The organism is Niveispirillum sp. CC-CTL257 (assembly GCF_059489915.1).
This window is the reverse complement of record NZ_JCAJXE010000004.1, coordinates 403701-634386: the sequence shown is the minus strand read 5'-3', so window position 1 is coordinate 634386 and position 230686 is coordinate 403701. Positions and strand designations below refer to the sequence as shown.

Here is a 230686-nt window from a genome sequence, read left to right as displayed (position 1 = left end):
GGCCGTTATGAATCTCCCACAATTCCCGCAGCCGCCCCACAAACCGGTTGGACCCGCTGCGGCGCGGACCGGCGGGCCAGGGCGGGGCGTCAAGCGCGCGGATATGGGCAAAGGGCGGCAGTGTTCGCTCCACCGCATCCCGCACCCGTGCCGCCAGCACCGCCACATCGTCGCGGCCCGACAGATGCTGACAATCCTTCAGATGCGCCTGTTCGACATGCGCCGTGCCCGCCACCGGGTTCACGACCAGCAACCGCTGCCCGATCTTGCCGCCTTCATGCTGTGCCGCCAGATAGGCCGCCGTCAGTTCCCACTGGCACGGGCGGGACAGGGCATAGGCGGGCGCGTACCAGGCCAGCAACACCCGCGACCGGGCCAGCCCGTCGGCGATGCTCTGTGTCACCGGTGCGCCGTCGCGGATCGCCTCCCGGTCCATCCAGACCGTCAGGCCCAGCGCCTCCAGCGCCGTCTTCAGCGCCAGAACCCGGTCATGTTCCACCCGTGGATATGACAGAAAGACGTCGTAGACCACGCACCACCCCGCGCTGCATATCTGCGCAGCCTAACAAACCCACGGATGGCCCGCCACGTCTTTCCCCCTGTGATGGCGCGCATGGTGGCCGGGCCGGGGGCCTGTGGTAACCTGCGCGGCACCTGCTTCTGCCTCCCGGTCCCCGCCCATGGTCTCACTGCCGGAACGCTCCGCCGCCACCACGCCAGCCGGCCCCGTCTGGAGACGGCTGCGCGCCTGGGCTCTGCTGCTGCTGATCGGCAGCACGCTTGGCTTTCCCATCGCGCATTGGGCGGGCGTGTCGCTGCCGGTCTCCATGGTGCATGGGGCCTTTATCGGCGGCCTGTGTCTGGCCTTCAAACATGGGCTTTTGTTGCGCGTCTGGCGCGACCGTCTGGCGGACTGGCCGCGCGGGCGCAGTCTTCTTGCCCTCTATGTCACCTATATCCTGTTGATCCTGGCGGGCATCGCGCTGGCCCTGACGGTGGAGGAAATGGTGGGCATAGATGGGGATGACAGCCCCAATATCGATTTCTTCCAGGTCTTCAGCTATTCCGCCGCCTCCGTCATCCTGCTGCTGCTGTTGGACCAGAGCCGTAGCCTGATCGGCAATCAGGTGTTCTTCGCCCTGATCACGGGTCGCTATGCCCGGCCGCTGGAGGAACAACGCCTGTTCCTGGCCATCGACATGGCTAATTCAACCGCGCTGGCGGCAAGGCTGGGCGACCGCGACGCCATGCGCATCGTGGGCCGCTTCCTGCACGCGCTGGGCGAACCCGTGCGCGCCCATGGCGGCTCCATCGATAAATATGTGGGCGATCAGGCCATCATCAGCTGGCGGCTGACGGCACGCCGCCCCGATGCACCGGCGCTCGCCTGTGCCCTTGCCATCCGTCGCACTCTGACGGCCCTGAAACAGGAAATGGGGGTGGAGCTGGGCTTCCGCATCACCCTGCATGCCGGCCCCGTCATCGTGGCGCAGGTGGGGGATCAGCGCCGCGAAATCACCTATTTCGGCGACACGATCAATTCGCTGGCCCGCCTGGACGGCATCGCCAAGCAGGCGGGGCGCGACCTCATCCTGACTGCCGACGGCTGGCAACGCTGCCGGCCCGTCCCCGGCGTGACGCCCATCGCCCTTGGCCCCGTCACCCTGCGCGGGCGGGAAACGCCGATGGAGATCCTGGGGGTCGCGTAGACGCCTCTACCCCCCGAACCAGACCGCCGCCGCCTTGGCCGCCTGGATGAAGCTGCCCTGCACCGGCCCCGTCACCGGATCAACCAGCATCAGGTTCACGGGCAGGCCGAATTCCTCCACCTCCATCTGGTCGGCATCGCGCCAGACGCGGCCATCATGGGCCAGATACTGGCGCGACTGGGTCCGTTGCAGCAGAGGGCGGATATCACCGGACCAGGGGAAGACGGGTTTACCCAGGGCGGCGGCAAACCCCATCTCATAGGCGGTCCCATCATCGACGGACGGCCCCCGGAACGGCATGCAATTGGCGATCACGCCGTCGGCCCCCCGGATCAGGTCGAGATTGGCCTGCCGGATGCGGGCGGCAAATGCCGCCCCGCCTTCGCCGTCCGCCGGGGACAGGGCATTGTCCATGGGGAACACGCCCTCCAGCCCCAGCTCCTCACAGATGGCCTTCATCGACGCCGCTGCAGCCAGCGGGTCGGGCAGGAACACATCCGGCCCCGCCAGATACAGGCGCGGCCTCACCGCACCGCCCCGATCTTCAACGGATCGACGCGGAAACGGGCAAAGCCGTTCTCGCCCGGTCCCTCATAGGTCAGCGCCGGCTGCTCCGACAGCAGCTCCTGGGCCAGGGGCGAGCTTTCATAGACCAGATTGACGCCCGCCGGCAGCGGCGCAATGCGGAAGCTCTGGTCGGTGGACGGCTCCACCACGCCCTTGGCGCGGATATACTCAATGATGGCCGACTGCACCGTGTCGGGCGACTGATAGATGACGGTGGTGCCGTCCAGCCCCGGATAGGAGCCGCCGCCATTAGCGCGGTAATTATTGGTGACGACGATGAATTCCTGCTTCTCGTCGATGGGCTTGCCCTGGAACATCACATCCTTGATGCGGTGGGCCTTGTCATTGGCCAGCTTGCCGTCGCGGTCAAACCGTTCCGGCTGCGTCACATCAATCGTGTAGGTAACGCCGTCAATAATGTCGAACACATAGGACGGGACCTTCACATTGACCAGCGGCTGCTGGACATTGCTTTTGACATCGATGACCGACAGGGCGCGCGACGCCATCTCCAGCCAATCCTTGACCTGGGCACCGGTCAGCTTCACCGCCGCAATCTGGTTGGGATAGAGATAGAGGTCGGCGACATTGCGGATGGCGATCTCTCCCGCCGCGATGTCGGTATAGAATTTCGCCCCCGGACGCCCACCGGACTTGAACGGCGCCACCGCCGACAGGATGGGCAGCTTACCATTGTCGGTGCCGGCCAGGGCGCGGGCCACATAGGCGCGCTGCGCCTCCGCCACCAGTTCCACGCCGGCACTGTCGCCCAGGAAGCTGAAATAGGAATGGATACGGCCCGTGGTCTTGCCCACCGCGCGGCGGACATAGGCCAACGTGCCCTCATGGCTGGGTTCCAGCAGCGTCGCCACCTCCGGGTCGGGTTCGACATTCACGGTGCGGCCATCCTGGCGCTCCTGAATGGCGCGCACTTCACCCTTGCCGCCCAGCAGCTTCCAGCCCTTGCCCGCCGTTTCCAACTGGAAGGTGATGACGCCCAGATGGCTGCCATAATATCCGGCCATCACCACGGGCTTGCCATTGACGGTGCCCTGCTTCAGGTCGGATTTGGGCAGGCCCTCATATTCCTTGCTGGGGAAAACGCGGTGGCTGTGGCCCGACACCACGGCGTCTACGCCGTCGATCTCGGTCAGGTAATTGGCGGCATTCTCCTCCCCGCCCTCGCGGTTCAGGAAAGTCAGGCCGGAATGGGCGACGGCGATGATCACGTCGGCACCCTGCTTCTTCATCTCCGGCACATGCACCTTGGCCATGTCGATCATGTCGCGGGTGGTGACGCGGCCTTCCAGCTTGTCCTTGTCCCAGATCATGATCTGCGGCGGCAACAGGCCCAGAATGCCGACCTTGATCTTATGCTTGGCCCCCTTGGCGTCCACGACCGTGCGGTCCAGGATCGCATAGGGCTTGAACATCAGCTGATCGTTCTTGCCCCCGTCCACCTTGAAGACATTGCCCGACAGAACCGGGAACTGCGCGCCGCCATATATATTGTGCAGGACCTCCAGCCCGTAATTGAACTCATGGTTGCCCAGGATGGCGGCGTCATATTTCAGCAGGTTCATGGTCGCCATGGCGGGGTGCATGGGCTTGTCCTTGCCCACACCGCGCTCCCGCACCACCCAATCGCCCATGGGCGTGCCCTGGATCAGATCGCCATTATCCACCAGGATGGTGTTGGGGTTGGCCTGCCGCGCCGCCCGGATCAGGGGGGTGACCCGCACCAGGCCAACGCCCGCATCCGTATGGTCACCGTAATAATCGTAATCCTCCAAATACATATGCAGGTCCGTCGTCGACAGGACTTGCAGTTCGACCTTCTCCTGTGCGGCGGCGCTGGCGGCCATGGTCAGAAAAAAAGCGCCCGTTATCAGGGTGCGAAAGGGGAGGTTACGAATCACGGGATGCGCTCCATCGGGGTCTGTGACCGCCCGGCAGCAGGTGCATCGCAACAAACACGGCCTTGAAATGCAGGAAGCGCGGGTCTCGCCCCCCTGAACCGTCATGCTGCGCCGCAAAACTGTGGCGGTAATGATACGCTGGTTGAGATATAGCCGTTTAAGCCCCTGCAGGCATAGCTGCAGAGGTGCTTGTCATGGAACTGTAATTTATTCGTTACCTAAGCGTCACGGGCATCTGGTGTTGTCCGCGCGATCCGGTCCGGCTTATTGGGGGCTTTCGTATGACCATCGAGAATAAGAAGGCGGCGTCGATCCTGCGCCGTCACCTGTCTGCTTTGAATATCGGCACGGGCGCCCTGGCGCTGGCCGTTGCCTCTTCCTGGGCCATCCCGGCCATCGCGCAGGAAACCACCTCTTCCATGGTGGGTTTCATCACCAATGCCGATGGCTCGCCGGCTGCCGGCGCCACGGTTGAAATCGTGCATGCCCCGTCGGGCACCCGCTCCACCGCAACGACCAACGCAGAAGGCCGCTACAGCGCCGCTGGTCTGCGCGTCGGTGGCCCGTACAATGTGCGCATCGCCTCGCCCGGCAACCCGCCGCAGGTGATCGAAGGCCTGTTCATCAGCCTGGGTAAGGCCTTCACGCTGGATCTGGCCCTGCAGCAGGGCGACGTGATGCAGGAAATCGTTGTGACCGGCGATCGCCTGGTCGCAGCCGTGTCCGGCACCGGCCGTTCCTTCGGTGAAGAGCAGATCAAGAACTCGCCGACCGTGAACCGCGACATGAAGTCCACGCTGAAGCTGGACCCGCGCGTTTCGCTGGACGCCACCAACCTGGACGCCATCTCCATCGGCGGTGCCAACAACCGTTTCAACCAGCTGTCGGTTGACGGCGTGCGTCAGAACGACGATTTCGGTCTGAACAATAACGGCTACCCGACTCAGCGTTCGCCGATCTCGCTGGACGCGATCGAGCAGCTGGCCGTCGTGACCAACCCGTTCGACGTGGAATATACCGGCTTCCAGGGCGGTCTGGTGAACATCGTCACCAAGTCCGGCACCAATGACTTCCACGGTTCCGCCTTCTACTACTACACCGATGGCGACCTGACCGGCGATAAGAGCAAGAACAACAATTACACCTTCAGCTTCAAGGAAAAGACCTACGGCGGCACGCTGGGTGGTCCGATCATCCAGGACAAGCTGTTCTTCTTCGGCTCCTATGAAAAGCTGGACGCCGAAACGCCGCAGGAAACCGGTCCGTCCGACAGCTCCGCTGCCGTCAAGATTCCCGGCGTGACGCAGGCCGAATACAATCAGGTCATCGACATCGCCAAGCGCGTCTATAATTACGACGCGGGTGCCCTGGGTGCCAATCTGCCGGAGAAGGATGAAAAGATCCTGGCCCGCGTGGACTGGAACATCACCGAAGGTCACCGCGCCACCCTGTCCTTCCAGCGCACGAAGGGCAACCAGACCTCCGACACCGGCAACAGCGTGTCCAGCCGCACCATCGCGACCCTGGGTCACCTGTATGACCGTTCGGTCGATATGAAGCAGTATACCGGTCAGATTTACTCCGACTGGACTGACGAGTTCTCGACCGAATTGAAGTTCGGTCGCAAGGAAGTGACCACGGGTCAAAAGTCGCTGCGCGGCACCGACTTCGCACAGATGGATGTCCGCACCGCTGCTGGTGCCACCATCTTCGTGGGTCCGGACGAATTCCGTCACGCCAATGCGCTGACCAACGATCTGAACACCTACAAGGCCAAGGGTGAATATCTGCTGGGTGACCACACCTTCACCTTCGGTTACGAACGTGAAGAACTGGACATCTTCAACCTGTTCGTCCAGACCAGCCAGGGTCGCTATGCCTTCAACAGCATTGCCGACTTTGAGGCGCGCCGCGCCCAGAGCCTGACCTACATCAACTCCACGACCAACGACGCCAACAATGCGGCCGCCCGGTTCGGTTACAACACCAACTCGGCCTATCTGGAAGATCGTTGGGACGTCACCTCCGACCTGGAGCTGACTTACGGCCTGCGTTACGACTGGTGGACGTCCAAGGACAAGCCCGCCCGCAATCAGGTGTTCGCAACCCGCTACGGCTTCGACAATACCCAGACCCTGGACGGTCTGGACCTGTGGTCGCCCCGCGTAGGCTTCAAGTATGAAGTCAACGAGGACACGACCCTGTCGGGCGGTGCTGGCGTGTTTGGCGGCGGCACCCCGAACGTCTGGGTGTCGAACAGCTTCTCCAACACCGGCGTTCTGACGACGACGCAGACCGTTACCCGCAACGCCAACGGCACCTTTACGCTGAGCCCCAGCACGCCCACCTCCACCACGCTGGGCGCGGCGGTCCTGAACAATGTGAACGGCTTCGATCTGCCGGCCGAGCTGCTGTCGCGGCACACGGGTCTGGCTGGTCAGGGTGACGTGAACGCCATCGATCCGGGCTTCAAGATCCCGTCGGAATGGCAGTTCTCGCTGACTGTTGATCACCGTTTCGACATCGAAGGCTTCGGTGACGATTGGCGCCTGACCGCGACGACCCAGTATGCCAAGACCCAGGATGCCGTGGTGTGGCGCAACGCCCGCTATGTCCAGAACGGCACCCTGCCGGATGGCCGTCCGCGTTACGTCCTGATGACCGGTGCCCCCACCGGCAACGACCTGATCCTGGATACCCAGGGTAAGGGCAGCCGCCTGACCGTCAGCGCCATGCTGGAGAAGGATTGGGAAACCGATTACGGCGATCTCAACACCTTCGTCGGCTACACCTTCCAGGACAGCAACGACGTCAACCCGGGCACCAGCACCACGGCCCTGTCGCTGTGGGACAATATCGCCGTGTCCGACATGAACAATCCGGCGCTGTCCACCTCCAACTATGAAATCCGTCATCGCATCGTGTACGCCGGTTCCTGGTCGAAGGAATGGCTGACCGATCTGAAGACCATCCTCAGCGTTGTGGGTGAGTCGCGCACGGGCCGTCCGTACAGCTTCACCTTCCGCGACGGCGGCGCGATCTTCAACGATCCGCGTCAGAACAGCCGCGATCGCCAGCTGTTCTATGTGCCGGGTTCCTGTGGCGAGGTTAATCTGGTCGGCATCACCTGCGACCAGTTGAACGACTACATCGCCCGCAATGGCCTGGAGAAGTATCGTGGCCAGATCGCGCCGCGTAACTCTCACCGCAGCCCGTGGGTCCATCAGATCGACCTGGCCCTGAAGCAGGAGATCCCCTCCTTCTTCGAAGGCCACAAGGCCGCCTTCACGATGGACATCCGCAACTTCGGCAACCTGCTGAACAGCAAGTGGGGCCGTCTGGAGCAGGTCGGCTTCCCCGGCGTGGTTCCGGTGGCAACGCCCAGCATCGGTGCCGATGGCCGCGTGACCTACACCGGCGCGCTGTCCGAGCCGGCCATCAACGCCAATGCCAAGGCCTCGGTCTGGCAGATCCAGGTTGGCGTCCGGTACGAGTTCTGATCTCTCTGCAAAGAAGATCAAAGACTTGGGGAAAAGGCGGCCCGAAGGCCGCCTTTTTTCGTTATGGCTGCCTTGCAGCCGCCGGGGTCGGTAATGATCTTTCTATTTCGTCTGGGCAGTATCGGATTGACAGGTATTTTGGTAAAATTGCGTTCATGATTGCCATGTCCGATACCCCGGCTGAACGCCGGATACATCCGCGTAACCCGACTGAACCCATCTTCCTGATGGTCGCCGGCCGCCCGTCCCGTCTGCTCGACTGGTCGTTCGGCGGCCTGCGCGTCCGCCCGGAACAGGCGGGTGGCTTTGTCGTGGGCCAGCGTGTGGATGTCACGATCCTGCGCCCCGACGGGCACAGTTGGGCCCGCTTGCCCGTCACCATCCGCCATGTCGATCATGAGGATGGGGGCGCCTTAGGCGTCATGCTGGTTGATCGGCTGTCGGCCTTCCCGCTGCTACTGGAACTGTTCAACCACTCGCTGGCGCGGGCTTAATCCGTCCGCCTGCTTGCTCTCACCCCTCCCAACGTCGCATGCTGTGCGACGGGAACGGGGAGTTTGAGCATTGCATGACCTGGAAATCCTGATGCGCCTGGGCACCGCACTGGCCATCGGCCTGCTGGTCGGGCTGGAACGCGGCTGGCGGTCGCGCGATCTGGCCGATGGGCAGCGGGCCGCGGGTCTGCGCACCTTCGCGCTCGCAGGCCTTTTGGGTGGTGTGGCCGGTGCCCTGGCCCATGGGCTGGATAATCTTCTGTTCCTGGGCCTCGCCTTCCTGGGCTTCGCGGGTGCCTTCACGGCTTTCCACTGGCTGGAATCGCGGGAGGAAGGCAAGAATTCGGTCACAGGCGTCGTATCCGGTCTGCTGGTCTTCCTGCTGGGTGCCTATTGCATCCTGGGTGAAATAAGGGTGGCCGTGGCCGCCGGCGTGGCCGCCACCCTGCTGCTGGCCCTGCGCGATCCCCTGCATGATTGGCTGCGGCGTCTGCAATGGGTGGAAATCCGCGCCGTTCTGATCCTGGCGGTGATGAGCTTTCTGGCTCTGCCCATCCTGCCCAACGGGCCTGTCGATCCCTGGGGCGTGCTGAACCCCGCTGAAATCTGGTTCCTGGCCATCCTGATCGCCGCCATCTCGTTCGGCGGTTATGTGGCGGTGAAGCTGTTCGGGGAGAAGCGCGGGGTGCTGGTGGCAGCATTGGCCGGCGGTCTCGCGTCATCCACCGCCACCACACTGACCCTGTCGCGCGTCGCCAAGGCACAGCCGGCGGCGTCCCCGTTGCTGGCGGCAGGTATCCTGCTGGCTGGCATGGTCAGCGTGGTGCGCGTGCTACTGGTCGCCCTAGTCCTGAACAGCAGCCTGATGCTGCCGCTGGCCGCCCCCGCCGGGGCCGCCCTGGCCGTGATGGGTCTGTCTGCCCTGATCCTGCTGCGCCGCGACGGCAAGGGGCCGGAGGATACGACCCCGGCCTTGTCCAACCCGCTGGAACTGGGCACGGCCCTGAAGCTGGCCGCCTTCATCGCCCTGGTTCTGGTGGCCGCCGAACTGATCCAGCGTTTCGTGGGCGATACCGGCCTGCTGCTGGCCGCTTCCGCCGCCGGCATTGCCGATGTCGATGCCATCACCGTCGCCATGGCGCGCATGGGGGCCAAGCCCGAAAGCCTGTCACTGGCCGCCGCCTGCATCCTGCTGGCCGTCGGCGTCAACACCATCACCAAATCGGTCATGGCCGGCAGCATCGGCGGCCGCCCCCTGGGCCTGTCCGTCGGCATCCCCAGCCTGACCGCTGTCGCAGCGGGGGCGATGGCGTTCTGGCTGGTATAATACCAGTCGCTCCGCGGATTACGCTTCGCTAATCCGCGCTACACAAAACGGTCGGCCATGGTTTTAACTACGCCGCCCGCCCCCGCCGCTTCTCGGCCAGCATATGGCTCAACAAGGCCCGCAACGCTCCGGGCCGCACGGGCTTGTACAACACCCGGCAGCCCGCCTGCGCCACGCTGTCCTTCACGGCCTCCGTCCGGTCGGCGGTGATGACGGCGGCGGGCAGATCGGACCCGAACCGCGCCCGGATCAGGGACAGGGCGTCCAGCCCGCTCACCCCATGATCCAGATGGTAATCGGTCAGCACAACATCCGGCACCCGGTCGCCCAGCGCGGCCAGTGCCGCCGCCCCCGTCGTCCCCCACACTACCTCGCATGACCATCCCGACAACAGGGCGATGGTCGCCTCGGCGATAGCCGGTTCATTTTCCACGCACAGGACCAGCGTGCCTTCCAGCCCCGTGACACTGGCCCCCACGGCGGGCCGGGCAGGGTCTGCGGCGCGGGCCGACAGCGGCACCTCCACGGCAAAGCACGATCCCTTCCCCTCCACCGACCGCAGGCTGACGCGGTGGCCCAGGATGGCCGCAAACCGCTCAACAATGGACAGGCCCAGGCCCAGCCCCTTGTCGCGGTCGCTCTGCCCATTGCCCAACTGCCGGAACTCCTTGAAAATCTCCTCGCGCTTATCCTCCGGGATACCCGGCCCCGTGTCCCAGACCTCCACCCGCACCGCGCCGGCCAGCCGCCGGCACCCCACCAGGATGCGCCCACGCGGGGTATAGCGCAGGGCATTGGCCAGCAGGTTCTGCACGATGCGGCGCAGCAGGACGGCATCGGTGTCCACGCTTGCCCGGCACGGCACAAAGCGCAGCTGCAATCCGTGCCGCTGCGCCACCACGGCCAGCTCGTCCGTCAGCGGGTGCAGCACATCATCGATGGCCACCGCCGTGCGGTTCGGCTTCACGACCCCCGTATCCAGCTTGGTGACGTCCAGCAGATCACCCAGCAACTGTTCCACCGACCGCAGGGCCGCATCCGCCTGCGTGACCAGCGCATCCGGCCCCCGGTCCAGCGCCGCCGAAATGAACAGCCGCGCCGCGTGCAGCGGCTGCAGAAGGTCGTGGCTGACGGCGGCCAGCAGCCGCGTCTTGGCGTGGTTGGCGCGGTCGGCCTCCGACTTGGCGATGGCCAGATCGATGGTGCGTTCGGCAATCCCGCGTTCCAGCCCTTCATTGGCGGCGCGCAACGCCTCTGCCGCCCGATGCCGGTCCGTGACGTCGGTATAGACGGCCACGAAGCCACCATCGGGCAGCGGGTTGGACAGGATCTCCAGCACCACCCCGTCGGGCCGCGTGCGGTGGAAACTGTCGGGCATGTCGCGGCGCTTGGGGTCAAGGCGGCGGGCGAACAGGGTCTCCATCTCGCCCTCTTCCCCGAACTCCCCCTGGCTTTGCAGATAGGCGACCAGCTCGCCCATGGGCGTGCCCACCTTGATCAGCCCCTCCGGCACTTCCAGCATCTCCAGGAAGCGGCGATTCCAGAGGCGCAGGCGGAAATCCTTGTCCACGGCGCAGATGCCCTTGCCGACATTTTCCAGCGTGGACCGCATCAGCACATGGCTGTCCAGGATGGCGCGCGATGCCTCGTCAATGATCGACCGCGCGTCTGACCGCGACAGCCGCCGGTCGGACAGCAGGCTGGCCACCACCACGCGCGCCGACGCCGATCCGATGGCTCCGGCCAGCAGCCATTCGGTGGCGGCCACCGCCTCCTCATCAATGCGCTGTTTCAGCCCCTCTTCGAATATATCGCGCTTATCATCCGGCCCCATGGCCACCAGTTCACGGAACACCGGTTCCGCGCGCGACCGCCCGACATAGCGCAGCGCCAGTTCATAGAGATCGCCCAGCGTCACCCCGCGCGCCGGGGCCATACCGTCCTGTACGTCATGGCGCATCGAGACGAAACGCCTTGCCTGCTGCTTCTCCAGTTCCGACTGCCCCGTGATGCCGGAGACCAAGGCGATCATGAACAGGTTCAGCACCAGACTGGTCAGCGCCCCATGGGCCAGCGTGTCCAGATCATGGATACCGCCCAAGCCCGTGGGCGTCAGCCAGCCCAGCCCGAACAGGCCCTGGTCCATCAGATGCCCCGGCACCAGCCCGGCCACCGCAAAGGAGGGGATCAGCACCGTATAGACCCAGGCCACGAACCCCACCACCAGCCCGGTGATGGCCCCCGCCTTTGTCACCCGCCGGAAGAACAGACCCATCAGCAGGGCCGGCGCGAACTGGGCCACGCCCGCGAAACTGACCGTACCGATGGTGGCCAGCGGGAAGGTGGTGCCGATCATCAGGTAATAGAGATACGCCATGCCCAGCAGCGCCACCACGGCCACCCGCCGTACCGTCAGCAGCATGGGCTTGGGATCGTGCTGCCACCGCCGCATGGCCGATGGCACGCCCATCAGGATGGGCACGATCAGATCGTTGCAGACCATGGTGGACAGGGCGACCGCCCCCACGATGATCATGCTGGTCGCCGCCGACAGCCCACCCAGAAAGGCCAGGACCGCCATCCAGTCATGGCCCAGCCGCTGCGGCATGGTCACCAGGAACGTGTCAGCATTCACACTGCCATCCGGGAACATCATCAGCCCGGCCAGGGCGACAGGCAGCACAAAGATATTGATGGCAACCAGATACAGCGGGAACAGCCAACTGGCGGTGCGGATATCGCCGACATGGGTGTTTTCCACCACCGTCACATGGAACTGCCGCGGCAGGCACAGGATGGCAAGGGCCGCCAGCAGGGTGATGGACCACCACCCGGCCCCGAAATGCGGGGTCAGAAGATGGGCCAGACGCGGATCACCCGCCGCCCGCTCAAATATCCCCGATGGTCCCCCGGCAACGGCAAAGACGATACCGCCGCCCACCAGGATGGCCGCCCCCAGCTTGACCATGCTTTCGGTGGAAATCGCCATCATCAGGCCGCGATGATGCTCATTCGCATGGATGTTGCGCACCCCGAACAGGATGGCGAACAGGGCCATGGCGCAGGTGATAATGAAGGTCGTCTCGCCTGGAATATCCATCACCCGGTTGGCAAACGGATCACCGGCCAGCGCCTCAAGGCTGATGGTGATGGCCTTCAGCTGCAGCGCGAAATAGGGCAGCACCACCGTGACCGCCATGACAGTGATCAAGGCCGCCAGCACCCGGCTCTTGCCATATCGCGCGGAAATGAAGTCGGAGATGGAGACGGTGTTTTCCGCCTTCGCCACCCTGACCATCTTGGCCAGGATCGGCCAGCCCAGGGAGAAGACCAGGATCGGCCCCACATAGATGGACAGGAAATCCCACCCGCTGGCCGCCGCCCGCCCGATGGCCCCGTAAAAGGTCCAGGATGTGCAGTAAACCGCCAGCGACATGGCATAGAGCAAGGGTGCGCGGCGCTCCTGCACCTCCGGCTGCCGCGCCGCATACCGGTCCCCCCACCAGGCGATGGCGAACAAAGCCGCCAGATACCCCAGCGCCAACCCCAGAACCGGCCAACTCGACATGCATACCCCCCTGGGTGCCGCTTGCTGTGCTTCTTGTTAAGCACATCCTACGCCCGTTGCGGGGGTGCCGTCATGGGGGCGATGGTCGGGGGCGGGTGTGGAACCTCAAACGACAAAGACCCGCCGGCTGTCGGGCCGGCGGGTTGTAAAGGGGGCGTTCGCGGGAAGAAACGAACGCCCGGGGGGAGGAGGCGGGGCGGTCAGAAGCGATAGGCGGCGCGCACGCCCCAGGTGCGGGGCGCGTCATAGAAGGCGCGGGCAACGCCGGCGAAGCCGGGCACGGCCCCCGTGGACGCCGCCTGCTGGCCACGGATGTCGATATTGTTCTTCACCGCCTTGTCCTCCAGGTTCTGCACGAAGGCTTCCAGCTGCCAGTTGGCGGGTGACTCATAGCGCAGCGACAGGTCGGTGCGGGTGTAAGAGGCCTGACGGTCGGTGGCGCGGTTGAAATCGGTCAGGAACATTTCCGACTGATACTTGCTCTGGATGCGCGGCACGATCACGCCGCCATCGGGCAGGTCGAAGAAATGCTCGTAAACGACGGTCACCGCCACCTCCGGCGCGAAGGGCAGCTTCTTGCCCTTCAGGTTGATGGCGCCGTTGGGGTTGGACGCCGTGAAGATGTTGGTGTCCACGGTCTTGAAATCATCATATTCGGCGGACAGCAGCGCCGCCGACACCTGCAGCCGGTCATTGGATGAGACGCGCCAGCTGGCCTCGGACTCCAGGCCATAGATGCTGGCCTTGGTGGCATTCACGGTCACCAGCTGCTGAATGCCATTGGCCCCGATCACCGTATTGGCGCGCAGAATGTCACTATAGTCAGAATAGAAGATGACATTGTTCAGGGTCAGGTCGCCGTCCAGCAACGTCGCCTTCAAGCCCAGCTCATAATTGGTGACATTTTCCGGGTTGGCCGCCGTGCCGCCATCCTGGATCACGCCCGATTTGAAGCCGGTATTGACCATGGCATAGGCCAGCAGGTCGGCAGAGACATCATATTCGCCGCGCGCCATCCAGGTGGTCTTGGACCAGTTCTTGTCGGCATCGTTGCGGGCCGTCACCACGCACAGGCTGGGGATCTGGCTGGTCGGCACGCCGATGACATTGATGCCGCCTGTGGCCGGCGTGGAATTGTTGCGGTTACAGACATAGTTGCGACCGCCCGTGTCCTTCTTGGTGTCCTTGGTATAGCGCAGGCCGCCCGTCACGCGCGCCGCGTCAGTCACATGGAACGTCTCCTGCGTGAACAAGGCCCAGGAGGACAGGTCGCGGCGTGGCTGGATGAAGGTCTGGGCGTCGCGGCGGTCATTGGGATCGAACTGTCCGGGCACGGTGCCGGTATCGTCGCGGAAATCGATATCGAAACGGATATCGTTATCCTCCTTGTAGTAGAAGGCACCGAACAGCCAGTCGAACCGTTCCGCACCCACCGACTTCACCTGCAATTCATGCTGATGACTGTCGAACACGCCGCGCTCGAAGCGCCGTTCCTCGGCAAAGGCCGCCGACACCGGCGGGCGCGGCAGGGCGCGCAGGACCGGGTCCAGCTGGTAGCCCACATCATTGTCGTTCACATTCTGCCGCGTCATGTGGGCCCAGCCGAACAGATAACTGACCTCGACGCTCTCCACCGGCTGGTAATCGGCGCGCACGCGCACGGTATCATTGACCTGGTCCAGCATGCCGGGGCTGTCGATCACCGCCGACCGGCGCGTGGTGCCGGGCAGCGGCGTGACATTGACGGGTACCGTACCCGCCCCCTGGTCAGAGAAGCGCTCAGCCGACACGAACAGCTTGAAATTCTCCGCCGGGGTCCATTGCGCGCTGACGCGGCCGGAATAACGGTTGGCATTGTCGTATTTGTCGGCACCGGGCGGCACCTTGGACCCAGCGGCAAAATCGATGAAACCCTCGCGGTTCTCCACATAGCCGGCGGCGCGGATGGCCAGAGTGTCGGTGACGGGCAGGTTCAGATGGCCCTTCACGCGGAACAGGCTGTAATTGCCCGCCGTCAGGTCGACGGAACCTGACGCCTTCTCCGCGTTTGGCTTGGCCGTGATGATATTGACCACGCCGGCATTGGAATTGCGGCCAAACAGCGTGCCCTGCGGCCCGCGCAGCACTTCCACCCGCTCCACATCATACAGCAGGGCCGTGGCCCCCTGCGGGCGGGGTGAATAGATGCCGTCAACATGGAAGGCGACTGCGGGGTCGCCCACCTCCGTGCGGTTGGTGGAAACGATGCCACGGATGGCCACGTCCACGGCGGCCTGGTTGCTGCTCTGGCCGATCTGCAGGCCGGGCACCAGGGACACGATACTTTTCAGGTCAGAAACCTGCAGCTGGTCCAGCGCCTGCTGGCTCAGCGCCGTCACCGCCACGGGCGTGTCCTGCAAGGATACGGCGCGTTTTTCGGCGGTCACGATGATCTCCTCCAGCATGGCGCTGGAGGTCTGGGCCAGGGCCGGCGTGGCGGTGGCCCCCAAAGCCGTGGCGGCAAGCAGGAATGTCTTGATGGTGCTGATCTTGGTCTTCATGGGTTCTCTCCCTCCCTGTTCCGGGCAAAATTCTCCCCTGACCGGCACGGGGCACCCGTCCGGCTGGGCATGTTGCGGGCAATAAGCACCCGTTTCCGCACGGGGGTACGCCTGTGCGGGGGATCGGGTTTTCTTGGGTGTGATTGGGGCGGGCGCGGCGGTGACGGAGCGGAAACACCGCTCCCGTCCCCCCGCCTACAGCTTCAAGCGCCGCCTTTCTTCGTCATCCCGGCTAAAGCCGGGACCCAGGAGCCAAATACCCGACCTTTCGGCAGCTTTGATGAACGCTGCGCCGCGGTTTGATCCTATGGCTCTGGGTCCCGGCTTCCGCCGGGATGACGAGGGGAGCGGCTTGGCTCGCCCCTACGCCGTCAGGTCTTTTCTGCTTTCATGAGCTGTCCTCTCTCCCTCTTGTCTGCGGTCGGGCCTTTCAGGCGCCTTGTCCCGCTTGGTGTTGGTTGTCCCGGGCCGTGGCCTGGGTGCGCAGTTCCATGCGGAACCGTTGCAGATCGTCGATGCGCTGATAGGGCAGCACCGTTTGCAGATTTTCTGCATGCTCCCCGCCCAGCAGGGCCAGCATGTGGCGGGCCAGCTCCTCGCCATCGCGGCGCTGTGGCTGGTAGTAATAGGTCACGCCCTGTTCGAACGGCATGCGGAACGGCATGCCCCCGAACCCGACAATGCGCAGCCCGTCCCGCGCCGGGTCCATGCCCTGTTCCAGGGCCGCCTCCATGGCACCGAACATCGACAGCTGATTGGCGCAGACAATGGCCGTCACGCTGCTGTCCCGCGCCAGAAGGTCGCGCACGGCATCCTGACTGGCCCAGACTGACAGGTTGGCCGTGACCAGCAACGACTTGTCCCAGGGAATGCCCAATTCGGCCAACGCCCGCTGATATCCGCGCAGCCGGAACCCGGCATAGGTCATGTTGCCCGTGGGGTTGAACAGGGCGATGCGCCTGTGCCCGTCCGCCGCCAGACGGATGACCGCATCATAAATCCCGCCCTCATCATCATGATCGACAAAGGCGTGGGGGCTGTGCAGTTCGGTGCGGCCAAAGCTGACGAACGGGAACTTGAATTCCAGGCAGAAGCGCGCCCGTTCATCCATGGGCGTGGTGCGGGAAAAGATGATGCCGTCGGCCAGCCGCTGCTGAAACACCCGCCGCACCGTCTCCAGCGGCGATTGGCTGGCCGTCTGCGCCAGGACGATCAGGTTGTAGCTGTCACTCTCCAGCGTGCGCGACACGCCCTCCACCTGCGCCAGAAAGCCGGCATCGCCGTAATCCGCAACCTCGGGCGCGAAGAAGACCGAACAGATCTTCATGGTGCGCCCGGTGCGCAGATAGACGCCGCCGGCATCGGGCAGGTAACCTAGGGTCGCTGCCGCCTGCTTCACCCGTGCCACCGTGTCCGGCTTCACCTCCGGCCCGTCCTTCAGCGCCCGGGACACGGTCGTGATCGACAGGCCCAGATGCTCGGCAAGGGTTTTCAGGTTGGTGCGCTGGCTTTGTTGCATGGCGGTCGGCTCGTCTTTTCACCTTTTGAAGGTTGCAGAGATTACGGGCAATCGGCGGGCAGGGGCACCTCATTCTCATGCATCACGCGGCGCATGAAATCGAACGACGCCTTGGGCGTGCGCTTACACGTCTGATAGTCCACATGCACCAGACCGAAACGCTTATTGTACCCGTGCGCCCATTCGAAATTGTCCAGCAGCGACCAGGGCATATAGCCCCTGATATCGGCCCCTTCCGAAATCGCCCGGTGCATGCCGGCCAGATAATCGCGGTAATAGGCGATGCGATCCTGATCGTCGATGCGGCCATCGGGACCGGGAATGTCCAGGAAGGCGGCCCCGTTCTCCGTCACGTAAACGGGCGGATTGCCATAATCGCGGCGCAAACCATCCAGCGCCTGATAGAAGGCGTGACCATCGATGCCCCAGTTCATCTCCGTCCGGCGCAGATATTTGGGCGGCTCCACGATGCGGAACGGCCACGCCGTTCCCTCCGCCGGCGACAGATATGTCGGGAAATAATGGTTCACCCCCTGGTAATCCACGGGCTGATGGATCTCCGCCATGTCGCCCGCCTGGATATGCGGGGCGAACCGGTCCAGGACGCTGTCGGGATAGCGGCCCAGATGCACAGGGCCTAAGAACACCCCGTTCCACTTATCCTCAAACAGCTTCACCAGATGGGCGTCACGCTCCGCAAACTGGGGCAACGGGCGGCCCGTATGCACCGGCAGGACGAAGCCGACCGGCACGCCGGGTGCCAGATCGCGCACCACACGCACCGCCCGTCCATGGGCCAGATTCAGATGGTGGGCGACGCGCACGGCGGCGCGCGGGTCGGCCAGACCGGGCGCGTGCCGCCCCTCCTCATTCCCGACCCAGGCGCAGACCGACGGTTCGTTGAAGGTGACCCAGGTCTTCGCCCGGTCGCCCAGGCGGCGCACCATCAGGGCGGTATAGTCGGCAAACCATGCCGCACTGTCGCGGTTGACCCAGCCGCCCTTGTCCTGCAACGCCTGCGGCAGGTCCCAATGGTACAGGCAGGGCCAGGGCTCCAGCCCGCGTTCCAGCATGCCATCGACCAGCCGGTCATAGAAATCCAGACCCTTCTGGTTGGTGGCCCCGGTCCCGTCCGGCTGTACCCGCCCCCACATGATGGAGAAACGGTATTGCTGCGCGCCCAGGGTGCGGATCAGGTCCAGGTCTTCCTGCCAGCGATGATAATGGTCGCAGGCGACGGTGCCGGTATCGCCATTGGCAACCCGGCCGGGGGTGGCGCAATAGGTGTCCCAGATGCTGGGCCCGCGCCCGTCATCGGGCGCCCCGCCTTCGATCTGATAGCTGGAGGTGGAGACCCCCCACCTGAACCCATCGGGAAAACGCATCATCGCCGTCATTCGTTGCCTGTCGGAAAAGGAGGGCAGCCGGAAGCACCCTGCAAGGCCAGAGACCCCGCAGACGGAAAGCGGCCCCCGTGGAACCGTCCATGTCAAAAATCGTAACGTTTCGAAAAATGCCTGTCCAGACGGAATCTGCAGTATTTCCAATTTTTCTGCGCTCGTTTTCTGCATTTGACATTCGCCGCCGCCTGCCCATACTTCACCGAAATCGAAACGTTTTGGATTGTGCGGCGCGATGATGATCACGCTCAAAAAATGCTGCACCGCCACAAAAATCACAGCCATCGCCTGTCTGGCCCTTGTGGGCACCGCATCAGGGGCGCAGGAACTGGAGGTGATGCACTGGCTGACCTCGGGCGGGGAATCCGCCTCGCTGTCGGTGGTGCGTCAGGCCTTCCGTGATCAGGGCGGGGTGTGGCGCGATGCGCCGGTGCCGGGCGGGTCCTCGGCGCGGGCCGCCGCCGTCAACCGTATCCTGGGCGGCAACCCGCCGCCGGTCTTCCTGTTTTCGCTAGGCGCGCAGCTGACGGAACTGTCCAGCCACGGTCTGGTCATCGCCGCCCCTGGCGCCGGGGAGGAATGGGACCGCGTCCTGCCACCGCTGCTGACCCGGTCGGCGCGGTATCAGGGCCGCTACATGGCGGCACCCCTGAACATCCATGGCGAGAACTGGATGTTCTACAATACCGCCCTGCTGCAGCAGGCGGGGCTGGCGGTGCCACGCAGCTGGGATGCATTCATCGCGGCGGCGGCAAGGCTGAAAGCCATGGGCAAGACCCCCATCGCGCTGGGCGGGCAGCCCTGGCAGGAACGGCTGCTGTTCAACGCCGTGCTGCTGGGCATGGGCGGACGCACCTTCTACCGCCGGGTCTATGAGGCGCTGGATGAGGCCGCCCTCTCCTCCCCCACCATGCTGTCGGTGTTCCGCACCTTCGCCAGCCTGCGCCCCTTCGTGGATGAAGGCAGCCCCGGTCGGCGCTGGAACCAGGCGACCGCCATGCTGATGCGCGGCGACGCGGCGTTTCAGTTCATGGGCGATTGGGCCAAGGGGGACATAAGGGCGGCGGGGATGGAACCGGGGGTGCAGATAGGCTGCGCCCTGGCCCCCGCCCCTGACCCGGCCTACATCATGGTGGTGGATGCCTTCGCCTTCACCACGCCGCGCGATGCGGCGACGGCAGAGGCGCAGAAACGCTTCGTGTCGGTGATGATGGATCCCGCCGTACAGGCCGGGCTGAACCAGGCCAAGGGGTCGATCCCCGTGCGCACCGATGTGCCCGATGAAGGTTTCGACCCTTGCGCGAAACAGGCCATGGCCCTGATCCGCGACCCGGACACCAACCTCGCCTCCACCGGCATGGGCCTGTCGGGTGGCATGGCCGGGGCGCTGGACGATGCCATTTCCCATTTCTGGAACGATCCGCGCCTGACGCCCGAACAGGGGCAGGAATTGCTGCGCAAATCCATCCTGGCCTTCCGCTGACCCGGACCGCCAGCAACAGTAACGACAAAGGGAGGACGGGATGAAGCCATCGCACCGGGCACCCACCATCGCCCTGCTGCCGGCGGGGATGATCACCTTCGTCTGCTTCTATCTGTTCATCGCCTGGACCTTCGCCATCTCCCTGACCGGCTCGCAGCTGCTGCCCAGCTGGGAATTCGTGGGGCTGCTTCAGTATGAGCGGCTGTTCGCGTCGGCCCGCTGGTGGACGGCGCTGGGCAACATGGCGCTCTATGGCGCGCTGTTCATCACCGGCTGCCTCAGTGTCGGCTATCTGCTGGCCATCCTGATCGACCGGGGCGTGCGGGCGGAGGGGGCATACCGCACAATCTTCATGCTGCCGCTCTCCATGTCCTTCGTGGTCACCGGCATCATCTGGCAATGGATGCTGAACCCCGGCCTGGGCATCCAGCAGGCGGTGCGCGGTCTGGGGTGGGAGGAGTTCGCCTTCAACTGGCTGGTCCGCGCCGACCGCTCCATCTACACGGTGGCTTTGGCCGGCATCTGGCAGCAATCGGGCCTGTGCATGGCCCTGTTCCTGGCGGGGTTGCGCGGCGTTGATCCGAACATCTGGAAGGCGGCGAAGGTGGATGGCATCCCGACATGGCGAGTCTATGCCGCCATCGTCACGCCCATGCTGCGCCCCGTCTTCTTCACCGCCGGCATCCTGCTCTTCTCCCTGGTCGTGAAATCTTTCGATCTGGTGGTGGCGCTGACGGGCGGCGGCCCCGGCTTCTCCTCCGACCTGCCGGCCCGCTTCGTGATGGAACATATTTTGAACCGGCAGGAACTGGGCCTGGGTGCCGCCGGTGCCTGCATGATGCTGGCCACCATCGCCGCCGTGGTCGGCCCCTATCTCTATGCCGAGATCAGGCAGAAAAAGGGGAGCTGAACCATGCGCCGTTTTCCACTTTACCTGATGCTGACCATCGCGGCGCTGATGGTGGTGTTCCCGCTGCTGGTCATGCTCTCCACCTCGCTGAAGCCGCTGGACGAGATCAATAATGGCAGCCTGTTCGCCCTGCCGCAGGACCCGACGGTCGGTGCCTGGGCCAAGGCCTGGGGCGGGGCCTGCATCTCCGGTACCTGCCGGGGCCTGTCGGTCTGGTTCGGCAATTCCTTTGCCATCGTGCTGCCGGCCCTGTTCTGCTCCCTGGGCCTGGGCGCTCTGACCGGTTACGCGCTCAGCCTGCGCACCGCCAAATGGGTGGACATGCTGTTCGCGGCCTTGTTGATCGGCCTGTTCATCCCGCCGCAGGTGACGCTTTACCCTATGATCGTGCTGGTGCGCGAAATGGGCCTGTTCGGCACGCTCGGCGGGCTGGTCTTCGCCCATACGGTCTGGGGCCTGGCCTTCGTCACGCTGTTGTTCCGCAACTTCTTCCTGTCGGTGCCGCGTGACCTGCTGAAGGCGGCGCGCATCGATGGGGCAGGCTTCCTGGCCACCTTCTGGCACGTGATGCTGCCCCTGTCGCTGCCGGTCTGCGCCGTCGCCCTGGTGCTGCAATTCACCTATATCTGGAACGATTTCATCCTGGGCCTGACCTTCGCGGGTCCGGGGCAGCAGCCGGTGACGGTGGCACTCAACGTGCTGGCCGGGTCGCAGTTCGGGCCACAGGAATACAATGTCAACATGGCTGCGACCATGATCGCAGCATTACCCACCATCCTGGTCTATCTCCTGTCCGGACGCCTGTTCGTGCGCGGGATCGCGGCCGGGGCCGTGAAGGGATAAGAATGATGCAACGCGTAAATCTGCAAGGCATCGCCAAAAGCTTTGGCAGCACCAATGTCCTGGAACGGATCGACCTGGATATCGAACCCGGTGAATTCCTGGTCCTGCTGGGCCCGTCCGGCTGTGGCAAGTCCACGCTGCTGAACATCGTGGCGGGGCTGGAGGAACCGACGGGCGGGCGCATCCATTTCGGCGACCGCGACGTGACCGGCCTGGAGCCCGATCAGCGCGACATCGCCATGGTGTTCCAGTCCTACGCGCTTTACCCCACCATGTCCGTGCGCCGGAATATCGGCTTCGGCCTCACCATGCGCGGCCTGGACCGGGCCTCGGTGGCAGACAAGGTGGCGGGCGTGGCCAAGCTGTTGCAGATCGAACATCTGCTGGACCGCAAGCCGTCGCAGCTATCGGGTGGGCAGCAGCAGCGGGTGGCCATCGGCCGCGCCCTGGTGCGCGAACCGCAGGTGTTCCTGCTGGATGAACCCTTGTCCAACCTGGACGCCAAGCTGCGCGCCGACATGCGGGTGGAATTGAAACGCCTGCATGAACGCTCCCGCCGCACCACGCTCTATGTCACCCATGATCAGGTGGAGGCCATGACCTTGGCCAGCCGCATCGTGGTGATGAACAAGGGAAGGGTGCAGCAATGCGACCGTCCGGAAGTGGTCTATGCCAGGCCCGCCAACCGGTTCGTGGCCGGTTTCGTGGGCGCCCCCACCATGAATTTCCTGGAAGGGGAACTGGCGCTGGCCGATGACGGCCCCGCCCTGCGCCTGGATGATCATCTGCTGCCCCTACCGGGCCTGCGGGCGGGCACGGGCCTGCAGGTGGGGCAGCGGCTGGTCCTGGGCCTGCGGCCGGAGCATCTGTCCCTGGCCCCGGCTGGCGAGGGCGGAACCTGTGAAGGTCAGGTCCTGATGACCGAACCCACAGGCCCCGACACCTATGTCCTGATCCGGCTGGCCGGGCGGGAAGTAACCGCCCGCATGCCCCCCGGCGTGGCCCTGTCTGCCGGACAAACGGTCGGCCTGCGTCTGGACGGCGCATCGGCCAGCCTTTTCGACACCGGCGAGGGGCTGCGGCTGAATTGAGGTCGTCACGATGTGCGCACAAAAGCCCCTGGTGCTGGTAATGGGGGTCAGCGGCTGTGGAAAATCCAGCCTGGGCGCCGCCCTGGCCCAGGCGTTGGGGATGGAATTTCTCGAAGGGGACCGGCTGCACCCGCCCGACAATGTCGCCCGCATGCAGGCCGGCATTCCCCTGACCGATGCCGACCGCCAGGGCTGGTTGGAAGCCATCGCCGCTGAAATCCACCATGCATCCGTCACCGGTCACGGTCTGATTGTTGCCTGTTCAGCCCTGAAGCGACGCTACCGTGACCTGCTGCGGGCCGGCGGTCTCCCGCTCTGGGTCATCCATATGCACGGCCCCCGCGCCGTGCTGGCGGACCGCATGGCGGCACGGTCGGGCCATTTCATGCCCGTCACCCTGCTGGACAGTCAGCTGGAGACGCTGGAAATGCCGGAAGGGGAGGATCGAACGCTGACCCTGGACCTCTGTCGCCCCCTGCCGAAGCTGCTGACCGCAGCGCTGGATTTCATCGGGTGCGGGGTTGCGGCACCCCCGTCATCTACGTCACTCTGCTGAAGGACCCTCACGGAGCCTTCATGCCTCCCCTCACCCGCCGCGCCCTGATGTTGCTGCTGCTCCTGCTGCCGCATCCCTCATGGGCCTGCGATATGGTGGAGGGTGCAGGCCCAGCATCCGTGTACGAACTGGTGGCCCGCGCGGACCTGATACTGCTGGCCCGTGTCACCGGGTCCTGGCCGCTGCGGCCCGATCTGGTGGAAACCTTCACAGGGCCACCCCAGGTCGGGTTCACACCGGTTGAGGTGTTGAAAGGCACGACCGCTCCAACCGTGCCGGTGGCCGGGCGACTGGACGATGCCTTCCTGACGCGTAGCCCTGTCTGCCCCGTCCCGGTCTACACCCGCAATGCCCGCTACCTGCTGTTCCTGCGTCACCAGGGCGACCAGTTCACGACCATCCTGGGCAGTCGCGGCGATGGCACGCGGCCATTCCAGCTATCCGTCGGGAACGACACACCCCTGTCCTTGATCCGGCTGTTCGTGCAGGTCCAGCGACAGAACACAAAGGAACAGCAACGACAGGCGCTGGAAGCCCTGGCGGCGCAACGTCTGCGCCCCGACGCCAGTGCTGGCGAACAGCTGGAGGCGCGCCATATCCTGGACTATCTGCGCTCCCTCTCCACCCCACCGCGCAACTGATGCCATCGGCAGGGTTGGTCAGGCTCACCCCTTCTGCACCCCCGGCTTGCCCGGATCGACGGCAAACTTGGCGCGCGAGGACAGTTTGCCGCCCGGCGTGCTGACCTGATCCAGGACCTTCAGGTCCATGGTCAGGTGCTTCGGCGTGACCTCGCAGATGCCATAGCCGCGCTGATCGTTGATCAGCTTGATATGTGGGTTCTCGGCCAGCATGCCCTTGGCCGCTGGACGCTGCTCTCCGCCATCACCGCCGGACGAGATGGAGGTGACGACGAACTCGCTGGCCACGACGGCGCTGTTCGGGTCCTTGTCGTCGAAAATCACATTGCCGACGATGTTCTGATGCTCGTCACCGGTCAGGACGACGGTGTTGCGGATGTTGTTGCCCTGGATATGCTTCAACAGGCGGGCGCGGGCCACGCGGTAGGGGTCCCAGGTGTCCAGGTTGCGGATATTGGCCTCGCCCGGCTCCCGGTCGCATGGCATCAGCATGACCTGCTGTGCCAGCAGGTTGAACCGAGCCTTGCCCTGGGCCAACCCGTCGAACAGCCACTTTTCCTGTGTCTCACCCAGCACCGTCAGGTTGGGATTATCGACATCGGGGCAGGCCGGGCGGAACCCGTCGCGACAGGGCTGGTCGCTGCGATATTGGCGGGTGTCCAGCACATGCATATCCACCAGATCGCCGAATGCAAACTTGCGGAACAGTTGCATCCGCGCCCCATCGGGCAGCGACGAGCGCCGGAACGGCAGATGCTCGTAATAGGCCTGGGCGGCCGCAGCGCGGCGCAGGCGGAAGATGTCGGGCGGGGTATTGTCCCAGTTGAAGTCAGAAGCCCAATTATCCACCACCTCATGATCGTCCCAGACGGCGATCCAGGGGGCGGCGGCATGGGCCTTCTGCAGGTCGGTATCCAGCTTGTACTTGGCATAGCGCCGGCGATACTCGTCCAGCGACACCGGGTCCGGCAGGTCGGCGCGGCGCGGGCTGGGCACCACATCTTCCAGATGGCGGCTGAAATAGAAGGGCCGCGACTGCCCCTCATAGATGTAGTCGCCATAGTGATAGACGAAATCCACCTCTTCGCGGGCCAGATGGTCAAAGGCCGTGAACAGGCCCTGATCGTAATTCTGACAGCCCGCGACGGCGAAGCGTAGCTTGGCCAGCGGCGCGCCGGCGGCAGGTGCGGTCACCGCGCGGCCCTGCATGGAGCGATGGTCGCCACAGCGGAACCGATACCAGTAGGGACGCCCCGGTTGCAGCCCCGCCACCTCCACATGCACCGCATGGCCCAGTTCGGGATGGGCGAGCGCCGTGCCCTTGGTCGCTACCTTGCGGAACAGCCGGTCCTCCGCCACCTCCCAATCCACGGGGATGATGTCGCTGGACATGCCGTAACCGGGTTCAAGCGGTCGGGGTGCCAGACGCGTCCAGATCACGAATCCATCGGGCCAGGGCTCACCTGATGCCACGCCCAGCTGGAACGGATAATCGATGAAATTGACCGCGCCAAAGGCCAGACGCGGGGCCACAGGAATGGCCAGGGCTGCCACCGCCAAACTTCCGGCCCCGCGCAGAAGCTGACGGCGGGACAGGGCAAGGGTGGATGGCAGCACGGATTTCATCAAGGACAACCCACGGATAACGCCCCACCCAGGCCGCCATCAGGGCGGGCCGGGCAGGTGACGTGAATGCAAAGAGGGACGAACCCGCATTCCGGTTTCGTCACCTCTGCTTGTGACAGAGGTCGGGGCGGATTGGCAAGTACCCGTTGGGTTTCAATACAGTTACAATACAATGTGCCGGGGCCGTCACACCCCGATCGCGCCGCCGCCCTTCTTGGTGATCACCACCACCGATGGCCGTGCGGGCATATTATCCTTGAAATCCGGCCAGCGCGTGCCCGGATCGGCGAAGGTCCCGTTACGGTTGCCGGACTTGGTGACCCTGTCCACGGCATCGGCACCCGGATGCTGCACCGACACGAACAGCGTCTGATCATCGGGCGTGAAGGTAGGGCCGGTCAGTTCCGCCCCCACCGGCGTGCGAAAGAACAGGCGCGCCGTACCGCGCAGGGGGCCTTGCGTCTCCATGGCCCAGATGCCGTCCGATGACCCCGACGTCCATTGCCATTTGCTGCCCTGATCGGTGCCGACCCACAACCGGCCCATGCTGTCGAAGGCGCAATTGTCAGGGCAGGAGAACCAGCCATTCTCCGTGGTGGCCTTGTTGAAGCTAGCCCCCGTTTTCGGGTCGGCGGGGTTGCCGGCCTTGACCAGGATTTCCCACTTGAACTTCTGCGCAGCGTGGTCGCCGCCGGGCGGCGTCATCTCGATAATATGGCCCCAGCTGTTGGCCGGGCGCGGGTTGGCGGCATTGGGGCGGATCTGGGCCGGGTGGATGGGGTCATCGGGCAGCCGGTCGTCATTATTGGTCAGCATGACATAGACCAGACCCGTCTTGGGATTGACCTCCACATCCTCCGGTCGGTCCATGCGCGTGGCCCCGACCAGTGTGGCCGCCAGACGGGCCGCAATGACCACGTCGCCCTGATCCTTGAAGCCATTGGCGGGCGTCAACGGCCCCTGCCCCTGCACCAGCGGCAGCCAGGTGACGCTGCCATCGGCATCAAACCGCGCCACCGACAGCGTGCCCTCGTCCAGCAGCTTCATGTTGGCCTTGCGGTCGGTCGGGTTGAACGTGCCCTTGGACACGAACCGGTACACATGCTCGAACCGCTGATCATCGCCCATATAGACGACGGCACGCCCATCCTTGTTCAGGGTGACGCCCGCCCCCTCATGCTTGAACCGGCCCAGCGCCGTCAGCTTGCGCGGCGTGCTGGTCGGGTCATAGGGGTCGATCTCCACGATCCAGCCATAGCGATTCGCACCGAACGGCTCCTTATTGATGTTGAACCTTTCATGGAAGCGCCCCCACTGGTACAGGGGCGAAGGCACCGTCATGCGGTCATAATTGCGCTGTTCGGGATGGGTCTGGTCAACGGTGCCCAGGAAGTAGCCGTCGATATTCTCCTCCCCCGACAGGACCGTGCCCCACGGGGTGACGCCGCCTGCGCAGTTATTCAGCATGCCGATGACGGTGCGGCCCTCTGGGTCATCCTTGATCTTCATGCGGGCATGGCCAGCGGCCGGGCCGGTAAACACCATCTTGGTGTTCAGCGCATTGATGCGGCGGTTGAACTTGCCGCCCTTCACATAGGTCCACTTGCCGTCCTTACCGCGCTTGACCTCAACGATGGTGCCCGAATGGGCCGCCATCTCGATATCCACCATCTCTTTGGTGACGGATTCGGGTGGATACTTGTCCTGACCTTCCGGTGCCAGACCGGGGAACATCATCTCGGCCTGGGTATATTCATGGTTCACCCACAACAGGCCGTGATCGGCATTGTTGCTGCCCTGCGGCAGGGGATAGTAAGCAGTGAAGTCGCAATTATAGCCGAACTGTTTCAACTGGCTGTCGGCGCTCTGCTTGTACGGATCGAATTCCGGGCTGTCCGCGAACAGCGGGTCACCCCAGCGGATCAGGACATCGGCGTCATAGCCGGGGGCGACATGGTGGGTATGGTCAATGCCCCGCGTCAGCTCCTCAAAACTAAACCCGAATCCGCCCTGCTTGCCAGCGGCCCCCACCGCCTGTGCCTTGGCCTCATCCGCCATCAGGGCCACCGGAACCGCCGGGGCAAAGGCCGCAATCGCGCTGGTGCCCAGCATGCCACGCAGGATATCGCGACGACCCAGCCGCTGTTGCACCACCTCGCCAAAGGTTGGTTCCGTGTCCGGTGACGCACCCTTGTCCTGGATGGCTTCAAACTCTTCATGGGTCAGGAAACGTGTCTCGGACATGAGGACGGTTACTCCAGCGGAAAAATGGCTTTGCCTGTTTCATACGCCTTGGAAGCTACAGTTATTTGACAGGCCAGCGCCAGACCAACAGGGCGGCGATGTGACACAGGGGCCAGATTCCGCATCGCGGACGGCAAAGGCGGGCTTTGTCACCTTGCCGTGCGCCTGCGAACTGGCTAGCTTCACAGGCTGGTATGATTGCTGGGACCCTTTCCCGGTGGTCCCTGCTTCGGGATCGCCGCCCTGGGGGTTCCTCTGTTCGGAACGGAGCCGATGAAGTTTACCCGTCGCGCCGCCTGTGCGGCCCTCGCCCTTTTCATGTCCACCGCCGCCACGGTCGCGCCCGCCTTCGGGTTCGAACCGGCCATCGTCTTCGACATGGGCGGCCGTTTCGACAAATCGTTCAATGAGGGGGCCAATAACGGTGCCGAACGGTTCAAGAAGGATACCGGCACCAATTTCCGCTGGTTTGAGGTGACGAACGAGGCGCAACGCGAACAGTTCCTGCGCCGTCTGGCATCCAAGAATGCCGATATCATCGTCTCCGTCGGTTTCTCCATGGCGCCGTCGGTGGAAAAGGTGGCGAAGGAGTTTCCGAATGTCCGTTTCACCCTGATCGACGGCAATGTGAACCTGCCGAACGTACAGTCGATCGAATTCGCCGAACATGAAGGCTCCTACCTTGTCGGCGTTCTGGCGGCCATGGCGTCCAAGACGGGGACGGTGGGCTTTGTCGGCGGCATGGATATCCCCCTGATCCGCCGCTTTGCCTGCGGCTATGAACAGGGCGTGAAGGCCACGAACCCCAAGGCCAATGTCCTGGCTAATATGGCCGGCTCCACGCCTGCCGCCTGGGCCGATCCCACGCGTGGCAGCGAACTGGCCAAGAGCCAGTTTGACCGTGGCGCGGACGTGATCTTCGCCGCCGCCGGTCAGACCGGCATGGGCGTGCTGCAGGCGGCAAGCGACGCCGGCAAGCTGTCCATCGGTGTGGACAGCAACCAGAACCACCTGTTCCCCGGCAAGGTCCTGACCTCCATGGTCAAGCGCGTGGACATCGCCGCTTATGAGGCGTTCAAGACCGCGCAGGACGGCACCTGGAAGGCGGGCCACCGCCGTCTGGGCCTGAAGGAAGATGGCGTGGGCTGGGCCTTCGATGACAATAACAAGGCGCTGATCACGCCCGCCATGAAGGCGGCCGTGGACAAGGCCACCGCCGACATCAAGTCCGGCACCCGCACCGTCGCCAATTATGACGACGCCAAGGGCTGCAAGTACTGATCGTCCCCTGACTGAATTAGCACCCAAGCAGGACCCATGTCGGCCGCCCCCTCTTCCGTTTCTCCCGCCTGGGCGGTCGAACTTGTCGGCATCGACAAGCGATTCGGCCCCGTCCATGCCAACCGCGACGTGACGCTGCGTTTCGCCCCCTCCAGCATCCATGGGCTGGTGGGGGAGAACGGGGCTGGCAAGTCCACCTTGATGAGCATCCTCTACGGCTTCTACGAGGCTGACGGGGGTGAAATCCTGGTGCGCGGCAAACAGGTGAATATCCGCACGCCGCAGGACGCGATCCGTCTGGGCATTGGCATGGTGCATCAGCATTTCATGCTGGTGGAGACCTTCACGGTTCTGGAAAACCTGCTGCTGGGGCACGAGGGCGGGCCGGTGCTGGGTCCCGCCATGGCCCGCGCGCGGGCCGAGGTGCAGGCGCTTGAGAAGCAGTTCGGGCTGGAGGTGCCGCTGGACGCGCTGGTCTCCGACCTGCCGGTCGGCGTGCAGCAGCGCGTGGAAATCCTGAAGGCGCTTTATCGCGGGGCCGAAGTGCTGATCCTGGACGAACCCACTGCGGTTCTGTCCCCGCCGGAGGTGGAGCAGCTGTTCCGCATCCTGGAACGGCTGCGCCAGCAGGGTCGCACCGTCCTGCTGATCACGCACAAGCTGAAGGAGATTATGGCCATCACCGACCGCGTGTCGGTGCTGCGCCGGGGTCAGGTGGTGGCGGAATTCATCACCGCCGAAACCGACCGTCAGGCCCTGGCCGACGCCATGGTGGGCCGCAAGACCTCACTGTCGGTGGATAAGGCCCCGGCCACGCCCGGCCCCGTCCTGCTGTCGGCGCAGAATGTGAACGTCATTGACGCGCGCGGCGTGACGACGCTCAAGGATGCCTGCCTGAATGTGCGGGCGGGCGAGATTGTGGGCATCGCCGGTGTCGCCGGCAACGGCCAGTCGGAACTGCTGGAGGTTCTGTCCGGCATGTGCCGTTTCGATAGCGGAACAGTCACGCTGAAGGGCGATGAAATCGGCCCGGCCACGAAATATGACGCGGCCGACGCGCGCCGCCGGGGTCTGGCCCATGTCCCCGAAGACCGGCTGAAACTGGCCGTGATCAAGGAATTCCCCGCCCATGAAAGCGCCATCCTGGGCTATCACCAGGACCAAGCCCTGTCCAAGGGCTGGCGGCTGGACTGGAAGCGCGTGGTCGCCAAGACCGTTTCGCTGATGGAACAGTTTGACGTGCGGCCCGGCAACCCCAATCTGCGCACCTCGCTCTTCTCCGGCGGTAATCAGCAGAAGCTGGTGATGGCGCGTGAGATGGACCGGGAACCCGACATCCTGCTGGTCGGGCAGCCGACGCGCGGCGTTGATATCGGTGCCATCGCCTTCATCCACCGTCAGCTTGTGTCGCTTCGCGACCGGGGCAAGGCCATCCTGCTGGTCTCCGCCGAACTGGATGAGATTCTGGCGCTCTCCGACCGCATCCTGGTGATGTGCGATGGGGAGATTGTGGGCGAATTGTCGGCGGCAGAGGCCACGGAGGGCCGGATTGGCACCATGATGGCGGGCATCAAGGACGCGCCCACCACAGAAGCGGTTGCTGCGGGGGTTTCGGTATGAGTGCGGGTGCGGGTTCCGACAATCTTCCCTGGTGGGCGACCGGCCTGCTGCTGCCCGTGGTGAATGTCACCCTGGCGCTGCTGGTCTCCGCCCTGGTCATCTTCGCCATCGGGGAGGACCCGGTGGGTGCGCTCGGCACCATGCTGCGCGGTGCCTTGGGCACGGGCGAGGGCATCGGCTACACACTTTATTACGCGACCAGCCTGATCTTCACCGCACTCGCCGTCGCCATCGCCTTCCATGGCGGCCTGTTCAATATCGGCGGGGAGGGACAGGCCTATATCGGGGGCCTGGGCGTCGGTCTGGTCTGTCTGGCCCTGCCCGGCTGGCCCTGGTGGGCGGCCCTGCCCTTGTCGGTGCTGGGCGGTGCAGCCTTCGGCGCGCTGTGGGCCGCGATTCCCGGCTGGCTGCAGGCCTATCGCGGCAGCCATATCGTCATCACGACCATCATGTTCAATTTCATCGCGTCCTCGCTGATGGTCTATCTGATGGTCAATGTGCTGATCAAGCCGGGCCAGATGTCGCCGGAAAGCGAGGCGTTCAGCGCCTCCATGTTCCTGCCCATGATGGCCGACATGCTGGCCGGCATCGGGATTGAGATGGCGTCCTCGCCGCTGAATTTCTCGCTGTTCCTGGCGCTCTTGGCCTGCGTCGGCGTCTGGGCCTTCATCTGGCACACACGCTGGGGCTTCGCCCTGCGCGCCACGGGCGCGAATGAGAATGCGGCCCTCTATGCTGGCATCGATCCCAAGCGTGTCATCGTCATCACCATGGCCCTGTCGGGTGCCCTGGCGGGCCTGCTGGGCGTGAACGAGCTGCACGGGGTGCAGCATCGCCTGATGCTGAATTTCCCGGCGGGTCTGGGCTTTACCGGCATCGCCGTGGCCCTGATGGGCCGTAACCATCCCGCCGGCATCATCCCCGCCGCCCTGCTGTTCGGCGCGCTCTATCAGGGCGGCACCGAGCTGGTCTTTGATTACCCGACCATCAGCCGGGAGCTGGTGGTGGTGATCCAGGGCGTGGTCATTCTGTTCGCGGGTGCGCTGGAACATATGTTCCGCCCGGCGCTGGTGCGCCTTTTCTCCCGCCGCCCCGCTGTGGCGACTTCCAAGCCGGTAGGGGCCTGATCCCATGGATATGCTTCTCACGCTTCTGTCGCTGCTGGACAGCACGGTCCGCCTCGCCACCCCCTTGCTGCTGGCAGCGTTGGCCGGGTTCTACTCGGAACGAGCCGGGGTGGTCGATATTGGGCTGGAGGGCAAGATGCTGGTGGCGGCCTTCGCCACCGCCGCCACCGCCGCCCTGCATGGCTCGGCATGGTTGGGCCTGGGGGCAGGCATCCTGGCCTCGGTCATCCTGGCCCTGCTGCACGGTTTTGCCTGCATCACACATAAGGGCAATCAGGTCGTTTCCGGCGTGGCGCTGAACATCGTGGCCCTGGGCCTGACGGCGGTGCTGGGCAATGCCTGGTTTGAAATGGGGGGCCGCACCCCCAACCTGCCCGCCGACGCCCGCTTCGGCGAAATCACCCTGCCGCTGGCAGAGGCTCTGCGCGGCATCCCCCTGCTGGGCCCGCTCTATTTTGAACTGATCAGCGGCCATAACATCCTGGTCTATCTGGCGCTGGCCATCGTTCCCCTGACCTGGTGGATCGCCTACCGCACCCGGTTCGGCCTGCGCCTGCGCGCCGTGGGCGAAAACCCCGCTGCCGTGGACACCGCCGGTATCTCGGTCACCAAACTGCGTTATCAGGCCGTCCTGATCGCGGGCCTGCTCTGCGGCATCGCCGGTGCCTACCTGTCCACCGCCCAAGGTGCCGGGTTCCAGACCAACATGACGGCGGGCAAGGGCTTCCTGGCGCTGGCGGCCCTGATCCTGGGCAAGTGGAAGCCGGTCCCCACCCTGTTCGCGTGCCTGCTGTTCGCCTTCGCCGACGCGTTGCAGACGCGCCTGCAGGGCGTCGCCCTGCCCGGCATCGGTGAGGTGCCGGTACAGTTGATTGAGGCTTTGCCCTATCTCTTGACCGTCCTGCTGCTGGCCGGCTTCGTCGGCAAGGCCATCCCGCCCAAGGCCAGCGGTCGGCCCTACGTGAAGGATCGGTGAGGGGTGGCCGAAGCGCCCTACCACACCGTCATCCCCGCTTTCGCGGGGATGACGGTTGAGCAAACACCTACGACGCCTCCGCCTGCGTCTCCGCCACCGGTGCCAGCGCCAATTTCGACGCCACAATCGCCGCCTGGGTGCGGCTGACCACGCCCAGGCGGCGCAGGATCACCGTCACATGCGCTTTCACGGTGGTTTCCACCACGCCCATCTCATACGCGATCTGTTTGTTCAGCTTGCCCTCCGCGATACCGGCCAGCACGCGCAGCTGCTGCGGCGTCAGGCCCGCCACGCGGGCGGCCATGTCGGCATCGGCCACGGGGGCCTGGGCATGGGCGGGCGTGCCGGCACGGGGCAGCCAGACGGCACCGTCCAGCACGGCGCGGATGGCGTCGCCAATATGGGTGATGGGTGCCGATTTGGGCACGAAACCGGCCGCCCCATATTCCATGGCGCGGTGAATGGTGGCCGCGTCTTCCGACGCCGACACCACGATGATGGGAATGGTCGGGTGTTCATTGCGCAACAGCGCCAGACCGATCAAGCCGTTCATGCCCGGCATATGCAAGTCCAGAAGGATGGTGTCGATGGCCGGCTCACGCTTCAGCACGGCCTCCACATCGCCGAAACTGGCCGCCTCCACGGTCGTCAGGTCAGGCATGGTGCCCGCCACCGACTGGCACAGGGCTGCACGCATCAATGGATGGTCATCGGCCACCAGCACCCGGATCGACATCTGTTCCGCCCCTCCCGCAATATGTCCCGTGGCTGTTGCGCCACTGTTGTTGAAACAGATTGAATGCGCTTCCCGGCTGGGACGCAAGCCTGCTTTTGACAAAAAAGAATATGGCGGGTGGCTTTCACCACCCGCCCAAGTCTTTAGGGGGAAATCACAACCACGAACCGGACATCAATCATCGGCGTAGATGTCGACGTCCTTGGTTTCCTTCACGAACAGCAGGCCGATGACCAGCGTGCCGGCCGCGACGATGATCGGGTACCAGAGGCCGGAATAGATGTCGCCGGTGGCCGCCACAATGGCCAGGCTGGTGGCCGGCAGGAACCCGCCGAACCAGCCATTACCGATATGGTAGGGCAGCGACATGGAGGTGTAGCGGATGCGGGTCGGGAACATCTCCACCAGCATGGCGGCGATGGGGCCATAAACCAGCGTCACATAGATCACCAGGATGGTCAGCAGCAGCACAACCATCGGCTTGTTGATCTTCTCCGGGTTGGCCTTTGCCGGGTAACCGGCGGCCTTCAGCGCATCGCCCAGACTCTTGTCGAACTCAGCGGCGGCGGTCTTCGGGTCGGCCGGGGCGGCACTGCTGTGGGCGGGGCCATGCAGCGACACTTCCGTCTTGGTGGCAACACCGGAGCCATCATAGGCGGTGATGACGATCTCACCGACCTTGATCACGGCCAGACTGCCGGCGGGGGCCGCTTCGTTAGAGTAGGGCACGCCCTTCTTCACCAGCGCCGACTTGGCGATATCGCACGAGCTGGTGAATTTGGAGGTGCCGACCGGGTTGAACTGGAAGGAGCAGCTTTCCGGATCAGCAACGACCACGACCGGGGAGGTAGCAACGGCCTGTTCCAGTTCCGGGTTGGCGAAATGGGTGATGCCCTTGAAGATCGGGAAATAGGTGACGATGGCCAGCGCCAGACCCGCCATGATGATCGGCTTGCGACCGATCTTGTCGGCCAGCGTGCCGAACACCACGAAGAAGGGCGTACCGATCAACAAGGCGGCGGCGATCAGCAGGTTGGCCGTATAGGCGTCGACCTTGAGCGTGGAGGTCAGGAAGAACAGGGCATAGAACTGACCCGTGTACCAGACCACGGCCTGACCGGCGACCAGACCAACCAGGGCCAGGATCACGATCTTCAGGTTCTTCCAATTGCCAAAGGCTTCGGTCAGCGGTGCCTTGGAATGCTTGCCCTCTTCCTTCATCTTCTTGAAGGCCGGGCTTTCATTCAGCATCAGGCGGATCCAGACGGAAATGCCCAACAGCACGATGGAAATCAGGAACGGGATGCGCCAGCCCCAGGCCTCAAAATCCTCGACCGACATGGAAGAGCGGCAGGCCAGGATGATCAGCAGCGACAGGAACAGACCCAGCGTCGCCGTGGTCTGGATCCAGGAGGTGTAGTTGCCACGCCGGCCATGCGGGGCATGTTCGGCCACATAGGTGGCGGCACCGCCATATTCACCGCCCAGCGCCAGCCCCTGCAGCATGCGCAGCACGATCAGGATGATGGGGGCCGCAATGCCGATGCTGGCATAATTGGGCAGAATACCGACCACAAAGGTCGAGGCACCCATGATCAAGATGGTAACGAGGAAGGTATATTTGCGGCCGATCAAGTCGCCCAGGCGGCCAAACACCAGCGCGCCGAAGGGACGCACAAAGAAACCAGCGGCAAAGGCCAGCAGCGCGAAGATCATCGCCGCCGTCTCATTGACGCCGGAGAAGAACTGCTTGGCGATGACGGCCGCGAGCGAGCCGTACAGGTAGAAATCATACCATTCGAACACGGTGCCAAGCGAAGAGGCGAAGATCACCTTCTTCTCTTCCTTGGTCATCGGGGCTGGTTCCGCCCCGCCCACTGCCACATTAGCCATGTGCCCTCCCTTTTGCGCATATCGGCGACAAACGGATCGGCCCCGGCGAAATTATGCGCCACCCATCGCCGGGCAGCCTGTTATGGGCGTCCGGGTCGATCCTTGAGGTTTCCACGATGGGACAGGCGGAAGGTTAACACAGCCCCGACCTTGGTCGCTTCGACCTTGGTCCAGAGGCTTGAAACCATTAGCTAATTTGTGCAGCGCAACAAGGGCGCTGTTAACTCTTACCCAACCTACGGCGCTCGATATGCAGATCGAAGGACACGCCCAGCATGATGGCCATCTGCTCCAGATAGGCGGCGTCCTGATCGGACCACAGGCGTTTACGCCCCCCCTGTTCACAGCATAAAACCGCCACCGCCTTGCCACCCGTGCAGACGACATGGTCCAGAAGCGAACGCACATCACGTTGCAGAAGGTAGTTTTTCAGACAGGCTGTCGCTGGATGGGTCTGGGCATCGTCCGCCACCACCCGCTTGTCGCGGCGCAGCGCCTCGAAATAGGGGGAGCCTTCGGCTTCCCGCAGTTTCGTGCCGCGCAGCACGCGGGCGTCGCGGGCATCGTAAAGGGCGGCACATTCGATGGCACAGCCATCGCCTTCATCAAAGAACCAGACGCTGCCGCTGCTGACCCCCAGATCCTCGACAATATCCCGGCAGGCCGCTTCAAATATGGGGGGTAAATCCTCAGCCCGCCCACGAAACGCCGCCAGGGCTGAACGCACATGCCGCATGCACGCCTCCGCCGCCCATCCACGCGATAAACATGGGGCGGACCGACGGTTGCGGCAATGCAATTGTTTATATTCTATTCACATTGCGCCGCAGCAGGATCAGCCCATCAGCGCGCTGATCCGCCGCGACAGTGCGGCCAGATGCGCGCGCTGTCCGTCGGTCAGGCCCGCCGGCCCCACCTTCAGCTGCTCCAGCGCTGTAACTGTCCGGTCCACATGACGCAGCGCCACCGTCACCTGATCGGTGGACAGGCCCGCCGTGGCGGGGTTGGCGGGGGCATTGCCTGCCTTTTCGGCGCGAATCGCGCGCACCGTCAGCGATCCCTGGCAGGCCCGTTCCCACAGGGCCAGCTGGCGCTCCGGCTCGTCGATGGTGGCCAGCTCCACCAGCATCGACCGCGACACCTGCCTTTCATGCTGCGGATAGCCCTTCAGGATGTCGGGATGCAGGGACAGAAGGCGCAGGGTGGAACTGATCTGCCCCTGGGTGCGGCCGATGGCACGGCCCAGCGCGTCCTGCGTATAATGATGCTTGTCCATCAGGCGCTGCAAGGCACCGGCCTCTTCCAGCGCGTTCAGGTCCTGGCGCTGCAAATTCTCAATCAGGCTGATCTCATCGACATCGCCCGCCGTGACCAGGACGGGCAACCAGTCCCAGCCCAGCTTGCGGGCCGCGCGCCAGCGCCGTTCGCCGGCCACGATGTCGTAAAGCCCCAGCTCGCCTTCCGACACCCGCACCAGCAGCGGGTGCAGGATGCCGACACGCGCCATGCTGCCCGCCAGCTCGTCCAGCGCATCCAGGTCGAAATATTTGCGCGGCTGATCGGGCCGGGGGCGCAGCCGGTCAATGGCAAGCGACAGGATCAGGGGCGCGCCGGGTTCGGCATCATCGGAATATGTATCGGGTGTCTGCACGGCTGGGCGGGTCCGTCCGGTGGACATCTCCCCTGGCATTAGATCAATCGCGCCGTCGGGTCAACGCGGGCGGTGATCAGTTCGGAACTGAGCCCAGGTCTACGCCAGGGGTCAAAGGCTTTGACCCTTGGAAAGGCGGCGACTGCCGCCGCGCGGCACATGCCGCGTGAAGCCAAGCTGCGGGGATGCAGCACTGGCGATTGAGGAAAACGCCCTAGGCCACTAAGCTGTCCAGCGGCGTAAACACAGGCTGTGCGGGCAGGCTCAGATAGGCGGACGGCGTCACCGTCCGGCGTTCATAGATGCAGACCGGTGTGCCATCCGACAGTTTCATGGGCACCCATCGGGTCAGGGCATGGCGCACCGTCATGCCCCCCTGTACATATTGCAGCCAGATCAGGCGCATGGTGGCCATCACCATCTCGCCGCCATAGAAATTGCCCTGGGCATTCAAGGTGGCGTCCGCCTCGGCCATCAGGTCGGCATGCTGCTGCGTCCGTTCGGCAAAGAAGATGCTGCGGCCCAAGGGCTGATCGGCGACCAGCGTGTCGCTGACTTCCAGGATACGGCTGGGCTTGCCCGCCTGCGGGCAGCGGTCGGTCTGGAACAGATAGCGGGAGGATTTGCTGTGCCGGATCTGCGAGGGCAGGTCCGCCGCCGCCACCGGCTGCACCAGAAGATCACGGATCAGGCGCTGCACCGACGGGTCCGGCATATCGCCGCCGCTTTCCCAACGTTGCAGGGTGCAAAGAGAGACCTTCAGCTGGGCGGCCATCTGCGCAAGTGTCCAGAACCGGGTGCCCCGCACGAGGCGCAGCATTTCCGGCCAGCAAACCTTGTCGCTTCCAACCACTTGCCCTTGCATGGTCCCCGACACGCTCAGTCTGATTACAAAGATTTCTTACACTGATTCCAAACATGTCGCGAAGCAGGAAATGGCACTGGTAAATAAAAAATAAAGACATACATGAGCCATCGTTCAGAATGAAAAGGGGACGCATAGGGGCTGCGCCCCCTTTTCCCTTCAGGCGCCCTGCGGGGTGTGGGGCTTATCCTGAGCGATAAGCCAGAAATTCAAGGCGACTCCAAACAGGCAGAACAGCATTCCCCCCAGGAACATACCCGGGTCCTTGGCACCCGCCGCCAGAAACAGACCCACAAAGCCAAGCAGAATGCCCAGCAGGCGCAACGAAACATTACCGATCATCATCTACTCCTGGTGATTGCCCGTCTTCGGGCGGGTGGGGGTGGGCGGCAGGGGCCGCTCATCATCGAACAGGACGCGGGCACCGGCCCCGTCCAGGTCTTCGAACTGTCCGCTGCGCACGGACCATAGAAAGGCCAGAAGACCGATCAGGCCCATGCCCAGCGCAATGGGGATCAGGAACAGCAGGCTGGTCATCCACGCATCTCCTTTGGCGCTGCTTTCGGTTTACCGGGAACAGCATCGGTGGTGCCTGCTGCCGCGCGGCTTATGCCGCGTCGCCCAAGCTGCGGATGCAGCGCCGGCGCGTGAGGAGAGCGGGACAACCGCAGCGCATTGCCCAGCACCACCAGCGAGGAGGAAGACATGGCCAGTGCCGCGATCAGCGGTGTGGCATGGCCCAGCATGGCGATGGGCACCGCGCACAGGTTATAGAGCAACGAGAAGCCAAGGTTCTGCAGCACCAGCCGGTCGGCTTTGCGCGCCACCGTCAAAAGCTCTGCCAGCGGGGCCAGCCGGTCCCCCTGGAACACGGCATCGGCGGCGGTCTGCGCCACATCGACGGCACTGCCGGGCGATGCCGACACATCCGCCGCCGACAGGGCAGCAGCGTCATTCAGCCCATCGCCGACCATCAGGACATGGCTGCCCTCATCCTTCATCGCGGCCAGGGCCGCTGCCTTGCCCGCCGGGTCCACCCCGGCCCGCCAGTCGTCAATGCCCAAGCGGCGGGCCATGGCCTCCACCACGGGGGCACGGTCCCCGGAAATCAGGGCCAGACGGTATCCCTTGCGCCGCAGGCCCGCGACCACGGTCACGGCATCGGCGCGCGGCGCATCGGCGAAGGTAAAGCGCTGGGGCTGCCGGCCAGGGCGCGCCAGCCACAGTTCCGGCCCTTCGATCAGGCCGCCCGGCAGGCTGACCGGCCCGACAAAGCCACGCCGGCCCAGGCGCACCATCCCGTCCGGCCCCTGCCATTCCAGCCCGGCCCCCGGCACCTCCCGCACCCCGTCCGCCACTGGCCCCGGCCCGGCGGCCCGCGCAATGGCGCGCGACAGCGGATGCCGGCTGGCCCGCGCCAGCGTCGCGGCCAGTTCCAGGTCCCCCGCATCCCGCGCGCCATCGGGCAGAAGGTCGGGCCGACCCAGGGTCAGGGTGCCCGTCTTGTCAAAGACGATGGTATCCACCTTGGCCAGCCGTTCCAGCGCCGTGGCCGATTTCAGCAATATGCCGCCGCGCATCAACCGCCCGGTCGCCACCACCTGCACCGCAGGCACGGCCAGCGCCAATGCGCAGGGGCAGGTGATGATCAGCACCGCCACCGCGATGAACAACCCCTGCTGCCACGCAATCCCCACGCCCAGCACCCAGGCCAGGAAGGTGGCCAGGGCGGCGGTATGGACCACGGGCGTATAGGCCCGTGCCACCCGGTCGGCCAGGGCCACATAGCGCGCCCGTCCCTGCTCGGCGGCCTCCATCAACCGCACGATCTCGGCCAGCAGGGTGCCCTCACCGCGCGCCGTCACCGTCACGCGCAGCGGGGCCGACAGATTGACCATGCCGGCGAAAAGCCTGTCGCCGGGCCGCACCGGCTGCGGATGGCTTTCCCCGGTCACCAGTGAGGTATCGATATCCGACACCCCGTCGGCCACCGCGCCATCCACCCCAATACGCTCTCCCGCCGCGACAAGGACCGTGGCCCCTACCGGCACCTGCGCCGGGGCCGTGGGCACGGCCATGCCGTCCTCGTTCAGCATCATGACGGGTGCCCGCCCCAGGGCCAGCAGATGTTCCGCCGCCGACCGCGCCCGACCCCGCGCGCGGGCATCCAGGAACCGCCCCACCAGCAGGAAGAACAGCAGCATGACGGCGCCATCGAAATAGGCATGTTCCCCATGCCGCGCCGTCTCCCACAGACTGACGGTGGTGGCCAGCGTCACACCCAGCGAGATGGGCACATCCATATTGGTCCGCCCGGCCTTCAGCGCAGTGATGGCCGACCGGAAGAAGGGCCGCGCCGCATAGGCCACCACCGGCAGGGCGATCAGGGCCGACAGCCAATGCATCAGCGTGCGCGTGGCATCGCCCATGCTGCCGGCATGCCCGGACCAGACGGAAACGGACAGCAGCATGATATTCATCATGCCGAACCCGGCCACCGCCATGGCCCGCACCAGTTCGCGTTCGGATTTCTTCTGCGGATCGTCGGCCCCTTCCGTCGCCGCCACGGCGGGGCGGTAGCCCAGCCGCCGGACGATCCCGGCCAGACGCCCGGCCATATCCGGGGCACCGTCGCGCCATGTCACCGACAGCCGCCGCGTCGTCAGGTTCACGCGCGCCGCCGTCACGCCCGCTTCCCGGCGCAACGCGCTTTCAATCAGCCAGACACAGGCACCGCACGTCACCCCATCGACAACCAGACGCAGGCACTGCGCCCCATCCGGCAGTGTCTCCACCGCACCGGACAGGTCCAGTGCCGCCGCCTCTTCCCCTGCCGGGACCGGGGCATTGGCATCGCGACGCGCGTAATAGGCATCCAGCCCCAGATCATGGATCAGGGCATAAGCACCCGCGCAGCCCGTGCAGCAGAAACGTTCCCCCGCCGCCACCAGCTGCCCGCAATGGATGCAGCCTGTGTCATGCACGTGATCGGTCACGATCTCGGGGGAGGTTGCAGGGGTCATTTCGTCACCATGATCCGCTGCACCAGCAGATACTGGTCATCGCCATGGCGAAGGGCCGCCTTCACATCCCATTGGCCGGGGTGGGGGGTGTTCAGGGGTGCCACGAACCGGCCCTCCCCCGTGGCCGTAAAGACCAGGGACAAGGGTGCGTCATTGCTGACAGGCCGTTCCAGCCGGCCCGTGATGCCCACCCGGTCCAGCGGCTGCCCGTCCCGGTCCTGAATGCGCAGGACAAGCTGTCCCGCCTCCACATTCACCGACACGCGCCAACCCAGCGCGTCCTGGCCCTTCTGGGCGGCCAGCACGTCATTGTACCGCACGCCCCGCTCATAGGGCTTGTCCACCGCCAACCCGGAATAGGAATTGATGGCATAGGTTATCATCACCGCATTGACGAGGATGACGACCAGCATGGCACCCACAAAAACCCAGGGGATCCAGCTGCTTTTGCGCGGATGATCAATGGTCATGGCCATGGCTCAATCCCTGTCGTGATGGTGGCGAAGATGGGGGCCGACGAACACCGCGTCATAGGCGTCACCCTCCCCGCGCACCGGGTTGGTCAGCACGAATTCAATCTCCACCCGCTCATCCCGCTCCTTGTCAGGTGGGGCGGTTACGAACACGCGGAAGGTGGCGACCTTGTCGGGCTTCACGGGCAGGATCACCGACTGGCCGTCGCCCGCCTCGCCCACATCCTGGACCAGCAGGTGCCCATCTTTCATGCCCTTCAGGCTCAGCAGGAAATCCACCGCCTCCCGCCGCTTGTTCAGGACCTTCAACGTATAGCCATTGCGCACCCCGCCATCCGACAAGGCCACAAACAGGGGTGCCCGGTCACGCAATACATTGACTTCCACGGTGGTCCGCAGCAGCAAGGCAGCCAGCATCACGGCGCTGACCAGCATCAGAAGCCCGGCATAGATCAGGGTGCGGGGCCGCACGATCTTCCACTTGGCCCGCCCGCCCTTGGCCCGCGCCTGCTGCCGCGCCTCGGTGTCAAAGGTGATCAGCTCACGCGGACGGCCCACCTTGTCCATGATCTGGTTACAGCTGTCGATGCACAGGCCGCAGCCGATACATTCCAGCTGCAACCCGTCGCGGATATCGATGCCCGTGGGGCACACAGCCACGCATTGCCCGCAATCGATACAGTCGCCGCGCCCCTCCCAGCTGGTGCCCGCCTTGTGCGGCCCGCGCGTCTCCCCGCGCCAGCGCTCATAGGTCACCACCATCGACTGATCGTCCAGCATGGCGGCCTGGAAACGCGGCCAGGGGCACATATAGGTACAGACCTGCTCACGCGCCCATCCGGCCAGGACATAGGTGGTGGTGGTGAACAGGCCGACGAAGAAATACTGGACCAGCGTGGCCCGACCCGTGAAGAACTGCACCACAAAGGTCGGCGCGTCATTGAAATACAGCGCCCAGGCACCGCCCGTGGCCAGCGCGATCAGCAACCAGGCCGCATGTTTGGCCGCGCGCTTGGTGAATTTCTCGACACTCATCGGCGCCTTGTCCAGGCGCATGCGCGCCCCCCGGTCACCCTCGATCCAGCGTTCGACCAGCATGAACAGGTCCGTCCACACGGTCTGCGGACAGGCATAGCCACACCACAGCCGCCCGAACAGGGCCGTAACCAGGAACAGGCCCAGCGAGCCCAGCACCAGCAGGCCGGTGATGAAATAGACCTCCTGCGGCCAGATCTCGATCCCGAACAGATAGGCGCGCGGCGCCCCCATATCGATCAGCAGGGCCTGTGACGGCGCATCCGGCCCCCGGTCCCACCGGACCCAGGGGGCAAGGTAGTAGAGGGTCAGACAGAAGATCAGGACGGCCCATTTGATCGTGCGATACTTGCCCGTCACCGACTTGGGCTGCACCTTGATGCGCGCAGCATAGAGCGAGGGCGGCGGCACATCGGCCCCCTTGGGCACCGGCTTGCGCCCATTCTCAAACGCCGCCTGCGCGGCATCAGCAGCCGCCGCCTTCTCCAGCAATGTCTCCGGCCCGGCCATCGGGGCACCCCTTGGAAACGGTCATGAACAGTTCGGTGGGCAACCCACCCTGACCGTACCCTAGGCCTGTGCGATGCGGCGCGCGTTGCGATAAATCAAATGACGGGGGAATGATTGGGATGGGGATGTTTGGTCGCAGGCACCTTCTACTCCACACGATCCCCGTCCGCCGGCGGCTGACCGCCCTCCCGGTTCATGATCCGGTCGAACGCGTCGAAATCCGCCCGTGCCCGCCGTTCGGCAAAGAAATCCGCCGTGTTCATGGCGGATAGTTTCTCCGCAGCAGCCGTCGCGATGAATTGATTGATGCTGATACCATCTTCACGGGCGCGCCGCTCCACCTCGGCCTTGATTGAGGAGGGAAGCCGAAGCGGGAATGTGCTCTGTTTCGTCTTCATTGCCGTATCCTCCTCAAAACCGCCGCCGGCCCCATGATTTCCACACCGAACCGGGCAGGAACGGCGCCGAAATCCCGTTCATTGAAGGTCGATATGATGCTTGCGCGACCATTAACCGCGACCTCCAGCACCATCTCGTCCCCGGGGTCGCGTAACTGCGGTCGCCAATGGAAATAGGTGCGCACAGTCTCAGCCATCGCCAAGACCGCGTCGACAAAAATCATGGCATCGCGAATACCAAGACCGGCAGCGTCAACATGTATGGGCGCTGTACAGATCGCCTCATACTCCAAGGCCAACGCAACAGAACAAAGCATATGCACCCGCCCCTCACGAACCGAACGGAGCAGATGCGCTGACGCTCCCGTTGGTGAGCGCATGGCCGCGACCACGACATTGGTATCCAGTACACATCGCATTCCAGACCATAACATCACCTGTGATGTCGCGCACCCCATAAACAAAACACCCCGCCGGTCTCTCTCCGGCGGGGTGCAAGTTGGGTGGGGGCTAGGAGGTTAGGGGGGGTTACTGCCCGCCACCAAGGGCATGCACATACGTGGCCAGCACCTTCACCGTCGCCGGGTCCAGGCGTTCGATCCAGGCCGGCATGTTGCCGCGCCGCGCATAGGTGATGGTCTCCACCACCGTCTTGCGGTCGCCGCCATAGAGCCAGATGCCATCCGACAGGCGCGGGCCACCCATATCCTGGACGCCCTCGCCCTTCTCGCCATGGCACGCCGCGCAGTTCTCGGCAAACACCACAGCCCCGCGTTCCACGGCGTCGGCCTTGCCGGCCGTGCCCGACAGCGACAGGACATAGTCGGCGACGTCACCGATCTGTTCCTTGGTCAGCAGGCCATCGGCGCCAAAGCGCGGCATGTCCGACACGCGGCTGTTCTCATTGGCATTGCGGATGCCATAGGTGATGGTCTGCAAAATCTGGTCCGGCTTGCCGCCCCAGATCCAGTCATCATCGGCCAGCGTGGGGAAGCCCACGGCTCCGGCACCGCCGGCACCATGACAGCCCGCGCAATTATCGGCAAAGGCCACGCGGCCCGCCGCCTGGACATAGCCCATCAGGGCCGGGTCCTTGCGGATACTGTCAATATCCATGGCCACGATCTTTTCGCGCAGATCGGCCTGGCCCGCCTTCTGGGCCGCCAGATCCGCCGCCACGTCGGCCCGCTGCGAATAGCCCGATGTGCCACCAAAATGGCTGGACAGGGTGGGCCAGGACGGGAACAGGACCGTATAGATCACGCCCCAGACGATGCAGGCATAGAAGGTATACAGCCACCATTTCGGCAGCGGCGTGTTCAGTTCCTTGATGCCGTCCCACTCATGGCCCGTCGTTTCCGTGCCCGTGGTGGCGTCCTTTTCGATCTTCGTCGGCATGGGATCACCTGTTGTTTCGGGCGGGGCTGGGATCGTCGTTCAGGGGGATCATAGCGTTGGCCTCAAACCGGCGCTTGGCGCCGGGACGGAAGGCCCAGAACACGATGCCCAGGAACAGAACCAGGAACCAGACCAGCCAGAGCTGTTTCAGAAGGGGGAGAAGTTCATGCATGGCGTCCCCCTCACTGCTTCAGGTCTTCGGGATTGATCTTGGTGAAATCGACCAGCGTGCCCAGCATCTGGAGATAGGCGACAAGCGCGTCCATCTCCGTCACCTGTTCCGGCTTGCCGTCGAAATCGCCCAGATGCGCCTTGGGATAGCGGGCCAGCAGCGGGGCCGTATCCTCGTCCGGCAAGGCACCCGCCTGCACCTTCAGGTCCTTGGCCGCATTGGCGATGTCATCTTCGGAATAAGGCACGCCCAGAGTGCGCAGCGTCTTCAGATGCTCTGCCGCATCGTCGAAATTCAGCGGCCGGTTCAGGAAGGCGTAGGAGGGCATGATCGATTCCGGCACCAGGGCGCGCGGATTGTTCAGATGCGCTACATGCCAGTCGTTGGAGTATTTGCCACCAACGCGGGCCAGATCGGGGCCGGTACGCTTCGACCCCCACTGGAACGGATGGTCATACATGCTCTCCGCGGCCAGGCTGTAATGGCCGTAACGCTCGACCTCGTCCTTGAAGGTGCGGATCTGCTGGCTGTGGCAGAGATAGCAGCCTTCGCGGACATAGATGTTGCGGCCCGCCAGCTCCAGTGGGCTGTAGGGGCGAACGCCCTCCACCCGCTCGATGGTGGTTTCCACGGTGAACAGCGGCACGATCTGGACCAGACCACCGATGGAGACGGTGATCAGGGTCAGGACGGCCATCAGGATGACGTTCTTTTCGATGATCGCGTGGGAGAACTTCATGGTTCCGTCCCCCTTATTCGGCTGCCACAGCGGCACCCTGCGTCGCCGGCGCCAGGGCCGGGCTGCTGGTGACCGTGCGGATCAGGTTGATGACCATCAGGATGGCGCCGGTCAGGAATAGCAGACCGCCGATGCCACGGATGATGTAGTAGGGATGCATGGCCTGCACCGTCTCGACGAACGAATACTGGAGGAACCCGTACTCGTCATAGGCGCGCCACATCAGGCCCTGCATGATGCCGCTGACCCACATGGCGGTGATGTAGAAGACGATGCCGACGGTGGCGGTCCAGAAGTGCCATTCCACCAGACGGGCGGAATAAAGCCGCTGTTTCTTCCACAGGACCGGCACCAGATAATAGATCATGCCGAAGCAGATGAAGGCGACCCAGCCCAAGGCACCGGAATGCACATGGCCGATGGTCCAGTCGGTATAGTGCGACAGACCGTTGACCGCCTTCACCGACATGACCGGGCCTTCGAACGTGCTCATGCCATAGAAGCCGACGGCGGTAACGGAGAAGCGGAGCGACGGATCGGTGCGCAGCTTGTCCCAGGCACCCGACAGGGTCATGATCCCGTTGATCATGCCGCCCCAGCTGGGCATCCACAGCACCACCGAGAACACCATGCCCAGCGTCTGCGTCCAATCGGGCAGTGCGGTATAGTGCAGATGGTGCGGACCCGCCCAGATATAGAGGAAGATCAGCGCCCAGAAATGGATGATCGACAGGCGGTAGCTATAGATGGGCCGCTGCGCCGCCTTGGGGATGAAGTAATACATCATGCCCAGGAAGCCGGCAGTCAGGAAGAAGCCCACCGCATTGTGCCCGTACCACCACTGGATCATGGCATCCTGTACGCCGGCCCAGGCCACATAGGACTTGGTGCCCGTCAGGCTGACCGGCAGCGCGGTGTTGTTCACGATATGCAGCATCGCGATGGTCAGGATGAAGGCCAGATAGAACCAGTTGGCCACATAGATATGCGGCTCCCGGCGCTTGATGATGGTGCCGACAAACACGACCAGATAGACGACCCACACCAGGGTCAGCCACAGATCGACATACCATTCCGGCTCGGCATATTCCTTGCCCTGGGTGATCCCCAGCAGATAGCCGGTGGCGGCCATGACAATGAACAGCTGGTAGCCGAAGAAGATGAACCAGCCCCATTCACGCCCGCCGAACAGCGGCGCGCGGCAGGTGCGCTGCACCACGTAAAGCGACGACCCGATCAGGGCGGACCCGCCAAAGGCGAAGATCGCGGCGGATGTGTGCAGCGGGCGCAGCCGCCCGAAGGTGGTCCATTCCAGACCCAGATTCAGGTCGGGAAAGGCCAGCTGGAAAGCGATATAGACACCCGCGGCAAAGGCCGCGATGCCCCAGAACATGGCGGCCACGACGAAGGCGCGGACAACGTCCTCGTGATACGCCTCGACGGGAGCGGCCTTGGCCACGCCCCCATACGCCCCGTCGGCGATTGCTACACCCATGACAAACCCCCGGTGTCGGCGGAAATTTCTTGATAAGGACCGGACCCATGCCCGATCCCCGACCCTGCCTTCATGGGCCATGCCGGGGGCATGCGCATTGACATGCATCAAGGCGCCGATGGTTCAGGCGGAAAACATCAAGGTGATGCAGGATCAAGGGGGTGGGGGAGTGCGCCGTCCACCGTTCTCTTCGTCATTCCGGCCGTCGTTGGGATGACGAAGATATTTCCACACCCCTAATATTCACCAAAAGCATAGCCCCCCTTCCCTCCCCTCAAAAACCTGCCATACTCAAGAAAAGCCGCGAAAAGCGACACTTGGCGAACTATTGGGGATGGAAATGACTGTCGACCATGAAGATGATGCCGGCCACGTCCCTGTATTCAGCGGACCAGTGCCCCATATCCGTCACGTTCCCGTGGACCGGCCCTGGCACTGGCTGCAACTGGGCATGGCCGATCTGGGGTCCGCCTGGCGGGTCAGCCTGACCTATGGCGCCCTGATCGCGGCGTTCAGTCTGGCACTGACCCTGCTGGTGGTGGGGTCGGGCCATGTCATGTTGATGCTGCCCCTGACGTCGGGCTTCACGTTGGTGGCCCCCCTGATCGCGGTTGGGCTTTACGCCACCTCCCGCGATATCGGCACGGGCCGCGTGCCCGATCTGGGCCGGGCGCTGCAGGCATGGCGGGTCAACCCCTTGCAGGTCGGGTTCCTGGGCGTGCTGTTGCTGTTGCTGCACCTGTTCTGGGTGCGGGTGGCGACCTTGATGTATGCGCTGTTCTTCGCCGACCTGTCGCCGACGCTGGACAGCCTGACCGCCACCCTGTTTCAAAGCGGGGCCAGCCTGCCCTTCCTGATCGTCGGGACCATCATCGGTGCCGCCTTCGCCGCCGTTGCTTTCGCGGTGTCGGTCGTGTCGATCCCCATGCTGCTGGACCGCCGCACCAACGCCTTTACCGCCATGGCGACCAGCATCATGGCAGTGCGCGTGAACCTGCCCGCCATGGCGCTCTGGGCCTTCATCATCGTCTTTTTGACGGGTGTCGGCATCGCCACCCTGTTCGTGGGCCTGATCGTCACGCTGCCCCTCATCGGCCATGCCAGCTGGCACGCCTATAAGGATCTCGTGACGGATCAGTGATGATGGTGTGTCGCATGCGCCCCGTCGGGCTTATGCGACACCCGTCTGATCACCCCTCCCACACCACATGCACCAGCCTGTAACCCTTCTGCTTGATCACGCGCAGCAGGGTGGCAATCGCGTCCGCCGTGGGCTTGTTGGCGTCATGCATCAGGATGATGCCCCCGCCCTTCTCGTCCAGCGCCTTGGACAGCCGGTCGGCCAGCATCGCGGTGGTGTCGGCGGGCTGCCAGTCGGTGATGGCCAGATCGATGGAGAAGACCGCCACCCCGTCGCGCGCCAGCGCCGACAGCAGCACCGGCGTCTCCTCCAGGAACGGGAAGCGGTATGATGCGGCGGTCACCCCGAACAGCCGCTTGTAAGCAGCCTGGGCACGCGCCAGATCATCCAGCTGTGCGGCCTCGCTCAAGGTGCCCAGATGCGGGTGGCTATAGCTATGGATGCCCGCCGAATGCCCCTCCGCCACGGCACGCTTGGCAAGGTCGCCATGGGCATCCAGATTGCCGCCCGTCATGAAGAAGGTTGCCTTGGCGCATTCCGCCTTCAACGCGTCCAGGACCTGCGGCGTCAGCACCGGCACCGGCCCATCGTCAAAGGTCAGCACCACCTCGCCCTTCTCCAGCCCCGGCAGGGCCGCATGCTGCACCGTGCCGAACGCCCCGCCAGCCCCCCGCTTCAAGCTTATGGTCCGGCTGGTGCCCAGCGCGTCCGGCCCACACGCCGCCGCCTGCCCTACCCCGCACAGGCCCATGAACGCCAGCGTCAGCGCCAGCCCCCGGATAAACCGCATGCCATCCTCCCAAATATTATGATCAATTGTTAGCGTTAACCTAACCCAGTCACGACCCGCGATCCAGCCTGCTTCGGCTGTTCTGATCCCATTCGCACCTGTCGATCTCTGTCCGGACTAGACAACGTTGTCAGACATTCCCGAACATGCTATTCCACAATGGCAAGCACAAGGGGGCAACGTACCCCTGCGGCGCGGAGGAAATGTTCTTGACCGATATCCAGCAGAATGGCGCGGCCCGCCCCCTTCCGCGCGTGGCAACGATCTTTGATGTGGCCCGCGTGGCCGGTGTATCGACCAAGACGGTGTCGCGCGTGCTGAACAATGAGGCGCGGGTGGCGGATGACACGCTGGCCCGCGTGCGCGCCGCCGTGGCCGATCTGGATTACCGGCCCAATCCCAATGCCCGCTCGCTGGCGGGCCGCCGCTCCTATCTGATCGGCCTGTTCTATGACAACCCGTCGCGCAATTACATGGCCGACATCATGGGGGGCGCCATCAGGCGGTGTCAGGAGAAGGGCTATCACCTGTTGACCGAACCGTGCGAGGCGGATGATCCCAACCTGCCGCGCATGATGGTGTCGGTCGCGGCACGCTTCCGCCTGGATGGCCTGATCCTCACCCCGCCCATCGTGGACCGTCAGGACGTGCTGGACGCCATCGCCCAGGCCAATGTCCCCCTGGTCCGCATCGCGCCCCGTACCGATCCCGCCCGCACCCCGCATGTCCATATGGATGATGAGGCGGCGGCAAGGTTGGCAGCCTATCATCTGGCCGATCTGGGCCATACGCGGCTGGGGATGATCCTGGGCCATCCCGACCATGGCGCGGCGGAACTGCGCCGGCGTGGCTTCATGGATGCGGCGGCTGAACGCGGCCTGACCCTGTCGCCCGACCATGTCCTGCCCGGCGATTTCAGCTTCGCGCGCGGCTTTGCGGCGGCCGAACAGCTGCTGGCCCTGCCCAACCGCCCCACCGCCATCTTCGCCGGCAATGACGACATGGCCGCCGCCACCGTCGCCGCCGCCAACAAGCACGGCCTGCAGGTCCCCCGCGACCTTTCCGTCATCGGCTTTGATGACAGCCCCATCGCCCAAGTCATCTGGCCGCCGCTCACCACCATCCGCCAGCCCACCATGGCCATGGCCGCGGCGGCTGTCGATCTGCTGATCGGCGACAATGACCCCGAACCCGTGCGCCAGCTGGGCTTTGAACTGATGGTCCGGCAATCAACGGGGCCGGTCGGAAAATAGAACGGGAAAGCCGCCCCTACCCCTTCTTGCACACCACATAGTCCAGCGCCGGGACCGTGACGCTGTAGGCACTGCCCTGCCCTGCTGCACAGGCACCGTGCAGGGCGGTCCAGGTGGCGCCCGGCCCTTCCGTGTCGAGGTTCAGGGAATGGGGCTTGGTGTCGGTGTTGGCGACGATGAGGAACTGTTCGCCGCGCGCATCATCGATGCGGGAGAAGGCCAGCAGGCCCGGACCCTTGCGTTCGAAATAGCGCATGATTGTACGGCCCTGACGCAGGCCGGGATGGGCCTGACGGATGGCCGCCATGTTGGCGAAGGCGCGGTAGAGGCTGTGGCCCGGCTGGAAGGCATCGCCGGTGCGGGGGCCGATGGTGCCTAGGCGTTCTTCGGTATTGAACTGCTTGGATGCGCTGGCGAACATCGGCTGGCGCGAGGCCTTGTCATCACCCAGCCCGACAAAGCCCTGTTCATCGCCGTAATAGAGCGTGGGCACACCACGGGAGAAAAACATCAGCGCGTGGCCCAGCGCCACGCGGGCCTGCAGCTCCTCTGGCTTCATCTTTGGGTTGGCCTTGCGGATCTTGAAGGCCAGGCGCCCCTGATCATGGTTGGAGATGAAGGTGGCCAGTTGGCGGGCCGTGCCGTCGCCGGCGGGATAGAGCCGGTCAGCACGGAACAGCCCGTCCCAGAGATCGAGATCGGCACCCATGCCCAGCGTATCGCGCGCCGCCACGGCCACGCCGAAATCCAGGACCGAGGGCAGGCCCAGAATGTCGGTATAGGCGGCGAGGTCGGCCGGCTTCTCATTAGCCACCTCACCAAAAACGATGAAGTTGGGGATGCCCTGCGCCTTGGCGAAGGCCGTGATCTCCGGCACGAAACGGTGCCAGAATTCCGGGTTCACATGCTTGGCGGTGTCGAGGCGATAGCCGTCGATGCCATATTCCTTGATCCAATGCTTATAGATCTCAATCATCCCGTCCACCACGGCGGGCTGTTCGGTGTAGAGATCGTCCAGGCGAGAGAAATCGCCGAAAATGCTGTCCTCCCCGCTGAAATGGCTGTCGCCGCGATTATGGTAATGGCGAGGATCGTTCATCCAGGCGGGGTTCTTCACCGTCGCTTCTGCCGCCGGCACATAGGGCGTGTAGGCGTAATTGATGTCGGTCAGGGCGGCATAGTTGGGCACCGTCTGATAGGCCGCGCCATCACCCTTGAAGCCCGGATTGATGGCCGCACCGTCCGACGCGCGGCGCGTGGTGGGATAATCGCCCTTGGACCGGTAGGGGCAGGGTTTGGACATGCTGGTGCCGTCACATTCCCGGAACTGGATCACGTCGCCCGTATGGTTCACCACGATATCCATGATGACCTTGATATTGCGGGCATGGGCCGCGTCGACAAAGGCCTTGAAGGCGGCATTGCCGCCCAGATGCGGGTCGACATTCAGGAAATCCAGGCCCCAATAGCCGTGATAGCCCGCCGACAGGCCACCATCATATTTGTGAACCACCTTGTTCACGACGGGCGGGGTGACCCAGATGGCCGTGACGCCCAAACCCTTTATATAATCCAGCTTCTGCGCCAGACCCTGAAAATCCCCGCCATGGAACATGCCGATATCGGTGGGGTCATAACCCGTCTGCTCCGGCCCGCCCGTCAGCCCACCCTTATCGTTGGACACATCGCCATTGGCCATGCGGTCAGTGACCACGAAATAGACCACATCATCGGCAAAGGGCCTGTCGCGATAGGGGGCAAGGTCCGCCGCCGCCGCAGGGGCGGCCAGGGCCAGCAGGGTGGCGGCGGTCGTCAACAGGCGGGACATGGCGGGTCCTTTCGGTTTTTTGGAGGGGTAGCACTCTCCCTTCGAAAAGTCCGGCCGGCGGGGCGCCCCGCCGGCCGCAGTTTCCCTTGAGGGAGCAAGAACCCGGTCAACGCGACCGGGTGGGCCCGGCGGATGGGAACCGCCGGGTTTGGGGTGCGGGCGGGTCAGGAGGGCCGGGCGGCGCAATGACGGGCAATGAAATCGGCATGGGTCGGCAGAACCGCCATCTCATGCGCGATCATCGCCTTGATCTCGGCCAGGAACTCCTTCAGTTCCGCCTCGCTCAACTGATCGGCCAGCGGGTTCCAGCTGCGCGGGATCACGCCCTGGCCCAGAAACACCTGAATCCAGCTGACATCCAGGAACAGCTCGTCATAGACGCGGGAGACGCGGCCGTGAGAGGCGAAGACGCGCATACGGCGCTCCAGCTCTTCCGGGATGTCCATGGCGCGGCAATCGCGCCAGAATTGGCTGTCATCGCGTTCGGTGGCCTTGTAATGCAGGATGATGAAGTCGCGGATGCGCTCATACTCGGCGCGCGCCTTCTCATTGAAATCATCTACCTCCACCGCGTCGATCCCGTCATTGGGCAGGGCCATCAGGATGCGGGTAATGGCCGACTGCACCAGATGGATCGACGTGCTTTCCAGCGGCTCCAGAAACCCGCTGGAAAGGCCCACGGCGATGACGTTGCGGTTCCACATCTTCTTCCGCCGCCCGGCGGTAAAGCGCAGCAAGCGGGGTTCGGCCTGCGGCATACCATCCAGATTGGCCATCAGGATGTCGCGGGCCTGCTCCTCCCCCATATAGCGGCTGGCGAAGACATGGCCGTTACCGATGCGGTGCTGCAACGGGATGCGCCATTGCCAGCCGGCGGGATGGGCCGTGGAGCGGGTATAGGGCGTGAATTCGCCGCCATTGGCACAGGGCACGGCCCAGGCGCGGTCACAGGGCAGCCAGTGGGACCAATCCTCAAACCCGGTCCCCAGCGCCTGCTCAATCAGCAGTCCCCGGAAGCCGGAGCAATCGATGAACAGGTCGCCTTCGATCCGGGTCCCATCCTCCAACTCCACCGCCTCCACATGGCCGTTGAAGGCGTTCAGGATGGTGCGGCGGATCTTGCCCTCGGTCCGCACCACCCCGCGTTCGGTGGCGAAGCGGCGCAGGAAGCCGGCATAAAGGCCGGCATCGAAATGGAAGGCATGGGTTAGCGGCTCCAACGGCGAGCGCCGCTGCGGCCCTGGACGGGCATAGCGCAGGGCGCGGGCGGCCACGGTATTATAGACATACTGTTCCCAATCCCCATCCAGCCCCAGCGCGTTGGCGCGACGCCAGACATGGTGGAAATGCGTCATACCCAGAGGGCGGCCCAGCGCCCCGAAAGCGTGCATGTAGCGGTGGCCCTGGCGGTACCAATCCTTGAACTCAATGCCCAGCTTGATGGTACCGTTGGTGGCCCGCAGGAACTCATCCTCATCGATGCCCAACACGCGGTTGAAGGTGGCGATGGGCGGGATCGTCGCCTCCCCCACCCCGACCGTGCCGATCTCTTCCGACTCCACCAGATGCAGCTTGTGTGTCTTGCCGGCGACACGCGCAAGGGCCGCCGCCGACATCCAGCCGGCGGTACCGCCGCCGACAATCACGATGCTGCGAATGGGTTTATGCATGTTGGGTCTGCCCGAATGGAAAGGGGATACCAGGGTACAGGGGAAAGCACCGGGACGTCATGCGGGCAGACAGGAACAGGGACGGATCAGGCGGCGGCAGGTCGGCCCAGCAGGTAACCCTGCAGGAAATCAACTCCGGCTGCCGTGACCCAGGCGCGTTCCGCCTCCGTCTCGATCCCCTCTGCCACGATGCGCGCCCCGGTATCGGCAGCGATGCCGATCAGATGGCGCACGATGCTCTGCTTGTAATGGTCCTGATGGATGTCCCGGATCAGGGCCATGTCGATCTTCACATAGTCCGGCCGCAACTCCTGCAGCATGTTCAAGCCGGAGAAGCCGGCCCCGATATCGTCCAGCGCCACGCGGAAGCCCGACTGCCGGTAAAAGGCCAGGATGCCGCGCAGATGGGCCTGATCCTTTACCTCCGTCGTTTCCGTCACCTCGAACACAATGTCCGACGGCGTCAGGCCCATGTCGCGCACGAAAGAGTGAGTGGTGCGCAGGCAATAGGACGGGTCATAGATGCTGGACGGGTTGAAATTCACAAACAGCTTGGCTCCGGGTGCCCGGCGCGTTGAGAACGCTTTGATCGCTTCGCGGCGGGCCGTCAGGTCCAGCGTGAAGAGAAGCTGGGTTTCCGACGCCACCGACAGCAGCGATCCCGCCGAAACGATATCGCCATTCCCCTCCCTCCCACGCAGCAGCGCCTCATACCCGAACACCGTCCCGTCGGGGCGGCAGATGGGCTGAAGCATGGAGAACAGCCGGTCCTTTTCCAGCATGCCCACCAGCCATTGCCCCTTCACGGCGGCGATGAGCCAACGCAGCGTGCGCGTGGACATATAGTCGGACAGGCTGGGCGCCTTATCCCCGTCCAGCAGCAGGGCACGGCAATGATCCGTCTCCTCCTGTGACAGGCTGCCATTAGCGTCCGTCAGAAAGGCATCCATATCGCCGCGCGCCAGACGGATATCCAGACATGCCGGGTCATCGGTTTCCACCACCGTCAGACGGCGGCGGTTAGCGATGTCCAGCAGCTTGGAGCGGGTATGAGATGTTGGCGGTGCCAGAAGCAGGCGGTTATCGGCATGGACCAGCGCCTTGATTTTCTCGCATTCGGGACAGTGCATGGGAATTCCTCCGTGTTGGTGAGGAAAACTCGTTCTGGCCGGGCGATTATCAAGGTTGGCTTATGGAAAGTGTCGATCCTGTCCCTGATAGAAAAAACCCCCGCCGGCAGGGAACCGGCGGGGGCAGAGGGAGGCAGGATCAGAACTTGTAGGAAGCGCCCAGCAGGTAGCGCGAACCGTAATCCTCGAAGCGCTCCACCAGACGCGTGTCGCCACGGCCATAGGCGATGAAGGGCTCGTTGGACAGGTTGTAGCCCTGGAGCATGAGGGTCAGACCCTCAAGCGAAGAGCCTTCCTGGAACTCATACGACACCTGGGCGTCGTAAATGGTCTCGCCCTTGCCCATACGCAGGGCGCGGGACTGACCAAAGCCGGTGACTTCCGCCAGGAACTTGGAGCGGTGGTTGGCCGAGATACGGGCCTGGAAACCGTCCTTGTCGTAGTAGAAGGTCGCCTGCGACGTGTACTTGGAGAAGCCCGGGATCGGCTGAGCCGGATCGCCCGGATTCGGCTGGATCGAGGTCTTGGTGTAACCGAAGCTGCTGGTCAGACCGAAACCATCCAGACGTTCGCTGATGATGTCGAACGGCAGGGACAAGGCCAGCTCGAAGCCGTAAATGTCGCCGCCATTGCCGTTGGCCGGCAGGTTCGAATAGCCCTGGAAAATACGCGGGGTCACGCCACCGGACTGGAAGCCGGTGAAGTCCATGATCTGGCGTTCGTTGTAGATGTAGGTCTTCAGCCACTTGTAATAGGTGTTCAAGGCGAAGTAACCGGCATCGGCGAAGTAGAACTCATACGTCGCATCAACGGCATCCGCCACCCAGGGCTTCAGCTTCGGGTTACCGTTATTGTCGCCGCCAGCGCTCCACGGCGAGAAGTCGATGGAGGTGTTGTTGGCGAAGGCCGGGTTGAAGCTGAAGGTCGACAGGGCCGACAGCTGATCAGGACGCGCACGGGCCATCTGACGCGAGGCCGCCAGGCGGATCTTGTGATCCTCGTTCGGCATCGTGAAGATCAGATTGGCGCTGGGCAGGAAGTTATAATACTTCGCGCCGGCGGTGCGCAGGCGGAAGGTGCCGTTGCTGGCGATGGCCGGACCGGTCGAGGACTGGTCGGTATGGACATACTGGGCACCGACATTACCGGTCAGCTTGACCTGACCCAACATGGCGTCCAGATCGACCTTGGCGAAGCCGGTCCAGACCTTTTCGTTGATCTGGTAGGCGAGGTCGTTCACGCAGTTGTTACGCGGGCACTTGACCAGCGAGTAGGTGCCGTTGGCCAGCAGATCACGCGGATCGAAGGCCAGCGTGTCGCCCAGACCGATCCAGGACAGGTCCGTCGGCTTCAGCACGGAAGAGGCCGGAACCGCGATGGAACGCTGCGCCGTCGGGTTCTGCACGTTGGCCGTGGTGACCACGTACCATTCCGGCTGCGTGTAGTTCTTCTGGCGGTCGGTGTAATTGGCACCGACATTGATCGCGCTGACAAACGTGCTTTCGATCTCGCGCTTCACATCCAGACGGGCCGACCACAGCTCGTCATCGATGGTGGGCGTGTTCAGATAGCCGTTCTGATCGAGCGTGCCGATGGAACCACCGGACCACCCGCCCGGATCGGTCAGCAGCATCAGGTTCGGATCGGCATAGTTCAGGTTGTGCGTCAGCTGCCAGCCGAAATCATTCGGCTTGGAGGTGAAGCCGATCGTGTCGGTCGCACCGGCACCGGCGGCACCGCGGCCCGTGCCGTAATAAGCCTCAAAGCGCGAGGACTTGCGGTCAGCCGAGCTGTAGCCGATATCGGCGGTGACCGTCCAGGCGTCCTTGTTATACTCGCCGTTCCAGCCGGCGGAGTAGAGGTCGGCCTTGGTGGTGCGGATGTCGGAACGGCCCACGCCCTTCACACCGGTGAAGGTGCCGCCGGTAACCAGCGCATCCTCAACAGTACGGCCACCCGTGCTCAGCGACGCGCCCGACCACCACAGCGGCAGTTCGACGCCGCGCTGATACTGCACGTCGTCAAACTTCGAATAGTAGAAGTCGGCGGTGCTGGTGAAATTGTCCGACGCTTCCCACTGCCAGGTGGCGACGACGCCGGTACGCTTCAGCGTCTGGGAGTTGGAGCGCACTTCCGTGCCGCCAATGATGTACGGGGCCGTGTTGCTCAGCGGCTGGCTGTCATTGATGCGCGGATAGTTGCCATCGCCCCAGAAGCGGGCCGACTTGATCTGCGTCGGCTGCATCAGATGCGAAACGCCGAGCGAGATGCCCATCGTGTCGTTGGCGAAGCGGTCAATGTAGGTGCCGGAGAAGCGATAGCCATATTCGTCGCTGTCGCTATTCAGCTTGCCATTGGTCACATATTCGGTACGGGCCGAGACGGACAGCACCCGGTCCTTGTAATCCAGCGGACGGATCGTCTTCAGGTCGACCGTGCCGGCCAGACCCTGGCCGATGACGTTGGACTGCGAGGTCTTGTAGACGGCGACGCCGGAGGAGATTTCGGCCGGATACTGGTCGAATTCCACGGAGCGGTTATTGCCGGTCGTCACCTGTTCGCGGCCATTCAGCAGCGTGGTGGTGAAGTCGGGGCCGAGACCGCGCAGGCTGATCGACTGCGCGCGGCCATCGATACGCTGTGCCGCCAGACCGGGCAGACGGGCGATGGATTCCGCGATGGAGTTATCGGGCAGCTTGCCGATATCTTCCGCCGTGATCACTTCCACGATCTGCGTGGCGTTGCGCTTCTGCTCAATCGACGCCTGGATCGACTGGCGGAAACCGGAAACGATGATCTCTTCCAGCAGGCCATCGCCAGCGGCGGGGGCAGCAGCAGCCGGGGCGGCCTGCGCCACCTGGGTCTCGCTGCGCTGGGTCACGATGCTGTCATCGGCGGCGAACGCGGCGCCGGCCGTCAGCATGGCAGTGCCGGCAACCGTCGCCAGCAACGCGAAACGCATTGGATGAACCTTGGACATTCCTCTCACTCCCCATCGACTAAGCGTCACCGACGCCATTGTTCTTGTTGACCCCGTTCGGGGCGCAGTTCCTGACCGCGAGCGACTTTCGTTCGAACCTGGACACACGGCTCCCATAACCCACCACTTCACGCGGCGGGAATGCCGGGACCCTGTCCGAACACGCAACAACCATGACAAGCGGACGCGACGACTAACCTCACCCGCAACAGGCCGTGATCTTGATTGAATGCCGCAGGGCCGCCCTTGATTATTCGGCTGGCAAAGAATTCGGGTGCCTTTTTCTTATGCAGGCACCTTTTCCTCCCGTCGGCACCGACAAAGGGGCCCGTAAAGGTCCCAATGTTCCGGCCATGTCGCATTTCGAATTTAGTTACAAACCCACAAAACGGTGAGCGCGAAAATACGTATGCATAAGTTTGCTGCGTTGCGACGCATACGTATTCACCTGCGCCATTGTCGTCGGGGGGTGATGGGGCGCACTGTACGCGCTGTTTTCGGCTGACCGGAAACAGCTCCGGCGGAGACCGCCGCCGCGCCGCACATGCGGCGTGAAGCCAAGCGGCGGATGCCCCGCCGGCGCTTGAGGAAAACGAAATCGCCCGTGATGGGGGCAGCCGGGACGGAAATCAGGGGGCCGCCTGCATTTCAAACTGGCATGCACGCGGCCAGGACGGCATCATCGGCGCCCGGATCAGACAGGGACAGGACGGCGTATGCGGCGGCAGATGCGTAAAGGCATGGTGACCATGGTGGCGGGGGCGTGCCTGTTCCTGCCCGGTATCCTGCCCCCTGCCCTGTCCGCCCCCGCCCCGTCCAGTTCCACCGCCCGCCCGCTTGTCACCATTATCGGTGAGCTGTCCTATCGCGAGCGGATCGCCCTGCCGCCCGGTGCCACCTTGCTGGTCACCCTGGCCGAGCCGGGCATGGCCGCCGATCCCGCCGTCCCCGTCCTGGCCCGGCAAAGCATTGATCTGGCGGGGCAGCAGGTGCCGCTGCGTTTTCGCCTGACGGCGGTGGCGGCCAAGCTGAAGGCCGGCGAACGCTATGCCGTGCGCGCCATCATCCAGGATGCCGCCGGTCGCCCCCTCTGGTCGATCCAGAGCGCCCATGTCATCGATCCCGGCAAGGGCCTGCATGATCTGGGCACCTTATGGCTGACCCGTGCCGCCGCCCCACCACCCGTCCCCCCGGCCCCGCCCACCCCCGACAGCGGCCCACAGGCGGCCCCGCGCCCGCCCGGCGTGCCGTTTCAGTGCGGGGAACGGGAAGTGGTGGCGCTCTATAGCGAGGGCGGCCTGGACCTGACCGTGGAGGGCCAGACCCACCGCTTGGACCGCGCCCTGTCGGCGTCGGGCGCCCGCTACACGGGGGAGATGGCGGACGGGCAGGAGATCGAATTCTGGAGCAAGGGGCGCAATGCCCGCCTGTCGCTGGGTGCGGAGACGGAGATTGCCTGTGCCCAGGCCGATTTCACCGAAACCGACCTGCCGGGCCAGTATGAGGCGCGCGGATACGGCCCCGGCTGGACCCTGCGCATCGGCACAGACCGCCTCGACCTCGTGAGATTTGGCACAGGAACGTCGCAGATCGCGCGGATTTCCTTGCCCGAGCGGCAATTGCTGGCCGATGGCTATCGCTATGAAGGCCGCCTGGGCGACGGGGATTTGAGGGTGACCATCAATCCCGGCACCTGCCTGGATGACCGCACCGCCACCCCCCTGCCCGACCGTGTACAGGTGGAGGTGGAGGGCCAGACCCTGCAAGGCTGCGGCGGATCGGCCTCCGCCTTCCTGGCCCAGGGCGAATGGCAGGCCGTATCCCTGAATGGCAAGGATGTGCCCCCCGACAATGCGCCCGCCATGCGCTTCACCATGGCGGGCGAGGTGACGGGGACGGCGGGATGCAACCGCTTCGTGGCCCGTTTCCGCGCCGACGCCAACGGCATCACCATCGCCAGCCGCGCCGCCGCCAGCACCATGATGGCCTGCCCGCGCGAGGTGATGGTGCGCGAACAGGCCTTCCTCTCGGCCCTGCGCTCCATCCAGCGCCACACGCTGGACGAGGACGGCCTGCTGGTACTGTCGGGCCTGGATGATGCGGAGATAAGATTGCGGCGGGTGGGGGGACCTTGACGCTCACCCACGACCTACGGCCATGAGTCATCAGCCGAGGATCCTGGTCTCATGCCAATCCGCCGAAAGGTGGAGCTTTTGGCGGATTGGAGACCGACGACGGCCAGCCCGGTGCCTGAAGGAACATCAAATCTCCCTGGAACGGTCGCGATCAAGGGAGATTGGTATCAGGCGGCGGCCGGGTGGCCTTCTTCTCTTCCTCCGAAGACCCGCACCCGCCGGCGACCAGCGCGATATCAACGGTGTCGATGCTGATCTGAACATGGTCCGACGGGTCAGCGGGCTGTGGCATCCGGATCTGGATGGTGACATCGGTGACGTCGCCGGACCCCAGCACAGCCTCCACCCGCCTGTAGAAGCTGCTGTTCGCCGGATCCGGCGACAGATCCAGCGCGAATTGCCGCTCCCCCACCTGGACTGCAAGGGTCGCGCTACTTGCGCCGCTGGAAAGATAGCCACCGCGGACATCGATGATGAGGGGCTTTCCCCGTGCGGCCGGCGACATCGCGGGCCGCAGGAAACGGCGCCCCTCCTTCACCGTCTTGCCAGCGGCCGGCACCTCGCCGGGCAGCCACTCAATCCTGAAATCGTCGTAAAGAAGGGACAGGAGGCAGCGCGAGGGCGAGGTGACAAACGCCACCTGATCGGCCTGAACCACACCGTCGAAACGTGCCGGCAATGGCGGCTCGCGGCCGCAGCCGGCCAGGAGAAGCAGGGCCATGGCCGGGATGGCATGAATGGGACGCATCATGACTGTCCTCTCCATTTTCGTGAAGGGACCTCAACCGCCGGCACCACCAATCAGATGCTGGCGGTCACCGTCCATGTGCCGTCGGGCTGTTGGGCACAGACGATGTTCGTGGTCTCGTCATGATCGATGAAAGTCTGAACGACTTCCCCAACCTTGTTGGCGGGCACATTCCGGATGATTTTTTCCGACATCTTTTCCTCCTGTAACCGCGTTTATGATGCATGGGCAGTTCTATTTATTGACGAACTCGTCCACGACGTACTGGCGATACCGCGCCATCGAGACGTCGTAGAGCAGTTGGGCAATGGAACCTGACGGCATGACTTTCCCCACCCATTCCCGAATCTTCTTCTGTTTGTCGGCATTCAAAAGAGCGGTCTTGATTTTTTCAATGTTGGCCGCATCATTTTCGTTACTGATGCCGTAGCTGAACAGCTCACCCTGTTCACGTTTCAATTGTTCCATTTTTACTTCCCGAGATTCGACCGCCAGCTTGTTCGCGATGACTCCATTGCAAAGGTCCGTGCTACGCTCACGCGATAGCCTTTCTTCTTCACTCGGGTTGACGGGACTCCGGGCGGTCCCTGTCAGATAGACAGTACAGGCCTCCAGCAGATAATCCTTCTTCAGCACCGCCTGCACCATGTCCCGAACGGCCCCGGAAACCGCAGCCACCGAAAGCGGGTCCAGGCCACCGCGCGGCGCCGAAGGCGCGAAGGAGCCACCGCCGGTGACATGGGCAGCGGCCTGGGACAGGGCCCCGTCCTGATTGCGCTCCACCGTTTCACGGGCCTTGTGAGCATCCGCCAGGGCCTGGGCCGCTAGGCCCTGCTGCTGTGTGGCCGTCGCAAGATCCGCCTCCGCCTTGACCAGCAGAGCGGCATCTTCATTCTTCCTTTTTTCCAGCTCCGGCAGGTTGGCCGAGGCCGGCGTCTGTTTCAGGGCAGCATCATAGCTGGCCTTCGATGCCTTGGCTGCGGTGTCGGCCGTGTCGCGCTTGGTCTTGTGGTCAGCCAGTTCCGTGTCCGCTCGGGCCAGTGCCTGCTGCCGTTCGGTTTCCGTCTTGCGGACGGTCTCCAGCACCTGAAGGTTCGAGACCAGCTGCGCCTGTGAGTCCGCGCCGCTGCTGCCGCCCAGTATCACCTGATTGGCCGCCACCGCCCCCGTCAACTGTTCGACAGCCACCACTACGGCCGTGAGGTCTTGGCTGCGCTCCAGCAGCATGGTTTCACTGACATCCAATAATTGTCCCTGCCGCTGCGCCCGAGCCTCGCACAGGCGGAACAGCGCGTCGCGCATCAAGGTGATGGACTGGGTGCGCAGCCCGATCATGGCGGCTGTCTGCTGTGCCGATGCCGACAATGAGGCGGCACCCGTCCCCGGAACGCTGCCCGACAGCCCCAGCGCCGCCGCATAGGCCGCCAACCCGTCAGGACTGGGTTCGGCGCATGTGCTGCCGTCACTACTGGCGATCACGAGGCGCTGGAACGCATCCAGGTGGATGGCTTTCCCGCCCCCGCCTGGCTGCTCATTACCAGGGGAGGAGGCGGACGCCGGGTTCGGCAGGTTCGTCACCCGGTTGATGGTGTTGAGGTTCGCGCAGCCCGACAGCAGCAGGCCGGCCAGAATGCCGGCACCCACAAGATTACGCATTTGGCCCACCGGGTTTCAGTGTGAATTCAGGAAAGCGGCATAGTCGGCGGCTCGCCGTTGGCTGGCGGCTACTGGTGTGTTTCTTGGCCGTGCAAATCAATTATCAGTTTGTATAAGTTTTATACATTCTTCTATGGACACTGCGGTATGCAAAATTTTGCTAAAATCGCGGGAAAGTATGCGCGGGGTTCGCCTTCCAGTGTTGGCAGCCTGCACAGCCGATGGCCTGTGCCACATGCGAACCGGCCTGGGCCGCAGGACCGCTATCCGGCTTGATGATTTTCTACCGCCGCTGCCGGGACTCGCTTCGCTTGATCGGACCTCTGCCAGGAGCCTTGGTTAATGACCCCTCCCCTCACGGAAAACTCACCGTCACAAACGCCGCCACCCTCCCACCGCACTTGCAGCCATCTTCGTTCTTCAGGCTGGTGTCGGTATAGGCGATGCCCACCGTGGCGGGGGCCAGGGCGTAGGAGAGTTCAGCACCCCATTCCCAGAAGTTGGGGCCGCCCAAATCCTTGCGATCATACCATTGATGGCCGAGATGCGGGGAGATAGCGAAACGCTCGGCGAACGGGATGGTGACGGCGATACGGTGGTAGAGCGCGTCGCCGGCCCCGCCATCATCGGGGCTATAGACCATTTCCGCTTCCCATTGATGGGTTTCAAGGTCGAGCGAGCCGGCCAGCGCGAATTCCCAGAGGTCCAGGCCCGCCCCCCTGGGTGCGCCGGCATAATGGGTGCGGCTGATGCCGGCCACCAACGCCCATTGCTCCCAATCCCATTGATAGCCGCCGATCATGTTCAGTTCGGCATCGGTGCTGTCGTTGAAATCGACGGTGGAACCATCCACGGCCAGGAACAGGCCGGTTTCATGGGTCCAGGTCAGGCCGGCTTGAAAGGCGGCATTGCCATCGGATTGCGACATTCCCTTATCGACATAATCGCTGACCAGGGTGACGGAACCTTCGATATCGGCCAGGGCCGGGGCTACCCACAGGCTGGCCAGCAGGGCCAGGGATGCCACGCGCGCAATCATCTACCGTCACCTTCTTCTTCTTATACCTGCCGCTTCCAGACGTCTGTCAGGACGCGGATATTCCGGGAAGATACCGGCGGGCGTGAGAATTTCATGCTGTTCATTGGGATAGGACAGCATTGAAGATGGTATTGATTGTAATTCGCAGCGTGACTAGTTGAATTTACTCCGCCTCACCCGCGAACAGGGGTGGCGGCACCTGATCGCGCACGGGGCGCAGGACGATATTGCTGGTCACGCGGCTGACGCCCAGTTCGGTATCGTCGATCCAACTCTGGGTCAGTTCCTGATAGGCATCGACATCGGGGCAGATCAGTTTGGCGATATAATCAAACTCACCACTGACCTCAAAACATTCCACCACCTCCGGCGTGTTGGCCAGACGGCGTTCGAACAGTTGGCGGCCATGGCGGCCATGATGTTCCAGCGCGATCTGCGCCAGGACGGTGATACAGCTTTGCAGCTTGCGAAGGTCCAGCATCGCCTGATAGCGGACGATCACGCCCTCGCGTTCCAGCCTGCGCACCCGCTCCAGGCATGGCCGCGCCGACAGGCCCACCCGTTCGGACAGGCCCTGATTGGTGATGCGGCCATCGGCCTGAAGCTCGGCCAGGATGCGCAGGTCGATCTGATCAAGGCGGCGGCGCATGGCGGGTCCGGGTGGTGGCGTGGGGGGCCAGGGTAGCCGAATGGAACGGCTTACGCTACCAGTGCGGTCTGGCCTTGACGGCCCGCCATCATGCCGGCCAGCAGATGTTCCACGACATGGGCTGTGCGGTTGCCCTGGTCCTGGGTCGCGGCATATTCGACAATGTCCAGCGACTGCACCAGACCGGACTGGCCCAGCAGGCGCAGCGATTCCACCACCTCTTCCAGGTTCAGGCCATCGGGCACGGGCGTGCCGACGCCGGGCGCGATGCTGGGGTCCAGGGCGTCGATATCAAAGCTGACATGGACATGACCGCCGCCCGCCGCCTGAATCCGGCTGATCGTGTGGGCGACCAGGGCGGCGAGGCCACGTTCGCGCACCGCCGGCATCTCGTGAAACTCAATGCCAGACCGGCGCAGGTTCGCCCGCTCCCCCTCGTCAATATCGCGGATGCCGAACTGGACCAGACGGTCGGGGCGCAGCAGCGGCGTGAAGGCACCGACGCGCAGCAACGCCGGATGGCCGATGCCACAGGCCAGCGCCGCCGGATAGCCATGGGTGTTGCCCGATGGCGAGGTATCGGGCGTGTTGAAATCGGGGTGCGCATCGAACCACAGGACGAAGAAATTCTTGCCCTGGCGGCGCGCATGTTCGGCGGCGGCGGCGACGGAGCCCAGGGCCATGGCATGGTCACCACCCACCATCACCGGCATGCCACCATCGGCAAAGACGCCCGACACGGTATTGCGCACCGCTGTACACCAGGCGGCGGTTTCGCGCACCGACCGGCTACCCGTCTCATCGCGGGTGCCGTCATAGGCGGGACCCTGGACATCGCCCCGGTCCACCATGCCCATGCGGCGCGGCAGGCCGATGGCGCGCAGGGCCGCCGGCCCCTCTGCCGCACCACAGGCGACATTGCCGACATCCGTGGGCACCCCGATGAAACCGTACCAGCCGCTCATGGATCACTCCGCTTGTTTGTTGTTCTTATGGGAAAGGTTCAGGCCGTCAGGCGCGACAGAACGGCGGCGAAACGGTCAATGGCCCAGTCCAGTTCGGGACGGGAAATGACCAGCGGCGGGGCGAAACGGATGGTGGTGTCGTGCGTTTCCTTGGACAGCACACCCTGCTCCATCAACAATTCGCAGACATGGCGGGCGGTGGCGATGGCGGGGTCGATCTCCACCCCCACCCACAGGCCGCGACCGCGCACGGCGGTGATGGCCTTGCTGTCGATACCGCGTAGGCGGGCGATCATATGGGCACCCAGCTCGGCAGAACGCTCCACAAGACCTTCATCGGCGATGGTGTCCAGTGCCGCCAGACCGACGGCTGCGGCCAGCGGGCTACCGCCAAAGGTGGAGCCATGGCTGCCGGGGCCGAACATGTCGATGACATCGCGGCGGGCGACAAAGGCGGAGACGGGCATGACGCCACCCCCCAGCGCCTTGCCCAGGCACAGGCCGTCGGGGCGGATACCTTCATGCTGATGCGCGAACCAATGGCCCGTGCGACCCAGGCCCGACTGAATCTCATCCAGGATCAGCAGGACATTGTGACGGTCGCAGATCTCGCGCAGGCGACGCAGATAGCCATCGGGCGGCACAATGATGCCGGCCTCGCCCTGGATCGGTTCCACCAGGATGGCGGCGGTGTTGGGGGTGATCGCGGCTTCCATCGCGTCGGCATCGCCAAACGGCACGATGCGGAAACCGGGGGCGAACGGACCAAAGCCATCGCGATAGGCAGGTTCGGAGGAGAAGCCGACAATGGTGGTGGTGCGGCCATGGAAATTGCCATCCGCCACCAGGATTTCCGCCTGATCCGCGGCCACGCCCTTGACGCGATACGCCCAGCGACGCGCGGCCTTGATGGCCGTCTCCACCGCCTCCGCCCCCGTATTCATGGGGCAGGCACCGTCCAGGCCTGTCAGGCGGCACAGACGCTCCAGGAAGGGGCCCAGCTTGTCGGAATGGAAGGCACGGGAGATGACGGCGACCTTGGCCGCCTGCTCGCTCAGCGCCGACAGGATACGGGGATGGCCGTGGCCGGTGTTGACGGCGGAGTACGCGGCCATCATGTCCAGATAACGCTTGCCGTCACCATCCCACATCCACACACCCTCTGCCCGGGCGATCACCACCGGCAGCGGCTTGTAATTCTGCGCGCACCAGCGCTTTTCAACGGCGATGGCGTCGGAATTGATGCTGGCCCGCATGTCCATGATGCTCTCCCCAGGGATGCTGTTCGTTGGTTTCAGCATGGCAGGCAGGGACAGCCGAAACGGTTGAAGTTTCGGGGGCAAACGACAGGATCGGGTTGGGCACCGGGGGCGGCACAGCCGAACCTGTGTAGCCCTGTGTGACGTCACACAGGGGTGGGGCCGCCGCTGTCGCCCCCGTGCATTCCGGCACAGTAAGAAGCCTGTGTGACGTCACACAGAGGCACCGTGCATCCAGGCATAATGACGGAATTCCTGTCGTAGGTCCGTTCCACCATTGACGTGGGAGTGGATTTGAGACAATTCTCAAAGCCTCAAATGCCCCCTCCCCGGACCGGTGCCATGACCCCCGATGAACTGCGCCACTTTCGTGAAAGCCGTGGTGAAAGCCAGGCCGCCTTTGCCGCCTGGGTGAATGCCAAGCTGGGCCGCAAGTACGACAATGCCACCATCAGCCGCTGGGAATCGGGCGCTGAACGGCTACCGGTGCGGGTGGCGGAGTTCCTGGCCGCCGCCAGCCAGCGCACGGCCTGCATCATCGCTGTCGCCAACCAGAAGGGCGGGGTGGGCAAGACCACTACCACCCTGAACCTCGGTTACGCGCTGGGTGAGTTGGGCAAGAAGGTGCTGGTGGTGGATGCCGATCAGCAGGCCACGGCCACCGAAGGGTCGGGCATCGACCCGCTGGAGGTGCAGGACCGCAAGGGCGGGCTGGAGGATGTGCTGTTCGGGCAGACGGGCATTCATCAGGCCATCGTGAAATGCGACGGCTACGACCTGCTGCCCTGCACCATCGCGCTGGCCGAGGCGCAGATCAAGATCCTGCTGGACCCCGATGACGGGCGCTATGTGCTGCGCGAGAGGCTGTCGGAGGTACTGCGTGACTATGATTATATCGTCATCGACTGCCCGCCCGAACTGGCCCTGATCACCGTCACGGCCCTGATCGCCGCCGACTTCCTGCTGATCCCGACCAAGGCCAGCCGCTATGACGTGCGCGGCATCCCCTTGATTTTTGACACAGTGTCGAAGATCCAGCGGCGGCAGAATCCCAGCCTGAAGGTGCTGGGCGTCCTGCCCACCATGTTCAACCGCAATTTCGCGGTGGAGCAGCAGGTGCTGTCGGACCTGCAGGAAAGCCTGGGCGACAAGGCCCGCATCTTCCAGCCGGTGCCGCGCTCGACCGAGATCGACCAGGCCACCTATGCCGGGGCCGTCCCGCTGAAAATGCTGCCCAAGAGCCACCCGATCGGGGTGTACCGCACCCTGGCGCAGGAGATCGTCAATGGTTAAGAACTGGCGCAAGCCGGCCGGTCAGCAGCCGGCGGCGGTGGCAAAATCCATCGGGGACAGCCTGGACCGGCCCGGTGCGGATTTGATCTTCGGGGCGGCGGATGGGCTGCGCGATACGGTGCTGCTGCGCCTGACCGACATTGAGCCAAATCCCAATCAACCGCGCCGCCATTTTGATGAGGAGGAGCTGCAGGCACTCAGCTTCTCCCTGCGCGAGGTGGGACAATTATCCCCCATCCTGGTGCAGGCCCACCCGACGGAGCCGAAACGCTTCCTGCTGGTAGCCGGTGAGCGGCGCTGGCGTGCGGCGGGGATGGCGGGCCTGACCAAGATCATGGCCCATATCCTGCCCACCGATGCCAATACCGATCAGATCGCCCTGATCGAGAATTTGCAGCGCGTGGATTTGTCGCCCGTGGAAGAAGCGGAGGGCATCCGCCGCCTGATCGAGACGCATGAATATAATCAGGAAGCGGTGGGTGACCTGTTGGGCCGGTCGCGCACAGAGGTCAACACCACCCTGACCCTGCTGCGTCTGCACGCCACCATCCGCACAGACTGTGTGACATCACACAATGACGTGCCCAAGGCCGTGCTGCTGGAGCTGGCGCGTATGGAGGAGGTTGACCAATTGAGCCTATGGCTCAAGGTCAAGAAGGGCGAACTGACGGCGCGGGAAGCACGCGAATACCGTGCCAAGCTGCAACGGGCCGGTGATCCGGCGACGGCCAAGGCACCCGTGAGAAATGTTACAGCAAAGAAGTTCATCGCCGGCTTGCCCAAGCTGGAGGAGAGCCTATCAGTGGGGATTGAGGCGGTGGCGGATAAGGGCGTGGCCAAGCTGCGCGCCGATGAGCGTGCCAAGCTGGAGGCACTGAAGACACGTCTGCAAGACTATGCGCAGCAGTTGGAGACGCTGCTGGCGGGGTGAGGTTGCTGCCCCCCCTTCGTCATCCCGGCGAAAGCCGGGATCCAGGGGCCACAGACTCCACCGTCGCCGCTACGTTAATTGATATCATTGATCAGTGGGGCGCTTGGTCCTGGGTCCCGGCTCGCGCCGGGATGACGAAGAGAGGCACCTTATAGCCCCTCACACCCGCAACCCCTTCACCACCTCATCCGCGACCAAACCCACCCAGCGGCCGATATTCTCCGGGGCGGTGGCGGCGCGCATCTCGGGCGCACCCAGGGTCTGCGCCTTGCGGAACCATTTGGCGCGCACGGCATAGGGTTCGCCGGTCAGCCATTGCAGGGCGCGTTGGGCCACCGGCGACAGGGCAGGGGGTTCGGACCCTTCCGGGGTGAGGCGAACCGGGGCGGAGACGGCGGGGTGCAGTTTCTCCAGCCAGGCGCGGAAGGCGGCAGACGGGTTGCGGCAGGGTTCCTTCTGTCGCATGGCCCAGTCGGCCCAGCTGAAAATGGCGGTCTGCATATCAACGTCGGGATATTGCGCCACCAGTTCCTCAATCACGGCCAGGGACACGCGCTGGATCAGGCCCAGCGTGCCGGCGGGACCACGCTCACGGTCGGTGCGGCCATCCTCCAGGTCGGGCGTGTCCTGATCGCGCGCGCTGTTGGCGGGCGTGGCGCGGCCCACGGGGGCCTTGGCGAACTCGGTAATGCGCGCGGTCGCCACCAACTCGCTGTTCGACTTCTTCTTCACATCGAACATCAGCTTTTCGACCTTGCGGCCCCGACCGTTAGAGCGGATTTCCTGATAGTCGATGACCAGCCCCGACAGCTCATTGATCTCACTGACGGCAGGGTCCAGCACACGGCGCTGAAAATGCGCGTAATTGGGCATCTTGTCAGCACAGCCCAGGCTGTCGCGCAGATCGTCCAGCGTCACTTCCCAGCGCGGTTCGCGCAGATTTGCCCGTAGGCTCAACAGCTCATAGAGGGCCAGCGAGTATTTGGAAGAGAACTGCGCGCAGATGGCCAGATGGATACGCGCCCAGGCACCAGGTTTAGCCAGCAGGGGGCGCAGCTTCGGCGGAAATTCCCATTCCGCATAACCCGACCCGCGCGGCAAAGCGCGGAAGGCCAGCAGCGGCGACCCACCCTCCTTCAACTGCTGGTCAGCCTCACTCCAATAGGGGAAGCGCACCAGGGTCTGCATCAGCCGGTCAAAGGATTGGCGCAGACGGACATTGTTGCTTTCGGTATCATCGCCGATGGCACGGCGCAGGTCAGCGGTGGACGCACGGAACGGAGGCAGGGGGGCATCAGGATCGGACAGCTTGTCCCAGCTATAGGCCAGCAAGACATTGAAAAGCTTGCGGTCTGCCAGGGTCAGGCCATTGCCCGTCTCCATCACCTCAATCTGGGTACGCGGCTTGGGCAGGGTGGGGTCGGTGGACAGGTCCAGCACATTGCCCGTCACGCGCGGACGGGCCATTTCCGCCTTTACCGCATTCGCCTGCACCGCCATACGTTCCCCCACCGGGCACCCGTTTCAGTGCCAAAGAACCCGTGACCCTTGTCACTGTGACAGAGCAACATTGCCGGGGCACAGGATCAAGCGCGAATCATTGGACCCGTGCGAGATGGCACAGTGAGGACCAAAATCCCCGATTCCCAGCCGTGCGATCCGGCACAGTGACGAAGGGTAAGGTGCTGTGTGGGCGTGAGCTTTGGCACAGGATGGCGGAATCGGGAGAATCGCGGGAGAATCGGATGCGTGAGATCTGGCACAGAAAGGATTCCGCCGCCTGAGAAATCCGGCACCGGCAGGGGGTGCGGTCCTAGGAACGGGTCCTCCAGGGCATCAAACCCGTAAGTTTTGGCACAAACAGAGGTCTGGAAACCGCAGAAAGACTGGACTCTCAAAGGGGTTTGAGGGGGTGCCCGTGCAATCTGGCACAGGATTGAGGGTGGGGCCGTGAGATATGGCGCAGCAATCCGGACAGAATGGCACAGGAAGCCGGGTGATACGGCACAGGGACTCAGAAGATATGGCACACAGAGCCGTATCCGGCGGCACAGCAAGGGGTATTAAGCGCTTGGAATAATGTAGAAAATCGCCCCCTGAACAATGAATCCTGAAAGGATGGAATCAACAGAACAGGGGGTTGAGGGTAATTTGAGGCAATTGGGGGGAAAGGCAAAGCGACCAAATCCCACATCGTCATTCTCCCCGTCATCCCGGCTTTCGCCTGTAGGCGCTAAGTCAGTCCCTTGGAATAAGGTGCCTTCCCCACGAAAGCGGGGACCCAGGGGCCACCGGGAACCACATCGCTGTGCCATTGGCCCCTGGACCCCCGCTTTCGCGGGGGAGGCGTAATCGGCGAAGCGATCATCGATATGGTCCCCACGGATAACCCCACCCCTTACCGCCCCTTCAACTCGCGATCAAAAAACGCCTTGGCCGACAAATAGTAATGGGCCGCGAGGTTGGTGTCGTAAAAGCCATGGCGTTCGCCGGGATAGAACATCATGTCAAACGGCTTGCGCGCCTGCTGCAAGGCGGCGGCCATGCGGACGGAATTGTCGAGGAAGACATTATCGTCCGCCATGCCATGGATCAGTAGCAGCGGCTTTGACAGCTTGTCGGCCAGCTTGGTCGCATCGCCCTTGTCATAAACCCCGCCCTTGGCGTCGGGCATGCCGATGAAACGTTCGGTATAGAACGTGTCATAGAGCTTCCAGTCGCTGACCGGAGCAGCGGCCACACCGGCGGCATAGAGATCGCCATGGCGCAGCAGGCTCATCAAGGTGTTGTAGCCGCCATATGAATGGCCATAGATGCCGATCCGGTCACCCTTCACGAAGGGCAGGGTCTTCAGATACTTGGCGCCCAGCGCTTGATCATCGCTTTCGATGGTGCCGAACGCCTTGTAAATCTGGTCCAGGAAGTCCTTGCCCTGGCCCGGCGTGCCACGATTATCCAGCATGAAGACGACATAGCCGGACTGGGCCAGGGCCTGCAGGAACAGGGTCGTGCGGCTGCCCCAGGCCTTGGTGACCACGCGGGAGGTGGGGCCGCCATAGGTGTAGATGATGGCGGGTGCCGGATTGCCGGCATCCACGCCGGGCGGTTTCAGCATGGACCAGTGCAGGGTCTCCCCGTCCGGGGCCTTCAGGGTGCCATAGACGGGCTGGATATGGTTGGCCAGATAGGGGGCGTAGGGGTGCGACCCCTCCACCTTGTTTTCCTGCAACCAGGTCAGCACCTTGCCGTCGCGGTCGCGCAAGCTGAGCTGCGGCGGCTGCGTGGGGCTGGAGAAACTGTCCAGCCAGGCACCGCCGGCATCGGCCAGGACGGCCCCGTGCCAGCCCTCGCCCTGGCTGACGCGGCGGGGGCTGCCGGCGTCGCGGCCATCCAGGCGGGCGGTATAGACATGGCGCTCCAGCGGGCCGTCCTTCAGGGCCGTGAACATCACGGTCCCCGCCTTGGTATCAACACCAGCCAGCGCCTGCACCGGCCATTTGCCGCGCGTGATGGCGTGCAGGCGCTTGCCGAACCGGTCATGCAGGTAAAGGTGACGCCAGCCCGACTGTTCGGACGACCAGATGAAGCGGCCATCGGCCAGAAAATACAGGTCCTTGTGCAGGTCCACCCAGGTGGATTTGGTGTCGGACAGGGCAAGCCGCGTGCGGCCCGTCTTTACATCGGCGAACAGCAGGTCCAGGCGCTTCTGATCGCGCGACATGCGTTGCACGGCCAGCCCGCCATCCGGCTTCCAGTTCACCCGTGCCAGATAGATATCAGCCTCGGGGCCAAGGTCGATGGCAACGGGCGGGGCAGACCCGTCGATGGGGGCCACCAGCAGCTGGATGGCGACGTTGGGACCGCCCGCGAACGGGTAGCGCTGCGGGATCACCTTCACCCCGTCGGCCCCGTAATCATAGCGGTTGACCAGCGGCACCTTGCTTTCATCGACGCGGGCATAGGCGATGGATTTGCCGTCGGGCGACCACCAATAGCCGGTGTCGCGGTCCATCTCCTCCTGCGCCACGAACTCCGCCATGCCGTTCAGGATGGCGTTCTTGCCGCCATCGCTGGTGATGGCCCGTTCCACGCCCGTGGCCAGGGCCTGGACATAGAGATTGCCGTCACGGACATAGGCGATGTGGCTGCCATCGGGGCTGAATTTCGGGTCGGTTTCGGCGTCCTCCGTGCGGGTCAGGCGGCGCACGGGGCCGTCCAGCGGCTTCAGCCAGATATCGCCCGATTTCGGCACCAGGACGGCCTTACCCTGGCTGTCCCAGACATACTCGGTCACGCCTGTTTCGGGGATACGCTGCCGCTCCCGCCTTGCGCGTTCCTCCTCGCTTTCCGGCACGGCGGCGAACTCGGCACTGTCCAGCAGCAGAACGGGCTTGCGCTGCGTCAGGTCATAGGCCCAGAGGTCGCGGCGGCTGGCATCGCTGGCCGCCCGCTCCAGATAGGTGACGCGGGTGCCGTCGGGGGAAAATTCCACGCCGCGCGGGGCCGCCCCGGACAGGGCGGGGCTGGCCACCAGCCGTTCGATGGTCAACTGTTCAGCGGTGGCGGGCAGGGCGGACAGGCAGGCCAGCAGCAGGGGGGCGAGGCGGTGGCGCATGGATTTCTTTCTTGGCCGGAGCGTTGGTGCTTTCCTTGTCGCGCCGGGCACGGTGAAAGGCAATGGGGTGCCCACTTCCTGACTGGCAACTATGCTCATGGTCAGTGAAAGGGGCTGGCGGATCGCCCCTGTTTTCGGCCTATAAGGAAGGATTGAGCCAACGCCGCCGGGGAGGGTGCGATGGGTGCAGTGCGGGCCGCAGAAGCGGTGGACGCGGATGCCATGGTCGATCTGCTGCTGTTCACGCTGGATGGACGGCCCTTTGCCGTGCGCCTGGGCCAGGTGGAGCGGGTGGCGGCCATGGCGGCTTTCCGGCCGCTACCGGGCGCGCCGGCGGTGGTGGCGGGCATCATCAATGTCGCGGGTCGGTTCCTGCCTGTGCTGGATGTGCGCGCCCGCCTGGGCATGCCGGTGCGTGGTCCCCGGCTGGATGACGGGTTGGTGGTCGTGCGGTTGGCGCGGCAATCGGTGGCGCTGTGGATTGACCATGTCGATGGCACCCTGCGACAGCCGGCGGACAGCCTGATCCCCGCCGACAGCGTGGTACCGGCGGGCGGGTATTTTGACGCGGTGACGGCGCTGCCCGGCGGGCCGGTCTTCATCCATGATCTGGACCGGTTCCTGTCCATGGAAGAACAGGGCGCCCTGGACGCGGCGATGGCGCGGGAGAGCGCATCTTGATCCAGGCCGGGTCCGGGACGGGCAATGTCCTGTTGGAAGAGTTCAGCGCCTTTCTGGCGGCGCGCATGGGGCTGCATTACGCGCCTGACCGCTGGGGCGATCTCGAACGGGCCGTGGCACAGATGGCGACGGAACTGGGCTTTGCCGATGGCGATGCCTGCATGCGGCATTTCCTGTCTATCCCGGTGGACCGAACCGGGATTGAGACGCTGGCCAGCCATCTCACCATCGGCGAGACCTATTTCTTCCGCGAGCCGGCCAGTTTCGACGCGCTTGCCACCCGCATCCTGCCCGACCTGATCGCACAACGCCGGGCCATGCATGGCAAATATCTGCGTATCTGGAGTGCCGCCTGTTCGACGGGGGAGGAGGCCTACACGATGGCCATTCTTCTGGACCGTCTGATCCCCGACATTGCGGGATGGAACATCACCATCCTGGCCACCGACATCAACCCGCGTTCGCTGCGCAAGGCCATTGACGGGGTTTACGGCGACTGGTCGTTCCGGGGCATCGACCCGGAAATCCGCCGGGCCTATTTCACCCCGCGTGGCGGGCGGTGGGAGATCGTTCCCCGCATCCGGCGCATGGTCAGCTTCGCCTATCACAATCTGGCCGAAGATCAGTATCCGTCGGTCCATAACAACACCAACGCCATGGACATCATCTTCTGCCGCAATGTGCTGATGTATTTCAGCACGGGCACGGCGCGGCGCGTGGTGTCCAACCTGCAGCATTCGCTGGTCGATGGCGGCTGGCTGGTGGCGGCGTCGGTGGAAGGATCGTCGGACCTGTTCCAGCCGCTGCACAATATCGGGCTGCTGGACGCCACCATCTATCGCAAGGCGCAGTCGCCGCCCCTGGTGCCCTTCACCCTGCCGCCGCTGCCCGACATGCCGGCAGAGATGCTGTTGCCGCTGCTGACGGTGCCGGAGCCATTGCCCGTGCCGCCCGTGGCAGAGGTGCCGCCGGGGCCTCTGGACGAGGCCATGGTACTGTACCAGCGCGGGGAGAACGCGGCGGCGATCGCGCTGCTGCTGGGCGATCCCGGTCTGGCCGGCGATGGCAAGGCTCTGACCCTGCTGGCGCGGCTGTACGCGAATGAGGGCCGGCTGGATCTGGCCGAGGAATGCTGCCGCCGGGCCCTGGCCGTGGACCGGCTGATGCCGGAACGCCATTACCTGCTGGCCATGATCCGGCAGGAGGTGGGCGACCCGCGCGGCGCCGCAGAGGCGCTGAAACGCGCCCTGTTCCTGGACCCCGACCATATCCTGGCGCATGTGGCTTTGGCCGGGCTGGCCGTGGCGGAGGGCCGGAAGGCTGAGGCGCGGCGATGCTACCGCAATGCCCTGAACCTGCTTTCCACCCGGCCACAGGAGGAAACCCTGCCTGATGGTGATGGCTTGACGGCGGGCCGTCTGACAGAGATCGTGCGGGTGGCCAGTGCGGAGGTAGGGGCATGAGCGATCAGGCCGCGACGGGTGCCATTGACTGGGCCGCCATGCATGAACGCATCCAGGCGGCCATGGAGGGGCTGGAGCGCGGGTTTGAGCCCGACGCGGCCGAGGTGGATCGCCGTCTGCGCGAACGCGCGGAACGACTGGCCCGTGCCGCCACGGCCCCGCCTGCTGCCGCAGACGAGATCCGCATTCTGGAATTTGAGATCGCTGGCCGGTCGCTGGCTGTGGACAGCCGCTATGTCCGCGAGGTGACGACCGATCTGGCCCCGACACCGGTGCCGCATGCGCCTGTCTGGGCGCTGGGCGTGGTGCATCTGCGCGGTGAGATGCTGACCGTGCTGGATTTCCAGGCCCTGATCGGTACCGGCAAAAGCGACAGCGACGGGCATCTGGTGGTGTTGCAGAACCGGGGCCGCAGCATCGGCCTGATCACCGATTGTATCCGGGGCCTGCGCGCGGTTTCGCGCGGTCGGCTGGACCCGGTGCCGGCCACGGTCCATGGCAATCGCCGCTTCTATCTTGGTGTATCCGAACAGGATACGCTGGTATTGGATGCTGGTCAGTTTTTCGAGGATGGTGCCCTGACGGGCATTGCGGCGGACGGTTCGGCCGGCACGCGGGGGAGCGTTTAGATGAAGATCACGGTGGGCAAGAAGATCTGGGGCTGCCTGGGGCTGCTGCTGCTGGTCGTGCTGGGTGTGGGCTGGGTGTCGCTGGACACCACCGCCCGCCTGACCGAGGCGGCGCGCTGGAGCGTGCATACGCATGAGGTGAAAACCCATCTGGGCGAGATCATGTCCGCCGTGCAGGACATCGAATCCGGCCAGCGCGGCTTTGTCATCACCGGTCAGGATACGTTCCTGCAACCCTTCGAGAGTGGCCGTCGGCAGCTGGAGGAGCTGATCCCGCAGCTTCGCCGCATGATCAACGACAATCCCGAACAGATGCGCAACCTGGACCGGGTGGAGCAGGCGGCACGCAGCCGCCTGAACGAGGCGCTAATCCGCATTGACGCCCGCCGCCGCGACGGGTTTGAGGCGGCACAGAAACTGATCGTCAGCGATACCGGCCGGCAGGCCATGCTGGAATTCCGCGCCGCCATCAAGGTGATGCTGGACATTGAAAACCAGCTTCTGGACAAGCGCGAGGCGGCCAAGGATGAGAGCACGCGGCTGGCTAATCTGGCCGTCATCGGCGGGGCCTTGCTGGCCTCGGTCATCGTGCTGCTGTCGGGGGTGTTCCTGTCGGCCAATATCGTGGCACCACTGCGGGAGATCACGGCCACGGCGGAACGCATCGGCAAGGGGGACCTGACCAACGATATCGCGGCAAGCGACCGTGGCGACGAGGTCGGCATCCTGAACAACACCTTCCGCGACATGACCAAGGGCCTGCGCCAGCTGATCCAGGAACTGGTCGAGGGTGTGAACGTGTTGGGCACGGCGGGCAGCCAGATCGTGTCCACCACGGCCCAGGTGTCGGCATCCGCCGCCGAAACGGCGACGGCCCTGGCCGAGACCAGCTCCACCATGGAGGAAGTGCGCAAGACCTCGCAGCTGTCGACCGAAAAGGCCCGGCATGTGGCCGATACGGCCCAGGCCACGGCCCAGATCTCCGCCACCGGCAAGCGGGCGGTGGAACAGTCGGTCGCGGGCATTACCCTGGTGCGCGAACAGATCGGTGCCATCGCCGAGGCGGTGATCAAACTGTCGGAGCAGAGCCAGGCCATCGGCACCATCGTGGCATCGGTCAATGATCTGGCCGAACAATCCAACCTTCTGGCCGTGAATGCCGCCATCGAGGCGGCGCGGGCTGGCGAGCAGGGCAAAGGCTTCGTCGTGGTCGCGGCAGAGGTGAAAAGCCTGGCCGAACAGTCCAAGCAGGCCACGGGTCAGGTGCGCGCCATCCTGGGCGATATCCAGAAGGCCACGGCCACCGCCGTTCTGGCGGCCGAACAGGGCAGCAAGGCCGTCGATGCCGGCGTGAAACAGGCGCAGGAGGCGGGGCAGGCCATCGAACGGCTGGCCCAGAATATCGCGCTGGCCACCCAGGCCAGCACGCAGATCGTGGCGTCCAACCAGCAGCAGCAGGTGGGCATCGATCAGGTGGCCCTGGCCATGGACAGTATCCGTCAGGCCAGCAGCCAGAACACCGTTGCAACCAAGCAGGCGGAAACGGCGGCCCATAATCTGAACGCCCTGGGGCACAAGCTGAAGTCGCTGGTCGGCCAGTACAAGGCGTGACCGGTTCGGAGCCAGCCCCATGAACAGCCGCAACGAACAGCTTTTCCAGCGCCTGCTCGCCATGTTCATGGTCGAGGCGGAGGAACATGTCGGTTCGCTGGCGGTGTCCTTGCGCGAACTGGAGGCCGGGGTCAGCGAGCAGCGGGCGCGGGAACTGATCGAGAAGACCTTCCGCGAGGTCCACACGCTGAAAGGGGCGGCGCGCACCGTCAACCTGTCGCATCTGGTGGCGCTGTGCCATGCCATGGAATCGCTGCTGGCCCTGCTGAAGCGGGGGGATTTGCGGCTGGGGCCGGGTGTGGTGGCGGTACTGGCTGACGGGTTCGCGGCCCTGCGCCGCATGGTCCCCAACGAGGCCAATGGCAACAGCCCGCCGCCCGTGGAGGGGTTGGACAACCTGATCGCGCGCCTGGAAGGGGCCACCAAGGGGGAAGTGCCCGCCACTGCCCCTGTCGTGTCGCCCCCGCTGCCGCCCACCCCTGTGGCACCCCCGCCGAAGCCCTCGCCACCCCCGCCCGCACCGCCGCCGGCCCCGGCCAAACGGGTGCAGCCGGAGGAACCGTTCGTGGCGGGGCCGCGTCAGACCCTGCGCGTGCCCATCGAACGGCTGGATTTCCTGCTGCATCAGGCCGAGGAGCTGATCAACGCCAAGCTGTCAGGCGGGGAGCGGGTGGCCGAGATCAAGGCCCTGGGCACCGGCCTGACCGACCGGATGCGCACACGCCAGCGGCTGGACAGCGCACATCAGGCAGAGCATGACGCCCAGACCCTTGCCTGGATCGCCACAAAGCTGAGCCGGCTGGCGCTGGAGGCCGATCATGATGTGCGCGGCCTGTCCAAGGGTGTCGATAGTCTTCTGTCGGGCACCAAACAGGTTCTGATGCTGCCCGCCGGCACATTGCTGGAGCCTGTGGCCGAAGATTTGCGTGACCTGTCACGCCGACAGGGCAAGGATGTGCAGCTTGAACTGGCGGGTCAGGAGCTGGAGCTGGATCGCCGCGTGCAGGAGGAGTTGCGCGAGGCGCTGCTGCATCTGGCGCGCAACGCCATCGATCATGGCATTGAGCGGCCGGAGGACCGGCTGGCGGCGGGCAAGCCGGCCCGCGCCACCATCTCCCTGACCGTCAGCCAGCGTGATGGCGGGCGGGCGGAGATTGCCATCAGCGATGATGGGCGTGGCATGGATCTGGGACGCCTGACGCAGGAGGCCGTGGATACGGGCCTTCTGGAGGCCGAACAGGCAGCGGGACTGGCGCCTGATCAGATCATGGCGTTGGCGTTCCAGTCGGGCCTGTCAACCAGCGATGGGATCACGGATATTTCAGGGCGCGGCCTGGGTCTGGCCATCGTGCAGGAAAAGGTGGAACGGCTGGGCGGCACGGTGACGGTGGAAAGCCAGCCGGGGCGGGGAACCGTGTTCCGCCTGCTGCTGCCGGTCACCATGGCGGCGTTCCGGGTGGTGATGACGGGGGTTGGCGGCGGCGTCTACGCCATGCCCACCAACCGCATCGAACGCGTGGGCCGCGTCGCCAGCCAGGATGTGCAGATGGTGGAGGGGCGGGAGATGCTGCGCATCGACGGGCGGCCCCTGGCGCTGGTCCGGCTGTCCGACCTGCTGCACCTGCCCGGCACGGGGCCGTCGGGGGATTTCCGCGCCTATGTGGTTCTGGCTGCGGCGGGTCAGCGGCTGGCTGTGGAGGTCGAAACCATCCTGGGCGAAGCGGAGATATTGATGAAGCCGCTGGCCTGGCCCCTGACACGGGTGCCGGGGGTGGCGGGGGCCGTGGCCCTGCCATCGGGGCGGCTGGGGTTCGTGCTGAATGTGCATGATCTGCTGCGCACGGCCCTACGCCCCGATTTCCAGGCGCGTGCGGCGCGACCGGTCACGGCCAATATGGCTCCGGCCCGCAAATCCATCCTGATCGCCGAAGACAGCATCACGGCCCGCACCCTGTTCAAACATGTGCTGGAAGCCGCCGGGTTCCGGGTGCGGACCTGTGTGGACGGGATGGAGGCCTGGAATGTCCTGGCCGGCGAGATGTTCGACCTTGTCGTGTCGGACGTGGAAATGCCGCGCATGAGCGGGTTTGAACTGATCGCCAATATCCGCCAGGACTCCCGCCTGTCGGAGATACCGGCCATCCTCATCACCTCGCTGGAAACGCGAGAGGATAGGGAGCGCGGGGTTGATGTTGGCGCCAGCGCCTATATCGTTAAAAAGAGTTTCGACCAGAGCGACCTGCTGGAGATCATCGGTCGCCTTATTTAGTGCCCCCTGGCCCAGGGTCAAACCTGGACCAGGGGAGGCCGCCGACTGGCGGCCCGGCGCTCATGCGCCGTAAGCCAAGCGCGCGCATGCGCGCGCTTGGCGCGTGAGGGGACGGTATAAGGATATTGCGTGTGATCAAGGTTCTCGTCGCGGAGGATTCGCCCACCATCCGGGTATTCCTGACCGCCATCCTGGAAAGCGAGCCGGACATCAAGGTTGTTGCCGCCGTGTCCGATGGCGCTGCCGCCGTGGAGGCGGTGCGCCGGCTGAAGCCGGATGTGGTGACCATGGATATCCATATGCCGGGCCTGGACGGGTTTTCCGCGACGCGGGAGATCATGGAGACGGTGCCGGTCCCCATCGTCATCGTCAGCGGCGCTGTGCAGGACGAGGTGGCCGCCACCTTCAAGGCCGTGGAGGCGGGCGCGCTGGCCTTCATCCGCCGCCCGGCGGGCCTGGGCCATGATGATCATGAGCGGGAGGCCGACGCCCTGGTCACTGCCGTGCGCCTGATGTCGGAAGTGAAGGTGGTGCGCCGCTGGAAACGCCCGCCCGCCATCGCCGAACGGGTCGCCGCCGTCGCGGCAGGGGCCGTGCCGCCGCCGCCGCGCGATAAGGCCCGCGTGGTGGTGATCGGGGCCAGCACGGGCGGACCGGTGGCCTTGCAAACCATCCTCAGCGCCCTGCCGGCGGATTTCCCCCTGCCCATCCTGGTGGTCCAGCATATTGCGCGCGGGTTCGTGGCGGGGTTCGCAGACTGGCTGGACGCTGCCTGCGCACTACCGGTGACGGTGGCGCGCGATGGGGAAGAGGTGACGGGCGGCCATGTCTATGTCGCCCCCGATGACCGGCATATGGGCGTGGACGCGTTCGGCCGTATCCAGTTGATCGACAGCCCACCCGAAGCCGGCCTGCGCCCCGCCGTCGGCCACCTGTTCCGCTCCGTCGCCGCGCACTATGGCGGGCGGTCCATCGGCATCCTGCTGACCGGCATGGGGGCCGACGGTGCCGACGATCTCTGCGTCCTGCGCACCCTGGGCGCCATCACCATCGCTCAGGACGCCTCCAGCTCGGTGGTGCATGGCATGCCGGGGGTCGCTATCGAGCGCGGCGGGGCCATGCATGTGCTGGCCCCGGCGGCAATTGCGGCGAAACTGGTGGAGATGGGGTAGGGCTGGCGTGGCTAGCGGATGGGGAAGTCGTGTTTGCCGAAGAATTTTAGGTCGGTGATCCAGCCCTTTTGCTCCAGGCTCAATACCACGTACTCATAGATGCTTATTGGCTCGATTAATATGGGCGATTTTGGAAAAATAGACCACAAGTTGTAACAATATTCATCCATCTGCGAGATTCTTTTTTGGAGGCTGGATATAGTTTTAATTGAATGATCCGAAAGAACAGCTTTTAATGTTGAAATTTCTTGCCTTGATGGGAATTTCTCGCTTGTTAGGCTAAATCTGTGTGTCTCTTGATTTTCGCCAATTGTCATTTCGATTATAATGTCATGGAAAATCCCCATCTTGCCATTTTTTATCATGTAAACGACGGCTTCTGTGTAGTCTTTCTTTCTCGCTTCTCTGTCGAAGTGCTCTGCTTGCTTCTTCTGGGCCTTGCTTGACTCTGCCAACTCCCTCCTCGTCGCCTCCAACTCCTCCCGCGTCAATCGCAACTCCTTCAGCTGCAGCCTCAACGAACTGAGCAAAATCATGAAGCTGAAGAAGGCGAAAACCGAGTTGAGGGTGCCGCCGACAAAGTCGCCGAACTGGCCCCAGATGGCGGTGTCATCAGACAAGACGCCCCGGAACTGGAAGAAATAGAGCGCATAGGCGGCGATGATCACCGCCACCGATACGGCCAGAATCCAGCCGGCATAATCCGCGATCTTTTCGATGAAGTCGGGCTTCTCAGGTGCCGCCGGCTCGCTCATCTTCGCCCTTCCGTGCTTTGAATGGTGGGGTGTTGCCACCATAGCGGGAAGGGGTGGGGGTGGGGAAGGGGGCCTCGCACCTTGCTTTCCTCTCCCCCCTTCCTCGTCATCCCGGCGAAGGCCGGGACCCAGGGGCCAAGCGCCCGACCTATCGGCAGCTTTGATCAAGGCGGTGTTGAGGTTGGGCTTATGGCTCTGGGTCTCGGTTCCCCCCTCAAACCACCTCTTCCTCCGCTACCGGCCCGTTGCGCATCAACGCCGCCAGCCGCCGCAGCGCCACCGTCAGCGTCTGCTGGTCCGGTGCGGCACCCAGCCCCACCCGCACATATTTCGGCGGCGGTTCTGGGGCCATGGCAAAGGCGGCACCGGGGATGACCGCTGCCCCCATCTTGCGCGCCGCCTCGGCAAAGGCGCGGTCGGTCCAATAGGGGGGAAGGGTGACCCAGGCATGGTGTCCCTGGGCGTGCGCCACCATCGACCCGATGGGCAGTTCGCGCCGTGCAATGGCCTGCCGTTCCTCCGCCTCCCGCCGGATGGCTGACAGGATCTCCTGCGCCGTGCCATCCTCAATCCACCCGGTCGCCACCGCCACCGACAAGGGCGGGGCCATCTGGGCCGTGGCGCGCAGGTGGGCCCGCACCGCCGGGATATCGGCCCCCGTCGGGGCCACCAGATAGGCGACGCGCAGGCCCGGCGTCAGGCATTTGGACAGGCTGGAAATATGCCAGACGCGTTCCGGGGCCAATGCTGCCAGCGGCGGCGGGCCGGGATCGGCCAGCATGCCATAGGCGTCATCCTCGATCAGGGTCAGGTTCAGATTGCGCGCCACCTTCACAATGGCCTGGCGCCGCTCCAGCGGCATGGTGGTGCAGGTCGGGTTCTGGATGGTGGGGATCAGATAGACGATCTTCCCTTCGCTGCTGCGCGCCACCATGTCCAGCGCTTCCGGCACGATGCCCATGGCGTCGGTCTGAACCGGCGTCACATACAGGCCGCGCAGCTGCGTCGCCATGCGGAAACCGGTATAGGTGAACGGGTCCGTCATGACATCGGTGCCCCAACCGCCCAGCATGGTCAACAGCGCCGACAAACAGGCCTGCGCCCCGCCGGCCACCAGCACCCTGCCGGCATCCAGCTCGGGGATGCGGGCCGACAGCCATTTCGCCCCCGCCCGCCGGTCGCCATCACCACCGCCACTGGGCTGGTAATTCAGCAGGCTGGACAGGTCGGGCCGCCGCGTCAGCCCCGCCATGGCCCGGCCCAGCCGCAGCGCCAGATTGGCGCTGGCCGGCTGCGGCGGCAGGTTCATGGACAGGTCCAGTTCCACCTTGGTGCGCTGCGGGTTCGCGGCATCGGCAACATAGGTGCCGCGCCCCACCACCGCCTCCACCAGGCCGCGCGCCCGCGCATCGGCATAGGCGCGCGTCACCGTCGTCAGGTCCACGCCCAAGGCATCGGCCAGCTTGCGGTGCGGCGGCAATCGCATGCCGGGTGTCAGCGCGCCCGACGCGATATCCATGGCGATGGCGTCGGCAATGGCGCGGTACAGCGCCCCGCCCGGCGGCAGCGTCGGCGGAACCCATTCAGCCATCAGCCCTGCCCATCCCCGTCCTCATCCAGCCGCCCCTGCTCCGCCTTGTTCATATACTGGGCACAGACCAGCCAGCCCTTCAACGGCCGCAGCAAGGCCATCACCGACAGCATCGATACCGGGAGGGTGGTGAACAGATGCACCCAATACGGCGCCTGGAATGCCAGCTCCTGCCACACCGCAAACCCGGTCAGCGGGAAACTGACAATCGACATGGTGAAAAAGGCCGGGCCGTCCGCCGGATCGGCAAAGGACAGGTCCAACCCGCACTCAGAACAATTCTTGGCGAGCGCCAGATAGCCCGCGAAGATTTTTCCCTGCCGGCAATGGGGGCACAGACCCCGGATACCCAGCCCGAACGGGGTAGTGGAGAAGTCGATTTTCTGATGGGTGGCCATGACGCGGCACCTCCACATTGTATGGCCATACAATTTATATTGTATGGCCTCTAAACTATCCATACGCCTGCTTTGTCGATGAGTCCCAGGTCAGCTTGTCGCAGGCCAATGAAAAACCCCGGCTCCTCGCGGAACCGGGGTCCTACTGTCTTCGATATCGGATGGGGGATCAGCCTTTGACCAACGCATCCACCGCCCGATCCAACCCGATATGCCAATCGGGCAGCACGGCACCGGGCAGCGCCAGATAGCGGCTGCAATCCAGCACGGAATTGGCTGGACGCTTGGCTGGTGTAGGATATTCCGCTGTCGAAATGGGTTTCACGACGGGTACGGGCCGGCCATGGCGGGCCGCACTGGCGAACACCGCCTCAGCAAATTCATGCCAGGTCTTGGGTTCCGCACCCCCGAAATGATAGAGGCCATGGGCGCTGCCATCGGCCACGAACGGTGCCATCAGCAGGATGGCGTCGGCGATATCATGGGCCGCCGTGGGCCGCCCGCGCTGATCCGCCACCACCCGCAACTCCGGCCGGTCGGCACCCAGGCGCAGCATGGTGCGCACGAAATTGGCACCATAGGGGCTGAAAACCCAACTGGTGCGCAATGTGGCATTGCGTGCTGGCCCCAGTTCTGCAATCGCCAGTTCACCGGCCAGCTTCGAGGCTCCATACACTCCCAACGGTCCGGTGGCGTCATCCTCCCGCCAGGGCCGGTCACCGCCGCCCTCGAACACATAGTCGGTGGAGACATGGATGAAGGGGATGTCGGCCTGTTTCGCTGCCGCTGCGATATGGCGGGTGCCATCGCGATTGACCGCAAAGGCTTGATTCGGCTCACTTTCCGCCTTGTCCACCGCCGTATAGGCGGCGGCATTGACGATCAGGTCCGGCTTATGCGCCGTCACTGCTGCCGCCACCGCCGCTTCGTCAGCAATGGACAGGCTCTCCCGGCCCAGACAGGTCACTCTGTGACCCGCCTTCGCGCCTTGGTCCTGCATGGCAAGTGCCAGCTGCCCACCCCGGCCAAACACCAGAATATGCATGGAAATCAAGCCCCTGGCTCACGCAGCACCTTCATCAGATACTGCCCGTACTCATTCTTCAGCATAGGCTTGGCCAGCTTTTCCACCTGCGCCGCCCCGATCCATCCGCGCCGGAACGCGATCTCTTCCGGGCAGCAGATTTTCAGGCCCTGGCGCTTTTCCACCGTCTGCACAAAATGCGTGGCCTCGACCAGGCTGTCATGGGTCCCGGTATCCAGCCAGGCATAGCCTCGGCCCATCCGCTCCACCATCAGCTTGCCCTGCTGCAGGTAGACATTGTTGACGTCGGTGATTTCCAGCTCACCGCGCGGCGAGGGCTTGATGGTGGCGGCGACGTCCAGCACCGAATTATCGTAGAAATACAAGCCCGTAACGGCATAGTTTGACTTGGGCGCCTTGGGCTTTTCCTCGATGGTCAGGGCATTGCCCGTGGCATCGAAGCTGACCACGCCATATCGTTCCGGGTCGTTAACGTGATAGGCAAAGACCGTGGCACCGCTGTCGCGGGCATCGGCATTGGCCAGCAGTTTCTCAAACCCGTCGCCATAGAAGATATTATCGCCCAGCACCAGGGCCGCCGGGTCATTGCCCACGAATTCCCGCCCAATGATGAAGGCCTGCGCCAGCCCGTCCGGGTTGGGCTGCTCCGCGTAGGACAGATTCAGGCCCCACTGGCTGCCATCACCCAGCAGATGCCGGAACTGCGGCAAGTCATGGGGGGTGGAGATGACCAGGATATCCGTAATACCGGCCAGCATCAGGGCCGAGAGCGGATAATAGATCATTGGCTTGTCATAGACGGGAAGCAGCTGCTTCGACACGCCCATGGTGATGGGATAGAGCCGTGTACCGGACCCGCCGGCCAGGATGATGCCTTTACGCTTGGCCATTATTTCTTCCCTTCCCCACGGCGCTTATGGGCTTCTTCCCGCAAGGGGCCCCACCACCATTCATTCTCCAGGTACCAGCGCACCGTCTGCTCCAGTCCCGTCTCGAAACTTTCCTTCGGCTCCCAGCCCAGCTGTTCGCGGATCTTGGTCGCGTCGATGGCGTAACGATGGTCGTGGCCGGGCCGGTCCTTGACGAAGGTGATCAGCTCCCGGCGCGGGTTCCCATCGGGGCGCAGGCTGTCGAGGATGTCGCAGATACGCTCCACAACCTCCAGATTGGTCTTCTCATTATTGCCGCCGATATTGAACCGCTCGCCCACCGGGCCACGCGTCAGCACCTCCCACAGGGCGCGGGCATGGTCTTCCACGAACAGCCAGTCGCGGACATTGTCGCCCTTGCCATAGACGGGCAGGGGGCGGCGTTCCAGCGCGTTCAGGATGACCAGGGGGATCAGCTTTTCCGGGAAGTGGAAAGGCCCGTAATTATTGGAACAATTGGTCAAAACGACGGGCAGCCCATAGGTATGGTGCCAGGCATCGACCAGATGATCGCTGGAGGCCTTGGACGCCGAATAGGGCGAGCGCGGGGCGTAGGGCGTGGTCTCGGTGAAGAAACCTTCATCGCCCAGCGACCCGAAAACCTCGTCCGTGGAGACATGGTGGAAGCGGAAATCGGCCTTTTTCTGCCCGTCCAGCCCCTGCCAATAGTCGCGTGCCGCCGACAGCAGCACGCCCGTGCCCACGACATTGGTCTGGATGAAGGCGTCGGGGCCGTCGATGGAACGGTCGACATGGCTTTCGGCGGCCAGATGCACGATGGCGTCGGGCTGATAGTGCGCGAAAATCCTATCGATGGCGGAACGATCACAGATATCCGCCTTTTCGAAATGGTAAAGCGGGCTGTCCTTCACCGACCGCACATTCTCCGGGTTCGCGGCATAGGTCAGCTTGTCGATATTGACGACGGCGCACCCCTTTTCACCCACCGCATGGCGGATGAAGGCGGAACCGATGAAGCCGGCGCCCCCGGTAACGAGGATCAGTTTGGGGGAAAGCATGGTCATTCCAGGGCTCTCGGATCGTCGGTTCAAAAAATGGGCGGCAGGTCGGCCAGACGCGGCAGCTTCCTGTCCTTGTCGGACAGGATCAGCCGGTCCGCCGGAAGCGGCCATTGGATAGCCAGATCCGGATCGTTCCAGATGACGCCGCCATCATCGGCAGGGCTGTAATAATCGGTCACCTTGTACACAAACTCCGTATCTGGCCGTAGGGTGCAGAAGGCATGGGCAAAGCCGGTAGGGATCCACAGCTGTTCCCCGCCTTCGGCCGTCAGCTCCACCGCCACATGCCGCCCGAAGGTGGCGGAACCATGGCGCAGATCGACGGCCACATCCAGGACGGCCCCCGCCACCACCCGCACCAGCTTGCCCTGCGCCGTCGGCGGGCGCTGGAAATGCAGGCCGCGCAGGGTGCCGACATCGCGCGACAGGGAATGATTATCTTGCACGAATTCCACATCCACACCCACCAGCTCCTTGAAGCGGCGGCGGCTGTAGGTTTCGGCGAAATAGCCGCGATGGTCGCCAAAGCGCGCCGGCTTCAGCAGGGCGAGGCCGTCAATATCGAAGCGGGTGACTTGCATGGGGTTTTATCCGGCGAAGGGAAGACAGAGGGTTCGAAAACACATCACCACGACCGCCCCTTCGCCCCAGGGCACGGTTCGGGACGGCTCCCTTATGCACGTTTCACCGATTTCAGGCAATGGCGTCCGGGTCGGGGCCGCCAAGCAGCTTGCGCCGGGGAACGCGCCATGATCCCCTGTTGCGCGGTTTCACATGGGGGACGGTGATGCGGGCTCTGTCATGGCTGCTGCTGGGTGGGGCACTGGCACTGGGCGGCGCGCCCGCCCTTTCCCAGACGCTGGTGCATTGTGCGGAAGCAGCCCCGGACAGCCTGAACCCACAATATTCCACCTCCGGCAATTCCTACGATATCGCCCAGCAACTCTATGAAAGGCTGGTCAATGTGCAGCGTGGCTCGCTGGAGCTGGAGCCGCAGCTGACCACCGGCTGGGAACTGGCGGATGAGGGGCGGACGGTGATCTTCACCCTGCGCCAGGGCGTGAAATGGCACCGGTCCAAGCTGTTTACCCCGACCCGTGATTTCAACGCCGACGATGTCGTTTTCACCTTCGCCCGGCAGATGGCCAAGGACCATCCCTACAATGCCATTGTGGGCGGCAAGGTCTATGCGCCCTTCCATAATCTGGGCCTGTCCACCAACCTTGTGGCCGTGGAGAAGCTGGAACCCTATAAGGTCCGCTTCCGCCTGAAGGAACCCGATGCCGGCCTGCTGCGCGCATTGACCAGTCAGGCCATGTCTATCCAGTCGGCGGAATATGCCGATGCCATGCTGAAGGCCGGGACGCCGGAGAAGGTAGATCTGGAACCGATCGGTACAGGTCCGTTCCAATTGGTCCGGCACCTTCTGGATACCGAGGTGCGGATGCGCGCCAACAAGGAATATTGGCGCGGTGCCCCGCCCTTGGCTCAGTTGGTCTTCGTCATCGCACCCGATGCTACCGTCCGCTATGCCAAGCTGAAGGCGGGCGAATGCCACACCATGACCTATCCCAACCCCGCCGACCTGGACCGCATGCGCCAGGACAAGGATGTACGGATTGTCGGGGTTGATGCCATGTCGGTCGGCTATGTCGCGATGAATATGGCGAGGAAGCCGTTCGACGATCTGCGCGTGCGGATGGCCATCAATCTGGCGGTCGATAAGAAAGCCATTCTGGATCAGGCCTATATGGGTACCGCCAAACCCGCGACGACGCCCATCCCCATCGGCCATTGGGCCCATGATGACAGCATCCAGGACCTGCCCTACGATCCGGCCAGGGCCAAGGCGTTGCTGGCCGAGGCCGGTTTGAAGGATGGGTTCGAGACGGAGCTGTGGACCATGCCCGTGGTCCGCCCCTATAACCCCGCCCCCCGCCGCATCGCGGAGATGATCCAGGCCGATCTGGTCAAGGTGGGGATCAAGGCAAAGATCGTCACCTTCGAATGGGGCGAATATGTTCGCCGGGTTCGTTTCGGTGAGGCACCGATGGCGCAATATGGCTGGTCGAACGACGAGGTGGACCGGTTCATGTCGGACCTTCTGTCCTGCGAGGCGGCCAAGCCCGGCAATGGCAATCTGGCGCGCTGGTGCGATCCGGAGATGGACCGCCTGATCAATGCTGCCCGCCGCACCAGCGATCAGGCCGTGCGGCGCGATTATTACGTCAAGGCGCAGGCCGTGTTCCGCAAGACAATGCCCTGGCTGCCCATGGCCCACCCGCATGTCTATGTCGCTGTCCGGCCTGAAGTCGTGGATTTCCGCGCCTCACCTTCTACCCGGCTGGATTTCTATGGGGTGGGGCTGAACAGCCCTGAATGAAAAGGGCCGCGCCGGGCAACCGGCGCGGCCCTCTCGGACTGAACCCTCTCGGGATCAGAACTTGGACGTGATTTCAACGCCGTAGAAGGGCGCTTCGTTCACGATGCCGGTCAGGTTGTTGAAGTCGATGGCGCCTTCCAGCGACTTCTCGTTCGTGATGTTGCGGCCGAACACCGCCACCCCAAACTTCTCATCATCCGACACGTAACCCAGCTTCAGGCCACCTTCCAGCTTGCTGTCGGAGTAGAATTCCTTCGACGTGTACAGGAAGAAATTGACCTTGGAGCGGTAGTTCCAGTCCGTGAAGACATAGACCTCGCCGGTTGACACCGGGATGCCGTAACGGGCCGTGGCGGACAGGATCCACTTGGGCGCGTTGGGGAAGGAATTGCCATCCAGCTGGGCAAAGCCGTTCACCACCGGGTCGGTGACGGTGCAGCCGCCGCCGCAGACGGGGATGCGCAGGGTCTTGTCCTGAATTTCCGTGTGGTTATAAGACAAACCACCCGTCAGCAGCAGATTGTCGGTCGGCAGCAGTTCCAGTTCCGCCTCGAAACCATAGCCTTCGCCGCCATCAGCATTGATCAGCGTATTGTTGTTCGACGTACCGCCAACGGCCGTGAACTGCTGATTGTTGATGTCGGTATAGAAGGCAGTGACGTTCAGGCGGGCCTTGCGCTCCCACAGGTTCGACTTAAAGCCGGCCTCATAGGACATCAGCGTCTCTGCCTTGGCGATGGACAGGGCGTCGCGGTTGATGTTCGGGCCGAAATAGAACAGCGGACGGCTCTGGATCGACGGGGCGCGATAGCCATTGGCGATGCGGGTAAACAGGTTGACGTCGTCCGTCGCCTTGTAGGTCAGGGCGACATCCCACGTCACCTGCCCATCGGACAGGCTGGCGCCACCGGTGGTGGAGCCCGGAACGCCCGGCATGGTGCGAACAACGGAGAAGTCCTTTTCCTCGTCATTGTAGCGCAGGCCGCCGGTCAGAACGACCTGTTCCGTCAGGTCATAGGACGCCTGGCCGAACACGGCCCAGGTCTTGGTTTCCTGGCGGCTGTCGGTGAAGACGAAGATGTTGCGCGGGTCCGACGCGTTGCCATAGGCATAACCATAGGCTGTCACATCTTCGTTGAAATAGAACAGACCCGTCTGCCAGCGCAGACGCTCGCCATCGGCGTTCGACAGGCGCAGTTCCTGGGTCCATTGCGCATGGTCGGGCAGGGCGTCCGCCGTCTCGCTGTCGAACGGCACGAAGCCGGGGCCACGACCGGCCACGCCGCCATCGATATCGCCGCGCGTATAGACGTCCGCCGTCTCGTAACCGGTGATGGAGGTGAGCAGCAGGCCGTCGAAATCATATTCCAGCTTGAGGCTGCCGCCCTGGCTGGAAACGTCCAGATCGTTCTGGCCGTTCTGATAGACCGCATTGCGCGAGAAGGTGGAGGACAGGTTGTTGCTGCCCTTGGTGATGGCATTGGCGACGAACACGCGGGCTGAGCCGTCCAGATCGCGCGCATGGGCGTTGAACAAGGCCGTCAGCGGGCCCTTTTCATACATCAGCTGCAGACGGGCAGCCGTTTCGGAGAAGCCGCCAATGGCATCCTTCTCACCCGTGAAGGTGTTGTCGATAAAGTCGTCCTTCCGGTCGTACTTCATGGACAGGCGGGCAGACAGGATGCCGTCGATCAGCGCGCCACCGATGGCACCCTCGGCGCCGATGGTGTTCTTGCGGCCATAGGAGGCGGACAGATAGCCCTCGGTCTCCTGGGTCGGCTTCTTGGAGACGAAGCTGATGGTGCCGGCCGGTGTGTTACGGCCGAAAAGCGTGCCCTGCGGCCCGCGCAGCACTTCAACCCGCTCGGTATCGAAGATGGGGAAGCCGCGCAGCAGGGGGTTCTCCTGCACCACCTCGTCGATGACCAGACCGACGGGCTGGGTCGAGTTCAGGTCGAAATCGCTGTTGCCCAGGCCGCGGATATAAAAGCGCGGGAAGGTGCGGGCGAAGGTCGATTCGGCATACAGGCTGGGAACCTGGGCCGACAGGGCCAGCAGGTCGACGCCGCCGGACATGACGGAATTCAGCTTGTCGTCGCTGATCGTGCCGACAGAGACGGGAACCTGCTGCTGGTTCTCGGCCCGCTTGGTGGCGGTGACGATGATCTCTTCCAGCACGGCCTGGGCGCTGGCGACAGGTGCCGTGGCGGACAGGGCCAGCAGGCTGGCGGCACCGGCCAGCAGACGAAGATAAGACGGATTGCCTTTACGCATTATGGAATGCCCCCTTCAGAGCCTGATTGCGGCGGTCATGGCGCCGGCGTCGATTCCTGGTCCGAAACGCCGCCCCTTCGTTCATGGCCGTGGGGCGTTCGTCGTATTTGCGCACAGAAACACCCGCCCGGGTCACCCCGGCCGGGTTGGTCAATCATTTGCTGCGTTACAACATGAAGTGTCGGATGCGGGTGATCAAGATGGTGCGCCGCGTAACTGTGACGTTACCATGACGGTGGTGCAGTTATGGCACAGGGTGGCAAGTAACCGTCTAAATGTGACGGTTCTGTGACATGATATTTCCGCATATCGCGATGCACAAAACTTGCCACGCTTTCCTTGGCGGCACTGAATGCAATTCGGCGGTGGTGCCTAAACGGAAACCCCGCCCCGAAAGCGGTTTCTTTCCAATGACAGCGCTGATATAGGCTGAATATTCCAAAGATGCGGATCAACGCGCTTCAGACAACGTTGTCCGACAGGGAGGATGGGGCATGACGCCAGCCCAGCTCAGTGTAGTGTTCTTTCTACAGCTTGCCGTGATCATTGTGGCCTGCCGGGGGGTCGGCTGGCTTGCCAAACGTTATCTTGGCCAGCCCCAGGTCGTGGGCGAGATGATCGCCGGCGTGATCCTAGGGCCGTCGCTGCTGGGACTGCTCGCGCCGGACCTGCAGGGACTGCTGTTCCCCAAGGAATCGAAAGGCGTGCTGTTCGTGGGTGCGCAGTTCGGTGTCGGCCTTTATATGTTCCTGGTGGGGCTGGGCTTCCGTGGCGACCATTTCAAGTCGAACGCCGGCAGTGCGGCCGCCGTCTCCCTGTCAGGCATGGCCGCCCCTTTCCTGCTGGCCATCCTGATCACGCCCTGGCTGATGAGCCATGGCCTGTTCAATGAGGCGCTGACCCTGCCGCAGACCACCTTGTTCATGGGTGCCTGCATCGCCATCACGGCCTTTCCCATGCTGGCCCGTATCATCCATGAACGGGGCCTGTCGGGCACGCCACTGGGCACTTTGTCCCTGTCGGCAGGGGCGATCGACGATGCTGGCGCCTGGACGGTGCTGGCCATCGTGCTGGCAACCTTCGGCGACGGCCCCATGGTGGCGGTGAAGGCCATTGGTGGTGGTGTTGCCTTTGCGGTCTTCATGCTGACCCTGGGTCCCCGTCTACTGGCCCCGCTGGGCCGGAAGGCCGAGCGGGAGGGCAAGGTCAGCCATTCGACGCTGGGCATCGTGCTGATCCTTTTCCTGCTGTCAGCCTGGGCCATGGATGCCGCCGGCATCCATGCCGTGTTCGGTGGCTTCCTGCTGGGCTGCGTCATCCCGCGTGGCGTGCTGGCTACCGAACTGCGCAAGCAACTGGAGCCGTTCGCCGTCGTCGTGCTGCTGCCGATGTTCTTCACCTATTCCGGTCTGCACACGCAGCTGACGCTCGTCGATAATTGGGGGCTGATGCTGGTAACGCTGGGCATCCTTGCGGCTTCCATCCTTGCCAAGGGTGTCGCCTGCTGGGCCGCTGCCCGTCTGACGGGTCAGGACAATGCCACCGCCATGGGCATCGGCGCCCTGATGAATGCGCGCGGCCTGATGGAACTGATCATCATCAATATCGGATTGCAGAAGGGCATTATCGGCCCGGCCCTTTTCTCGATGCTGGTGCTGATGGCCATCATCACCACCCTGATGGCGTCGCCCCTGTTCGAACTGGTCTATGGCCGCAAGGCGCGGGCGCGCGGTGAACTGGGGGAGTTGAACGAGCAGGACAGCGACTTCGCAGAGGCCCATCAGGCACGCTGAGTGGCAGGACCTTGTTGTCCGCGAAACCCGGCGGCGGCTGAACGTCAGGCTATTGGCAGCAGGGAGAGGCGGGTGCCCATATGCGGATTGAGTGAGGGGCGTTGCCTTCATTCCCCGCGCCAGCGGACAATGGCGGCGATAGCCACGGCCACGCCGATATGGGCGGCAATGTCTGTCACGGAGAACAGCCCGTCCCAGCGCGGGAATATGCCGGGCCAGCGCAGGGGCAGGACCACCAGATACATGGCCCCGTACAGACCCAGCCCATAGGCCACGGCCGCCGCCCAGCGCCAGGTCCGCAGTAATGCGACACGGCGCAACGCCAGCACATAGACGGTGGTCATGGCTAGCGCGATGCCGACATGGGTGGCGAAACCGAGGGCCGCCGTGGCCAGTCCGCCATCGCGGGCCGCCCCGCCGATCCAGCCGCCCGCCACGCTTTGCCAGACACGCATCACGCCAATGCCGCGCACAATGCCCATGATGGAGGCATAAACCCCATCCACACTGGCCCCCGCCAGCCCGGCCAGCACAATGGTCGCCGGCAAACCGGTCCGATCCCGCATTTTCAGCCCCCCCCGTTCTGATTTTAGGGGCAAGTCTAGGTCCTGGCGAATTCCTGCCATGGACCCAATTCACGCAAAAGCAAAAGGGCCGCACAGGAATTCCCTGCGCGGCCCTTTTGCCGTATACGGTTTGCCCGATGGCTTACTCGTCACGGCCCATCTGTTCCTGCAGGTAGTTCTGCAGGCCGACACTCTTGATCAGACCCAGCTGCGTTTCCAGCCAGTCGATATGCTCCTCGGTATCTTCCAGGATGCGGCGGAAAATTTCCTTCGACTGGTAGTCGCGCACGCCCTCGCAATATTGCATGGCCTCGATCAGCTCCGTGCGGTTCCGGCTCTCGATGGCCAGATCGCCCTCCAGGCACTCCGGCACGTCCTCGCCGATATGCAGTTTGTGAAGGTTCTGCAGGTTGGGCAGCCCCTCCAGAAACAACACGCGCTCAATCAGGTAATCGGCGTGTTTCATCTCGCCGATGCTTTCCTCATACACCTTCTTGCCCAGCCGCAGGAAACCCCAGTTCTTGAGCATGCGGGCGTGCAGGAAATACTGATTGATCGCCGTCAGCTCGTTGGTCAGGATGGTGTTGAGATGCTGGATGACGGTGGCGTCGCCTTTCATGGGAACCTTCGCAAGCTTGTCGGTCGAAACGGGTTGGAAGGCATGAGCTCCCACAGGCCGATACTGGCACAGCCGACGCGCTTTGTCTTCTGATAACGTATTGCAATTAAAGGAAAAAGCGACTGATAGGCAGTCGCATGCCCATCGCATGGAGTAACCTGAAATATGCCCGCGCCCGTTCGTTACCTGGAAGATTTCGCCCCCGGCATGGAGTTTGAGTTCGGTGACAGGCAGGTTACCGCCGAAGAGGTGGTGACCTTCGCCCGTGAGTATGATCCCCAGCCTTTCCATCTGGACGAGGAGGCCGGAAAGGCTACCCATTTCGGCGGATTGGTGGCCAGCGGCTGGCAGACTGCAGGCTTCATGATGCGCATGCTGGTGGACAATATGCTTTCACCCGAAACCTCGCTGGGTTCCCCCGGCCTGGATGAATTGCGCTGGCTGAAGCCGGTGCGGCCGGGTGACCGGTTACGCGTGCGTGTCCGCATCCTGGAGGTGAAGCGATCCCGCTCCCGCCCCGAAATGGGAACCATCCGTCAATCCACGGAAGTGCTTAATCACAAGGATGAAGTCGTCATGTCGATGTTTTCCATCGGCATGGTCCGCGCACGCGCGATTTCCGAAGTTTCGGTGGGTTAACTTGTTAAAACCGGTGCGCTCAACAGTTCAGAAGTCGTGCCAGAATCTTGGCTTATTCCAAAAGGATTAGCCCATGCTTCCGTCGCACTTCCCAAAAGGTTGGGCAATCGCTTATGATGTCCCTCTGTCGGTGCAATGGGAGCCATCATGGCGCGGGAAGTGATTGATTTCTCTCCGGGTGAATGGGTAGAGGAACTGACGCCGCCGAAGCGGCGCTTCCAGATCATGGCCGTTCATTCCAAGCCGGGCACGCCGGCCCCGAATGTCGAGTTGGCCGTGGATGGCAACCCCGTCCATCGGCTCAGCCTGTCGATTTTCGCGCTGGCCGATATGCACCGCTTCCGCCGCGTCCGTTGATGGGCGGAGGGGCGATGACACCCCTCTGACACCTGCTACTTGCGGGGGCTGCGCACAAGCCGCCACCCCATGCGGCCCAGATAAATGGCGATGCAGCCGAAAACGATAGCCTTGGACACGGGATCGACCCAGGTCTCCACCTTCTCATACTGGCTTTCCAGCAGATAACCGGCTGCCGTCAGGACGGATGTCCAGGCCAGGGAGCCGATAGTGGTCAGCACCAGAAAGATCGGCATCCCCATCCGCGCCATGCCGGCGGGAACGGAGATCAGGGTGCGGATGGCCGGCATCACGCGGCCCAGTAGCACGGCCTTGCGCCCATGACGGGCAAACCAGCCGAAAGCCATTTCGACATCGGGCGGGTCCATGGTCATGATGAAGCCGAACCGCTCCGACAGGGCGATCAGCCGGTCGTGGCCCAGCACGCGCCCGACATAATACCAAGGCAACCCACCCAGCACTGACCCCGCCGTACCGACCAGGACGACCAGCACCGGGTCCATCTTTCCCTGCGCCGCCAGGAACCCGCCCAACGGCATGATCAGTTCAGACGGGATGGGCGGGAAGACATTCTCAAGGAACATCAGGATCAGCAGGCCCCAATAGCCCATCTGATCGACCAGATTGAGAAGATTATCGAACATGTTTCTTTCCGTTCACCTGCCCGCTGCCACGGGTCAGGGTCCCTGTAGCGCATTCGCCGCATCCACGCCAACGGCAAAACCGGGGTGTTTCTGTCCATTCGACTCATGTTTCAACATACTTTACCCCATGACCTAAGCCGGATGGTCTATTCCTTAGGGAGAAAAATCCGCTATCATAGGGACGTGGATAAGGCTATTCACCCGTGAACCCGGTTCAGCCGGCTGCGCCATCCGGTGCGGGCGTTGGGGCGGCGACGGGTAACCGGTTTCGGCCTGTTTCCATATGGAAGCATTGGCCCGCAGTATCAGGAGAGTGGCGATGGTATTGTCCAGGCGGACGGCGGAACCCCCGAAGGCGGGGGAATGGCTGGAAGAACTGAAGATGCCCCGGCGGCGCCTGTTGGTGCATGCCGTGCATCAGCATGCTACCCGCCCGACGCATGTGGAATTCCTGGTGGAAGGCCGCAACAGTGACCGGCTGTCGCTGGCGCTGGAGGTGGTGTTGGACACCGCCCGCTTCCGTCGTCTGGGGCCCAGCCAGCACGCGGCCTGACCCAGCCTTCAGGACCGATCCGGTGAACGCCGCCGTGGCCGCGCGCCCGGTGGCGTTTTGATTCCGGGTGTTTGGCCCCGGATCAAGGCTGTGCCGTCCCGCCCGCAACGGCCCGATACCGTTCCCACCAGAGGACACGCGCATCCGCCTCCCCCACGACATGGATGGGATCGGTCCATAGCTTGCCCCGGTAATTGCCGCCAATGTCACGGCGGGCCAGTTTCTCCGGCCAGCCCATCAGCTGTATTGCTTCCGATACCGCCGTGATCTTGTCCGCCTTCTTGATCAGGTCGGTATAGGAGATGGGCAGGGGCGACGGCAGGCCCACAGACAGAAACAGGGCGCGGTCGAGCCTGGCCTTGACCTCCTTAAGGCCTGCCGTGGCGAACAGCTTGCCATAAGGCGTGACGACATCGCCCAACCCGCCGCCTTCATGCAGATCATGCATCAGGGCCGCCAGCCGCAGGGCGGGGCTGGCATCAGGCGCCAGCAACGTCACCAGCACCTGCTCCAGCAACACAGAGTGCTGCAGGACATTGTAGGCGGTATCGCCCCGCGTCTGCCCGCCCCAGCGGGCCACGCGCGACGCGCCCGTCACCCAATCCTCCAGAATGATATCGGCAGGGGAGGGGTCGTACAGGTTTACCCACCGCCCCGACCGCATCAGCAGGTTGGTGCGCGGGGCGTCCAGATGCGTGGGAACGGGCGGCTGCTTGCTCATGGCATCAGTTCGCAGCCGGGTACAGCAAGGCCCCGACCTCGGCCAGCCGCCCCTCGTCGCTGCCGGGCGGCAGCGACGCCATGGTCTGGGCCGCTGCTTTGGTCTGTCCCACCCGGTACTGCACCATGCCCAGCCGCAGCCGGACGACATGGGGGGACAGCAGCTTGCCCTTCAACGCCTGCTGCATCATCGCAATACCCTGATCCGCCTGCCCCAGGGAGACCAGGATCATGCCCAGCTTGGCCATGGCATTGGCATCCTTGCCCGCCGCTACCTCCCGCTGCCGGGCCGCCAGTTCCTGCTTCTGCGCGGCCAGCTGCTTGGCGGCATATTCGCGCAGGCGTTCATGCCGGTCCTGCTTGGGCCCCTTGCCCAGGATGCCCAGCGACCAGCCGCGCTCCAGCACCGCGGCGGCTTCTGCAGGCAGTTCCTCCACCATGGCGCGCTGGGCCATTTCGGTGAAGGAGTCGGGGTTCTCATAGGCATTGGCCGCCAGCCGCAGGCGGGCCCAGTCCAGGTCAAGCTTCTCCGGGATGGGCTTGGCCTGCTGCATGGCGTTGAACAGGCGCAGCCAGTTCTCCTTGCTGCGGTCGGTGCGCAGCTGCTGCTTCAGGGTTTTGATATAGCCCTCGATATTGCCGGATCCGAATTCCGACGCCGCCTGAAGCTGCAGCACTTCCGCTGAGGGCGCGCGGCCGGCTTTGCGCTGATCCTCGATCAAGGCCTGGGCCAGCTTGCCGGCTTTGGCGGGCTGCTTGGCCCGGAAATAGGCCTCTGCCACCATCTGACGGAAGGCATCGCTGAGCCTGCCGGCGGCCATGGCCTTTTCCCCGAACTCCGCCGACTTGGCATAATTGCCGGCCCGGTACCAAAGCTGGGAGAGGGTTTCGAGCGCACCCGCCTGATCGGCGGCGGACAGGGTCACCAGACTGGTCGCCGCCTCGAACGCGATGGCCGCCTTGTCGAAGCGCCCCTGTGCCTTGAAAATGGCGGCGCGCGTCTGCTCCACCGCCCATTTTTCCTCCGCCGTTATGGTGGGTACGGCGGCAGCCTTGTCGATGGCGGCCAGGGCGGCGTCAAAACGGTTTGCGGCCAGCGCCTCCTTCGCCGCCTGCAGCGGCAAGCCGACCTCCCTGCTGACGGTAAGGGTTGGCGCTGCCGCCACGGGCAGCGACAGAAGCAGGCTCAACGCGACAGCGGACAGCAGCGAGCAGGTCGGGCGGGCAAGGCGGGCGGGGCGCATCATCACTCCGGCAGAAAGGCAGGCGGGCCGTCCGCAGGTTTTGCGTCGGATTGGGGCGGGGTTCAAGTCCCTATCCCCCACCCCCTGTCCACAAGGAAGCCATGCCGCCCGGCCCCTGGGCAAAAGGCTGGATCGCGGGCATAGTGTGCGCCTGCGAAATCACCTTTTTCGAGTAGCGTTCCCCATGGATATGTTGCCCCCGGAGCCGTCAGTGGCGATGGACCCGGATATGGTCTTCTCTGTTGCCCGGCATCACCCGGAGATTACCACCGTCGGCCGTCTGGGCCTGGACCGGATAGAGCAGGTGGCTGCCTATGGCATGGTGCCGCTGGGCCTGCCGCTGCCACAGGGGCGGCGCGATCTGGTGGTGATGGCGGAGCGGCGCGATGCCGTGGCGCTGGAGATTGAGGGGCTGGTGGCGCGGCTGGTGCGCCGTGCCGAACTGTTGGAACAAGGGCGCCGCGCGCTGGAGGGGACGCATATCGCCCTGCTGGCGGCGGAGGCGAAAAGCCGGGTGCGGGCGCGCGCCCATGACGAGCTGTCCTTTGCCGAGATGCCGGGGCCCATTCGCCTGGAAGTATCGCGCAGCTTCGACATCGATGAATTGAGCGGTCTGGACGACGCCACCCTGCGTCAGCATCTGGTGGAAGACCCACAGCTGCGTCAGCTGCTGGAAGCGGCACTGGAGGATGTAGCGGCCCGCCTGTGGCAGCTGCATGGTCTGGTTGGCGAGGCGGATGACAGCTGGACCTTTGAGAATCTGGCCCAGCGTCTCTACCGCGTTGCCCGCACCAACCATCAGCCCAATGACATCCTGCGCCGCTGGGAAGAGGTGGCGGATACCTGGCTGCGTGAACGTGCGGTCGCGCGCGGCCGTACCTTCGTGAATACCGAGTTCGACTTCGCCAAGTTCGAGCGTCTGTTCCCCACGGCGCGGTCCATGGGGCGCAAACTGGTGGCCGTCGTCGGCCCCACCAATTCCGGCAAGACCCACCGTGCCATGGCGGCGCTGCATGAGGCGGAGCAGGGTGTCTATCTGGCCCCGCTGCGCCTGCTGGCGCTGGAGGTGATGGACCGGCTGAACCGGGAGGGGACGCCCACCACCCTGCTGACGGGGGAAGAGGAAATCCGCGTTCCCGGCGCCCGGCATCTGGCTTCCACCATCGAAATGCTGGACCCCGAACAGGTGGTGGATGTCGCCGTCATCGACGAGATCCAGATGCTGGCCGACAAGGATCGCGGCTGGGCCTGGACAGCGGCGCTGATGGGGGTGGCGGCCCGTACCGTCTATCTGCTGGGCGCGCCGGAGGCGCTGCCGCTGATTGAACGGGTGGCGGGTTATTTGGGTGAACCGCTGGAGATTGTGCGGCTGGAACGCAAGCAGCCGCTGCACATGATCGAACAGCGGCTGGAATTTGAGGATGTGCGCAAGGGCGATGCCCTGATCGCCTTCTCCCGTCGTAATGTGCATCTGGTCCGCGACATCGTGCAGGCCAAAGGCCTGACCGCCGCCGTGATCTATGGCGCGCTGGCGCCGGAGGTGCGACGGCGCGAGGCGGAGCGGTTTACCAATGGCGAGGCGGATGTGGTGGTCGCCACCGATGCCATCGGCATGGGACTGAACCTGCCCATCCGCCGCGTCCTGTTCACCACCTTGGAAAAGTTCGACGGGGTGGAACAGCGGGAACTGGCGCCGGCTGAGCTGAAACAGATCGCGGGCAGGGCCGGACGGTATGGCCATCACGAGGTCGGCGAATTCGGTGTGGTGGCCAAGGGGACGGTGCAGCAGCTGCGCACCATCTGGACCCGCCATGACCCATCCTTCGGCGCCCGCCGCGCCCTGACGGTGCGGCCTACCCGTGCCATGGTCGACCGCCTTGCCAGGCGGATCGGTCGGGACAGCATGATGCTGCTGATCGACTGTTTCGCGGCGGCGCGGACCACGGGCAGCCCCTATCGCGTGGCCGACCTGTCGGCCCTGCGCCGTCTGGCCCAGGCCCTGGACGAACGGGATATCGGCTTTGAACAGAAGCTCTCCCTGCTGTTCATGCCGTGCGATCCCGAGAAGGAAGTGGATGCCCGCTTCTTCAATCAGATACTGCGCGCCGTGGAGACGGACGAGCCGGTGCCGCTGGGCCTTGTCGTGCCGGCGCGGATGGAACGGCTGGATGATTACGGGCTGGAGGAGCTGTCACGCTCCTGCGACCTTTATTACTGGGCCAGCCGCAAGTTTCCCCGCCTGTTTCCCGACCGCAAGGCGGTGGAGGAGCGGCGGGCGGAGGTGGCGGGACGCCTCTCGGAACTGTTGGCCAGCACGGCGCGACGTCAGCGCATGGGCAAAGGCCCTGGCGGACGGCCCGGCGGCGGGGGCAAACCAAAGCCGCCCCAAGGCTTTCGTGGTGCGCCAAAGAAACGGTATGGCCCCCGTAAGAGCTGACACAGCCTCCCCAAATGTCTACTGCCATTTGGGGATTTCTTATGATTTGTCGCCACTTCATAAAGAATGTTATATGAGGAGAAGAATCGTCCAACCTTTTTAAGGTGAGGAATATGGCTCTATCGGCTGAAATTGAGACAAATACAAATCAATCTTCGGTTGATATGCATCCTCATGAAGAAACAGATATTTATAAATGCTATATGCGATCTCCGTATTCATCTATTAAGCACTCATCATATTTTCATACTTACGAAGATTTATTTTCATCATATCGAAATCGGCAAATCACCTTCGTTGAAGTGGGGGTGTTGAACGGCGGTTCCCTGTTCATGTGGCGGGAATTCTTTGGTCCGCAGGCCCGGATCATCGGGGTTGATTTCAACCCTGCCGCCAAACGCTGGGAGCAGGATGGGTTCGAAATCCATATCGGCGATCAGGCCAAGCCTGAATTCTGGCAGGCGCTTTTCGAAAAAATCGGAACCGTGGATGTGCTGCTGGATGATGGCGGCCATACGTTTGAACAGCAGATCGTGACCGTGTGCGAGGCGCTGCCCCATATCCGCGATGGCGGCCTGATCGCGGTAGAGGATACGCACACCAGCTATTTCAAGGATTTCGGCTACCCGACCCGCTATTCCTTCATCGAATGGGCGAAGGTGCTGGTCGATAATATCAACAGCCGTTTTCCGGGCATCAACGAGCCGTTTTCCAGGCTGCCCTACAAGGACACCATCTTCTCCCTGCATTTCTATGAATCGATTGTCGGGTTCAAGGTCCGCCGCGACATCTGCATGCCCAGTCACCCCGTCTCCAACGGGGCACCCAACGCGAAGCACGAGGATTACCGCAACAAGACCAACCTGATCGGTAGTGTGGAGGCGCGGTCAAATGCGCTGGCGCGGCGGCTGGACTTCCTGCGCAAGGTACCGATTCTCTGGCGGGCCCTGTCCTTCATGAAGCTGACCCTGGTCACCATGGTCGGCAAATATTATTCCAAAGCCCGCCTGCGCCGCCTGCGCCATTTGTTTTGATCTGTCAGATCACGAAATCGAGCGGGTGGCTCAGTGACCGCCGCCGGCGCGAGGCTTCGGCCAGGGTGCAGCGGTCCAGGACCGTGGCCATGGCATCGCGCGCCTTCAACATGGCCCAGCGGATGACGCAGGTGGCTGCATCATCGCAATCTTCGCACGGTTCGAATTTCAGCCGGCTGGCGCAACGGATGGGGGCCAAGGTACCGTCGATGACACGGATGATGTCACCGACCGACAGGTTTTCCGGAGCCCGGGCCAGACGGTAGCCGCCATGCCGCCCGCGTTGGCTTTGCAGCAGGCCCGCCTTGCGCATGTCCAGCAGAATGGCTTCCAGGAACTTGGCGGGAATATTTTCCGCTGCTGCGATTTCGCCGATCTGGACCGTTGTCGCGTCTTCGAAATGGTCAGCCAGATGGATACAGGCGCGAAGGGCGTACTTTGCCCGCTGGGTAAGCATCGCGATCATACTTTCCGGCACGAAACGATCCCATCTTCATGGCCGTTCCATACGCCGATGGCAAGGGGCCGATTGCAAGGGTCAGCCTTCCGTTCCCGCAGCGGTCTCCACAGCGCTGCTTTGGACCAGTTCTGGAATACGGCTGGCCAATGCCGCCTGCGCCCGGTTCCCGGCGGCGGCCAGGCGGGCCAGGGAAACCTCAAGGGCTGCCCGGTCGGCACCCGCATCGATGGCCTGCTCCACGGTACGGGCTGCCTGCGACAGTTCCATCAGGCCGAAATTCCCCGACAGGGAGACGATGGAATGCGCCTGGGTCCGCACCACGTCCAATGCGGTCGCGGGATTGGCGATGACGCTTGCCCGTTGGCGCAGGGTGACCGCCACTTCTTCCATCATGGTCAACAGGGGGCCGGCCCCCATCAGCGCCTCCAACTGCGCCTGCATGTCGTGCGACAGCACCGTTGCATCGGTTGGGGATGCACCCTGGGTCTGCACTGGCGCCGGACCGATCCGCTGTGACCAGCGGGCCAGGGTGGCGATCAGGTGGCTGGCTTCAATCGGCTTGGCGATATGGTCGTTCATGCCCGCTTTGCGGCAGCGTTCCACCTCCGACGGCAGGGCATTGGCGGTCAGCGCGATGATGGGAATACGGCCGGCGACCGTGGGCAAGGCGCGGATGGCGCGCGTCGCTTCCAGGCCATCCATGCCCGGCATCTGCACATCCATCAGCACCAGATCGTAGGCGGTGCGCTCCACCGCCGCCAAGGCGGCAGCCCCATCGACCGCGATATCGACGCGGTGCCCGGCCCGTTCCAGGATGGCGCGGACCAGCAACTGGTTCACCACCAGATCTTCTGCCACCAGGATATGCAGGGGCCGTGCATCAATCCCATCCTCGCTGGCGCCGGGTGTCGGCAGGGCCGGTGCGTTGTTTGGCGGATCGGTGGGGTGTACGGGGATTTCGATCCAGAACAGGCTGCCACGCCCTGCTTCGCTGGACAGCCCCAGCCGCCCGCCCATCAATGTGATCAAGCGTTTACAAATGGCCAGTCCCAGGCCGGTACCACCATAGCGGCGGGCGGTGGAGGCATCGGCCTGATGGAACGGTTCGAACAGCTGCTGCTGACGTTCCGGCGCGATGCCGATGCCGGTATCGGCAACCGCGATCCGTAGCGAGCCCTTTCCCTCGCCTTCGCCGGCGATGGTCGTGGCCGACAGGGTGACATGGCCCGCCTGGGTGAACTTGACGGCATTGTTCAGGAGATTGAGCACCACCTGCCGCACACGCGTCGGGTCCAGCATCAGCCAGGGCGGCAGGTCGGCGGCAAGATCGATGCGCAGCGACAGGCCCTTCTCCTGCGTCATCGGCCGCACCAGTTCCGCACAGGTCTGTAACATCCCCACCGTATCGGTCGGCATTTCCTCCAGCTGCAGATGGCCGGCATCGATTTTGGAGAAATCCAGCACATCGTTGATGACGGCTAGCAGGGTGCGCCCCGCTTCGGCCTGTAGCCCGATATAGCGGCGTCTTTCAATTTCCGGCAGGTCGGCGGTCAGCAGCAGGTCGGCAAAGCCGATGACGGCATTCAGCGGGGTGCGCAGCTCGTGGCTGACAGTGGCCAGGAAATCGGTCTTGGCGCGGGCGGCTGCTTCGGCTTCCCGCCGCGCATTCAGCAGGGCTTCTTCCTGCGAGGTACGGTCAGTGACATCGCTGACGGCACCGAATAGGGCGAAAGGCTTGCCGTCGCCCCCGAATTCCACCACTCCGCGGGTCACGACGTGGCGGGTTTCCCCGGTGGGCCGGATGATGCGCAGGCCCATCTCGTAACTGGCGCCCGACTGCATAGCCGTAGTTACCAGCTCACGCAGCCGGTCGCGGTCTTCGGGATGGTGGGCGGCCAGCGTGGCCTCCATCGTCGGCTGGAACCTGTCCTTGCGCAGCCCATAGATGCGATAGACTTCGTCCGACCAGGTCAGCCGCCGGGTACTCAGCTCGAAACGCCAGTGTCCGACCATGGCCAGTTGTTCACCCAGCCGCAGCAGGCGGTTGGCCTCCGACAGGTCGCGGGCCTGGGCGCGTCGGCGACGGGCTTCCAGCGCCAGGGCGCGGAAAAGGGCGGCCATGCCCAGGCTGGCGACAATGGCTGCGGCTACCGCACGCCAAGTCAGAATCCACCAGGGTGTCAAAACATCGTCCAGCGCACGGCCGACTGTGGCATAGACCGGGTAGGAGCGGACCTGTCTGAAGGCCAGCAAGCGTTTTATCCCATCGACGCTGCTGATATTTTCCACCACGCCATGTGATACCCTTTGCGCGGACGCCATCAGGGCGCTGTCGTCCAGGACCTGGCCCAGCCCGGTATTGCCGTCCTCGTTATCGGCGCGGCTTGACCGGGCGCGGATGACACCGTCGGCCCCCAGCAGATTAACGACGCCATTGTCGCCCAAATCCAGCTTGTGAAAATAGGCGGACAGGTAGAACGGGTCGATGGCCAGGATGACAATCCCTGCCAATGAGCCGTCCAGATTGCTCATCCGCAGGCTGATGGGCAGGGACCATCTGCCTGACAGGCGGCCCACGATGGGCGGGCCGATGAAGATGCTTCCAGTATCCCTGGCCACATGCACTGCGATATGGGCGCGGTCGAGATAGTTGGTGATCCGTGCCTCTGGCCCCATGCCCAGCGAACTGTCGATCAGATAGCCGTCCGGTCCGACCACCGACATCTGTACCGCAAAACCTTCGGGCATCGTGTGTTTGCGCATGAAGCGGCGCAGATCGAAACCGGCTGGGTCGGTTTCAAATTCCGCCTTGGCGGTGCGCAATGTCTGTTCGACGGTCGACAGAATCCAGAAGGATTGCTCTTCGAATGCCAGGGCCAGATTGGCCACGTCGCGGCGTGCCTGATCCAGGGTCCGTTCCCGCTCCAGCCACAGCAATATACCGGTGCCGCCCCAGATCAGGGTCAGCGTGAATGCCAGGATCAGGGACAGCTTCTTAGATGCGACCACCATCGCCTCTCCGGCGGCGGCAATCAGCCGGCCGCGCGATCATTCGATACCTGGATTAAGTAACAAATCGTCTCCCGTCTTGGCAGGCGCAGAAGGTTAGGTCGCGCCATCCGACGTCGGATAATGGATCGACACGACCTCCAACTCCTCCAGCCCCGCCGGGGTGCGCAGGGACACGACATCTCCTTCCCGCGCCTTCAGCAAAGCCCGCGCGACGGGGGAAACCCAGGAAATCCGACCGGGACCCATGTCTGTTTCATCGACGCCGACAATGGTCACAGTATTTTCCGTTCCATCCTCACGCGCATAGGTAACGGTCGCGCCGAAAAAGACTTGATCGCGGTGCTTCTGCTGGCCTGCGTCCACGACATTGGCGATCTCCAGGCGTTTGGAGAGGAAACGCATGCGGCGGTCGATCTCGCGCAGGCGCTTCTTGCCGTAGATATAATCGCCATTCTCCGACCGGTCACCATTGCCGGCGGCCCAGTGCACGATCTCCACAATCTTCGGGCGTTCCACGCGCAGCAGGTTCTGTAGTTCCCGTTGCATGCGGTCAAACCCTTGCGGGGTGATGTGGTTCTTGGTGCCGGGTGGCAGCGGGCGCGGATCATCGGCGCCGTCATCATCGTCGGCTGCGGCGTCCCGCGCATTCTCATTGACCCACGCCTTACTCATACCCGCACCATGTCCACTGCTGTATGTGGGATGGTGTAACGCGGATGCGGAGCGCGAGGGAAGAGGTAGTCAGCCAGCCAGCGCGATGTCTGAGACGTCCGAGGCGGTGAGACGGGCCAGCCGGTGATCAGGCAGGGCGCAGAGCAGTTTCACCCGCCGTTCGACCATGCCGAACACCAGATTGAGCAGGGCGCGCCGTTCCGTTTCCGACCCTTCCAGGGCAAGCGGATCGGGGAACCGCCAGGTAACCCGCATCGGATTTCCGGTAAAGGCCGGTTGCGGTAGGGCCGCCGATTGTTCGCAGACATGGAAGACGAAATCCAGGTCCGGGGCATCAGGGCCCGTGAACAGGTCCCAACCTTTAGGCCGCAGCGTATCCGTATCGATCCCCACCTTGTTCAGCAGGTCCAGTGTGATCGGATCGGCTGCATCACGGGGTTCGGGGCCGGCGGAGAAAGTGTCGAAGCGACCAGCCCCCCATTTGCGCAGCAACCCTTCTGCCATCAGGCTGCGCGAGGCGTTGCGGCGGCAAATGAACAGCACGGAGAAGGGACGGTCAGGCGACATGGGTCGGACCCCGTTGCGCGTGGATACCGCCGGGGACTTACCGCATCAATGGCGACAGGAAAGTCACTGTTCCATGTCTGTTGCGTGACAGATGGGGTCAGCCACCGTGAAACCGTTCCCAGATGGCGCGGACCTGTCCGGCCAGCCCCATGGGTTCGAACGGCTTGGCGATGACATCCACGACGCCAAGCGCGCGGAATGCCTCCACCTCGCGCGGTTGCACCTTGGCCGTAATGAAGACCACGGGGATGTCACAGGTTTCCGGGTCTTCCTGCAGGGCGCGCAAGGTCGCTGGTCCGTCCATCACCGGCATCATCACATCCAGCATGATCAGGTGCGGCCTGAAGCTCTTGGCCAGATCAACCGCCTTGGTGCCGCTGTCGCAGAGTTGCACCGTGAATTTGCCGATACGGGTCAGTGCCAGATTGGTGACAGTCCGCAGCATCTCCTCATCTTCGACATAGAGGATGCGTTCAAGCACGGGGATCATTGACGGTGCTCCACGGATGCTGACATTGCGCCGGTTTCCTGATCGGGGGCCATCCTATGTATCAGGCGGCGGATGGTGTCCACCAGTTCCTCATTGCGGGCCCGGGACTTGACCAGGGTGGCCTCCACCTGTCGCATCTTCACGGGTCCGGCGTCCGCGCCGGTGAAAACGACGATGGGGGCGGGCAGGCCGTGGCGGTCGCGCAGATGAGGGATCACATCCAGACCACAGCCATCCGGCATGTCGATATCAATCAGGCCGATATCGAAGGGGCCCGACGTCGCCGCGTCCCGAGCCTCCGCCAGTGTGGATGCGGCCATGATCTCTGCGTGCCCGGACAGGAGATGGCGGATCACGGCGCGGATATCCTCATCATCCTCAACATGCAGCAGACGCGGCCTATCGTCGGCACTGGCCTTTACCGCCCGGTGCAGGCCGGCAATCAGCCGTTCCTCATCAATGGGTTTGGCCAGCCAGTCGATGACGCCCACGGCCTCTCCCTCGATGGCATCACGTTCCCCGTCGCCGCTGGCCGTCACCACGATGACCGGCAGGTCGCGCGTTTCCGGCTGGGCCCGAATGGCGCGGAACAGGCTGGCCCCCGGCAGGTCGGGCAACATCAGGTCCAGGGTCATGGCCCGGAACTGCCGGCGGGCCAGCAGGGACATGGCTTCTCCCGCCGTTGCCGCCACGGTCGGCATAAAGCCGGCCTGTGACAGCATCAGCGACAGAAGCCGGGCAATCACGGGATCATCCTCGCAGATCAGGATGTCGGCAGCCTCACTCGCCTGCTCGACGGGTTGTGGCAGAGGGCAGGCGTCACGAACCACCGGCAGGTCGATATGGAAGCGCGTGCCGTTGCCGGGCGTGCTGTCGAAGCCGATGCGCCCGCCTTGACGTTCCACGATCTCGCGCGTGATGGCGAGACCCAGTCCCGTACCGCCCTTGGCCCGGCTGTCGGACCCGTCGGCCTGGGCGAAGCGCTGGAATATCCGGGGTCTGAAAGCCTCGTCGATGCCGATGCCCTGGTCCGCGACGGTGGCCCTGACCAGACCGTCGGGGCGTTCCTCCAGCGAGATTGTCACGCTGCTGCCGGGTGGGGAGAATTTGACAGCGTTGGAGATCAGGTTGGCGAAGGCCTGTGCCAGCCGGTCGGCATCGGCCATCACGGACAGGTTCAGCCTTGTTTCGGGTGTCAGCCCTGTCCCTGGGCAGAGTTTCACACCCGTCCGCTCTGCCAGGGACGCGTGATCGCGCAGCGCATCGTCCAGCAGGGAAGGAAGCGACCGTGGCTCCATGTCGAAACGCATCTTGCCCGAGGCGATCTTCTCTATGTCCAGCAAGTCGTTGATCAGCCGGATCAGGCGTTCGGTGCTTTCCTGTGCGATATCAGTCAGTTGCCTCGCCTCGCCGGGCAGGATCCCGAACATCTCGGAATTGATCATGCCCAATGAGGCGCGGATGGCGGTCAGCGGTGTGCGCAGCTCGTGGCTGACGGTGGAAATGAACTCCGACTTCAGACGGTCCATCTCCTTCAGGTGCGAGATGTCGTTGGCCACGCCCAGGAAGCCCGTCAATTGCCCCTGTCCGTCGCGGATGGCGGTCACGGACAGCAGCACCGGGAACCGTCGCCCGTCGCGGGCGATATAGGTCCATTCGCGCTGGTCGCGCTTGCCCTGTCTGGCGCGATGCACGAAGACTTCGAACGGATCGGCTGGCGGGTGCCCCAGGCTGGCCGCCAGCTTGGTCATCGCCTGTGCGACTTCCGTTTTGTCGTGGAAAAGCTTGGGTGTCTGTTTGCCGACTATCTCCGTTGCGGCATAGCCCAGCATTCGCTCCGCCCCGCGGTTGAAGGCCGCGATCACCCCGTTGGGTTCGGTGACAATGATGGCGTTGTCGGCACTGTCGACGATGGCCTGCAGCTCGCTGGTCAGGCGGCGCATCTCATCCTCGGCCTGCTTGCGGGCCGTGATCACCTCGGTGAACATCACAATGCCGCCAACGCTGCCGTCAATGTCGTACCAGGGGTGGATTTCCCAGCGCAGCCATACAACGGAGCCATCGGCGCGCTGGAACTGGTCCTCTGCGGCGCTGGCATGGTCGCCGGCCAGGCATTTTTCATGGATGGTGCGCCACCGCCCCTCAATCTCGGGGAATATCTCGTAATGCGAACGGCCGATCAGGTCCCTTTCGGCCAGATCGTAATCAGTCAGCCAGCGCCGGCTGACCGCGACATAGCGCATCCTGGTGTCCAGCATGGCGATGGCGGCCGGGGCATGCCGGATGAACAGATCCAGAAGATGCTCGCGCCGGCGCAAGGCATCGGCCAGCGAGTGTCCGGCCAGATGCACCGCGCGGAAGGCGCTTGCGGCGCGTGACAGGTCTCCTACCTCATCCGGGCGGGAAATGTCAGGCATGACCACATCGGTTTCACCCCGTGCGATCTGCTCGAACACTTCAGTAAGCTGCGCCAGCGGGCGCAGCACCCGCCATTGCACCAGCGCCAGTGCCATGGCGCCGATGATCAGGGTGGCGATGCCCAGCAGAACCCCCCAGGTCAGGCTGACCAGGGCATGTGCTGACAGGCGGCGGGACTGTCCCTCGGTGACGGTTTTTGACGCGGCCAGCACCGCCTCCACCGCGTCAATGCCTGTCGTGGCCATGCTGAACCAGTCGGCGGCCATCACCGGGTCGGTCTGGCTGGCACGGGCGATGTCCATGGCCCGCCGGCGGAAGGGTTCGATCCGGTTCGACATCAGGCTGTCGGCCGCCGAAGTGGCGATGCGCACACTTTCCATGCCGACATCGCTTTGCGCTGCCAGCTGCCGCACATTCTCCCAGGCCAGGGTGAACCGCGTTTCGGATTCGGCCAGCCTTTCGACATCGTTCGGCCCCGCCCCGCGCAGCAGGGTCGCCGACAGCTGGGCTCGCAGCCGCCCGGCCTGTTCCGCCGCAATCCACGCGGATTGGCGTAAGGGGGCATGGGCGGCAATGATCGGGTCGATAATGGGGGACCGATCCGCCAGCATCTGATGCGACAGGCGGGCCTGGTCGATAAGGCCCGTCATGATCCCGAACCAGCGTTCCTCCAGCCCATCGGGGCGGGAACGCCCGGAAAGCTGCAAGGCCGTGTCCAGTTCGCGGCGAAGTTCTACAAGCGTGTTTCGCGCCTGCCGAAGCGTGGCCAGCAGTTCTTCCGCCCCGTTTGGCGCTTGATCGCGATGGGAAAGGTGCAGGAGCAGCTGGTCCAGTTGGCTGTCGGTGCGGGCGCGGACCGTGTTCAGGGGCACCAGTTTCGCTTGGGCGGCCGGTTCCGCCTCGGCCAGTAACACAAAGCTTGTGCCCCGTTCCAGCGCCCAACCCAGGGCCAATTCCACCAGCATGCCGCGTGCCTGATCCGCCGCCAGGTAACGGTCGGCCGCGCGCTTGTCATTCCAGTCGCGGGACAGCCCCAGCATGGCCAGCGCCACCAGGGCGGTGGCCATCACCACGATCAGCAGGGGAATAAGCAGGCGCAGGCGCATAGGCTGTCGGTCCGCTCAGCTTGTCAGGGACGTGCAGCGACGGGATGGATCTTCACCTTCCATGCAGCGACGATGACGTAATCAAGCCGTGCAAGCCAGCCTGACAGTAGCGCCCTATCCTAAAGCTTATAATGCGGTCGGCCCGGTCCGCCTTATTCCAGATAGCCGTCGACTTCCGCTGCGGCGCGCTCCAACGGCCAGTTCAGCCGCTCGATGATTTCGTCGATTGCATCTTCCGGGGACAGAGAGCCGCGACCAAGCCGCTCCAGAACGGCGTCGAGAATCGACTCTTCCTTGGGGCTGGGGCGACCATAGGGCTTCAGGATATCGAGGATGCTGCTCATTGCGTGGCTGTTTTCCATTGGTGGCCGCACTCGTGGACGGTGAGGCGGCAGATGGCGTGGAGGATACACATGCGTCCGCACAGTTGGCTAGCGCCCTGGATCAGCCATGCCCGAAATCAATCAGGTCGGGCGTATCGTTCACAAGACGCTGCGCCATCTCTTCCACCCGTATCAGCAAGGACGGTTCCAGCCCCTCCAGGATCTCGGTGTCATCCTTCATTTCAGAAAGTTGTTTCACCCATCGCTCAAGCACGAATCGCGTGCCAATGGGCATGTGCGCGATGTTCGCTGCCATTTTCTCCAGGCGCGGTGCGACGGCGCTTAGATGCAGTTGCCACAGTGCCACGGTCAATTGCCGCAGCTGGCGCTGGACCTGAAGGCGCCGTTCCTCGTCCAGTGATCCGGTGTTTGACCGCATGACGGAAGTGAAGGCGGCTACCGCTTCGAAGGCTGGCCCCAGTTCCTTGAACTGGCGCAAGGCGATGGTCACGTCGGGCGGCATGGGCATGCCGGCGCACCGATTCTGAAGTCGGGCCAGATCTTCCTGCAGCAAACCCAACTGCAATTGAATGGTCCGTTCTGCTGTCTTGCGCTGCATTCGAATTGTACCTCCACCAAAAGGTATAAACCGAATCGCTGGTCTGCGAAGCCGGAAATGCATTTTCCCATCCACGCAGGTCCTCGAATATTGGCTCTCATTCCATTGACGCTTCTATATCCATTCGCCGTTGCGGTACCGCAACACTCGCCATTTTGCCGTAGGCCGCTTTCACGCGCCCTATGCAGTACGGATGGGCAGGCGCATTGCGCTACTGACGCAGTTGCGTCATAAATTATTGATATTCCACAGCTATAACGTGGTTGTGCATCGCTGGCCCGCTGACGCTGCACGATCTGTCGCGGCAGGAAACGCTTGATGCAGATTGGCATGGTGGTATTTTGACCTCAGCCACGCACAAGAAGCCTCTCGCAACGCGAAAAAGAAGTGGTATAAGGCACATCGGTCCAACCTCTGGGGAATTTACCAATGAAAAAGGAACTCCTGGCTCTGACGCTCGCCATCGCACTGGGCGCCGCTCCGGGCATTGCCTCTGCGCAGAGCACCTCCGGCGCCGCGCCGGCGGCTGCTTCGACCGCTACCGGTTCCGCCGCTGGTGCTGGCGCCTCGGGCGTCGCCCTGGGTTCGTTGGGCACTGTTGCCGTTGTTGGCGCCGTCGCCGTTGCTGGCGTTGTGGCTGCCGCTTCGGGTGGCGGTGATGAAGAGCAGCCGGGTCCTGGCCCGGGTCCGGGCCCAGGTACCCAGACCACGCCAACCGGGACAAGCACCAGCACCCGTACGGCGACGTCGACCCGCTAATCGGGTCCGTACCAGCAGGCTGTGGGCTTTTAGAACTGGACCCTCGGAACATTTCGGGGGTCCTTTTCTTGTTTATAAGCCGGCTTGGATGAAAACTGGTGAATGCCGGCCCTCAGGCGGCGGGCTTCACGATCTCGATATTCACCGCTTCGGTGCGGTCATGAATGTGCTGACGGCTTTTCCAGCAGAAGCCGGTCGATGGCTCAACCCAGTAATCGTTGCTGAACGGCTTCATCCCCGCCATCACGACATCTTCACGCAGATGCATCAGTGTGAAGTCGCGTTCCAGGATGGTGATTTTTTCAGTTCCGGCGTCGCTGAACCGGCCCTTCACCGGAATATCGAACAAGCCGGCGGCCTGAATATCGACATGCCGCACAAAATCCTTGCCAATCAGGCTGCGCAGGTCAGGGACATTGTCACCCGTAAGAATCGTGCGTGACACGTCACCGGGTAGCCCGACAGTCTGCACAAGGAACGGCCCGCGCGTCACCAGCACCTGTCTCGTCTGACTATAATAATAAAGTGCCCCATTTCTGCCGATTTCACCCAGCACCATGAAAGCCTGACTGCTGTCTTCCAACCAGGCCAGGATTGAGGCGTAGGGCAGGGCATCGGCCTGCGTGCGCGTCACTGGTGCCTTGCCGCCAAAGCCCCCCACCGCCGCCACAGTTGCCCAGTACGGAGATTCAGTGTTACCCAGGTCTCCGCAAGCCGTCAGACCGATTGCCGGCAGCACGGTGGTGGCGACCATGCCAAGGCATTGACGACGGTTGAGCAGCGTCTTGTGGCCTTTGGGATCGCTTTTGGGAAGTGTCATGGAGAACTCGATGCGTCGTGTATACAAGGGCGCCGTCAGCGGGCGGCACCTGCGGTTCGGTCTAGCATGTGCTGCCGTGGTTGTCAGTGCCATGATGCCGGCCGGCGCCCAGACCATCGAATTGTCCGACGGGGCCATCGATCTTCGCAGCCTGCAGGGCCAGCTCGGCCAGCGAGGGAACACGCAGCAGGACGCCACAAGCCAGTTGGACCGGGCCAGGGCTGGCCGCGGAGTTGACGGCTATCTCAACATGCCATCCGGCCAGCCGCAGTTTGATGCGCGTGACCCGCGTGATCCTGCCTTCACCGACGAGGCGGAACGTCGCCAACCCTCACCGCTGGAGCGGCAATATAGCCAGCGCGGGGGCAAGCGGCTGGAGCAGTTTGGTTACGATCTGCGCAATGAACGCCGCCAGACCACGAACAATTTGCTGAACGGCGCAGTGCCAGACGATTACATTCTGGGCATCGGTGACGAACTGGTTGTGACGCTGCGGGGCCAGGTCAACAGCACGACCAGTGTGCGTGTCGACCGCGAAGGCCGTATCGTGCTGCCCAACATGGTTCCGGTGGCCGCCGCCGGTCGGCGTTTCGGGGAGTTCCGCGACGAATTGACCGCGCAGGCGCAGACGGCCTTCATCCAGACGAATGTTTTCGTCTCTGTCGGTTCGGTGCGTTCCATCGGCGTTCTGGTCACGGGTGAGGTTCGTGCCCCCGGTCGTTACACGCTCACCAGCTTCTCCAGCCTTGTCGATGCTTTGTCGTTGGCTGATGGCATCCAGAAATCGGGTTCGCTGCGGTCGCTGAAGATTCTGCGCGGCAGCCAGACTTTGTCGGTCGATCTTTACGAGGTGCTGCTGGGCAGCCGCACGATGAATGACCTTCGGCTTCAGGATGGCGACCAGATCGTGGTTCCCGCCATCGGTGAAACCGTGGCGATCCAGGGTGACGTGGTTCGTCCAGGTATTTATGAACTGAAGGCCGACCAGGCGGGGTTGTCATCTGTGCTGGATTTGGCGGGCGGCGCGCAGCGTGCGCGCGGCAACCGTATCGACATTCTTCGCTTGGACAAATCTGGCCGTAATCAGGTGCTTCGCGACGCTGGCGGCGGCGCTAAGGTTCTCGCCGGGGACATCGTCACCGTTGAGCTACCCCGTGATGCCTTCGCTCTCGAAGGTGCGGCAGAGATGCCGGGCAGCCGTGGTCTGGCACAGGCCAAGACCCTGCGCGATGTCATCGGCGAACCCTATGTCCTGTCGGCGAACCCCTACTTGCCATTGGCTGTCATCGATACAGAGGATCCTGTCACGCGGCAGCGTCGCTATGTGCCGGTTGATCTGCAGCGCGTCATGGATGGGTCCATGAATGTGTCGCTGCGGGAGCGCGACCGGGTCATCGTGCTCAGTCAGGCAGATGTTCGCTACCTGGGATCGGCTGACGTCCAGGCGGTGCTGCGTGGCGAGCAGCCGCCCAGCGTGAAGCTGGCCGTGGATCGGACGATCAACGGTGAGAAGCTGGCCATGGCGGGCGCCACCTCCTTACCGCCGGACGACGCGAGCAGCCGCCAGACCGGCCCGCAGAGCCAGTCGCGCACTAACCCGGCGCGGTCAGCCGGCACGGGCTACGATGCCTATGAGGCCTATCAGCAGGACCGCGACCGTCAGTTGCTGACCCCCCGCGATGATTTCCAGGATGGGCGTGAAAGCGACGGCACTGGCCGACCACGTCGTCTGATTGGCACCTATCAGGACCCGACCAATCCGGCCGGGGTTCGCCTTGTCGAGTCCGACGTAGAGTGTGGCGGGCTTCAGACCTTGGCTTCTCTGGCATCAGAAGGTTTGCAGCAGCGTTATGCCGTGGCGATGCGTACCGGCTCGCGCCAGCTCGCGGATACATCCGTGATTGATATCCGCTCCTGCCCGCGTATCTTCCATCGCCATCCCGATCTGCTGCCCTTCCTTCTCGAGTACGCGATCTCGATTGAAGGGGAGGTCCGATTCCCCGGTGTTTACCCGGTTGTGCCGGGTGCCAAGGCGGATACTGTGATGAAGGCCGTTGGTGGCGTCACACTGGACGCGGATTCTGATGCTGTGGAAATGACCAGTGTCCAGGGTGAGCGCACCGACAATATGAGCTTGCGTCAGCTTAATCAGGCCACGCTCAACCCAGGTGATGTGGTTCGCATTGCCGCCCGCGTGGCAAAGCGTGAGGTTGGCGTCGTCAAGGTGTCAGGTGAGGTGCTACGCCCAGGCCGCTATGACATTAAGCGCGGGGAGCGCCTGTCCGATCTGCTGCGCCGCGTCGATGGCCTGACGCCGGAGGCCTATCCCTACGGTGCTGTCTTTACGCGGGAGCGTGTGCGCGAAGCGGAGGAGGCGGGCTTCCGCCGTGCGGCACTTGAGCTGGAACAGTCCATCCCCAGCGTGATGGCCAGTGCGTCGGGCCAGGAGGCTGAGCAGGCCCGCCAGGCTCTCCCCTTCCTGCAGAGCCTGATCGCCAGCTTGAAAGCCACGAAGGCTGTTGGTCGTGTGGTGGTGGAGGTTGATCCCACCGTGCTGGCTGCCCGTCCCGAACTTGATTTCGTGCTGGAGCCGGGCGATGAGTTGATCATCCCCAAGCGCCCGTCGCATGTGACGGTCTCTGGCGAGGTTCTGAATGCCGGATCCGTGATGTTCAAGAGTGGCAAGGCGGCCCGCGATTACATCAAGATGGCCGGCGGTGTCACCTCGTCTGCGGAAGAGTCCGACGCGTTCGTGATCTATCCCAACGGCGAATCCGAACCACTGAGCCTGGGTCGCTTCAGCGACGGCAGTGTCCCGATCCCGCCGGGCTCCACTATCGTGGTGCCACGTGATCCGCAGCCGTTCAACTTCCTGACCATGACCCGCACGGTCGTGGGTCTGTTGAGCGATTTGGCTCTGTCGGCGGCGTCGCTGGCCGTGATTTCCCGGAACTGAGGCGGATAGATCGTGACCATGTTCCGTTTCGGCAGGACGGCAACCGCCGCCATCGCGCTTCTGGCGATGGCGGCTCCGGTTGCCGCCCAGGAGAACAACCCCTTCCTGCCGTGGCGGCCGCCGGAGACGGTGAACGATTTCGGTGGCACCGGCCTGATACAGACCCCGGTTGCCCGCGCGGCCCCAGATGGGCAGGCCTATGCCGGCTTTACCTATGTCTGGCCTTATTCACGTTACTTCATCACGGTCCAGGGCCTGCCCTGGCTGGAAGCAACACTGCGCTATACCAGCGTCGCCAACCGCTTCTACGGGCCTGAGGAATTCTCGGGTGACCAGTCCTATAAGGACCGTGGCATCGACGTGAAGCTGCGTTTGGTCGAAGGCGATGCGACCTGGCCGAACGTTGCCGTGGGTTTGCGGGATATCGCCGGTACAGGTCTTTTCGGTTCCGAATATATCGTTGCAGACCAAAGCTTCGGTGACTTTGACGTATCGCTTGGTATGGGCTGGGGCAATATGGGCACCCAGAATCATTTCGGGAACCCGTTGGGCCTGATCTCCAAGAAGTTCAAGCAGCGTCCAACCGGCTTCACAGCGGGTGGTGGTGCTTTGTCCACGGACTTTTTCCGCGGCCCGGTTGCTCTTTTTGGCGGCGTTGCATGGCAAACGCCGGTGGAAGGGCTGCGGCTGAAGCTGGAATATGATCCGAACGACTATCAGAGTGAGCCGCTGGACAATGATCTGAAACAGTCCGTGCCTCTGAATGTCGGCTTCGATTACAAGCCCTGGGACTGGCTTCAGGTTGGTGCTGCGTTGGAACGTGGCAATAGAGCCATGCTTCGTTTCGCAACGACAACAAATTTTCATCAAGCTAAAGGCCCCGGTAAGATCGATGCGCCGCCGCCGCCTCTGATCCCGTCTGCGTCTGCTGTGTCGATGACGGGAGCGGCCCCGACGGCCCCGTCATTGCCTGCCCAGCCCACTGATGACGTGCGTACCGGTCTTGGACGACAGGCGGCGCTGGACGGTCTGTCGCTTCAACATTTCACCCGGATAACGGGCGAGATCCATATCACGGTCACCGGCGCCCCGATCCGCGACGGTGCCACCGTTTCCTATGATCTGGCCCGTCGGGCGGCGGAATTGGCGCCTGATTTCAATGGCCGCATCAAGGTGACAAGGGTGGAATACAACCTGCCCTGGATGGTCACCAGCTTTGAGGCGGAGAGCCTGCGCAAGGATGCCGGCCTTCGCGTCAGCAGTCCGGCCCCGGTGCCGGCGCTCTACGCCGTACCTGCCGTTACCGGTCAGGCGCCGGATGAGACGGTGCGGAAGGAACTGTTGACGCAGTTGCAGAAGCAGGGCTTCTTCCTGTCTGCGGCGGATTACAAAGCTCCGAAGGTCACCTTGTTCCTGGGTAACGGTCGTTATCGGCAGATACCCAAGGCCATCGGCCGTGCTGCCCGCACCGCCGCCGCCGTGCTGCCGCCGGAATATCAGGAGATCGAGATCATCTTTGTGGATAACGGCATCGAGATGCTGTCCGCCACAATGTTCCGTGCCGATCTGGAACGCGCCCTGTCTCCCTATGGCGGGTCTATCGAGGAAGCCTGGATGCGGACCCGGATTGAGCGCCCATCGGCCAAGGCCGAGGATGCCAGCCATCCCGAGGAGACGAGCTATCCGGGCGTCGGCTGGAACATTCGGCCTGCGTTGCGGCAGACGTTGGGCCGCCCGGAAAGCTTTATCCTGTATCAGGCCTGGGTGCGTCTGAATGGTACGCTGGTCCTGGCGCCTGGGCTGAATGTGGCCGGTGGTCTGGGCATTGATGTTTCGAATAATTTCGACAAGATGCGTGTCCCGTCGGACAGCCTGCTGCCGCATGTCCGATCGGACATCAAGGAGTACCTGCAGCAGGGTACGACGGCCATGACCTACCTGCAGGCAGACTATACGACCCGTATCGCGACCGACACCTATGCCCGTGTCTACGGCGGCTATCTGGAAGAGATGTTCGGCGGTGTCGGCAGCGAGGTCATGTACAAGCCGTTTGGCAGTGAATGGGCCATCGGGCTGGACGTGGCTTGGGCCAAGCAACGCGACTATGACCAGTGGTTCAAATTCCGCCCCTATGATGTCGTGACCGGTCACCTGACCGGCTACTATCATTACGAGCCGCTGGGCGTTGACATGAATGTGAAGGTCGGTCGCTATCTCGCGGGTGACGAGGGGGCGACCTTTGAAATGTCGCGCACCTTCGACAGCGGGATCACCGTTGGTGCCTTTGCCACCTTCACTAATGTCTCCGCAGAGAAGTTCGGTGAAGGCCGCTTCGACAAGGGCATTTACTTCGTCATCCCCCTGGACAATCTCTATGTGAAATCGACCCGTGGCAGCCTGGGCTGGTTGTGGCGTCCCCTGACCCGTGATGGTGGGCAGACGTTGAGCACCCGCCGGCCGCTGATCGGTCAGGTGAACTCCGCCGACGGCGCCGCCCTGCGGCGCAATTGGAACCTGTTGATGGATTGATGGCGTTGCCTGAAAGCAACCTGGCAAGGATTTGGTAAATGGATTTCACCATCTATGACATTATCCGGTTCTACCGTCGCCGCGCTCGTCTGCTGCTGGTGCTGTTTTTCAGTATTTTCCTGATCACAATCGCTGTCTTCCTGTCCTCTACGAAGCAGTATCAGGCCTCGCTGGAAATGTTGCCGCCTGATACGCGAATGGATGGGTTGAGTGCCGCCACCGGTGGATCACTGGCCCAGGCGCTGATGGGGGGCGGTGCTACGAACCCGGACTTTGCCAATTTCCTGGCCTCTATGGGGTCCATTCAGTTGGCGGAGCGTTTGCTGGAACAGCCGACCATCGCTCAGACCGTTTTCATTGATCGCTGGGATGCTGCGGCCAAGCAGTGGAAGCCGTCTTCATCGCCGGTGGCGCTAATCGGGCGGACATTACGCTTTGTCTTCGGGATGAAGGCAGCAGTGGCACCGACACCGTTCGAGATGCGGGCCTATGTCCTGTCCAGCCTGGATGTCGCGAAGAATTCCGACAATCGCTCCACGCGGCTGTCTTTCCGCCATTACGACCCGGTCTTCGCTCGCTTGTTCCTGTCACAGGTGATCCGCGAGCAGGATGAGATCCTGCGTAAGCAGAAGCTGTCGGTCTATGAGAAGGAGAATGCGGCGCTGCGCGAGCGGTTCACGGGCGAGCAGAGCCGTGGCGTTCAGGAATATATGATCCGCTGGATTTCCGAGAATGAAAGCAAGATCGTAAAGGCGGAGAGCGCTGAGTATTTCTCCTTCCAGGTGCTGGACCCGATCAGCGTGACAGCGGAACCCGTGAGCCCGCAGCCGCTTCTGTCCGTGGTGATCAGCTTTATCACGGCCCTGCTGGGCAGTCTGTTCATTCTCGCTGTCGTCGGCTTCGTCCGGCTGGTAACGCGCAGCCCGGCCGCCCCATGAGCAACGGGGCGCTTAGCCCGCTGGGCCCCCGTATCGGCTTCATCGTCCCGGCGGTGGAGGGGGAGGGGGCGTTGCTTGCGGATTGCGTGGCCAATTTGCTGCGGCAGGCGGACCTTCTGCCTGACCTGTCGGTTCAGATTGCCGTCTGCTGGCAAAGTGCCGACGGCGCCGTTCCGGCTTTGCCCGACGATCCTCGCCTCGTGCTGTTGTCGTTGGGCCGTGTCGGGGCATCAGCGGCACGCAATCGGGGACTGGATACATTGAGCGACAGCGTCGACGCGTTGATGTTCGTGGACGTTTCCGTGCGCCCGGATGCAGGATTTCTGGCCGCGGCCTGGAGCGGCCTTCGTGATGCCCCCATGATCAGCGCGCCAATTTGTTTCGAAGCCGATCCGATATCCAGCGGGGCCGATGGCCTTCGAATGGTCCCTGCTGGTTTCGTCGTTTTCAGAGGCTTTATCTGGTCCAGCCTTTTTCGGAGCGCGATATTGGCCGCGCACCGGTTCGACGAAACGATCGGTCCGGGGACGTCCTCTCCGCACCAGTCGGGCGAGGATGCCCGCCTGCTGCACCGTATCGTGACGGCTCTCGGGCTTGCGCAGATACCGTATCTGCCGGGTCGGCCTGTGCGACGCCTGCCGCGCCCTGATCTGGCGCTTAAGGAAAGGCGTTACGCCTTTGGCCAGGGGTATCTGGTCGGGCAGTATCTGCGATATCCGACGCCGGATGGTCGGGCTTATTTCCTGTGGCGGGCCGTTCTGTTTCTGGGGCGCAGCGTCACGATGTTGCTGCACGGACGTCACAGCCGTAGCCTGGGCCGGCACCGTATCGCTGCCTTCTTCGCCGGTCTTGGCGGGCGTGATCCGGCAGCGCCAGTTCTCTCCCAGGCCGGAGGGCCGCGATGACCGCAACGATGGATGCCGTGCGCCGTGCGCCGCAGCGGGTCGAGTGGGATGCGCTGAAGATCGTCTTTGTCTGCGCCGCCGTGGCTCTTAACAGCCTGGCTAAGCTCTCACCCGTAATCTACGCCCCCTTGCTAGGGGCGGCGCTCCTGATCATGGTCGTCGATCTGTTCCGCCGCCCATTGCGGCTTGAGGCGGATGGGGTTGCGGGCGGTGTTCTGCTGTTGGCCTATCTGTTTTTCGCCTTGCAGGCCTTTGCCATGTCGTTGCTGACCATCTCGCCGGTTGGCGCCATGGTGGGCCTGGGACGCTTCCTGTTCGCTGTGCCAATTCTTCTGGCTTTTCTGATCTATGTCCGGGATTTCCAGACATTGGTAGCGGCCGTCGTCGGCATCGCCATCTTCATGGCGATCGGCAACCTTTCTGTGCCGTGGCAGATGATGTTCGGGGAGATGAAATGGCTGGGGTCGGATTATAAACGCGGCGGATTTGACCGCTATGCCAGCGTCCTGGGCAATGTGACGGCCATCGGCATTTCGGCAGGATTTTATTTCGCGATCGTTCTGATCCTGATGCGGCCCGGCCTTTGGAAGATGCTGATGGGTTTGGCCATTGTCGTTGCGGCGATCGCCAGCCTGTCCAAGGCGGCGATCTTCAACCTGGCCATTCCCGTGGTGACCCTGGTCGGGCTGAACTTCTTCCCGAGATTCCGCGTGTTTCACAAGTTCCCGTTCCGGGCCATGGCGGGATTCACCCTGCTGGTCATCGGGGTGGTCAGCATCGCCATCCTGGTCCCCTCCGTCCGGGGCCGCGTGCTGGTCAGTCTGGCCAGTTTCGGCGTCAGCAGCCAGGAAGCGGTGCTGGTTGACGATGTGGATGTTGGCACCTCCTTTCACGAACGGCTGTTTCAGCACCCCGGCAAGGTTTTCTTCAATCTGGACCGTGTCCGGGGGCCGACCGGGCATCTGACAGGGGCCGGGTTTGGCATGTCATCGACAGCGTTGGTTCCGCAGCCGGACGAACTGTCAATCATGGCCCATAACCAGCTGGTGGAATTCTGGGCTTTGGGCGGTGTCTTCTATCTGCTGATTTTCCTGGCGTTTCTGGCGCTGGTCGCCATGCGTCTTCTGTCGCTGGTGGGCTTCTGCTATCGCCATGGGCTCGATCGGCAGCGCCTGTTCTTCACCTGCATGATCGTGGTGATGGTCAGCTACGTGGCCAATCTTCCCTTCGCCAATGGTCTGACCTATCAGCCGACGCAGGCGTTGATTTTCTGGCTGTTCTTCGCGCTGCTGATCCTGCCGCGGACGATCCTGTTGAAAGACCGGCAGGCACTGCCCTGATCACAGGCGCAGCAGAAAACCCGCTCGTTTGCGCGGGTTGAGCGGGCCAAAGCCCAAGCGCAGGGCCTTGATCCGTCGCCCTAGCCAGGATTCGCGGGGCAGCGAGGTGAAATCTGTGAGGAGGTCGAGATCCTTCGCCGATGGGCACTGCCCCACCTGCCGAAGCAGGGCATCAGCCTGGTCGAACCGTTGCTGAAGGAAATGGGCATAGCCAGGGCCGTCTTTGCGGGGACGCAGGCGCGCCAGTAGCCGGTCACGCAGCCGCCAGCGGCTGGCACCGACATCATTGCCGCCATGCTGACGGTAATCGATCAGCGCTTCTTGTATGGCGGCGACATGGCCGGTGAACACACAGCATAGTGCCAGCCACCAGTCATGCATGATGGCCTGATCAGGGATGGGCAGCCCCAGATCGCGGGCAGCGGCGTTGATGCCCATGGCACAGCCCGTAACGACATTCTCCATCAGCAGATGGCACGGGTGCAGACCAGCGCTGACATCCAGTCCCTGGAACGCCCACAGGCTAGGGTGCTGCACCGTCAGATCGGCGTCGACTACACGCAGATCGCAGAAGGCGAGACAGGGATGCTGCGCGCCATGCGGGCTTTCCAGGGTTTGCAGAGCCTCCAGGGTGCGGGCGACCTTTGTCGGGTGCCACCGGTCATCCTGGTCTGAAAACAGCACATAGTCAGCGTCGCTGGCGGCCAGGAGACGCCCGAAATTCTGGCAGGCACCGCCGGCGCGTGTGGGAAAGCTCAGAATATGGACACGCTCATCCCCCAACCGGGCCGCCCAGTCGCGCAGCAGCCGCGGGGTGTCATCGGTCGATCCATCGTCGCTGATCAGGACACGGAACCCTGTGTATGTCTGCGCCTCCAGTGAGGCGAGCAGGGCCGGCAGGTAGCGGGCGCCGTTGTAAGTGGCAAGCAGGATGTCGACTGAACCGGTCATGCCAGAACTCCGCCAGGGGCCGATCAGGATTGAAGCCGACACCGGAGCGCCGTCGTCAACTGCACCGCGACAGCCCGAAGCTGCGGGTCAATGATGAGGCCAAGAGAGCCGGTGATGGCAAAGGCCAAGCCACCCTGCCACAGAACATGCCATCCCCCCACGGTCACACTCTGTTCGATCAACAGGAAGCAACCGGTCAGCACGCTCACGGCTGGCAGAAGCTTAACGACGGCCCCCCCTCTGATGCCGCCGAACCACATCAGCAGCAGGGCATCCGCCGTCACGCGGATGGTCCAGGCCCAGGCAGCACCCAGAGCGCCAAACCGGTCGACCAGCAGCCACAGGATCCCGATGAAGGGCAGCAGTTCCAGCACATGGATGCGGGCGGCAAGATCCGGCCGACCCCGGCCTTGCAGCAGTGACAGGGCGATAAAGGCTAGGCCGTTGATCCAGGCACCGAGAATCAGGACACGGCCAATGGGGGCCGCAGTTTCGGCGAATTCAGGGCTGATCCACAGGCCCAGGAAGGGACCGATCAGGAACAGGCCGGCGGCACAGCAGGCCCCAAAAAGATAGGCCAGTGCCACCGTGGCCCGGGCGGCCAGATCGCGGGCCTGTTCCTCCTCATACCGGGCGAAGCGCGGGAAGACCGCGCGCGACAGGGCGGCGGCGACGATCTGCATGCGCGTGGCCAGATTCATGGGCACGGCGTAATAGGAAATGGCACCGGCGCCTGACTTGGCACCCAACACGAACTGATCGATAGAGCTGAGTATGGGGCTCACGATGTTGGTAACGGTTGCCCAGGCGCCATACTGAAACAGGGAAAGTCCCGCGCCCCGGTCGTACCGGTAGAAACGCAGTCGTTCAGATCTGGCCAGCACGGCGAACAGTAGAAGCAGCGCCAGGAATCGGACACCAAACGCCACAGGCAGGACCATATCCAGGCTGGGCGAGATGAAGGCGGCGGCCAGGGCCGGCACCACCTGACCACTGATCAAGGCGGAGGTCTGGAGAAGATTTGCCGCCAGGAAACGCTCCCGCGCCTCCAGAGCACCGATACCGACACCCGTCAACAGCGCCAGCGGCAGCATGCAGGCGATCCAGGGCAGGCTGGTCTCGACCTCCGTCCAGATCGCGGGCGGCAGACCGAAGACCCGTTCGAACAGGATGCCGGCGCCCAGATAGATCGCGGCACCCCCCACCAATCCCAAGCCGGCATTGAGATAAAGCGCCGACATCAGAACCCGACCACGCTCAATGGCCGGCGCATGGGCCAGCCGGGCCAGGGCATGGGCGGATGCGCGCGACAGGCCGAAATCCAGAAAGCCGAGATAGCCCAGCAGAATCCAGACGACGGAAAGCACCCCGTAGCGCTCGACCCCCATGTGATGGATGTAAATCGGTACCGTCACCAGAGAGGAAACGATCGGCAAGGCCATGCCAACAAGGTTGAAGAAGAAATTCTTCTTCATGCTTCTTTGTTCCACTCGAACGGTCCCCGCTTATTTCCACGTCATCAAGGCAGTTTTGAGACGGCCGGGCCATTGCTGCCGCGGACCGGCATGTGCCTGGAAGTGGAATGTCGCGGCTTCTCTCACGCCCGGTACAACCCGTCAAGCCGCATCACCGCACGTCCTTATAGTCGATGCGCCGGAAATTGAAGGCGATACGGAAGACCATGCCGATCCGGTCCCATTGTCCCCGGCGCATGCGGTTGGCGACGGTGATCAACAGCCCGGCCATCACCGTGGGCATGGCATAGGGAAAGTGCCGCCACGTGATCCGCAACCGGTTGCGGATATTATAGAAGTCGGCCAGGAGGCTGATATCCTGCCGCTTGCCCCCTGTCGATCCGCCTTCCTTATGATAGACAAGGCTGGCCGGAGCGTAGCCGAGCGCGAAGCGGCCCACGCCCTTCCGGCAATAATCGACCTCCTCCAGATAGAGGAAGTAGCTGGCGTCCATCAGCCCCACCTGCTCCAGCCAGGGACGGCTGATCAGCATGGCGGCGCCGACGACGAAATCCAGCCTTGTGCCGGCAAACCGGGTGGCCTCCGCGACGGGCTGGGCGTGGCCGATCAGGCGGACCATCCCCGTCCACCTGTTATACTGTGCGCCGCCCGCCGCCTGCATGATGTTCGGGCGGTCGTGATAGGCCAGCGTAGAGCCGACGATGCCCTGATCCGGGTGGGCGGCGGCATGGGCTAGCACCTGCGAGAGCGCGTCGGGCGCTACTTCCGTGTCATTGTTAAGGACCCAGCAATGGGTCATTTCAGGGTCGCGGAGGGCGAGGCGCAGACCGACATTGTTGCCGCCGGCGTAGCCATAATTGTCGGCGTTGCGGATCAGGACGGCACGGGCACTGGTCTGTGCCTCGGCGACATCCGCCTCCGACACCTCCATCCAGTCGTCGCGGAAGCGATCACCCAGCGCAGCCCGCAGCCGGGCGAGAGAATCATCAGGGGAAGCGTTGTCACAGACCGCCAGCCGCCAGTTATCCTCCCCCATGGCCAGAAGGCTGTCGATGCAGCTGATTGTGTCGTCCGCTCCCTTCCAGTTCAGCAGGACAATCCAAATCGGACGCTTAAAGACAGCCATGATTCCCCCTTATGTCGCGGCAGGTCCGGGATAGACCGGCCCCTTCGGCGCCGTCAACGCGCCTTGTGGTCCCGCGTCGCAGCATTTCTCGAATCAATGGGGCTTTCCCGTGCGTGTCCGGGGGGGTGTCGGGGGGCGATGGTCCCTGCTCAGTGAGGTTCCCCACCCGGCAATTTTTGCTGCCATGGCGTTGCGGAAATGCCACAGTTTGAGGGGTGAAAAAATTATCAAATAAATTCAATAAGTTACAGAGCGTTCTTCAAGCACCCCAAATCAACAGCGACCTCATGTTAGTGAGTTGCTGAACTTTTGTGAATCCGACGTATCGCTTTCGCCAAATTGCCTCTTGCGTGGCGTGGTTCCCTCGCATAAAGAACCTAATGCGCAAGTACGGTGCAATCAGTCAGGATGGTTCAGCAGAACGAGCAAATTCACTTTCACACATGGTCGTTGCTTCCGCGGTGTGCGGTCGACCACTGAGGCCGCACGGTCTTCCAACTGCCATATGCAACTGGGCTCCCGGTTGCGATTTGCCCTTTGGGCTCGGTGTTGTTCCTACCTGAGTAAGTTGTACCAGTCAGGCGCTGCCTAATAGCCAACTCACGGAGAATCCTACGATGGCTCTCAATTCCCGTCTCGTCTTCAACGAGACTTACTACCTGGCTCAGAACACGGACGTGGCTAACGCGATCGGTAAGGTTCTGGATAAGGCTGGGACGATCTTCACTTCGGGTCTGGACCACTTCAATCGCGCTGGCGCCGCCGAAGGCCGCGTTGCAACTCCGCTGTTCAATGTTGATGCCTACAAGGCCAACAACCCGGACCTGGCTGAGGCTGGCATCACGACCGACGCTCAGCTGCGCGCGCATTTCTATGCCTACGGCGCTGCCGAGGGCCGCAACGCCCTGTCGTCCACGGTGTTCAACCTGGACTACTACAAGGCCCAGAATGCCGATCTCGTGAATGCCGGCCTGAGCGACGCTCAGATCGTCCGTCACTTCTACGAGTATGGTGCTGCCGAAGGCCGCGTCGCGACCGTGAACTTCTCGGTGGCCGCTTACAAGGCTGCCAACGCCGATCTGGCTGGTCTGTCTGACGCGGTTGCTCGCGCTCACTGGTACACCTACGGTGCCGGTGAAGGCCGCGCTTTCCCGCAGCTGCCGCAGTCCTTCACCGTTGCGCCGACCACCAACACGGTGACCGAGGGTAATGCTCTGACCTTCACCGTGACCTCGGCTCTGCCGGTCACCGAAGCGACGACCTTCACCTACAACATCACCGGCGACACCAACGGCGGCACGCTGACCGCGTCGAAGGCCGAAGATTTCGCCACGCTGACCGGCACCGTGACGATCCCGGCCGGCGCCACCTCCATCACCTTCACCGTTACGCCGACCAACGACGGCTCGGCTGAAGGTCTGGAAGGTTTCCGCGTTGCCCTGTTCAACTCCGGTCTGGTGGTCGTCGCGCAGAGCAATGTCGTTGCTGTCCAGGACGGTATCGCCAGCCAGACCATCGCGCTGACGGCTGCCATTGATACGGCCACCGGCAACACCAACAACGACACCTTCACCGCGTCCAGCACGACCCTGAGCGTGTTCGACACGATCGATGGCGCTGCTGGTACCGATACGCTGACCGTGTCGGGTGCTGGTAATGTCGACACCACCGGCCTGACCGGCCTGACGGTTCGTAACGTTGAAGTTGTCAACTTCCAGCTGTCCGATGCCGCTTCGTCCGTCACGGCCAACACCACCGGCTGGACTGGCGTGACCACGGTCAACGCCACGGTCGGCGCCAAGGCCACCCTGACGCTGTCTGATACGACCGACACCACGATCACCGTGTCGGCCATTGACGTCGCGAACAGCGCTGTTGCCACCACCGGTGGCCGCAATGTCACCATCACGGCTGTCAACACCGTTTCCGACGGTGGCGATACGACCGCTGATATCACCGTGACCAAGGCCACGGGTGCGGTAAACGTCACCAACACGAACCGTCTGGCCGGTGCCGTTGACGGTACTGACGTGACTGTTACGGGCGGCACCACCGTCAACGTGACGCAGAGCACGTCCAACTCCACCGTCAATACCACGGCCACCCAGGGTAACGTCTCCGTTACCGGCACTGCCGTGACCACCGCTGTGACCGTGTCGCAGTCGGCTGTCACGACCGCCAAGTCCGACGTTGCCGGTATCGCCGCTGGTGATGTGACCGTGACGGACGTGAACGCTTCCAGCGCCACGGCTGCCGGCACGATCGCTTCGGTGACCCTGGCCAATTTCGGCACCGCTACGCTGGACTCCAGCGCGCTGACCACGGTCATCGCCTCGGGTACTGGCACGGCGCTGAATATCGGTCGCGGCAACCTGACGGCCACCCCGACTGCCAATACCCTGAACCTGAACCTGAACGGTCTGACGACTTCGGGCGCGGTGACGGATACTGAAGCGGCTTCCGACGATGGTTTCACCACCATCGCCATCACGACCGCTTCGGGCAACTCCTCGCTGGCGACCCTGTCTGTGGCTGACGCCACCGCCATCACTGTCGCCGGTGACAAGAACCTGACCATCACCACCCTGACGGCTGGCGCCCTGACCTCCGTGGCCAACAATGGCACCGGCAATCTGACGATCAGCTCCGAACTGGGCGTGAATGTCGGCTACACCGGCGGTTCGGGTGCGGACAGCGTTGCTCTGGGTGCCACGACCAAGGCCATCACCCTGGGTGCCGGCGACGACACCGCGACGGTGAGCGCTTCTGCTCTGGGGACCGGTGGTTCGATCAACGGCGGCGACGGCACCGACACCATCGCTCTGTCGGTTTCCGCTGCTGCCACGGCTTCGGGTGACTCGAAGTTCCAGGGGACCATCTCCAACTTCGAACGTCTGAGCCTGACCGGCACCGACGGCGGCACCGTCAATCTCGCCAATCTGGGTGGTATCAATCACATCACCGTCGGCGGTGTCACCACTGGCTTGACCCTGAACGGTGCTACTTCCGGTTCGACGCTGGTTGCCAACACCTCCGCTTCGGGCACCATTACGGCTGCTCTGAATGCTGACGGGACCAATGACAGCATCTCGGTCAACATCAGCGGCTCCTCGGCTCGTACTCACACGAACCTGACCCTGACGGGCTTCGAGAATGTGACGTTCAATACCGATGACTCGGCTTCGACCCCGACGGACATTGCGCACGCTGTGACCACGCTGACCAACACGTCGGCTAAGTCCATCACGGTGGCGGGTGATGCCGGTCTGAATCTGGGTACCTTCGCTGGTACGGCTTTGACCTCGTTCAATGCCAGTGCTGTGACGAAGGGCGCAGTCACGTACACCACGGGCAACTTGGCGGCAGCCGCCACGCTGACCGGTGGTGCGGGCAACGATACTCTGAATGCGAGCGCGGCTCAGACGGCCAGCGTTACGCTTGATGGCAACGCCGGCGATGACACGCTGACGGGTTCGCTGACCAAGTCCAGCACGCTGTCCGGCGGTGTTGGTAATGACAGCCTCACGGGTGGTCGCGCTGCTGACACGATCAATGGTGGCGACGGCACTGATACGTTTGTTGCTACTATTGCCACCAAGGGCGATATCGGTGGTTCGGTCGCTGTCAATGGTGTGGTGATCAACCTGAGCGCAGACACTCTGACCCAGGCTCAGGTGTTCGCGGCTACTGGCCCCTCGAACAACGGCCTGTTCCTGTCTTCTGCCGGGTCTACGGTTGCTGCGAACACCGCTGCCTACCTGTTCACCAACGAGTCTTCGACGGCTCCGGTGATCGTCGATACGCTGATCAGCATTGAGAATGCGACCGGCACCGCTGAAAAGGACTACATTGTCGGTTCTGCTGGTGCTAACTCGCTTGTTGGCGGCGCTGAAGCCGACACCATCAATGGTGGTGACGGTAACGACACGGTCGCGGGTGATGCTGGTGCCGACAGCCTGCTGGGTGGTGCTGGCGCTGACAGCATCACTGGTGGTGCTGATGTCGACACTATCAATGGCGGTGCGGGTAATGACACGATCGCTGGTGCGGTCGATGATGCCTCGCTGATCGGTGGTGACGGCACGGATACCCTGCAGATTGGCGCTGCCTTTGATGATGCCAACGACGCGCAGATTGCTACGATCGAGGCGGTTTCGGTTACTGCCGACAACCTGACGATCACGCTGGCGGACCAGACGGAAACGGCTGGCTTCGTGGTGACGCTCGCCACCGCGACGCATAAGTTCAACTTCACTGGTTCCCAGGGTGCCGATAGCATCACTGGCGGTGATGCGGCTGATACCATTGTTGGTGGTACTGGCAACGACACCCTGAATGGTGGCGCTGGTGCGGACACCATCACCGGCGGCACGGGCGTTGACAGCATCCTGGGCGGTGCTGGTAACGACACGATCGTTGGGTTGCAGGATGATGCTCTGATTGATGGTGGTGCGGATACCGACCTTCTGCAGGTTGGTGCCTCCTTCACCCAGGCGACTGACAGCGCGCTGATTAACGTTGAAAGCATCACTCTGACGGCGGCGACGACCCTGGTCCTGACCGGCCAGACCGAGGCCTTCACCATCACGGGTGACGCTGGTGCCGATAGCATCACTGCCGGCTCGGGTGCAGACTCGATCACCAGCAGCGGTGGCGCTGACACCATCTCCGGTGCGGCTGGTAACGACACCATCGCCGGTGTTCAGGCCAACGCATCGATCATTGGTGGCGACGGCACCGACACCCTGCAGATTGGCGCCGCCTTTGATGACGCCAATGACGCGCAGATTGCTACGATCGAAAATGTCTCGGTTACGGCCGACAACTTGACGATCACCCTGGCGGACCAGACGGAAACGGCTGGTTTCGTGGTGACGCTCGCCACCGCGTCGCACAAGTTCAACTTCACGGGTTCGAAGGGTACGGACAGCATCACCGGTGGTGACGCTGCTGACACCATCGTCGGTGCCGAAGGCAACGACACCCTGAATGGTGGTGCGGGTGCCGATACCATCACCGGCGGTGACGGCGTTGACAGCATCCTGGGCGGTGCTGGTAACGACACGATCGTCGGTGTGCAGGACGACGCTCTGCTGGACGGTGGTGCCGATACAGACACGTTGAACATCGGTGCGGCTTTCACCTCCACGGGTGACGGCCAGATCGCCAACGTTGAGAACGTGGCGATTACCGCCGATAACGTCGCGGTTGTTCTGACGAACCAGACCGAAGGCTTCAACTTCACGCTGGGTACGTCGACCCATAAGTTCAACCTGACTGCCGGTGCCGGTGCTGATACGATCACCGGTGGAACCGCTGCTGACACCATCATCGGTGGTGATGGTGCTGATACCATCACTGGCGGTCAGGGTGCTGACAGCATCACCGGTGGTAACGGCAATGACGTCTACATCATGGGTGGTTCGGGCTCTCTGTCGAACTATGTCAGTGCCAATGCAGATACGATTGCATTCGTCTCTGGCGATGTGATCCGTCTGGATGTTGCTGGGCCGACGGGTGCGTCTTCTCAGGCGGACAATACCTTCGGTACACTTGTTGGTGTTAACAACGCCGCTATCAGCTTGGCTTCGGCTGGTCCGGTTGCTCTGGGTTCTGCTTTCCAGTCGGGTGCCGCAGGTGCGACCATTGCCGGTACTACGGCAGTGTTTGAGCTGACCGGCACGTTGGCTGGTGGCACTGCCGCTAGTGACGTGGTTACTGCGCTGGGTGCGTCTGCGACTATCGGTACGATGAATGCTGCTGATCAGTTCTTCATCATCACCTACCGTACCGGTAACTTTGCGGACATCTGGCTGTTCGACTCGTCCGATACGTCCAACATTGCTGCCGGCGAATTGTCCTTGGTTGCCACCCTGTCGGGTGTTGCCGCTGACGCGCTGTCGGGCACTGACTTCGCCTTCATCTAAGAAGATTGGCTGAAGTTGACTGGAGCCGGCCCCGAAAGGGGCCGGCTTTTTTTCATGGGTACGCCAATGCCAGCTTGCCTTATGCGGTGTCGCTTGACATTCTCACGGCCCTTGGCGGCTCTCATACCCGATTGACCGTAGAAGCCAATAGTCTTGGAGTTGATGATGAGTGTGTGGACAGATGGTTATGTCAGCGACATTCAATATACGGCGGGTTTCTACCGTGAGATGACGCCTGGCTTTTTGTCCACGTTGTTGAACATTCAGGGCTACCACGCGCCTGACGCCGCTAGCTCCTTCACCTACTGCGAACTCGGGTGCGGTCAGGGCTTTGGTACCAATATCTTTGCGGCGAGTTATCCGAATGGCCGGTTTTGGGGTGTGGACTTCAATCCCGCCCAGGTGTCAAACGCTCGTCGTCTCGCGTCAAAGGCCGGCTTGACCAATATTGAGTTTATCGAGGAAAGCTTTGAAGGCTTGGCGAAAGGTGCGTGCCCGAACCTTCCCTCCTTTGACTACATCACACTGCACGGTATTTACTCCTGGATATCCTTTGAGAATCGCGAATTCATTATCGACTTTATCTCCAAGTACCTGAAACCCGGTGGCGTTGTTTATATCAGCTATAATTGCTTGCCCGGCTGGGCCAATGTGGCTCCGGTCCAACGTCTGATCCGCGAACATGCCGCCCTCAATCCGGGGCGCAGTGATCAGCAGATGGAAGGTGCTGTTCGTTTCATTGAACAGCTGCGAGAGGCGAAAGCCGGCTTCTTCGTTGTCAACCCGTCAATGGCGACGCGGTTGGACGGAATGAAGACGGCCAACAGGAACTATCTGGCCCACGAGTATCTGAACGCCTCATGGAACCCGTCGTATCACGCCGACGTTGTCCGCGATCTCGACCGCGCCAAGCTGAATTTCGCCGCGTCGGCAACGGTGCTTGAAAATCTGGATATGTTCAGTGTGCCGGAGCCCGTGCGCAAGGTTCTTGCCGATGTGAGCAATCCGGTCATGGTCCAGACCATCAAGGATTTTGCGGTCAACCAGGCCTTCCGCAGAGATATCTTTGTTCGCGGCGCCTCAAAGATGGGGCGCTTGGAACATGAAGCGACCCTTCGTACCCTGAAGCTGCGGTCGTCGATACGACGCGAGGACAGCACGACCGAGTTCAAGACACCGCTTGGCTCGGCCAAGGGAATCCCGGAAGTCTATGATACGTTCATGGACATGGCCTGTGGGTCCGAAGCTGTTTCTGTTGGCGAACTTCTTGCCAATCCGACATTGGCAAAGCATGGGCTGAACATCCTGGTCCAGACCTACCAGATGCTGTTGGCGAACATGCAGGCCCACCCGGCCATGCCTGCGGCGAGTAAAGTGAGCGCTGCCGCCTTCAATCTGGCCGTGGCCGATGACATCATCATGGGGGCAGAGCTGGGCGCTGTCGCCTCACCGGTGCTTGGTACGGGTCTCGGCTTGACCTTTATTGAGGCCTGCGGCCTCCGCGCATTGGCGGGGATGTCAGACATCAACATTGACATTGCAGTCGACAATGTTTGGTCAGAGATGCGCCGTGGTGCACGACGCCTCTTGAAGGATGGCAAGCCCATTCAGTCAGACGCGGAGAATATCGCGGGGCTGAAACCACTGGTGCAGCAGATGATCGATACGCGTCTGCCTCTTTGGCGCAAGCTGGGTATCATTTGAGGATCTGAGTGTGCGTATCCTTTTCGTTCATCAGAATTTCCCGGCGCAGTTCAAACATCTCGCGCCCGCCCTCGTCGGGCGCGGGCATGAGGTGAAGGCACTCGCTATAAAGGGCAGCGATCTGGCGGGTGTCGATATTCACCGCTACAAGACAACTCGGGGCAGTACCGCGGGATTGCATCCGTTTGCGACGGATTTCGAGACCAAGCTCATTCGGGGCGAAGCCTGCGGCATGGCTGCGGAAGAACTGCGTCGAAACGGATATGTCCCCGACCTGATCATCGCCCACCCCGGTTGGGGAGAGGCCTTGTTTCTAAAAGATATCTGGCCGTCGGCACCGCAACTGCATTTTCTGGAGTTTCACTATGGCAGCCAGGGCAGTGATGTCGGCTTTGACCCAGAGTTCCGCAAGGACGGCTGGCAGGACGCCGCACGGACGCGGGCTAAGAATGCCAGCAGCATGCTGAATCTGGAGTTGATGGACGCGGCCTATAGCCCGACCCATTGGCAGAAATCATCCTATCCGCGTTTCGCCCAGCCCAAGATCGAGGTCATCCATGACGGCATCGACACTGATGCGCTGACCCCCAATGCCAAGGCATCCTTGACCTTGGAGGGGCGCAAGATCGTGCTGCGGCCGGGGATGAAGGTTGTCACCTTCATCAACCGCAATTTGGAGCCGTATCGCGGCTATCATAGTTTCATGCGCGCATTGCCCATGATGCAGCGCCTGATGCCGGATGCGCTATTTGTCATTATCGGTGGCGATGATGTCTCCTATGGTGCGCGCCCACCGGCCGGGAAGACCTGGAAACAGATCTATCTGGCGGAGGTCCAGGATCAGCTTGACCTGGCACGCACGGTCTTTGTCGGCACCGTCCCTTATCCGGTTTTCAAAGGACTGATGCAGATCAGCGCCGCTCATGTTTACCTGACCTATCCCTTTGTCCTCAGCTGGTCGATGCTGGAGGCCATGGCATGCGGTGCGCCGATCATTGGCAGTGCGACGCCACCCGTCCAAGAGATTATCGATCACGGTCGCAACGGCCTTCTTGTCGATTTCTTCGACTACGAGAATATCGCGACGACTGTTGCCGAGGTCGTCAATAACCCTGATCGTTACACTCAGATCAGGGCCGCCGCCCGACAAACTGTCATTGATGGCTACGATCTTAATAGAATTTGCCTGCCAAGGCAGGTTGAACTTATTGAACGAATGGGGCGGTAACCGATGGCATTGCCCGGAACCGGTCAGCATCTTGATATTGGCTATGACGCCGACCAGGACCGGATTCTGGTGATTTACCGAAGTGCGGGTGATCGTCGGGCGTATGCGCTTACCCGTCGTCTTGTGCGGGGGCTTCTTGGTGGCTTGGTGACGGTTCTGATGCGCAGCTCCGATATGGTGGCGCGGGCCAGCACCGATGTTCGTTCAGATGTGCTTCTGTTTGAACATATGAGCGCCATGTCGCGACGCCCGACCATTAGCACGGATGCGCGCGCGCAATCCCCAACGCCTGTAGGTAACATCCTGGACGAAGATACGCATCTGCTGCATCAGGTCGATCTGACCGTGCAGAAAGATCAGGTTCAGTTGACCTTTGTCGCCAGTGACCTAGACAGGGTCAGCGTCGTCATGTCGCGGGATAATGCCCATCAGATCGTTAGCATGCTGTACGAGCGCACCTTGCTGGCGCAATGGGATCTGCGGGAGTTCGAATGGCTGGAAAGGCGCGGCCAAATTGTTGTTCCGCAAGGAATCAGCGTTAGTTAGACGCTCTTTGTTCCTTGTGGTTCCGGCCCTGCGCGGCCAGTTATACCCGTTTCGCCACCGAACTACAGCAACTCACTGATGTTGCTTTGCTGTAACGACGGGGATAAAGTGCGCGCCGGTATTCCGATGCTGCGCCTATTCAGGGTGGCATGTTGGAATTGACCCTTGTCAGGCGAGTGCGATGAAAATTCAGGTCCCCAACCGCCCCGCAGGCGCACAATCTCCGCTGCGGCAGGCGCTTCAGAAATCCGCCCGTGCATTCGGGTTTGTCGGGGTTTTCAGCTTCTTCATTAATCTGTTGATGCTGGCTGCGCCCATATACATGTTGCAGGTCTATGACCGCGTGCTGACCGCGCGCAGCGAAGCTACGCTGCTTTATATCAGCCTGATCATTGCCACCATGATGATGATCATGGCGTTGCTGGAGGTGATCAGGTCTCGCGTGCTGGTTCGTGTCAGCAGCAAGATGGACCAAACCCTTGGGTCCAAGGTTTTCGACGCAATCTTCGCGCTTAATCTGCGTGCACCCGCCGCAAATCGTAGCCAGTCGCTGCGTGACTTGGATACGGTTCGGCAGTTTGTTACCTCACAGGGGCCTTTTGCCTTTTTTGATGCGCCGTGGGCTCCTATTTTCATCGGTATTGTTTGTTTGATGCACCCGCTGCTGGGCTTGGTTGCTCTGGGCGGTGCTGTTGTTCTGTTTGCGTTGGCCTGGGCTACTGAGGTTGTTACCAAGAAGCCACTCTCTGAGGCCAATGGTCATGGCCTGCGCGCGCAGGCCTTCGCTGAGGCCAGTCTGAAGAACAGTGAGGTCCTGGCCGCCATGGGAATGCTGCCTGGTATTCGCCGCCGTTGGCGCGTGAACCAGGACAAGGCGATGCTTTTGCAGTCCGTTGCCAGCGATAATGCGGGCTTCATCAGCGCGATGACGAAGTTCACCCGTATGTTTGTGCAGTCCGCGATCCTGGGCATGGGCGCCTATCTGGCGCTTGAGAACGAGATCACCCCGGGTGTCATGATCGCCGCCTCCATCATCATGGGCCGTGGTCTGGCACCGGTTGAGCAGGCCATTGGTTCCTGGAAGATGTTTGTCAGCGCGCGCGGTGCCTACACTAGGCTGAATGAGCTGCTGCTCGCTTTCAATAACGATACTGAGACGATGGAACTGCCGCCCCCGCAGGGAAATCTGGCTGTTGAGCGTGTTGTTGCCGTGCCGCCGGGCGGAACCAGCCCGACGATCAAGGGGGTCAGTTTTGGCCTTGCCGCGGGCGAGTCACTTGCCATTGTCGGGCCGAGTGCCGCGGGTAAGTCGACCCTGGCCCGCCTGCTGGTGGGTGTATGGGGCGCGCATAGCGGTTCCGTCCGTCTGGACGGCGCAGACGTTTTCACTTGGAAGCACGAAAGCCTGGGGCCCCATATTGGCTATCTTCCCCAGGATGTGGAAATTTTTGACGGTACGATCAAGGACAACATCGCCCGATTTGGCGCTGTTGATCCGGCAAAGGTCGTGGAAGCGGCACAGCTGGCCGGCGTGCATGAGATGATCCTGCGCCTGCCTAATGGTTACGATACCTTGATCGGACCTGGTGGCATCGCGCTCTCCGGTGGTCAGCGCCAGCGGTTGGGTCTGGCACGGGCTGTCTATGACAATCCCCGTTTTGTTGTCCTGGATGAACCGAATTCCAACCTTGATAGCGACGGCGAAGCGGCCTTGGTCCAGGGCTTGATGAAGCTGAGAGAGCGCAAGGCTACGGTCATTCTCATCTCCCATCGCCCAAGCATTATGAACCATGTCGATAAGATCCTGGTTCTGCGCGACGGCCTGGTCGAGATGTTCGGACCCAAGCAGGATGTCCTGGCCCGTCTGACGCGTCCGGTTGCGCAGCCCCAACAGGTGCAGCAGCAGCCGGCCCCCGGCCAGATCGCCCCTTCCGCCAGCACGAGCGCCTAATTGAGCGCCGCTGGCCGACCCTCATCGAAAGTGTCGAACATGATGAAGCTACTGACTGCTAAAACCGCCCTTCCGGCTTTGCCGGAAACAGGCGATATACCGCAGCCCCCCACAGACGAAATGCCGGTGGTGCGCACTGGCCTATTATTAATCACCGCCGCCTTTGGCAGTCTGCTGATATGGTCTCTTGCGGCACCGATCGCGAAGGGCGTTGTTGCTGCGGGCCTTGTCGGTGCTGACAGTAACCGCAAGGTCATACAGCATCTTGAAGGTGGCATTGTCGCCGAAATCCTGGCTCGTGATGGTACCGCTGTAAAAGCCGGTGACGTGCTTCTGCGCTTGGACGAAGTGACGTCGCAGGCCCAGCGTGATGTCCTTTACGGTCAGTTCCTGACGGCCAAGGCTCAGGAAGCCCGTTTCATCGCGGAGCGTGATCAGCTCAAAGAGATTAAATTCCCGACGGAACTGCAGGGTGCCGGCGACAATGGCCGCAACGCGGCTATTCGTCAGTCAGAGGTTGAAATCTTCAAATCCCGGCGTGACGCGATCAGTGGCCAGCTTTCCATTTTGGATCAGCGTGTCAAGCAGCTGGAGGAGCAGAGCAAGGGGCTTGCCGCCCAGGTTTCGGCGAATACGCAGCAGATTACCCTGATCGACAGTGAACTTGAGGGGCTCCAACAGCTCTTCGAGAAGGGCTATGCGTCCAAGACCCGCTTGCTCGAACTGCAGCGCCGCCGTGCCGAACTCGATGGCGACCGTGGCAATTACGAGGCGGAGATCGCCCGCAACAAGGTGGCCAGCGGCGAGGCCCGACTTCAGGCCATTCAGGTCCGTAAGCAGTTCGAAGAGGATGTGGCCAAGGGGCTGGCCGATGCTCAGGCCAAGGTCTTCGACCTGCAGGACCGGCTGACCAGCGCCACCGACGTGTTGCAGCGGCGTGAGGTCAAGGCACCGACGGACGGCATCATCGTAAATTCGCGGGTCCACACAGTAGGCGGCGTTGTCCGGACGGGTGATCCGCTGATGGAACTGGTGCCGACCAATGACGATCTGATCATTGAAGCCATGGTTTCGCCCATGGATGTCGATGTCGCGGCACCGGGAATGGATGCGGAAGTGCGCTTCTCCTCCCTGTCAACGCGCCATATTCCCATCTTGACCGGGATTGTGGAGACGGTTGCTGCGGATGCGACCACGGATCAGCATGGCAATCGCTTCTTCATGGCGCGGGTACGCGTCGGTAAGGATCAACTGGTGCATCTGAATGGCCAGAAGCTGGTGTCCGGTATGCCTGCTGAAGTGCTGATCAAGGCCGGCGAGCGATCCGTCATCGAGTATCTGATGCGGCCGCTGACCGACAGCTTCTTCAAGGCCTTCAAGGAAACCTGACAAGGGGAGGGCGGAGCATGATCCCCGCACAGGGCGGCTCCGGCCTGATCTGGCGTATCCAGGCAGCACCCCGCGATCTTTCGCGGGGCATTGCCGAATGCGAGCTGCCGGCCAATTGCTTGGTTGTTCCAGACGCAACTTGGCAGGGCATGGTGCCGGATGCGGCCTTTGTCGAATGCCCGACATATTTTCTGGAGGACAAGGCCGGCTTCGTGGCGTTGCTGGCCTTCTTCGTGGTCAATTCCCTGCGTTTCCGGCTCTATGCCCGGGCCCCGCAGGGGGAGGCGGATGGGCTTCTTATGGCTTATCCGCGTCTGGACGACGCCACCATGAACATGTTGCGCCACTTTGATCCGCGTTCAGCGCAGCAGATCAGCATGCTGTGGCAGCGCCTGGAGGCGTTCCTGGGGCGTATCGCGCTGCCGGGACCGCCGGATCCAGGCCTTTTATAGCAATGGAAAAGGGGCGCTTCCCGGCGGGAGCCCCCCTTTTTCGTTTACTTCACGATAATGCGCGGCAGCCGGTCGATAGGTGTCAGTGTGACGCGCCGGAACAGGGTTTCTGCCCCTTCCGATTGAAACTGTATACGACCCTTGGTCAGGGCCACGCGGCTACCATCTTCGTTCAGCACCGACAGGTCGCGCAGTTCCATGACCGGCACGCCATTGACCACATGGATGGCCCTGTCACCCAGGACAAAAAGGTCCAGCACGTTCCATTGCCCGACGGGCCGTTCGGCATCGGTCGCGGCCTCTACGTTCCAGGCCGGCTGTTCCACGGTGATGGCACGGCCGCCCACCATATAACGGCGCTGCGGGTCGATCAGCGACCGGTCACGCCCGGCGTCGGTCACCGGTTTCACCATGGTGCCGACGGGCACCACCATGCCGGTGGAACCGAACATGATCTCGAACTCCACCGCCGGCATCCAGGTGCCATAGACCGCACCATCGGCCCCGAAGGAATGGTAGAGCAGGCCATTATTCTCCGGCAGGTTCAGGCGTGGTGCGTGGCGCTTGCCCGTCCATTTGTACTCCAGCCGCAGATGGTAGTTCCCGAACACGCCCTTATGCACGATGGAGCCCCAGGTGGCGCCATCGACACGCAGGGCCGGTTCACCGTCCAGCATCAGGGCCGTGAACATCGGGTCCCCGCCGGGCCGCGCCCCGATCGGCTTCTCGCTCTTGTTCACATAGGTGATGGACGGGTCGTGATAGCCCAGCCAGATATCCCAGTCCGACAGGTCCTTGCCATTCAGCAGGGTAATGGCGGGACCGGTGGGGGAGGGGATTTCCGTAAGTGTCAGGCGTTGGGGGTTGAACAAAGGATCGCCGGCCAGGATGGCCTCAAGCTTCGGGTCCGTTTCCGCCATTGCTGGTATCCCGGCCAGCATCAGGAAAAGAACGGCCAATCCCCGCCCTGCAACAACCCGCATCCCTGCCTCCCTTATGATTGATAGCGCTGTCAATTTTGATCGCACTATGGCTCAGCAAAAGCGGGCAGGGAAGGGAATAATCACAGCTGTTTTTCCATGAAGATACTGGCCCCGCCACCGCAGGGATAATCCCCGAACGATCCGCAAGGGGTGAAGCCCAGGCGGCGGTACAGCCCCACGGCCTCGCGCTGAAGCTCCCCGGTCTCCAGCTTCAAAAGCCGGATACCCTCCGCAAGGGCCAGTTCCTCCAGCCGGGCCATGACCAGACCGGCGATGCCGCGCCCGCGATGCACGGGATCGACATACATGCGCTTCACCTCCGCATAGCCGTCGGCGTCTATGCGGATGGCGCCGCAGCCGACCGCCCGGCCATCGCGGCGGGCCAGCAGGAAGCGGATATCCGGGGATTTCAGCTGTTGCGGGTCCAGCAGGTGGTTTTCCTCCGGCTGATACAGTTCACCCAGATAATGATCCAGGTCGGCGATCAGGGTGCGGGCCTCCGGCAAGGTCGGGTCGGCCAGTTCCACCGTGAAATGGGTCATCGAACACTCTCCAGCAAACCATTCACCAGGGCCGGCACCGTCTGCGTGGCCGGCCCATACAGGCCGCCATCAAACCGGCCGCCCGTTTCCTCCATATTCACTTCCACCGTTACGGCACCATTGGCCCGCGCGGCGGCCACGAATCCGGCGGCGGGATAGACGGTGCCCGACGTGCCAATGGCGATGAACAGGGCGGCCTCGTCCAGTGCCTCCCCGATCTCGTCCATATAAAGCGGCATCTCACCGAACCAGACGATATGGGGGCGCAGGGTGCCCCGACCTCCGCAATCCGGGCAGACATTGTCCACGGCCAGATCGCCTCTGAAGGCCGCCATCCGGTCACAGCCAGCACAGCGGATTTTCAGCAACTCCCCATGCATATGCAGCATCCGTGCGGACCCCGCCCGGTCATGCAGATCATCGACATTCTGGGTGACCAGCAGGAACGGCCCCCGCCATTCCCGCTCCAGCCGCACCAGCGCCTGATGCGCTTCGTTCGGCTGCACGTCCGGGTGCAGAACGGCGCGGCGGCGGGCATTGTAGAAACCCTGGACGCGGGCCGGGTCTCGGGCAAAGGCCTGCGGCGTCGCCACATCCTCCAGCCGTTCCTTCTCCCACAGCCCGTCACCGTCGCGAAAGGTCAGCAGACCCGATTCCCGGCTGATACCGGCACCGGTCAGGATGAATAGGCCGGCATCGGGCCGAAGCCCCTGCAACAGGCGTTTCAGATGGGGATTGATCATCAGGGAAATCTGGGCAAGCTGGAAAGATAGCGCTGTCAGGGTGGCACGGACATGCGCGCGGGACAAGCCCTTGGACAGATGTTAAGACAGGAACCCCTGTCTCCATCCGGGTAATCCAGATGCGTTCCGTGCTTTTCGTCTGTACCGGCAATATCTGTCGCTCCCCCACGGCGGACGGGGTGTTCCGAAAGCTGGTGGCCGATGCTGGGCTGGATGTGCTGGTCGATGGGGCAGGAACCCATGGCTATCACATTGGCGACCCGCCCGATCCGCGCAGCATCCAGGCCGCCCGGGTGCGCGGCTATGACCTTTCCCCCTTGCGGGCGCGAAAACTGGTGGCGGCGGATTTTACGCGCTTTGATCTCATCCTGGCCATGGATCGCGGTCATCTGGACATCATGCGCCGTATGGCACCCGCCGGGTCCGCCGCCGAACTGTCCCTGTTCGCCGACAACGCCCCCGCCCCCTGGCGCGGGCGTGACGTTCCCGACCCCTATTATGGTGGTGCCGAGGGGTTCGTGGAGGTGCTGGACATGGTGGAGGCAGGGGCCAAGGCCCTGCTCACACGCTTCAGCCGTTGAAGCTTCCTTTGCGCAAGCTTTCCAGCGCGTCGGGGAAGCGCCGCGACAGGGGGGCCTTGCTGCCATCTGATAGGGTAACCGCGTAATCGCCCGATCCTTCCGGCTCCAGCCCCCGCACATGTGCGCGGTTGACCAGCCAGGACCGGTGCGTCCGCAGCAAGCCATGCACGGACAGTTCCCCGGTCAATTGCGTCAGGGTGGCCCGCATCAATGGCTGCCGCCCATCGGCCAGCAGGAATTCCGCATAGTTCCCCGCCGACCGCACGGCCATGATATCGGCCACGTTCACGCGCAGCAGCCGGGCACCGTCGCGGATGTCAAACTGTGCCGTTGATGGCGGTGCGCTGGCTGGGATCGGCGTTTCGGGTGCGGGGATGGGCGGTTGGGCCTTATGGCCGCGCCCATGCCCGAACAGCAGGAAAATGCCGCAGACCACCAGATAGGTCATCACATCCTTGCGACCCTCATAGACCAGGACTCCGGCGCTCAGATTGAATCGGTAATCCAGATCGAACAGGATGCCCGCCCCATTGCGCAGCAGCGCCATGCCCGCACTGTGCAGCAGGCTGAACAGCAGGGCCGCTGGCAGATGCAGCAACAATACCCATCCCCAGGGCGGGTTCAGCGGTGCCCGGCCCAGGGTCCAGGCAGGGATCCAGCACAGGCACAGGATGGAAACGGCGCTGCTGAATTCCGTCAGGATGGGCAGCCAGAAGGGCCAGCCATCGCGGTCGTCCCAGGCCGACATGGTGTTGACCATGGCGAACAGCAGGGTCAGGGGCACCAGCACCAGATAGGGCCGAAAGCCGCCCAAACCGGGGCTTTCGCCGTTCGTCCCGCCGCTCGTCACAGCGATCATGCCGTCCGTCACACCCGTGTCAGGGCCGGTTCCGCCCGTCCCCGCCGCCTTGCCGGCCTGGGCACGCCAGGGCCAGAAGCGGGGGCCGGCACCCATTTCCCGCTTCTCGGATGATGAAGATGACGATGACAAACCCTGCCCCATCCGTCCCGCCTGCCCCTGGCCAGCGCCTGCCATTCCTGGACTGGGTCCGGGTCGGCGCCTTCGCTCTGTTGATCCTTTACCATGTCGGCATGTTCTATGTGACCTGGGATTGGCATGTGAAGAGCCAGCATGTGGGGCCGGCGCTGGAGCCGCTGATGCTGCTGTCCAATCCCTGGCGCCTGTCGCTGCTGTTCCTGATCTCTGGCGTCGCCACCCGCTTCATGGCCGACCGGATGGGGCCGGGGGAACTGGCACGCTCCCGCCTGCCGCGCCTGGGCATTCCGCTGCTGTTCGTGATGGCGGTGCTGGTGGTGCCCCAGCCTTATTATGAGGTGGTGGAGAAGATCCAGTATGACGGCGGTTTCCTGGCCTTCTATGGCCGCTACCTGTCCTTCTATCAGGGGTTCTGCCGGGGCGATGACTGCCTGACCCTGCCTACCTGGAACCATATGTGGTTCGTGGCCTATCTGCTGCTTTATACGGGTCTGCTGTCGTTGATCCTGGTGGCGGGTGGCGGGCGTTTCCTGATCCGGTTAGGGCAGGGGGCGTGGACGCGGCGGCCCTGGATGCTGCTGCTGCTGCCCATGCTGATCCTGGTGGGGTTGCGCCTCAGCCTTTATGACAGGTTTCCCGTCACTCACAACCTTACCTGGGACTGGTATAACCACGCCGTCAGCTTCGGCATGTTCCTGCTGGGTTATGCCATTGCCCGCAATGGCGATCTGTTCGACCGGCTGGCGGGCATGCGCTGGGGGGCGCTGGCGGTGGCGCTGCTGGCCTGGGGCGCTTATGTCTATTGCTGGTCGCTCTGGACCTTTCATGAGAATGACATGCCGTTCAGTGGCGATGTCTTGCGCCTGATTGCCCGGACATCCTATGGCATTGAACAATGGGCCATGATCCTGGCGGTCCTGGGCTTTGCCCGCCGGCATTTCAATCGCTCAACGCCGCTGCTGCGCTATCTGTCGGTCGGGGTGTTCCCCTTCTACATTATCCACCAGACCCTTATCGTGGTGGTCGGCCATCATCTGACGCCCTTGAACCTGCCTGTGGCGGTCGAGTCTCTGCTGCTGATCGCTGCTACGGTGGCCGGATGCTTCGCCACCTATGAGCTGGCGCGACGGGTGAAGCTGCTGGGACCTCTGTTGGGAGTCAGATAAGGCTTTCTTTACCCCTGGCAGTGCATTCTGTCCCCCGTCGGCGAACAGCCGGCGGGGGCTGCGGAGTGTGATGTGAGTGGCGTTGCCAATGTCCAGGACATGACGGGGATTGCCGCCGACGCCATTGTCGATGGCCGGCTGCGCGCCCTTGTCGAATACTGGGCCCGTGTGCGCGGGGCCGGGCGGGTGGCACCCGCCCGCAACGACCTGAATCCCGCCGACATGCAGCCGTTGCTGCCCTGGGTCATGCTGCTGGACGTCGTGAGCGGGGATTATCGTTACCGTCTGGTCGGCACCGGGATCGACGGTTTGTTCGGGCGTGCCCTGACGGGCAGCACCTTGCGTCAATCCTGGCCGGCGCATCTGGGTGACCATTGGCGGCACTGGATGGACCGGGCCAGTCAGGATGCCTGCCCCGTGGCCAGTTCCGCCCTGGTCAATACACGGCGCGGTCGGCTACGGCTGGATGCCGTCATCCTGCCGCTGTCCAATCGCCAGCCCGGTCGTATCGACATGCTGCTCTGCGGTCTGATGGGTGCTTCTGTCCGCCACCGCGCCTCCCCCCTGTTGCGCCCCGCCGATGAGGTGGTGGAGGATCAGTTGGTCTCGTTTGAGGCGGCCCCACTGACGGTTTGAGGCGGCGGCGGCAGGGTGCTAGGGTGGCGGCCCCTTCCGGCAGACCTATGACCGCCCGTGACCGACAGCAGCACCCGCCCCGACAGCGCCCCCGTCTCCCCCATGATGGCGCAATATCTGGAGATCAAGCGGCAGCATCCCGGCTCGCTGCTGTTCTACCGTATGGGCGATTTCTATGAGCTGTTCTTTGACGACGCGGTGCAGGCGGCGGGTGCGCTGGACATCACCCTGACCAAGCGCGGCCAGCATCAGGGGGAGGATATCCCCATGTGTGGCGTGCCCGTCCATTCCCATGAACAATACCTTTCCCGCCTGATCCGCGCCGGCTTCCGCGTTGCCATCTGTGAACAGACCGAAGACCCCGCAGAGGCCAAGAAGCGCGGCAGTAAATCCGTGGTGCGCCGCGACGTGGTGCGCGTGGTCACCCCCGGCACCATCACCGAGGATGGGCTGCTGGACGCCCGGTCCAATAACTACCTGGCCGCCATGGCAGAGGCGGGAGGAGAGGGGGCGCTTGCGTGGCTGGACCTGTCCACGGGCGAGTTGACCTTGTCACCCGTAGAGCGCGCCAATCTGCCCTCGCTGCTGGCCCGCCTGTCGCCGGGTGAATTGCTGCTGCCGGAACGGTTGAGCCAGGTGGAGGAGCTGTCGCCGCTCTGGGATGAATGGCGGTCCCGCCTGACCATTCAGCCCAATGCGCGATTCGACAGTGAGAATGGCCGCAAGCGCCTGCTGGCGCTCTATAATGTCGGCACCCTGGATGCGTTCGGTGCCTTTGGCCGGGCAGAGGTGGCCGCCGCCGGTGCCTTGGTCGACTATGTGGAACTGACGCAGAAGGGTCGTCTGCCGCGTTTTGACGTGCCGCGCCGTCTGGCCGCGGGGCAAGTGATGGAGATCGACCCCGCCACCCGCCGCAACCTGGAACTGACCCGCACCCTGACCGGTGAACGGCGCGGCAGCCTGCTGGCCGCCATTGACCGCACCGTTACCGGGGCCGGTGCGCGGCTGCTGGCCGGGCGGTTATCGGCCCCGCTGACCGATTCGGCGCGGATTGATCGGCGGCTGGATATGGTCGCCTATCTGGCCGGCGAGAGCGCGCTGCGCCTGGATATTCGCGAGGAATTGCGCCGCACCCCGGATGTGGAGCGCGCCCTGACCCGCCTGACCCTGGACCGGGGCAGCCCGCGTGATCTGGCCGCCGTGCGCGATGCGCTGGAACGGGCCGTATCCCTGCGCGGGCGTCTGGCCTATGGCAATGGCGGCATCGGCGCGCCGCTGCCGGCGGGCATGGCCCGCATCGTCCATGGTCTGGCGGGCGGGCGTGGGGCCGATCATGAGGCGTTGATCGGCCTGCTGTCGCGGGCGCTGGGTCCCGATCTGCCCATGCTGGCCCGCGATGGCGGCTTCGTGGCGGCCGGGTATTCCGGGCCTCTGGATGAATTGCGGGCGCTGCGCGATGACAGCCGCCGGCACATCGCCAACCTGCAGGCCCAATATGTGGATGCCACGGGCATCGCCTCGCTGAAGATCCGGCACAATAATGTTCTGGGCTATTATATCGAGGTCACGGCAGTTCATGCCGACAAGCTGATGTCGGAAAAGCACCGGGCCGATTTCATCCATCGCCAGACAATGGCGGGGGCGGTACGATTCACCACCGTCGCCCTGTCGGAACTGGAGCGTAAGGTGGCAGAGGCCGGCGACCGGTCCCTGGCGCTGGAGCTGGAGATTTTCGGACAGCTGGTGAAGGCCGTCATCGATCTGGCCGACCCCATCGCCACCACCGCCCGGGCACTGGCCACCCTGGATGTCACTGCGTCGCTGGCCGATCTGGCGGTCGATGGCGGTTGGTGCCGGCCGGAAATGGCCAACGACCTGTCCTTTGACGTGCGCGGCGGGCGGCATCCCGTGGTCGAACAGGCCTTGGCCGAAAATGGCGGCGGGCCTTTCGTGGCCAATGATTGCGACCTGTCACCGGGACAGCGCCTGTGGCTGCTGACCGGTCCCAACATGGCCGGTAAATCAACCTTCCTGCGCCAGAACGCCCTGATCGCTGTGCTGGCGCAGATGGGGTCCTATGTGCCGGCGCGCACGGCCCGCATCGGCACCGTGGACAAGCTGTTCAGCCGTGTGGGTGCCGCCGACGATCTGGCGCGCGGGCGTTCCACCTTCATGGTGGAGATGGTGGAAACTGCCACCATCCTGAACCAGGCGACCCGCCATTCCCTGGTCATTCTGGATGAGATCGGGCGCGGCACCGCCACCTTTGACGGTCTCTCCATCGCCTGGGCCTGTGTGGAACATCTGCATGAGGCGGCGCGCTGCCGTGGTCTGTTTGCCACGCATTATCACGAGCTGACGGCCCTGTCGTCGAAACTGCCGGACCTGTCCTGTCACACGATGCGGATCAAGGAATGGCGGGGCGATGTCATCTTCCTGCATGAAGTGGCCGCCGGTGCCGCCGACCGCTCCTATGGCATCCATGTCGCGCGCTTGGCCGGTCTGCCGCCGCAGGTCATTTCGCGTGCGGAACAGGTATTGCAAATCCTGGAGAAGGGCGATCAGGCCAGTGCCGCCAGCCGGCTGGCCGATGATCTCCCCCTGTTCGCCGCCATGGCTGCGAAACCTGCCCCACGTCAGGTCATTTCGGAGCCGGAACCATCTGTGGTGGAGACGGAACTGCGCACTATCAACCCGGATGAGCTGACGCCGCGTCAGGCGCTGGACGCGCTTTATAGGTTACGCGGATTGCTGGCCTGATCAGCCGGTCAGCAGACTGGTGATCAGCACATCCTCAATCACCGGCTGGCCGATGATGCCGTTGGCCAACTGGCGGACATGGCGCTTCATATCCGCCAGCTGGGCTGGTCCGGAATTGCGGGTCAGGCTGCCATCGGCCGGCAACTCCTCGGTCAGCTTGCCCACGATACGGGGCATGTAATTATTCACCAGCGCCGACTCTTCCGGCAGTTTCTCCGTCTTGCGCACCACCAGCTGCATGACCAACCGGATGAAGGCATAGCGTTCCTTGCCCGGCAGCAGCAGGGGCGGGACATTGATGAAGCGCAGTTTGGGGTCGTCAGCAGGGCTGCCTTCTGCCCAGGACTGCCCCGGCAGTGTCAAACCAGCCAGGGCGGCCACGCCCAAGCCCAGGATATGGCGCCTGTCCGCCACGCGAATACGCATCTGCCTGCCCCTCGTGATGCCCCGTCACCCTGGGCAGTAGAACGCCAAACCGCGCGGTCCCGCAAGCCCGCCCTTATGTCCTTCCGGTGATCATGCAGCCGCCGCATGCCTGTCGCCACTATTATCAAACCATATCGTCCATTAATTCGGATTGACCGTCCGCACAACCGGGCGCATCTTGCGTCTCAATACTGGACCGTCCAGTTCCAAAATATCGAGACCAGGAACACACCCATGAACCGGAAGATCGCCCTTGCCTTGGCCGTGCCGCTGCTGCTTGCCGGAACCTATGGCGGCTGGCATTGGTGGTCGGTGGCGCGGTTCCAGGAAACGACGGACAACGCCTATGTCGAGGCCGATATCACCATGATCAGCCCGCGCGTGGAGGGCCATGTCGCTTCGGTGGACGTGGTGGAAAATCAAGTGGTGCAGGCCGGCGATGTGCTTCTGCGCCTGGATGACCGCGATCTGCGCGCCAAGGCCGATCAGGCCCGCGCCCGCCGGGATGCCGCCGCTGCCGCCATCGCCAATATCGACAGCCGCCTCACCCTGTCCGGTGCCCTGATCCGCCAGGCCGAGGCCGGGGTATCGTCGGCGCAGGCCGAACAGCGCCGGGCCGGTGCCGATGCCCAGCGTTATACGGCCCTTGCCAACCGCGAATTCGCCAGTCAGCAGAAACTGGCGACCACCCAGGCCGATGCCCAGAAGGCGGGTGCAGCCGTGACGAGGGCACAGGCCGCCCTGACGGCGGAGCGGGATCAGCTGTCGGTTCTGTCCACCGAACGCGCCAAGGCCGAAGCCGCCTTGCAGGAGGCGAACGCCGCCCTGACCCTGGCCGAGAATGACCTGGACAAAAGCGTGATCCGCGCCCCCATCGCGGGTGTGGTCGGCAGTTCCGGGGCGCGGGTGGGGCAGTTCGTGAAGGCGGGGGCGCAGCTGATGGCGCTGGTCCCCGTTCAGGACGCCTATGTCACCGCCAATTTCAAGGAAACCCAGATCGGTCGCCTGCGTGTAGGCCAGCCGGTGGAACTGTCCATTGATGCCTATCCCGACCTGAAGGTTCAGGGCCGCATCGACAGCCTGTCGCCGGCATCGGGCGCGCAGTTCAGCCTGCTGCCGCCGGAGAACGCCACCGGCAATTTCACGAAGATCGTGCAGCGTGTGCCCGTGCGCGTCGCCCTGCCCAAGGAAGGGCCGCTGGCTGGCCGTCTGCGTCCCGGCCTGTCGGTGGAGGTCAGCGTCGATACACGCAATGGCGGACGTGACCTGATCGGCATCGCCAAGGCCGATACGGCCATTCCCCAGCAGGTCGCGGTGCGGCCATGAGCAGCAGCGCCGCTACGCTGGATACGATCCCGGCTGCCGCACCGCCGCCCATCACGGCGGGCATATCGAAGCGGACCCTGGTCGGCTTTGTCGCCATGGTATTCGGCATGTTCATGGCCATCCTGGATATCCAGATCGTGGCCAGCAGCCTGCGCCAGATCCAGGCCGGCGTGGCGGCCAGCGCCGATGAGATTGTCTGGGTTCAGACCAGTTACCTGATCGCCGAAGTGGTGATGATCCCGTTGTCGGGCTACCTGACGCGGCTTCTGTCCACCCGCGTGCTGTTCACCATGGCGGCGCTGGGCTTCACCGTCACCAGCATGCTGTGTGCCCAATCCTCCTCGCTGGAGGAACTGGTGCTGTGGCGGACGCTGCAGGGCTTCATCGGTGGTGGCATGATCCCAACCGTCTTTGCCACCAGCTTCACCGCCTTCCCCCCGGCCCGCCGCGCGCCGGTAACGGTGGTCATCGGTCTGGTGGCGACGTTGGGTCCTACGGTGGGGCCGACACTGGGCGGCTTCCTGACGGAACAGTTTTCCTGGCACTGGCTGTTCATGATCAATCTGGTGCCGGGACTGGCCGTAGCGGCCATCGTCTGGACCTGTATCGATATCGACAAGCCGAACTTCTCCCTGCTGAAGGGTATCGACCTGCCCGGCATCGCTCTGATGGCCCTGTTCCTGGCCAGCCTGGATTATGTGATCGAGGAAGGTGCTCGGGAGCAGTGGTTTCAGGATGAGACGATCCGCGACTTCGCCCTGCTGGCGCTGCTCGCCGGGATTGGCTTCTTCTGGCGGGTTCTGAACTATGACAAGCCGATCGTGGACTTGCGAGCCCTGCGCAATGTGAATTTCGCCATGGGGTCGATCTATGGCTTCGTCATCGGCATCGGGCTTTATGGGTCGGTCTATATGTTGCCGCTCTATCTGGGGCAGGTACGCGGGCTAAATGCGCAGCAGATTGGCGCCACCATGGTGGTGACGGGCATCTGTCAGTTTCTGTCCTCGCCCATCGCAGGTATGCTGTCGTCGAAGATCGATGTGCGGAAGGTGCTGGGCATCGGCTTCACGCTGCTGGCCACCAGTTTCTATATCTCCGTCCCTGTCACCGCTGACTGGCAGTTCGATCAGTTACTGGTGCCACAGATGATCCGGGGTGCGGGCCTGATGTTCTGTATCATCCCCATTACCTCGCTGGCCATGGGCACCCTGCCGCCGCAGCAGGTGCCCAATGCCTCGGGCCTGTTCAACCTGATGCGCAATCTGGGGGGGGCCTTTGGTCTGGCCGGGATCAACACCCTGATCACGGAACGCATGGCCCAGCATGGCCGCGTGCTCTTTGACTGGATCGACCCGACGCGGCCCCAGGTGCAGAATTTCCTGGGCACTGTTGGGGCGCGGGTGGCCGATGCCACGGGTGCTGACCCGTCCACCGCCGGCCTGCCGCTGCTGGCCGCGACCATTCAGAAACAGGCGACGGTGATGACCTTCTCCGACCTTTTCCTGGCCATGGGCGTGGTCTTTACGCTGGCGCTGTTGACGCTGCCCTTCGTAAAACGACCCGTCATGCGGGGCGCTGCTGGCGGCGGCGGGCATTGACCAGATAAAAAGAATGGGAGAATGGCAGTGATGATGGTGGCGGAGGATACAAAGGAAGGAAGGCGCGGCGCGGGGCGCCCGCCTGACATGACCAAGCGCGATGCCATCCTGGACGCGGCCGAGGATGTTTTTGCCCAGGAAGGCTATGGCGCCAGCATGGACCGCGTGGCCGAGGTCGCGGGCGTGTCCAAACAGACCATCTATAAGCATTTCTCCGCCAAGGACCGGCTGTTCGATGCCATGGTGGTGCGCCGGTCGGAACGCATGACGGAACCCGTCACCATGGGCGATCCGGCGGCCCCGCCAGCTGAGGTGCTGACCAATCTGGGGCTGCGGTTTCTGGACCTGATGGCGGGCGGGCAACTGAACTGTCTGTTGCGCACAATGCTGTCGGCGGGGTCGGCCACGGACATGGCCGGTCATTTCTATCAGACCGGCCCCGCCGTCTCTCTCTCCCGGCTCGCCGCTTATCTGAAGCGCCAGCATGACGAGGGGCGGCTATCCGTACCGGATACGATGCTGGCCGCCGAACAGTTCTTCGGGTTGCTGAACGGCCATGTGCAGCTGCGCGGCCTGCTGGGCGTGCTACCCGCGATGGGCGATGCCGAACGGCGCGTCCGGGTGGACGCGGCCGTGCGCGTCTTCATGGCGGGTTATCAGCGCTGAAAACGGTAAGGGGCGGCCCCGGCGGGACCGCCCCTTGCTTCCCACTCCACCCGATATCCCGGTTCAGGCCGTGCGGCGCAGAGTCGGGCGGTTATGGGGTTGGATCAGATCGGATAGTTGCGTCGCCAGTTCACGCCCCCGCTCGGTCAGGGTGATGATCTTGCGGCGGCGCTCACGCGGGTCTTCCTCCGCCTGCACCAGATCGTGACCGGCCTTGCCGAAGCTGTGCCACTTCGACAAGGCGGCCACGTTGCGGGACGCAGAGGATTGGGCGATGCCCAGACGCTCCGACAGGTCACGGATCGACAGGCCCTCATTCTGCGCGATGGTCAGGAATGACAGCGCATACTGAATGGGCAGGTCGGGGTCCAACGTCCGGAGCGCTTCCAGAACGCGGACCAGCGGGTCCAGCGTTTCAGGATGCCATACGGCGGTCCCTGGATTGGTAGGCATCATGGTGACGGCCATCGTTTGTGGGTCCCCTGGCCACCGGGCGCCAACGGCCCGGCGTATAAATCACATGGAGGCGGCCAAGCCAGATCAGGGTTTCGCCATTCTCGCGCCGAACTTCATAGCCGCGCGTGCGTGGGGCGTCCTGATGGGGCCGCGCGGTCAGTTCAAAGAATAATTTCGGGCCGTTGCCCAATGACATGAAGAAGCTCATCACTGCCCTCGATTGTTCGGAAGATCGTTTGTTGGTTGAGGGGGATTTGTCGTGCGGAGGTCGTGCAGCCGGTACCGCGCAGGCCATGCCCGCGCTGGGTACCGGTACGGTTAAACAGATTATCCATGGAAAATATCTCCTATTGGCTGGGGGGTGGCGGGAGGGGTTCAAATGGCTTTATCGCCGAAGGACGGGAAGGTTGCAAGGAACAATCTGTCCCTATATTCCGTCAGTTCCGATATCGGATGGATGCGGAACGAAAAAGGCCGCCTCGGATGGAGCGCGCCCAGCTCCAGCGTGTGGCGGGTGTCTGCATCCAGGTCTCGCAGGATCACATCCGGCAGATCAGGGTAGGGACGTGGCATCGGCGACATCTGCCGGGCAAGCCACCTCAACAAGGTAAGCGTGGACATCACAAATCATCTCCGGTTCAGGGTGAATTAAATCATCCTATATCGGATATGATCCGTCAACACGTATAAGATCCCGGGATTATGGCGCAAACGCCACCCGTGAAAAAGACGAGACAATCCGTCTGTCCGGTCGTCTGCATGCCGAAATGCCAAAACCCCCGCGCGGTCTCCCGGGCGGGGGTTTTGTTTGGGTGCGGTCTTATACCAAGCCCTGGTGACGGACCGGATTGTCAGACGTCATCGTCAGCGTTGACGACACCATTCACACGGCGCGGAACTGGCCTTACTTTGCGGCGATTGTGACGGTGACGGTGTCGGCATAATCGCCAGCGATGTACTGGTCGGAGGCGGGGACGGTGACCTTCAGGTCGGACTTCTTGCCGAACTGGGCGGTGGAACGGTCAACGACCATGGCGGCGGTGAGGGCGGCGGCAGTGTTGTTGTCGTAGCTGACGGTGTAGTTGATGGTGAAGTTGCCTGACTTCAGCTTGCCGGCATTGGCCGAGGCCAGGGTGATCTTGTAGCCGGAGCCGGAATTGCAGGTCTCGGTGACGGAACCGACGGTCTTGCCCGTCTCACCGGCCTTCAGGGCCAGCGACTGGTTCAGGTCCTGGACGGCGATGGTGCAGGAGAGAGCGACATTGCCCTTGAGCTGGATGGTGCCGGACGCGTTCTGGGCCAGGGCGGGGGAGACAGCGGCGGCGGCGATGAGGGCGGCGGCGGCGGTCTTGGCGAAGAACTTGGTCATCATAGGCTCCATCGGTTCGATCTTGTGAGGCGTTGTGGCCTTCATGGGAACCTAGGATTGCAGCCTGTGTGCCAAGTGGTGGCACGGCCTGGAAGTTGAGGGATTCCGCGCCTTTGGGGTGGGCATTCACATCCCATCGACATATTGCATTTCGCAAAACTGCACAATGCATGTTGCTATATGCAGAGAACGTTGCAAAATGAAAGAAACGCGGATAATTCCGCACAACCTAACCTTTCGAATAGAAGCATCAGGCCCGCAGGCGGTGAACGCGAAGCTGGTCCGCCAGGGCCGCCTGCCCCGCCTCCACCACATATTCATGGTGGGTAAACAGGACCACCTGCGTTGCCTGTCCCAGTTCGGCCAGGGCCCGCAGGCCGGCCATGGTCCGCGCCTCGTCCGACGTGATGAACAGGTCATCGGCGATAAAAGGAAGCGGCGTGGCCTGGGCCACATGCGCCTCCACCGCCGCGATGCGCAGGGCCAGGAACAGCTGGTCTCGCAGACCTTCGCTCATATCCTCAACATGCGCGTCGCTGCCATCCTGACGCACGCCGACCAGAACGGGATGGTCGGCATCGCCGTAATCGACCTTCAGCCGCATGACGGGATTGCCGCCGCTGGCCGCCATGGCCGCCAGAACCGCGCCTGCCCGCCGCAGCAGCGGATGTTCATTGCGGTCGCGATAGCGTTCCACCGCCTGGGTCAGCAGCAGCGACGCCGCCCGCAGCCGCAGCCAGCGCCCCGCCAGTTGCGCGGCACGAGCCGCCGCGTCCGCCGCGTCCTGGGCCGCCCCGCCAATGCCGGCCCGCTGCCGCAACTGGGCCAGTCCATGTTCGGCGTCCCGCAGCCGGCCGGATGTTTCGGCCAGATCATTCTGGGCGCCCTCAATCCGCGCCGACAGGTCCGCCACCTCTGCCGCCAGGGCATCAGGGTCCAGGGCCGAAACCGCTGCGCGCAGCTGCTCGGCATCCTGCCCGTCGCTGGCACGCGTCAGTTCCGCCTGCAACGCCGCCGCATTGGCCAGCAGTTCCCGCCGCCGCGCCGCGCCTGCCACCATGGCGGGCACATCGTCCACGTCCGAGAGCCGGTGCAGGCGGCGCAGGTCGGACAGGACAGCGGCGGCGTCGCGGGCCGCACGCGCGGCCTGATCGGCGCGTTTGGCGGCCAAGTCGCGGGATTGTTGCAGGCTTTCGCGCCGCGCGGCCAGACTGCGGGCCTGACGCAGGGCGTCATAAAGGACACCGGCCGCCGCATCTGCCGACACGTCCAGCCCCGCAAGCATCTCTGCCGCTGCGGATAGCAGGGCAGCGCTGTCGGCCCGATAGGCCTCCATATCGCGTTCCAGACCGGCAATACGGTGGTCCAGGTCGCGGATCTGCCGCAACTCGCCGGCAATATCCTCCCACACCCGCAGGGCGGCCTCTGCCTCCGCCGGCAGGGACTGGGCCGGCAGACCAATGCTCGCCATATCGGCGGCCCAGTCGGCACCCCAGCCGTCCAGCGCCCGCTCCGCCGCTGCCAGATCATCCGTCGCATGATCCAGCGCGGCGCGGATCAGCGTGAATTTCTGTTCGGCCTTGGCCGCCATATCCGCCGTCTGCCGGGCCTGGGCATGCGCCGCCTCCGCCGCCACGCGCAAGGCCGGCAGGGAGGTGTCGGCGTGCATCTCCCCACCGCAGAGGGTTAGTGCAAGATACAGATGGGCCGCGCATTGGCCGGCATCATCGTTAACCGCCGCCAGCGCGTCGGCCAGTTGCGTGCGCTGTTCCAGGGCCGTCAGGACGGCACCCACCTGGGTCAGAAAGGCCGCCATCTCTGCCGGACCGCCCGGCGTAACATCCGCAGGTTGCCACAGACCGGCCCAGGTCTGCGACAGGCGCTGTTCCTCCTGCTCCAGGGCCGCCGCATCTCGGCCAAGCGCTGCCAATCGCTCGGTACAGGCGGCCAGATCGCTTTCAGCACGCAGATAATCGGCCACACGCTGCGCATCCCGGTCACGCCGGTCGGCCAGATCATCGGCACCGCGCAGCGCCGCCTCGAACATCGGGACGGTATCGGCGGGTGCCGGCGTGCCCTTGCTCAGATGCGGGCGCAGAACCGCCCATTGCCCATCACGGTCCCGGCGCGATTGGGCGATCACTGACGGTGTGGGCACGTCGCCGCCACCGGCCAGGGTGCGCAGAGTCTGGCGCAGGCGGGTGGCCTCGGTTTCCGCCGCCCGCTGATCTTCCAGCAGGCGCAGACGCCGTCCCTCCAGCGCCTGTTCCTGCTGCCGCTGCCGTTCCACGGCCTCCATCGGCGGCAGGGGCAAGGTCGCCAGTTGCTCCGGCGGCAGGGCGAAGCGACCCAGCCGGGCCGTCAGCTGGGTCAGGCGCGCGGCGGCATCGTCCAGCGCGCGGCGTGCCCGGTCCTGGCGCAGTTCCACCTCCCCGAAGCGGCGGGCGGCGGTCAACGCCGCCTCCGCCTGGATCAGGCGGGCGGCATCTGGGGAGCTTGATGGCTGCTGACGCTCGGCCTGCCTCAGCTCGCGGCTGGCGGCCTCATGCCGGCGGGCGGCGTCGCTGCGCGCCTGATCCAGCCGGGCGTGCTCCTTCACTTTGTCGCGAATGCGCGCGATCAGCAGGCGGTCGGGCAACCGCGCCGACAGCACGGCCGTCTCCGCCAGCTGCCCGATATCGCGCGCCGCCTGTTCCAACCGGGCCAGGGCCGCCGCCAGTTCCTGCCGCCGCTTTGGCAGGTCGGCGGCGGATTTTGCCCATTCCCCTTGCCGCTGATACAGCGCCTCAATGGCGGCGGCCAGCGACAGCAGCGGTGGAACGGATCCCGCCTGTTCCAGTACCTGCTCAGCCTCGGCCAGCGCCTGTGCCGCCTGCTCGGCCTGACGCGTGCCGGTCAGCAATTCTGCCTCTGCCCGGTGCCAGTCGGCGGCCAGTGTTTCAGGCAGATCTGGGCCATCGCCGGCGCTGGCCAATTGCCGCGCCAGATCGTCCAGCCGGGCCAGCAGCGGGCGCACACGCCGCAACCTTTCCAGCCGGCTGCGTGCCGTCTGTGCCTCCGCCAGGGTCTGGCGGATCGCGGCCAGTTGCGCGCGGGCGGTGGCGACCGCCGTTTCCGCCGCTTCCCAGGCTTCCACCTTCGTGGCCTCGTTGCGCATACGGGCCGTTGCATCGGCATGGGCGTCGATGGCCTGCCACAGGGGTTTGCTGGCCTGCTTGCGGTGCGGGCTGCCGATCTCGTCTGCATCGCCGGTCAGGCGATTGACGATGCGGTCCAGGCCCGACAAGCCGCTGCCCGCCTGGAACAAGGACCGGGCCAGATCGCCACCGGCGGCCAGCATCGCCTCGCCGCCCGCCCGCAACCGTGCATGGTCCAGGCCGAACAGTCGCTCAAACCCCGCCCGGTCAAGCCCACCCAGCCAGGGCGCCAAGCTATTGTCGGGCAACGCCGTCCCGCCATCGCCGTCCAGCAGGGTCGCGGTCCGCCCCTTGCGCCGCTTGACCTCCATGACCCGCCCGTCGGGCAGAGACAGCACCGCCCCGATGCGCAAGGCGTTGTTGCCATGGCGGAAGCCCAGGCGGGAGCGTTCCGGCACCCCGAACAGCAGGTCGCAGATGGCCAACAAGGCCGTGGATTTCCCGGCCTCGTTGGGACCATGGATGATATGCAGGCGCGCGTCCGGGTCCGACAGGTCCAGACTGGTCCCGTCGAAATGACCATATCGTTCCAGGTCCAGGCGGTTGATACGCATCAGCCTTCTCCGCCCGACAGCCGGTTCAGCAACAAGGCTTCCGCATCTTCCAGCAAGCCTGCGAGCGCCCCATCGCCATCCAATCCCAGATCGGCCAGGGCCCGTTCCGGCAGCCGTGCCTTCAACTGTGCGATATCTTCCAGCAGCGGGCCCAGCGCCTGTTCATCCTCCTTCAGAACGGCCAGCACGCCGGCCAACTCCGCCAGCGCATCCCCTGATGGTGCCGTCCCGTGGGCCGGGTCGCGCGTCTCCACCAGAACCCGTTCGATCCAGATATCGCCACCGACCCGGGCCGCTGCTTGCTCGGCCTCTGCCGACAGCCAGACGGGATCGGCCTTCAGCCGCCGGTGCAGTCCGGTGGTTCCCGTCAGCATCAGGCGCACGGCCAGGGTACGGTCGCCGGCTTCCATCCGTGCCTCGGCCAGGGCAGCGGCGATACGGTCGGCCAGCACCCGCTCCCCCTCCGCCCCGCCCAGCGTCACCGTGACGCGCAGCCAGCGGACATCGTCCAGCACGATATGCGCGGCATCGAGGATGCGTCCGGCCTCCACCGTTACCAGCGTGGCACCTTTCGGCCCCGTCTCATTGGCGTGGCGGCCCTGAAGGTTGCCGGGGAAGATGATCCAGGGATCACGGTCGATGACGGCGCGCTCATGCACATGGCCCAGCGCCCAGTAATCATAGCCCCTGGCCTTCAGATCGGCCGGGGAGCAGGGGGCGTAGCGGGCATGCGGCGGCTTGCCCTCCAGTGCGGTATGCAGCACGCCGATATTCAGCAGGCCGGCGACAGGGGCGGGATATGAGGGCACCAGATTGTCGGTGACATCACGGGTGTGAAAGCTGCGCCCATGCAGAACCACCCCCAATTCTTCCAGCCGGAAACTCTGCGGCTTGCGATGGTCGAACACGTGCACGTTGGGCGGCAGCGACAGCCGCCTGGTCATCGTGCTTTCGGCATCATGATTGCCGCGCAGCAGGTAGACGGGGATGGCGGCGCGTTCCAGGCGGGCCATCTGTTCGGCGAAGAACAGACCCGTCATGAAATCGCGCCAGTCGCCATCATAAAGATCGCCCGCGATGATCAGGAACGCGACCTGTTCATCCATGGCCAGATCGACCAGCCGCACCAGGGCGCGGCGGGTGGCCCCCACCAGCATCTCCGCCCGCTCCCCCGCGCGGGCCGCGAGGCCCAGCAGGGGACTGTCCAGATGGATGTCGGCGGCGTGCAGGAAACGCATGGGGACGACCGGAAGGGAATGGGACTACAGCCTTACCCGTTCCGGTCCCGCCTGCGCAACGACCGAGAGGATCAGCCGGCCCGCACCTGGGCCGCGAAGCGGGTCACTTCGCGTTCGGCCTCGGCTGTGCCGTTACGCACGCCGGTGGCGCTTTCCAGAGCCGCAGCGGCGGCCTCAGTCACGGCCATCACCTTGTTGTTGATGCTCTGTATGGCGCGCGACGCCTCCTCCGTGCCACGGGCCGCTTCGCTGACATTGCGGGCGATTTCCTGGGTGGCGGCGGTCTGTTCCTCCACGGCACCGGCGATGGCGGCGGCGGTTTCGTTGATGGCGCGGATGGTGCCGGCAATGCCGCCCATGGCCCTCGCCGCCTCCGCCGAACTGTCGCGAATGCCGCCCACCAGATCGGCGATCTCCTCCGTCGCGCGGGCCGTCTGGCTGGCCAGGTTCTTCACCTCCGACGCGACGACGGCGAAGCCCTTGCCGGCCTCACCCGCACGGGCAGCCTCAATGGTGGCGTTCAGGGCCAGCAGGTTGGTCTGGTTGGCAATATCGCTGATCAAATTAACGACGGCACCGATACGCTCTGCCGACTGGGTCAGCAGATCGACGGTGCCCGTCGCCGATCCTGCCTCTTGTGCCGCACGGGCCGCGACATTGGCCGACATCTGCACTTGGGTCCCGATTTCCGTGATGGACGCACGCAACTGGTCGGCAGCCGCGGCAACGGTCTGTACATTAGACGCGGCCTCGGTCACGGCACCGGCGCCGATGGAGGCGGTGCGTTGGGTATCATCGCAGTCGCCCGACATGCGGCGGGCCTCTTCCACCATGCTGGCGGCAGAGCGACCGACACCACGCAGCAGGTTGCCGACCTCCTGTTCGAACCGCTGGGCCAGTTCCTGACGCTCACGGCGGCGGTTGGCCTGCGCCTCCTCCTCTCGTCGCGCGGCATCGGCACGCAGATTTTCTGCCTGGGCCAAGCCGTCGCGGAATTCAACCACTGCTTCCGCCATGTGACCGATTTCATCCTGGCGGTTGGTGCCGGGCACGGCAACGCCCAAGTCGCCACGCCGCATCGCGGCCATGGCATCGGTCAGCGCCAGGATTGGGCGGGCAACACCGTGCCCCAGCCAGCCGAAAGCAACAGCGGCCAGAATGATCAGCAGCAGGCTGACGCCGGCCAACATCAGCAGATTGTCGCGCAAGGCGTTGTCCAGCACCGCCATGGGCAAGGTGACCAGCAGGGTCCATTGCTCGCGCATACCATCAAACCGGATGGGGTTGGCAACGACGATACGCGGCTGACCATCCAGCCTGGCCGTACCCCACACCATGTGCCCTTCCTTACGGGCCCGATCCACCAGCGCCGACAGATCCCCCTTCTCCAGCGGCTTGTTCAGGCTGGCAGCAGCCGGATGCACGACCCAATGGTCATTGTGCGCGAGAAGGCGGACATCGCCCTGACCCAGCGGGCGGAAACTGGCAAACTGATTCTGCAAGGCTGTCAGCGCAAGGTCCGTTGTGGTCACCCCGACGACCTTACCGTCGCGGCGCAAGGGGGTAGAGACGGTCACCAGGAGCGCGTCCTTGCCCTCAATCGGATAGAGATAGGGAACGGTGAGCAGGGTGCGGTTGAGGCGGATAGGGTCAAGATACCATTCCTGGATCCCGGCCTCGATCGTCATGACCAGGGGCTCAATCCCCACCGTGCCATCGGACTTGTTGAAATAGTAGGGGACGAAGCGGCCCGTTGCGTCTGCGCCCACCACGCCCTTGCCAGCAGCATCATTGCCGTCGAACCCGTTCGGCTCGAAGGCCACCGTCACACCCACAATACGGGGATTGCTGCGCACCATCTCCACCGTCTGGGCGGACACCATGTCACGGGTGAAGCCCTTGGTCTTCAGGCCCGCTTCCATCGCTGCGTTGATATTCACAGCATTGCGGGCCGCACGTTCGATGATGTCGGTCGCCACCAGCGTATATTGAACCGATGCTTCCCGCAGCATGGTGTCGATATTGCTCTTGGTGGACCGGTGCGCCAACAGCGCTTCGGTCGCGGTCAACGTCAGACCCAGCAGCAGACACAGGGCAATACCGGAGAGAACCAGCTTTGCCTTCAGAGAAGATCGAACAATAGAAAGCATGACTGAAACCTTTGAAACACGTGATGCTAGGGCGTGCACAGCACAAAACCCACCAAGCGAAGAGGGCGGCGGTCGATAGCAACGGATTTTGCGGATGATTAACCAATAATTTACAAATTCACTATCTAAAAGTTATCGATTTTAAGTTACAATTGTTTCATTTCAGAAGAAATAGTGAAGTCATCACAAAACACGCAGATGTATCGCAGCAACCACAGGCGGGGTCTGGCAGCCATACTTTCCGACAGGTTGCGTTCCCCGGTGCGGGATCCTTTCATTTTGCAACGTTCTCTGCATATAGCAACATGCATTGTGCAGTTTTGCGAAATGCAATATGTCAATAGAGTGTGAATGCCCACCCCAAAGGCGCGGAATCCCTCAACTTCTGGGCCGCGCCACCACTTGGCACACAGGCTGCAATCCTAGGTTCCCATGAAGGCCACAACGCCTCACAAGATCGAACCGATGGAGCCTATGATGACTAAGTTCTTCGCCAAGACCGCCGCCGCCGCCCTGATCGCCGCCGCCGCTGTCTCCCCCGCCCTGGCCCAGAACGCATCCGGCACCATCCAGCTCAAGGGCAATGTCGCTCTCTCCTGCACCATCGCCGTCCAGGACCTGAACCAGTCCCTGGCCCTGAAGGCCGGTGAAACCGCCAAGACCGTCGGTTCCGTCACCGAAACCTGCAATTCCGGCTCCGGCTACAAGATCACCCTGGCCTCGGCCAATGCCGGCAAGCTGAAGTCCGGCAACTTCACCATCAACTACACCGTCAGCTACGACAACAACACCGCCGCCGCCCTCACCGCCGCCATGGTCGTTGATCGTTCCACCGCCCAGTTCGGCAAGAAGTCCGACCTGAAGGTCACCGTCCCCGCCTCCGACCAGTACATCGCTGGCGATTATGCCGACACCGTCACCGTCACAATCGCCGCAAAGTAAGCGCTACAGCGACAACCACAGACCAAAGCCTCCGCTCGGAAGAACCGGCGGGGGCTTTTGGTGCGACCAGAAATAGTTCGAATTTTATCTAACTCTGCTAAGCTGTTCTGAGTGAAAGATTGCAGGCATGGCTGGGACCATGCGCCGGAGACGCGATGGCCGATTGGCAGACAAAGATGGTCAAGACCAGCGCGCAGGCCGGCAAGCTGAGTGCGGCTGAGATCGTAGCCATTGCGCGTTCCAACCTGGGGTTGGTTGTGGGCGCGGCGACCGGTATGGATTTCGCGCGCGAGGTCGCCAGCATCGCCGAGGGTGCGAATAATTCCTTCTTCGTGGTGGACGGCGAGTCGCGGGGCAGTGTCCTGGCCGCAATGCGCTATGAATTGGTCAATGCCCGCGCCATCAACGATAACTGGCTGGTCGCGGGGGCCTATGTCGGCACACCACCGGACAATTGGGTCAGCGGTCTGCGCCCCGGCGATCAGGTGCGGTTGAACTGGACGCTTGGGGCAAAGGGCAGCGAAACCGATCATACTTTCATCGTGACGGCCGTCGGCAGTGACAATCAGGGCGTCACGCTGACCCGTATCGATAATGGCGACCGTAACGGTGCCATCGCTGAGACCACCATCACCAGCGCCGCCCTGGCCGGAACCGCGCCAAATGAGGTGATGATCTATCGGCTGCGCAATGCGTTCGAGGGGGTGAAGGGTACGGCTGCTGCCGATACGCTCAGCGCTGGTGCCAACACCCCTGCCTCTATCGACGGTGGCAATGGCAATGACAGCATCACCGGCAGCGGCAGCGCCGACCTTCTGATCGGCGGAGCGGGCGCGGATACGTTGGTTGGCGGTGGCGGCTCCGATCTTCTGCGCGGCGGTCTTGGCACGGACGAGATGCGGGGCGGTGCCGACAATGACCATTATGAGGTCGATGCCAGCAACGAACGCGTCATCGAAAATGCCGATGAGGGCATTGACACGGTCTATACCCAGGTCAACTACACCCTGCCCGATAATGTCGAGAATTTGGTGGTTCTGGCTGTGGCCAGCCTGACCGCTACCGGAAACGCTCTCGATAACAATATCTTGGGTTACAGCGGCAACGACACCCTGAATGGCGGGGCGGGCAACGATACGCTGTCGGGCGGTACCGGCAATGATCTGCTGAATGGCGGGACCGGCGCAGACATGATGGCTGGCGGTGCCGGCAACGACATCTATGTGGTCGACGATAACGGCGATCAGGTCATCGAGGCCAACCAGGCCGGCACCGACGAGATCCAGACGGCCCTGACCGCATATCAGCTGGGCAGCAATATCGAGAACCTGACCTACAAGGGCACTGCTGCCTTCACCGGTACTGGCAACGGGCTTGCCAACCGTCTGACGGGTGGGGCGGGCAATGACCTGCTGGATGGCGGTGCCAGCAACGATACGATGCTGGGCGGTGCTGGCAACGACACCTATATCGTCGATGCCACGGGCGACATTGTCACCGAGAGTGCCAATGGCGGCACAGACACGATCCTGGTCGGGATCAACCGTTACAGTCTTGGCGCGGAGGTTGAGAACCTGACCTATACCGGCAAGGATGGCTTTACCGGTACCGGCAACGCCCTGAACAACATCATCACCGGCGCGGTTGGCGACGACAAGCTGAACGGCGGCAACGGCACCGACACGCTCCTGGGCGGGGCCGGCAACGATACGCTGATCGGCAGCAGTGGCGTCGATATGCTGACGGGCGGCGAGGGCAAGGATCTGTTCCAGTACGCCTCTGTCATCGAGAGCCGGGGCACCGGCTCCTTGGCCGCCAGCATTATCGACAGCATCACGGACCTTGAGCTGGGTGATACGGTTGGCACTCCCCAGGACCGTATCGACCTTCCCTTTACGGTGAAGACCGTCCTGGAAGGCACGACCCAATTGACGGGCACGACCCTGGCCGCCGCCGTCAATACGCTGTTCGTCAGCGGCAAACTGTCCAAGACCACCTTCACCGCGGGCCTGTTCAGCCACGGCGAACAGACCTATCTGATCGTTAGTGGTAGCGTCGCCGGCACCGTGTTCAGCACCGATGATTTCATCGTGAACATCACCGGTTTCACCGGCACACTGGATATGGGCGATCTGATCTGACGGCTCCTGCGGGGTTCTCACCCAGCCCGGATCTGCGTCACGAAGCTGGCTACCTCCCGGTCGGCCACGCCGGCGCTGTCGCGGACCTGGGCGGCATTGTCCAGCGCCATGACGGCGGCCTCTGTCACCGCCAGGACCTTATCGGCAATGCCTTGGATGGCGCGTGAGGCCTCGTCGGTGCCGTGGGCGGCCTCATGGACATTGCGGGCGATTTCCTGGGTAGCGGCGGTCTGTTCCTCCACGGCACCGGCAATGGCGGTGGCGGTTTCGTTGATGGTACGGATGGTGGTGGCGATGCCCCCCATGGCCTTGGCCGCGTCTGCCGACGATCCCCGGATGGAGGCGACCAGTTCCGCGATCTCGTCCGTGGCCTTCGCCGTCTGGGTGGCCAGGTTCTTCACCTCCGACGCCACGACGGCAAAGCCCTTGCCGGCCTCCCCGGCGCGGGCCGCCTCGATGGTGGCGTTCAGCGCCAGCAGATTGGTCTGGCTGGCAATCTCGCTGATCAGGTTGACCACCGCACCGATACGGTCGGCCGACTGAATCAGGGTATCGACCGTGCCGGTCGCACTTCCCGCTTCCTCCGCCGCGCGGGACGCAATGGTGGCCGACATCTGCACCTGAGACCCGATTTCGGCGATGGAGGCGCGCAGCTGTTCGGCGGCTGCCGCCACCGTCTGCACATTGCTGGCGGCCTCCGTCACGGCGGATGCGCCCAGTGCAGTGCTCTGCTGGGTGTCGGCGCAGTCGGTGGACATCAATTGCGCCATTTCCACCATCTGTTCGGCGCTCTGTGAAACACCGCGCAACAGGGCACCCACCTCGCGCTCGAACCGTTCGGCCAGGGCCATACGGTCGGATTTCAGCTTGGCCTCGGCCTCCGCATCCTTGCGTTCCGCTTCAGTCCGCAATCGCTCGGCCTCTGCCAGACCATCGCGGAAGGCAACGACGGCTTCGGCCATGTGCCCGATCTCATCAACCCGGTCGGTGCCGGGGATGGGGGAGGTAAGGTCCCCGCGCCGCACGCGGACCATGGCATCGGTCAGGGCCAGGACGGGCCGCGCCAGGCTGTTGCCCATCAGCACGAACAGGCCCGCACCCAGCAGGGTCAGGATGGCGGCGATGATGGCCAGGGTGGTGACCGACCGGGTCAGGGCCGTGCCGATCACGGCGGTCGGGACCGTGGTGATCAGCACCCATTGTTCCTGTACCCCGTCAAACTGAATGGGGGTGGCAAAAACCAGCCGCTCCATCCCTTCCAGGGTCAAGGTGGCATAGGTGGCACGCCCCGCCTTCTGTGCCTGCGCCACCAGATCGGCCAGGGCACCCTTGGCCAGCGGCTTGTTCAACTGGTCGGCATCGGGATGCACCACCCAACTGCCATTCTGGGCCAGCAAGCGGACATCACCCGTCTCCAGCGGGCGGAAGGCCGCGAACTGCTTTTGCAGGGCCGTCAGGGCCATGTCGGTGGTGACAATGCCGATGGGCTTGCCATCGCGGCGGATCGGGGTGCTGACGGTGACCATCAGCACTTCCTTGCCCGCAATCGGGTAGGGATAAGGCGCGGTCAGCATGGTGCGGTTGGCGGCCAGCGGGTCCAGGTACCATTCCTTGATCCCCGCCTCCACCGTCATGATCAGCGCTTCCACCCCCACCGTTCCGTCGGATTTGCGGAAGAAATAAGGGACGAAACGGCCATCGGCGTCGGCACCGGTAAAGCCCTTGCCGCCAGCATCATTGCCGTCGAAGCCATTGGGTTCGAAGGCGACAGTGACGCCCACAATATCGGGATTGGCCGCGACCGCGGCGGTCGCCTGGGCGGAGACCAGTTCGCGGCTATAGCCCTTGATCTTCAGCCCGCCTTCGGTCTGGGCATTGATGACGCGGGCATTGTCGATGGCATTTTCGATCAGATCGGCGGCGATCAGGGCGAAGCCTGTTGTCGCCTCCTGCAAGGCCTGACGGACCTGTTCGCCCGTTGTCCGCTGTGACTGAACCGCGGCACCGATGGTCAGGGCAATCCCCAGCCCCAGGCAGAGCCCGACGCCGGAAAGGACGAGGCGGGTTTTCACCGAAGAACGAAGCGACAGGATCATGAGCCTCTTCCCTTATCGTTGTGGGGAAACTGGTTTCGTCCGTGTGCTTATGCGTGTCGTTATCCTGGTGTGACTGTATGTCCGTTCTGTTCCAATCCTTTGACGGTGCGGGACAATTGTTCCTTTGACCATTGCCTTTCGTATGTATGCGGGGGGCCGTCACCCTGCTTTTTTGCCGGGCGTCACTTCCGGGTCACAGCGTCAGGGCGCAGAGGGGGCATGTCACGGTCGGGACGGTGTCATGTCTGGTGCGGACACGCACGTCCCCTTGCGCGCCCTTCGCGGGCGCGGTAAGACCGGACTATCGATGGTTCCCCGCAAGGGGTGAAAAGGGAACATGGTGCGGTACCGCAAGGTGTCAATGCCATGGCTGCCCCCGCAACTGTAAGCGGCGAGTACTGCCCGACATGGCCACTGGGAAACTGGGAAGGCCGGGTATGTGCGACGACCCGTGAGCCAGGAGACCTGCCATCGGCAATGCGTCGCGCGGCCATTGGGCGGGGTGCCCCGATGGGACGGTTCACCGTTTCGCGCTGGCGCTTCGGAAGGAGTGCGCGGGTGAACCGGTTCATGACCAGGCCCAGACGGGGCTTTGACAGGACCAGATTATCAAGATGAATCCAGACGTGTCCCTGCGGGGGACGCGAAGGGTGACCCTTATCTGCGCATCACCGCCGAATTCGTCATGAAACGAAACGGAGTGATGAAGTGAGCCAGGTTTCCTATTTCCGTGCCGCCCTGCTGGGTGCGGCTGCCAGCCTGTCCGCCAGCGCGGCGCTGGCCGAACCGACGCAGGTAGCCGAGATCATTGTGTCCGCCAACAAGGTGCCCACCGCACAGGAACGCGTGGGCAGCAGCGTCAGCATCATCGACAGTGCCGAGATCGAGCGCCGGCAGCAGGTGCAGGCCATCGATCTGCTGAAGCGCGTGCCCGGCGTGTCCATCTCCCGCAATGGCGGGCTGGGCAGCACCTCCACGCTGCGTCTGCGCGGGTCGGAAAGCGGCATGGTCAAGGTGCTGATCGACGGGGTCGAGGTGAATGACGCGTCGGGCGCCAATAACGAGTTCGATTTCAACAGCCTGCTGACCGGCGATATCGAGAAGATCGAGGTGCTGAAAGGCCCGCAGAGCGCGCTCTATGGCAATGACGCCATGGCCGGCGTCATCAATGTCATCACGCGCCGTGGCGAGGGTGAAACAAAGATTCGAGGCACGCTGGAAGGCGGGGCCTATGGCACGTTCCGCCAACAGGCCAGCCTGACGGGCGGCACGCAGCAGGTGGATTACGCTCTGTCGGCCGGCAACCTGCACACCGACGGCTTCTCCCGGACCTTTGTGGGGAACGAGAAGGACGGCACCAATGCGCGGTCGGTCAGCGGCCGGGTAGGCGTGAAGGCGTCCGACATCCTGCGCTTTGATCTGAATGCCGGCTGGTCCTGGCTGGATACGGAATTCGATCCGTTCGGCGGTGACGGTCCGTCTTCGCAGGAAAAGGAGACGTGGCAGGTCCGGGGTGCCGGCACCTTGAGCCTGCTGGATGGCGCGTTCGAGAATGTGCTGGCGGCCAGCTATGCCACCACCGACCGTGATTTTGATGAGCCCACGGGTTTCTACCGTTTCTCCACCTTTGACAGCCGGCGCAAGGCCCTGGATTATCAAGGCAATCTGCGCCTGCGCGATGCCGACATCGCCACCATCGGCCTGTCGGTCGACGAAGAAGATGGCAAGACCACCAATACGGTGGGCACCACCACCAGCACGGGCCTGGATGATAGCGTCACCACCAAATCGGCCTTTGTGCAGTATCAGGCCGCAATCACCAGCGACCTGACCCTGACCGTGGGCGGGCGCGTCGATGATCATGAGCAGTTTGGGACCGAGGGGACGTGGCGTGCCACGGGTGCCTATCAGGTGCCGGCCACGGGCACCGTGCTGCGCGCCAGCTATGGCACCGCCAATAAGGCCCCGACACTGTATCAACTGTACGACCCGTTCTATGGCAACAAGAACCTGTCGGCGGAGGATGGCAGGGGGGCCGATATCGGCTTCGACCAGAAGCTGCTGGATGGCCGTGTCGGCTTCGGGGCCAGCCTGTTTCGCAACAGCTACAAGAACATGATCGGCTTCTCCAACGGCTATATCAACGTGGCCCGCGCCCGAACCAAGGGCGTGGAACTGACGTTCGAGGCGACGCCGGTGGAGAACCTGCTGATCCAGGCCAACTATACTTACCTGGACGCCAAGGACCGGGTCACGGGCCGTGATCTGCCGCGCCGGCCGCAAGATACGCTCAATGCGTCGGTGGACTGGACTGTCATCGAAGGCGTCGGTGTCGGGGCGGCCCTGCGCTATGTCGGCAAGCAGCGTGACACGGCGTCGGCCACCTCTGCCATCCTGGACAGCTACACGACCGTGGATTTCACGGCGCGCTGGGCCGTTCTGGACAATGTCAGCCTGTTCGGGCGGGTGGAGAACCTGTTCGATGAGGATTACCAGGAGGTTCGCACCTATCGTGCGCCGGGCCGGTCGGCCTTTGGCGGCGTGACGGTGACCTTCTGATGCGGGCCGGCGTCGCCCTTCTGGTGGCGACCTTGATGGCGCTCCCGGCGGGGGCGGTGCCGGACCTGCCCCCGGCTGGTCGTGTCGTCTCCCTATCGCTCTGCGCGGATCAGTTCCTGTTGGCCCTGGACGCGCAGACGCAGATTGCCGGACTGACCCGGCTGGCCGGGGATGCGCACCTGTCGCCCTATGCCGACCGGGCCGCCGGCCTGCCCATCCATGACGGGACAGCGGAAAGCGTTCTGATGCTGAAACCTGATCTGGTCATTGCCGGCGGCTATGCCAGGGCGCAGACGGTGGGCATGCTGGAACGGTTGCGTGTGCCGGTGCTGCGGCTGAAGACGCCGCAGACCCTGGCCGACATCCCGCCGCAGATTGAGCAGGTCGCCAATGCCCTGGGCCGGGGTGCGCAGGGAAGGGCGCTGGCCGACCGGCTGCGGGCCAAACTGTCGGCCCCTGCCGGGGGGAACAGGCCCACGGCGGCCCTGTACCGACCGGGCGGTGAGGTGCCGGGATCGCGCGGCATCGTCAATGACATGATGAAGGCGGCAGGTCTGGACAATATCGGCGGCAAATTGTCGGGCCGGCCCAATGGACGGGTGGCGGTGGAAACCCTGCTGCTGAACCCGCCCGACCTGCTGGTGCTGGATTCTGTGCGCCCTGACCGGCCCGGCGTCGGCCAGTCGGTGATGGATCACCCGGCCCTGGCATCGGCGCGGGCCGACATGGCCGTTGCGTCTTTCCCCATCGCGTGGTGGCTGTGCGCCTCGCCGGCTTCGATTGAGGCGGTGGAGCGCTTGGCGGACGTGGCGGGTAACGCGTTGGGGGTGGGGCGATGAAGGTGGCATCTCTTCGAGCGTCATCCCCGCGAAAGCGGGGACCCAGCGAGAGCGGCGATAGCCGCGACATGACTCATATCGGCGCTGACCGCGCCTCATGCTGGGTCCCCGCTTTCGCGGGGATGACGGGTATGGGGGTGGATAGATCGTGACCACCACCCATGAAAGCACCACGCACACAATCCCCGCTGCCCAGCGGGGAGGGAGGGGGGAGGTGGTCGGTCGCGCCACTTGGCCGCTTCTCCTTCTCCTATTCATCTTCCCCATTCTGCTGGCCGCCAGCTTCCTGATCGGCCCCGCCGATGTCCCGGCGGCGGACCTGCTGTCGGGCCTGTTCATTGGGAAGGCCAGCCCCGCCGCCCTGATCGCCCTGGAAATCCGGTTGCCGCGCGCCCTGCTGGGGGCGCTGGTCGGGGCCGGGCTGGGCATGGCCGGGGCGGCGTTGCAGGGATATCTGCGCAATCCGCTGGCCGAACCCTCGCTGATCGGGGCGTCGTCCTCGGCCTCGCTGGGCGCGGTGCTGGCCATCTATTTCGGACTGTCGGCGACGGCCCCCCTGGCCCTGCCGGTGGCGGGGATGCTGGGGGCGGGGCTGGCCATGCTGCTGATCCAGGGGCTGGCGGGGCGCGATGCCTCCGTCCTGATGCTGATCCTGGCCGGGCTGGCGGTGCAGACATTGGCAGGGTCGCTGACGTCACTGGCCCTCAACCTCGCCCCCAATCCGCATGCAGCACTGGAGATCGCCTTCTGGCTGCTGGGCAGTCTGACCGACCGCACCAATGATCATCTGCTGATGGCGGCCCCCTTCATTATTGCCGGCATCCTGGTGCTGGGCGGGTCGGGCCGGGCGCTGGACGCGCTGGGCCTGGGCGAACGCACGGCGGGCAGCATGGGGGTGGACCTGCGCGCCTTGCGCTGGCGCATCATCATCGGCACCGTCCTGTCGGTGGGGGCGGCGGTGGCGGTGACGGGCAGCATCGGCTTTGTCGGGCTGGTGGTGCCGCATCTGCTACGCCGGGTCACGGGGAACCAGCCGTCACGGCTGCTTTGGCCCTCGGCCCTGGCCGGTGCCTGCCTGCTGCTGGCCGCCGACATTCTGGTGCGGCTTCTGCCCACCAATGACGAATTGAAACTGGGCGTGGTCACGGGTCTGATCGGCGCGCCCTTCTTCTTTCACCTGCTGCTGAAAACCAGGGAGCGGATGCGATGAGCCTGCTGTCAGCCCGCAATATCCGGTTCGCGCGTGGAGCCCGGCCCATCCTGGATGGGGTGGACCTGTCGGTGGGGGCGGGGGAATGTGTCGGCCTGATCGGGCCGAACGGGGCCGGTAAATCCACCCTGCTGTCGGTGATGGCGGGCCTGTTGAAGGCAGACGGGGCCGTCACCCTGGATGACAGGCCGCTGGAGCAATGGAAGCGGGCGGACCGGGCGCGGCGGATCGGCTTTCTGGAACAGGGTGCAACCTGTCACTGGCCGCTGACGGTGGAGCGGGTGGTGACCCTGGGCCGCCTGCCGCATGCCAGCCCCTGGGGGGGCGAGGCAGAGGTGGACCGGGCCGCGATTGCCCGCGCCATGCAACAGTGCGACGTCACACACTTCGCCGAACGGAGTGTGACAAGCCTGTCGGGCGGGGAGCGCGCGCGGGTCATGCTGGCCCGCGCCCTGGCCGGTGATCCGGCGGTACTGCTGGCCGATGAACCGGCGGCGGGCCTGGACCCGTATCATCAATTGCAGGTGATGGAACTGCTGGCCGGGCTGGCGGCGGGGGGCATGGCGGTGGTGGTCGTGCTGCATGATCTGACGCTTGCCCTCAGGCACTGTACCCGCCTGTGCCTGCTGGATGATGCCGGGACGGTGGCAGCGGATACGGCCCCCGCCGACCTTCTGGACAGCGGCGCGCTGGGCCGGGTTTATGGCATCGAACTGGTGCGCGGTGGGCATGAGGGGGCGCCCTTTGCCCTGCCCTGGCGGCGGCTGCCGATGGAGATGCGGGCATGACCACTGGCATTACCCTGGTCCTGGGCGGGGCGCGGTCGGGCAAAAGCCGGATGGCCGAACAGCTGGTGACGGCCTTGCCCCGGCCCTGGATCTACATTGCCACCGCCCAGGCCTTTGACGCGGAAATGCAGGACCGTATCCGGCTGCATCAGGGGGGCAGGGCCGAGGGTTGGGTGACGGTGGAAGAACCGCTCAATCTGGTGGCGGCCTTGAACCGCGCCAATGCCACAGGCCAGCCTGTGCTGGTCGATTGTCTGACCCTGTGGCTGACCAACATCCTGCTGGATGGGCGGGAGGTGGAGGCGGAGGCCGCACGGCTTCTCGACCTGTTGCCCCGGCTGACGGTGCCGGTTGTGCTGGTCGGCAATGAGGTGGGGCTGGGCATTGTGCCCGACAACCGCCTGTCGCGCCTGTTCCGCGACCATGCGGGCCGCCTGCACCAGGATATCGCGCGCATCGCCGACAAGGTGCTGTTCATGGCCGCTGGCCTGCCGATGACACTCAAGTGAGGATAATGATGGAAGCCACGGTCACGCCGGAAGAGGCGGAACGCCACAAGGCGAAGATGCAGAAGCGCAAGGCCCTGATGGACCGCCGCGTCGCCGAGCGGCAGCATGAGAAGGGCCTGCTGATGGTCCATACGGGGCCGGGCAAGGGCAAGTCCACGGCGGCGCTGGGCCTGATGATGCGCGCCGCTGGCCACGGGTTTCGTGTCGGCTTCATCCAGTTCATCAAGGGCACCTGGGCCACGGGCGAACAGGTGGCGCTGGAACGGTTCGATGATCTGATCGACCATCATGTGATGGGGGAGGGCTTCACCTGGGAAACCCAGGATAAGGAGCGGGATATCCTGGCCGCACGTCGCGCCTGGGATCAGGCGCGGGCCATGATGGTGGATCAGCGATATCGCCTGATCGTGCTGGACGAGATGAATATCGCCCTGCGCTATGGCTATCTGGATATTGACGAGGTGGTGGCGACGCTGGTGTCGCGCCGGCCCGATCTGCATGTGCTGGTGACGGGCCGCAACGCCAACCCGCTGCTGCTGGATGCGGCCGATCTGGTGACGGAGTTCCAGTCGGTGAAGCACCCGTTCAATGCCGGGATCAAGGCCCAGGCCGGGATCGAGTTCTGATGGCGACGCGGCCCCGCGCCCTGATGATCCAGGGGACCGGATCGGATGTCGGCAAGTCGCTGCTGGTGGCTTCCCTGGCCCGTGCCTTCGCCAACCGGGGCCTGTCGGTGCGACCTTTCAAGCCACAGAACATGTCCAACAATGCCGCCGTCACGCCGGATGGGGGGGAAATCGGGCGGGCGCAGGCATTACAGGCGCGTGCCGCGCGTGTCGCGCCGTCGGTCCATATGAACCCGGTCCTGCTGAAACCGCAAAGCGATACGGGCGCACAGGTGGTGGTGCAGGGCCGTATGCTGGGCACCGCCGAGGCGTCCGAATATCAGCAGCGGAAAGGCACGCTGCTGACCGCCGTTCTGGACAGTTTCGGCCGGTTGGGGGAAGGCGCTGACCTGATCCTGGTAGAAGGGGCGGGCAGTCCGGCGGAGACCAACCTGCGGGCCCGCGACATCGCCAATATGGGTTTCGCGCTGGCCGCCGACGTGCCCGTCATCCTGGCTGGCGATATCGACCGGGGCGGGGTGATCGCCAGCATCGTGGGCACGCACACGGTCCTGGACCATGCCGACCGGTCCGCCATCAAGGGCTTCATCATCAACAAGTTCCGGGGTGATGTCCTGCTGTTCGATGATGGCCTTATCGAGATCATGCGCCGTACTGAATGGCCCAGTTTCGGCGTGCTGCCCTTCCTGCCTGCCGCCGCACGGCTGCCGGCGGAGGATGCGGTGGTGCTGGACCATTGGCGTGCAGGCAGCGGGCGGCAATTGCGTATCGCGGTTCCCATGCTGTCGCGCATCGCCAATTTCGATGATTTCGATCCGCTGCGCCTGGAGCCGTCAGTATCGGTGACCATGGTGCCGCCGGGCCGTCCCCTGCCGCTGGATGCCGACCTGATCATCATGCCCGGCAGCAAGGCCACCATCGCCGATCTGGCCTTCTTCCGGGGTCAGGGCTGGGACGTGGATTTGCACGCCCATATCCGGCGCGGCGGGCGGGTCTTGGGCATCTGCGGCGGCTATCAGATGCTGGGCCGCACCATCGCCGATCCGGGCGGGATCGAGGGGCCGGCGGGCCAAGTGCCGGGCCTGGGCTGGCTGGAGATCGATACGGTCCTGACCGGGTCAAAGGTGCTGAAGCCCGTGACGGGCACCGGTGCGGCGGGGGAGGGGATGTTTACCGGCTATGAAATGCATGTCGGCGTGACAACGGGGCCCGGCTGCGACCGCCCGATGCTGCGGATCGAGGGCGCGGGGCCGGAAGGGGCCGTGTCCGCCGATGGCCGTATTGCCGGCTGTTATGTACATGGGCTGTTTTCCAGCGATGCTTTCCGCGCTGGCTTCCTGTCCGGGTTCGGCGCGGCGTCGGGTCTGTCCTATGAAACAGCGGTTGATGCGGCGCTGGATGAATGCGCGGCGGCGGTGGAGCGGCACCTGGACATGGACGGGTTGCTGGCTGTCGCGGGGTGACGGCCGAGGGGTGTCCCATCCGCTAAGCCAAGGCCCAGAACGCCGCCAGCAGCCAGAGCAGCGCCAGGGCCCGGCGATACAGGCGCAAACCCGCGTCAATATCCGCCGCCGTCGCTTCTGCCTTTCCGTCGCCCATCCAATGGTCTTCCACCACATGTCCGGCATAACGGCGGGGACCGGCGAGGCGCAGGCGCAGGGCACCCGCCATGGCGGCTTCCGGCCAACCGGCATTGGGGCTGCGATGCTTACCGGCGTCACGCCAGACGGCCTTCAGCGCCGCGCCCGCACGGGGACCCGAGGCGAGTGCCAGCAACAGGGCGGTCAGGCGCGACGCGGGCAGGTTCACCAGATCATCCAGGCGCGCGGCGGCCCATCCGAAGGTTTCGTGCCGGGGTGTGCGGTGGCCGATCATGCTGTCGGCGGTGTTGATGGCCTTATAAGCCAGGATGCCGGGCAGCCCACCGACGGCCAGCCAGAAGGCGGGTGCTGTCACCCCGTCGGAGAAATTCTCCGCCAGACTTTCGATGGCGGCCCGCGCCACCCCGGCCTCATCCAGGCTTTCCGGGTCACGGCCCACAATATGGGCCACGGCGGCCCGGCCACCGGCCAGCCCGCCCTGGTTAAGCCCGACGGAAACCGCCTTCACAAAGCGGTAAAGGCTGCGCTGCGCCAGCAGCGTTCCAGCCAGCAGCGCCAGGGGCAGCCAGCCCCAGGGCAGGGACAGCAGCCAGATCTGCAACGTCGCCCCCATGCCGACCGCGCCGCCCACCAGGACCAGCACCGTCACCACACCGCCCAGCCGCCGCAGCCAGCCCGGCCCCCGGTTCAGCATGCGGTCCAGGGCGGCGATCACAGCACCGATCCAGACAACCGGGTGACGCAGTATGCGGAAGACCGCGTCCGGGTAGCCCAGCAGCGCCTCCAGAACCAGCGCACAGATCAACAGGGGTGGGAAAATCTCCATGATGGAACAAGGTGATAGCATGGATGGTGCTGGGGTGCAGCCCCATGGCGGCGATTTGGGTGTGATGTCTGCCCTGTTCCCCAATGCGCCCCGGCCCTGGATCGACCTGTCCACGGGCATCAATCCCTGGCCCTATCCGCTGCCGCCGCTGGGCCCGGCGCTTTGGACCCGTCTGCCGTCCGCTTTGGATGAGACGGCGTTGAAGCGGGCGGCCATGGCCGCCTATGGCGTGGCCGATCCCGACGCGATCCTGCCGGCACCGGGGTCGCAGGTGCTGATCAGCGGTCTGCCCTTCCTGCGGCCATCGGGGGCGGATGTGGCGATTGTCGGCCCCACCTATGGCGAACATGCGCCGGCCTGGGCGCGGGCCGGGCACCGGGTGCGGATGATTGCCACCCTGCCGGACTTGGGCGGACCGCTGCCCGATGTGCTGCTGCTGGTCAATCCCAACAATCCCGACGGGCGCACCTATGATCCGGCCCGGCTGCGTCCCCTCTTGTCGGAAATCGCCCGGCGCGGGGGATGGATGCTGGTGGATGAGGCGTTCTGTGATCTGCGGCCCGATCTGTCGCTGGCGTCGCTCGCCGGGCAGCCGGGTCTGTTGATCCTGCGGTCCTTCGGCAAGTTCTTCGGTCTGGCGGGGCTGCGCCTGGGTTTCCTGCTGGCTCCGCCCAATACTATCCGGGACATGGCGGCCCGGTTGGGTCCCTGGGCCGTGGCTGGGCCGGCACTGGTGGTGGGGGCGGCGGCCCTGTCCGATATGGGATGGCAGACGGCCACCCGCCGCCGGCTGGCGGACGCCATGGGTAGGTCGTTGCGTCTATATCGAAAGGCGGGTCTGGAGGTGCTGGGAAACACCGATCTCTATGCCTTGCTCCGGGGGCAGTCGGGCCGCGACCTGTTTCATGGAATGGGGCGTGCTGGCCTGTTGATCCGGGCATTTCCCGACCGCCCTGGTTTGTTCCGGCTGGGGCTTCCCCCGATTCTGTTGCATTTGATCGGCTGGCCGATGCCCTAACCGCCTGAAAATGCATGGGTCTGCTTGATTTATATGCAGATTCCGCGATGGTTTGACATGTTTCGATACAAATCATAGGCTGTTAATCACTCGTTAAGCACGGGGTGCGGGTGGCGCTTTACAGAATTGGCACCATCCCTATCATTCAAAATGGCCTAGTCCGTTGGGACTAGGGCGTGAGTGTTTTGTCGTGTGTGAGGGAACAGCCGATGGCGGTAGCGGAACTGACGGCCCAGGATGCCAGCCTGTCGGCCATGCGCCTGATGGCGTCGGGCCGCATGCGCGATGCGCGGGAGATGCTGGAAACCGCCCTGCGCCGCTTTCCGGGTGATATTTCGCTGTGGCTGAACCTTGCCGTGTCGCATCGGGCGGGCGGTGATCTGGCCACCGCGCTGACCACGCTGGACAGCGCGCTGCGTGTTGATCCGCGGAATTTCCTGGCGCTGCTGATGCGCGCCAGCATCCTTGAGGCGCAGGGGCAGCAGCGGCAGGCGGCCCAGGCCTATGGCGTGGCCCTGACCCAATATGTGCCGCACGGCCATTATGATGAACCGACCCGGCGCGCCGTGGCGCGGGCGCAGCAGATCCATGACGCCTATCTGCGCGAACTGGAAGGCAGCCTGCGTGGGTCTGTGGCGGAACTGTCCAGCCCGCGCGGATCGTCGGAAACCCGCCGTATCGATCGGATGATCGATCATCTGCTGGGCCGGCGGAAGGTCTATACCCAGAAACCCACGCATTTCCACCTGCCGGGCCTGCCATCGATTGAGTTTTTCGAGCAGGAGGAATTCCCCTGGCTGGACCGGCTGGAGGGGGCGACGCGGGATATTCAGCGGGAACTGGCGGGTCTGCTGGCCGACCCGGACCAGTCCGGGTCCGTGCCCTATGTGCAATATCCCGACTGGGCGCCGCTGGATCAGTGGAAGCCCCTGAACAATTCCCCGCGCTGGAGCGCGTTCCACCTGCTGGAGAAGGGGGAGCCGGTGCCGGCCAATGCCGACCGCTGCCCCGTCACCATGTCGGTTCTGGCCGACATGCCGCAGCCGCGCGTGGTCCAGCGGTCGCCAGTGGCCATGTTCTCGCTTTTGAAGCCGCGCACCCGCATTCCGCCGCATCATGGCGTGGCCAATACAAGGCTGGTGGTGCATCTGCCGCTGGTGGTTCCCGCCGGCTGCGGCTTCCGGGTCGGGAACGAGACGCGGGAATGGAAGGTGGGGCAGGCCTGGGTGTTCGATGACACGATCGAACATGAAGCCTGGAACGACAGTGACGAGCTGCGCGTCGTCCTGATCTTCGACATCTGGCACCCCTACCTGACCGAGGTGGAACGCGAAGCCTATGCCCGCATCATGGCCAGCATGGATGCGGTGACGGGGACAGTGGCCGACGGCGGGATTTAATCGCACCACGAATCCCCTTTCCGCCGGGCGGTCGCGACCTACATTGCCCACCCATGCAGATGATCCATTTTCCCCCGACGCGCGCCGCCGGCCTGGACCGGTTGTCCCGCTTCACCCCCCGTATGGGCCGCACCTATGCCGCCGGGCGCAACAGCGACCCCGGTCCTGGCAAGCGCCATGCCGTATCCGAACTGTCGCCCTATGTCCGGCACCGTCTGCTGACGGAACAGGAGCTGTTGCAGGCGGCGATCACGGCGCATGGGGCCGACGCGGCGGAGAAATTCGTGGCGGAGGTCTTCTGGCGTACCTACTGGAAGGGCTGGCTGGAGATGCGGCCCGGCATCTATGATCGCTATACCCAGGGGCTGAACGCGGCCATGAATGCCATGGCCCATGACCGGACGCTGGCGCGCCGGGTGGAGCGGGCCTGCGAGGGACGTTCGGGTATCGAGGGTTTCGACGATTGGGCGGCGGAGCTGGTGGAGACCGGTTATTTGCACAACCATGCCCGCATGTGGTTCGCCAGCATCTGGATTTTCACCCTGCGCCTGCCCTGGGAACTGGGGGCTGATTTCTTCTTTCGCCACCTGCTGGATGGAGACCCTGCCAGCAACACCCTCTCCTGGCGCTGGGTGGCGGGACTGCATACCAAGGGTAAAACCTATCTGGCCCGGCGCGACAATATCCGCGACCACACCTATGGCCGCTTTGATCCCGATGGGTTGAGCGGGGTGGCGGTGGCGCTGGAGGAACCGATCCTGCCGCCCATCACCCCCATTGCCCCGGTTCCCATGCCCGACAGGCGTGCGCCCACGGGCCTGCTGCTGCATGGCGATGACGTGGCCGGGGTGGGGCTGGAGATCGGCTTAGATATCCAGGCATTGGCGGGTCTGATCATCGATGATGGCCGGTCGGCCCTGGTGCAGGACTGGATGGCGGCGGCCGTGGGCGACGGGGTGGCCGGTCTGGGCCGACGGTTGGGCCTGACCGGTTCCTGCCTCAGCGTGGGGGAGGTCGCGGCCTGGGCCCGCGCCAACGCCCTGACCCAAGTGCTGGTTCCCGAAGCGCCGGTGGGGCCAGTACGCGACGCGCTGGGCCGGGTGGCGGCTGAACTGGGCCGGGCAGGGGTGAAGCTGTTGGCGCTGCGCCGACCCTATGACGCCCTGTGCTGGCCCCATGCCGGAAAGGGCTTCTTCGCTTTCAAGGAACGTATCCCGGACCTGCTGACCCAGGTCATTTAGGGTTTACCGTCCCGTTGCCGCCGGGCTTTACGCTGCAGCCAGACGAACAGGCTGAACAATCCGGCGGCACCGCAAAAGGCAGCCAGGATCGCACCGCGTCCGGCCACGGGCAAGGGGGCCAGGCTGTCGGTGACCTGAAAGGTGACGAAGGCCAGCGTACCCAGGCCCAGGGCGGCCCCGGCCAGCAGCAGATAAACCGCGCGCAATTCCCGCCCCCATGATGGTCCGTCCGCCATCATAGCGCGTTTCGCCCTGTCCAAACCAGGGCGGGTCGGCACCCCCGGCCTCTGGCTATGATGGCAGCACCAGCCGCAGGGCCCGGTCGGGCCCGCGGCCATGGGGCTGCCATTGCCGGGGATAACCCAGCGACACTTCCTCGAACCGCACGCCGTCACGCCAATGGGTGGCCGGTACATGCAGATGACCATGGATACAGGCCAGCGCGTTGAAACGCAGGTGCCAGTCTTCCGTGGCCGATGTGCCGCACCAGGGGCTGAAGCGCGGGATGCGGCGCAGGGTCACCAGATCCTGGCGCAGCGGATAATGGTTGATCAGCACCGTTCGCATTCCCGCCGGCATCTCCCGCTCCAGCCGCGCCCTGGTCCAGGCGACGCGGGCCGCGCACCAATCCTGGCGCGTGGCGTAAGGGGCGGGGGAGAGGCGGGTTTCATCGGCACTGCGCAACCGTTTCTCCCAGGCCCAGTCCAGGACGCCTTCCAGCAGCACCTCTGGTGGGCGGAAGGAGTAATCGAAGCCCAGGAACAGCGGGGCCAGCATGACCGGCCCGCCCGGCCCCTCCCACAGGGGATAGGTGTCCTCCGGTGTCGCCACGCCATGATGGCGGGCGACATCAACCATGGCCTGATATTTCGCCTCACCTCCCAGCAAGGAACCGTCTGGCTGTTTCACCGTCCAGAGTTCATGATTGCCGGGCACCCAGATGAGGCGGCCGAAGCGGCGTGACAGGCTGTGGAGGGCCCAGTCCAGATCGTCGGGTTTTTCCGCGATGTCGCCTGCCAGTATCAGCCAGTCGGCACCATGGTCCGGCAGGGCCTCAATCCCATTACGGTTGGCGGACATTGACAAATGCAGGTCACTGATCGCCCAAAGTCGGCGCTGACCCTCGTCTGCAATATCTGCAACCTGCAGCCGCATGGTGAATTCCGTCTGGAAATGATAAACTCTCCCTAATCTGCGGCGGAGGAGCAGTTTGGGCAATGCGGTTGGGCCAACACACGGCTGGATGCCGGCCATGCGTCGGTTCCACAGACTTGCCGTGCTGTTCATCTGCGTGCTCTTCGGGTTCGCAGCAGTCCCCGGCTTTGCGCAGACGGCGGATCACCGCACAGACACCTATTGGAATGATCGGGCCGAAGTGCTTTTTGAGCGGATCGGCCGTGGTGCCGGTCTGCCCAGCGATATTGTCACGGCCATTGTCCAGGATCGGGCCGGCTTCATCTGGGTCGGCACGCCGGTTGGCCTGACCCGGTTTGACGGCTATCGCTTCCGCGCATTCCAGCCCGACAGCCGCGACCCGTCCTCCCTGCCGGACGGTTATGTCAACGCACTGCATGTCGACCGGCATGGACGCCTGTGGGTCGGCACCAATAATGGCGGTGTGGCCCGCTTCATCCCGGAAACCGAAAGTTTTGCCCGCTATCCGGCGGGTCCGGGCGGTCTGGCCCATCCTACCGCCTATCGGTTTGCCGAAGATCGCGACGGCAATATCTGGGTGGCGCTGCGCTCCGGTCTCGCCCGGTTGGATGCGGAAACGGGGGCGGCGGAGAATTTCAAGGTGCAGGATGGCGGGCGCAATGGCGGCCTGCCGGGCAATATTGTGCTGGATCTGCTGTTCGACCGGCAGGGAACCCTGTGGGTCGCCACCGACCGGGGCTTGGCGTTGCGCAGGCCGGGGCGCAGCGGGTTCGAGGATGCGCATGATATCCTGTCCCTTCCCAGCATTCCGCCCGACGCCTCCATCACCACCTTGTTCGAGGATGCGCGCGGTCGTATCTGGGTGGGGACACGTGGGGGCATCGTGGTCTGCCATGACCTGGATACCGGCATATCGCAATCCTTCGACATGGCGCGCGCCGATGGCCGCATTGCCGATCGGCCACAGGTGCGTGCCATCCAGGACCTGGATGTCCAGGGTGACCCGCGTGATCGTATCTGGATCGCTACCGATCCCGGCGGGCTTCTGGAGTTGGATATGGACAGCGGCGTGCTGCGGTCCATCCATCATGATCCCGCCGTGCTGGCCAGCATCAGCAGCGATGCTGTCCGTACCATGCTGCGCGACCGCTCCGGCCTGATCTGGGTGGCGACCTGGGGTGGGGGAGTGAATGTTCATAACCCCGCCAATCAGGGTGTCCTTTCGATCTTCTCCTCTCCCTCCCATCCGGAAAGCCCCAGCGAGCCGCAGGTGCGCTCCATCCTGGCCGCCCAGGATGGCAAGGTCTGGCTGGGGTTCGAGACGAAGGGGATCGATATTCTCGATCCCGCGACCGGCGGCCGCATCCGGTTGCCGCCCGGCGGCGCGCCGGGGCAGGGATTGCCGCGCGCCAATGTCCTGGCCATGGCCGAGGAAGGAACCGATACAGTCTGGATCGGCACACAATTGGGTCTGGCACGCTATTCGCGAGCCACGGGGCAGGTGCGGCAGGTCGATCTGCCCGGTCCCCTGGCCGGGTCCCCCATCCATGCCATCCTGGTTCGTGATGGGGAATTGTGGCTGGCGAGTGAGGGGCTGGTCCGCTTCGATCCGCGCAGCGGTGCGGTCACCCATTTTCGCCATGATCCGGAAGATGCCACCACCCTGGCCGATGATCGGGTGCGCGTGCTGGCCAGCGCCCCCGGTGGCCGTATCTGGGCCGGCACCCATCGCGGTCTGCACCTGATCGACCCGCGCACGGGCCGTGTCCGGCGGGTGCAGAACCGTTCCTGGGACTGGTCCTCACTGGCCCATAACTACATTACCGGCCTGATCTATGACCGGCAGGGGCGGCTGTGGGTGGGGACGCTGGGCGGTGGCGTCAGCGTTCTGGGTAGCGATCTGGAGGATGAACGTTACCGTTTCACCACCCTGTCACAGCGTCATGGCCTGCCCGGTGACAGCGTGCAGGCCATGGTCATGGACGATGCCGGTCAAATCTGGGTCAGCACAGAGGATGGTCTGGCCCGCATCGACCCGGAAACCCGTGCCATCACTTCCGTCGGTTGGGATGATGGTCTGGGCGTGCGGGGAACCTGGGTTGGTTCGGCGGCCCGGCTGGCGGGTGGGGAACTGCTGTTCGGCGGACGCGAAGGCTTGACCATCGTGCGGCCCTCCGCGCTGCGCAACTGGGAATATCAGCCGCCTTTGGTGGTGACGGAGGTCCGCATCGATAATGAGCCGATCCCGGCGGCGGCCCTGAACCTTACGGCCTTGCCGGAGGTGGCGGTGCCGGGCGGTGCGGCCAAGGTGGCAAAGCCGCCGCAAGCCGCTATCACCCTGCCGGCCGGGGCCCAGACGCTGACGGTCGGCTTCGCGGCTCTTGATTATGCTGGGCCTGGCAGCCTGCGCTACAACTACAGTCTGGAAGGGTTCGACAAGGGGTCGGTGGAGGTGGATGCCCTGGGCCGGCTGGCCACCTACACCAACCTGCCGCCCGGCAGCTATACCCTGCGTCTGCGTGCGACCAACAAGGAAGGGGTGTGGGGCAGCGCCACACGGACGGTCGCCATCACCGTCCTGCCCTCCTGGTATCAGACCGGGCTGGCGCGGGTGGCCGCTGTTCTGGCCGTCCTGGCTATCCTGGGGTTGGTGATCCAGGCCCGGACATCGGCCCTGCGGCGTCAGCGGCGCTGGCTGGAACGGCTGGTGGCGCAGCGGACCCAGGATCTTGTCGACGCCAATGCGGAGTTGGAGCGTCTGGCCAGTACCGATGCCCTGACGGGCCTCCTTAACCGCCGCCGCTTCGAGGAGGCAGGGCTGGCCGAAATTGACCGCGCCCAGCGTTATGAACGTCCGTTCAGCCTGCTGCTGGTCGATCTCGACCATTTCAAGAACGTCAACGATACGTTCGGCCATAATGCGGGCGACGCGGCCCTGCGGGCCGCCGCCCAGCGCGTGCTGATATCGGTGCGCACCACGGATGTCGTCGCCCGCTATGGCGGGGAGGAACTGGCCGTCCTGCTGCCGGAAACGGACGAGGCGGAGGCACTGGTCGTGGCCGAGCGCATCCGCGCGACCATTGGGGCTCAGCCTGTGGAGCATGAAGGCAGCGTCATCGGCCTGACGGCCAGCGTCGGCGGCGCGCAATATGGGCATCAGGACAGTGATCTGGCGCGTCTGATCGGGCGGGCCGATACGGCTTTGTACCGCGCCAAACAGGCGGGACGTAACCGCGTTGCGTTCAGCGGGCGGGCCGCCGGGACCGGAAACCGGCCTGAGCCGGCACCAATCCATCATTGATGCGTACCCGGAACAAACATCATTACGATTTCGTAATAAATTCTTCGTGCGTATGCTTTGTATCTTAGCTGGTATAAGTATGACGATTTTTCCTCCCCCATTTCCCGGCCCCGCGATGAGCATCATTGTCAGAACTCTGTCGGATCAGACTTACGAGGCCGTGCGCCGGAAGATATTGATCGGTGCCATTCCTGCCGGCATGCCCCTGCGTCAGGATGTGATCGCCACCGAACTGGGCGTCAGCAAGATCCCCCTGCGAGAGGCGCTGGGCCGGCTGGAACAGGACGGGCTGCTGATCTCCTACCCCAACCGGGGCTATGTCGTGCGCCCGCTGACCACGGCGGAAGCCGCCGAAGTCTTCGCCCTGCGTCTGAAGCTGGAACCCGGTGCCGTGGTCGATGGCGCGCGGCGTGCCCTGCCGGAACATCATGCCGCCGCCAGCGCGGCCCTGGCGGCCCTGGAAATGGATCAGGACCGGGACGGCGCCGACCATGTCACGCAGAACCGGCTGTTCCACCTGTCGCTGATCAAGCCGGGCGGCCCGGTGACCTATCAGTTGCTGAAGCGTCTGCACATCCTGTCGGAACGCTATGTCCGCATGCATCTGGAACCAAAGGGGCGCGAAGACCGCGCCCGCCAGGAACACCGCGCCATTCTCGAAGCCTGGATATCCTCTGACGAGCCGCGCATGGAACAGCTTGTCGCCAGCCATATCCGCAGCACGCTGGATGATCTGCGACACCAGCTCGGCACCTGACGGAGTCGCGGTCGGCGTGGTTCTGACGGTCCCGCTACCGGGGCTTTCCCGCTTTCGCAAAACAAACAGCTTCGGGGGGAATGCCTCCCCTTGTGCCGATTATCTCGGTCTATTTATATTATAATATTGAAAATGTGATCTGATAAATGTTATCCCAGAAACACCGGGATACCCGTCAGGGTCTGTGCCGGTAGTTCCAGGGAGATGAAGGTTATGGCCAAGGATCAGGTCGCGCAGGGTGCAGCGCCCCGCCGCCTGCGGTCGCAGGAATGGTTCAACAACCCCGACAACGCCGACATGACGGCGCTTTATCTGGAGCGCTATCTAAATTTCGGGTTGAGCCGGGAAGAGCTACAGTCGGGCAAACCCATCATCGGTATCGCCCAGACGGGATCGGACCTGTCGCCCTGCAACCGCCACCATATGGTTCTGGCGGAACGCATCCGGGAAGGCATCCGCACTGCCGGCGGTATCGCCATTGAATTCCCCGTCCATCCGATCCAGGAGACGGGCAAGCGCCCAACGGCGGGGCTTGACCGCAATCTGGCCTATCTGGGGTTGGTGGAGCTGCTCTACGGCTATCCGCTGGACGGGGTGGTGCTGACCATCGGCTGTGACAAGACCACGCCGGCCATGCTGATGGCCGCCGCGACCGTGAATATCCCTGCCATCGCCCTGTCGGTCGGCCCCATGCTGAATGGCTGGCACAAGGGAGAGCGCACCGGGTCGGGCACCATCGTCTGGAAGGCGCGCCAGATGATGGCGGCGGGTGAGATCGACTATAAGGGCTTCATTGATCTGGTCGCCTCCTCGGCCCCGTCCACGGGCTATTGCAACACGATGGGCACGGCCACCACCATGAATTCACTGGCCGAGGCCTTGGGCATGCAGCTGCCCGGCTCCGCCGCGATCCCGGCCCCCTACCGCGAACGGCAACAGGTGGCCTATGAGACGGGCAAGCGCATCGTGGGTATGGTGGAGGAGGATTTGAAGCCGTCCGACATCATGACGCGCGATGCCTTCCTGAACGCCATCGTCGTCAATTCGGCCATCGGCGGGTCGACCAACGCCCCCATCCATCTGGCCGCCATCGCCCGCCATATGGGTGTGGAACTGTCGCTGGATGATTGGCAGACCCATGGCCACAAGATACCGTTGCTGGTGAACCTGCAGCCCGCCGGGGAGTATCTGGGCGAGGATTATCACCATGCCGGCGGCGTGCCCGCCGTGGTCAATCAGCTGATGGGCCAGGGCCTGATCCGCGAAGACGCCATGACCGTCAATGGCCGCACCATCGGGGAGAATTGTCGGGGCCGCGAGATCGAGATGCCGGAGGTTATCCGGCCCTTCGACAACCCGCTGAAGCCGGATGCCGGTTTCATCGTGTTGCGCGGCACCTTGTTCGACAATGCCATCGTCAAGACCTCGGTCATCAGCGCGGAGTTCCGCGACCGCTACCTGTCGAACCCCGCCGATCCCGACGCGTTCGAGGGCAAGGCCTTCGTCTTTGATGGGCCGGAGGATTACCATCACCGCATCGACGATCCCGCCCTGGATATCGGCCCCAACGATATCCTGGTCATGCGCGGCACCGGCCCCATCGGCTATCCGGGGGCGGCGGAGGTGGTGAATATGCGTCCGCCCGCCTATCTGATCAAACAGGGGGTCAGCGTCCTGCCCTGCATTGGCGATGGGCGGCAGTCGGGCACCTCGGGCTCGCCCTCGATCCTCAACGCTTCGCCGGAGGCGGCGGCGGGCGGCAATCTGGCTATCCTGCGTACAGGCGACCGGGTGCGCATCGATTTGCGCAAGGGCCGGGCCGATATCCTGATTTCGGATGCGGAGATCGCGGAGCGTCAGGCGGCGCTGGCGGCGGCGGGTGGCTACCGCTATCCGGCTTCGCAAACGCCGTGGCAGGAAATTCAGCGACGGATGGTGGGTCAGCTTGGTGACGGCGCCATCCTGGAACCGGCGGTGCAGTTCCAGCGCATCGCCGAAACCTATGGCGTGCCGCGCGATAACCATTGAGGGCCTGGGGTAGCGCGGATTACGCTCCGCTATTCCGCGCTACCCCACGAACAGTACATCCAGCCGTCGCGGGCCATGCACGCCCACCACCCGATCCAGCTCGATATCGGCAGTGGCCGACGGGCCGGAGCAGAAGGTGATGGGGCGGTTGGGCACCAGGGCGGCGATGGCCTCCGGCACCAGCCCGACCAGTTGCTCCGCGCGCACCACGCACAGGTGATAATCGGGCAGCAGGGTCAGGGCGCGCCGTCCCTGCGCCGTGCCGCCATCCAGCACGATGCTGCCCGTCTCTGCAATGGCCAGGGCCGCCCCCGTCAGTGCGCCGGGAATGGCGTTCAGCGCGCCATAGGGCAGATGATCATCGGGCACCAGAGCCACCCCATCGGGTCGCCATTCCACCGGCAGGTCGGTGGGCACGGCCAGCCGGTCAATGCCACGCGCGGAAAGGATACCCGCCACCGCCGTGGCGATGGGGCCGCTGGTCCGGGTCACACCGACATTGTAATCGCGCAGCCGGTCCAGGAACCGTTCCACCATGGCTTCGCGGTCGCCTTCCCACACCCGGTTGATGGCCGGCACAGGGGTGACGGGCGTCGTGCTGCCGGCCAGGGCATCGCGCACGCGGGACAGGATCAGGTCACGGCCACCCATCACTTTTCCTCCCGCTTCTGCCACCAGTCGCGGAAGCTCTGTTCCGGCAGTGCCGGGAAATCGCGCGACAGGGTCCAGCCGGACAAGGGCGGCGGCAACCAGGGCAGGGCACCATCCCGCATCAGCAGCTTCTGACCCAGCCGCCCGGCCCAGAGCGACCAGTCCAAGGCTCCCTGGTTGCCGAACATCCGGGCTGCGACACCCATGGCCAGCGCCTCCCCCTTGGCAGCATGACCTTCGCGCACCACACGACCGCGCAGATGTACCAGGATTTGCGGAATGTTAATTTTCACGGGGCATACTTCATGACACGCGCCGCACAGGCTGCTGGCATAGGGGAGGCTCCCCGCCTCCTCCAGGCCACGCAGCTGCGGCGTGACGATGGCACCAATGGGCCCCTGATACATGCTGTCATAGGCATGGCCGCCCGCGCGTTCGTAAACCGGGCAGACATTCAGGCAGCGCGAACAGCGGATACAGTGCAGTGTCTCCCGCGCCACCTCATCCGCCAGGATTTTGCTGCGGCCATTATCCAGCAGCACCAGATGAAATTCGCGCGGCCCATCGCCCGCATGTACCCCGGTCCAGAGCGAGTTATAGGGGTTCATCCGCTCCCCCGTCGCGGCGCGGGGCAGTAGCTGGAGGAACACCGACAGGTCATCGAAGCGCGGCAGCACCTTTTCGATGCCCATGATGGAGATCAGCACCTGCGGCAGGGTCAGGCACATGCGGCCATTCCCTTCCGATTCCACGACACCGACCGTGCCTGTCTCTGCGATGGCGAAATTGGCACCGCTGATGGCGACCTTCGTCTCCATGAATTTCTGACGCAGATAGGCGCGGGCCGCGCGCGTCAGGTCGGGCGGACGGTCGGACAGGCCGGTGCCATGCTCCCCCATCTCCGCCCGGAACAGATCGCGGATTTCGACCCGGTTCTTGTGGATGGCGGGGACCAGCAGGTGCGACGGCTTCTCCTTTGCCATCTGCACGATCATGTCGGCCAGATCGGTTTCATAGGGGCGGATGCCAGCGTCTTCCAGGGCGGGGTTCAGCTCAATCTCGTCCGTGGTCATGGACTTGATCTTGATGACCTGATCGGTGTCGGCTTGCCTCGTCAGGCGGACAATGATCTCTCGCGCCTCGGCCGCATCGGCGGCCCAATGCACATGACCGCCTGCCTTGGTGACCATCTCCTCCAGTTGCAGAAGATAATGGTCAAGCCGTGCATGCGCCTCCTGCTTGATGGCCTTGCTGGCCTCGCGCAGGGCCTCCCAATTCGGTAACTCGGCGGTGACCTTGGCGGTCTTGCCCCGGATGGTGGTGGTGGCCTTGGCCAGATTGCGCCGCTGCTGTGTGTTGCGCAGGCCGTCGGCGGCGCGTGTGGGGAAGGTCGTGCTCATGTCCAGGGCTCGTCCGCGGTGGAGGCCAGGATTTGGGCTAGGTGAACCGTGCGCACGCCCGTGCGCTGCCGCGAAAGGCCGCCGCCAATATGCATCAGACAGCTATTGTCGCCGGCTGTGCAGATCTCCGCGCCAGTGGACAGGATATGGCGCATCTTGTCGGTCAGCATGGCGGTGCTGGTCTCTGCATTCTTGACGGCAAAGGTGCCGCCAAAGCCACAGCATTCCCGGTTATTCGGCAGTTCCACCAGATCAATCCCCGCCACATGCCGCAGCAATGTCAGCGGTCCATCCCCCAGGTTCAGCGAACGCAGGGAGTTGCAGGAACTGTGATAGGTGACACGGTGCGGATAATAGGCACCAACATCCACCAACCCCAGCTTCAGTGTCAGGAATTCAGAGAATTCAAACACGCGGGGGGCCAATTCCTCCACCGCCCGCAGCAGCCCCTCATCCTTGGCTACATGCCGGGCCAGATAAGGATACTGCCCCCGCACCATGGCGGTGCAGGAGGTGGACGGGATCAGGATGGTTTCCGCATCCTGGAACGTATCGACAAAGCGGCGGACCAGTCCCACGGCATCATCATGATAGCCGGAATTATGATGCATCTGGCCGCAGCAGGTCTGGGCCAGCGGAAACTCCACCTGATGCCCCAACCGCTCCAGCACCCGCACCACGGCCCGGCCGGTATCGGGAAACAGGCTGTCATTGATGCAGGTGATGAAAAGCGAGACACGCATTTGGGGGGACCGGTTACTGCAAATTCACAAACGCGCCGCCATCGACCAGCAACGCGGCACCCGTGACATAGCGGGCAAGGTCGGATGCCAGGAACACCACCGGCCCGCCCATATCTTCCGGCTGGCCCAGGCGGCCCAGCGGGATGCGACCTTCCATGTAGGTCCGCTTGGCCGTATCGGCGAGGTCGTCCTTGTTGATGTCGGTCAGAATGGTGCCCGGCAGCAGCGAATTGCAGCGGATGCCATAGGGGCCAAGGGCGATGGCGCAGCTCTGCATCAGCGAATGCACGCCGGCCTTGGTGGGCGTGTAATGCGTCTGCATGCCGCCGCCAACCAGGGCGGAGATCGACGAAATGGCGATGATCGCCCCGCCACGGCCCTGGTTCTTCATCTGGTTGGCGGCGGCCTGTGTCATGTAATAGGCACCGTTGAGATTGACCTTGATGGTCCGGTCCACGACATCGACGGGCATGTCCAGGAACCCATGGAACGGGCAGATACCGGCATTGGAGACGAAGACATCGACCCCGCCGAAGGCCGCCACCGCCGCCCTCACGAATTCCGGGGCCGCTGCGGGATCAGACACGTCGCCCTTTACCGCGATGGCCTTCTGGCCCAGCGCTTCGACCTGCGCCACGACCTCCTCGGCAGCGGCGGGGGACGCGGCATAGTTGATGGCGACATTCGCACCGTGCCGGGCGCACTCCACGGCCACAGCTGCCCCGATCCCGCGCGAGGCACCGGTGATCAGCACGGTCTTGCCTTCCAACAAACGCATATCGTCCTCCCTGAATCTCATATTGCGGAATGATGTCTCATAAATCAAAATCGGACGCAAGCCTGATCCCCGAGCTGGAAGGGGTGACCGGTGTCAGGACTGCATTGACAGGCGTTGTCCCATTTTATAAAACTGTGTCCCACAATTGAGAACGTGCGCACCTTCCTTGCCCGCTGCGCATGCCCTTCAGGGAGTGTGAAAACACCATGGCCTTCCCCCTTATCCGCGATGTCCGCGCCTATGTGGTGCGCGGCGGTGGTGCCGATTACCATGACCAGGGTGACGGTCATTGGATCGACGATCATATCGCCACGCCGATGAGCCGGTATCCCGAATACCGCCAGAGCCGGCAGAGCTTTGGCATCAATGTGCTGGGCACGCTGGTGGTGGAGATTGAGGCGGCGGACGGCACCATCGGATTCGCGGTGACCACGGGCGGGGAGCCGGCTTGCTATCTGGTGGAAAAGCATTTCTCCCGCTTCCTGATCGGCCGCTCGCCGGTGGAGGTAGAGAAGATCTGGGACCAGATGTATTTCGGGTCGCAGTATTATGGGCGCAAGGGTCTGGTGGTGAATGCCATTTCCGGCGTCGATCTGGCCCTGTGGGATTTGCTGGGCAAGCTGCGGCAGGAGCCGGTCTATCACCTGCTGGGCGGCGCTGTCCGCGATGAGCTGACCTTCTATGCTACCGGCGCGCGCCCCGATCTGGCCAAGGAAATGGGCTTCATCGGCGGCAAGATGCCCCTGCATCACGGTCCGGCCGAGGGTGAGGAAGGCCTGCGCAAGAATATCGAGGAACTGGCCACCATGCGTGAGCGGGTGGGCGAGGATTTCTGGCTGATGTTCGATTGCTGGATGTCGCTGGACCTGAACTACGCCACCAAGCTGGCCCATAAGGCCCACGAATATGGCCTGAAATGGATCGAAGAGGCGTTGTCGCCTGACGATTACTGGGGCTATGCCGAGCTGAAGAAGAAGGCTCCGCCGGGCATGCTGGTGACGACGGGCGAGCATGAGGCCACCCGTTGGGGCTTCCGCATGCTGATGGAAATGGATTGCTGCGACATCATCCAGCCGGATGTGGGCTGGTGCGGCGGCGTTACCGAACTGACCAAGATCGCCAACATGGCCGACAGCCGCGGCATCATGGTCATCCCGCACGGGTCGTCGGTCTATTCCTACCATTTCGTCATCACGCGCCATAACAGCCCATTCGCCGAATTCCTGATGATGGCGCCCAAGGCCGACAAGGTCGTGCCGATGTTCCATCCGCAGCTGCTGGGTGAGCCGGTGCCCGTCAATGGCAAGCTGAAACTGTCCGACAAGCCCGGCTTCGGCGTGGAGCTGAACCGCGAGGTCAAGCTGCACCGGCCCTATGTCGGCCAGGGCAAGTGATCCGTTCATTCTCATCACGAAAGCATAAATCATGAAGCTGCTGCGTTACGGCCCCAAAGGCCAGGAAAAGCCGGGCCTGATGGATGAAACCGGCACCATCCGCGACCTGTCCGGCATCGTTGCCGACATTACCCCGGACGTGCTGTCGCCCGCCGGTCTGGCCAAGATTGCGGCGATTGATCCCGCCAGCCTGCCGGCGGTCGAAGGTTCGCCGCGCTATGGCGTGCCCATCAATGGCGTGCGCAAATTCATCGCTGTCGGCCTGAACTTCGCCGACCATGCGGCGGAGAGCAACCTGCCCATTCCGACGGAGCCGGTGCTGTTCACCAAGGCGATCTCTTGCCTGACCGGCCCCAACGACCCGGTGATGATCCCCAAGGGTTCGGTCAAGACCGATTGGGAGGTGGAACTGGGCATCGTCATCGGCAGCCGTGCGCGCTATGTCAGCGAGGAGAACGCGCTGGACCATGTCGCGGGCTATGTCCTGATCAACGACGTGTCCGAACGCGCCTTTCAGATCGAACGTGGCGGCACCTGGGACAAGGGCAAGGGCTGCGACACGTTCGGCCCCGTCGGTCCGTGGGTCGTGACCTCCGACGAGGTGGGTGATCCCCAGAACCTGTCCATGTGGCTGGAGGTGAACGGCCACCGCTATCAGAATGGCAGCAGCAAGACCATGATCTTCACCTGCCGCCAACTGGTGGCCTATATCAGCCAGTTCATCACGCTGGAACCGGGCGACCTGATCACCACCGGCACCCCGCCAGGCGTGGGACTGGGCCAGAAGCCGGAGCCGAAATATCTGAAGGCCGGCGACGTCATGCGGCTTGGCATCGAAAAGCTGGGTGAGCAGCGCCAGGACGTCGTCGCCTGGACCCAGGAAGGTGTGGCATGAGCGTCTATGCCGACCGTTTCAAGGGCCAGGTCGCCATCGTCACCGGCGGCGCCTCCGGCGTGGGCCGGGAGGTGGCCGCCCGCCTGACGCAGGAGGGGGCAAAGGTCGTCCTCTGGGACATGAATGTCGACGCCCTGGCCGATGCCAAGGCCGCGACGGGTGCCGTCGATGCGGTACAGCTTGATGTGACCGATGCCGAGGCTGTGCAGGCGGCGGCGGACGCCGTGGCAGAGAAGCTGGGCCGGGTCGATGTGCTGATTGCCAGCGCCGGGATCACGGGGGCGACGGTGCCGGTGCAGGAATTCCCGCTGGATAGCTGGCGTCGGGTCATCGACATCAACCTGAACGGCCTGTTTTATTGCTGCCGCGCGGTCATCCCGCACATGCTGAAGAATGACTATGGCCGTATCGTCAATGTCTCCTCGGTCGCGGGCAAGGAGGGCAATCCCAATGCGTCGGCCTACTCGGCATCCAAGGCCGGCGTGATCGGTTTTACCAAGTCGCTGGGCAAGGAACTGGCCAAGACCGGCATCCGCGTCAACGCCCTGACGCCCGCCACCTTCAAAAGCCCGATCCTGGAACAGCTGCCGCAAAGCCAGGTCGATTACATGCTGTCCAAGATCCCCGCCGGGCGTCTGGGCGAGGTGCATGAGGTGGCCGCCATGATCAGCTGGATGGCCAGTGCCGAATGCAGCTTCACCACCGCGTCGACCTTCGACATTTCCGGTGGCCGCACGACGTATTGATCGTCATGTAAGACAGGGGAAAGGGCCGGTCCGGTTTGGGCCGGCCCTTTTCGTTTACAGTGTGATGACCTGTCGGCCCATATCCACGATCCGCACCGCATCCGGGCGGCCCGGTTGAGGGGCGGGGCAGGCGGCGGAAAGATAGCGGATGATCCGCCCGCCGCTGATTGGCCGGTCCCAGGCATAGATCGGGCAGGGGCCGGACGGGCTTTGGTGGGTGCTGCCCGTCTCATAATTCTCATAATTGCCGAACTGGCTGCCCAGGCCGTTATTGACGCTTGTTGGCTGTGGCGGTGGGGTTGCCGTTGGCTCGGGCGCAGGTGCCTGCGCGCAAGCAGTCAGGGCCAGTGCCAGACCGATAAGTGACAGGTAACGCACGGACATCCCCCGACTGCCGAGGATGAAGCAGACGGGGGGATTGCGGCTTTTTACGGGCGGTCGGCGGCGTTATCGCTTGCCCTTCGCCTTGGCCGCCGCAAACGCTGCGGCGAATGCATTGTCCTCCACCGGGGCCGGCTTCCTGGGCGGCGGGTTGTTCTGCTGCGGCGGACGCTGCTGGCCCTGCGGTGCCCGCGAGGGCGGCGGGCCCCGGCGGTCATCGCGCCGATCCGGGCCGGGGCTGGCGGGTCGGGCGGGGGCGGGGCGTTCGTCCAGCTTCATGGTCAGGGCCACGCGCTTGCGCTTCAGGTCCACTTCCATGACCTTGACCTTCACAATGTCGCCGGCCTTCACGACGCTGTGCGGGTCCTTCACGAACGTATGGGACAGCTGGCTGATATGGACCAGCCCGTCCTGATGCACGCCGACATCGACGAAGGCGCCGAAGGCGGTGACGTTGGTGACGACACCTTCCAGCACCATGCCCAGCTGCAAATCCTTCAGCTCCTCCACCCCATCCTTGAACTGGGCCGTCTTGAATTCCGGGCGCGGGTCGCGGCCCGGCTTCTCCAGTTCCTTCAGAATGTCGCTGACGGTGGGGATGCCGAATTTCTCATCCGTGAAATCGGCGGGGTCGAGCGATTGCAGGAAGCCGACATCGCCGATCAGCTTGGCCAGCGGACGGCCCGTCTTCTTCAGGATACGTTCGACCACGGGATAGGCTTCCGGGTGAACTGAGGAGCCATCCAGAGGATTCTCCCCGTCGCGGATGCGCAGGAAGCCTGCCGCCTGTTCGAACGCCTTCGGCCCTAGGCGCGGCACGTCCAGCAATTGCCGGCGGGAGCGGAAGGCGCCCTTTTCATCGCGAAACGCGATGACATTCTTGGCCACCGTTTCCGACAGGCCCGACACGCGGGCCAGCAGCGGCACCGACGCCGTGTTCAGGTCAACGCCGACACCGTTCACGCAATCCTCGACCACGGCATCCAGCGCGCGGGACAGCTTGGCGGGGCTGACATCATGCTGATACTGGCCGACACCGATGGATTTCGGATCGATCTTCACCAGTTCGGCCAGCGGGTCCTGCAAACGCCGGGCGATAGAGACGGCACCGCGCAAGCTGACGTCCAGCTTGGGGAACTCCAAAGCTGCCACTTCCGACGCGGAGTAAACCGAGGCACCGGCCTCCGACACCATCACCTTGGTGATGCGGTGGTCGGGCAACAGGGCGATCAGGTCGGCGGCCAGCTTGTCCGTCTCGCGGCTGGCGGTGCCATTGCCGATGGCGATCAGGTCCACGTCATGGCGCTTGACCAGGGCGGCCAGCGTCGCCAGCGAGCCCTGCCAATCCTTGCGCGGCTCATGCGGATAAACGGTGGTGGTATCCAGCAGCTTGCCGGTGGCATCGACCACGGCCACCTTCACGCCGGTGCGGATACCGGGGTCCAGGCCCAGGGTGGCGCGCTGGCCGGCGGGCGGGGCCAGCAGCAGATCCTTCAGATTGCGGCCGAAGACATGGATGGCCTCATCCTCCGCCTTCTCGCGCAGGACATTCATCAGGTCCAGTTCGATATGCAGGGAAATCTTGGTCTTCCAGGCCCAGCGGCAGCAATCGGCCAGCCAGCGGTCGGCGGCACGACCCCGGTCCTGGATGTTGAATGCCGCAGCGATCAAACCTTCCGCCGGATGCGGGCTGCCCGCCGGCGGTTCATCCCCCACGGCCAGCTTCAAATCCAGAACACCGGCGGCACGGCCCCGGAACAGAGCCAGCGCGCGGTGCGACGGCATTTTGGTCAGCGGTTCGGAGAAGTCGAAATAATCGCTGAACTTGGCCCCTTCCTCGGCCTTGCCTTCCACCAGCCCCGACACGACACGGCCCTGCGACTGGGAGAAGTCGCGCAACCGGCCCACCAGGGTCGCATCCTCGCCCATCCGTTCCACCAGGATGGCGCGCGCCCCCTCCAGGGCCGCTTTCACATCGGCCACACCCTTATCGGCGCTGACATAACCGACCGCCTCATTCTCCGGTGACAGGGTGGGGGTGGATAGCAGCCGGTCGGCCAGCGGCTCCAGCCCGGCCTCCCGCGCGATCATCGCCTTGGTGCGGCGCTTGGGGCGGTAGGGGAGGTACAGATCCTCCAGCCGGGTCTTGGTATCGGCTTCATTGATCTGCTTGGCCAGTTCGGGCGTCATCTTGCCCTGCTCATTGATGCTGGCCAGGATGGTGGCGCGCCGCTCCTCCATCTCCCGCAGGTAACGCAGCCGTTCTTCCAGATTGCGCAGCTGCGTATCGTCCAGCCCGCCGGTCACTTCCTTGCGGTAACGCGCGATGAAGGGAACGGTTGATCCCTCATCCAGCAGCGCCACCGCCGCCTCCACCTGAGCGGGGCGGACGGACAGTTCGGCGGCGATCTTATGGGCGATGGACAGCATGGGCACAGGCCTTGGATGAAGAAACCAGGGCGTGGGTGATAGCGCATCGCGGGGGCAGGGGGGAAGCCATCAGGAATGGCGGTGCCACCTATGCATTGCCGCAGTGCAGAGCTGCGTTAGCGGTCACGGGGATTAACCATTCCATAACGCCTCTGCCCCTATAAATGCCTTCAGCAACATCTTCTGTTGTTTCCCTCCCAGAAGTTCCCACCTTCAAAACCCCGGCGCCCCATGGCGACGGGGTTTTTTTTACGCCATGCTGGGGCCTGCGACGGGCGGGGGAGGGGTTGATGAATATCGGAGAGGCGGCGGCGGCAACAGGCGTGTCGGCCAAGATGATCCGGCATTATGAAAGCATCAGCCTGATCAAGCCGGCCCTGCGGACCGAATCAGGGTACCGGGTCTATACCGAGGCTGACATCCATTCCCTGCGTTTCATCCGCCATGCCCGCGATCTGGGCTTCGCGCTGGAGGATATTGACGCGTTGCTGCGCCTGTGGGGCGACCGGGAGCGGTCATCCTGCGAGGTGAAGAAACTGGCGCTTGACCATATCGCGACCCTGGACCGCAAGATTGCCGAGCTTCAGGCCATGCGTGCCAGCCTCACCGACCTTGCCGACCGTTGTCAGGGCGATGACCGGCCGCATTGCCCGATTCTGGAGGGGTTGGCCGGGTGATACCGATAACAGGATTATCTATCGGCCGGTGATATCGGTCCGACGGTCCGTCTTTAAGACTTTTTTAAGCGCTCGGAAGAAAATGGCTTGACCCAGGGCGCGATTTGAAAGAAATAGTCGTCACCCAGGCCGGGGCGTTTCACTTGTTTCAAGCGATGCGATCCGGGCTCATGGAGCGGGCAAAAAGAAAGGCCGCTACGTGAGCGGCCTGAGTTTAGGGAGGAAACGCCCGATAAGGGCAAGCAGCACAACGTGCTGCGATGCAAAATATGGCTCCAACGCGGGCCGATGGCAAGCACAAAGACAGCCCCGTTTCGGGGCTGTTGCCGTTTCTGGTGCCACCGGTGGACAGTATGTCCTCATCAGGCGTTGAACCCAGGCTGCCTGCGGGCCTGCCGTTGGTGCGGCGTAAACCCTTCCAAACGAATATGAATTACCGTTCATCCACAGGATCTCCGCAGCTCCCTTCATGCTGCGACGCAACATTTGCTATGCAATTATATTTATCAAGGACTGCGTATGGCGCATGGTGGCGCCCCAGGGCGAAGGGAAAGCCAGTCGGTAACCCCGTTAGCTGTAATTAAATCTAATTTCGAGCTAATACGGATATGATTTGTCCTGACAATTGGATCAAGTATCCTCTATGATCTCTGTGATTGTGGCCATCCCTTAATGTGTATGCGGCGCTCTGGTGGTTCAATTCTGGCAATTCTAGGGCAAATTTATTGGTATAGACCGAAAGTATTCATGAATTACGGCCTTAGATGTGTGTTGGAATCCTTCGTGGCAGGGTAAAGTCTATTAAGTTGGAAATTGTCGCCAATGGTCGCCCACCCTTCGCCTGGGTGTCGCGGGCGGCGGCACAGTGAAGTGAGGACCTGTCATGCAAACCGTCATTCTGATCGATGCGAACAAGCTGTTCCGGGAGGGGCTGAGCCGCCTGCTCCTGGATGTGCCGTTCCAGGTGGCGGCGGAATTCGCCAGTATGGAAGAAGCGCTGGCTGCCGACCCGATGCCACCCGCCGACCTGATCCTGGTCGACCCTGGCGAGGATGTGTCGCCCGCCGGCCATCTGTCGCAATTGCATCAGATTGCACCCGACGCTTCGCTGGTGATCCTGACGGGGGGGCTCGATGCCCGCCGCCTGACCCAGGCGCTGGAGGCCGGCGTCGCCGGCTATCTGATGAAGGACATGTCGGCTGACGCCCTGGCGCAGTCATTGCGGCTGGTGATGATGGGGGAAAAGGTGTTCCCCACCCATCTGGCCGATCTTCTGGTCACCGGTCAGGTGCAGCCACAGCCGGCGACCGAGATCACGGCCCTGCGCAAGGGACTGTCCCAGCGGGAGACGCAGATCCTGCGCTGCCTCATTGATGGGGATAGCAATAAGATCATCGCTGCCAATCTGGGGATTACCGAGGCAACGGTGAAGGTCCACCTGAAAAGCCTGCTGCGCAAGATCAACGCCGTCAATCGCACTCAGGCCGCCATCTGGGCCATGAATAATGGACTCGGACAGGGCGAGGCGTCGCAGGCGGCCAACAGTGACCTGCCTGGGGCTGCCGGTGCGGCGTCCGCCTGAGACGGAAGGGTCCGTCGGGTTTCGAAAGGTCGCCCTCCCCGCGTGGCGGCCTTTCCTATCTTCATATGCCGGCTGCAATCCCCCATAGAATGCATATTTAAGTATGATTTTCCGTTAAGATTCAGAAGATGCCCGGCACCATGCAGCAGGCGGGGGGCAGGCAACCCGCTATCCTGAGGGATAGTGCGTTACATGGGTATTACATTTTTAGATTTTTGATTTAATATTCAGTATCGAGAATAGGTACATCGGTCATCCGTTAATAAATTCCTAAAATCCGATGGGAACTGTTTAGCGGATGAAGGGAGACCCGAGGTTCGACTTAAGTGCTTGATAGGAAAGCGTTGGCGTGCCTAGCGATAGCTGGCGTCGCATACATCATATTGGTGGTGTGATGTTTGGTGTCGAATGGGGTGGGGCCAGCCTTGATGGTCAAGGATTTCCGGGGCTCTGACGTTTTTTGCGGTGCGTGCTGCATAAAATTGTAGGAAGCCAAAAGCTCGTGTATAGTAGAGAAATGCCAGTACGTAGCATCCATGGCAGGTTGCGGTTGAAGCCTGAGAGGCTGTAGAAATGCGTTTGATACTGATCGATCATGAAGCTGCTTTCGTTACCCGCGTCCGCCAACTGGCGCGTCGCGCCGGGGTAACCGACCCCGTTGACGAAGTTGCCGATCTGGCCGATCTGGCCCGCGTGGCGGCCGCAAAACCAGACGCCGCGATTGTTGGCATGGTCTCCACCACCATGGCGGCACGCGGTGCCATCAAGGAATTTGTTCAGCGTTGTCCCAACGTGCCGCTGATCGCGGTCGGCGGCAATGATCCCGACCGCATGCGGGCGGCCCTGGGGGAGGGCGCGCGGGCGTACATTCGCCGTGGTGACGTCGCGGACGAATTGCCGAACGCGCTGGATGTTGTCCGCGATGGCGGCGTGTTCGTGCCACCCGTGGTCGCGATGCGACCGGGCGGGGAACCGCTGATGACCGTGGCGGGTCCGGTGCCTGCCGGTTTCTTCCGCGAAGATGCGGGCAAGCAACTGACCCCGCGTCAGCGCGAAATTCTCTCCATGATCCGGGTCGGTCGCAACAATCAGGAAATCGCGGAGACGCTGGACCTTACGGTCGGAACCGTGAAAATCCATATCACGGCGATCTTCAAGGCGCTGGGTGTGCGCAACCGGACGCAGGCCATGGTCGCCGCCGACTGGCTTGACCTGCCGGCGGTCGAAAAGGTGCCGTCAACCGTCTGATCTGACCGGCTCTGAGGCGACGATGGGGGCGGCTGTTGGCCGCCCCTTTGCTTTTTGCCCCGCAATTGCCAGAAAGCAGCGTATTGTATCGGCGGTCGTACCGCTTGTTCTGCCTGTTCCGGGCGTGCAAGGGGGACGATGCGGGGGCAGCCGCCTTGACCGGGAACGGGGGGTCTGCTATCGCCGCCCTTTATTTATTCGGTTCGGCAAGCGGCCGAGGGTGATGCATGTCCGATATCTTTCGCGAAGTTGACGAGGATCTGCGCCGCGACCAGATCATGAAGTTCTGGAAGCGGTATGGCGGCCTGGTCATCGGCGCTGCTGTTCTGGTGGTGGCGGCGACGGCCGGCAATGTTGGTTGGAAACATTGGCGCACCACCCGGATGGAGGAGCGCACCGCCGTCCTGTCCGAGGCGTTGGCCAACCTGCGCCCCGCTGATGAGAATGCCCAGCCCAACCTGAAGGCCGCCGCCGAGGCCCTGTCCGGTGCCGGTGCCAAGCTGGGCGAAGGCCATGCCGACATGGCCCGCCTGTATGAGGCCGGCCTGCGTGCCCGTGAGGGCGAAAAGGACAAGGCCATCGCGCTGTATGATCAGGTTGCGGGCACGGCCGGCGCCGATCCGATGCTGCGCGATCTGGCCACGCTTCTGTCGGTGCAGTTGCAGCTGGATACCGGCGATGCCGCCGCCCTGCGGGCCCGTCTGGCCCCGCTGCTGAAGGCCGGCAATGCCTGGAAGGCGTCGGCGACCGAGGCTTCGGGGCTGCTGGCCGTGCGCGCCGGCGACAATGCCGGGGCTGCTGCCCTGTTCAAGGAACTGTCAGAAGACAGCACCGCCCCGCAGGCGCTCCGCGCCCGCGCCACCGAATTGGCCGCTTTGTACGCGGCGACGAAATAAGTCCGGGATCAAGGATAAGATGGTCGACACCACCCGTTCCGCTACCGCCGTCGCCGCCCGCCATACAGGCGTGGTCCCGACCCGGACACGTTACCGTGCGGCCGCCCGTGTGGCCGCACCCCTGCTGGCCTGCCTGCTGCTGTCGGGTTGCGGCATCACTGACTGGTTCTCCGGCGATGATGACGGTCCAAAGCTGGGCGGCAACCGCATTTCGGTGCTGCAGCTTCAGCAGCAGCTGGAGGTCGATCCCCAGGTGACCGCCGCCGAGGTGGTCCTGCCCGCCGCCGTGGTCAATGCCGATTGGGCGCAGGCCGGCAGCAACCCGGCCCATAATCCGGGCCATGTCGCGCTGGGCAGCAACCTGTCCAAGGTGTGGAGCGCCTCGATCTCCGGTTCCGACAGCAGCGTGCGCCTGCTGGCCGGCCCCGTGATTGCCGGTGGCCGCCTGTTCGTGCTGGACACCGATTATGACCTGCACGCCTTCGACGCCAAGTCGGGCAAGCGCATCTGGACCCGCAACATCCTGCGCGAAAACCAGGAGGGTGAGGCGTTTGGCGGCGGCGTGGCCGTGCATGACAACCGCGTCTATGCCACCAACGGCTATGGTGAGGCGGTGGCTGTCGATTATGACAGCGGCAATGTCATCTGGCGCCGGCGTATCGCGGGCCCGATTCGCTCCGCCCCGACCGTGCTGGATGGCCGCGTCTTCGTTTCCACCGTCGATAATCAGATGATCACCCTGTCGGCGGAAAACGGCGCCCTGCAATGGTATCATACCGGCTTCCTGGAACCGGCGGCCCTGCTGGGCGGTTCGGCGCCGGCGGTGGAGGGCGATACGGCCATTGTTCCGTATTCGTCCGGCGAACTGTTTGCGTTGCGTGTCGAAAATGGCCGTCAGTCCTGGCAGGACAGCCTGGCGTCGGTTCGCCGGGGTGAGAACCTGACCGGTCTGGCCGATATTCGTGGCCTGCCCGTCATCGCTGATGGCATTGCCTATGCCATCAGCCATTCCGGCCGCATGGCCGCCGTGGATATCCGTTCCGGTCAGCGCGTCTGGGAACAGGATATTGGCGGCATCACCACCCCTGCTGTCATCGGCGACTGGATTTTCGTCACCACCAATGACGGCCAGGTCGTTGCCCTGACCCGCAAGGATGGCCGCGTGCGCTGGATCACCCAGTTGCAGCAGTGGGAGGATGAGGAGGACAAGGAAGATCCCGTCCTCTGGACCGGCCCGATTGCTGCTGGCGGTCGTCTGCTGCTGACCAACAATCAGGGTGAACTGGTGGAGATCGCCGTTGCCGACGGCAAGGTGATCAAGAAGACCAGCCTGCCCGCCTCCACCTTGCAGGCCCCTGTTGTGGCCGGCGAAACCCTGTATCTTTTGACGGAAGATGGCGATCTGATCGCCTATCGGTAAACGGAGTTTAGAGTGATAAAGGCCACGCACCGGCTGACGGTCGCCATCATCGGGCGGCCCAATGTCGGCAAGTCCACCCTGTTCAACCGGCTGGTCGGCAAGAAGATCGCCCTGGTTGACGATCAGCCCGGCGTGACGCGCGACTGGCGCGCCGCCGATGGGCGCGTGGGGGGCTTGGAATTCACCGTGGTCGATACGGCCGGTCTGGAAGACGTCTTTGATGACAGCCTGGAGGCGCGCATGCGCCGCCAGACGGAGCGCGCCGTGGAACGGGCCGATGTGGCCCTGTTCCTGATCGACGCGCGCGCCGGCGTCACGGCCATGGACAAGCATTTCGCGGCCTGGCTGCGCAAGGCCGGCAAGCCCACCATCCTGATCGCCAATAAGTGCGAGGGGGCCGCCGGCCGCCCCGGCCTGATCGAGGCGTTCGAGCTGGGTTTGGGTGAACCGGTGCCGCTGTCGGCGGAACATGGCGAGGGCATGGCCGATCTGGTCACGGCGCTTGAACCCTTCATGCCGAAGGATGAGCCGGAAGAGGAAGAGGCGTTCGATGTGGACGCCGCCGAGGCTGAGGTTCGTGAGGAAGGGGATGTCACCCCCGAGGACGAACCCAAGGCCCTGCAATTGGCCATTGTCGGTCGCCCGAACGTCGGCAAATCCACCCTGCTGAACGCCCTGGTGCAGGAAGAACGCGTGTTGACCGGTCCCGAAGCCGGCATGACGCGCGATGCCATTGCGGTGGAATGGGAATGGCGGGGTCGCCCCATCCGTCTGGTGGATACCGCCGGTCTGCGCAAGCGGGCACGGGTGGATGAGAAGCTGGAGAAGATGGCCAACCAGGATACGCTGCGCGTTATCCGCATGGCCCATGTCGTGGTGCTGTTGCTGGATGCCGACGGTATCCTGGACAAGCAGGACCTGACCATCGCCCGGCTGGTGATTGAGGAAGGCCGCGCGCTGGTCATCGCGCTGAACAAGTGGGACGCGGTGGAGGATAAAAACGCCGCTCTGCGCCGCATGTCCGACCGGTTGCAGACCTCCCTGCCGCAGGTGAAGGGCATCCCGACGGTCGCCATTTCGGCGCTGAAGGGTCAGAAACTGACGGACCTGCTGGATGCTGTCGTCACCACCTATGGCGTCTGGAACCGGCGTATCCCGACCTCGCAGCTGAACCGCTGGCTGGCCGATATGACCGACAGCCATCCGCCGCCGCTGGTTGATGGCCGCCGCCTGAAGATCCGCTACATGACTCAGGTGAAGAGCCGCCCGCCGACCTTCGCCTTGTTCGTCAGCAAGCCGGTGGACCTGCCCGACCATTATTCGCGCTATCTGGTCAATGGCATGCGCGAGCATCTGGACCTGCCCGGCGTGCCCATCCGCCTGCTGTTGCGCAAGGGCAGCACGAACCCGTTCGATTGATCCTTACCGCAACTGCGTTGTTGCTAAATGCCCCCTGTCCATTAGACTAAGACTAATTGGATAGGGGGCTGTTCACATGATCCTAGGGGTCAACTTCTGGAACAAGAAGAAGACCTTTGAGGTCTTCCTGAAGAAGGACGACCGCTGGCAGCTGCATGTCCTGTGCGAGGAAGAGCAGGACGCCATCAATGAGGCGCAGCTGCTACTGCGGATGAACAAGACCACGCAGGTCAAGGTCGTCCGCCACCGTGCCCTGTCCAGCGCCGCTTCCTCAGAGATGGTGGTGTATGAGGCGACCGCCAACCCGCCTAAGGAAAAGCCCATCGTCGTGTCCACGCCCGTCGGCGAACTGGCCGTCTGCAAGATCGTGGATGATCTCTATACGGCCGATGCCCGGCGCACCATCGGGCAGGTGATGCGCGACTATATGCAGCGGGCCAATATCTGCACTACCGAACTGCTGCACAGTTTCAGCCATATCCGCAAATTGCAGGACGCCCAGGGCTTGGTGAATGCCGGCATGCACCGGGTGGGGGCGGCACAGGCGGCGGCCATGAATGTGCCCGTCAAGGAACGCATGCTGCTGCTGGATGGTCTGATGAACCAGTGCCAGCAGAAGGCCCGCGCCTTTGCCGCCGAGCGCGGAAATTACCCCGAGTTCAAAGGCAAGGACCTTGCCAGCCTCTCCACCCTGATCCAGCAGAAGGTGGGGCTGGAGCAGCATGATTATGTGCTGAACTCCCTGCTGGCCGTCTGGCTGTTCGAATATCGCTCGCTGCTGGCCAAGGTTGATATCCTGTCGCGGCTGGCGCAGGAGAATATCGAAACCGGTCTGGTCCGGCATGTCGATGCCATCATTGCCGATACAATGATCTTCGCCGAAGTGGTGCAGGAACTGTTCGCGCCGCAGCCGAACCTTGGGACGGCGCTGAAGGTGATGGGGTCGGTCGTCCTGTGCCGCAAGGGCGTGGCGGACACCATCGCCAACCCCACCATGAAGATCATCGCCACCATGATCCCGCAAGGTCATCTGCCACAGACGCAGGCGGCCCTGGCTGATCGTCTGCTGCGTGAGATCAATACTGACCGGCCGCTGGATCAGCGGGCGCCGGATCAGGAAGGGGCATTGCTTGATGCCCTGGTTCTGTCCTTGACTGGTGAGGATGGCACCATCCTGGGCGGTGAGCGCACACACCAATCCATTGAACGCCGCCGGCTGCGTCAGCGCCAGGAAATGCTGCGCGCCCAGGGCCTGCACAGCGTCGCGGATAATTTAAAGTAGGTCAGGGCTCGCCTTTGGCTCGACCTGACCTACGGCAACTCACCCCTCGCGGCGGCGGTAATCCTGCAGGCGGGTTACGCGCAGGGCCTGCACGCCATGACGGTCGATCATCTCCTGCCAGGACGCGAATTCCTCGGTCGAAAGGTCATAGCGCTGGCAGGCTTCTTCAGCGCTCAACAAGCCGGCGCGCACACCGGCAACGACCTCGGCCTTGCGGCGCATCACCCAGCGGCGGGTGTCGGGCGGCGGCAGATCGTCAAGGGTCAGGGGACCGCTTCCGGCCTGGATGCCGGTGGCGTCCAAGTCCGTTTCCGCCCGCAGGCGGGAAGTTGCGGCACTGTTCAAGGGCTTCATGGCAAGGAACGCTCCGATCCGATCTCCCCCCCATCGATAGCGGGACGCTCTTAACAAAGCGTGAAAGAAACGGCGGCTCGTCCGAAAGTATGAGAGCGCATAAGGCTATTTACTGCTTGATCGACAGGACATTGTTCATGGTGATCGGCAGGGTACCCAACATCAGGTACGGTTCACCCGCCGTCAGATCGACGCCGGTAACCCGCCCGAAGCTCATGACCTGCGGACTCATGTCCTTGCCATCGATTCCCTTTACTTTAGCCACACCCTTGTAGGTGCCGTCCTCCAGTTGCTTGCCGGTGCTGTCCTTGCCGTCCCAGTTCACATCCTGGGTGCCGGCGAATTTGGACAGCTCGATGGTGCGCAGAACCTTGCCGGTCTTGGCGTCGGTGATTTCGAACACGGCGCTGGAAGCGGGGCTATCGGTGGAGACGGTCAGATGGGCCTTGCCATCCTGCAGCGAGATGCCGTTCGACTGGATTTCCACCGTCTTGCCCATATAGCCCAGTGCCTGATTGGGCTGGCCGTTATTGATGGCGCTGATGACTCCATCCAGCTTGTCGTTGGTCTTGATCGACTGTTCGACCTGCGAGTACTGCACCAGCTGCTTGGTGAATTCGGCGGTGTCGGTCGGCTGCAACGGATCCTGGTTCTGAAGCTGCGAGGTCAGCAGCGTCAGGAAGGTTTCGTAATTGTCCGACAGGTCCCCCAGCGCGGATTTCTCCTTGCTGCCGGAGGTGCCGTTGGCCGCATTGGCGGCGGTATTCGCGATACCGGAGATGGACATCGTCTTGATCCTTCCCGTCAGGGATATGCTTCATCAGACCCGCACATCCACCCGCCCGAATTCCAAGATCTGGGCCTGGGCGATAATTGCCGGGTCTTCTTCCTCGACATCATCAGAAGCAAACCCTGTGCCATAGTTGGATTGGTCCTGCTGGTCCTGGCGCTGCTGTGCCTGATCGCCGCTGTCCTGCAACGAGAAGGTCAGGCTGTCGCCGTCGGTCTGCAGACCGGCCTCCTGCAAGGCCTTCTCCAGGTTCTTGGCATCCTTTTGCAGCATCTCCAGGGTGGCGGGGTTCTCCACCATCACCTTGGCGCGCAGCTTTCCTTCCGATCCGATCTCCAGCTGGACATCGATCCGGCCCAATTCATAGGGGTTGAGCTGGATGGAGACGCGGTCATTGCCATCCTGGACGGCGCGCTGGACATGCATCGCCATCTGGTGTCCGGGCGGGGCATAAGCGTTGGGCCGGTGTGGTGCGGAGGTCTGGCGCAGGGATTGGGCGAAATCACTGCCCTGGACCTTGCCATTCTCACCCGCCGCCAGGGCGGTGGCGCCACTGTCGACGGTGGCGGGCTCGGCAAAGCCGGAGCCGCTGTTACTGCCACTGTCGCCATCGGTGGCGCTGCCGCCCTCATGGCCCTTGGCTCCGGCGGTGATGGCGCGGGACAGCAGGTTATCTTCCGTCTCGGGGCGTAGATTGGGGGCTTCCGTGCGGGCGGCGGGCTGGTTCTGCCCGGCAGTTTGTGCCGACCCGGCCATGTCGGCTTGGCTCTCGGCCCGTGCTTCGGCGCCCACATGCTTGGGTGCCAGCATGCGGTGATTGTTGACGGCCTTGTCATCCTCGGCGGCGGCTTGCTCCTCGGCTGTGGCATCGGCCTCTTGCTGGGGGGCGGCTTCAGCATTGGGGCGGGCCGCGCCGGCGGGGCGTGCGGCGGCGTTGGTGGCGGTGGTCGTGGCCGTGCGCACCGGGGTCGCGGTGGCCTGGCTGGCCGTCGCGCCGCTATGCGGGCTGGGTTCCGCCTCGACACTGGCCTCCGTTTCAACCGGTGCCGCTTCCGCGCTGCTGTCCGCCGGGATCGGCGGTGCCGCTTCTGTCGGCTTCGCGGTGGCCTTGGAGGGGACATGCGTCGGCGTCGTCGGCGTGGCCGTCAGGGTGATCGGCGCGGCAGCAGCGGCAGGCGTGGGTTTCGTCCCGGTATCAGCCGGCGGCGGCGTCACATCGCCAGCGGCGGGGTCAGCCTTCATCACGATGGCGGGTGCATCGGATGTTGTTGCCGGTTTGGCCGGTGCCTGCGGGGGCGTTGCGTTCGTCACGATCGGCGTGGCACTGCTCGTCCCTTGTGTCGGCGCAGCCGCCTTCACCGGCGTCGGTGCGGTCACCGGGATCTGATCATCCTTGCCGGTGCCGGTGCCGGTGGTGGTGGCGACGGCAGCCCTGGTCTGGTCGGCGGGCAGGGTGATGGCGCCCTGGTCATCATCGTTGCGGGACACTGTGGCATTGGCGGCGGTCGCGGGTGCAGGGGCCGCTGCTGCGACCGGTGCCGCCGCTGCTGTCGCTGACACCACTGGTGCCGCAGCTTGGGTGGGGGTGGACTTGACCGCTGGTGTCGGCACCGTTGTGGACGCTGCCTCCGGTTGCGGCGGGACGATGCCGGTATTGCCATTGTCATCGGCGATATCGGTCACCACCGCCGGCGCTTCCGGGGATTGTTCAGGGGCCGGGATCGCCGTTGCCGCGGCCAGTTCCGCCTTTGCCGCGGTCTTACTGGCAGCCGGTGCGGGGGTGGCCGCTGCCGCCGTCGCCACAGGGGCTGCCGCAACTTCCAGCTTCGGGATCACGGGGGCCGCCACGGGGGCGGGGTTGGTCACGTTATCGGTGACCGGCACGGTGGGCAGCGCCTTCAATCCCGTGCCAGCGACCGTCAGATGGACGCCCAGCGCGCTGGGCGCGGTATCGGTGGTCAGGGTGGGGATGACGGGGGCGCTGTTTTTGCCGCTGCTGACGATCATCGCCGTCACCTGCTGCACCAGAACGGCCTCTCCGGCGGCATCACCGCCTTGCAGGACCGTCAGAAGATCGATTTCCTGTATCCCATCCGCTCCTTCCGCTGCGCCCATATTGCCCATCGCACCGTCGGATGACAGCGGGGCGGCCGCAGCAAAGGCGCTGGACAGATCATTCAGGAAGGCCACGACCTCCGGGTTCATCTCCTGTCCCGTCAGGCCGCCGCCAGCCAGCAGGCTGATGCCCGACTGTGCCCAGCGGCCCTCCATGCCCTTTGCGGCAGTTCCGGCACCGTCAGGGCCGGACAGGTTCAAGCCCTTCAATCCACCACCCAGCAGGGCACCAAGGCCGGCGGGCAGGCCAGTAGGCAGGGCCTGGACGCCTGCGCCTGACAAGAGGCTTCCTTCCACCTCATCCGTTGTCAGGCCAGGCAGGGTGACACCCTCGCCCGCCACACCTTCTCCGCCCGTCAGGGACAGGAAGTTCCCCAGCAGCTGGTTGAAACTGTCCAGACCCTCCAGCCCTTCGCCGGACGGTGTGGCATTGCCGTTTCCACCCCCCATCACGCCAAAGGAAAGGGCGGATGGGGCGGTGGCCGTGCTGGCTCCAAGAAGGGTTGAGATGTCCATGGCGTGCGTTCCTGCGCTATTCGGTTGGGACCATGCACCTATCGTGCCAATAGGGGAGTGCCGGAATTGCTGGGTTCCGGGCCGGTCAGGCCCTGCCGGGGGGCAGAAGCTGCCGGTTCCTGGGCAAGGCTTGCCGGGTGGAAGGGCCCCGGAACCCGTTGGACAAGGGGGTGGCGTTACGGCGTGCTGTTCACGCGCCGTTAAGCTAAGAAAAAAAGCCTAAATGGGATCAGAAGGACTTGTTATAAGCCATCGAGGGTGCGGCCTTGCGGGCATAGGCTGCCGGCATGACCATTCCGCCCCGGCGGGTATAACTGCCTTCATCGGCCCGCGCCTTATTGATGGCGGTGACCAGGGTGTTGATGGTGGATTGCGTCACCTGGGTGGCTGCACGGACCAGCCGCGCATGCTCCAGCGTTGCCTCAATGAACTGGTCAGATGCCTGTTTCAGTCGGGTCTTGGCATCCTCGTCCATGAGCTGAAGCGTTTCGGTATCCGCCTTCACCGACCGCACACAATCCTCATAGGTGCGGACCAGCAAGGGCTTCTTGTCGGCGATGGCGTTCAGGGCCGGCAGGTTGCGTTTGGCGATGGCATCATTCTCTAGCTGGAAAAGATCCGTTAGTCGCCGCATCGCATCGATCAGCGCGTCCGCGCGGGTATTGACTGTCATTTCGGTCCTTTCCCTTGTTCTTGTTCCTGCATGCGGATCATGGCGGCCTTCACATCATCGGCGATGCCGACGCCGCCGGCCCTGGCGATCTGCTTGCCATATTCTTCGACCATCATGCCGCGCCAGGTGTTCTCTGCCTCGCCGCCGCCGAACGTGTCGTCCGCCTCCACGCCCTGCCACATCTGGCCCAGCATCTGGGACAGGAACACGGCTTCGAATTCTTCCGCCGCTTTGCCCACATCCTTGATGTTGGGGCCCTTGTTCTTCAGGCCGCCGGCCTGCGACAGGGATTGCGGGTCAAAACCGGGGGTGGAAAGCTTAATGCTGTCGGACATCACATCACCTCAATCTCGGCCTGAAGGGCGCCAGCCGCCTTGATGGACTGGAGGATCGAGATCATATCACGCGGCCCCACGCCAAGCGCGTTCAGGTTCGCGACCAGTTCTTGAAGTGAGACGCCAGCCGGCATGACCGCCAGTTTCTTGCCCGCCCCATCATCCACCTGGATATCGGTGCGCGGCACGACCGTCGTCTGGCCACCCTGGCTGAACGGTGCAGGCTGCGACACCTGCGGGGTTTCGGTGATCTTGATGGTCAGGTTGCCCTGGGCGATGGCGACGGTGGAGATGCGGACATTCTCGCCCATCACGATAACGCCGGACGCCTCGTCGATGACCACGCGCGCTACCTGATCGGGTCGCACGGTCAACTGCTCCACCTCGCCCAGAAAAGCGACAAGGTCGGTCTTGCGCTGCATTGGCACATTGATGACGACGCTGGTCGGGTCCAGCGCCTTGGCCGTCTGCGGGCCGGCAAACTGGTTGATGGCATTGGCCACACGTACCGCCGTCGTGAAATCCGGGTTGCGCAGGGCCAGGCGCAGATAAGGCAGGTCGGACAGGGAGAAATCGATCTCCCGCTCCACAATGGCACCACCGGCGATGCGACCGCTGGTGGGCACGCCACGGGTGATGGAGGCACCAGCCCCCTGTGCGCTGAAGCCGGAAATCGCAACGGCCCCCTGGGCCACGGCGTAAACCTCACCATCCGCACCCAGCAGCGGCGTCACCAGCAGGGTGCCGCCCTGCAGGTTCTTGGCATCGGCCATGGCGGCGACCGAGATATCAATGCGCGACCCTTGCGAGGTGAAGGGCGGCAGGGTAGCGGTGACCATGACGGCGGCCACGTTCTTGGTGCGGATCGTGTCGCCACGAACATTAACGCCGAGGCGTTCCAGCATGCCGATCAGGCTTTGTTCGGTGAAGGGCGAGTTGTTGATCGTATCGCCGGTGCCGTTCAGGCCGACCACAAGGCCGTAACCGATCAGCATGTTGTCGCGCACACCCTCGACATCAGCGATATCCTTGATTCGGCTATCCGCATGCGCCATGTCGGGCGCCATCAGCGTCAGGGCCGTCAGGATGGCGGCCAGCCACTGGCCGATCCGGGTCTTGGTAGAGGTGGTGCGCGTCGCCATGGCCGTGCTTCCGATTCTGTCACTGTGCCTTCGGTTCGGGGCTTTTGCGCCCCTTATCGTCGGATTGGGCGATGCCAGAACCGTGCCAGTCCAGGGATTGCGCGCCTTTCCGGGGTGTTGGTCAAGGCTTGCCGGCCCGTACAAAGGGTCAGCTGGCACCCCAGGGCAAAAAATGCCCTAGGACGCGGGCCGCTGCGGGTGATACCTATAGTGAAAGACGTGTGTCCGGCCTATATATCTGGTGTCCGAATACCGTCCGGTCCGCTCAAAAGCGAAAGCAGCCAGCCGCGCCATGAAGATCGAGGGTCCTTCCTCCGCCCGTCCCGGTCAGGTGAAGAAAGCCACACGCAGCGGTGGCGGCGAATTCGCACGCCATATCCAGGGCGGGGACGAGGATGAAGGCGTTTCCCGATCCTCCGGTTCGCAGAGCCTGTCGGGCATCAACCCGCTGTTCGCCCTGCAAGAGGTCGATGACGCGCTGTCCGGCAAGAAGCGCAAGGCGCAGGCCAGGGGTGAGGATATCCTGGACCGGCTGGACGAAATCCGTCTCGGCCTGCTGATGGGCACCATCCCGCTGGAAAAGCTGCATGAATTGTCGCGGGTTCTGCAGAACCGCATCGGCGACCTGGATGATCCGGAGCTGCAGCAGGTATTGGACGAGATTGACCTGAGGGCGCAGGTGGAGATCGCGAAACTGACCCCGCAAGGGTGATCGCGGACGCATACGTCCGCATGGCGGATTGGGCTGCTTTCCCAGTAAATTGTTTGGTTTCAGCGCATTAGAAGTTTTGCGCCGATGCTGTTCGCCTGTTGCGGGCCGGGCCTTGTCTCCCTATACTCCGCGCCGTTTCCAGGCCCAGGATCGGACCAGTCAGATGTCGTCTAATACGTTGCCTCTGCTCCCCGCCGATTACCGCCCGTCGGAGGACGAGGAATATATGAACCCGCTGATGCGGGCCTTCTTCCGGCACAAATTGCTGCAATGGCGCGCGGAACTGCTGCGTGAAAGCAGCGAGACGCTGAACAGCCTGCACGAGGATGGCGGGTTGCAGGAACCCGATATCGCCGACCGTGCCACGCTGGAAACGGATCGCGCGCTGGAACTGCGAACCCGCGACCGTGAGCGCAAGCTGATCTCCAAGATCGACAGCGCCTTGCAGCGCATCCATGACGGCGAATACGGCTATTGCGAAGAGACGGGGGAGCCGATCGGCGTGCGCCGTCTGGAAGCCCGCCCCATCGCCACCATGAGCCTTGAAGCCCAGGAACGGCATGAGCGCATGGAGCGCACGCACCGCGACGACTAAGCCAGCGGTATTGGATCATTGGATCGGGAAAAGCCGGCGGGGCGACCGCCGGCTTTTTTCATGGCTCAACCCGCGCCGGGGCGCCGGGGCGCCAGGGCGCCGGGATCGGCGTCGCGAAGGTCTTGCTTCCATTCATCGTAAGTTAGCGCTATCATAACTGGCGCGATAAATTGGTAATGCCAATAATATCGGCTCATGACAATGAATGCCCGAGGCTTCTGAAAGCAGATTGATGGAATGATCAGGCGTGTGTCGCAAAATTGGAATTACCAATTTTGTTGAATATCCATGCCCCGATGGTGTTCAATCAATCCGGACACAAGACCGGCCCACCCCCTTTCTGGGCAACAAGCGCCGGCAGCAGGGAATCGCACCATGTTGATGACACAGACCATGCGCTGGTTCGGCCCCAACGATCCGGTGCGGCTGGTGGATATCCGCCAGGCCGGCGCCACCGGCATCGTCACGGCCCTGCATGAACTGCCGAACGGGGCCGTCTGGACCGTGGACGCCATCCAGGCCCGCAAACGGATGATCGAGGCGGCGGGCCTGACCTGGGATGTGGTCGAAAGCGTTCCCGTGCATGAGGGGATCAAGACCGCCAGCACGGATTGGGATCGGCTGATCGACGCCTACCGGCAGAGCCTGCGCAATCTCGGTGCCTGCGGTGTGCGGGTCGTGACCTATAATTTCATGCCGCTGCTGGACTGGACGCGCACCGACCTGTCCTTCGCCATGCCTGACGGCGCGCTGGCCCTGCGCTTCGACTGGGACGCTGTTGCGGCTTACGACCAGTATATTCTGGAACGGCCGGGGGCGGAGGTTGACTATGGCCCCGATGTCCGCGCCCGTGCCCGCGCACTGTATGAGGCGATGTCGGCGGAGGACCGCCGCGCGCTGGAGCGCACCATCATTGCCGGCCTGCCGGGCAGCGAGGAAAGCTTCACCTCTGCCCAGTTCCTGGACGCCATCGGCACCTATCGCGATATCGGGGCAGAAACCCTGCGCCGTAACCATGTGCGCTTCCTGGAGGAAGTGTGCCCCGCAGCGGAGGCGGCGGGAGTGCAGCTGGTTGTTCATCCGGATGACCCGCCTTTCCCGATCTTCGGCCTGCCGCGCGTGGTCAGCACGGAGGCGGATGTGACCAACCTGTTCCGGCAGGTGCCCAGTGCCGCCAACGGCCTGTGCTTCTGCGCCGGTTCCTTTGGTGCCCGCGCCGACAATGACCTGCCCGGCATCATCCGCCGCCTGGGCGACCGCATCGGTTTCGTGCATCTGCGTTCGGTTCAGCGGGAAGCGGATGGCAAATCCTTCCATGAGGCGGCCCATCTTGAAGGCGATGCTGGCATGGCCGACATCGTGGCGGCCTTGTGTGACGTCTCTGATGCGCAGAACCGCAGCATCCCGATGCGCCCCGACCATGGTCACCAGATGCTGGACGATCTGAACAAGGTCACCAATCCCGGCTACTCGCTTCTGGGCCGCATGCGCGGGCTGGCCGAACTGCGCGGGCTGGAGCGGGGCATTCGTCACGCGCGGGGGCGTTAAGCCCCCCCTCAGCACAGCTGGCAGATATCCTTCACATCCATGTCGTTATAATCCAGGTTCTCCCCCGCCATGGCCCAGATGAAGCTGTAGGCGCGGGTGCCGCAGCCCATATGCACCGACCAGGGCGGGGAGATCACCACCTCCTCATTGCCCATCACCATGTGCCGCAACTGGTCCGGGTGGCCCATATAGTGGAAGACGCGGTCATCCGCGCCCAGATCGAAATAGAGATAGATCTCTGACCGCCGCTCATGCACATGCGGCGGCATGGTGTTCCAGACACTGCCCGGTTCCAGGATCGTCATCCCCATGCAGAGCGAGGCGCTGGCGCAGGTATGGGGCAGGATCAGCTGGAAAATGCTGCGGTCATTGCCGGTCTCTAAGGACCCGCGCCGCATCGGCGTGATGTCGGCCAAGCTCAGCTTATGCAAGGCACACGCCCGGTGCGCCGGGACGCTCAACAGGTAAAACCGCGCACCATCCCCCTCAAATCGCACGTCAGCGCTGCCCATGGGAATATACAGTGCGTCGCGCGGGCCCATCTCAAAGCGCTGGTCATCGACGGTGATGCTGCCGGTCCCCGCCCCGATATTCACCACCCCCATTTCGCGGCGCGACAGTAGCGGTCGGCCCGCCGCGCTGTCCGGTTCGCTGTGCGGGGGCAGGGTGAGGGGCCGGCCGGCGGGCACGGCCCCGCCGATGATGAACCGTTCCCCATGGGAATAGGTCAGCACCAGCTCGCCTGCCCGGAACAGGCCGGTGACCAGATAGCGGTCGCGCAGGTCCCCGTTCGACGCCCCCGCCATCATGGCGGGATGCGTCGCGTGGAAGGTCTTTTCGAACAAAATCGCCTCCGCTTTACAGCGTGTGGGGCGGCCTCAGAGCTTCGCGATGGCGGATGCCGCCAACAGGAAGGCACCGACGCCGTAATATTGCGTATCCTGGGGTTCCACCTGTTCCGGCCGGTCGCTGACCTGCTGCACCCAGCCCAGGCGTCCGTCAGGCTGGATGGAGCGGGTCAGCGCGTCCCAGCCGCGCCGCGCCACGGGCTCATAGGCGGCACGGTCCAGCAGACCGGCATTGATCCCCCAGGCGATGGCATGGGTGTAGAAGGCCGTACCGCTGCTTTCCGCCGGGGAATTTTCAGGGGCCAGCAGCGAGGGCGGCCAATATCCATCCGGCTTCTGCGTGGCTTTGATCTTGACGGCCATTTCCTTGAACAGGGCTTCCATCCGCATCCGATCCGGGCTGCCCGGTTCCAGCAGCGGGATGGTCCGCGCCATGCCCGACAGGACCCAGCCATTGCCCCGGCTCCAGAACATCTTGCGCTGCTTGTCATCGCGCCGTTCGAAGAAGCGGCTGTCGCGGTAATAAAGGCTTTCCGCCGGATCATAGAGGAAATCGGTGGTAGCCCAGAATTCGGCCAGCGCGAAATCGCGATAACGGCTATCCCCCGTCTGCCGCGACATCTCGATAAAGGCCGGCGGCGACATGAACAGCGCATCGCACCAGCACCAGCGCTTCAGGCACTCGGCATCATTGTACCCCGTGGGTGGCACATAAAAGGCCAGGTTCACCCGCACCGGGTTGGCCAGCACGAAATCAAACACCTTGCGCGAAGGATTGATCACCGCCGGGTTCGCGCCATGCTTGGCGGCCCAGAGATAGGCCTGCCCGATCGTGTGGTCATCGGCGTGATAGGGGCGGTCGGCCAGCGTCCAGCCATTTTTCGTCCCCATATCCATGATGGCCTTGGCGATATCGGGCGGCGCGCCGGCATCGGCCAGTTCCGTCATGCCCACCCAGAACACGGCCTGTTCCCAGCCGCGCGGATTGCGTGTGCCGCCGGTGGCGCGGGGGATATGGCTGGTATCGGCCATGCGCGCCAGTTGCCACCGCGCCAGTTTCACGGCGCTGTCGATGGCCGCCTTCGCCGCCGGTGCCGTGGACGTTGCCTTGGGCGCATCCTGTGCCGGGGCGGTCGCGGGCAGGGCGGCCAACAACGGGGCCATTGCAAGAAGGGTAAGGCTGCGGGGCGTCTTCATGGGGCTTCCTTGGACGGGGGAATGACAGCGCTCAGGCGCGGACTCAACAGATGCAGGGCGGCCAGGGCGAACAGATAGGCGGTACCCGCCACGGTGAAGATCAGGGCATAGGAACCGGTGGCCCCCAGAATATAGCCGACAAACTTGGCGATCAGCATGCCACCAATGGCCCCCGCCGTCCCGCCGATCCCCACCACCGACCCGACCGCCGCGCGTGGGAACAGGTCCGACGGCAGGGTCAGCAGATTGGCCGAAAAGGCCTGATGCCCCGCCGTCGCCAGCCCGATCAGCAGCACGGCCAGCCACAGATTATCGACATGCTGCACAAAGACGATGGGCAGGATGATTGCGGCGCAAAACAGCATGGTCAGCTTGCGCGCCCGGTTGGGCGTGAAGCCCGCCCGGATCATGCGCGAGGACGCCCAGCCGCCGGCCACGCTGCCGACATCCGACAGAAGATAGATCGCCACCAGCGGCGGCCCGAAGCTTTTCAGGTCCAGCCCATAGCGGCGGCCCAGGAAATCCGGCAACCAGAACAGGAACATCCACCAGATGGGGTCGGTCAGGAATTTCGGTACCGCATAGGCCCAGGTCTCCCGCACCAGGAACAGCCGCCGCCACGGCATGCGCTCCACCACCGGCACCGGATCGCTGCGGATCAGGGCCAGTTCCTGCGCGTTGACACGCGGATGCTTGTCCGGCGAACGGTAGAGCGTCAGCCACGCCACCAGCCAGACAAGGCTGAACAGGCCGGTAATGACAAAGGCCGCACGCCAGCCATAGGCCAATGTCAGGGCCGGGATCAGCAACGGTGTGATGATGGCGCCGACATTGGCCCCGGCATTGAAGATGCCGGTGGCAAAGGCGCGTTCACGCTGCGGGAACCATTCGCTGACGGCCTTCAGGCCCGCCGGGAAATTACCCGATTCCCCGATGCCCAGCGCGAAACGCACCATGGCGAACTGTGTGACGCTGTGCGCCATGCCATGGGCGCAATGGGCCAGTGTCCAGAAGAAGAAGGCGATGGCATAGCCGAAGCGGGCGCCGATCACATCGATGAAGCGCCCCATGCCCAGAAAGCCGATGGCATAGGCGGCCTGGAACCAGAAAACGATGTCGGCATATTCCGCCTCCGTCCAGCCCAGATCCACCTGCAGCACCGGCTTCAACACGCCGATCATCTGCCGGTCGACATAATTGATGGCGGTGGCCGCGAACAGCAGGCCGCAGATCACCCAGCGATAGCGGCTGGCGGTACCAGCGGCATGGGCGACAATCTCATCGCGTCCGCCGCTCATGACCGGGAATTCCGGGGGCCGGGCGCGGGATGGGTGGATGGCGCGGGAATGCAGATCCCCGGCGGAACAGCGTATTGCATGATACCTCCCCGATGCGGACTTCTGCCGCTTGAAAGTTATCATACAACTTTGCGGTCTGCCGTCAAGCGCGACTGGTCAGGCCAAAGCCGGCCGCGTTACCGAGCTTTGCCGCGCGCTGCCGCGCTCAACATCGAATGCCGCGTCAGGCTTTCCTGCATATGATGGCGGGCCGCCTCGCGGGCGCGGGCCGGGTCCATGCGGACGATGGCATCCAGGATGGCCTCATGCTCCCCATGCACCTTCTCGGCATAGGCGCGGTGCGCCTCTTCCGGCTGGTCACGCAGATAGAGGTTGCGCGGCGGGACCAGACGCAGGCCCAGGAACTCCACAAAGCGGGCGTAATAATCATTCTGCGTGGCCCGCGCGATGGCGAGGTGAAAGGCCGTATCGGCCTTGGCGGCGGCCACGGGGTCGCCGCGCAGATCGCGCATGGCCTGCAACGCGTCCTGGATGGTGCCGATATCGGCGGTGGTGCGGCGGGCGGCGGCCAGACCCGCCATCTCCGTCTCCACACCCAGGCGCATCTCCAGCAGCTTCACGATATCAGCCAGTTCGTGCAGCTCATCCTTGGTGATCTGGAAGGCGCGGTATTCGGCGGTGTCGGCCACATACATGCCCGACCCCTGGCGCGACACGGCCAGCCCCTGTGCCGTCAGCCGTGCCACCGCCTCACGCACGACGGTGCGGCTGACATTCTCGGTCTCGGCGATTTCCTTCTGGGTGGGCAGGCGGCTGCCGGGCGGCAATTGTCCTGACCGGATCTGCGCTTCCAGCTTCACGAACAGATCATCGGTCAGGGAAGTTCCGCGTCCCGATTCGTCTGCACCGCCGCCCATATCCGCTTGTCGCATGGGGCCAACCCTACTTGTCATATCACTCTCCGCCGGTTACTTCTAATGTAACACCGACCGAAGCAATGGTCGACCGGTCAGATGCCGGATAATGGGAGGTTGTCATATGTATTGGAACCGTCGCGCTGCACTTGCGGCCCTGCTGCTGTCCACTCTGACCACCGGGACCTCCCTGGCGCAGGATAAAGCCACCCTGCCGCAGCCGACCGACCGTTCCCCGCGCGCCGCCGTCACCCTGGCCGATTATCGCTATGATGATCTGATGTGGGAAAATGACAAGACCGCCCACCGCATCTATGGCCATGCGCTGGAGGCGGCGGAGCCGCCGTCGGGGTCTGGTATCGACAGTTGGGGCAAGAAGGTGGTCTGGCCCTATATGGACCGGCAGCTGCGCACCCGCGACTATCATAATGACCTGGGCGAGGGCATGGATTTCTACAATGTCGGGCAGGGGCGCGGGGCCGGCGGCCTTGGCATCTGGCATGACAACAAGCTGTGGACGTCGCGCAATTACAAGACGTACCGCATCCTGAAGAACGGGCCGGATGTCGCGGATTTTGAGGTGGATTACGCCCCCTGGCCCGTGGATATCGACCGCAAGGTGTGGGAGACGCGGCGTTTCACACTGCCGCTGGGCACGCATTTCACGCGCATGGTCTCCACCCTGTCCTCCGACCGGTCCGACCCGCTGATCGTGGGGATCGGGATCGGAAAGAAGGTGACGGGGACGGGCGGTGACCTGACGGTGGACAAGGCAACTGGCCTGATCTCCTGGTGGGGGCCGGACAATCCCGACCATGGGCGCATGGCGGTGGCATTGCGCATCGATCCCGCCATGATCGTGGAGGTGCGCCAGGACGCGGACAATCATCTGGTCCTGCTGCGCGTCACGCCGGGCCAGCCCTTTGTCTATTATTCCGGCTCTGCCTGGAGCCAGGGGCAGGGTGCCTTCACCGACCGCGCCGCCTGGGACCGCCATGCCGCGGCGGAAAAGGTGGATTTCATGGTCACGGGCCGGTAACCGCCCCCGCACTGCATTATTTATATGACCAGCTGTTTCTGATGCGCCCGGCGCATCTGACCAAGCCCATGCGTTGCCTATCGGTAACAGGTCTCTGGTCATGCCAAAGTTGTCATACGAATTTGTTGACAGGCCGGACCACCCGCCGCATCATGCCTTCATCGGTTCCCCAGGGCCGAGGTAAAAGCAATTGGGGGAAATGGCCACAAGGCCCCCTGGGGATCCATCAGCAAAGAAAAGACGGCACCGCTTCACGCCGAAGCGGAACGGTGCCGCGCAACATGGGAGGGACAAGATCATGGCCAGTTGGGCTGTTCGTGGTGCATGCGCGTTGGCTGGCGGCGTCTCGGTTGCCGCCCTGTCGCTGTCACCGGCATTGGCGCAGAATAGCGCCGGCAATACCGCCAGCGAACCGGCGGTGCTGGAAGAGATCATCGTGACCGGCCTTCGCGCCTCCCTGGAACAGGCCGCCGATATCAAGCGTGACGCGCCGCAGGTGATGGACGTGATTACCGCCAGCGACGTGGGCAAGCTGCCCGACGTTAATGTGGCGGAGGCGTTGCAGCGCGTCACGGGCGTGCAGATCACCCGTGTTTTCGGCGAAGGCCAGTCGGTTTCCGTGCGCGGGTTGCAGCAGGTGCGGGTGGAGGTGGATGGCCGCACCTTGCTGGGCTGGTCCGCGCGCCTGTCCCCGCCCGAAAATGATCAGCTGGGCCGCTCGTCCGGTCTGGATGCCGTGCCGTCCAGCCTGTTCGGCAAGCTGGCTGTCTATAAGTCACCCCTGGCCGCCCAGGCCGAAGGTGGTCTGGGCGGCACCGTCAACCTGACGACGCCCAAGCCCTTGAGCTTCAAGAAGCCCACCTTCTCCTTCCAGGCCCAGGGCGTCTATTCCCAGGTCACGGACAAGGTGGAGCCGGCCTTCACTGGCTTCGGCACCACGAAGTTCGCCGATGGCCGCATCGGCGTGATGCTGGCGGGTGAATATCAGAAGCGCACCTCGACCACCCAGGCGTTCGAGCGCAACAATTTCCTGAACCGCACCTATACGGGCACCAATGCCGGCGTCAACCAGACGCCCGTGCTGATGCAGTATGAGAATTTCGTGGTCGACCGGTCGCGCACCGGCCTGAACGGTGCCATCCAGTTTGAGGCGACGCCCGAACTGACCATCACCGCCGACGCCCTCTATTCCAAGCTGGTGACCGGCCGGCATCAGGATTTCTTCAGCTTCCGCCTGCCCACCACCAGCAATCCCGTCACCAACCGCGTGACGGAGAACAACATGGTGGTGGCCGGCACCGCCAATGGCACGGTCACCACGGCGGGCCAGATCCGCAATGAACCGACGGAAAGCTTCCTCTACGGCCTGAATGGTAAGTATGAGGATGATGGCCTGACGGTGGAGGCTGATGGCTACTACAGCAAGGGCACCATTGATCAGACCATTCAGATCATCACCTTGCAGGCCACCGCCGCCGTTCCCGGCACTTTCGATTTCCGCGATGTGACCGTCCCGTCCCTGGCCTTGGGCGGCACCTTCAACCCCACCAACTACGCCTCCTATAACCCCGCCACCAACGGCGTGCGGTCGAACCGGCTGCTGGGTGTGTTGGATGAATGGACGGGCAAGCTGGATGTCAGCTATGAGACCGACGGCGGCATCACCTTCTCCGGTGGTGCCCGCTACACCGATCTGGGTGCCCGCTCCAACGCCTATCGCAGCCAAGTGACACCGACGCGGGCGGAGCTGGAGCCCTATCTGACGGTGATCGACGCTAAGAATTTCCTGCCCGACATTCCGGGCAATTTCCCGCGCAGCTTCCTGTCGACGGCCCCCACCTTCGACTATGTCTTCACCCGCGCGCAGGCCGCACAGCCCAACCCCAACAGCAGCGACCGTTCCACCCTGCTGCCCAACAATCAGCGTGACTATACGTTCAGCGAGAAGACGCTGGCCGGTTACCTGATGGTGGCGGGGCAGGGGGAGATCGGGGAGATCCCGTTCCGCGCCAATGCCGGCGTGCGCGTGGCGCGTACCCGTCTGTCGGTGGATACGTTCCTGAATATCGGCGCGACCAGCACGCTGGTCACCGACAAGAACGAGTATACGAACATCCTGCCCTCGGCGAATATCGCCTTCAACGTTACCGACGATTTCCTGATCCGCCTGGGCGCGTCACAGACGATGCAGCGCGCCTCCATCGCCGATCTGGCACCGTCCACTTTCTTCAACGCCACCAACCTGTCGGTCACGGGCGGCAATGCCGATCTGAAGCCGCCTGTCTCTACCCAGGGCGATATCAGCTTTGAATATTACCATGGCAAAAGCTCGCTGATCTCCGGCGCCATCTTCTACAAGGATGTCGATGATTTCATCGCCAGCTTTGTGACGACGGGCACGGATACCAACCTGGACCCGCAGGGCCGCGAGCTGACCTTCTCCCGCCCTGAAAATCTGGCCAGCGCCAAAATCAAGGGCTTCGAGGTCGGTATTCAGCAGTTCTTCGATTTCCTGCCCGAACCGTTCGACGGGCTGGGTGTCATCGCCAACTATACCTATTCCGACAGCGAGGATAATGCCGGCTTCCCGCTCGTCGCGGTGTCCAAGAACAGCTACAACCTGATCGGCCTGTACGAGAAGGGCCCCTTCTCGGCCCGCGTTGCCTATAATTACCGCGACGAAGCGGTCTTCGAATTCTCCGAAGGCCGCCCCAGCTTCATCGGTGCCCGCTCACAGCTGGACGCACAGGTCGGGTACGACATCACGGAGGGGATTTCCGTGTCGTTCAATGCCCAGAACCTGCTGCCCAAGAAGTCGGCCACCTCGGAATACAGCAATTTCGATGAAACCGCGCTGAACAGCTACGCTATCTCCGAACGCCGCTTCTCGCTGGGCCTGCGGGCGAAATTCGGGGGCTGACGGGTCCTTTCGTGACCGGACCTACCATCCCGGCGAAATCCGGGATGGTAGGTGGCTCCACGCTGACAACAGGGAACCCCGATATGACGCGCCTCTGGCTGGCTCTCGCGCTGTCCACCACCGCCCTGACGGCCACGGCCGCCGACCTACCGAAAATCCTGTCGGACAAGGCGGTGCGGGCGGCCAACCCTCTGCCCGATTTCTCCTATGCCGGTTACGGTTTCGGACTGGGTGCCATTCCCACCGATACCGGCACCATCGTCAATGTTACCGATTACGGCGTCATCCCTGATGATGGGCTGGACGACACCAAGGCCACCTTGAAGGCGCTGGACGCTGCCAACGCCGTTGCCGGCAAGGTAACCCTGCGTTTCCCCAAGGGCCGCACCCAGATCACCGAGGTGCTGCGCATCACCCGTTCCGACATCGTTCTGGACGGTGCCGGCGACGGGCCGGATGGCAGCGAGATATACTTCCCCCGCCCCCTGAAACTGATCGACAACAGCCACGATTTTGACGAGCTGCGTCAATATCTGGTCAAGGAGAAGAAGTACGAGGTGCAGCCGGAGCACAATATCAACTATCTGTTCTCCGAATATAGCTGGGGCGGCGGCATGATCTTTGTCGGGCCGGACCGTACCCGCCCCGCCTCCTATGACCCCGCCTTTGACAAGCGCGATCCGACCCTGGCCAAGGGCGTGGCGGGAAAGCAGTTCGACCGCACCCTGACCGTGGATGACACATCGCGCCTGAAGGTGGGGGATGTGCTGCGCGTGGAATGGTTCGCGACGGCGGGCAAGGACAGCGCCATCCTGAAATCGCTCTATGGCGATACCGACCTGCCCATCGGTTCCCATCATTGGACTTCGCCCGACCGGGCCGTGGTGGCGCAATCGACAAAGATTGTGGCGATCAAGGGCAGGCGCGTGACCCTGGGCGATCCGCTGCTGCATGATGTGCGGGCCGATCAGCCGGCAATCCTCAGCGCGTGGCAACACCTGACCCATGTCGGCATTCAGAATCTGCGCCTGCAATTCCCCGAAAGCCCGTCCTTCGGCCATCATCTGGAACAGGGCTATAACGGCATCTATATGACGGGCGTCTTCGATGGCTGGATACGCAATCTGACCATAGACAAGTCCGACAGCGGCATCCTGACCGACAATGCCGCCAGCCTGACCATTGAGGACATCGTCACCAGCGGCGACCGCCGCGCCCATTATTCGGTCCATGTCGGGGCCGCGCATAATGTGCTGGTCAAGGATCTGGTGGTGGAAAACCCCGTGATCCATCCGCTGTCGGTCAATACCCGCTCCACCCGCGCCGTCTTCCTGCGGGCGCAGGTAAAGCGCGACGCCGTGATTGATCAGCATAGCGGATCAAACCATCAGAACCTGTTCGACCAGATCAGCATGTGGGTCGATCCGGCGCAGAAGAAGGGCGAATGGCAGTACCGGTTGTGGGTCGGCGGCGGTGCTTCTTACTGGAAGCCGGGCCATGGCCTGTACAACACTGTCTGGAACGCCAGGCTAGTGATGCCGGACAGTGTCCCCGCCGCCGCCACTGTCACCATCACCAGCGGTCTGGAAGGGCCGGGGGAACGGGTTGTCGGCCTGCATGCCAACCGCCCCATTCAGGTCCGCTATAATCCTGCCCCCTATCTGGAGGGCACGGGAAGCCCCGTGACCGACGCCCCGTCGCTCTATGATTATCAACTGGCTAGGCGGCGATAGGGCGGGGTGATGCGGCGGCGGGATTTCTGCGCGAGCCTGGGTCTGCTCTGGTCCTTGCCGGCCACGGCGGCGGTGCCGAGTGGCGGCCTGGACCTAAGGGCCATCGAACGGGGCCGCGTCCTGCGCGCGGCGGACGCGTTCCGGGATGAGGCCCCGGTGACCGTCACCGCCTCTCCCGCCCCGCGCAGCCCTGGCGGCCCGCACGACTATTATTCGGAGGGGGATTACTGGTGGCCGGACCCGGCCAATCCCGGCGGCCCCTATATCCGCCGTGACGGTTTCTCCAACCCCGACAAGTTCACAGCCCATCGTGACGCGCTGATCCGGTTCAGCCGGATTGTGCCGGCCCTGGTGGCGGCCTTCGATCTGACGGGCGACATTCGTTATGCTGATGCCGCCGACCGCCACCTGCGCGCCTGGTTCGTGGACCCGGCGACGCGCATGGCCCCGCATCTGAACCATGCCCAGGCGGTGATCGGCATCAATACGGGGCGCGGCATCGGCGTCATCGACACGCTGCATCTGGTGGAGGTGGCGCGCGCCCTCGCCATCCTGCGCCGTCTCTGGCCCGATGGCGGGTCCTATGATCCTGTCATCGGCTGGTTCGATGCCTACCTGACCTGGATGACCACATCGCCCAACGGGATTGAGGAGCGGGAGCAGAAGAACAATCACGGCACCTGCTGGGCCTTGCAGGTCGCGGAATTCGCCCGCCTGACGGGGCGGGCCGTTGCACGGGCGCAGGCGCTGGACCGTCTCAAGGCCCTGATCGCAGGACAGATCGCACCCGACGGGTCACAACCGCTGGAACTGGCCCGGACCAAGCCGTTTGCCTATTGCCTGTTCAATCTGGATGCGCTGGCGGCCTGTGCCCATATCCTGTCGGGTCCCGATGGCGGCCTCTGGCGGCTCAAGGGGCCGGGCGGCGGTTCCATCGCCGATGCCCTGTCTTACATGGCCCCGTTCATCGCCGATAAATCGCGCTGGCCGAAGCCGCCGGATGTGGAGGCCTGGGACGGCTGGCCCCTGCGGCAGCCAGCCTTGCTGTTCGGCGGCCTTGCCCTGGGGCGGCCGGATTATCTGGCCCTATGGCAGCGCCTGAACCCCGACCCCGCCGACGCCGAACTGATCCGCAACTACCCGCTGCGCCAGCCTGTTTTATGGTTAGGGTAAGTCGTTCCAGTACCGTGATATAGGCAATCATATAACCTATTAGGTGCGCATAAGGCAGATATCAAATGAGCATTAATGGTTTAAATTTGCATTACTCATTATTGTAATGCGATGGAATACTTCGTGCCCGACCGGTTACCGATGGTGCGTCGATCCCTTTGCCACAGCACAATACCCATGCCTGAACCGACGCCATCGGATTGCCAAGGGTCCTGACTATGGATCAAAGCGAGGGGCACCATGGGAAAGAAGAAGCAGGAAGACGCGTCGATAAACAGGTCTCTTGACGCATTGCCGGACGTTGTGGATTTCAGAGACCAGCTGTTCGCACCAACGCTGGTCCGCGTACCGGCGGTTTCTGATCTGGTGGCGTTTAGCAAATATGGGCTGCCGGTCTTGGATCAGGGGACAGAAGGGGCCTGTACAGGTTTTGCCCTGGCCACCGTCGCGAACTACCTGCTTCGTGTCAGAGGGGGGGATAAGAGCGCCCCGCAGGTCAGCCCGTGGATGCTTTACGCCATGGCCAAACGGTACGACGAATGGCCCGGAGAAGACTACGAAGGGTCAAGTGCGCGTGGTGCGATCAAGGGCTGGTTTAAGCACGGGCTTTGTTCTTTTGATCTTTGGAAACAATCGCAGCCGGACCCAAAGAGCCACACCGCCCGATCTGCAGACGCGCTGAACCGTCCGCTCGGTGCCTATTTCCGGGTTAATCACCGCGACCTTGTCGCGATGCATGCCGCCATCAATGAGGTTGGCATTCTGTCCGCTACAGCCAATGTGCACGAAGGTTGGCAGGCGGTTCGATCCGGTGATGAACAGATCGAATATCGACCCGGCACAATCGGCGGTCATGCCTTCGCCATTGTCGGCTATGATCGGCAAGGCTTCTGGATTCAGAACAGTTGGGGGCCGCATTGGGGAAAGGGCGGACTGGCCCGGCTTTCTTATGCCGACTGGTTGGCCAACGGCATGGATGTCTGGGTCGCCGCGTTGGGGGCCCCCGTTGATATCACCTCTGCGGTTTCGACTGCGACCATGCGATCGACCGCGCCGCGCAGCTATCAGAATCAGGTTTACGCCGATTTGCGTCCCCACGTCGTCACATCGAAAAACAATGGTGTGCTTGATGATAAGGGCACCTACGGCATGACAGAGGATCGGCTGAAACGACTGCTTCGGGAACAAGTCCCTCAAACGATGGAGGGATGGACAACGAAACGGCTGGTTTTGCATGCACATGGCGGTCTGGTGTCCCAGGACAGTGCCTTGCAGACCATTTCAGGCCTGATTGCGCCAGCGCTGACGGCGGAAACCTATCCACTGTCATTTATCTGGCGGTCGGACATCTGGCGTACCATCAAATACATGCTTGAAGACGGTGCTCGCCATCGGCGGGACGAAGGCATACTTGATGTCGCGAAGGATTTCCTCTTCGACCGGTTTGACGGCATGCTGGAGGTCGTGGCCCGGCAACTTGGCGGAAAGTTGCTATGGGATGAGATGAAGGAAAATGCGACCCGCGCGACCGACGACGCACATGGCGCTGCGCAGCTGGTTGCAGATCACCTTGATTGGCTGGTGACCAAGAAGAAACTGATCGATGAAGTGCATCTGGTTGGCCACAGCGCAGGGTCCATCTTCCTCGCGCCGCTTGCGGAACGTCTCGCACGTAAGGGTGTCCCGATCAGCAGTTTGACCCTGTGGGCTCCCGCCTGCACCATGGAACTGTTCAACACCACCTATAAACCACTGCTTGACGACGGGAAGATTGAGTGTTTCCGGCTGTATACGTTGGATGATGCAACGGAACAGGATGACGACTGCGCCAATATCTATCGCAAATCGCTATTGTATCTGGTCAGCCACGCTTTTGAGAAAAAGGCCAGAATCCCGGGCCGACAGCAAGGCGAGCCATTGTTGGGGCTGGCGCGTGACGCGGCCATTATCCCCAAGTCATTTTGGAAGCCAGGAAAGCGGGAATGGCATCTGGCACCCGGTTCCGACAGCGCTGCCCGGCATCATGGCGACTTTGACAATGATGCCAAGACCTTGACATCCACCTTGGCTTTTATCACCGGGGGAAGCATCAATCCGCCTTCGCAGCTGGCGGAAGGTCTCCGGCCACACGAGGATCGTCGTGCAGCCAGATCGCGGTTCAACAGGTTGACCTGAAAATCACGCTTCGGGCCAAAAACTTAAGGGGCGCCGATCCTGTTGGACCGGCGCCCCCGCCTTATCGTGGTTTCCCCCGTCACTCAGGCCGCGGCGGTGGTCTTCCGCCCGGCGCGCACCGCGTCATTTTCCAGGATGAAGCGGCGCACACGCGGCTCGATATCTTCGCGCCATTTGCGGCCGTTGAAAATACCATAATGGCCGACCGCCTTTTGCAGGTGGTTGTGCTTCTTGGCCTCGGGGATGTTCTTGCACAGCGTATGGGCGGCGATGGTCTGACCGGGGGCGGAGATATCGTCCAACTCGCCTTCCACCGTCAGCAGGGCCGTCTTCTCGATGGCCGACGGATCGACGGTCATGCCGCGCCACTTCATGCGGCCATTGGGCAGGGCGCGTTCCTGGAACACCTGATTGACGGTCTGCAGGTAGAACTCCGCCGTCAAATCCATGACGGACAGATATTCGTCATAGAATTTGCGGTGGGCCTCCGCACTCTCCCCGTCGCCGCGTACCAGATGGCGGAACAGTTTCATATGTTCGCCGACATGGCGGTCCAGGTTCATGGACATGAAGCCCGTCAGCTGCACAAAGCCCGGATAGACCTGACGCAGCGCACCCGGATAATAGAAGGGCACGGTCGTGACGACATTGCGCTCAAACCAGCCGATATCCTTATCCACGGCCAGCTGCGTGACCACGGTCGGGGCGGCGGCGGTGTCGATGGGGCCGCCCATCAGGGTCATGGAGGCGGGCTGGCACGGATCATCCAACTGCGCCATCAGGGCGACGGCGGCCAGCGTCGGCACCGCCGGCTGACACACGGCCATGACATGCGTGTTGGGGCCTAAGTGACGGATGAAATCCATCACATAGTCCATGTAATCCTCCAGGTCGAAACGACCCTTGGACAGCGGCACCAGTTTGGCGTCGTGCCAGTCGGTGATATAGACGTCGTGATTGGGCAGCAGCGCCTGGACGGTCCCGCGCAGCAGGGTCGCATAATGGCCCGACATCGGGGCAACCAGCAGCAGCTTGGGATCATCGCGCGGAATGGCGCGGGCGAAATTCACCAGATTGCCGAACGGCTTTTCCAGAACGACCTGTTCGGTCACGGCGACGTCGCGGCCATTGATGCGCGTGGTCGGCAGGCCGAAATCCGGCTTGCCCCAGCGGCGCGTGGTCCGGTTGATCAACTCCGCGCCCGCCGCGACGGCGCGACCGACCTTGGTGTAGGAGGCGGGAAGGAACGGGTTCTGGAAGGTCTGCTGCGTGGCCTCCGCCATCAGGCGCAGGGGCGTCAGGGCGGCATGCTGAAGATCATACAGGTGATAGAGCACTGTGAACGTCCCCTTTCAACCAAGCGACCGTCCCCACGTCGGACGGCGCTCAAACCTTTGAACCCATCCCCGAACGATACCCGTCCGGGGACCCTCGATAGCGGTACCCCTGCGGCACCCTGTCTCAGGTGCGTAGCCTAACCACGCCTGGACAGCTTGCAACAGATAAATCTCGAAACCGTTAAGATCATTTGTATGGGACCAAAGTAGGGGGCGTCCCGTGACACCGGTCTCACCTGCCTTGTTCATGGGCAGTTTACATATCAGACGGATGTATGTTGCCCACCAATATCGGCGGTATGCACCCGTCGCTGGCTTCGAACTTAAGATGGCGATGTCACAGGCTGCGGCGTGACCGGAGCGCCGCTGTCAGGGTGCCATCGTCCAGATAATCCAGCTCTCCGCCCACCGGCACACCATGGGCCAGCCGCGACAGACGCACCCCGCAAGGGGCCAGCCGGTCGGACAGGTAATGGGCCGTTGTCTGTCCGCCGACGGTGGCGTTCAGCGCCAGGATCACCTCCTGCACCTCCGGTCGGCTGGCGCGCTCCAGCAGGCCAGGGATGGCAAGATCATCCGGCCCAATCCCGTCCAGCGCCGACAAAGTACCGCCCAACACATGGTAACGGCCCCGGAACGCCCCCGTGCGCTCCAGCGCCCAGAGGTCGCCGACATCCTCCACCACACAAAGCGTGCCCGAGTCGCGGTGATGATCGGCGCAGATGGTGCAGGGATCGTGGCTGTCCAGATTGCCGCAGACCGAACAGGTGCGGATCGACGATGCCGCCGCCGCCAGCGCCTCCCCCAGGGGTGCCATCAGACTGTCGCGCCGCTTGATCAGGTGCAGGGCCACGCGCCGCGCCGACCTGGGGCCCAGGCCGGGCAGCTTGGCCAGCAATTGAATAAGGCGGTCGATATCCGGTCCGATCATGGCGGCGACGCTACAGGATGTTCGCCGAATGTTCCAGAAAAACCTGAGTAGGTCTACCCCTTGCCCGTCGCTGTCCGTCTGATATCCACGGCGAAATGCTCAACCTGCCGGGCCAGATCACCCGCCTGTTTCACCAAATCTTGGGTCCAGCGTTCAATGCTGGCGGCGCTGTCCAGGGCGGCGCTGGCCCCGTCAGAAATGCCGCTGACCCGGTCTGACACGGCGCGCGAGGCGCTGGCCGCCTGTGAGGTATTGTCGGAGACGCCGGCGATGGTGGCCGCCTGTTCCTCCACGGCGCTGGCGATGGCGGCGGCATTGCCATTCACCGCCTCAATGGTGCTGGCGATGCGACCGATGGCGGCCACCGCGTCCGCCACGGTCTGTGACAAGGAGGCGATCTGGCGGGTGATTTCGTCGGTCGCCCGCGCCGTCTGCCCGGCCAGACTTTTCACCTCGCCGGCCACCACGGCAAAGCCCTTGCCGGCCTCCCCGGCCCGCGCCGCCTCGATGGTGGCGTTCAGGGCCAGAAGGTTGGTCTGCGATGCGATATCGCTGATCAGGGCGACCACCGCGCCGATCTGGCCGGCGGCGGTGGAAAGGCCGTTCATCACCTGGCGGGCGGTATCAGCCTCGTTCACGGCGGCCTGGGTGACACGGGTGGCGGTGCTGACCTGCCGCGCGATTTCGGCGCTGGCAATGCCCAGTTCCTCGGCGGCCCCCGCCACCGACTGCACATTGCTGGCCGCGTCCTGGGTGGCGCTGGCGATGGCGCTGGAGGATTCGGTGGTTTCCCGCGCCTTCTCCGCCATCACGCGGGTCAAGGCATGGACCTTGCCGATGCCCTCTACTATGGCCTGAACGGCGCTCTGCACCTGCCGGTCGATGGCGTCCGCCACGCCTTCCAGGGCGCACTGCCGCGCCGTTTCGGCCTCCGCTGCCGCAGCGGCATTCTTTTCCTCCAGGCTGGCATTGGCGATGGCGACGTCGCGGAAATGGCCGGTGGCCGCCACCATCGCTGTCAATTCATCGCCATTGTTGCAGGTCGGTAGGGTGACCGCCGTGTCCCCCGCCGCCAGACGGCCCATCACGTCGGTCAGCCCCCGGATCGGCCCGATGATGGCGCGGCCCACCAGGGCCAGGATGGTGATCATCACCAGCAAGGTCAGGCCATAGGCTGCCCCTGCCACCATCCGCGATTTCGCCATCCAGTCGCGGCGTTCCGCTTCCGCCCGGTCGGCGCGCGCCGTCACCATGGCATCGACAGCGTCCAGTTCGGTCTTGATGGCTTCGGCCAGCCCGTCAATCAAATCATCCAGTTCGGCAAAGCGGGCGTCGTCGGCGCGTCCCTCCACCGCCTTCACCAACCCATCGCGCATGGCTTGGGTCAGGGCGGCGGTATCCGCCACGGCCTTGGCGGTGTGCGGCTTCTCCGCCGTCATGGCCGCCGCTGATAATCTCGCAGTCAGGGCTGCCAGCTCATCCAGCCCCTCGCGCATGGACTTGGCCCGGTCGGGAGCGACGGCACCATCATCCTTGTCGACGATCACATCCATGGCGACAAGGCTCATTTCCGTGGCCAGTGCGCCTGCCTTGTGCACCAGCTTCAGATAGGCCTGGGCCTGATCGGAAATGGCCGATTTCTGCACCGATACCCGGTCAACAATGAAGAAGGTGGCGGCCAGGGTGGACAGCCCGACAAAGGCGATCACGCCGACAGCGATGAGTTTCACACGGATGGTCCAACGCAAGGGGAACCTCCATCACCGCTATTTAATACCAATCCGCCTTTAGGCGGATTGGAGGCCGGCGACTGCCGGACCGCCGCACATGCGGCGTCAAGCCAAGGGCGCGGATGCGCCCGCCCGGCGTTTGAGGGCACTGAAAATTAGGCTACGCCTCCTTTTCGGGATCACAACATCCATTTCATCGCGGATAGGCTGTGGCGCTGGCCGCGTTGCGCATGGCTTCAGGTGCCGCGCCGCTTGGCTCGGGCCGTCGGTTCGGCAATCAGGGGATCGTCGGGCCAGTAATGGCGCGGGTAACGCCCGGCCAGTTCCTTCTTCACATCCTTGTACGATCCGGACCAGAACCCGGCCAGATCGCGGGTCACCTGCACCGGCCTGTGCGCAGGCGATAGAAGATGCAGCAGCACGGGAATGCGCCCGCCGCCCAGTCGCGGCGTCTCCGCCAGCCCGAATAGTTCCTGCAACCGCACCGCCAGCACAGGTTCCTCACCCGAATAATCAATGGGGATACGGTTGCCGGTCGGCACCGTCAGATGGGTGGGGATTTCCGCATCCATGGCCTGCCGCTGGTTCCAGTCCAGGATGCCGGTCAGGGCCGAATGCAGGTCCACCCGGTCCAGATGCGACCGCCGCGTGACACCGGACAGGTACGGTGCCAGCCACTCCTCCAGGGTTGCCAACAGCCCCTCATCAGACAGATCGGGCCAGCGGTCAGGCGATGCCCGGTGCAGAAACGCCACCCGCCGCCGCCATCCCTCCAGCTCCTTGCTCCAGGGCAGGCAGGCAAGCCCCATGGAACGCACCCCCTCCAGCATGGCCGGCAGGACCAGATCGGCGGGCGGGTTGGTCAGCGGTTCATCCTTCAGCGACAATTCAAACAGCCGACGGCGGCGGCGGGCCTGTACGATCTGTTCGCGACCGTCCCACACCACTTCCGTCTCGGCCCGGATGACGTCGGCAAAGGCTTCTTCCAGGGCGCTTTGCGTGACCGGTGCGGCCAGGAAGATGCGGGCATCACGCCCCTGACCATCCAGATCGGCCACCGCCAGCAGATCGGCAGCGGCCAGCGCATCGGTCGGGTCCAACATGGCCCCGCGCCCACCCGACAGGCGGAACTGTCCCGCCGCCCCCGCCCGCCTTTGCCCGATCCGGTCCGGATAGGCCAGTGCCAGCAGAAGGCCGGCATCCTCATGATCCACGGTCCTCGCCGGCCCGCCCACCTGCCGTTCCAGCTGTCGCGCCTGTTCCAGTGCCTGATGCAGGGCACCGCGATCCACATCGCCGCCACGCCCGCGCTCGTCCAGAAACTCCAGCCGGGTGCGCAGGT

Annotated in this window: 184 protein-coding genes and 1 riboswitch (2 of these 185 only partly in view); of the genes, 84 read left to right on the top strand and 100 right to left on the bottom strand. The window is 63.6% G+C overall.

What is annotated here, in order from left to right:
• On the bottom strand, positions 1 to 532 hold the 5' portion of the coding sequence (locus tag ABC729_RS23300; RefSeq protein WP_495610002.1) for a tetratricopeptide repeat protein. Its footprint begins 2051 nt before the window's first position; only the first 532 of its 2583 coding nucleotides appear in the window; it begins with the start codon at positions 530 to 532; its stop codon lies beyond the left edge, outside the window.
• 148 nt (positions 533 to 680) lie between these two features.
• Here ABC729_RS23300 and ABC729_RS23295 point away from each other — a divergent pair, with 148 nt between their 5' ends.
• Positions 681 to 1709, top strand: a complete 1029-nt coding sequence (locus tag ABC729_RS23295) for an adenylate/guanylate cyclase domain-containing protein (RefSeq protein ID WP_495610001.1) — start codon at positions 681 to 683, stop codon at positions 1707 to 1709.
• A gap of 6 nt (positions 1710 to 1715) precedes the next feature.
• On the opposite strand, the gene ABC729_RS23290 is transcribed toward ABC729_RS23295, so the two are convergent.
• Positions 1716 to 2237, bottom strand: coding sequence for a nucleoside 2-deoxyribosyltransferase (locus ABC729_RS23290; protein WP_495610000.1), 522 nt, complete (start codon positions 2235 to 2237; stop codon positions 1716 to 1718).
• The gene (locus tag ABC729_RS23285) at positions 2234 to 4195 is read right to left on the bottom strand and encodes a bifunctional 2',3'-cyclic-nucleotide 2'-phosphodiesterase/3'-nucleotidase (protein WP_495609999.1); all 1962 of its coding nucleotides are present in this window, start codon (positions 4193 to 4195) and stop codon (positions 2234 to 2236) included. The genes ABC729_RS23290 and ABC729_RS23285 overlap by 4 nt, the downstream gene beginning before the upstream one ends.
• 281 nt (positions 4196 to 4476) lie before the next feature.
• Between ABC729_RS23285 and ABC729_RS23280 the strand changes: the two genes are divergently transcribed.
• The 3 genes from ABC729_RS23280 to ABC729_RS23270 all read left to right on the top strand — a co-directional run bounded on the left by ABC729_RS23280 (position 4477) and on the right by ABC729_RS23270 (position 9516).
• Positions 4477 to 7695 (top strand): TonB-dependent receptor, encoded by a 3219-nt coding sequence (locus tag ABC729_RS23280; protein WP_495609998.1) that lies wholly within the window; start codon positions 4477 to 4479, stop codon positions 7693 to 7695.
• Between the two features lie 164 nt (positions 7696 to 7859).
• Positions 7860 to 8189: a PilZ domain-containing protein gene (locus tag ABC729_RS23275; RefSeq protein ID WP_495609997.1), complete on the top strand. Its 330-nt coding sequence runs from the start codon at positions 7860 to 7862 to the stop codon at positions 8187 to 8189.
• Between the two features lie 70 nt (positions 8190 to 8259).
• Positions 8260 to 9516, top strand: coding sequence for an MgtC/SapB family protein (locus ABC729_RS23270; RefSeq protein ID WP_495609996.1), 1257 nt, complete (start codon positions 8260 to 8262; stop codon positions 9514 to 9516).
• A gap of 67 nt (positions 9517 to 9583) precedes the next feature.
• On the opposite strand, the gene ABC729_RS23265 is transcribed toward ABC729_RS23270, so the two are convergent.
• From ABC729_RS23265 to ABC729_RS23250, 4 genes are all read right to left on the bottom strand, one after another.
• Positions 9584 to 13084, bottom strand: coding sequence for a hybrid sensor histidine kinase/response regulator (locus tag ABC729_RS23265; protein WP_495609995.1), 3501 nt, complete (start codon positions 13082 to 13084; stop codon positions 9584 to 9586).
• A gap of 200 nt (positions 13085 to 13284) precedes the next feature.
• The gene (locus ABC729_RS23260) at positions 13285 to 15624 is read right to left on the bottom strand and encodes a TonB-dependent receptor (protein WP_495609994.1); all 2340 of its coding nucleotides are present in this window, start codon (positions 15622 to 15624) and stop codon (positions 13285 to 13287) included.
• Positions 15625 to 16054: 430 nt separating this feature from the next.
• Positions 16055 to 17143 (bottom strand): LacI family DNA-binding transcriptional regulator, encoded by a 1089-nt coding sequence (locus tag ABC729_RS23255; protein ID WP_495609993.1) that lies wholly within the window; start codon positions 17141 to 17143, stop codon positions 16055 to 16057.
• Positions 17144 to 17184: 41 nt separating this feature from the next.
• On the bottom strand, positions 17185 to 18531 hold the full coding sequence (locus tag ABC729_RS23250) for a GH1 family beta-glucosidase (protein ID WP_495609992.1): 1347 nt from the start codon (positions 18529 to 18531) through the stop codon (positions 17185 to 17187).
• A 247-nt stretch (positions 18532 to 18778) separates the two neighbouring features.
• On the opposite strand from ABC729_RS23250, the gene ABC729_RS23245 reads away from it, so the two are divergent.
• The 6 genes from ABC729_RS23245 to ABC729_RS23220 are packed head-to-tail and all read left to right on the top strand — an operon-like array spanning position 18779 to position 24067.
• Positions 18779 to 20026, top strand: a complete 1248-nt coding sequence (locus ABC729_RS23245; RefSeq protein ID WP_495609991.1) for an ABC transporter substrate-binding protein — start codon at positions 18779 to 18781, stop codon at positions 20024 to 20026.
• Between the two features lie 40 nt (positions 20027 to 20066).
• A complete protein-coding gene (locus tag ABC729_RS23240) occupies positions 20067 to 20936 on the top strand; it encodes a carbohydrate ABC transporter permease (RefSeq protein WP_495609990.1) in 870 nt (289 codons plus the stop codon).
• A 3-nt stretch (positions 20937 to 20939) separates the two neighbouring features.
• A complete protein-coding gene (locus ABC729_RS23235; RefSeq protein WP_495609989.1) occupies positions 20940 to 21779 on the top strand; it encodes a carbohydrate ABC transporter permease in 840 nt (279 codons plus the stop codon).
• 2 nt (positions 21780 to 21781) lie between these two features.
• The gene (locus ABC729_RS23230) at positions 21782 to 22870 is read left to right on the top strand and encodes an ABC transporter ATP-binding protein (RefSeq protein ID WP_495609988.1); all 1089 of its coding nucleotides are present in this window, start codon (positions 21782 to 21784) and stop codon (positions 22868 to 22870) included.
• Positions 22871 to 22880: 10 nt separating this feature from the next.
• A complete protein-coding gene (locus tag ABC729_RS23225) occupies positions 22881 to 23426 on the top strand; it encodes a gluconokinase (RefSeq protein ID WP_495609987.1) in 546 nt (181 codons plus the stop codon).
• A gap of 20 nt (positions 23427 to 23446) precedes the next feature.
• Positions 23447 to 24067 (top strand): hypothetical protein, encoded by a 621-nt coding sequence (locus ABC729_RS23220; RefSeq protein ID WP_495609986.1) that lies wholly within the window; start codon positions 23447 to 23449, stop codon positions 24065 to 24067.
• Positions 24068 to 24091: 24 nt separating this feature from the next.
• Here ABC729_RS23220 and ABC729_RS23215 read toward each other — a convergent pair whose 3' ends face one another.
• Together ABC729_RS23215 and ABC729_RS23210 are read right to left on the bottom strand one after the other, a co-directional pair.
• Positions 24092 to 25693, bottom strand: a complete 1602-nt coding sequence (locus ABC729_RS23215; RefSeq protein WP_495609985.1) for an alkaline phosphatase D family protein — start codon at positions 25691 to 25693, stop codon at positions 24092 to 24094.
• Between the two features lie 186 nt (positions 25694 to 25879).
• Positions 25880 to 27937: a PhoX family protein gene (locus ABC729_RS23210; RefSeq protein ID WP_495609984.1), complete on the bottom strand. Its 2058-nt coding sequence runs from the start codon at positions 27935 to 27937 to the stop codon at positions 25880 to 25882.
• 273 nt (positions 27938 to 28210) lie between these two features.
• Here ABC729_RS23210 and ABC729_RS23205 point away from each other — a divergent pair, with 273 nt between their 5' ends.
• The 4 genes from ABC729_RS23205 to ABC729_RS23190 are packed head-to-tail and all read left to right on the top strand — an operon-like array spanning position 28211 to position 32941.
• Positions 28211 to 29218 (top strand): BMP family lipoprotein, encoded by a 1008-nt coding sequence (locus tag ABC729_RS23205; protein ID WP_495609983.1) that lies wholly within the window; start codon positions 28211 to 28213, stop codon positions 29216 to 29218.
• Between the two features lie 36 nt (positions 29219 to 29254).
• Positions 29255 to 30838: an ABC transporter ATP-binding protein gene (locus ABC729_RS23200; protein ID WP_495609982.1), complete on the top strand. Its 1584-nt coding sequence runs from the start codon at positions 29255 to 29257 to the stop codon at positions 30836 to 30838.
• The gene (locus tag ABC729_RS23195; protein ID WP_495609981.1) at positions 30835 to 31965 is read left to right on the top strand and encodes an ABC transporter permease; all 1131 of its coding nucleotides are present in this window, start codon (positions 30835 to 30837) and stop codon (positions 31963 to 31965) included. Before ABC729_RS23200 ends, ABC729_RS23195 begins: the two co-directional genes overlap by 4 nt.
• A 4-nt stretch (positions 31966 to 31969) precedes the next feature.
• Positions 31970 to 32941: an ABC transporter permease gene (locus ABC729_RS23190; protein WP_495609980.1), complete on the top strand. Its 972-nt coding sequence runs from the start codon at positions 31970 to 31972 to the stop codon at positions 32939 to 32941.
• Between the two features lie 67 nt (positions 32942 to 33008).
• On the opposite strand, the gene ABC729_RS23185 is transcribed toward ABC729_RS23190, so the two are convergent.
• The 16 genes from ABC729_RS23185 to ccoN form a co-directional block, all read right to left on the bottom strand.
• The gene (locus ABC729_RS23185; RefSeq protein WP_495609979.1) at positions 33009 to 33677 is read right to left on the bottom strand and encodes a response regulator; all 669 of its coding nucleotides are present in this window, start codon (positions 33675 to 33677) and stop codon (positions 33009 to 33011) included.
• A gap of 174 nt (positions 33678 to 33851) precedes the next feature.
• Entirely contained in the window at positions 33852 to 35570 is a 1719-nt protein-coding gene (locus tag ABC729_RS23180) for an MFS transporter (protein ID WP_495609978.1), read from the bottom strand.
• A gap of 220 nt (positions 35571 to 35790) precedes the next feature.
• Positions 35791 to 36306 carry a GAF domain-containing protein gene (locus ABC729_RS23175; protein ID WP_495609977.1) on the bottom strand — a complete coding sequence of 172 codons (516 nt, stop codon included), beginning with the start codon at positions 36304 to 36306 and terminating at the stop codon, positions 35791 to 35793.
• Between the two features lie 99 nt (positions 36307 to 36405).
• Positions 36406 to 37221 (bottom strand): ParB/RepB/Spo0J family partition protein, encoded by an 816-nt coding sequence (locus ABC729_RS23170; RefSeq protein WP_495609976.1) that lies wholly within the window; start codon positions 37219 to 37221, stop codon positions 36406 to 36408.
• Between the two features lie 214 nt (positions 37222 to 37435).
• Complete coding sequence (locus tag ABC729_RS23165) at positions 37436 to 38041, bottom strand: helix-turn-helix domain-containing protein (RefSeq protein ID WP_495609975.1); 606 nt, start codon at positions 38039 to 38041, stop codon at positions 37436 to 37438.
• A 204-nt stretch (positions 38042 to 38245) separates the two neighbouring features.
• On the bottom strand, positions 38246 to 38431 hold the full coding sequence (locus tag ABC729_RS23160) for a hypothetical protein (RefSeq protein WP_495609974.1): 186 nt from the start codon (positions 38429 to 38431) through the stop codon (positions 38246 to 38248).
• Positions 38432 to 38623, bottom strand: coding sequence for a cbb3-type cytochrome oxidase assembly protein CcoS (ccoS, locus tag ABC729_RS23155; RefSeq protein ID WP_495609973.1), 192 nt, complete (start codon positions 38621 to 38623; stop codon positions 38432 to 38434).
• Positions 38620 to 41109 (bottom strand): heavy metal translocating P-type ATPase, encoded by a 2490-nt coding sequence (locus ABC729_RS23150; protein ID WP_495609972.1) that lies wholly within the window; start codon positions 41107 to 41109, stop codon positions 38620 to 38622. The genes ccoS and ABC729_RS23150 overlap by 4 nt, the downstream gene beginning before the upstream one ends.
• On the bottom strand, positions 41106 to 41585 hold the full coding sequence (locus ABC729_RS23145; protein WP_495609971.1) for a FixH family protein: 480 nt from the start codon (positions 41583 to 41585) through the stop codon (positions 41106 to 41108). Before ABC729_RS23145 ends, ABC729_RS23150 begins: the two co-directional genes overlap by 4 nt.
• Before the next feature lie 3 nt (positions 41586 to 41588).
• On the bottom strand, positions 41589 to 43127 hold the full coding sequence (gene ccoG, locus ABC729_RS23140) for a cytochrome c oxidase accessory protein CcoG (RefSeq protein ID WP_495609970.1): 1539 nt from the start codon (positions 43125 to 43127) through the stop codon (positions 41589 to 41591).
• 146 nt (positions 43128 to 43273) lie between these two features.
• Complete coding sequence (locus ABC729_RS23135; RefSeq protein WP_495609969.1) at positions 43274 to 43525, bottom strand: toxin-antitoxin system HicB family antitoxin; 252 nt, start codon at positions 43523 to 43525, stop codon at positions 43274 to 43276.
• Complete coding sequence (locus ABC729_RS23130; RefSeq protein ID WP_495609968.1) at positions 43522 to 43944, bottom strand: putative toxin-antitoxin system toxin component, PIN family; 423 nt, start codon at positions 43942 to 43944, stop codon at positions 43522 to 43524. The genes ABC729_RS23135 and ABC729_RS23130 overlap by 4 nt, the downstream gene beginning before the upstream one ends.
• Before the next feature lie 109 nt (positions 43945 to 44053).
• A complete protein-coding gene (ccoP, locus tag ABC729_RS23125) occupies positions 44054 to 44923 on the bottom strand; it encodes a cytochrome-c oxidase, cbb3-type subunit III (RefSeq protein WP_495609967.1) in 870 nt (289 codons plus the stop codon).
• Between the two features lie 4 nt (positions 44924 to 44927).
• Positions 44928 to 45095 carry a cbb3-type cytochrome oxidase subunit 3 gene (locus ABC729_RS23120; protein WP_082372590.1) on the bottom strand — a complete coding sequence of 56 codons (168 nt, stop codon included), beginning with the start codon at positions 45093 to 45095 and terminating at the stop codon, positions 44928 to 44930.
• A 10-nt stretch (positions 45096 to 45105) separates the two neighbouring features.
• Positions 45106 to 45834, bottom strand: a complete 729-nt coding sequence (gene ccoO, locus ABC729_RS23115) for a cytochrome-c oxidase, cbb3-type subunit II (RefSeq protein ID WP_495609966.1) — start codon at positions 45832 to 45834, stop codon at positions 45106 to 45108.
• Between the two features lie 13 nt (positions 45835 to 45847).
• The gene (ccoN, locus tag ABC729_RS23110) at positions 45848 to 47329 is read right to left on the bottom strand and encodes a cytochrome-c oxidase, cbb3-type subunit I (RefSeq protein WP_495609965.1); all 1482 of its coding nucleotides are present in this window, start codon (positions 47327 to 47329) and stop codon (positions 45848 to 45850) included.
• Positions 47330 to 47669: 340 nt separating this feature from the next.
• On the opposite strand from ccoN, the gene ABC729_RS23105 reads away from it, so the two are divergent.
• Complete coding sequence (locus ABC729_RS23105; RefSeq protein WP_495609964.1) at positions 47670 to 48470, top strand: DUF2189 domain-containing protein; 801 nt, start codon at positions 47670 to 47672, stop codon at positions 48468 to 48470.
• 49 nt (positions 48471 to 48519) lie between these two features.
• On the opposite strand, the gene ABC729_RS23100 is transcribed toward ABC729_RS23105, so the two are convergent.
• Positions 48520 to 49260: a polysaccharide deacetylase family protein gene (locus ABC729_RS23100; RefSeq protein ID WP_495609963.1), complete on the bottom strand. Its 741-nt coding sequence runs from the start codon at positions 49258 to 49260 to the stop codon at positions 48520 to 48522.
• 209 nt (positions 49261 to 49469) lie between these two features.
• On the opposite strand from ABC729_RS23100, the gene ABC729_RS23095 reads away from it, so the two are divergent.
• Positions 49470 to 50513, top strand: a complete 1044-nt coding sequence (locus tag ABC729_RS23095) for a LacI family DNA-binding transcriptional regulator (protein ID WP_495609962.1) — start codon at positions 49470 to 49472, stop codon at positions 50511 to 50513.
• Between the two features lie 16 nt (positions 50514 to 50529).
• Here the strand turns inward: ABC729_RS23095 and ABC729_RS23090 are convergent, their stop codons facing one another.
• From ABC729_RS23090 to ABC729_RS23075, 4 genes are all read right to left on the bottom strand, one after another.
• Positions 50530 to 52341 (bottom strand): alpha-amylase family glycosyl hydrolase, encoded by a 1812-nt coding sequence (locus tag ABC729_RS23090; RefSeq protein WP_495609961.1) that lies wholly within the window; start codon positions 52339 to 52341, stop codon positions 50530 to 50532.
• 164 nt (positions 52342 to 52505) lie between these two features.
• Entirely contained in the window at positions 52506 to 54011 is a 1506-nt protein-coding gene (locus ABC729_RS23085) for a tryptophan halogenase family protein (protein ID WP_495609960.1), read from the bottom strand.
• An 86-nt stretch (positions 54012 to 54097) separates the two neighbouring features.
• Positions 54098 to 55141 (bottom strand): EAL domain-containing protein, encoded by a 1044-nt coding sequence (locus ABC729_RS23080; RefSeq protein ID WP_495609959.1) that lies wholly within the window; start codon positions 55139 to 55141, stop codon positions 54098 to 54100.
• A gap of 139 nt (positions 55142 to 55280) precedes the next feature.
• On the bottom strand, positions 55281 to 58121 hold the full coding sequence (locus ABC729_RS23075) for a TonB-dependent receptor (protein WP_495609958.1): 2841 nt from the start codon (positions 58119 to 58121) through the stop codon (positions 55281 to 55283).
• 716 nt (positions 58122 to 58837) lie between these two features.
• On the opposite strand from ABC729_RS23075, the gene ABC729_RS23070 reads away from it, so the two are divergent.
• On the top strand, positions 58838 to 60256 hold the full coding sequence (locus ABC729_RS23070; protein WP_495609957.1) for an META domain-containing protein: 1419 nt from the start codon (positions 58838 to 58840) through the stop codon (positions 60254 to 60256).
• A gap of 151 nt (positions 60257 to 60407) precedes the next feature.
• On the opposite strand, the gene ABC729_RS23065 is transcribed toward ABC729_RS23070, so the two are convergent.
• From ABC729_RS23065 to rocD, 7 genes are all read right to left on the bottom strand, one after another.
• On the bottom strand, positions 60408 to 61007 hold the full coding sequence (locus tag ABC729_RS23065; RefSeq protein ID WP_495609956.1) for a hypothetical protein: 600 nt from the start codon (positions 61005 to 61007) through the stop codon (positions 60408 to 60410).
• A 50-nt stretch (positions 61008 to 61057) separates the two neighbouring features.
• A complete protein-coding gene (locus tag ABC729_RS23060) occupies positions 61058 to 61198 on the bottom strand; it encodes a hypothetical protein (protein ID WP_495609955.1) in 141 nt (46 codons plus the stop codon).
• A 40-nt stretch (positions 61199 to 61238) separates the two neighbouring features.
• Entirely contained in the window at positions 61239 to 62660 is a 1422-nt protein-coding gene (locus ABC729_RS23055) for a hypothetical protein (protein WP_495609954.1), read from the bottom strand.
• 355 nt (positions 62661 to 63015) lie between these two features.
• Entirely contained in the window at positions 63016 to 63699 is a 684-nt protein-coding gene (locus ABC729_RS23050; RefSeq protein ID WP_495609953.1) for a TorF family putative porin, read from the bottom strand.
• 163 nt (positions 63700 to 63862) lie between these two features.
• Positions 63863 to 64348 (bottom strand): Lrp/AsnC family transcriptional regulator, encoded by a 486-nt coding sequence (locus ABC729_RS23045; RefSeq protein WP_495609952.1) that lies wholly within the window; start codon positions 64346 to 64348, stop codon positions 63863 to 63865.
• A gap of 50 nt (positions 64349 to 64398) precedes the next feature.
• Positions 64399 to 65313 carry an arginase gene (locus ABC729_RS23040; RefSeq protein ID WP_495609951.1) on the bottom strand — a complete coding sequence of 305 codons (915 nt, stop codon included), beginning with the start codon at positions 65311 to 65313 and terminating at the stop codon, positions 64399 to 64401.
• Positions 65314 to 65351: 38 nt separating this feature from the next.
• A complete protein-coding gene (rocD, locus tag ABC729_RS23035) occupies positions 65352 to 66575 on the bottom strand; it encodes an ornithine--oxo-acid transaminase (RefSeq protein ID WP_495609950.1) in 1224 nt (407 codons plus the stop codon).
• Between the two features lie 339 nt (positions 66576 to 66914).
• Here rocD and ABC729_RS23030 point away from each other — a divergent pair, with 339 nt between their 5' ends.
• Together ABC729_RS23030 and ABC729_RS23025 are read left to right on the top strand one after the other, a co-directional pair.
• Positions 66915 to 67865, top strand: a complete 951-nt coding sequence (locus tag ABC729_RS23030) for an AAA family ATPase (RefSeq protein ID WP_495609949.1) — start codon at positions 66915 to 66917, stop codon at positions 67863 to 67865.
• The gene (locus ABC729_RS23025) at positions 67858 to 68796 is read left to right on the top strand and encodes a ParB/RepB/Spo0J family partition protein (RefSeq protein ID WP_495609948.1); all 939 of its coding nucleotides are present in this window, start codon (positions 67858 to 67860) and stop codon (positions 68794 to 68796) included. Before ABC729_RS23030 ends, ABC729_RS23025 begins: the two co-directional genes overlap by 8 nt.
• Before the next feature lie 159 nt (positions 68797 to 68955).
• On the opposite strand, the gene ABC729_RS23020 is transcribed toward ABC729_RS23025, so the two are convergent.
• Together ABC729_RS23020 and ABC729_RS23015 are read right to left on the bottom strand one after the other, a co-directional pair.
• Entirely contained in the window at positions 68956 to 70296 is a 1341-nt protein-coding gene (locus ABC729_RS23020; protein ID WP_495609947.1) for a replication initiation protein, read from the bottom strand.
• 898 nt (positions 70297 to 71194) lie between these two features.
• Positions 71195 to 73411, bottom strand: a complete 2217-nt coding sequence (locus ABC729_RS23015) for a S9 family peptidase (RefSeq protein ID WP_495609946.1) — start codon at positions 73409 to 73411, stop codon at positions 71195 to 71197.
• 180 nt (positions 73412 to 73591) lie between these two features.
• On the opposite strand from ABC729_RS23015, the gene ABC729_RS23010 reads away from it, so the two are divergent.
• From ABC729_RS23010 to cheB, 6 genes are all read left to right on the top strand, one after another.
• Entirely contained in the window at positions 73592 to 74092 is a 501-nt protein-coding gene (locus ABC729_RS23010) for a chemotaxis protein CheW (protein ID WP_495609945.1), read from the top strand.
• On the top strand, positions 74089 to 75555 hold the full coding sequence (locus ABC729_RS23005) for a CheR family methyltransferase (RefSeq protein WP_495609944.1): 1467 nt from the start codon (positions 74089 to 74091) through the stop codon (positions 75553 to 75555). Before ABC729_RS23010 ends, ABC729_RS23005 begins: the two co-directional genes overlap by 4 nt.
• The gene (locus ABC729_RS23000) at positions 75552 to 76184 is read left to right on the top strand and encodes a chemotaxis protein CheW (protein ID WP_495609943.1); all 633 of its coding nucleotides are present in this window, start codon (positions 75552 to 75554) and stop codon (positions 76182 to 76184) included. The genes ABC729_RS23005 and ABC729_RS23000 overlap by 4 nt, the downstream gene beginning before the upstream one ends.
• The gene (locus ABC729_RS22995; RefSeq protein WP_495609942.1) at positions 76185 to 77795 is read left to right on the top strand and encodes a methyl-accepting chemotaxis protein; all 1611 of its coding nucleotides are present in this window, start codon (positions 76185 to 76187) and stop codon (positions 77793 to 77795) included.
• 19 nt (positions 77796 to 77814) lie between these two features.
• The gene (locus tag ABC729_RS22990) at positions 77815 to 80064 is read left to right on the top strand and encodes a hybrid sensor histidine kinase/response regulator (RefSeq protein ID WP_495609941.1); all 2250 of its coding nucleotides are present in this window, start codon (positions 77815 to 77817) and stop codon (positions 80062 to 80064) included.
• Positions 80065 to 80195: 131 nt separating this feature from the next.
• Positions 80196 to 81236 (top strand): chemotaxis-specific protein-glutamate methyltransferase CheB, encoded by a 1041-nt coding sequence (gene cheB / locus ABC729_RS22985; protein ID WP_495609940.1) that lies wholly within the window; start codon positions 80196 to 80198, stop codon positions 81234 to 81236.
• Between the two features lie 11 nt (positions 81237 to 81247).
• Here cheB and ABC729_RS22980 read toward each other — a convergent pair whose 3' ends face one another.
• The 7 genes from ABC729_RS22980 to rfbC form a co-directional block, all read right to left on the bottom strand.
• A complete protein-coding gene (locus tag ABC729_RS22980; protein WP_495609939.1) occupies positions 81248 to 81991 on the bottom strand; it encodes a hypothetical protein in 744 nt (247 codons plus the stop codon).
• A 214-nt stretch (positions 81992 to 82205) separates the two neighbouring features.
• Positions 82206 to 83582, bottom strand: a complete 1377-nt coding sequence (locus ABC729_RS22975) for an aminotransferase-like domain-containing protein (RefSeq protein WP_495609938.1) — start codon at positions 83580 to 83582, stop codon at positions 82206 to 82208.
• A complete protein-coding gene (locus ABC729_RS22970; RefSeq protein WP_495609937.1) occupies positions 83582 to 83980 on the bottom strand; it encodes a DUF983 domain-containing protein in 399 nt (132 codons plus the stop codon). Before ABC729_RS22970 ends, ABC729_RS22975 begins: the two co-directional genes overlap by 1 nt.
• A 169-nt stretch (positions 83981 to 84149) precedes the next feature.
• Entirely contained in the window at positions 84150 to 85025 is an 876-nt protein-coding gene (rfbD, locus tag ABC729_RS22965) for a dTDP-4-dehydrorhamnose reductase (RefSeq protein WP_495609936.1), read from the bottom strand.
• Between the two features lie 5 nt (positions 85026 to 85030).
• Entirely contained in the window at positions 85031 to 85915 is an 885-nt protein-coding gene (rfbA, locus tag ABC729_RS22960) for a glucose-1-phosphate thymidylyltransferase RfbA (RefSeq protein WP_495609935.1), read from the bottom strand.
• Positions 85915 to 86973, bottom strand: a complete 1059-nt coding sequence (gene rfbB / locus ABC729_RS22955; protein ID WP_495610184.1) for a dTDP-glucose 4,6-dehydratase — start codon at positions 86971 to 86973, stop codon at positions 85915 to 85917. Before rfbB ends, rfbA begins: the two co-directional genes overlap by 1 nt.
• Positions 86974 to 87002: 29 nt before the next feature.
• A complete protein-coding gene (rfbC, locus tag ABC729_RS22950) occupies positions 87003 to 87557 on the bottom strand; it encodes a dTDP-4-dehydrorhamnose 3,5-epimerase (protein ID WP_495609934.1) in 555 nt (184 codons plus the stop codon).
• Between the two features lie 206 nt (positions 87558 to 87763).
• On the opposite strand from rfbC, the gene ABC729_RS22945 reads away from it, so the two are divergent.
• The gene (locus ABC729_RS22945) at positions 87764 to 89359 is read left to right on the top strand and encodes an ABC transporter substrate-binding protein (RefSeq protein ID WP_495609933.1); all 1596 of its coding nucleotides are present in this window, start codon (positions 87764 to 87766) and stop codon (positions 89357 to 89359) included.
• A 54-nt stretch (positions 89360 to 89413) separates the two neighbouring features.
• On the opposite strand, the gene ABC729_RS22940 is transcribed toward ABC729_RS22945, so the two are convergent.
• A complete protein-coding gene (locus tag ABC729_RS22940; RefSeq protein WP_495609932.1) occupies positions 89414 to 91633 on the bottom strand; it encodes a TonB-dependent receptor in 2220 nt (739 codons plus the stop codon).
• 494 nt (positions 91634 to 92127) lie between these two features.
• On the opposite strand from ABC729_RS22940, the gene ABC729_RS22935 reads away from it, so the two are divergent.
• On the top strand, positions 92128 to 93426 hold the full coding sequence (locus ABC729_RS22935; RefSeq protein WP_495609931.1) for a cation:proton antiporter: 1299 nt from the start codon (positions 92128 to 92130) through the stop codon (positions 93424 to 93426).
• Between the two features lie 107 nt (positions 93427 to 93533).
• Here ABC729_RS22935 and ABC729_RS22930 read toward each other — a convergent pair whose 3' ends face one another.
• Together ABC729_RS22930 and bfr are read right to left on the bottom strand one after the other, a co-directional pair.
• The gene (locus ABC729_RS22930; RefSeq protein WP_495609930.1) at positions 93534 to 93992 is read right to left on the bottom strand and encodes a hypothetical protein; all 459 of its coding nucleotides are present in this window, start codon (positions 93990 to 93992) and stop codon (positions 93534 to 93536) included.
• A 142-nt stretch (positions 93993 to 94134) separates the two neighbouring features.
• Positions 94135 to 94611: a bacterioferritin gene (bfr, locus tag ABC729_RS22925; protein ID WP_495609929.1), complete on the bottom strand. Its 477-nt coding sequence runs from the start codon at positions 94609 to 94611 to the stop codon at positions 94135 to 94137.
• A 165-nt stretch (positions 94612 to 94776) separates the two neighbouring features.
• On the opposite strand from bfr, the gene ABC729_RS22920 reads away from it, so the two are divergent.
• A complete protein-coding gene (locus ABC729_RS22920) occupies positions 94777 to 95250 on the top strand; it encodes a MaoC family dehydratase (RefSeq protein WP_495609928.1) in 474 nt (157 codons plus the stop codon).
• Positions 95251 to 95397: 147 nt separating this feature from the next.
• Positions 95398 to 95607: a hypothetical protein gene (locus ABC729_RS22915; protein WP_156344811.1), complete on the top strand. Its 210-nt coding sequence runs from the start codon at positions 95398 to 95400 to the stop codon at positions 95605 to 95607.
• A 35-nt stretch (positions 95608 to 95642) separates the two neighbouring features.
• Here the strand turns inward: ABC729_RS22915 and ABC729_RS22910 are convergent, their stop codons facing one another.
• Positions 95643 to 96251 carry a DedA family protein gene (locus tag ABC729_RS22910; protein WP_495609927.1) on the bottom strand — a complete coding sequence of 203 codons (609 nt, stop codon included), beginning with the start codon at positions 96249 to 96251 and terminating at the stop codon, positions 95643 to 95645.
• A 319-nt stretch (positions 96252 to 96570) separates the two neighbouring features.
• On the opposite strand from ABC729_RS22910, the gene ABC729_RS22905 reads away from it, so the two are divergent.
• Positions 96571 to 96804: a hypothetical protein gene (locus ABC729_RS22905; protein ID WP_495609926.1), complete on the top strand. Its 234-nt coding sequence runs from the start codon at positions 96571 to 96573 to the stop codon at positions 96802 to 96804.
• A gap of 82 nt (positions 96805 to 96886) precedes the next feature.
• Here ABC729_RS22905 and ABC729_RS22900 read toward each other — a convergent pair whose 3' ends face one another.
• Positions 96887 to 97525, bottom strand: a complete 639-nt coding sequence (locus tag ABC729_RS22900; protein ID WP_495609925.1) for a hydrolase — start codon at positions 97523 to 97525, stop codon at positions 96887 to 96889.
• A gap of 4 nt (positions 97526 to 97529) precedes the next feature.
• Entirely contained in the window at positions 97530 to 98771 is a 1242-nt protein-coding gene (locus ABC729_RS22895; protein ID WP_495609924.1) for a tetratricopeptide repeat protein, read from the bottom strand.
• Between the two features lie 181 nt (positions 98772 to 98952).
• Between ABC729_RS22895 and ABC729_RS22890 the strand changes: the two genes are divergently transcribed.
• On the top strand, positions 98953 to 101205 hold the full coding sequence (locus tag ABC729_RS22890; RefSeq protein ID WP_495609923.1) for a helicase-related protein: 2253 nt from the start codon (positions 98953 to 98955) through the stop codon (positions 101203 to 101205).
• A 113-nt stretch (positions 101206 to 101318) separates the two neighbouring features.
• Complete coding sequence (locus ABC729_RS22885; RefSeq protein ID WP_495609922.1) at positions 101319 to 102239, top strand: class I SAM-dependent methyltransferase; 921 nt, start codon at positions 101319 to 101321, stop codon at positions 102237 to 102239.
• A 4-nt stretch (positions 102240 to 102243) separates the two neighbouring features.
• Here ABC729_RS22885 and ABC729_RS22880 read toward each other — a convergent pair whose 3' ends face one another.
• The 9 genes from ABC729_RS22880 to ABC729_RS22840 all read right to left on the bottom strand — a co-directional run bounded on the left by ABC729_RS22880 (position 102244) and on the right by ABC729_RS22840 (position 113578).
• Positions 102244 to 102705, bottom strand: a complete 462-nt coding sequence (locus tag ABC729_RS22880) for an RrF2 family transcriptional regulator (protein WP_495609921.1) — start codon at positions 102703 to 102705, stop codon at positions 102244 to 102246.
• 72 nt (positions 102706 to 102777) lie between these two features.
• Entirely contained in the window at positions 102778 to 105711 is a 2934-nt protein-coding gene (locus tag ABC729_RS22875; protein WP_495609920.1) for an ATP-binding protein, read from the bottom strand.
• A 93-nt stretch (positions 105712 to 105804) separates the two neighbouring features.
• A complete protein-coding gene (gene greB, locus ABC729_RS22870; RefSeq protein ID WP_495609919.1) occupies positions 105805 to 106383 on the bottom strand; it encodes a transcription elongation factor GreB in 579 nt (192 codons plus the stop codon).
• Between the two features lie 69 nt (positions 106384 to 106452).
• Entirely contained in the window at positions 106453 to 106950 is a 498-nt protein-coding gene (locus ABC729_RS22865; protein WP_495609918.1) for an arsenate reductase ArsC, read from the bottom strand.
• A gap of 97 nt (positions 106951 to 107047) precedes the next feature.
• Positions 107048 to 107440 (bottom strand): response regulator, encoded by a 393-nt coding sequence (locus ABC729_RS22860; RefSeq protein WP_495609917.1) that lies wholly within the window; start codon positions 107438 to 107440, stop codon positions 107048 to 107050.
• Entirely contained in the window at positions 107437 to 110964 is a 3528-nt protein-coding gene (locus ABC729_RS22855; RefSeq protein WP_495609916.1) for a PAS domain S-box protein, read from the bottom strand. Before ABC729_RS22855 ends, ABC729_RS22860 begins: the two co-directional genes overlap by 4 nt.
• A 152-nt stretch (positions 110965 to 111116) precedes the next feature.
• Positions 111117 to 111308, bottom strand: coding sequence for a hypothetical protein (locus ABC729_RS22850; RefSeq protein WP_495609915.1), 192 nt, complete (start codon positions 111306 to 111308; stop codon positions 111117 to 111119).
• Positions 111309 to 111408: 100 nt separating this feature from the next.
• Entirely contained in the window at positions 111409 to 111906 is a 498-nt protein-coding gene (locus tag ABC729_RS22845) for a hypothetical protein (RefSeq protein ID WP_495609914.1), read from the bottom strand.
• Positions 111907 to 112777: 871 nt separating this feature from the next.
• The gene (locus ABC729_RS22840) at positions 112778 to 113578 is read right to left on the bottom strand and encodes a YjbF family lipoprotein (protein WP_495609913.1); all 801 of its coding nucleotides are present in this window, start codon (positions 113576 to 113578) and stop codon (positions 112778 to 112780) included.
• Between ABC729_RS22840 and ABC729_RS22835 the strand changes: the two genes are divergently transcribed.
• The 5 genes from ABC729_RS22835 (at position 113577) to ABC729_RS22815 (ending at position 122153) form a co-directional block, all read left to right on the top strand.
• Positions 113577 to 116441, top strand: a complete 2865-nt coding sequence (locus ABC729_RS22835; protein ID WP_495609912.1) for an SLBB domain-containing protein — start codon at positions 113577 to 113579, stop codon at positions 116439 to 116441. The two genes, ABC729_RS22840 and ABC729_RS22835, sit on opposite strands and share 2 nt — an antisense overlap.
• Positions 116442 to 116459: 18 nt before the next feature.
• Positions 116460 to 118970, top strand: coding sequence for a YjbH domain-containing protein (locus tag ABC729_RS22830; protein ID WP_495610183.1), 2511 nt, complete (start codon positions 116460 to 116462; stop codon positions 118968 to 118970).
• Positions 118971 to 119008: 38 nt separating this feature from the next.
• Positions 119009 to 119908, top strand: coding sequence for a hypothetical protein (locus ABC729_RS22825; RefSeq protein WP_495609911.1), 900 nt, complete (start codon positions 119009 to 119011; stop codon positions 119906 to 119908).
• 86 nt (positions 119909 to 119994) lie between these two features.
• Positions 119995 to 120813: a hypothetical protein gene (locus ABC729_RS22820; RefSeq protein WP_495609910.1), complete on the top strand. Its 819-nt coding sequence runs from the start codon at positions 119995 to 119997 to the stop codon at positions 120811 to 120813.
• Positions 120810 to 122153 carry a hypothetical protein gene (locus ABC729_RS22815; RefSeq protein WP_495609909.1) on the top strand — a complete coding sequence of 448 codons (1344 nt, stop codon included), beginning with the start codon at positions 120810 to 120812 and terminating at the stop codon, positions 122151 to 122153. The genes ABC729_RS22820 and ABC729_RS22815 overlap by 4 nt, the downstream gene beginning before the upstream one ends.
• On the opposite strand, the gene ABC729_RS22810 is transcribed toward ABC729_RS22815, so the two are convergent.
• The 3 genes from ABC729_RS22810 to ABC729_RS22800 all read right to left on the bottom strand — a co-directional run bounded on the left by ABC729_RS22810 (position 122154) and on the right by ABC729_RS22800 (position 125705).
• The gene (locus ABC729_RS22810) at positions 122154 to 123104 is read right to left on the bottom strand and encodes a glycosyltransferase family 2 protein (protein ID WP_495609908.1); all 951 of its coding nucleotides are present in this window, start codon (positions 123102 to 123104) and stop codon (positions 122154 to 122156) included. It abuts the gene before it with no gap.
• Between the two features lie 23 nt (positions 123105 to 123127).
• Positions 123128 to 124579, bottom strand: coding sequence for a flippase (locus tag ABC729_RS22805; protein ID WP_495609907.1), 1452 nt, complete (start codon positions 124577 to 124579; stop codon positions 123128 to 123130).
• 151 nt (positions 124580 to 124730) lie between these two features.
• A complete protein-coding gene (locus ABC729_RS22800) occupies positions 124731 to 125705 on the bottom strand; it encodes a glycosyltransferase family 2 protein (protein WP_495609906.1) in 975 nt (324 codons plus the stop codon).
• Between the two features lie 617 nt (positions 125706 to 126322).
• Here ABC729_RS22800 and ABC729_RS22795 point away from each other — a divergent pair.
• The 7 genes from ABC729_RS22795 to ABC729_RS22765 all read left to right on the top strand — a co-directional run bounded on the left by ABC729_RS22795 (position 126323) and on the right by ABC729_RS22765 (position 138902).
• Complete coding sequence (locus ABC729_RS22795; protein WP_495609905.1) at positions 126323 to 131632, top strand: beta strand repeat-containing protein; 5310 nt, start codon at positions 126323 to 126325, stop codon at positions 131630 to 131632.
• Between the two features lie 162 nt (positions 131633 to 131794).
• Positions 131795 to 133336 carry a class I SAM-dependent methyltransferase gene (locus tag ABC729_RS22790; protein ID WP_495609904.1) on the top strand — a complete coding sequence of 514 codons (1542 nt, stop codon included), beginning with the start codon at positions 131795 to 131797 and terminating at the stop codon, positions 133334 to 133336.
• Positions 133337 to 133346: 10 nt separating this feature from the next.
• Complete coding sequence (locus ABC729_RS22785) at positions 133347 to 134564, top strand: glycosyltransferase family 4 protein (protein ID WP_495609903.1); 1218 nt, start codon at positions 133347 to 133349, stop codon at positions 134562 to 134564.
• 3 nt (positions 134565 to 134567) lie between these two features.
• Entirely contained in the window at positions 134568 to 135110 is a 543-nt protein-coding gene (locus tag ABC729_RS22780; protein ID WP_495609902.1) for a hypothetical protein, read from the top strand.
• Between the two features lie 181 nt (positions 135111 to 135291).
• Entirely contained in the window at positions 135292 to 137061 is a 1770-nt protein-coding gene (locus ABC729_RS22775; RefSeq protein WP_495609901.1) for a type I secretion system permease/ATPase, read from the top strand.
• Positions 137062 to 137100: 39 nt separating this feature from the next.
• Entirely contained in the window at positions 137101 to 138450 is a 1350-nt protein-coding gene (locus tag ABC729_RS22770) for an HlyD family type I secretion periplasmic adaptor subunit (protein WP_495609900.1), read from the top strand.
• A gap of 17 nt (positions 138451 to 138467) precedes the next feature.
• Entirely contained in the window at positions 138468 to 138902 is a 435-nt protein-coding gene (locus tag ABC729_RS22765) for a hypothetical protein (RefSeq protein WP_495609899.1), read from the top strand.
• Positions 138903 to 138946: 44 nt separating this feature from the next.
• On the opposite strand, the gene ABC729_RS22760 is transcribed toward ABC729_RS22765, so the two are convergent.
• From ABC729_RS22760 to ABC729_RS22750, 3 genes are all read right to left on the bottom strand, one after another.
• Positions 138947 to 139885 (bottom strand): 3-keto-disaccharide hydrolase, encoded by a 939-nt coding sequence (locus tag ABC729_RS22760; RefSeq protein ID WP_495609898.1) that lies wholly within the window; start codon positions 139883 to 139885, stop codon positions 138947 to 138949.
• 80 nt (positions 139886 to 139965) lie between these two features.
• Positions 139966 to 140427, bottom strand: coding sequence for a GNAT family N-acetyltransferase (locus ABC729_RS22755; RefSeq protein ID WP_495609897.1), 462 nt, complete (start codon positions 140425 to 140427; stop codon positions 139966 to 139968).
• The gene (locus ABC729_RS22750) at positions 140424 to 141170 is read right to left on the bottom strand and encodes a Sir2 family NAD-dependent protein deacetylase (RefSeq protein ID WP_495609896.1); all 747 of its coding nucleotides are present in this window, start codon (positions 141168 to 141170) and stop codon (positions 140424 to 140426) included. Before ABC729_RS22750 ends, ABC729_RS22755 begins: the two co-directional genes overlap by 4 nt.
• Positions 141171 to 141289: 119 nt before the next feature.
• Here ABC729_RS22750 and ABC729_RS22745 point away from each other — a divergent pair, with 119 nt between their 5' ends.
• Entirely contained in the window at positions 141290 to 141751 is a 462-nt protein-coding gene (locus ABC729_RS22745; protein WP_495609895.1) for a low molecular weight protein-tyrosine-phosphatase, read from the top strand.
• On the opposite strand, the gene ABC729_RS22740 is transcribed toward ABC729_RS22745, so the two are convergent.
• On the bottom strand, positions 141741 to 142706 hold the full coding sequence (locus ABC729_RS22740) for a LytTR family DNA-binding domain-containing protein (RefSeq protein WP_495609894.1): 966 nt from the start codon (positions 142704 to 142706) through the stop codon (positions 141741 to 141743). The two genes, ABC729_RS22745 and ABC729_RS22740, sit on opposite strands and share 11 nt — an antisense overlap.
• A gap of 23 nt (positions 142707 to 142729) precedes the next feature.
• Here ABC729_RS22740 and ABC729_RS22735 point away from each other — a divergent pair, with 23 nt between their 5' ends.
• From ABC729_RS22735 to mutS, 3 genes are all read left to right on the top strand, one after another.
• Positions 142730 to 143914, top strand: a complete 1185-nt coding sequence (locus ABC729_RS22735) for an acyltransferase family protein (RefSeq protein ID WP_495609893.1) — start codon at positions 142730 to 142732, stop codon at positions 143912 to 143914.
• 72 nt (positions 143915 to 143986) lie between these two features.
• Entirely contained in the window at positions 143987 to 144550 is a 564-nt protein-coding gene (locus ABC729_RS22730; RefSeq protein ID WP_495609892.1) for a PAS domain-containing protein, read from the top strand.
• 102 nt (positions 144551 to 144652) lie between these two features.
• Positions 144653 to 147310 (top strand): DNA mismatch repair protein MutS, encoded by a 2658-nt coding sequence (mutS, locus tag ABC729_RS22725; RefSeq protein ID WP_495610182.1) that lies wholly within the window; start codon positions 144653 to 144655, stop codon positions 147308 to 147310.
• Here the strand turns inward: mutS and ABC729_RS22720 are convergent, their stop codons facing one another.
• Positions 147311 to 147736, bottom strand: a complete 426-nt coding sequence (locus tag ABC729_RS22720) for a hypothetical protein (protein ID WP_495609891.1) — start codon at positions 147734 to 147736, stop codon at positions 147311 to 147313.
• Positions 147737 to 147970: 234 nt separating this feature from the next.
• Between ABC729_RS22720 and ABC729_RS22715 the strand changes: the two genes are divergently transcribed.
• Genes ABC729_RS22715 through ABC729_RS22705 form a run of 3 tightly spaced genes read left to right on the top strand, consistent with a single transcriptional unit; the run spans position 147971 to position 151326 of the window.
• Positions 147971 to 149062: an HlyD family secretion protein gene (locus tag ABC729_RS22715; RefSeq protein ID WP_495609890.1), complete on the top strand. Its 1092-nt coding sequence runs from the start codon at positions 147971 to 147973 to the stop codon at positions 149060 to 149062.
• A complete protein-coding gene (locus tag ABC729_RS22710; protein WP_495609889.1) occupies positions 149059 to 150660 on the top strand; it encodes a DHA2 family efflux MFS transporter permease subunit in 1602 nt (533 codons plus the stop codon). The genes ABC729_RS22715 and ABC729_RS22710 overlap by 4 nt, the downstream gene beginning before the upstream one ends.
• Positions 150661 to 150681: 21 nt before the next feature.
• A complete protein-coding gene (locus ABC729_RS22705; protein ID WP_495609888.1) occupies positions 150682 to 151326 on the top strand; it encodes a TetR/AcrR family transcriptional regulator in 645 nt (214 codons plus the stop codon).
• A 63-nt stretch (positions 151327 to 151389) separates the two neighbouring features.
• On the opposite strand, the gene ABC729_RS22700 is transcribed toward ABC729_RS22705, so the two are convergent.
• The 7 genes from ABC729_RS22700 to ABC729_RS22670 all read right to left on the bottom strand — a co-directional run bounded on the left by ABC729_RS22700 (position 151390) and on the right by ABC729_RS22670 (position 160290).
• On the bottom strand, positions 151390 to 151794 hold the full coding sequence (locus tag ABC729_RS22700; protein ID WP_495609887.1) for a MarR family winged helix-turn-helix transcriptional regulator: 405 nt from the start codon (positions 151792 to 151794) through the stop codon (positions 151390 to 151392).
• A 149-nt stretch (positions 151795 to 151943) separates the two neighbouring features.
• Positions 151944 to 152117: a hypothetical protein gene (locus ABC729_RS22695; protein WP_495609886.1), complete on the bottom strand. Its 174-nt coding sequence runs from the start codon at positions 152115 to 152117 to the stop codon at positions 151944 to 151946.
• A 40-nt stretch (positions 152118 to 152157) separates the two neighbouring features.
• Entirely contained in the window at positions 152158 to 152403 is a 246-nt protein-coding gene (locus tag ABC729_RS22690; RefSeq protein WP_495609885.1) for a hypothetical protein, read from the bottom strand.
• Between the two features lie 283 nt (positions 152404 to 152686).
• A complete protein-coding gene (locus ABC729_RS22685; protein ID WP_495609884.1) occupies positions 152687 to 153154 on the bottom strand; it encodes a spore coat protein U domain-containing protein in 468 nt (155 codons plus the stop codon).
• Positions 153155 to 153401: 247 nt separating this feature from the next.
• A complete protein-coding gene (locus ABC729_RS22680) occupies positions 153402 to 156902 on the bottom strand; it encodes an AAA family ATPase (protein WP_495609883.1) in 3501 nt (1166 codons plus the stop codon).
• A complete protein-coding gene (locus ABC729_RS22675) occupies positions 156902 to 158140 on the bottom strand; it encodes a metallophosphoesterase family protein (RefSeq protein ID WP_495609882.1) in 1239 nt (412 codons plus the stop codon). The genes ABC729_RS22680 and ABC729_RS22675 overlap by 1 nt, the downstream gene beginning before the upstream one ends.
• 71 nt (positions 158141 to 158211) lie before the next feature.
• Positions 158212 to 160290: a methyl-accepting chemotaxis protein gene (locus tag ABC729_RS22670; RefSeq protein ID WP_495609881.1), complete on the bottom strand. Its 2079-nt coding sequence runs from the start codon at positions 160288 to 160290 to the stop codon at positions 158212 to 158214.
• Positions 160291 to 160764: 474 nt separating this feature from the next.
• Between ABC729_RS22670 and ABC729_RS22665 the strand changes: the two genes are divergently transcribed.
• Positions 160765 to 161232, top strand: coding sequence for a spore coat protein U domain-containing protein (locus ABC729_RS22665; RefSeq protein ID WP_495609880.1), 468 nt, complete (start codon positions 160765 to 160767; stop codon positions 161230 to 161232).
• Between the two features lie 155 nt (positions 161233 to 161387).
• A complete protein-coding gene (locus tag ABC729_RS22660; RefSeq protein WP_495609879.1) occupies positions 161388 to 163373 on the top strand; it encodes a calcium-binding protein in 1986 nt (661 codons plus the stop codon).
• Positions 163374 to 163390: 17 nt separating this feature from the next.
• On the opposite strand, the gene ABC729_RS22655 is transcribed toward ABC729_RS22660, so the two are convergent.
• Complete coding sequence (locus ABC729_RS22655; RefSeq protein WP_495609878.1) at positions 163391 to 165469, bottom strand: methyl-accepting chemotaxis protein; 2079 nt, start codon at positions 165467 to 165469, stop codon at positions 163391 to 163393.
• A 291-nt stretch (positions 165470 to 165760) separates the two neighbouring features.
• Positions 165761 to 165956, top strand: a riboswitch (cobalamin riboswitch).
• A 221-nt stretch (positions 165957 to 166177) separates the two neighbouring features.
• Here ABC729_RS22655 and ABC729_RS22650 point away from each other — a divergent pair.
• From ABC729_RS22650 to ABC729_RS22620, 7 genes are all read left to right on the top strand, one after another.
• A complete protein-coding gene (locus ABC729_RS22650) occupies positions 166178 to 168028 on the top strand; it encodes a TonB-dependent receptor plug domain-containing protein (protein WP_495609877.1) in 1851 nt (616 codons plus the stop codon).
• The gene (locus ABC729_RS22645; protein WP_495609876.1) at positions 168028 to 168867 is read left to right on the top strand and encodes an ABC transporter substrate-binding protein; all 840 of its coding nucleotides are present in this window, start codon (positions 168028 to 168030) and stop codon (positions 168865 to 168867) included. The genes ABC729_RS22650 and ABC729_RS22645 overlap by 1 nt, the downstream gene beginning before the upstream one ends.
• 148 nt (positions 168868 to 169015) lie before the next feature.
• Positions 169016 to 170077 (top strand): FecCD family ABC transporter permease, encoded by a 1062-nt coding sequence (locus ABC729_RS22640; RefSeq protein ID WP_495609875.1) that lies wholly within the window; start codon positions 169016 to 169018, stop codon positions 170075 to 170077.
• Entirely contained in the window at positions 170074 to 170865 is a 792-nt protein-coding gene (locus tag ABC729_RS22635; protein ID WP_495609874.1) for an ABC transporter ATP-binding protein, read from the top strand. Before ABC729_RS22640 ends, ABC729_RS22635 begins: the two co-directional genes overlap by 4 nt.
• On the top strand, positions 170862 to 171374 hold the full coding sequence (gene cobU / locus ABC729_RS22630) for a bifunctional adenosylcobinamide kinase/adenosylcobinamide-phosphate guanylyltransferase (protein ID WP_495609873.1): 513 nt from the start codon (positions 170862 to 170864) through the stop codon (positions 171372 to 171374). The genes ABC729_RS22635 and cobU overlap by 4 nt, the downstream gene beginning before the upstream one ends.
• A gap of 5 nt (positions 171375 to 171379) precedes the next feature.
• Positions 171380 to 172000: a cob(I)yrinic acid a,c-diamide adenosyltransferase gene (gene cobO / locus ABC729_RS22625; RefSeq protein ID WP_495609872.1), complete on the top strand. Its 621-nt coding sequence runs from the start codon at positions 171380 to 171382 to the stop codon at positions 171998 to 172000.
• Entirely contained in the window at positions 172000 to 173463 is a 1464-nt protein-coding gene (locus tag ABC729_RS22620; RefSeq protein WP_495609871.1) for a cobyric acid synthase, read from the top strand. The genes cobO and ABC729_RS22620 overlap by 1 nt, the downstream gene beginning before the upstream one ends.
• A gap of 22 nt (positions 173464 to 173485) precedes the next feature.
• On the opposite strand, the gene cbiB is transcribed toward ABC729_RS22620, so the two are convergent.
• Positions 173486 to 174427, bottom strand: coding sequence for an adenosylcobinamide-phosphate synthase CbiB (gene cbiB / locus ABC729_RS22615; RefSeq protein WP_495609870.1), 942 nt, complete (start codon positions 174425 to 174427; stop codon positions 173486 to 173488).
• Here cbiB and cobD point away from each other — a divergent pair.
• The 3 genes from cobD (at position 174426) to ABC729_RS22600 (ending at position 178086) form a co-directional block, all read left to right on the top strand.
• A complete protein-coding gene (gene cobD, locus ABC729_RS22610) occupies positions 174426 to 175445 on the top strand; it encodes a threonine-phosphate decarboxylase CobD (protein WP_495609869.1) in 1020 nt (339 codons plus the stop codon). The two genes, cbiB and cobD, sit on opposite strands and share 2 nt — an antisense overlap.
• Before the next feature lie 209 nt (positions 175446 to 175654).
• Positions 175655 to 176845: an aspartyl/asparaginyl beta-hydroxylase domain-containing protein gene (locus ABC729_RS22605; RefSeq protein ID WP_495609868.1), complete on the top strand. Its 1191-nt coding sequence runs from the start codon at positions 175655 to 175657 to the stop codon at positions 176843 to 176845.
• A 59-nt stretch (positions 176846 to 176904) separates the two neighbouring features.
• Complete coding sequence (locus tag ABC729_RS22600; protein WP_495609867.1) at positions 176905 to 178086, top strand: FAD-binding domain-containing protein; 1182 nt, start codon at positions 176905 to 176907, stop codon at positions 178084 to 178086.
• Here the strand turns inward: ABC729_RS22600 and ABC729_RS22595 are convergent.
• Complete coding sequence (locus tag ABC729_RS22595; protein ID WP_495609866.1) at positions 178083 to 178292, bottom strand: hypothetical protein; 210 nt, start codon at positions 178290 to 178292, stop codon at positions 178083 to 178085. The genes ABC729_RS22600 and ABC729_RS22595 overlap by 4 nt on opposite strands.
• A gap of 85 nt (positions 178293 to 178377) precedes the next feature.
• Complete coding sequence (locus ABC729_RS22590) at positions 178378 to 179241, bottom strand: metallophosphoesterase family protein (protein WP_495609865.1); 864 nt, start codon at positions 179239 to 179241, stop codon at positions 178378 to 178380.
• A gap of 97 nt (positions 179242 to 179338) precedes the next feature.
• On the opposite strand from ABC729_RS22590, the gene ABC729_RS22585 reads away from it, so the two are divergent.
• From ABC729_RS22585 to ABC729_RS22575, 3 genes are all read left to right on the top strand, one after another.
• A complete protein-coding gene (locus tag ABC729_RS22585) occupies positions 179339 to 182542 on the top strand; it encodes a ligand-binding sensor domain-containing diguanylate cyclase (RefSeq protein WP_495609864.1) in 3204 nt (1067 codons plus the stop codon).
• 115 nt (positions 182543 to 182657) lie between these two features.
• Positions 182658 to 183299 carry a GntR family transcriptional regulator gene (locus tag ABC729_RS22580; protein ID WP_495609863.1) on the top strand — a complete coding sequence of 214 codons (642 nt, stop codon included), beginning with the start codon at positions 182658 to 182660 and terminating at the stop codon, positions 183297 to 183299.
• Between the two features lie 213 nt (positions 183300 to 183512).
• The gene (locus ABC729_RS22575) at positions 183513 to 185327 is read left to right on the top strand and encodes an IlvD/Edd family dehydratase (protein ID WP_495609862.1); all 1815 of its coding nucleotides are present in this window, start codon (positions 183513 to 183515) and stop codon (positions 185325 to 185327) included.
• 39 nt (positions 185328 to 185366) lie between these two features.
• Here ABC729_RS22575 and ABC729_RS22570 read toward each other — a convergent pair whose 3' ends face one another.
• Genes ABC729_RS22570 through lra1 form a run of 4 tightly spaced genes read right to left on the bottom strand, consistent with a single transcriptional unit; the run spans position 185367 to position 188899 of the window.
• Entirely contained in the window at positions 185367 to 185978 is a 612-nt protein-coding gene (locus ABC729_RS22570; protein WP_495609861.1) for a LutC/YkgG family protein, read from the bottom strand.
• The gene (locus ABC729_RS22565; RefSeq protein WP_495609860.1) at positions 185978 to 187378 is read right to left on the bottom strand and encodes a LutB/LldF family L-lactate oxidation iron-sulfur protein; all 1401 of its coding nucleotides are present in this window, start codon (positions 187376 to 187378) and stop codon (positions 185978 to 185980) included. Before ABC729_RS22565 ends, ABC729_RS22570 begins: the two co-directional genes overlap by 1 nt.
• Positions 187375 to 188121, bottom strand: coding sequence for a (Fe-S)-binding protein (locus tag ABC729_RS22560; RefSeq protein ID WP_495609859.1), 747 nt, complete (start codon positions 188119 to 188121; stop codon positions 187375 to 187377). The genes ABC729_RS22565 and ABC729_RS22560 overlap by 4 nt, the downstream gene beginning before the upstream one ends.
• A gap of 13 nt (positions 188122 to 188134) precedes the next feature.
• A complete protein-coding gene (lra1, locus tag ABC729_RS22555) occupies positions 188135 to 188899 on the bottom strand; it encodes an L-rhamnose 1-dehydrogenase Lra1 (protein ID WP_495609858.1) in 765 nt (254 codons plus the stop codon).
• Positions 188900 to 189105: 206 nt separating this feature from the next.
• Here lra1 and rhmD point away from each other — a divergent pair, with 206 nt between their 5' ends.
• From rhmD to ABC729_RS22540, 3 genes are read left to right on the top strand one after another with little or no spacing between them, the layout of a single operon-like run.
• A complete protein-coding gene (gene rhmD, locus ABC729_RS22550; protein ID WP_054167634.1) occupies positions 189106 to 190293 on the top strand; it encodes an L-rhamnonate dehydratase in 1188 nt (395 codons plus the stop codon).
• Positions 190294 to 190324: 31 nt separating this feature from the next.
• Positions 190325 to 191188, top strand: a complete 864-nt coding sequence (locus ABC729_RS22545) for a 2,4-didehydro-3-deoxy-L-rhamnonate hydrolase (RefSeq protein WP_495609857.1) — start codon at positions 190325 to 190327, stop codon at positions 191186 to 191188.
• A complete protein-coding gene (locus ABC729_RS22540) occupies positions 191185 to 191934 on the top strand; it encodes an SDR family NAD(P)-dependent oxidoreductase (RefSeq protein ID WP_495609856.1) in 750 nt (249 codons plus the stop codon). Before ABC729_RS22545 ends, ABC729_RS22540 begins: the two co-directional genes overlap by 4 nt.
• 54 nt (positions 191935 to 191988) lie before the next feature.
• Here the strand turns inward: ABC729_RS22540 and ABC729_RS22535 are convergent, their stop codons facing one another.
• Both ABC729_RS22535 and ABC729_RS22530 read right to left on the bottom strand, forming a co-directional pair.
• Entirely contained in the window at positions 191989 to 192318 is a 330-nt protein-coding gene (locus ABC729_RS22535) for a hypothetical protein (RefSeq protein WP_495609855.1), read from the bottom strand.
• A gap of 63 nt (positions 192319 to 192381) precedes the next feature.
• Positions 192382 to 194745, bottom strand: a complete 2364-nt coding sequence (locus ABC729_RS22530; protein ID WP_495609854.1) for a Tex family protein — start codon at positions 194743 to 194745, stop codon at positions 192382 to 192384.
• A gap of 290 nt (positions 194746 to 195035) precedes the next feature.
• On the opposite strand from ABC729_RS22530, the gene cueR reads away from it, so the two are divergent.
• From cueR to ABC729_RS22495, 7 genes are all read left to right on the top strand, one after another.
• Positions 195036 to 195422, top strand: a complete 387-nt coding sequence (cueR, locus tag ABC729_RS22525) for a Cu(I)-responsive transcriptional regulator (RefSeq protein ID WP_495609853.1) — start codon at positions 195036 to 195038, stop codon at positions 195420 to 195422.
• Between the two features lie 883 nt (positions 195423 to 196305).
• Complete coding sequence (locus ABC729_RS22520) at positions 196306 to 197004, top strand: LuxR C-terminal-related transcriptional regulator (protein ID WP_495609852.1); 699 nt, start codon at positions 196306 to 196308, stop codon at positions 197002 to 197004.
• Between the two features lie 573 nt (positions 197005 to 197577).
• The gene (locus ABC729_RS22515; RefSeq protein ID WP_495609851.1) at positions 197578 to 198252 is read left to right on the top strand and encodes a LuxR C-terminal-related transcriptional regulator; all 675 of its coding nucleotides are present in this window, start codon (positions 197578 to 197580) and stop codon (positions 198250 to 198252) included.
• A gap of 227 nt (positions 198253 to 198479) precedes the next feature.
• Positions 198480 to 199148: a tetratricopeptide repeat protein gene (locus ABC729_RS22510; RefSeq protein ID WP_495609850.1), complete on the top strand. Its 669-nt coding sequence runs from the start codon at positions 198480 to 198482 to the stop codon at positions 199146 to 199148.
• A gap of 19 nt (positions 199149 to 199167) precedes the next feature.
• Positions 199168 to 200568: a PQQ-like beta-propeller repeat protein gene (locus ABC729_RS22505; RefSeq protein WP_495609849.1), complete on the top strand. Its 1401-nt coding sequence runs from the start codon at positions 199168 to 199170 to the stop codon at positions 200566 to 200568.
• A gap of 12 nt (positions 200569 to 200580) precedes the next feature.
• Positions 200581 to 201987, top strand: a complete 1407-nt coding sequence (gene der, locus ABC729_RS22500) for a ribosome biogenesis GTPase Der (protein ID WP_495609848.1) — start codon at positions 200581 to 200583, stop codon at positions 201985 to 201987.
• 76 nt (positions 201988 to 202063) lie between these two features.
• Positions 202064 to 203269 (top strand): hypothetical protein, encoded by a 1206-nt coding sequence (locus tag ABC729_RS22495; RefSeq protein WP_495609847.1) that lies wholly within the window; start codon positions 202064 to 202066, stop codon positions 203267 to 203269.
• Between the two features lie 39 nt (positions 203270 to 203308).
• Here the strand turns inward: ABC729_RS22495 and sciP are convergent, their stop codons facing one another.
• From sciP to ABC729_RS22465, 6 genes are all read right to left on the bottom strand, one after another.
• Positions 203309 to 203623: a CtrA inhibitor SciP gene (gene sciP / locus ABC729_RS22490; RefSeq protein ID WP_495609846.1), complete on the bottom strand. Its 315-nt coding sequence runs from the start codon at positions 203621 to 203623 to the stop codon at positions 203309 to 203311.
• Between the two features lie 109 nt (positions 203624 to 203732).
• The gene (locus ABC729_RS22485) at positions 203733 to 204410 is read right to left on the bottom strand and encodes a flagellar hook assembly protein FlgD (protein WP_495609845.1); all 678 of its coding nucleotides are present in this window, start codon (positions 204408 to 204410) and stop codon (positions 203733 to 203735) included.
• A 33-nt stretch (positions 204411 to 204443) separates the two neighbouring features.
• On the bottom strand, positions 204444 to 207044 hold the full coding sequence (locus ABC729_RS22480; RefSeq protein ID WP_495609844.1) for a flagellar hook-length control protein FliK: 2601 nt from the start codon (positions 207042 to 207044) through the stop codon (positions 204444 to 204446).
• 229 nt (positions 207045 to 207273) lie between these two features.
• Positions 207274 to 207717, bottom strand: coding sequence for a hypothetical protein (locus tag ABC729_RS22475; RefSeq protein WP_495609843.1), 444 nt, complete (start codon positions 207715 to 207717; stop codon positions 207274 to 207276).
• Complete coding sequence (locus ABC729_RS22470; protein WP_495609842.1) at positions 207714 to 208052, bottom strand: rod-binding protein; 339 nt, start codon at positions 208050 to 208052, stop codon at positions 207714 to 207716. The genes ABC729_RS22475 and ABC729_RS22470 overlap by 4 nt, the downstream gene beginning before the upstream one ends.
• Complete coding sequence (locus ABC729_RS22465; protein WP_495609841.1) at positions 208052 to 209194, bottom strand: flagellar basal body P-ring protein FlgI; 1143 nt, start codon at positions 209192 to 209194, stop codon at positions 208052 to 208054. Before ABC729_RS22465 ends, ABC729_RS22470 begins: the two co-directional genes overlap by 1 nt.
• A 292-nt stretch (positions 209195 to 209486) precedes the next feature.
• Here ABC729_RS22465 and ABC729_RS22460 point away from each other — a divergent pair, with 292 nt between their 5' ends.
• From ABC729_RS22460 to uxuA, 3 genes are all read left to right on the top strand, one after another.
• On the top strand, positions 209487 to 209906 hold the full coding sequence (locus ABC729_RS22460) for a flagellar assembly protein FliX (protein WP_495609840.1): 420 nt from the start codon (positions 209487 to 209489) through the stop codon (positions 209904 to 209906).
• 163 nt (positions 209907 to 210069) lie between these two features.
• Entirely contained in the window at positions 210070 to 210501 is a 432-nt protein-coding gene (gene dksA / locus ABC729_RS22455; protein WP_054167650.1) for an RNA polymerase-binding protein DksA, read from the top strand.
• Between the two features lie 375 nt (positions 210502 to 210876).
• Positions 210877 to 212049, top strand: a complete 1173-nt coding sequence (gene uxuA, locus ABC729_RS22450) for a mannonate dehydratase (RefSeq protein ID WP_495609839.1) — start codon at positions 210877 to 210879, stop codon at positions 212047 to 212049.
• Positions 212050 to 212057: 8 nt separating this feature from the next.
• Here uxuA and kduI read toward each other — a convergent pair whose 3' ends face one another.
• The 4 genes from kduI to ABC729_RS22430 form a co-directional block, all read right to left on the bottom strand.
• Positions 212058 to 212894: a 5-dehydro-4-deoxy-D-glucuronate isomerase gene (gene kduI, locus ABC729_RS22445; protein WP_495609838.1), complete on the bottom strand. Its 837-nt coding sequence runs from the start codon at positions 212892 to 212894 to the stop codon at positions 212058 to 212060.
• 33 nt (positions 212895 to 212927) lie between these two features.
• On the bottom strand, positions 212928 to 214094 hold the full coding sequence (locus ABC729_RS22440; protein ID WP_495609837.1) for a glycoside hydrolase family 88/105 protein: 1167 nt from the start codon (positions 214092 to 214094) through the stop codon (positions 212928 to 212930).
• Positions 214091 to 215392 (bottom strand): MFS transporter, encoded by a 1302-nt coding sequence (locus ABC729_RS22435; RefSeq protein ID WP_495609836.1) that lies wholly within the window; start codon positions 215390 to 215392, stop codon positions 214091 to 214093. Before ABC729_RS22435 ends, ABC729_RS22440 begins: the two co-directional genes overlap by 4 nt.
• Before the next feature lie 176 nt (positions 215393 to 215568).
• A complete protein-coding gene (locus tag ABC729_RS22430; protein ID WP_495609835.1) occupies positions 215569 to 216324 on the bottom strand; it encodes a FadR/GntR family transcriptional regulator in 756 nt (251 codons plus the stop codon).
• A gap of 106 nt (positions 216325 to 216430) precedes the next feature.
• Between ABC729_RS22430 and ABC729_RS22425 the strand changes: the two genes are divergently transcribed.
• The 5 genes from ABC729_RS22425 (at position 216431) to ABC729_RS22405 (ending at position 225346) form a co-directional block, all read left to right on the top strand.
• Positions 216431 to 217345 carry a DUF4861 family protein gene (locus tag ABC729_RS22425; RefSeq protein ID WP_495609834.1) on the top strand — a complete coding sequence of 305 codons (915 nt, stop codon included), beginning with the start codon at positions 216431 to 216433 and terminating at the stop codon, positions 217343 to 217345.
• Positions 217346 to 217643: 298 nt separating this feature from the next.
• Positions 217644 to 220265, top strand: a complete 2622-nt coding sequence (locus tag ABC729_RS22420) for a TonB-dependent receptor (RefSeq protein WP_495609833.1) — start codon at positions 217644 to 217646, stop codon at positions 220263 to 220265.
• An 83-nt stretch (positions 220266 to 220348) separates the two neighbouring features.
• Positions 220349 to 221998, top strand: a complete 1650-nt coding sequence (locus ABC729_RS22415) for a hypothetical protein (RefSeq protein WP_495609832.1) — start codon at positions 220349 to 220351, stop codon at positions 221996 to 221998.
• Between the two features lie 9 nt (positions 221999 to 222007).
• Positions 222008 to 223171 carry an alginate lyase family protein gene (locus tag ABC729_RS22410; protein ID WP_495609831.1) on the top strand — a complete coding sequence of 388 codons (1164 nt, stop codon included), beginning with the start codon at positions 222008 to 222010 and terminating at the stop codon, positions 223169 to 223171.
• A gap of 240 nt (positions 223172 to 223411) precedes the next feature.
• Complete coding sequence (locus tag ABC729_RS22405) at positions 223412 to 225346, top strand: C1 family peptidase (RefSeq protein WP_495609830.1); 1935 nt, start codon at positions 223412 to 223414, stop codon at positions 225344 to 225346.
• Positions 225347 to 225429: 83 nt separating this feature from the next.
• Here ABC729_RS22405 and ABC729_RS22400 read toward each other — a convergent pair whose 3' ends face one another.
• From ABC729_RS22400 to hrpB, 4 genes are all read right to left on the bottom strand, one after another.
• Positions 225430 to 226683: a polyhydroxyalkanoate depolymerase gene (locus tag ABC729_RS22400; RefSeq protein ID WP_495609829.1), complete on the bottom strand. Its 1254-nt coding sequence runs from the start codon at positions 226681 to 226683 to the stop codon at positions 225430 to 225432.
• A 337-nt stretch (positions 226684 to 227020) separates the two neighbouring features.
• The gene (gene recR / locus ABC729_RS22395; protein WP_495609828.1) at positions 227021 to 227614 is read right to left on the bottom strand and encodes a recombination mediator RecR; all 594 of its coding nucleotides are present in this window, start codon (positions 227612 to 227614) and stop codon (positions 227021 to 227023) included.
• A 53-nt stretch (positions 227615 to 227667) separates the two neighbouring features.
• Complete coding sequence (locus ABC729_RS22390; protein WP_495609827.1) at positions 227668 to 229362, bottom strand: methyl-accepting chemotaxis protein; 1695 nt, start codon at positions 229360 to 229362, stop codon at positions 227668 to 227670.
• A gap of 218 nt (positions 229363 to 229580) precedes the next feature.
• A protein-coding gene (gene hrpB / locus ABC729_RS22385; RefSeq protein WP_495609826.1) for an ATP-dependent helicase HrpB crosses the window boundary here: on the bottom strand, positions 229581 to 230686 show its 3' portion. The gene runs 1390 nt beyond the window's last position; 1106 of the gene's 2496 nt are visible here — the last part of the coding sequence; its start codon lies off the right edge, out of view; it ends in the stop codon at positions 229581 to 229583.

What these genes read in the sequence shown, in the direction of transcription:
- ABC729_RS22765 (WP_495609899.1), top strand. Translation starts at nt 138,468, where the DNA reads ATGATCCCCGCACAGGGCGGCTCCGGCCTGATCTGGCGTATCCAGGCA.
- ABC729_RS22620 (WP_495609871.1), top strand. Translation starts at nt 172,000, where the DNA reads ATGGCGACGCGGCCCCGCGCCCTGATGATCCAGGGGACCGGATCGGAT.
- cobO (WP_495609872.1), top strand. Translation starts at nt 171,380, where the DNA reads ATGATGGAAGCCACGGTCACGCCGGAAGAGGCGGAACGCCACAAGGCG.
- ABC729_RS22895 (WP_495609924.1), bottom strand. Translation starts at nt 98,771, where the DNA reads ATGATGCGCCCCGCCCGCCTTGCCCGCCCGACCTGCTCGCTGCTGTCC.
- ABC729_RS22720 (WP_495609891.1), bottom strand. Translation starts at nt 147,736, where the DNA reads ATGCGTATTCGCGTGGCGGACAGGCGCCATATCCTGGGCTTGGGCGTG.
- ABC729_RS23025 (WP_495609948.1), top strand. Translation starts at nt 67,858, where the DNA reads ATGGTTAAGAACTGGCGCAAGCCGGCCGGTCAGCAGCCGGCGGCGGTG.
- ABC729_RS23020 (WP_495609947.1), bottom strand. Translation starts at nt 70,296, where the DNA reads ATGGCGGTGCAGGCGAATGCGGTAAAGGCGGAAATGGCCCGTCCGCGC.
- ABC729_RS23135 (WP_495609969.1), bottom strand. Translation starts at nt 43,525, where the DNA reads ATGAAGACGAAACAGAGCACATTCCCGCTTCGGCTTCCCTCCTCAATC.
- ABC729_RS23160 (WP_495609974.1), bottom strand. Translation starts at nt 38,431, where the DNA reads ATGATGATCGGTAATGTTTCGTTGCGCCTGCTGGGCATTCTGCTTGGC.
- ABC729_RS22480 (WP_495609844.1), bottom strand. Translation starts at nt 207,044, where the DNA reads ATGGACATCTCAACCCTTCTTGGAGCCAGCACGGCCACCGCCCCATCC.
- ABC729_RS22945 (WP_495609933.1), top strand. Translation starts at nt 87,764, where the DNA reads ATGCGGGCTCTGTCATGGCTGCTGCTGGGTGGGGCACTGGCACTGGGC.
- cobD (WP_495609869.1), top strand. Translation starts at nt 174,426, where the DNA reads ATGATGGAACAAGGTGATAGCATGGATGGTGCTGGGGTGCAGCCCCAT.
- ABC729_RS22735 (WP_495609893.1), top strand. Translation starts at nt 142,730, where the DNA reads ATGACGATGACAAACCCTGCCCCATCCGTCCCGCCTGCCCCTGGCCAG.
- ABC729_RS22865 (WP_495609918.1), bottom strand. Translation starts at nt 106,950, where the DNA reads ATGTCGCCTGACCGTCCCTTCTCCGTGCTGTTCATTTGCCGCCGCAAC.
- ABC729_RS23040 (WP_495609951.1), bottom strand. Translation starts at nt 65,313, where the DNA reads ATGAGCGGCTGGTACGGTTTCATCGGGGTGCCCACGGATGTCGGCAAT.
- ABC729_RS22755 (WP_495609897.1), bottom strand. Translation starts at nt 140,427, where the DNA reads ATGACCCATTTCACGGTGGAACTGGCCGACCCGACCTTGCCGGAGGCC.
- ABC729_RS22510 (WP_495609850.1), top strand. Translation starts at nt 198,480, where the DNA reads ATGTCCGATATCTTTCGCGAAGTTGACGAGGATCTGCGCCGCGACCAG.
- ABC729_RS23030 (WP_495609949.1), top strand. Translation starts at nt 66,915, where the DNA reads ATGACCCCCGATGAACTGCGCCACTTTCGTGAAAGCCGTGGTGAAAGC.
- ABC729_RS22805 (WP_495609907.1), bottom strand. Translation starts at nt 124,579, where the DNA reads ATGAAGAAGAATTTCTTCTTCAACCTTGTTGGCATGGCCTTGCCGATC.
- ABC729_RS23165 (WP_495609975.1), bottom strand. Translation starts at nt 38,041, where the DNA reads ATGCTGCGCCTCGTGCGGGGCACCCGGTTCTGGACACTTGCGCAGATG.
- ABC729_RS23120 (WP_082372590.1), bottom strand. Translation starts at nt 45,095, where the DNA reads ATGCATGAACTTCTCCCCCTTCTGAAACAGCTCTGGCTGGTCTGGTTC.
- ABC729_RS22685 (WP_495609884.1), bottom strand. Translation starts at nt 153,154, where the DNA reads ATGATGACCAAGTTCTTCGCCAAGACCGCCGCCGCCGCCCTCATCGCC.
- ABC729_RS23065 (WP_495609956.1), bottom strand. Translation starts at nt 61,007, where the DNA reads ATGATGCGTCCCATTCATGCCATCCCGGCCATGGCCCTGCTTCTCCTG.
- cobU (WP_495609873.1), top strand. Translation starts at nt 170,862, where the DNA reads ATGACCACTGGCATTACCCTGGTCCTGGGCGGGGCGCGGTCGGGCAAA.
- ABC729_RS22520 (WP_495609852.1), top strand. Translation starts at nt 196,306, where the DNA reads ATGCAAACCGTCATTCTGATCGATGCGAACAAGCTGTTCCGGGAGGGG.
- ABC729_RS23240 (WP_495609990.1), top strand. Translation starts at nt 20,067, where the DNA reads ATGAAGCCATCGCACCGGGCACCCACCATCGCCCTGCTGCCGGCGGGG.
- ABC729_RS22860 (WP_495609917.1), bottom strand. Translation starts at nt 107,440, where the DNA reads ATGATCCCCGTGCTTGAACGCATCCTCTATGTCGAAGATGAGGAGATG.
- ABC729_RS22710 (WP_495609889.1), top strand. Translation starts at nt 149,059, where the DNA reads ATGAGCAGCAGCGCCGCTACGCTGGATACGATCCCGGCTGCCGCACCG.
- ABC729_RS22835 (WP_495609912.1), top strand. Translation starts at nt 113,577, where the DNA reads ATGATGCCGGCCGGCGCCCAGACCATCGAATTGTCCGACGGGGCCATC.
- ABC729_RS22560 (WP_495609859.1), bottom strand. Translation starts at nt 188,121, where the DNA reads ATGCGTGTCTCGCTTTTCATCACCTGCATCAATGACAGCCTGTTTCCC.
- ccoS (WP_495609973.1), bottom strand. Translation starts at nt 38,623, where the DNA reads ATGACCAGCCTGCTGTTCCTGATCCCCATTGCGCTGGGCATGGGCCTG.
- ABC729_RS22910 (WP_495609927.1), bottom strand. Translation starts at nt 96,251, where the DNA reads ATGTTCGATAATCTTCTCAATCTGGTCGATCAGATGGGCTATTGGGGC.
- lra1 (WP_495609858.1), bottom strand. Translation starts at nt 188,899, where the DNA reads ATGCGTTTGTTGGAAGGCAAGACCGTGCTGATCACCGGTGCCTCGCGC.
- ABC729_RS23260 (WP_495609994.1), bottom strand. Translation starts at nt 15,624, where the DNA reads ATGAAGACCAAGATCAGCACCATCAAGACATTCCTGCTTGCCGCCACG.
- ABC729_RS23265 (WP_495609995.1), bottom strand. Translation starts at nt 13,084, where the DNA reads ATGTCGAGTTGGCCGGTTCTGGGGTTGGCGCTGGGGTATCTGGCGGCT.
- ABC729_RS22745 (WP_495609895.1), top strand. Translation starts at nt 141,290, where the DNA reads ATGCGTTCCGTGCTTTTCGTCTGTACCGGCAATATCTGTCGCTCCCCC.
- ABC729_RS22705 (WP_495609888.1), top strand. Translation starts at nt 150,682, where the DNA reads ATGGCAGTGATGATGGTGGCGGAGGATACAAAGGAAGGAAGGCGCGGC.
- ABC729_RS22585 (WP_495609864.1), top strand. Translation starts at nt 179,339, where the DNA reads ATGCGTCGGTTCCACAGACTTGCCGTGCTGTTCATCTGCGTGCTCTTC.
- ABC729_RS23050 (WP_495609953.1), bottom strand. Translation starts at nt 63,699, where the DNA reads ATGATTGCGCGCGTGGCATCCCTGGCCCTGCTGGCCAGCCTGTGGGTA.
- ccoN (WP_495609965.1), bottom strand. Translation starts at nt 47,329, where the DNA reads ATGGGTGTAGCAATCGCCGACGGGGCGTATGGGGGCGTGGCCAAGGCC.
- ABC729_RS22700 (WP_495609887.1), bottom strand. Translation starts at nt 151,794, where the DNA reads ATGGCCGTCACCATGATGCCTACCAATCCAGGGACCGCCGTATGGCAT.
- ABC729_RS22850 (WP_495609915.1), bottom strand. Translation starts at nt 111,308, where the DNA reads ATGAGCAGCATCCTCGATATCCTGAAGCCCTATGGTCGCCCCAGCCCC.
- ABC729_RS22840 (WP_495609913.1), bottom strand. Translation starts at nt 113,578, where the DNA reads ATGGCACTGACAACCACGGCAGCACATGCTAGACCGAACCGCAGGTGC.
- ABC729_RS23090 (WP_495609961.1), bottom strand. Translation starts at nt 52,341, where the DNA reads ATGTCCCGCCTGTTGACGACCGCCGCCACCCTGCTGGCCCTGGCCGCC.
- ABC729_RS23220 (WP_495609986.1), top strand. Translation starts at nt 23,447, where the DNA reads ATGCCTCCCCTCACCCGCCGCGCCCTGATGTTGCTGCTGCTCCTGCTG.
- ABC729_RS22905 (WP_495609926.1), top strand. Translation starts at nt 96,571, where the DNA reads ATGGTATTGTCCAGGCGGACGGCGGAACCCCCGAAGGCGGGGGAATGG.
- ABC729_RS23100 (WP_495609963.1), bottom strand. Translation starts at nt 49,260, where the DNA reads ATGCGGTTTATCCGGGGGCTGGCGCTGACGCTGGCGTTCATGGGCCTG.
- rfbB (WP_495610184.1), bottom strand. Translation starts at nt 86,973, where the DNA reads ATGCTTTCCCCCAAACTGATCCTCGTTACCGGGGGCGCCGGCTTCATC.
- ABC729_RS23010 (WP_495609945.1), top strand. Translation starts at nt 73,592, where the DNA reads ATGGGTGCAGTGCGGGCCGCAGAAGCGGTGGACGCGGATGCCATGGTC.
- ABC729_RS23085 (WP_495609960.1), bottom strand. Translation starts at nt 54,011, where the DNA reads ATGCATAAACCCATTCGCAGCATCGTGATTGTCGGCGGCGGTACCGCC.
- ABC729_RS22890 (WP_495609923.1), top strand. Translation starts at nt 98,953, where the DNA reads ATGGATATGTTGCCCCCGGAGCCGTCAGTGGCGATGGACCCGGATATG.
- cbiB (WP_495609870.1), bottom strand. Translation starts at nt 174,427, where the DNA reads ATGGAGATTTTCCCACCCCTGTTGATCTGTGCGCTGGTTCTGGAGGCG.
- ABC729_RS23045 (WP_495609952.1), bottom strand. Translation starts at nt 64,348, where the DNA reads ATGCGCCGCCGCCTTGATCAGATCGACCTGCGCATCCTGGCCGAGCTT.
- ABC729_RS23280 (WP_495609998.1), top strand. Translation starts at nt 4,477, where the DNA reads ATGACCATCGAGAATAAGAAGGCGGCGTCGATCCTGCGCCGTCACCTG.
- ABC729_RS22750 (WP_495609896.1), bottom strand. Translation starts at nt 141,170, where the DNA reads ATGATCAATCCCCATCTGAAACGCCTGTTGCAGGGGCTTCGGCCCGAT.
- ABC729_RS22825 (WP_495609911.1), top strand. Translation starts at nt 119,009, where the DNA reads ATGGATTTCACCATCTATGACATTATCCGGTTCTACCGTCGCCGCGCT.
- ABC729_RS22920 (WP_495609928.1), top strand. Translation starts at nt 94,777, where the DNA reads ATGCCCGCGCCCGTTCGTTACCTGGAAGATTTCGCCCCCGGCATGGAG.
- ABC729_RS22830 (WP_495610183.1), top strand. Translation starts at nt 116,460, where the DNA reads ATGTTCCGTTTCGGCAGGACGGCAACCGCCGCCATCGCGCTTCTGGCG.
- ABC729_RS23175 (WP_495609977.1), bottom strand. Translation starts at nt 36,306, where the DNA reads ATGCGGCATGTGCGTTCAGCCCTGGCGGCGTTTCGTGGGCGGGCTGAG.
- bfr (WP_495609929.1), bottom strand. Translation starts at nt 94,611, where the DNA reads ATGAAAGGCGACGCCACCGTCATCCAGCATCTCAACACCATCCTGACC.
- ABC729_RS22680 (WP_495609883.1), bottom strand. Translation starts at nt 156,902, where the DNA reads ATGCGTATCAACCGCCTGGACCTGGAACGATATGGTCATTTCGACGGG.
- ABC729_RS22775 (WP_495609901.1), top strand. Translation starts at nt 135,292, where the DNA reads ATGAAAATTCAGGTCCCCAACCGCCCCGCAGGCGCACAATCTCCGCTG.
- ABC729_RS22815 (WP_495609909.1), top strand. Translation starts at nt 120,810, where the DNA reads ATGACCGCAACGATGGATGCCGTGCGCCGTGCGCCGCAGCGGGTCGAG.
- ABC729_RS22505 (WP_495609849.1), top strand. Translation starts at nt 199,168, where the DNA reads ATGGTCGACACCACCCGTTCCGCTACCGCCGTCGCCGCCCGCCATACA.
- ABC729_RS23145 (WP_495609971.1), bottom strand. Translation starts at nt 41,585, where the DNA reads ATGGCCATGACCATTGATCATCCGCGCAAAAGCAGCTGGATCCCCTGG.
- ABC729_RS22440 (WP_495609837.1), bottom strand. Translation starts at nt 214,094, where the DNA reads ATGAAGACGCCCCGCAGCCTTACCCTTCTTGCAATGGCCCCGTTGTTG.
- ABC729_RS22635 (WP_495609874.1), top strand. Translation starts at nt 170,074, where the DNA reads ATGAGCCTGCTGTCAGCCCGCAATATCCGGTTCGCGCGTGGAGCCCGG.
- ABC729_RS23080 (WP_495609959.1), bottom strand. Translation starts at nt 55,141, where the DNA reads ATGCACTGTCCCGAATGCGAGAAAATCAAGGCGCTGGTCCATGCCGAT.
- rocD (WP_495609950.1), bottom strand. Translation starts at nt 66,575, where the DNA reads ATGGACATGCGGGCCAGCATCAATTCCGACGCCATCGCCGTTGAAAAG.
- ABC729_RS22855 (WP_495609916.1), bottom strand. Translation starts at nt 110,964, where the DNA reads ATGCGCCTGCGCCTGCTTATTCCCCTGCTGATCGTGGTGATGGCCACC.
- ABC729_RS22590 (WP_495609865.1), bottom strand. Translation starts at nt 179,241, where the DNA reads ATGCGGCTGCAGGTTGCAGATATTGCAGACGAGGGTCAGCGCCGACTT.
- ABC729_RS22800 (WP_495609906.1), bottom strand. Translation starts at nt 125,705, where the DNA reads ATGGCTGTCTTTAAGCGTCCGATTTGGATTGTCCTGCTGAACTGGAAG.
- ABC729_RS22780 (WP_495609902.1), top strand. Translation starts at nt 134,568, where the DNA reads ATGGCATTGCCCGGAACCGGTCAGCATCTTGATATTGGCTATGACGCC.
- ABC729_RS22430 (WP_495609835.1), bottom strand. Translation starts at nt 216,324, where the DNA reads ATGCGACAAGCGGATATGGGCGGCGGTGCAGACGAATCGGGACGCGGA.
- mutS (WP_495610182.1), top strand. Translation starts at nt 144,653, where the DNA reads ATGATGGCGCAATATCTGGAGATCAAGCGGCAGCATCCCGGCTCGCTG.
- greB (WP_495609919.1), bottom strand. Translation starts at nt 106,383, where the DNA reads ATGAGTAAGGCGTGGGTCAATGAGAATGCGCGGGACGCCGCAGCCGAC.
- ABC729_RS22655 (WP_495609878.1), bottom strand. Translation starts at nt 165,469, where the DNA reads ATGATCCTGTCGCTTCGTTCTTCGGTGAAAACCCGCCTCGTCCTTTCC.
- ABC729_RS22600 (WP_495609867.1), top strand. Translation starts at nt 176,905, where the DNA reads ATGATCCATTTTCCCCCGACGCGCGCCGCCGGCCTGGACCGGTTGTCC.
- ABC729_RS22580 (WP_495609863.1), top strand. Translation starts at nt 182,658, where the DNA reads ATGAGCATCATTGTCAGAACTCTGTCGGATCAGACTTACGAGGCCGTG.
- ABC729_RS23195 (WP_495609981.1), top strand. Translation starts at nt 30,835, where the DNA reads ATGAGTGCGGGTGCGGGTTCCGACAATCTTCCCTGGTGGGCGACCGGC.
- ABC729_RS22980 (WP_495609939.1), bottom strand. Translation starts at nt 81,991, where the DNA reads ATGAGCGAGCCGGCGGCACCTGAGAAGCCCGACTTCATCGAAAAGATC.
- ABC729_RS23215 (WP_495609985.1), bottom strand. Translation starts at nt 25,693, where the DNA reads ATGAAATCCGTGCTGCCATCCACCCTTGCCCTGTCCCGCCGTCAGCTT.
- ABC729_RS23060 (WP_495609955.1), bottom strand. Translation starts at nt 61,198, where the DNA reads ATGTCGGAAAAAATCATCCGGAATGTGCCCGCCAACAAGGTTGGGGAA.
- rfbC (WP_495609934.1), bottom strand. Translation starts at nt 87,557, where the DNA reads ATGCAAGTCACCCGCTTCGATATTGACGGCCTCGCCCTGCTGAAGCCG.
- ABC729_RS23150 (WP_495609972.1), bottom strand. Translation starts at nt 41,109, where the DNA reads ATGACCCCTGCAACCTCCCCCGAGATCGTGACCGATCACGTGCATGAC.
- ABC729_RS22435 (WP_495609836.1), bottom strand. Translation starts at nt 215,392, where the DNA reads ATGAGCGGCGGACGCGATGAGATTGTCGCCCATGCCGCTGGTACCGCC.
- ABC729_RS23180 (WP_495609978.1), bottom strand. Translation starts at nt 35,570, where the DNA reads ATGGCTAATGTGGCAGTGGGCGGGGCGGAACCAGCCCCGATGACCAAG.
- ABC729_RS22410 (WP_495609831.1), top strand. Translation starts at nt 222,008, where the DNA reads ATGCGGCGGCGGGATTTCTGCGCGAGCCTGGGTCTGCTCTGGTCCTTG.
- ABC729_RS22540 (WP_495609856.1), top strand. Translation starts at nt 191,185, where the DNA reads ATGAGCGTCTATGCCGACCGTTTCAAGGGCCAGGTCGCCATCGTCACC.
- ABC729_RS23105 (WP_495609964.1), top strand. Translation starts at nt 47,670, where the DNA reads ATGACTGTCGACCATGAAGATGATGCCGGCCACGTCCCTGTATTCAGC.
- ABC729_RS23015 (WP_495609946.1), bottom strand. Translation starts at nt 73,411, where the DNA reads ATGCGCCACCGCCTCGCCCCCCTGCTGCTGGCCTGCCTGTCCGCCCTG.
- rfbA (WP_495609935.1), bottom strand. Translation starts at nt 85,915, where the DNA reads ATGGCCAAGCGTAAAGGCATCATCCTGGCCGGCGGGTCCGGTACACGG.
- ABC729_RS22475 (WP_495609843.1), bottom strand. Translation starts at nt 207,717, where the DNA reads ATGACAGTCAATACCCGCGCGGACGCGCTGATCGATGCGATGCGGCGA.
- ABC729_RS22570 (WP_495609861.1), bottom strand. Translation starts at nt 185,978, where the DNA reads ATGGGTGGCCGTGACCTGATCCTGTCCCGCGTGCGCGATGCCCTGGCC.
- ABC729_RS22715 (WP_495609890.1), top strand. Translation starts at nt 147,971, where the DNA reads ATGAACCGGAAGATCGCCCTTGCCTTGGCCGTGCCGCTGCTGCTTGCC.
- ccoP (WP_495609967.1), bottom strand. Translation starts at nt 44,923, where the DNA reads ATGCCGACGAAGATCGAAAAGGACGCCACCACGGGCACGGAAACGACG.
- ABC729_RS22565 (WP_495609860.1), bottom strand. Translation starts at nt 187,378, where the DNA reads ATGAGCACGACCTTCCCCACACGCGCCGCCGACGGCCTGCGCAACACA.
- ABC729_RS22875 (WP_495609920.1), bottom strand. Translation starts at nt 105,711, where the DNA reads ATGGTGGTCGCATCTAAGAAGCTGTCCCTGATCCTGGCATTCACGCTG.
- ABC729_RS23245 (WP_495609991.1), top strand. Translation starts at nt 18,779, where the DNA reads ATGATGATCACGCTCAAAAAATGCTGCACCGCCACAAAAATCACAGCC.
- ABC729_RS22790 (WP_495609904.1), top strand. Translation starts at nt 131,795, where the DNA reads ATGATGAGTGTGTGGACAGATGGTTATGTCAGCGACATTCAATATACG.
- ABC729_RS22515 (WP_495609851.1), top strand. Translation starts at nt 197,578, where the DNA reads ATGCGTTTGATACTGATCGATCATGAAGCTGCTTTCGTTACCCGCGTC.
- sciP (WP_495609846.1), bottom strand. Translation starts at nt 203,623, where the DNA reads ATGAAGCCCTTGAACAGTGCCGCAACTTCCCGCCTGCGGGCGGAAACG.
- ABC729_RS22465 (WP_495609841.1), bottom strand. Translation starts at nt 209,194, where the DNA reads ATGGCGACGCGCACCACCTCTACCAAGACCCGGATCGGCCAGTGGCTG.
- ABC729_RS22645 (WP_495609876.1), top strand. Translation starts at nt 168,028, where the DNA reads ATGCGGGCCGGCGTCGCCCTTCTGGTGGCGACCTTGATGGCGCTCCCG.
- ABC729_RS22535 (WP_495609855.1), bottom strand. Translation starts at nt 192,318, where the DNA reads ATGTCCGTGCGTTACCTGTCACTTATCGGTCTGGCACTGGCCCTGACT.
- ABC729_RS23000 (WP_495609943.1), top strand. Translation starts at nt 75,552, where the DNA reads ATGAGCGATCAGGCCGCGACGGGTGCCATTGACTGGGCCGCCATGCAT.
- ABC729_RS22575 (WP_495609862.1), top strand. Translation starts at nt 183,513, where the DNA reads ATGGCCAAGGATCAGGTCGCGCAGGGTGCAGCGCCCCGCCGCCTGCGG.
- ABC729_RS23185 (WP_495609979.1), bottom strand. Translation starts at nt 33,677, where the DNA reads ATGTCGATCCGGGTGCTGGTGGCCGATGACCATCCATTGATGCGTGCA.
- ABC729_RS22940 (WP_495609932.1), bottom strand. Translation starts at nt 91,633, where the DNA reads ATGCGTAAAGGCAATCCGTCTTATCTTCGTCTGCTGGCCGGTGCCGCC.
- ABC729_RS23130 (WP_495609968.1), bottom strand. Translation starts at nt 43,944, where the DNA reads ATGCGATGTGTACTGGATACCAATGTCGTGGTCGCGGCCATGCGCTCA.
- ABC729_RS22970 (WP_495609937.1), bottom strand. Translation starts at nt 83,980, where the DNA reads ATGGCCACCCATCAGAAAATCGACTTCTCCACTACCCCGTTCGGGCTG.
- ABC729_RS23190 (WP_495609980.1), top strand. Translation starts at nt 31,970, where the DNA reads ATGGATATGCTTCTCACGCTTCTGTCGCTGCTGGACAGCACGGTCCGC.
- ABC729_RS22605 (WP_495609868.1), top strand. Translation starts at nt 175,655, where the DNA reads ATGGCGGTAGCGGAACTGACGGCCCAGGATGCCAGCCTGTCGGCCATG.
- ABC729_RS23070 (WP_495609957.1), top strand. Translation starts at nt 58,838, where the DNA reads ATGCGGCGGCAGATGCGTAAAGGCATGGTGACCATGGTGGCGGGGGCG.
- ABC729_RS22845 (WP_495609914.1), bottom strand. Translation starts at nt 111,906, where the DNA reads ATGCAGCGCAAGACAGCAGAACGGACCATTCAATTGCAGTTGGGTTTG.
- ABC729_RS22530 (WP_495609854.1), bottom strand. Translation starts at nt 194,745, where the DNA reads ATGCTGTCCATCGCCCATAAGATCGCCGCCGAACTGTCCGTCCGCCCC.
- rfbD (WP_495609936.1), bottom strand. Translation starts at nt 85,025, where the DNA reads ATGCATATTCTGGTGTTTGGCCGGGGTGGGCAGCTGGCACTTGCCATG.
- ABC729_RS22885 (WP_495609922.1), top strand. Translation starts at nt 101,319, where the DNA reads ATGGCTCTATCGGCTGAAATTGAGACAAATACAAATCAATCTTCGGTT.
- ABC729_RS23205 (WP_495609983.1), top strand. Translation starts at nt 28,211, where the DNA reads ATGAAGTTTACCCGTCGCGCCGCCTGTGCGGCCCTCGCCCTTTTCATG.
- ABC729_RS22690 (WP_495609885.1), bottom strand. Translation starts at nt 152,403, where the DNA reads ATGTCCACGCTTACCTTGTTGAGGTGGCTTGCCCGGCAGATGTCGCCG.
- ABC729_RS23225 (WP_495609987.1), top strand. Translation starts at nt 22,881, where the DNA reads ATGTGCGCACAAAAGCCCCTGGTGCTGGTAATGGGGGTCAGCGGCTGT.
- ABC729_RS22405 (WP_495609830.1), top strand. Translation starts at nt 223,412, where the DNA reads ATGGGAAAGAAGAAGCAGGAAGACGCGTCGATAAACAGGTCTCTTGAC.
- ABC729_RS22425 (WP_495609834.1), top strand. Translation starts at nt 216,431, where the DNA reads ATGTATTGGAACCGTCGCGCTGCACTTGCGGCCCTGCTGCTGTCCACT.
- ABC729_RS22915 (WP_156344811.1), top strand. Translation starts at nt 95,398, where the DNA reads ATGGCGCGGGAAGTGATTGATTTCTCTCCGGGTGAATGGGTAGAGGAA.
- ABC729_RS22880 (WP_495609921.1), bottom strand. Translation starts at nt 102,705, where the DNA reads ATGATCGCGATGCTTACCCAGCGGGCAAAGTACGCCCTTCGCGCCTGT.
- ABC729_RS23295 (WP_495610001.1), top strand. Translation starts at nt 681, where the DNA reads ATGGTCTCACTGCCGGAACGCTCCGCCGCCACCACGCCAGCCGGCCCC.
- ABC729_RS22660 (WP_495609879.1), top strand. Translation starts at nt 161,388, where the DNA reads ATGGCCGATTGGCAGACAAAGATGGTCAAGACCAGCGCGCAGGCCGGC.
- ABC729_RS22485 (WP_495609845.1), bottom strand. Translation starts at nt 204,410, where the DNA reads ATGTCCATCTCCGGTATCGCGAATACCGCCGCCAATGCGGCCAACGGC.
- ABC729_RS22810 (WP_495609908.1), bottom strand. Translation starts at nt 123,104, where the DNA reads ATGACCGGTTCAGTCGACATCCTGCTTGCCACTTACAACGGCGCCCGC.
- ccoG (WP_495609970.1), bottom strand. Translation starts at nt 43,127, where the DNA reads ATGGCCGGGCCGGAGACATTGCTGGAGAAGGCGGCGGCTGCTGATGCC.
- rhmD (WP_054167634.1), top strand. Translation starts at nt 189,106, where the DNA reads ATGGCCTTCCCCCTTATCCGCGATGTCCGCGCCTATGTGGTGCGCGGC.
- ABC729_RS22760 (WP_495609898.1), bottom strand. Translation starts at nt 139,885, where the DNA reads ATGCGGGTTGTTGCAGGGCGGGGATTGGCCGTTCTTTTCCTGATGCTG.
- ABC729_RS23210 (WP_495609984.1), bottom strand. Translation starts at nt 27,937, where the DNA reads ATGTCCGAGACACGTTTCCTGACCCATGAAGAGTTTGAAGCCATCCAG.
- ABC729_RS22935 (WP_495609931.1), top strand. Translation starts at nt 92,128, where the DNA reads ATGACGCCAGCCCAGCTCAGTGTAGTGTTCTTTCTACAGCTTGCCGTG.
- ABC729_RS22900 (WP_495609925.1), bottom strand. Translation starts at nt 97,525, where the DNA reads ATGAGCAAGCAGCCGCCCGTTCCCACGCATCTGGACGCCCCGCGCACC.
- cueR (WP_495609853.1), top strand. Translation starts at nt 195,036, where the DNA reads ATGAATATCGGAGAGGCGGCGGCGGCAACAGGCGTGTCGGCCAAGATG.
- ABC729_RS22990 (WP_495609941.1), top strand. Translation starts at nt 77,815, where the DNA reads ATGAACAGCCGCAACGAACAGCTTTTCCAGCGCCTGCTCGCCATGTTC.
- ABC729_RS23250 (WP_495609992.1), bottom strand. Translation starts at nt 18,531, where the DNA reads ATGATGCGTTTTCCCGATGGGTTCAGGTGGGGGGTCTCCACCTCCAGC.
- ccoO (WP_495609966.1), bottom strand. Translation starts at nt 45,834, where the DNA reads ATGAAGTTCTCCCACGCGATCATCGAAAAGAACGTCATCCTGATGGCC.
- ABC729_RS22470 (WP_495609842.1), bottom strand. Translation starts at nt 208,052, where the DNA reads ATGTCCGACAGCATTAAGCTTTCCACCCCCGGTTTTGACCCGCAATCC.
- ABC729_RS22975 (WP_495609938.1), bottom strand. Translation starts at nt 83,582, where the DNA reads ATGGCTGAATGGGTTCCGCCGACGCTGCCGCCGGGCGGGGCGCTGTAC.
- dksA (WP_054167650.1), top strand. Translation starts at nt 210,070, where the DNA reads ATGTCGTCTAATACGTTGCCTCTGCTCCCCGCCGATTACCGCCCGTCG.
- ABC729_RS22415 (WP_495609832.1), top strand. Translation starts at nt 220,349, where the DNA reads ATGACGCGCCTCTGGCTGGCTCTCGCGCTGTCCACCACCGCCCTGACG.
- ABC729_RS22695 (WP_495609886.1), bottom strand. Translation starts at nt 152,117, where the DNA reads ATGGATAATCTGTTTAACCGTACCGGTACCCAGCGCGGGCATGGCCTG.
- ABC729_RS23055 (WP_495609954.1), bottom strand. Translation starts at nt 62,660, where the DNA reads ATGCGTAATCTTGTGGGTGCCGGCATTCTGGCCGGCCTGCTGCTGTCG.
- ABC729_RS22460 (WP_495609840.1), top strand. Translation starts at nt 209,487, where the DNA reads ATGAAGATCGAGGGTCCTTCCTCCGCCCGTCCCGGTCAGGTGAAGAAA.
- ABC729_RS22420 (WP_495609833.1), top strand. Translation starts at nt 217,644, where the DNA reads ATGGCCAGTTGGGCTGTTCGTGGTGCATGCGCGTTGGCTGGCGGCGTC.
- ABC729_RS22545 (WP_495609857.1), top strand. Translation starts at nt 190,325, where the DNA reads ATGAAGCTGCTGCGTTACGGCCCCAAAGGCCAGGAAAAGCCGGGCCTG.
- ABC729_RS22740 (WP_495609894.1), bottom strand. Translation starts at nt 142,706, where the DNA reads ATGGGTGCCGGCCCCCGCTTCTGGCCCTGGCGTGCCCAGGCCGGCAAG.
- uxuA (WP_495609839.1), top strand. Translation starts at nt 210,877, where the DNA reads ATGTTGATGACACAGACCATGCGCTGGTTCGGCCCCAACGATCCGGTG.
- ABC729_RS22795 (WP_495609905.1), top strand. Translation starts at nt 126,323, where the DNA reads ATGGCTCTCAATTCCCGTCTCGTCTTCAACGAGACTTACTACCTGGCT.
- ABC729_RS23235 (WP_495609989.1), top strand. Translation starts at nt 20,940, where the DNA reads ATGCGCCGTTTTCCACTTTACCTGATGCTGACCATCGCGGCGCTGATG.
- ABC729_RS22495 (WP_495609847.1), top strand. Translation starts at nt 202,064, where the DNA reads ATGATCCTAGGGGTCAACTTCTGGAACAAGAAGAAGACCTTTGAGGTC.
- ABC729_RS22930 (WP_495609930.1), bottom strand. Translation starts at nt 93,992, where the DNA reads ATGCGGGATCGGACCGGTTTGCCGGCGACCATTGTGCTGGCCGGGCTG.
- ABC729_RS22770 (WP_495609900.1), top strand. Translation starts at nt 137,101, where the DNA reads ATGATGAAGCTACTGACTGCTAAAACCGCCCTTCCGGCTTTGCCGGAA.
- ABC729_RS22675 (WP_495609882.1), bottom strand. Translation starts at nt 158,140, where the DNA reads ATGCGTTTCCTGCACGCCGCCGACATCCATCTGGACAGTCCCCTGCTG.
- ABC729_RS23275 (WP_495609997.1), top strand. Translation starts at nt 7,860, where the DNA reads ATGTCCGATACCCCGGCTGAACGCCGGATACATCCGCGTAACCCGACT.
- ABC729_RS23200 (WP_495609982.1), top strand. Translation starts at nt 29,255, where the DNA reads ATGTCGGCCGCCCCCTCTTCCGTTTCTCCCGCCTGGGCGGTCGAACTT.
- ABC729_RS23255 (WP_495609993.1), bottom strand. Translation starts at nt 17,143, where the DNA reads ATGCAACAAAGCCAGCGCACCAACCTGAAAACCCTTGCCGAGCATCTG.
- ABC729_RS22665 (WP_495609880.1), top strand. Translation starts at nt 160,765, where the DNA reads ATGATGACTAAGTTCTTCGCCAAGACCGCCGCCGCCGCCCTGATCGCC.
- ABC729_RS22995 (WP_495609942.1), top strand. Translation starts at nt 76,185, where the DNA reads ATGAAGATCACGGTGGGCAAGAAGATCTGGGGCTGCCTGGGGCTGCTG.
- ABC729_RS23075 (WP_495609958.1), bottom strand. Translation starts at nt 58,121, where the DNA reads ATGTCCAAGGTTCATCCAATGCGTTTCGCGTTGCTGGCGACGGTTGCC.
- recR (WP_495609828.1), bottom strand. Translation starts at nt 227,614, where the DNA reads ATGATCGGACCGGATATCGACCGCCTTATTCAATTGCTGGCCAAGCTG.
- ABC729_RS22670 (WP_495609881.1), bottom strand. Translation starts at nt 160,290, where the DNA reads ATGCTTTCTATTGTTCGATCTTCTCTGAAGGCAAAGCTGGTTCTCTCC.
- ABC729_RS23230 (WP_495609988.1), top strand. Translation starts at nt 21,782, where the DNA reads ATGATGCAACGCGTAAATCTGCAAGGCATCGCCAAAAGCTTTGGCAGC.